A 230,686-nucleotide genomic window follows, 5' to 3' on the forward strand; every position below is an offset into this window, starting at 1 on the left:
CTTCTTGCTGTCGTTGTTAAGTGGTGGCGCAAGAGTATCTTCAATAAAGTGGATATTGACTGGTTCAAGAAAATGGGCGGCATGGTAGGTAAGCATAAAGGCTCACACCCTAAAGCTGGTTTCTCGAACGGTGGTGAAAAAGCACTATTCTGGTTATTGGCGTTCTTTGGTGTATTCATCGTGATCAGTGGCTTTGTACTGGATTTCCCTATTTTCGACCAAACACGTCGTCATATGGAACTATCTAACCTAGTACACATGATCTCTGCACTTATCCTGATCTGTGGTTTCATTTTCCACATCTACATCGGTCTATTCGGTATGGAAGCGGGTCTTGATGGCATGGTGACAGGTGAAGTTGATGAGACTTGGGCACGTGAACACCACAGTGAATGGTTTGAAGAAGTAAAAGATCTTCCTGAAAACCAACCGGGTTACCGTGAAGCACAGCAAGCTGCGAAAGAATCGACATCGAAATGATGTTATCTCGTTAACTTGATTGTAAAAACCGACATTCGTGTCGGTTTTTTTATGCCTAAAATATGCGTTATTTATATTTTGTTACTTATCGTTATCTGCTCATTATATTAAGTCTATTGTCAATAAAGTAAAATTATGCCAATAAGCTATTAATAAATACAACGTGTATATCAGGCATATTAAATGAGAAATAAAGCAGGCTTCACGCTGATGGAGTTGGTTATTGCTATTGTGATCTTAGGTATATTGGCTGTCACTGCAGCTCCTAAGTTTTTAAATATTTCATCCGATACGTATCGAGCAAAGTTACATGAGCTAAAAGGTTCGATGACAGAAATGTCTCGAGTCATTTATGGCAAAGCAGCCATGCAGGGTATTGAGAATGACAAAACAGGTAAGAAAAGTATAGAAGGGATTGCTATTTGGGGAGGGTACCCTAAAGCAATATATAAAGGGATTGGATTAACCATTACCGACTTCAATCAACATTGGGCGTTTAACCAAGATAAAACAGGTTCAACGTCACATAATGGTGGTGAACGTGCATTTGTTGCAACATTTCTAAAGAAACTCAATATTAAAGACAAAGATGATGTTGAGAAGATTAAAGCAACCAACTGTTATTTAAGTTACAAAGAAAATAAAACAGGTGGTGAGCCAACAATCACTATCATTGATTCGGGATGCTGATCTTGATGTCACAATGACAATAGTATTACACCGTTTTGTAGGGAGAAATCACGCATAAGTAAGATCCTAGATTGTTAGGGTTAAATTCGATGTATATCAGTGCTATAAAGGTATTATTGATATCGATAAAAAGGATGTTCTTATGCTTTTCCCCTACAAAAATATTGTCGTACTAACGGGTGCGGGCATCTCTGCTGAATCGGGCATTCGAACCTTCCGTTCTGAAGATGGTTTATGGGAAGAACATCGTGTAGAAGATGTTGCCACACCAGAGGGCTATCATCGTGATCCTGAGCTTGTACAGCAATTTTACAACGCACGACGTGCACAAATCGAAAACGGCTCTGTAGCGCCTAATGCGGCTCATATTGCGCTTGCTAAACTAGAACAAGAGTTAGATGGCAAAGTAACGATTGTTACTCAGAACATTGATAATTTGCATGAGCGGGCAGGGAGCAAAAACGTGATTCACATGCATGGCGAGTTATTAAAAGCCCGCTGTTGTGAGTCAGGGCAAACTGTAGAGTGGCATGGAGATTTGAATACCAGTGATCATTGTCATTGCTGCCAAATTCCAGCCCCTATGCGACCTGATATCGTCTGGTTCGGTGAAATGCCAATTGGTATGGATAGGATCCATGATGCGATTGTGGAAGCGGATTTATTTATTTCAATTGGTACGTCAGGTAATGTTTATCCAGCGGCAGGTTTTGTTCATGAGGCGGCATTACAGGGTGCGCATACCATTGAATTAAATCTTGAGCCTAGTAACGTTGAAAATGAATTTGAAGAAAAGCGTTATGGTAAGGCTTCAGCGTTGGTTCCAGCTTATGTAGAAGAGATCCTTAACGCACAGAAATAACAACTTTGATATTTTTAATGGATAATAAAAAACCGAGCACTTGGCTCGGTTTTTTGTATTTAACTATGAGTGGCTATTATTCGCCAGCTTTTAGTTTTTGGAAGTATTCTTCGTAAACTTCAGTCATAGGACCAACACTGTTCTGCCATTCACCTGCATCCATTACAGACTGTGGTGGGTAGATGCTTGGATCGTTCACGAAGTCTGCTGGAAGTAGTTTCTTAGCAGCAGCAACTGGTGTTGGGTAACCAATTTGTAGTGCGATCTTAGCAGCGATGTCTGGACGTAGTAGGAAGTTGATCATCTTGTATGCGTTATCGATGTTCTTTGCATTCTTAGGAATAGAGATGTTATCCATCCAGAAGATTGCGCCTTCTTTTGGCCATACGATGTCGATTGGAGCGCCATCTTTACGTGCCATGTAAGCAGAACCATTCCAAAGCATACCTAGTGATGTTTCACCAGCCATGTATGGGTTAGCAGGGTAGTCTGAGTTAAATACTAATACGTTTGGCATTAGTTTCTTTAGCTCTTCGTATGCAGCTTTGATTTGCTTAGGATCTTCAGTGTTACCAGAGTAGCCAAGCTTACGTAGCGCAACGTGGAATACTTCACGTGCATCGTCCATCATCATTAGCTGACCTTGCCACTTAGGGTCCCAAAGATCTGCCCAGCTAGTGATTTTAGATTTGTCGATCATATCAGTGTTAACACCGATACCTGTTGCGCCCCAGATGTAAGGAACAGAGTAATCGTTGTTAGGATCGAAAGGTTTGTTCAAGAAGTTAGGATCGATACCAGCGAAGTTAGGGATTTTCGACTTGTCGATTTTCTGAATCATACCTTCTTTACGCATCTTTGATACGTAATAAGTAGAAGGAACGATAAGGTCGTAACCTTTATCGTAGGTCTTTAGCTTGGCGTACATGGTTTCGTTCGACTCGTAAGTCGAGTAGATAACTTTAATGCCTGTCTCTTTCGTAAACTCTTCTAGTACATCAGCAGGGATATACTCAGACCAGTTGTAGAAGTACAGTTCATTAGATTTCGTGTTGTTGTCTGCAGCGGTAGCAACGTTTGAAAACATTGACATTGCACATGCAGCACCGGCCATTAGTAAAGACCATTTTTTCATTGTGTTAGCTCCTAACTAAACAGGATATCGAGAGTGTTCTCTAGCGGTTTTGACCGCCTCTCCTAATTGTTTTGTTTATGCGTTACGTTATTGTCGTAAAAGCAAAAACTGATGTTAACTGTAAAACAGAATGATTATAGCAGAGAATATTCGTCGACCACATCACAAAAAAACACAAAAATCGATGTTAAATCGCTCTATCATATTGATATATAACATGCATGATAACTAAATAATCAATATATCCTACAAAACATGATTTTTTTTAATAAATAGAACATATAAAAAAAGCTGCCATTGGCAGCTTTTTGTTTTACTTATTGATCCGCTTTTAATTCAAGGAAGTAATTCTCGTAGCGAACATTCATATCACCAACAGAGTCTTGCCACTCACCACGGTCAAGATCTTCTTGTGGTGGGAATAGTGTAGGGTTGTCTTTGTACTTCGCGTTTGATTTCTCAACAGCAGTTAGGTAACCCGTTTGCTCTGAAATTTGTGCAGCGATATCTGGACGTAGTAGGAAGTCAATCATCTTGTGTGCCGCTTCTACGTTTTTCGCTTTTTTAGTAATTGCTAGGCTATCAACCCAGAAGATACCGCCTTCTTTTGGCCAAATTAGCTTAATTGGTAAGCCTTCTTTTTGTGCCGCTGCTGCAGAGCCATTCCACAGCATGCCTAGGCCCACTTCACCAGCAAGGTAAGGCGCAGCAGGGTTATCGGAGTTAAATACCAATACGTTTGGCATTAGCTTCTCAAGCTCTGCTTTTGCTTCGTCAATTTCTTTCGGGTTAGTTGTGTTACCAGAGTAACCTAATTTACGTAATGCGATGTGGAATACTTCACGAGTATCATCCATCAGCATTAGCTGACCTTTCAGCTCAGGGTTCCATAGATCCGCCCAGCTATCGAAATCTTCTGGGTCGTACATGTCCGTATTAACAGCAAGACCTGTCATCGCGATTACGTGTGGAATTGAGTAATCGTTATTTGGATCAAATGGCTTGTCTAGGTAGTTCTTGTCTAGTTCAGTGAAGTTAGACAGCTTAGACTTATCAATTTTTTGTAACATGCCTTCGTCACGCATTTTTGCAACAAAGTATGTTGATGGCACAACCAGATCATAACCTTCTGGGTGAGCACGAAGTTTTGCATACATGGTTTCATTCGACTCGTAAGTCGAGTAGATCACTTTAATACCTGTCTCTTTCGTGAATTGTTCACGAAGCTCTGTAGAGATATAAGGACCCCAGTTCATGAATACTAACTGTTTATCCTTTTCTTCCTCAGCAGCGAAAGCATTAATACTTGCTGTTGCAGAAAGTAGAGCTGTACCGATAACAAGAGATGACCATTTTTTCATTCGTGTGTCTTCGTAGTGAGGTGCATTAAAAAGTGGGCGAAATTTAGAGCAAGTTAACCTTTTTGGATACTAAAAAAGTGTGTCAAATTGTAACAATGGGGTTGTTATAATCAGGTGAATTTTAAGCAAAAAAAATGGCTAACTGTTTCCAGTTAGCCATTTTTGTATTTTGAATGCAGATGTTTACTTTACTTTGTCTCGTGCTAGTAATTGTGAACAAATAACAAGCACAAGAGAAACACACAGCATAATTGTTGCTAGGGCATTCACTTCTGGTGAAATGCCTACACGCACCATTGAGTAAATCTTCAATGGTAGGATTTCGTAAGTTGGACCCGTTACAAACGAGCTCACAATTACATCATCTAGCGATAGGGTGAAGCTTAGTAGCCAACCTGCAGCAACCGCTGGTTTTGCTAGCGGTAGGATGATCTGCTTTAAGATAACCCATTCACTTGCACCAAGGTCACGTGCTGCTTCTAGCATCTTCACATCAAAGCCTTTTAAGCGGCTGTAAACTGTAACAACAACAAACGGTAGACAGAATGTGATGTGTGATAGGAGTAGCGTTAGGAAACCTAAGTTAGCACCTAATAGTAAGAACAGTGCCAGTAGCGAAATTGCCATTACGATGTCTGGTGACATCATAACGAGAAACAGCATACCAGATACGAACTTCTTACCTTTAAAGTTATAACGGAACAGGGCAACCGCCGTTAAGCTACCAATTAAGGCAGCAGCCGTTGCTGAGAACACAGCGATAGTGATCGAGTGTCCAGCCGCTTGCATTAAACTGTCGTTGTTAACCAGTTGCTCATACCACTTAGTAGTAAAGCCTTCCCATTTCATACCAAACTTGCTGGCATTGAATGAGTTAACAATCAGAATAATGATTGGGGTATATAGAAACGCATATACCACCGACATAAAACTAAATTTAAACAAGCGTCCCATTATTCAAGCTCCACTTTCTTGTTCAGCAACTTACCTGCACGGTAGTAGGCGTATAGCATAATTGCCATTGCCAAGGTGAGGGCAATACTTGTTGCAGAACCAAATGGCCAATCGCGCGCGTTTAGAACCTGACTCTTAATTACGTTACCAATTAATAGGTTCTTCGCACCGCCAAGAAGGTCAGAAACGTAGAACATACCAAGTGCTGGCAACAGTACCAATAAACAGCCAGCGATAACGCCCGGCATGGTTAATGGGAAAATTACTTTAATAAAGGTTTGTACTTTATTAGCGCCTAAGTCACGTGCTGCTTCGATGTAGTTATTATCAAGTTTCTCGATAGCGGAGTAGAGTGGTAGCACCATAAATGGTAGCAAGATATACACTAAACCGATCATTACTGCGTACTCGGTGTACATGATTCGCAGTGGCTTATCGATAATATCTAGGTACATTAATGTGTTATTTAAAATACCACGAGTACCTAACATCAATTTTAGGCCGTAAGTACGAATTAGAGAGTTAGTCCAAAACGGTACGATAACCAAAAACAGCATAAATGGACGCCATTTCTCTGGCATTTTTGCAATGGCATAAGCAAAAGGGTAACCAATCAATAAACACAGAATGGTTGCTGTGATTGCCATGTAAAAAGAGTGCCAAAGTACTTTTGCGTACAATGGATCAAACAGTCTTGTGTAGTTATCTAACGTAAAGACCATTTTGATCAAATTAGCATCGTCACGCGTTAGGAAACTGGTTCCGATAATCATTAAGTTGGGTACAAATACAAAAAGCAGTAACCAACTTACGACTAGCGCGATAATGAAATTCTGTAAATTAAATTTCTTGCTCATCAGCGAGTACCACTTCCCAACTTTCAACCCAAGTAATGGCTACTTTTTGATCAAGAGAGTGGTCTACATCAGGATCGTCTTCGTTGAAGAACTCACTAACCATCACTGATTTACCAGACTCTAACTGCACAACAGAATCTAAAGTCATACCTTTGTAAGTACGCTCACGAACGTAACCGACAATGCCCGTTGTTTCGTCACCGTTGTGGATCTCTTCAATGCGGATATCTTCAGGTCGAAGTAGGACTTTAACCTTATCACCTACATTTACATCTAATTCACAGTGAATCAAAGAATGACGACCTTCAACATCAGCCATAATACGTTTAGCATCTAAACGCTCTTTAACAATGGCATCAAAGACGTTAATTTCACCGATAAAGCGAGCAACGAATAGATTCGTTGGTTCTTCGTAAATTTCACGAGGAGAGCCATCTTGTTCTACATGACCATCACGCATAACGATGATACGGTCAGACATAGATAACGCTTCTTCCTGATCGTGGGTCACGAAGATGAAAGTAATACCCAACTTACGTTGTAGTTGCTTCAACTCTAACTGCATTTGCTTACGTAGTTTGTAATCAAGTGCAGACAGTGATTCGTCAAGTAAAAGAACTTTTGGTTTGTTTACAACTGCACGAGCAATCGCAACACGTTGTTGCTGACCACCAGACAATTGATGAGGTTTACGAGGGGCAAACTTATCAAGTTGCACCATACGCAATGCTTCCATTACACGCGGTTCAATTTCACTCGCGGGAACTTTCTGCATGCGTAAACCAAACGCGACGTTCTCGAACACTGTCATATGTGGGAACAGTGCATAACTCTGAAACACCGTATTTACTAAACGTTGTTCAGCTGGAATGTCAGTAACATCTTTGCCGTCAATTGTAATCTGCCCATTATCAGCAGTTTCAAAGCCAGCAATTAGACGAAGTACTGTGGTTTTACCACAGCCTGATGGACCTAAGATGGTCAAGAACTCACCATCGTTTACGTTTAGGTCCAAACCTGAAATGATCTGCTTACCGTCAAAGCTTTTGCTAAGACCCTTCAGCTGAATGACAGGTTTCTGAGATGTTTTTTCAGCGTTCAATTCTACGTTATCTCCACCCTGGGATTGTTTTGTTAAATCCCAACATTTTGGCTTAAAAATAAAGGGCGCATGATAGACCTGTAGTCTTTCAATTTAAAGCGTTTTTTCACTGAATTTTATGAGAAAGTGTAATATTTCCCATCACAAACTTGTGAAACCCCTTATAGTACTTCACCCATTTTATATAAATGATTAATACTCTTTTACTCACATGCAGGTAATATAAAAATTCAAAAATACTTCCTCTCGGATAATAACCATTCTTACATCTTAGTATGATTAAAACCGATTTTATGAAAAAGACGATTTCTTTATCAGCTTTTTGAACAAATCAGCATGAAAAACACACAAATTAAACATCCCAAACGATTTTTTACGTTTGAAATGTTTTTGTCTTATCGCCAGTAACGTACAATGCCGCCATTACATCAAGAATTGATATGAGTATGAAAGAGCCAGTTAACCGTAGTTTCCACATTGGTGGGTCAATTGAAAAAGCATTAAAAGGCGAGGTTGATTTACAGCCTGTCACTGTTTTACATGAAGCGTGGAAAATAACCGCAAAAAATATCTTCAGTTTTTTACCTGCGGTAGTTTGCTTGTTTCTTGCTCAAGTGGCGCTGTTGCTTTTAGGTTTAGAAGTACAACTTGGTAGCCCAAGTGTATTTTTTGATGCATTCGTAACAGGGCAGGGCTTTACAGCTGAGATCTTAAAAGCGGGCTTTATGGCTAACTTTTGGTCTGATGTATTAATTGCTCCTTTGTATGCTGGCGTGAGCCTTATGGCATTGAACCATGCTGTTGGTCTGCCAAGTAAAGCGAGCCAAATTGTAAAAGGCTTCTCTTTTACCCTTGTGTCTCTTATTACCATGTTATTGCTTTCATCCATTCAAGGTTTAGGTAGCAGCTTATTCCCGTTAGTGGGGCTGTTCTTAACAATGGCATTAAGCATGGCAATTCTATTAGTGTGTGAAAAGCGAGTATCACCGCTAAAAGCCATCCAATATTCTTTCATGGCGACAATTCGTAAAGTGCTACCGATGACGGCAATTTACATTGTGATCATGTTGATGTTCTTCATCTCTATTGCGACGGCTGGTTTAGGTCTAATTTGGACATTACCTTTCTTCTTTAATGTAAAGGGTATTATCTACCGCAATATGTTTGGTGTAACACTGCAAGTGACATCAGTAAGTAAAAACGATAGCAATGATCAGCAGCCTCCGTCTGATAATCAACCGCCCGTTGATAAAGATGTGTTCAATGCTTAAATGATTTTAAAGCTCCTAAATAGGAGCTTTTTTATTACCTTAAATATGACTACTCATAAATCTAATGCACTATAACTTTATTTATTAATTAATAAATAACACACGGTTACTAAAGGATCTCATGATAAGATAGCTTTAATGCTTTTATAGGAAATAAATAAAGATGTTAAAAAAAGGACTTTTTCTCGCAGTTAGTTGCTTATTGTTTTTAAGCAGTTCAAGTGTTCAAGCACAAGACGTTAACATGCGTTACAGCGCATTATATGGAAAGCTTAAGAATAATCTTAAAGAAGGGCATGACGACGTTAATATCCGCCTTTATCTTATCGATCAAACAGGGCAAATCTGTCACGTTCATAAAGCATCAATGCGTAAAGATGAACATTATGAAGAGCTAACGATTCCTGATGATTATGCATTGTCTATTCCGCTAGATTCCAATTTAAGACAAGCCAACCCTGATGTTACCTTTGTTATTGATGATGGTATTACATGCGATGTTTCAATGCAGATCTTAGCTGAAAACTATCAGCCGAAAGTGTTAGAACAAGCATATATTGAAGCGATTGTTCCCCAGATGAACACCATGATGGCAGATTTGGGTGGCATGTTTAGTCAATGGTTTATACCTAAAGCTGAAGGGGTAGTGATTACATTAAAAGATCGTACGTTTAATAAAACCCTTGCTTTAAAAACAGGTAAAACACTCAACTTTAATTCAGGTGTTGCGCGTGTTCATCTTAATGACTTAGCAGAGAATGAATCTATCAATCTAAGTAAAGAGATAGAGAAAATTTCACCGTGGATCCCAACCAAATCATAAATTATCGATATGTAACTTAAAACTGATACATCGCAAAGTTACTCATCAGCTTATCCGTCATAATTGACTCATATTTAAATCTACGTATTTCCGTAATTGAGTAATGTAAGGTTAATGATGGATAAGTTACTTGAGCGTTTTTTCCGATATGTGCAAATCGATACTCAATCTAATGGCAGTGTTACAGCATGTCCGAGTACGGCAGGGCAGTTTAACCTTGCACAACAGCTAAAATCAGAAATGGAAGCGCTTGGTTTATCAGATATTTCCCTCGATGAACACTGCTACTTAATGGCGCGTCTTCCTGCAAACACATCTGCTGATATTCCAGCCATTGGCTTTATTGCGCACATGGATACAGCGCCTGACGCATCAGGCTTAAATGTTAAACCGCAAATTGTAGAAAACTACCAAGGCGGTGATATTGCATTAGGTGTTGGTGATGAAGTGCTATCACCGATTCAATATCCAGACCTTAATACGTTACACGGTCACAATATCATTACTACTGATGGTACAACGTTACTGGGCGCAGACAACAAAGCAGGCGTTGCTGAAATCATGACAGCGATTGCGTATCTGGTCGCTCATCCTGAAATTAAACACGGTGATATTTGTATTGGTTTCACGCCTGATGAAGAGATTGGTCGTGGTGCTGATTTGTTTGATGTAGAAAAATTCAATGCGCAATGGGCTTACACCATCGATGGTGGTCCTGTTGGCGAGTTAGAGTTTGAGAACTTTAACGCTACATCTGCAGATGTGATTTGCTACGGCACTAATGTTCACCCTGGTACTGCTAAAGGAAAAATGGTTAACGCCATGAATATCGCAGCTCAGTTCCAGTTAATGATGCCAAGTGATGAAACACCTGAAACAACAGAAGGTTATGAAGGGTTCTACCATTTAAAATCAATGAAACCATCGGTTGCAAAAACAGAGTTAGGTTACATCATTCGTGACTTTAGCCGTGAAGGCCAAGAGCAACGCAAAGCGTTCATGCAGCAAAAAGTGGATGAGCTAAATGCGCAGTTAGAAAAAGGGCGTGTTGAGCTTGTTCTAACAGACTCTTACTTCAATATGCGTGAAATGGTGGAGCCATACCCACACATTATTGAATTGGCAAAAGATGCCATGATTGATTGCGACGTGAAACCTGAAATTAAGCCTATTCGTGGCGGTACTGATGGTGCTCGACTATCTTTCAAAGGCTTACCTTGCCCGAACATCTTCACTGGCGGCTATAATTTCCACGGTATTCATGAGTTTATTACGGTTGAAGGGATGGAAAAAGCAGTAGAAGTGATTGTGAAACTGGTTGAGAAAACTGCTGAAAAATACAGTTAAGTCAATATTGATGGAATGAAAAAATCCCCTAGCACTTAAGTGTGTTAGGGGATTTTTATTATGCGTGATCAGAGCCTTTCAGCAACTCATTCAACTTCTTAAGGATAGTATGAACAGCATGGCCTTTAGTAACCTCACCACCTTGTTCAACTTCAATTTCATGTTTGCCGTATAAGCCAGTTTCGTCTTCAGCGATATGTAGCCAATCTGGGTGCCAATAGAATGATTGACCACCATCAGTGATCCAATTGTGAACACCACAGTTCTCGCCACGGTAATTTAGATCTTTAGCTTGGTACGCCATACTTTATCCCTTTGGTTTTATAGTTAATTATGTTCGTACAATATAGAAATTGCCGATGATAAACCGTGATCTAAGTATAATATTGATGCTGAATGTAACTAATTATTAATATAAATAATGGGATTAGATTCTCACGTTTCATCCACAGTAAATGTAATTGTGATGGGCTTTTGAATCTCATTACAGCAGTCTTCCCAACCCAAATTGTCAGTATTAATCTAGCGCCATTATTAATGTCTTAATAAGGACAACGATGGACATCCTCGAACAAGTTCATAGTCAAAAAGTCTACTTTTGTACTGATGAAGCGTTAGCAAATGCACAAGTACAATGTTTGGAAGTGCTGTATGACTTTAATCAAACTCGACCTTCTGAATATGATAAACGCCAAGCTATCATGAAAGATTTGTTTGCCACTGTGGGTGAGAATTGCTACATCGAACCACCGCTACGTGCCAATTGGGGAATCAATACTCATATAGGCAATAACGTTTACGCTAATTTTAATCTTACCTTGGTTGATGATACCCATATCTATATTGGTGACAGTGTCATGATCGGACCTAATGTCACTATTGCAACAGCAGGTCATCCTATCGACCCTGATCTTCGTCGCGATGTGGCCCAATTCAATATTCCAGTGACGATTGGAAATAATGTCTGGTTAGGTGCGCATGTGGTGGTTTTGCCGGGTGTGACAATAGGTGAGAATACGGTTATTGGTGCGGGTAGTATTGTTACCAAAGATATTCCTGCCAATGTGGTTGCAGTCGGTAACCCTTGCCGAGTATTAAGACCGATCACTGAGCACGATAAAGAGTATTATTATAAGAATCGACGAATTCATGAGTAATTATTTCTATTCATTTACAATTATTCCGCTCTAACAGGTAAAATAGTGTGATAAATACTCAGTGGTAAAGGTTATATGACAGCTTCAATTAAATTTATTGCAACAGACATGGATGGCACGCTGCTTTGTGAAAAAAAGCAATTACCATCGGATTTTTATGATGTATTCAACCAACTACAGCAAAAGAATGTGCTATTTGCTGCAGCATCAGGACGTCAATATCAAAGCCTAGTGAATACATTTGCTCCAATTAAAGATGAGATGATCTTTATTGCTGAGAACGGCACATTGGTAATGTATCAAGGAAAAGAGTTGTATAGCTCAACTATTCCAACTAATGAAATTCACGATATTCTTAAAGCTGTTAAGCAAGTGCAGGGCTGTGACATTGTGTTATGTGGTAAGAATGCTGCCTACACCGAAGCCACCAGCGAACAAGCCTTAGATGAAATTCGTAAGTATTACCATAATCTTAAGTTAGTTGAGGATTTACTTGCTGTTGATGATGAGTTTATTAAAGTCGCGGTTTTAAATTTCAATGGTACAGAAGAGCATGTTTATCCAGTGCTATCACCGCAGTTTGGTGACACACATCAAGTGGTCGTAAGTGCGAAGATTTGGCTTGATTTAATGGATAAGAATGCTTCAAAAGGCGCAGCGATAAAGCATCTGCAACAAGTGTTTGATTTTACGTTTGAACAAAGCATGAGTTTTGGTGATTTCTTCAATGATATCGAAATGCTACGCGAAACGTATCATAGCTATGCCATGGCAAATGCCCATCCAGAAATCAAGAAACTCGCACGTTTTGAAGCGCCAAGTAATAACGAACAGGGTGTAATGACAGTTATTAAAAATAACGTGTTGTAATAGAATGTTAGCCTCAATGTAATAAAACATTGAGGCTTATTTTAATTTTCTATAAAGAACGCTTTGCCATCCATATTTAACGGCACAATGGATTTGTCGGGTTTCGCATAACTCAAACGTCCTAAACTTTGCGTAACATGATAGTTATCAAGCCCTGATATGGTCATTAAATCTAACCCTTCAATATTTATATGGCCATCCGCCTTTATTGATGATTGTGGTAAGTATAATTTCTGTATTTCACCAACGACCATGTGTGTATCGTTAGACTTTATATCAATCACTTCTAGTAGCCGTAACCCAATTTTTATCGGGCTTTCCAAAACAAATGGGGCTCTACAACTACTATCGTAAAATGGCGTAAGGCCAACTTCACTAAATTCTGAAATGTTTTGTGGGTAACGAGCTGAGGTTTGATGTGCTTGTTGGTAAAACTCTTCACAAACAGCATTAATTGTAAATTCTTCAGTTTGCTGAATATTAGAGTAAGTATGTCTCTCGACTTTTGCAGGACGCATAATAAAGCCTAGCAATGCAGGGGATGAACCAAGGTGAATAACGGAACTGACGATCGCTAAATTTTCATTACCATCGTTATCAACCGTTCCAATCAAATTAGCACTTTTAAAGCCTGATAAGCAGTTCATGAGTTGCACACGATAACGTTTTTCCATGATTTCAATATCGTGTTTGGTAAATTCAATATTATCATTATCCATGATTTGTTAACGCCTTCAGTAAACAGACACAATAGGAATACGTCGGTTAAACTGAATTAGATCACGAATAACGTTCTGAATTGAAATGAAAAAGCCATAACCCTTAAATGGAAAGAGACTATGGCTGATAAGTTTTTTAAACCTGCATTTAGCATGTATATATATTAAATAAATATTAATCTTAATACTGTTGTGAAGCGTGTCGAAATTAGACCATATAGAAAGAATATTATGTTTCAATTATCAATAGTTATTTTTACTTATAAGTTTAATGTTTAACAAAATATATTAATAATATCGAATTATAATATTTAATTTTAATTCTATTATATATGGAATATTAAGAGTTATCACCTAGCCACCTATAGTCTCTCGATATTTGAACATAGAAAATCAAACACCTAACATGCTGTCGATCTATTAAATGCAACGTCAGGAATGGATTAATAATAATTTCAAATAGGATAAAGTAATGACAAAGACTAAAGTATATTTGGCTATGGCAGCGGCATTGACATTAACGGCTTGTGGCGGTGGTAGTAGTAGTGAAGAAGCATCGCCTACTGAAACTGTAACAACGGAAAAAGAGGTTACAACAAAAGAATATAAAGCAATTGATGGTTATTTAGTTAATGCTGATATTTATGTTGACCGTAATAAAAATAAAATTGCTGACGAAGATGAAAAGCTTGATCAAGTAACAGGTGAAGAAGGTCAGTTTTCTCTTGATGAAGCTGACACTCAATATCCTGTAATTATCAAAGCTGTTGCGGGTCGAACATCAGATACTGATAATGAAGGTGCAATTAAAAAAGACTTTACTTTTGTTGCCGACGCGGGTGTTGAGGTTATCTCACCATTCTCAACAACGGCATACAATACGGATAAAACTCTTGAAGAGTTAGCTACTGAATTAAATTTACCTCTTGAAGTACTATCAAGCGATTACGTTGCGAAAAAAAATTCAGAAGAAACAGAAAGTGATGCTAAAAAGATACATGCTCTTGCTAGAACTTTAACAAAGTCAATTATAAATAAAACGGATAGTGAGAAGCTTGTAGATATTGCAAAAACCACGTTAGAAGACATTAATGAGTATATCAATAACGCTGAAGATCTAGATAAGTTTGAAGTTATCGATACATTAAAAGATCGCCTCACTTCAGAAACATTTACTGTTATTCATACCAATGAGTTACAGTTTAAAGAAGAAGGCGTTTTTACTGATGTGACTTTTAATGATACTGAAGTTTCAGTTGTAAATAACGGTAAAAAAGAATCACATACTATTAAATATAATGATGATAGCTTCCAGGTTGCTAATGATTCATTAGATTATATTGTACATTTCAGCTCTGATTGGATGTTAATAAAAACAACTCAAAACGAATTGTCTTTATTTATTGAAAAAGACAGTACCGAGAAGTTAAATGAATATGTAGCTCTTACTGAAAGTGATTTTTCAGGAAAAACACTCTATCACTTTTGGGATGATTCAACGACAGGTACTCCTGATCCAGATTTTGTAACATTGAAATACTCATCTGAAGGCAATGAAGTAACTATTTTAGAAGATGATGAAGAGAGTAAATTTTCTTGGAAAATTGATAGCGATGGTAATCTAGTTATTGAAGGTGCGGCTGATGGTTCAGATATCATTATGTCAAAAACCGCAGCATCTGATTTAGATGACGAATTTTTGATTTTTAATTACGGAACATCAGAAAACATTCAAATTCCATACTTTGCTACAGAGAATAAAACATTAGCTGACAACATCTTTGAGCAGTGGAATAAGTAGTTTTATTAACTGTACTAACAAGAAGGAGAGCAGGCATTAACGCCTGCTCTTTTTTGTTATCGTACTATAAATAACGACTATTCAAATGCGCTTGGAAATATTTAGGATTTAACGTTTCACCTGTTGCTTGTTTCACTAATTCATCAGTTGAAAGCGTGCAGCCTTTAGACCAAACATTCGCTTCAAGCCATGTAAAAATTGGGGATAAATCACCTGATGTAATAGCTGCTTTTACATCTACAGTTTGCTTCATCGCTGCCATAAATTGTGCGGCATACATTGCACCTAATGTGTATGAAGGGAAGTAACCAAAACTACCATCAGTCCAGTGAATATCTTGCATACAGCCATCTTTGAAGTTGCCTTTGGTATCAATACCCAAGTAGGCTTGCATTTTCTCATCCCAAATCACTGGAATATCTGCAACTTCAATTTTACCTTCAATAAGATCACGTTCAATTTCATAACGTAAAATCACATGAGCAGGGTAAGTGACTTCATCAGCATCCACACGAATGTAACCTGGCTTAACACGGGTATTAATCGCATTGATATTTTCTGCCGTTAAAGCTGCATCTGATTCACGACCAAATGTCTGCTGTGCCAATGGTGCTAGTTGTTGTGCGAAATCCACATTACGTGATAACTGCATTTCAAAAAATAGCGATTGGCTTTCATGAATACCCATTGAGCGTGCTTGACCAACAGGAAGATCGCGCCATTGTTTTGGCAGTCCTTGTTCATAACGTGCATGACCTGTTTCGTGAATCACGCCCATTAGTGCTGAAGTAAAATCCGATTCATCATAACGTGTAGTAATACGCACATCTGTCGGTACACCACCACAGAATGGGTGAGTACTGATATCTAATCGACCATGATCAAAGTCGAAGTTAAGTAACTGCATCACATTAAGGCTTAATGCTTTTTGTTGCTCGATAGGGAAAGTGCCTGTTAAAGGCTCAATACTTTCTGCTAGTTGTTTATTTTGAACATCTTGAATTAACTGAGGTAGCCACGTTTTTACATCAGCAAAGATACGATCTAATACTTCTGTTGTCATACCCGGTTCGTAAAGATCAAGTAGGGCATCATAAAGGCTAAGCCCTGTTGCTTTGGCACGAATAGCAGCTTCTTTACGGGCTAATTCAACAACCGGCTCAAGGTTCTTTTTAAATCCTTCCCAATCATTTGCAGGGCGTTGAGTACGCCAAGCATGTTCACATTGCGAGCCTAGTAATGATTTTTGCTCCACCAGCTCTGCCGGCAAAATGTTATGCATCATCCATTGGCGCTTTAAAGCAGCAAGGCTAACACGTTGTTCATCAGTTAGGTTTTCTTTCTCTGCACTTGCAAACCATTCTTCTAGGTAAGGGGCAGTAGAAAGTTCATGAGAAATAACAGCTAACTCTGCCATGGCTTCTGAACGTGCTTCTGCACCGCCACTTGGCATCATAGCAGCTTGATCCCAACCACAAATGGCACTTAAGTGATCTAAGCGAGATAACTTACGAGCATGCTGTTCTAGTTTTTTGTAATAGCTCATTATTTGTCCTGATATTTCAAATGAAAAAATAAATTTACCTCATGTACTTACTATTGAATAGCAAGTTAAAAAAATAAAGGTTCATTTCTATGTTTAAAAATTTATCACAACGTGAGCAAGCGACAAAAAACGTGATAGAGGCAAGATAAAACATTTATATTTAGCAGGATTAAGGCTATAAATGTGAAGACAAAAACGAAATCGTAAGACAGTGTTACAAAAGCAAGTTTTTCGCATTTATAACGTTATAATGGACATCAATCTATATACCTATTTGGTTTAATCTGTTGCTGCATTTTATTGCGAATAGTTATCTAGATTGTTTTATCGTATTTTTAAGGGACTTTGCCTCAAATGAAAAAGACCTCGCCGCTTTTCTCTCTCGTTGGTGTTACTGCGCTTTGTACTGTGTCATTTTCAGCACTAGCAGCACCATCTGTTATTCCTGATGCACCAACACTGAGTGCGAAAGGTTATGTTTTAATGGATTACAATACTGGCCAGGTATTAGTTGAAAAGAATGCTAACGAAAAATTAAATCCAGCAAGTTTAACGAAGTTAATGACGAGCTACGTTGCTGGTCAAGAAATGAAACAGGGCAACATCAGTAAAGATGATGTGGTGGTGATCAGCCGTAATGCTTGGGCGCGTAATTTCCCTGATTCTTCAAAGATGTTTATTGAAGTGGGTAGTGAAGTGCCACTGATGGATTTATTTCGTGGTTTAATTATTCAATCTGGTAATGATGCAAGTGTTGCGATTGCTGAACACGTTGCAGGTTCAGAGCAGGCGTTCGTTGGCTTGATGAATTCATGGGCGAAGAAGTTAGGGATGAATTCCTCTCACTTTGCGAACCCACACGGTTTGGATCATGGCGATCTTTACACCACGCCATACGACATTGCGTTATTAGGCCAAGCGTTAATTCGTGATTTACCTAATATTTACCCGTTATATAGCGAAAAATCATTCACTTATAACAACATTACTCAGCGTAACCGTAATGGTCTGCTACATGATAAGAGCATGAATGTAGACGGCATGAAAACCGGTTACACCAGTGGTGCAGGCTACAGCTTAACAAGCTCTGCAACAGAAGGTGACATGCGTTTAATTGCTGTAGTGATGGGCACCAAGAGCACTAAGATCCGTGAAAGCGAGAGTAAAGCGTTATTAAATTACGGCTTCCGTTTCTTTGAGACCGTTGTTCCTCACAAGGCTGGTGATAAGATCATTTCTGAACGTGTGTGGTTTGGTAATAAAGAGAACGTAGAGTTAGGTGTTGATAAGTCAAGCTACGTTACGCTGTCACGCAATGATACTAAAAAACTAACAGCAAGCGTGGAGCTTAATGGTGAGTTAGATGCCCCAATCGCTAAAGGCGAAGAAGTAGGTAAGGTACTTTACTTGGTTGATGGTAAAGAAGTGGGGTCTCAACCACTTGTAGCACTAGATGCTGTGGAAGAAGGCAGTATCTTTAGCCGCTTAGTTGATCATGTGAAGAAGTTCTTTGCTGGTTTATTTAGCTAATCACACAACACTTTTCAAAATGAGCTCGGTTTAGGCCGAGCTTTTTTGTCTCTAATTTCTGGTTAATATTTTAACCGTAGTTAACTATTTCCTGTTTGGTTGAAAATCCGTATAATTCACGCCCTATAAATTCTTATCCAGCAATTCTACTGTCGGTGTTACCGATGGTGAGAGAAGTAGTAATGAATCAGACAGATAATCGTAAAGAAGTACTTGAATTTAATAAGCTGCAAAAGCGTCTACGTCGTAATGTCGGTAACGCTATTATTGACTACAACATGATTGAAGAAAATGATGTTGTTATGGCATGTATCAGTGGCGGTAAAGATTCATTTGCGATGCTGGATATTTTGCTAAATCTACAAAAAGCAGCACCAATTAAATTTGATGTTGTGGCTGTAAACCTTGATCAAAAGCAACCTGGTTTCCCAGAGCACATTCTTCCAGAGTACTTTGCTAGCCTTAACATTCCTTACTACATCGTAGATAAAGATACGTATTCAGTAGTAAAAGAGAAGATCGAAGAAGGTAAAACAACTTGTGGTCTTTGTTCTCGTCTACGTCGTGGCACGCTGTACTCATTTGCTGAGAAAATTGGAGCGACAAAAATTGCACTAGGCCACCATCTAGATGATATCGTGGAAACCTTGTTCCTAAACATGTTCCATGGTTCTCGTTTAAAGGCAATGCCACCTAAACTACGTTCTGATGATGGTCGTAACGTGGTTATTCGCCCGTTAGCGTACTGTCGTGAAAAAGATCTGATCAAATATGCAGAGCATAAAGAATTCCCGATCATTCCTTGTAACTTATGTGGTTCACAAGAAAACCTTCAGCGTCAGAGCATTAAAGCAATGTTGATTGACTGGGATAAGAAAACGCCGGGTCGTGTTGATGCTATCTTCAAGTCAATCCAAAACATCAGCCCAAGCCAGTTAGCAGATAAGAACCTATTTGATTTTGTTAACTTGCCACTAGATCGTGAAGGTGAGAAGGCGGAATATGCCTTTAACGAAGCGACGGTATCATCAACGAATATTGATGAATCTATGTTTATCGATGTAACCAACATCTAAACATAAGAAAGGAACGGGCTCTTCCTAAGCCCGTTCATTTAATGAGATCAGAATAAGCTTCACTGTTTCTATATACTGCCTCATTGTTATTACTAATTAACTGTTTCTTGCTTGTTAACCATCCTTTATTTTTCACTGTCCTTAAGTGATATTCGTCTTTACTATCAGTAATAAACGAACCCTCTGTTAAGTCATTTATCTGTGTGATCTTTCCTATATCTTGACGCTGTGTATTCTGAAGATCCCATGCAGTGACTTTGTCACTTATCTTATTTATTTTTGCTATTACTATTTGTTGTTCTGCACCATTGGGCATGGTGAAGACTAAGCTATCACCGACTTTTAAATCGGTAAGCAGTTCGTCATTAATTTCTACAATGCTTTCTATAGGTAGCATTGGTATACCTTGCTCTTTTTTCACTTTGTCTAGTAAATTAGGTTTGTAATGCCAGAGATCTTCACCTGTTAATAGGTTAATTTCCGTGATGATAGGCTGAGATGCGTGATAGCCTCGATTACCATGTAAAGGTGGATTACCTTCAATGTCTTCCTCTGCAACATAGCGTTCATCTTCGGTATTAACGATTTCATCACTAATTAACGATTCAAAGTTTGCTGGTTTTTCTGCAACATCTCCACTAATAGCATCAACAGTAGAAGGCTTCTCTACTTTATTGGCTACTTTGGGTGGTTGTGTTGCATTCATCTCCTTAGTCGGTTTGAACATAAAGATACAGAGCAACCCAATAAATAGGGCAAGACTAAAATATTGGGTCACTCTTTTCATAAATTACTCTGTAATGTTGAGTTGAACATCGAAGTTAAGATCTTTGCGGAAGTTTCTATTATGTAGGCCTTTAGCCGTGATAGAAACGGAACCAACATATTCACCAACCGGTAATCCTACGTTATCATCAGGTATGAAGCTGACTCTTAACTCACCATAAATAGGGCGTTGATAACGGCAGTAGGCGGCGTTATTCATGATTGTCCAACCACAACCGAGATTACGCTCACCTCGTAAAATGACCGTTTCAATATCACCCGTTGTGGTATTTTTAACTTCTACTTCAAGTTTAGTGTGACCACGATTATATCGACGCCATACAACACGATTACCGCTGATACTGTGCTCTGACAGATAATAAACGGTGCCATAAACGGTTTCTTCATAACGAGGTCCGACATACGGAGTGTCGCTAGTAATTAACCCATCGCTTGGTAGTAAAGATGTAATAGCAATATCAACAGCAACTTCTACTTCATCAGAATAGTTGTAGTCATAAAGGCTTTTCGCCATTAGGCTAAACACACCTTCATAAGAACCAATTGGCAGCTTCGGATTATCTGTTTGTGAGAATTCAAGTTTTAGTTGGCCTAAATTAGGTGCAGGGTAACACCATGCACTGTTATTAATTCTTCCCCAACCACAATGGGTTTTACGTTGACCTCTTAACCAGACTTTATGTTCAACATTGGTGGCAGGATCAACCATCATGACAGAGAACTTCGTTAAATCACGAGGGTAGCGCCAGATGAAACGTGTTGGGCCATCAACAACATTTTGGCCTTTAACATAATAAACGGAGCCTCGGACATCTTGCTCTAAAGGATCGGTTTCTATCGGAGCTTCTTCTGTCAATAACCATTGAGGTCCAACAACTGGCGGCTCGGGTTCTTGGTTATCAAGCGTTTGTAGCATTGGGACAACACTTTTTAGCCAATCAATATGAAGAGCTATAGGTGCATGGCCTGAATACCCGTAATACCAACCAAACCACCATGAAGTAACACCAACAGCAACTTGACGATCGTTACGGGTTTGCCAAATCGCAGAACCGCTATCACCAGGGCTACCAAATGCCCAAGAGTCTGTATTCTCTATTGCTTGGTTAATTAAACAATCACGGTAGTAATAACGTATATGACCTTCACCATGACGTTTGCCTATATAGGCTAATTGACCTAATGTGCGAGTACCAAAAATACCAAACCCAGTAAAAGTGGTAGGGCTTAACAGTAAATCTGTGTTTAGCTTGTTATCGACTAGAGGTTGGGGGATAACATTACCTGCACTATCAATAGGATCTGCAACTTTGGGGATCTTTGCTACAGCAATATCGTTACTACAATCGGTAAAGTTTTGGAAATAATTGGTTGATTGACCAGCAGCAAGCACTGTTCCATCTTGCTGTTTAAATGTGACATATTGCCCTGAATATTCAGTGCCTTCGGAACCTGCTAAACAGTGAGCGGCAGTTAAAATATAACTGTGTGTTTCATCGCTACCTAACCACGTTCCTGAACAATAGCCACTAGCAACAACTAAGCCGACCGCATTAAATCGTTCAGCATTGGCATTTTGTTCTAAAACAGCGCTAACATTATTTACTATGCTGGGGTCTAAGCTGCCACCTAATTCTATGTATTTACTATCATTAATCCCAAGAGAAAACGCAAAACTTGAAAAAAATAAGGCAAGACAACAGACATAACGATGTTTAAAACGATAATTATTCATGACGTTGACCAGTGAAGAATCCTTACTGATATTTTAGTTTTTTCCCTATTGATAAGAGTATTAAAAATAAGAATGATCTAAGCTCACAAGTTATATTTAATGAATATTCTTTGAGTTTTTAAGCTGATAAGATAAGCAAAAATTTTGACAGTCGAGATGACTATGTTACGTAGCATTTTATTGGCTTCTAGCCTTGTTTTATTAGCAGGATGTAGCTCACACCAAGCTGAACAGTTGGGCTTAGGGGGAGGACAAGTAAATGGCTATGCTCAGCAGATGAGTAATGATCAGTTATGTGCTGTTTACTTAAATAAGCGCAGTTCAAATCAAACACGCGTCGCTGTTGCTGCTGAATGGAAAAAACGTAAATTAAGCCGTTCTTACTGCGAGAAAAAAGCAAATGAGTGGTACGTTACCAAGTTTGCGAAATGGCTAACCATGCAAGAAGACGCTAAAAAATAGCAGAAAAAAAGGCCTCAATTGAGGCCTTTTCTTAATCAAGATTTGGTGCAAGTGGGCTGATAAAACCATCAGGCTTGAGCGCTAGCAAATCACAATTTAAACTATCAATGGTATTTTCAGCGGTATTACCAATAAATACTGCAGATAACCCTGTTCTACCTGTAGTCCCTAAAATAACTAACTCGGCTTTAATATCTTCGGCAACTTGCGGAATGATATCTTCAGGTAAGCCTTCAAGTACATGAGTCTGCTCTTCACTGATCCCATACTTTTGGCGTAATGCTTTCATTGTTGTTAAGTGGTGACCACGAACAGCATCGGTGTAACTAGCAGGATCAAATTCAGGTAATTCAATCGTAATATTAACCGGTGTGGCAGGATAGGCATTGACCAAGTTAACCTCAGCATTTGCTATAGAGGCAAAAGCTAAAGATTCTTTTACGATCTTATCGTTCAGACCATCGTGAGTATCATCATCAGTAGAAATATTCACGCAGCCTAAAACTTTGCCGCGCTCAGGCCAATTATTACCTTTAACCAGCAATACAGGAATTGGACATTTACGCAGTAAGTGCCAATCGGTTGGGGTGAAAATAACTGCACCTAAACGATCATGTTCATGTGTTGCTTTTACAAGTAAGTCGATATCTTGACTATACACATCAGCGATAATGGCTTCATAAGGACGATTATGCCAAACTACTTTGATTTCAATATCAATACCTTGGTCGATATATGGCGTGATGATTTCTTTTAGCCATTCTTCTCGTTGCATGACAACACCACGACGCATGGCATCACGTTCATCTGACGAGAGCATGGATGTCATTTCATAAGAAAAATCATAAATAGCTAAGAAGACAATAATTTTGACATCTTTGGTCATCTTAGCGATATGAACTGCACGTGAAATGGCAGGTTGCTCTGCTTTTTCTGGATCTGCAACAACTAAGATATTTTTATACTTTTGCATAATGCCTCCTTTACACACAGCGTGTAGGCAGTCTCTTGATAGTGGTTAACCTAAACACTAAAGTCGCATAGCGTTTGCTATATGCTTTTATTTCAAGAGATTAAAATAAATCCTTATAAACACTGTAACCTAGTATAGGAAGTTATGGGAATGATATTAGCCAAAATTTTGCAAACTTTGATACGTTGAGCAAATAAATAAACGAAAAGGCAGGATTTAGAAGTAATAAAAAAGCATCGTTAATAACGATGCTTTCGCTACACAGTAAATGAAAAGAAGATTACTGTTGTGACAAGTTAGTATTTTTAGCTACACCTGCAAGACGGGCTAACTCATCATGATCGATAATCGTAATGTATTTACCTTTAACACTTAACATTTCTGATTTTTGGAAACGACCAAGCAAACGACTAATTGTTTCAACAGTTAAGCCAAGGTAGTTACCAATATCACCACGTGTCATGGTTAAACGGAACTCACGAGGGGAGAAGCCACGCTGTGAGAAACGTAATGATAGGTTGTATAAGAAAGCAGCAAGACGTTCTTCAGCATTCTTCTTAGAAAGTAATAAGATCATCTCTTGGTCGCCTTTGATCTCGTTACTCATTAAACGCATGATCTGTTGACGAAGCTTTGGCATCTTACCTGATAAGTCATCTAAGATTTCAAATGGAATTTCACAAACCATCGACGTTTCTAATGATTGAGCGAAACTTGGATGTTGCATTTCATTGATTGCATCAAAGCCAACAAGATCACCAGCCAAGTGGAACGCAGTAATTTGTTCATCACCTTGTTCAGTAATGGTATAACTTTTAATCGTGCCAGAACGAATTGCATATAGTGATTTTAATTCGTCACCGGCTTTAAACAGTTCCTGACCTTTTTGGATCGGCTTTTTACGCTCGATAATTTGATCCAGCTGGTCTAATTCAGACTCATTCAGAGTGAAAGGAATGCATAACTGACTAATACTGCAATCTTGACAGTGAATAGCACAACCGCCTGATTGGATACGTTTTGTTGTAAGCTTGTCTGAAATCATATGCCTGTCTAACCAATTTGATGTAGGTCAATATTTTAACATATTATGAAGCATTATTACGAGTAATAAAAAGGCTACAATATTTGATTGATTGCAATGTAACCAGTTTGCAGCCCATAAGCTATTAATAATAAGGCACTTATACGCCTAAAAACACGGTTTTTTAACCACGTTTTAAGCTTATCTGCAAAGCCTCCTATAGCCAGCATAGCGGGGAGTGTGCCAAGACCAAATGCTAACATCACTGTGGCACCATTTAGAGCACTTCCAGAAACAGCAGCCCAAGTTAATGTTGAATAGACTAAACCACAAGGAAGCCATCCCCAGAGAAAGCCGAAAGGTAATGCTTTAACGGGAGATTTTAGTGGAAGTAACGTTGTGGCTAACGGTGATATATGACGCCAAAATTTTTGCCCGATACGTTCTATGGAAGTTAATCCAAACCACCATTGACCAATATATAAACCCAATACAATCATCATGATGGCAGCGAAAAGTCGCATATATACCAGAGGGTTAGTTGTGCCATTGAGTGTCGATAGACCTGCTAATGCGGCACCAATTAAAGCGCCTGCAATGGTATAAGATGAGAGCCTACCAATATTGTAATTTAGTAGGTAAACCCAACGCTTAGTGTTGGTGGTGTTTTCAGGCATACCGATAGTAATGGCTGCGGCTACACCACCACACATACCAACACAGTGACCCGCCCCCATTAAGCCAATGAGAAATGCGGCATAAAGATCTAAATTAGGCATTATCGTTATCTTGCTGTTGGGGGTGTTTATTCTTGATTGGATCAGAATCGGAAACAGCGTTTTTATGTTTAGTGTCATCGTCATCAAATAAAATATCGTAGCCACGACGCTCTAAATCATCAAACTGTTCACTTTTTACTGCCCATAAAAAGATACCAACGGCTATGCAGACAAAAATAATGGCAATAGGTATTAATATGTAAAGACTTTCCATTTATTTTAATAACCTTAAAGAATTTGATACAACGATAATTGAGCTTGCAGACATGCCAATAACGGCAATGTAAGGGGCAACAAGGCCAGAAACCGCCAATGGCAGGATAATCAAGTTATAGCCTAAGGCCCACGATAAATTTTCACGGATGATCTTTCTGGTTTTAATAGCCAACGTTCGTGCTTCTAAAATACGTTCTAATTTATCAGCAAGTAGTACCATATCTGCTGAAGATTTTGCTATATCTGTGCCTCCACCCATAGCGACAGAGAGGTGAGCACCAGCAAGAACAGGTGCATCATTCACACCATCACCCATCATAAGAACGATGTCTGATGGTGGTAATCTGTTCAAATAATCAAGTTTACCTTGTGGACTTTGATTCGCGATGACTTCATCAATATGAAGTTGCTTTGCTACTGTTTCAGCATGAATAGAATTATCACCTGTTAACATAGTGACTTGAATGCCTTGCTGTTGACATTGTTCAACTAACTGAAGACTTTCTTGTCGAATAGGATCGTCTAATTTAAAGGCTGCAATTGGCTTACCATTACAAGATAGCCAAACAGAATAGTGCATATGATCTTGATGTGTTTTATTTGTTTCTGATGAAATCGCAAAATCATACTTCCCAATACGCCATTCGTTACCATTATGATCAGCTTTCAAACCACAACCAATAACGTTCTCAACATCATCAAACAATATGTCAGCATGACGGTAAGAACTAAAGGCTTGAGCAATAGGGTGATTGGCAAAACGTTCAAGTTCAGCGGCATACATCAATGCTTGTTGCTCTGACAGATCACTAAATATTGTTGTTTCTATTAATCTTACGTTGCCTTCTGTTAGGGTTCCGGTTTTATCTAGCACGAGGCGATTCACTTTACATAAGGTTTCAAGAACATGACCACGACGTAGCAGAATACCGAGTTTCCCTAATGTTGATGTTGAACAAGTAATGGCGGTCGGTGTGGCTAATGATAATGCACATGGACAGGTTGCGACTAATACCGCTAGGGTGATCCATAGTGCATCTTCTGGTTGATGTTGATGCCAGTAATACCATGTACCAGCCGCAATGATCAGAATGGCGGCAACAAAGTAACGCGCAACGTTATCTGCAAGCTCCGCAACCTTTGGCTTTGATAACTGAGCTTCATCTTGAAGACGAACGATATTTGAAATCAAAGAGTCATTACGGTTAACCGAGACTGTCATTGTGATATTGCCATCACCGTTAATGGTGCCAGCATAGACAGTATCACCCTTAGTACGTTTAACTGGTACAGATTCACCGGTTAGCATTGATTCGTTAACAGTGGTGAGTCCTTTTTGAATTTCACCGTCGGCAGGGAAATGCTCTCCAGGTAATACCGTGACAACGTCACCTATCTTTAGGGTTTTAGCTGCAATTTGTTCACCATTGGCAAGGGTTGCCATACTTGGTATGAGCTTTAATAAGTTTGCACTGGCTGCGGCCGCTTGACGACGTGCACGCATTTCCAAAAAGCGTCCAAGTAATAAGAAGAAAGTGAACATGGAAATGGATTCAAAAAAGACTTCACCTTTTTCTATGACAGTTGCGTACAAACTTGCAGCATAGGCAAACAGTAAGGCTATCGAAACGGGAACATCCATCCCAAGTGTAAAGGCTTTTAAATTGCGCCAAGCATTGATGTAGAAAGGTAATGCAGAGTATAGCAAAACAGGGGTTGCGAAAATTAAACTCACCCAACGTAAGTAGTTACGAAACTCATGATCTAAATCGCCGAAAACCTCGAAATATAACGCAATAGCTAGCATCATGACTTGCATCGTCGCAATACCTGCAATACCTAACTTATATAGGTATTGCTTCATGGTGTTGTGATATTGCTGCTCTTGGGCATCTGCTTCAAAAGGTGAGGCTTTATAGCCGATTTTATGAATAACATTCAGTAAATGGCTAAGCTGTACTTGCTCGGGGTCCCACACCAGTAATGCTCGATGTGTCGTTGTATTCACACGTATCGAAATAACACCGGCTTCTCGCATCAACTGTTTTTCAATTAACCATGCACAAGCTGCACAAGATACGCCTTCTACCGATAAGGAAACTTCACTATGATGTTTATCAGTGGTGCGAACAAAGTCTTGCTGAATATCGGCATGATCATAGAGTGATAATGATTGAAGCTGTTCTGGTACTAAATCCGCTTTTTCCGCAGGTTCGGTACGATATTCATAATAGGAGGTGAGGCCACTTTGAACGATAGTTGTGGCAACGGCTTCACAACCAGGACAGCACATAGGGCGTGCTTGCCCCAGAATTTCTACTGAGAATAAACTACCCCTTGGTACTGGATCGCCACAGTGGTAGCAGCCATGATTTACATGTTTTTCTTTTGTCATTCCTTACTCTGCCCGTACAACGAAATCGGGGAAGATGTTGGTACGTTTACGCGTCCTTGCAACATCCAGTCGCCTTTAAAAGGTTCAATTTCAACAAACCAAGGACCATTTAATGATTCTGGTGTAACGAAATGATACGTTCCTTTTAAGTCGGCATTTACCATTTGACTAAAGTCTTTATCTGCCAACGTTCGGTGGGAAAATGTTACGCGAATTGTTGGCTGCTGTTTTAAGTCACCTTTGTCTAAATTAATAGTGACATTCTTATCTTCTTTAACTGCAATATTTGCGTGAATATTTAATGCATCAGCAACACGTAATCGAGAACGATCAATATTGATTGCTTTGCCTTTTTTGTAGTAATCCTCTGCCACTAAATCGACTTGGTTATTTGAGAAAATATATACCGCCGTTAAGCTATAGATGATTGAAATTGCAGGGATAGAAAAAACAAACCAAGGCCAAAACTGCTTATACCAAGGCTTTTGCATAGAAGTTCACCTTTTGCTATTTAGACTGAATAATTGATGAAGATGTTTGATTTGAAAATAGCCCCTGAGCGAGTCAGGGGCTAGGATGCATGTCTCAGTTTTTAAAGTTTATTGTTAATAAACTTGTTACTGAGTGTTAATTGGATGGTTGTTGTTCAGTTGGGTTACTTAAATTCCAGACATATGCAGAGATAAGTTGGACTTTATCTTCACCTAATATATCAGCCCAAGCTGGCATGATACCTTGACGACCATGAGCGATTGTTGCTTCAACAGCTTTACGTGAACCGCCATATAACCAATCTCTATCTGTCAGATCTGGCGCACCAAAAGCAGGGTTACCTTTACCGTCTGTACCATGACATGCAGCACAAACTACAAAACGTTGTTTACCTGCTAGTGCTTCTTTGGCATTTACTTTACGACCAGATAAGCTCAGTACATAACTTGTTACTTCACGGACGCCATCATCGCCTAACGTTTCTTGCCATGCTGGCATGACACCTTCACGACCATGCATCACTGTTGTTTTGATCGTTTCAGCTTCGCCACCGTACAGCCATGCGTTATCAGCAAGGTTAGGGAAGCCTGTTTGACCACGTGCATCTGAGCTATGGCATTGCGCACAGTTTTGTAGAAACAAACGCTGACCAACCTTTATCGCATCAGGGTTCTGTGCAATATCAGTAATAGGGCGATATTCTGAACCAGTATCGTTATAGGCTAATTGCTTAAAGATAGCGCCAAACTTAGTGTCTGCATCGCTGAGTTCTTTCGCATATTGATCTAACGATTTGTTGCTTTGTGCTGCTGCGATAGCCGCATTTGATTCTTCAATTGAGCGTACAGTTTGATCAGAGCTTTGCCAGCCTAATACGCCTTTAAAGCTTCCTAAACCAGGGAAGAGGACTAGATAAACCAGCCCGCCAACAATGGTTGCCCAGAACATGTAGGCCCACCATTTTGGTAATGGGTTGTTGATCTCACGAATACCATCGTATTCGTGCCCCATATCTTCACCTTCTTTAACACCCATATCGTCACGTGAACACCACCATAAAATGACGGCAACGCCCAAAATAGTGCCTAAGGTGATGACAGTGATCCAAATACTCCAAAAAGTGGTCATGCTTCCTTGCTCCTTTCGCTTTCAAGCGTCGATTTATCCAGTTCGTCATCAGCAAAAACTAGATTAGCCGCTTCATCAAAACGTGATTTTTGACGTTTACTGTATGCCCATACAATGATGCCAATAAAGCTAGTAAACAGAATCACGGTCCAAATACTATGTACAGTACCAATATCCATGATATCTCCTTATTTCATTGCATGACCAAGTGACTGAAGGTACGCAATCAAAGCATCCATTTCTGTTTTGCCTTTCACGTCATTACCTGCATTGGCAATTTCTTCGTCACTGTACGGTACACCAAAATGATCGCGGAACACTTGTAGCTTTTTACTTGTGAGTTCACCCGTTAAAACATTGTCTTCAAGCCAAGGGAAACCCGGCATGTTCGACTCTGGTACAACAGCACGAGGGTCGATAAGGTGAACACGGTGCCATTCATCAGAATAACGACCACCAACACGAGCAAGATCAGGACCAGTACGTTTTGAGCCCCATAGGAATGGGTGTTCCCATACACTTTCACCCGCTACTGAGTAATGACCATAACGCTCAGTTTCAGAACGGAAAGGACGAACCATTTGACTGTGACAAACGTTACAACCATTGGCGATGTAAACATCACGACCTTCCATTTCTAACGCTGTATAAGGGCGTAAATTCTCTACAGGCTCTGTGGTTTGATCTTGATAAAGTAGTGGGGTGATTTCTACTAACGCCCCAAAGCTGATCGCCACAATGATCAATATCGAAAGTAAACCAACGTTTTTCTCGACAATATCGTGACTAAATTTCTTAGACATTGCGCATACTCCTTATGCTGGTTGTGGCTCAGCGATAGCTTTTAAACTTTCGCGTGGTGCTGTCACTGTCTTATAAGCGTTGTAAGCAAGAAGGAACATACCTGCTAAGAAGATACAACCACCAATAAAGCGTACAAAGTAGAATGGGTAAGACGCTTGTAATGACTCAACAAAGCTGTAAGTCAATGTACCGTCGCTGTTTACTGCGCGCCACATCAAGCCTTGCATTACACCAGAAATCCACATTGATACGATGTACAGCACTGTACCAATGGTAGCTAACCAGAAGTGCACATTGATCAGTCTGATTGAGTACATACGCTCTTGACCAAATAGCTTAGGAATCAAGTGATATAGCGAACCGATAGAGATCATTGCTACCCAACCTAAAGCACCAGAGTGTACGTGACCAATGGTCCAGTCAGTGTAGTGAGATAGGGCGTTGACCGTCTTGATTGCCATCATTGGGCCTTCGAAGGTTGACATACCGTAGAAAGACAATGAAACAACAAGGAAGCGAAGAATAGGATCGGTACGTAGCTTATGCCATGCACCAGACAACGTCATAATACCGTTGATCATACCACCCCAAGATGGAGCGAATAGAATCAATGACATCACCATACCCAGTGACTGCGTCCAATCTGGTAATGCTGTGTAATGAAGGTGGTGAGGGCCAGCCCAAATATAAAGCGAGATCAATGCCCAAAAGTGAACAATAGATAGACGGTAAGAGTAAATAGGGCGATCGGCTTGTTTTGGAACAAAGTAATACATCATGCCAAGGAAACCTGCGGTTAACAGGAAGCCTACGGCGTTATGCCCGTACCACCATTGCACCATTGCATCTACAGCACCTGAGTAAATCGAATATGATTTTGTCATGGATACTGGAATAGCAAGGTTGTTGACAATGTGTAACACGGCAACAGTTAAGATAAATGCCCCGAAGAACCAGTTTGCAACGTAAATATGTGATGTTTTACGTTTGATCATGGTACCGAAGAAAACGATAGCATAAGCAACCCAAACCACAGCAATAGCAATACTGATAGGCCATTCTAGTTCTGCATATTCTTTACTGGTCGTAAAACCAAGCGGTAAAGAAAATACAGCAGAAAGGATAATGGCTTGCCATCCCCAAAAGGTAAATGCGGCGAGTTTGCCACCAAACAAACGGGTTTGACAGGTTCGTTGGACAACGTAATAAGATGAAGTAAATAAGGCACTTGTACCGAATGCAAAGATCACTGCGTTGGTATGCAACGGTCTTAATCGGCTATAAGTTAACCACGGAATATCGAAGTTTAGAGCCGGCCAGACTAACTGAGCGGCAATAAAGACACCAACAGCCATACCGACAATACCCCATAAAATGGTTGTAAGGGCAAATTGACGAACGACTGTATAGTTATAGTTTTGTTCAAGCTGCTTAACTTGGCTCATATTGCATGCTTCCACTATATAATGCTAACTACACTACTTTCCCTGTGCGAACAACAAGTTGTCGCAATACCACCCAAAGCTTATAAGAAGACTCATTAAGACAAGATCCAAATAAGATTCAAATTGCTATTTTTATGTAAAAGTGGCATTTTCATTGCACATAATACTTGAGTCGACACAGTTTTGACAGGCGAATAGCCACATAACCTTTACGCTTAAGTAACATTTATGTGAAAACTTTGAACTCTGTAACACAGGAATAAAATCTATAATGGCAGCAGAAAAACTGACTAGAGGGCGCTTAATTCAAATACTCGTGTTGATGACTGTATTAATTTCAGCTTTTATTTGGAGAACAGTGACATACACCTCAACAGATCAAGAAGAAAAGGTTGATGGTGACGTTAAGACATGCTCATTAAATACCGAAAATTGCCAATATTCGCTACTTGATAAGACCGTTGAAGTGAGCTTATTAACCAAGCAATTATCAGCTCAATCACCAATAAAATTACAAGTTTCCAACATTAATGTTAAGCCGGTAGGTGTGGTGGCTGGCGTTAGCATGAACATGGGAACAGTACCCGTTGTATTTTCACAACAGGGTGAAAACACATGGATTGGCGAGTTTACTGTTCCAGCATGTACCCATGATTCGATGACGTGGGGAGTGGACATTAAAATCAACGAACAACCAATCAAAGCACAATTCGTTGTTAAGAAATAACCAGAAAATAGCACTGATTCAGTGCTATTTTTTATTCTGAATAAATCATTTTCTTCGTCATGCCACCATCAATAACGAAATTCTGACCAGTGATAAAACCTTGGCTATTGAGCAAGAAAGCGACCATTTCCGCAATGTCATCGACATTACCGACACGACCTGATAGATGCTGTTGATGATCAATATCTCGTAGCTCGCCGGTATCAGTATGGATCCAACCCGGTGAGATGCAATTTACTTTAATGTCAGGAGCTAAACTGACTGACAATGCGTGTGTAAGTGAAACAATACCACCTTTACTTGCCGCGTAAGCTTCTGTATTTGCTTCAGATTGGAGATACCTTGTCGAACTCATATTAATAATATGTCCTTTACTTTCAGTGAGTAAAGGTAGGCATTGCTGACTCATGACTAAAGGAGAGGTGAGATTCACATTTAAAATTCGATGCCATTCATCTAAAGGTAATTGATGCAAAGGGGTATTATAAGGATTCGCAATCGCTGCGTTATTTACCAAACCATCAAGTCTACCAAATTGAGTAGTGACCCAATCCAATGTTTTTTGAATATCCGATATCTGTGTTACGTCCGCCAAACGGAAGCGAATACGAGGTTCTTCGTTAACGAGATCAAATCCAGCTTGCTCATTAATATCTAACGCAACAACAGTGATGTTTTTTTGCGTCAAATATTTACAAATCCCTTTGCCGATACCATTGGCACCACCTGTGACAATGACAACTTTATTTGAGCTTGAATCCACGTTCATAATCCTTAAGTTACAATTATTTGCAACATGATACGACAAGTTAAGCTAATCTAATAAGATGTAGGTAAGATTATCACTTAAATTGTGCTAATTACTGATAATATTAAGCATGGATGTGATATTAAATTCTTGGATGAGAGCCATATTGATATGGATATAACCACTAGTTACTCAATAAAGACTTCATCTTTTGATGCGATAAATGAAGCAATTGCAAAATTGAATATGAAGATTGCAATGCCTTCATTGTTACTTATTTATTACTCCGAAAAATATGATATTGATGTTCTGCAATCTGAGCTTGAACAAGCATATCCCAATACACCCATTTTAGGTTGTACTACCTGCCAAGGTTTGATGACCAATGAAGGATACTTTAATGGCACTGGATTAGCACTTTGGGCGATCAATGATTTTCATGGTGCTTATGGTACAGCTATCGTTTCAAATTTTGATTCTCCCTATGAAATAGGTCGACAAGCGACATTAAAAGCAATTCATAATAGTGGGCGTATTGGTGAGTTGCCGTCATTGATATTGCTTCATGCAACTCCAGGTTTTGAAGAGCAAGTCATCCAAGGCATTGAAAAAGAATTAGGGAATACCGTTCCTATTATCGGTGGTTCGGCTGCTGATGATTTCATTGCCGGTAAATGGCAGATATTTAATCATGAACAACGTGTTAATGAAGGTGTTGGTATTGCTGTATTTTATCCAACATGTGAAGTCAGCCTTTCATTTCATTCTGGCTACGCCAGCACGGGTTTATCAGCCATAGCAACCAAAGTGGAAAATAGGGAAGTCATAGAACTAGATAACAAGCCAGCATCCGAAGTTTATCAAAAATGGATGGGATTACCTTTTGATGTTAATAGCAATATTATTAGCGAAAGTAGCTTAAATCCTCTCGGACGTTTTGCCGGTGAGTATTTCGATTTGCCATATTTTAAATTGGCACATCCTGCACATATTACTGAGCGCAAAGGTATAGAAATGTTTGCCGAAGTTAAGCAAGGTGAACGTTTATACTTTATGGATGGGACAGACGAACGTTTGATTTCACGAGCCAGTCGGGTGGTGAAAGCTACTAATGGAACAAAGCTCCATCCTATTGGTGGTATTACAATCTTCTGTGCAGGTTGTATGCTGAAAATCCAAAATCGCATGAATGATGTTGCGACTGGTGTAAATATTGCAATGCAGAATAAGCCTTATGTATCGCCATTTACCTTTGGTGAACAAGGGCAGTTTATCAGTGGTGAGAATGCGCACGGTAATCTAATGATTTCTGCTGCAGTGTTTCATGAAGGATAGGTAGCCCATAATGATAAGTTCAGAATCAGAAAAGCTACAAGAAACCGTCATTGATTTATTACGTAGCCAAGAGCGAGAAAGTCAACTTCAAGATGAGAATGAAGCGATCTTGGAAGGCATTTCAGCAATGGCAGGAGCAAATGATAAACGCCAAGTATTCAACAGCTTATTAGAAGTTCTCCGGAAGTTTATCGGATTTGACCAGGCTCTGGTTTTAACTCGTGAAGATGATCAATCAATGCTGGACGTATTAGTCAGTACAGATAATAGATTCGGTACGAGTTCATGGCTAATGGAAACGACATTTAAGCGTGCCATTAATGGTGAATGTATTGCATTGTATTCACCAAAAGATGTTATTGAATTTCGCAGTCAATCCAAAGAAGCACTTAATGATTATCAATCCGCATTGCTAACAGGGGTGAAAGTAAGTTCAAGCGATGCAGTCATGATCTTAATGAGTCACGATAAGAGTCAATTTACACCACGGTGTCGTCGAGTGCTTAATCGCTTTAGGCCATTATTGGCTCGTGCAATTATCGATATTGATTACCGTGAACGTTTGCAGTCATTAGTTGCAGCAAGAACACAGCAACTTACATTCAGCCAACAACGATTCAAAGATTTTGCGAAAACAGCAGGTGATTGGTTTTGGGAAATCGATATCAATTATAATTTCACTTATATCTCAGAACCACATATCGCAAATTATCAAATCACTTGTGATAACTTCCTCGACTTTTTTAAAGATTATCCGCAATTCCAAAATCGCCTTAAGCATAAATTAGCAAAACAAATTGTTTTTGAAGATTTAGAATGGAATGTCATTAATAGCGATACTGAACAATGGTTTAGCTTCAGTGGCACACCATATTTTGATAAATACGGCAAACTACAAGGCTATCGCGGTACGGCTAAAAATATAACGAGTCGTAAGAAAAGACTTTTTGATCTACAAGAAGCTCGAAAGCAAGCGGAGAGTGCTAATAAAGCAAAATCTCAGTTCATTGCAATGATGAGTCATGAAATTCGAACACCTCTTAATGCTGTTCTTGGTTTAATGGAGTCATTATCGTTGTCGGGCTTAAACAGCAAACAGCGCTTGTGGCTATCTCAGATGGATCAATCAGCACATTTACTGCTGACAATTATTAACGATATTTTGGATTTATCGCGGATAGAGTCAGGCAGCTTTAGGCTTTTTAACAGCGACATTAATATTGTTGAAAGCATTAAGTTAGTTTCAGATCAGTTATCACCACAGGCAACCAAGAAAAATGTTCAGCTCCAATGTGAAATAGATGACTCAATACCAAAACAAATCTATGGCGATAAAAATCGTATTGCACAGGTATTGTTTAATTTAATCGGCAATGCAGTGAAGTTTACCAGTGTGGGTTCAGTACGTGTTGTTGCGCGAAAAGTTGACGAAACTATTGAGATAGCAGTAATAGATACAGGTATTGGTATTGCGAAAGATGCTCAAGTAAACATCTTTAATCCATTTCATCAAGCAGATGGCAGTATCACACGACGTTACGGTGGTACAGGATTAGGTCTAGCCATTAGCCAATACTTAATTAAAAAAATGAACGGTACGATCTCACTCGAAAGTGAGCTTGGAACAGGTAGCTGCTTTAAAATCGCAATTCCCATTGTTTATCCGTCAGTGACGAGTTGTAAGAGTGATACGCAATCTACACATAAATCGAATTGCTCTTTAAATATCTTACTAGCTGAAGACAGTAACACTAACCAATTGGTAGCTAAGCTGATGCTTGAGCGTCGAGGACACAAAGTTGCGATAACTAATAACGGTAAAGAGGCTATAAATGTACTGTTACAGGGTCACAAAAAGTTCGATTTAGTGCTTATGGACATCTCAATGCCAGTTTTGGATGGATTAGAAGCAACAAAACAGCTTAGAAGACGAGAAATTACCATTCCAATTGTCGCTTTAACGGCAAATGCTATGCAAAGCGACCAAAAAATCTATCATGAAATCGGCATGGATGGCTTTTTGGCTAAACCAATCTGCTCAAACGAACTTGATGAGTTACTTGAAAAATATCAAGTCCTCAAAGAACAACAGCTATCTGTGTCTGAGATCCAGTGATTCGACTGATCGAATCACTGGTAATTAACAGCAAGTTTTAAGTACAAGGCAAATTGACCATTTGCAGCAGTATTTAAAATGGATGTTAATTACCTATTTTATGGTAAATAACCAATACTGTTAAATAACTTAATTATATAAGCGGCAGAGTAGCGGTGGATGATAAACATCGGGCTATCATCTAATGATATATTGATAACCAGATACCTTATTTAACATAATATACATAATGCGAACTTAAGTATAATATTGAAATGATGGTGATTTGGCTTGGTGGATTTGTTGGTTACTTAGTTTTAAGTGCTTCAAGTAGCTCGTCCATGCCATCGTCAAATTCTGGCGCACCTCGGTAACTTGTAATTCCATGATGCTCATGTTCTAACTTCATTGTTGCATCGGCTGACTCGAATGGCCCATAAATTTCAAACTGATGTCCTTCGATAACTTTTGATAAAACCACATGCCGATTTTGAATGTATCGTTGGTGCTGCGTTCTACATCTTCAACGTTCTCAGCGGTAATATTTGAAAATATTAGTTTTGTTTGTACTTGGACTTGTTGTTACTATTGAAAGAAAAATATTGGCATAGTTTCGTTGTCATTGTTCGCACTCCAGAATTGATTTGTAACTTTCAAGCGCCTTAAAGATTTACTCATAATTTTCAATAATCACTTGGTCAGCATCTATCAATGAATCACTAATATCCAAGTTAAACTTTTCTAATTGGTCACTATCATTCTACTTTTTCTAATCCAACGATTTTTAATGCATAACGTTATGATCGAAAGCCCCAATACCTGCCGCTTCTAAACTTGTTTTCTTCTAAATGCTGAATTGGTTGACCCTCTATGCTTGGTATTCATAGCCTTTGATTATCTCATTTTCCTTTATAAAAACATTAACACACACCTGTATGATTTAGGCTTAAATAAAATTGTTACATCGTCACAAATACCACATTTTATAAATTAGCACTCTTATTAGCGCCTACTTAATAGCCAAAAGCGTTAATGAATAGCTAGTTAATAGACACAAAATTATATGTTTATAGAAATTAATGCCATTTATGTATAAAATGACCGCTCTTTATGAGTCGTTATCCCCTTTAACAACTCTCCTATTGATAAGTAAAAAATGAACGATGAAGTAAACAACGGAGTCGAACGTTTTGGTCGTTTTGATGTAGATTTCTCTCGTAGAACGATCACTCGTATCAGTGATAATGCTGTTTTAAAAGTATCACGCTCAGAGACTCATATTTTTGCTTTATTAGCAAATTCAGCAAACCAAACAATCCACAGGGAAACATTACTAAAAGAATGTTGGCAAGGTAAAGTTGTTACCAATAACTCATTAACGGTAGCAATTAAGAACTTACGTACAGCTTTTAGTAAAATTGGTGAGCATAAGATTATCCAAACTGAGCCTAAGCTTGGCTACTCTATTAAAGAGGCTGCCCTAGCTGATGATGGTTATTTTCAAGCTTCCTATAAAGAAGACGATATCAGCAAACATATCGAAGCACATCAGATAGCTGAAATCATTGAAATGCGTGAGCATACAGAATGCATTATCAAAAAATCTGAGCTTAATAACCAAGATCAAAGACGTCATTCGCGTTTCAAAAGATTTGAATCGATAAGTATTTCTGATTTTATTGTTGTCAGTTTTTTCTTCTTAATAACGCTATTTGCTTGTTACCAATACCTTTTCTTTGTTGATACAACAGATGTCGATGGTATTTCTGTACATTACAATGGTGTAACGTTGCCAAATCCGGTAACGGAAGCGATAACAGAGCATAAAACAGGTGACATTGGGCAATGGTATGCATTCCCTATTGGTGGTTTATGTGAACGTTATCAATTAATAGGCGTGTTAAACGAGCACTACATTAATTTAACGTCGCAAGTAAACCAGGAGCAATGCAATGATTAAAAAACCACTACTTGGTGTGTTTTTAGCCGTGTGCTTCATTTTTATTCAAGCAACGTTTAATGCGCTAAACACGCAATCTTCGTATGTTTTTACGGATAAATACCCTACTTTCGGCTCTGAAATGCTTAAAGTTGATTTTAATAAAGGCCGTGTAAAAATGAATTTAGTGAGGAAAAACACTGACAATAAGATTATTTCATCGTCTTTATTCAGTGGTATTTTTCTTAGATTTCAAAACCATTATTACACATTTGGTGTTAAACGAATGAATAAAAGCAGAGGTGTTGATTTTACCTTTAGGAACTTTTTTATTGATTCGTTAAGGACCAACGAAGCTGTTTACATTTCAGATGACAGAGGGATTTTGGAGCTAGATAATGGACATGCTATTAACCTAAGTAGTCTTCTTTTAGGTAATAAAATACGTTAATGATTAAGCCGGTGTTTGCCGGTTTAATTTCATCAAAGATAAAAAGTTATAGTGCACTAGAGTGCTGTTTATTTCAAAGAAAAGTGTTATATTATAGTAAGTTAAAGGAGTACTTAATGGCAATAACTATTCGAGATGTCGATCAGCACTACTATATGATCGAATCACTTAAATCATTAACTGAAAGTAATGTAACAACAAAAGCACTAATTAAAGGTGGTTATTTAGCGGTTGATTTAGGACAGCAATTGGAAGATGAACGAATCAAACGTATAAAAGCCGAGACGGAATTAAAAGAACTAAAAGAAAAGTTTGCCGCATACATCAAAAGTAAAGACGAGCTACTCAACGCGTTGAAATAATTATCATCACAAGTTAATCTACCCTTGGCTTAACTTGTGATTTTCCCTTCAACTCTTCTTATGCTGTTATTACCAATTCATCAAATTGTGTTTGTGGATCAAATTCTCGGCTAAACGCCATATTTGAATAAGAAACCAAACAAATTTCAGCAGTATAAGACACAATGCTCCCCTCCACTAAATGCCCACCAATTACCTTACCTTTCGCATCAGCAACAGATATATGAAGATGAACATGTGACGGTGTTAATGTCCCTGATAAAGTTAAAATTTCTAACGGCCCTGCTAACTCAATAGTTTTGGACTCGTCGGCTAAACGTATAATTGCTTGCGACAGGCAGCCAACACACGAAAGTAATGAGCCTGCTTGGATCTGATTATTTTGAACATATTGAAGTATGCTCTCTTTTAAATCAGTACCTTGGGTTAATCTAAGTGCATGAGGAGTGATCAAAATGAAATGTCTTATGCTGGATGGGCGACTGTAAACTCGCCCATTGAGTAACTAAACTTAAGCTCGTTTTCCCTTTTTGCTTGACTGCGAGCTATGAGGAAACACATTACGAATTCGTTGCTTGATCTTAGCTGGAATATCTTTTGAAAAATCAATTTTAGTCGTAAATCGATTTTTATAGACTTTAATTTGCCCACTAAATGGTGTCTTATGGGCGATCTCTTTACATGATGTTTGAAAGCCTGTTGGTACATCGCCTTTCGTCTTGGTTAATTCACCATTTTCAAACTTTAACACCATTATTGGACGATCTTTGAAGACAATAAAAATCACAACAACTGCTAAGACTAATACATATTCCATTACCTACTCCTTAGAAGATGACTTCATAAAGAACAGTAACCACACAACAAAAGTTATTTACTAAAAGGATCGATGTTGAGCAGTTCTGTCAAATTATTCTTAATATCACTGACTTGCTTGCTAGCTTGCTCTGTTCTATTACTTTCACTTATCAGGTATTCAATCGTATCAGATAAGGTTGAACCTAACTCTTGCGATTTTTCTGCCAACTTTTCCCATACACGATAATCGAGATCGATAGATTTTTTACGAGTATGTACTTGTTCTGCATTAAAGTGACGTTTTCGTTTCGCTCGAATGGCTTGTTTTAGCTTATTATCAAGCTCAGGAGACATATTGGCACAGATCCAATCAATCACTTTGGTCGGTTCGTGTTCAATATCAAACAGTGCATCAACAGCAGCTTCTGCTTCACTACGATCAACAAAACAAGTGATCGCTTCACCTTCCTTATGCTTCTTTACTAAATAAGTCCATTTCCAACCGGCTTCAAGATTTTCAAGCTGCTGATATTTCATAAGATTAATATATTCTCATCATTCAACGAAACTACGTGACAGTGTAACCCTAGAGTCCCCAAATAACAATCCATGATCTAACATTAACTGGTTGTTTTTATGAAACATAAATATAGGTCATAAGTCTCTATTATGAGGTCTTTGATTGTTTTATACTGCTTACCTTTTCACAGTAACAATAGAAACCTAAATTTATGCATGAAGAATCTTGGCGTACAATGTTTCCTGATTACACTCAGTACCAGACGACTCTAGATCATTATAGCAATCTTGAACCTGCTTCCATCGGTACTCTTCAACCTCGACTATCAGATGCCGTACGTCGCTTCAGCGCGCTCAATTTACAGCCTCGCATTCTCCGTATTACGGCGCCTGATAATACCTTGTACCGTGATTATATTATTGAACTCATAAAAAAATACCAATTCAATAGTAATAATAATACAACTTGCTCACAGACGAGTGAAAAAGAGCAGCCGATAATCATTGCGGGTGAGAATGTTACTGCCGAAAAATTGTTTGGGGCGGTTTACCCACCACTAGAGCAAAACACATTAGCAAAACCAAGTGTTAAGCATGGCTTATTGCATCAAGCTAATAATGGTTACTTGATTCTTTCTATTACGGCACTGTTAAGTAATCCATCTTTGTGGCCTCGCCTAAAAAGCACCCTTACTGATGGCGTATTAGAATGGGAAGCGTCAAATAAAAAAGTATTAATTAACCTACCGCCAGCTGAAAAACTCAATGTCAAATTAGTAATTATCGGTGATCGTTACTTAATGGCAGAGCTAGACAGTGCAGAACCAGATCTAAGTACAGGCTTTGCAATGTACGGTGAGTTTGAACAAGATTTATTACTTAACGATGCAAGTCTTGAAGATTACCTTGGTTATGTAAAAGCTATTATCGAGCACCATCAATTACCACATCTTGCAGATAGTGACGCTGTCACAGCTTTATTGAATGCTGGTGCTCGTTATGCCGAAGACCAAACACGTTTACCGTTATGTTTACTATGGCATCTAAACCTGCTGTCTGAAGCAAGCCTTGAATCAGATGGTAAAGTGATCACAGCAGCTAACATCAAAGCCTCTTTACGTGCAAAAGAATACCGTGAATCTTATTTACCAGAGCGTGCCATTGCAGACATTCACCACGGTCAGGTTCTTATCGCTAGTGATGGTAAGGAAATTGGTCAGGTTAACGGCTTAACTGTAGTTGAAATGCCTGGGCACCCAACAGCTTACGGTGAGCCAGCTCGTATCTCTTGTGTTGTTCACTTTGGTGACGGCGATATTTCCGACGTTGAACGTAAAGTTGAACTAGGCGGTAATATTCACGCCAAAGGTATGATGATCATGCAAGCATTTGTTGCTACAGCACTTGATTTAGATCAGGCCTTACCCTACTCGGCTTCAATTGTATTTGAACAATCTTACTCAGAAGTTGATGGTGACAGTGCGTCATTAGCTGAGCTATGTGCATTAATGTCTGCACTGTCTTCTCAGCCAATTAACCAACAAATTGCTGTAACTGGTGCTGTCGATCAGTTTGGTCGTGTACAGGCTGTAGGTGGTATTAATGAAAAGGTTGAAGGCTTCTATAAGGTTTGTGTGCATCGCGGCCTAACTGGTAACCAAGGTGTGATCTTACCGAAGACGAACCTAAGTAACCTTTGCTTAAATGATGAGGTTATCGAAGCAATCAAAGCTAAGCAATTCCATATTTGGGCTGTTGAGAATGTAGATGAAGCAATTCCTCTTCTTACAGATAAACCATTCCGTAGTGAAAATGAAGAAGATGAGACGATCCTTTCCTTAATTGAGGAACGTATTGACTACTTCCACCACGGTGATTTATCTAATGAAGTGGGTATTTTGAACAAAATTCGGATGCGTGTCGCAAACTGGTTTGTCCAGAACTGATCCGAGTTGTTAAGCTTACACGTGTACGCTAAATTGCTCCCATACTTTTCAAGGAGTAATTGATTCTAATGACACGCCAGCATTCTTATACACACGAAGAACTCGTCGCATGTGGCAATAGCGAACTATACGGTCCAGATTTCCCATCATTACCATCAGATAACATGTTAATGATCGACCGTATTGTAAATATCACGGATAAAGATGGTGAGCACGGTAAAGGTTTTATCGTTGCTGAATTAGATATCAACCCTGACCAATGGTTCTTTAACTGTCACTTTAAAGGTGACCCAGTAATGCCAGGTTGTCTTGGCCTTGATGCAATGTGGCAGTTAGTTGGTTTCTTCTTAGGTTGGTCTGGTGGCGAAGGTAAAGGTCGTGCACTTGGTGTAGGCGAAGTGAAATTCACTGGTCAAATTCTACCAACAGCGAAGAAAGTCACTTACGAGATCCAACTTAAGCGTGTCATTAACCGTAAGCTAATTATGGGTGTGGCAGATGGTCGTGTACTGGTAGATGGTAAAGAAATCTACGTAGCAAAAGATCTTAAAGTGGGTCTTTTCAAAGATACTGACAACTTCTAATCACCTATAATTTATCGATTATTAAGCCCTGCTGCAGCAATGTATCAGGGCTTTTTTCTCCACCAGCAAAACAAGATTGCTATCAATATACAGATAAAAGTGCCTCAAATGCAATTTTGATAGCTTTCCTTTGAGAGCAAATAAAACCACCCACTCATTAATGCTATCTTTTTGAATTATTGACAATAAAAAGCCCCTTCTCCTAAGGGGCTGCAGAATAGGGTTTAACCATGAGGGAGGTATTATTTATAGAGACCTTGTTGCAAGTCTTCTCTTGCGTCTCGCCAACCACCTAGCCAGTTAGTACGGGCATCTGTACCTTGGTACGGACATGCATCTGTAGAACGGCCATTTAATCCGGCTTGATAACCTCGAGCCTGCGCACGTTCTAAACGATCCCGCTTTTGTCTCTTCATAGTTCGGTCCTCATCCTTATCTGTATATTACTTTTCATTACTATTACGTAACGATGGAGTTTTTATGTCTCCACTTATAAAAATGGGTGATTACGAACAATTTATCAAATATAAAAACGAAACAAGCCCACAAAATGTGAGCTTGTTTGAATAATGTAATTTCTTTAAAAAATTACTTTCTGCGGCGGAAACCAATAAAGCCAAGCGCTGTCAAAGCAAGGATTCCAAGTGAACCACCAGAGCGTTTTACTGGCTCGTCTTCTTGTTTTTCACGTGGTTGAATTATCGCATCTGTACTCTTTGGCACAAGCTTGATAGCAACTTGTTTTTCGGTTACCGAACATTGTGCTTCTTTCGTTAGATTTTGATAACCACCAGCACAATAGTTTGCTGTAGCCGAAATAACACCAGCGTTATTAATATCAGTTGCAGAAATGATACGGTAAGAGTTAGCTACTGATGCATTACCTAATTCAGGATCATTCGTTAAATCATCCAGCATCCATACACTACCCGCTTTCAGTGGACCTTGAGCTGCTAAACCTGCAATGTAAGTAAACGCACGATGACGACGCTCAGAACCATCAATTTGGTTCTTCGTTTCTGAATCGATCCAACCTACAACTTGATCATGATCGTTAATCGCTGCTGCATCACCGTTTGCACCACGGAAGAAGATAGAGCTAACAGAAGAATCTAAGAACTTAGTCTGACCTGTTGCATTATCATAGATAAACATTTTTTGTGGGTATGAAGGGTTCTCGGCTTTATGGCTTTTTGCAATACCAACAACTTTGAAATTTGCGTTAACATCGTTAGCCATTGTGTATTCGTAGTTACGATCATCACCAGTAGAAATTGTCATGCCAGGAATAGCGGTTTGAGTCCATGATGAATCAATACCAGCTGTAGGCTTAAAGAAAGCGGCTTCCATTACATAAGAATCACTACTGTTAGTATCACGAGAGATATAACCAACGGCAACTGGTGAACCGTTAACCATAGTGACAGCATTAGCCGATGCTTGTGCAGACACATCCTCATGATCGTTATCAACGGCTGCTAGGTTTGACCCCATTGCCCCTGATTTAACAACATTACCTGACGCATCAACTAGCCAAAAAGCAGCTTCATTAGCAAATGAACTAAACTGACATTCAAATGTACTGTACAAGTTAGATGGATTAGTTGCACATTGCTTAAAAGTATCTTTATTGAAACCTAAACCAATATCGATATCATCAGTATTAGGATCACGAGAATCAACATCTTGTGTGAAAGTTTGAGCAAATGAAGACGAACCAACTACCAACAGTCCACCAGTCGTTTCTACCGCACCATTTGCCATGGTTTGACCCATGTTCTTAACAAATGCATCACCTGATACAGGATTTAACAATGCAGCAGGCGTACCATCAATATTAACAAAACCGCGTTTTGCAAATGCACGAGGATAAACATCACCATTTTTAAATACAGCAGAAGACGATGTACCAAAGCTGTAATTACCAACGATGCCTTCTAACGTTGCATCCGTTGTATTGTCTTGAATAGCCCCTAAACCACTTTCTGTGTATGCACTTGCATCATCAGCTTTAGTCGTTACTGCAGCGCCATTATCTAAAGCAACAGCATTTGAATGATAGTTATTTTTCCATGTTTGCTGAATATGCTGAAGACCACCTAAGCCCTGACCACTTTGCCAGTCATCTTCATTATAACCATAGCCAAAGTACTCACTACGAGCCCAAATGTCACATGTGTTATAACCTAAATCATCTCGACAGTAGCTATATAAGCCACTTACATCATTAATAAACTGACGATTTTGATTGAATGCAGTGACATCTGAAAGTGGCGCACCTTGTGTACCACGTCGAGCTGTACCAACAACATCATACGACTCTGCATTACAATTGCCCGTAAAACAGTTTTCCCCTTCTGAAGAAGGCTTAATTCCCGTTGTAAACATAGAAACAGGCGTACTGTCTGCATTTGCCTGAGCATTAGGGAAATATGCTTGTGCTGCTAGTTCATCAGCACCTGCAGTTGAAACTGGCTCAATCGTATAAACAGCGGCACTCGCTTGAGATGCACCTGCAACCAAAATAGCAAGCGTTGATAGTTTTAACATCTTATGTGGCATTAGGATTCCTTTTGCATTGCCTCTAGCTCTTCCCAACGTTCAAAAGCAACTTCAAACTCTGTTTCAATCTCAGCTAAGTGAGTCAAAATCGCTTGAGTATCATTGCTTGGGTTCGCGAAGAAATCAGGATCATTAATTTTTTCCTGAAGCTCGGCAATTTCATTTTCCAAGTTTTCGATCTTTTGCGGCAAACCGTCTAATTCTACTTGAAGCTTGTAAGAAAGCTTTTTCGTTGAACGTTGACGTTGAGTCTGACGCTGTTTCTGTTCATCTTCTTTCTTTTTAGCTTGTTCGATTTCCGCTGCTTGCTCTTTTGCACGATTTGCATAAGAGTTTGCACGTTGAGATTGGGCATCATGGTAACCGCCAACGTATTCGTTAACAACGCCCTCTCCCTCAAAAATCCAGCTTGTGGTCACAGTATTATCAACGAATTGACGATCGTGACTAACTAAAAGCAATGTACCCTGATAATTGGCAAGAATATCTTCTAAAAGTTCCAATGTTTCGATATCCAAATCGTTGGTTGGCTCATCGAGAACCAATAAATTATTTGGTTTTAGGAACAATTTAGCCAACAATAGTCGGTTCTTTTCACCACCAGATAGTGCTTTTACTGGTGTACGCGCACGACGTGGGTGGAATAAGAAATCTTGCAAATAACCTAATGCATGACGTGTTTTACCATTAATGGTTACTTCTTGCTTACCATCAGCAAGGTTATCCATTACGGTCTTCTCAGGATCAAGCACTTCACGGTATTGGTCAAAGTAAGCAACTTCAAGCTTTGTACCACAATGGAAGTCACCTTCTGTTGCTTGTAACTTATCAAGCATCAGTTTGATCAAGGTACTCTTACCACAACCATTCGGGCCAATTAACGCAATACGGTCACCACGCATAACATTAAAGCTAAAGTCTTTAACGATTTGCTTATCGCCGTAACTATAACCGATATTCTTCGCTTCAAAGACAATCTTACCAGAGCGGTTTGCATCTTGAAGTTGCATTTCTGCTTTACCAACAACATCACGACGTTCTGCTCGTTCATTACGTAATGCTTTCAATGCTCGAACACGACCTTCGTTACGAGTACGACGCGCCTTAATACCTTGACGGATCCACACTTCTTCTTGTGCTAATTTTTTGTCAAAAAGTGCATTTTGCTCGGCTTCAACACGTAGCATTTCTTCTTTCGCTTCTAGGTAACCTTCATAATCACCAGGGAAAGAAGTTAACTTACCGCGATCTAAGTCCACAATACGTGTCGCCATCGAACGGATAAATGCACGGTCGTGTGAAATAAATACGATTGAGCCTCGGAAGTCTTTTAAGAAACCTTCTAACCATTCAATCGTTGTTACGTCTAAGTGGTTGGTTGGCTCATCTAGTAGCAAAATATCAGGATCACACACAAGCGCACGCGCCAATGCGGCTTTACGTTGCCAACCACCAGATAAATCCGTAAGTAATGTGCTTGCATCTAACTTTAAGCTTTCCAAGACAGATGCAATACGGGTATCAATCAACCAACCATTGTTATGGTCAACTTTCTCTTGAATACGCGCCAGCTTATTGATGTTTGATTCGCTAGGATCAGCGGTCACTAATTCCAATTGGTGATGGTACTCTCGAAGTACTTCACCCACTTCAGCTAAACCTTGAGCAACATAATCAAATACAGTGCCTTCGGCATTACGTGGTGGATCTTGTTCTAAACGTGAAACCACCAGCTCATTTTGACGCTGAACACTACCGTCATCTAACAGAATGTCGCCAGCAATCACTTTCATTAACGTGGATTTACCCGCGCCATTACGACCCACAAGACATACACGCTCATGAGGTTGAAGAAGAAATTCAGCTTTATCTAGTAATGCATGATCGCCGTAAGCCAGTTGAGCGTTACTAATTTTTATAAGTGCCATCGTAATTAACCAAGCTTATTAGTAGTTAACCATGTTTGTAATGTTTCTTTATCGAAGGGCCAGCCTAATTCCGAAACATTGAGCTCATGGTGTTGAATAGAGAGTACAGGTATGGTTACACCGTAACGAGAGAACAGTGCATCATCGAATGCGATATCGACAACTTCTACGTTGTCTTGAATCCCTACCTCTACGAGCAAGCTGTATGCCTGCTCGCAAAGGTGGCAGCCTTCCGTGCTATAAAGTGTGATTAACACTAGCCTTCCTTGTGAGTGATGATCCAACAGTTGTGGATTTGCTTGTTCTTAGCAAAATCCATTGGCAATGTTTTCTCTGAAATGTTCTTCGCGTGTAAGCCAAGCTCATTCAGTTTATCTAAATCCATCTTGAAGTGGCGTTTGTTGTTTGAGAAAACAATTTGACCTTCAGGGCGTAGCATACGTTTTAGGTTTTCCATCAACATGATGTGATCACGCTGAATATCAAACGACTGCTTCATACGCTTAGAGTTAGAGAACGTTGGTGGATCGATGAAGATAAGATCAAACGTATCGTCCACTTCTTGTAACCACTGTAGACAGTCAGCTTGAATAAACTCATGCTGAGAACCTACTTGGTTGTTCAGTTCCATATTCTCTTGTGCCCAACGAAGGTAGGTATTTGACATATCCACCGTTGTTGTTGTCTTAGCACCACCAACAGCCGCATGCACAGTTGCCGAGCCAGTGTATGAGAATAGATTCAAGAAATCTTTACCCGGTGCCATCTTGCCAAGCATACGACGAGTAATACGGTGATCAAGGAATAGGCCCGTATCAAGGTAATCATACAGGTTAACTTTAAGTTCAACGCCGTATTCCTCTACTACCATGTGACGTTCTGCACTTGATAGTTTTTGGTACTGGCTCTTACCTTTCTGACGCTCACGCACTTTAAGAATAACTTTGTTGCTCTCAACGCCTGTAACTTCAATCGTTGCACGTAGAATATCCATGATACGACGACGAGCTAACTCTTCAGAAACAGACTTAGGGGCCGCATACTCTTGGATGATGATGTAATCTTTGTACTTATCAATCGCTGCGTTGTAGTTAGGAATGTCAGCGTCGTAAATACGGTAACATTCAATACCTTCACGCTTAGCCCATTTACCTAACTTAGCAATGTTCTTCTTCAAACGGTTAGCAAAATCCGGTGCTACGTCTTCTTGAACAATAACGCCTTCTGCTTGACCTTCTTCTTTCTGAACACTACCTGCTGTGATTAAGTAAGTCTTAAGCACACAATCTAACGCACCGTTACGAAGCTTAAATTGTTTGTCTGCACGCATACGCATACAGCTTAATAATTCATTTGAACTTGAGTAAATCGCAGCCACAGAGCCTGCAAACGCCAATTTCAAGCGGTTACCAAACTCTTTGTAAAGCGAGATAAGCTCAGGTGTTGTACCTAAACGCTCACCGTATGGCGGGTTACAAAGAATAACGCCTGTTTCAAAGCCTTCAGGACGAACAAGCTGAGTAGCATCACCGTATTCAAAATCGATAAGCTCTTTAACACCAGCACGACCTGCGTTATCACGAGCAACCGCAAGTACACGGCGATCCATTTCACGACCAAAGAACTTAGTCGTTACTTTTGCTGGACCACGGCGAGATTTCACTGTTGCTTCTGCGTGAATTTCCATCCAAGCATCTTTATCGAAGTCTTTAATCGACTCAAAACCCCAACGCTTACGTTTCAGACCCGGTGCAATTTCAGCAGCGATCATTGCCGCTTCAATTAACAAGGTACCTGAACCACACATAGGATCGAGTAAAGCTTGCTCTGGTGTCCAACCACTCTTAATCACAAGCGCCGCAGCATGGGTTTCACGTAATGGTGCTTTACCTGCTTCACTACGATAGCCACGTTGGTGTAAACCACTACCCGCCATATCAAGACCAAGAATACCTTTCTCGCCAGATAGACGCATATGAACACGAAGATCTGGACGCTCACGATCGATATTTGGACGACGTAAATCCGCTTTAGTAAAGCGGTCTACGATCGCATCTTTGATTTTCATTGCGCCATATTGGCTGTTGCGGATTTCACGGTTCGTACCGTTAAAGTCAACCACGATGCGAGTATTACTATCAAAGTAGTTCATCCAATTGATAGCAGTTGCACCTAAGTACAGATCCATATCATCACGAACGTTAAATTCGCTCAGTACTTGAATGATACGTGATGAGATACGTGTCCATAGACAACAACGGTAAGCTGTTGCTTGCTCTGCTTTGAAGCGGACACCGGCATGCACAACTTGAATGTTCTGTGCACCTAATTGTTCTAATTCATCCGCCAGCAAGTTTTCAAGGCCGCGGGAAGTAATAGCTAGATATTGATTCATGGAGTTCTTTTCACACTAATATTGCGTGGAATTATAACCGAAATCACAAAAAATGCCTCGTCTAAACCGCTCTCAAATTGCTCATTTACGAAAAAAATTTAGTCTTCAATCAGCAAGTTCAAGTAACAAGCATTCAAACACAATAGGCTTGTGCTATTGGGGCAAATAAGCAGAGATAAATACGCAAACCAATATAAATTAATCCGACTTATCAATTCATTAGCTACCATAGCATCAACTATATCGTAATTATTCAATGGGAACTTTCACGGAATAACCTACAAAGCCATTGTCCACTAAAGAAAACAACAATAAAAATTCATTAATAATCAATAAATAACAAAAACGAATTAACAAGCATAAGAATAAAAACCGTAAAATCAAACTATCCCACCACTCCTTAATGAATAAATTATTCCAGCTTTATTTCTAAATTAACGCTCGACTTATTCCAGGTATTTCCTACCGAATCAGAATCAAGAAATGGGGAAATTACAACCAATGAAATGTAATGTAACAGTGAGATGAATGCCAATTACAGATAATTTTTAATGGTAATATCGGTAGTGATTATTGTTTTTTATAAAAGAATTTTGACATTGATACCAAGTCAACGCTCGTTTTTTAAGCATTGTTGATGCATCAGGAAGATAAATATAGAGATCAAATATGTACTGATGACGGTATTACCAGTTATATCCCCCTTAAACTTCCACTCTCGTTCATCAACTAACATAGTGACATCACAGTATTAGCTACTTAATGCATTAGAGGAAACGGACTAGATTCCAGTATTATGTTGTTAATACAGAAACAAATATGATGAGAACTAAATAGATGTGGATGGCTTTAGAGAAACAGAGAGGATATATAAAGTAACAAAGATAGACGGAGATAATTAATAACGCAGTAAAATACCGCCAATAGGGAACTAGGCAGAGGCTTGGTACAAAGATAAAAGAAAATATAAAGACGTGAATATTTCAACATTGAGAAAATGCTGATTAGCTTAATGATTACAATAGCTTAACCAACAAGCGCATAATGCTGTTCAGTTTCCAAAAAACAAGGTTCCATACGATCATTCATCACTTTAATCGTGTCGCAAAACTGCATCGTTTTAACCCCATCAAGATCAACAGTTGCTACATCAGCAAGCATACATAAGCTGGCTGTACCATGATTTTCAATCACAACATAATGTGCTGTGCATGATGCTGTCATTAAACTCACTACTTCACCCTGCTCCGGCTCTGCGCCTTGCTGAGGAGCAAAATACCAACTTTTAGGCATAACTGGCTTATGAAAACGTCTTGCAGCTGTTGCATTCAGCGCTAATTCACACTTACGCGCTTCTGATATAGGAAGTTGAGCGAATTGCTCTTGGAAGTTTTGATAAGCTTCGATGTCATCAACATTAAAAACATCACTTACTTTCGCTTCAGGAGTCAGCAGCTTCGCTGATAACGCTACACGAAAAAGCATGTCATTCCCTAATTCAAGCATTAGCGAATTCATATCGGCATCAAAATACCATTTCCATGAATTATCTGGCTTTAACACGTTCGAACTCCTAAAAGACAGTGGTTTATATTATATCTGCGACCATATGGAGAAACTTTAGTCTGATTCTACTCACGTCCCCTAAAATTAAAAGGGGAAAAAATGGACTATTTATATATGAGTTATTTGTATATTTAGTACACAGGTAATATTGAGTTAATAATTAAAAACCCAACCTAGTATTCACTAAGTTGGGCTTTAAAATGTCAGACAAATTTTAAAATTAATACTTGTCAGTCAAATGCAATTAAAGGCCGTTCACGATATCTTTGACTAAACGAGGGCCGTGGTAAATGAAACCAGAGTAAACTTGAACAAGGCTTGCCCCTGCCATCATCTTCTCGCGAGCAGAAATTGCGGAGTCGATACCACCCACACCAATGATTGGGATCTCTCCTTTCAGTGCTTCCGCCATTTTACGGATAACTTCAGTACTCTTGTTCTGCAGAGGACGACCACTTAAACCACCCACTTCGTCACAATGTTCCATTCCTTGAACAAGTGAACGATCTAATGTGGTGTTCGTACCGATAACACCATCAATTTTATTGCGGATCAATGAATCACAAACTTGTAGAATTTCATGATCATCAAGATCTGGTGCGATCTTAAGTGCAAGTGGTACATATTTACCATGTTTCTCTGCAAGCTCTGCTTGTTTCTCTTTAAGTTGAGATAACAGATCATCTAATGCTTCACCGTATTGTAGGCTACGAAGTCCCGGTGTATTTGGTGATGAAATGTTTACCGCAATGTATCCCGCATATTGATAAACTTTATCCATACAAATTAGGTAATCTTCAGCACCCTTTTCAATTGGTGTGTCTTTATTCTTACCAATGTTAATACCGATAATGCCGTCGTATTTTGCTTTCTTAACATTCTCAACTAAGTTATCAACACCAAGGTTATTAAAACCAAAGCGGTTGATGATGCCTTCAGCTGGGATCAAACGGAAAAGACGTGGTTTATCATTACCAGGTTGTGGACGTGGCGTTACTGTCCCTACTTCCACAAAACCAAAGCCCATAGCACCAAATGCATCAATACATTCGCCATTTTTATCAAGGCCAGCAGCTAAACCAACAGGGTTTTTAAAAGTCAGTCCCATGACTTCAACAGGACGTTCAGGAAGGTGTTGACGATAGAAAAGATCTAATGGAGTTCCAGTGAAACGAGAAAAGTTCTCGATAGCGAGGTCGTGTGCCTTTTCAGCATCCAACTGAAAAATAGCAGAACGTGCGATACGATATAGCATTGTAACTCCAATATAAGTCCCGAATAAACGGGATGGTATTATTCACATTTCCCCCTCTAACATCAATCGTTATTTTTTTGATTATTGTCAATAATTCAGTAACTTAGAAATTAAATCTTTGTTTAACAATAAGTTATAGATTGGTGTTTTCATAAAAAATTACACTTTAATGCAAACGTTTTCTTTTTGTTTGAAAATAGCTATTAGCAAATACGCAATAGGTGACAACGTCACTCAAAGATAGTCATTTACCTTACTTTTCTGGCAAGGCACTATTAGTATCGACACCATATCGCTACACTGTCACTTATAGTTGTTACAACGTAGCGATATTTTGCAAGTTTTATTAATTAGCGGGGCGTGAATTTAGATTAAGAATCGTTAACTCTCGTAAAGCGACTGAGAATTTTGCAAATTCATGGGCATTACCTACCTTAAATTCCGCTAATACACTATCCCATCGATGAATTGCTTTCTTATGCTGCTCCATCCATAAAGCGATACTCTCCTCTGGCTCTGCTGTACTTGTCATCAGAACAGCAGTGGTAAGTTGACGTTGTTGCCAGTCCAAATCTTCCCTAAACGATGCTCTAGCTAACGCTTGCCAGTTATTCTCTACACTTTGATTTTGAATTTGCTTTAAGAACCAATGTAAAGACAGCTTTGCCCCTAGTACAAAGTAGACACGGGCAATATGTGATGTATCCACTTCCATCGTTTTGGCTATTTGCGCTATATCCATTGCTGAATACAAACTTGTTAACCGTGCAATGTTTTTGGCAAGCTCATCAGGTACGCCTTGATCTATCATCTCTTTAGCTTGTTGCTCATGTTCAATGACTTCTTGCGTTACAAGGTAACTATCTAGATGATAGCGAAGTTGTTCAACAAAGGGCTGATAGAATACGATTTGCTGTTCTATTCCTAGCTTGTGCTCCCTATTACGTAGAAACCATCGTGTTACTCGTCGCAACATGCGTCTGGAACGATAAAGCATTTCATATTGAATTTGTGCAGAGACTTTATTGTCCAAATCCCGAATATGGCTAAACAGTTTGTCAAAATTAAAGATCTCTCGTCCTATTGAATAAGAAGCAGAGATGTCATTAATGGTTGCCCCCGTTTCTTCTTGTAAACGAGTGACAAAGTTACATCCCATTTCATTGGACATTTGGTTTGCTAACGAGGTCGCAATCAGCTCTCGGCGTAAGGGATGTTGCTCCATCTGCATACGATAGTTATCTTGCAAAAATCGTGGGAAATAAGCAGGTAATAATCGGGAATGGTACGGATCACTCGCAATATCATGATTCACAAGCTTTTCTTTTAATACCATCTTCCCGTAAGCCACCAGCACTGCTATTTCTGGCCGCGTAAGCCCGATGCCAGATTTTTCTCGCTCTGCTAACGCTTCATCATCAGGCAGATATTCCAAACTGCGATCTAACTTACCATGACGCTCTAATTGGTGGATAAAACGGATCTGCTCTTTGAGTAATTGAACTTGTTGTTGTTCCGTCACCGATATGGACTCACTTTGACGATAAGCATCATCAAGGACAATCTCACTGACTTCAGCTTCCATATTTTCTAAGATCGTATTGCGTTGCTTAAATGTCATTTCATCAGCTGAAACTAAACTATTAAGTAAAATCTTAATGTTTACTTCATTATCTGAGCAGTCCACACCACCCACATTATCAATAAAATCGGTATTTACACGTCCACCAGCCTTAGCAAACTCAACTCGACCTAACTGTGTAAAGCCAAGATTACCGCCTTCTCCGACAATTTTAGCTCTGAGTTGTTTACCATCAACACGTAAAGCATCATTAGCACGATCACCAACATCGGTGTGAGTTTCTTTGCTTGATTTGATATAAGTACCAATACCGCCATTCCACAATAAATCTACCTCCATTTGTAGAATTAAGTGGATTAACTCATTAGGTGTACAACTTTGTTTTCGCGTTTGCAGCAAGCTTTGTACCGCAGGAACCAGTTTGATCGCTTTGCTTTTACGAGAGAAGATCCCACCACCTTCAGACAGCAATTTTCGATCATAATCATCCCAACTGGATCGTGGTAATTCAAATAAGCGCTGTCGCTCTTTCCAACTGACCGTTACATCTGGATCCGGATCGATAAAAATATGTTGATGGTTAAAAGCAGCCACTAAGCGAATATGCTTAGATAACAACATACCGTTACCAAACACATCACCAGCCATATCACCTATACCAATGCAGCTAAAATCTGTGGTTTGGCAATCAACACCTATCTCCCTGAAGTGGCGTTTAACTGACTCCCATGCGCCTTTAGCTGTAATACCCATTTTCTTATGGTCATAGCCGTTAGAGCCACCAGAAGCAAAGGCATCACCCAACCAAAAGTCATAATCAGCCGCTAATGAATTCGCGATATCTGAAAACGTTGCCGTTCCTTTATCAGCCGCAACAACCAGATAAGGATCGTCTTCATCATGGCAAACAACATTGGCTGGTGGCTGACAATGCCCATCAATAACATTGTCGGTTACATCCAATAAGCCGCAAATAAAGCGTTTATAACAAGCTTTGCCTTCCGTTAAGATCTCTTCTCGTGTTGTTAATTGCGGCTGACGCTTACAAATAAAACCACCTTTCGCCCCAACTGGCACAATAACAGTATTCTTTACCTGTTGCGCTTTAACCAAGCCTAATATCTCGGTACGGTAATCTTCTTGCCTATCAGACCAACGAAGCCCACCACGTGCGACCTTTCCACCGCGTAAATGGACGCCTTCAAAGTCAGGTGAATAAACAAAAATCTCGTAATTAGGAACTGGAGCAGGAATTTCAGGTATTGCGGTTGGGTTTAATTTAAGTGATAACCAAGGCTTAGGCTTAGCTTGTTCTGTTTTTTGATAAAAATTGGTCCGTAACGTTGCTAAGATAAGATCCATATAACGACGAATGATCCTGTCATCATCAAGGCTTTCTACATCTTCCAAACTTTCGATGATCAGTTTGATCAAGTTTTGCTCTGCTTTCTCACTATATTTAGAGCTTGGATCAAAACGAAGTTTAAACAAAGACACCAGATTACAAGCAAGTTCGCAGTGGTTATTCAATGTATCTTCTATATATTGCTGACTAAATGGAAAGCCGACTTGCCGCATATAACGGGCATAACTTCGTAAAATAGTAATTTCTCGCCCAGATAAGCCAGAGCGAAGTACCAATCGGTTAAACCCATCACTCTCTAACTCTCCGTGCCAAATATCAGAAAATGCATCTTGGAATCTGTCTCTGGCTTCTGATAAATCAAAGTCATTTGCTACATAGTGCAACATGGCAAAATCTAAAATCCAATTCACCACGCCATCTGCAGTGATCACTTGATAAGGCGACTCTCCAATCACCCGCAAGCCTAAGTTCTCAAGCATGGGCATAACATCAGATAGATGAATAGGCTCATTGCGATGAAACAGTTTTAGCTTCACAGCAGTAGAATCTGCAGACTCTTCTTGAGGCCGATAAAACAACATACCTAGCTTATTATTTTCATCTAGCCTTTCGAGCTGAAGTACATCAGCCACCGCAGATCCAGGTAACATTTGTTCTTTATATGAACGAGGGAATGCTTTGGAATAGTTTTTAGCAATGGGGATCCCTTTGCTTTCACCGAAATTAGCCACCAGCGATTGAGTAATACGATCTTCCCATGACGCTACCGCAACACCTAAGTTATGCTCGATGGATTTCACATCAATATCGAAGTTATTGTTTGGTACACGGACAATATAGTGGGTTCTCGCCAGTGGGCTTACTGAAAAGAAAGTGGTGAACTCAACAGTTTGGCTCGATCCTAAATAATCCTTTAGTACTGTTTGGATCTTCCGTCTTAATTCAGTGTCATAACGCTCTTTGGCCACATACACCATACATGAGAAAAATCGCCCAAAAGGATCCCGTCTTACAAACAGCCGGAGTAAGTCACGATCCTGCATCCGTACAACACCCATACCGACATCAAGCATCTCTTCTTCTTTGGCTTGAATGAGCTCATCTCTTGGGTAGGTTTCTAATACATTATTTAATGCTTTCCATGAGTGAGACCCCTCTGGATAACTACTTGCCGCTAAGATCCGTTTTACACGATTGCGGATCAAGGGTATGTGCATGGCTGTTTGATGATAAGCAGTTGAGGCATATAAACCGATAAAACGATGTTCGCCAATCACATTCCCTTTGTTATCAAAACGCTTAATACCAACGTAATCAATATAAGCAGGACGATGAATGCGGGATTTGGCGTTACTTTTAGTAAGGATCAATAAATCAGGCTTTTGCGCTTCAATACGAGCAGACTCAGGTAAGCTTGATAAGTTTAACGGACGTGCATGTCGAGGTTTCTTTAATAGCCCTAACCCTAATTCTTTGGTGGGTGTTAATTGATAATCCCCTTGGATCGGTTTCAAGTCATAACAGTGATAACCCATGAAGGTGAAGTTATGATCCGCCACCCACTCTAAAAATTCGATCGCTTCTTCACAATATTGTTTTTCTACTGGTAATTGGGCGACTCTCAGCTCTTTGGTTATTTGGTACATCTTGTTTTGCATTGATTGCCAATCAGCGACTACCAATTCAATGTCTTTCAATACCGCCTCTAGCTCATCTCGTAGCGAGGCCATTTCTTCTTTCTTGGTTAGGCGATCCACTTCAATATGAAAAAGCGTCTGTAATTCGCCGTTATCACCACAGGCTTTAATAATATTGTTTTTATTATCTCGCTCGAAATGATAAGGCCCATTGAGCATCAAGTGACTGGTAATATCGAGGCGATTTAATGTCATACGAACAGAATCAACCAAAAATGGCTTATCTGGCATGACGATTTCAACCACAGTATGGGTCGACTTCCAACCATGACGACTTAAGGTAGGGTTATAGACACGAACCGATATTTTATCTGGCTTATTTTTAACAAGGTGATGCCATAAACTCAGTACAGCACCATAAAGATCCGACTCATTACGTTGCAGTAAATCATCTTCAGCAAGTTGATTTAAAAGGCGTTTAGCAAAAACATCCACTAAAGGTTGTTGATCACTATCTACTTTTGTTTTGATCAATCCATAGACTTTATCAAGTAAAACGGGAACCACATTTTCAGGCGCATTCATCATGAAAATCCCCTATTTATTATTATCTTATAAAAGTATAGATAGGGATTTTCAGGCAGGTGTTTCGAAAAAAATACATCAATGCATTTTGCTAATGATATGTATCTTGATCAAATAAAATTGGGAGATGAGTGAGAACTAATACTTCTAAAAGTACCGACTAATCAGAGAGTTTAGTTAACGTAGTGAGCTTATTATTCTCATCAACAGCCACTTGAAAGCGTCCTTTTACCCCCATTTGAGTTAGGAATGGTCGTAGTCTTACTGCTGGAAGTTGAAGTTTTAAACCATTTTCTGTCATCACCACCACACTGCTGGCGGCGCCTGAATAATGCTGAAGAAAAATTTGGTAGGTAATATTTACTCGAAAAATAAAACTGCGCATGTCCCGTACTGTATATATCCATTTAATATTTAAAGAAAAGCCAAGCATCAACAATGTTGAATACTTGGCTTTAGTTTTAGCTAATCACAGATTATTGCTCAAGCGCTTTTTGCACTTTCTCAAACAGATCTTTTGCTAAGTTGTCTAATGCCGCTAACTTCTCAAGCTCGCTACGCATTAATTGCTGACGTGCTTCATCGTATTGGCGATACTTCAAGAACGGTTCAATTAAGCGTGATGCCACTTGTGGATTACTGGTGTTTAACGCCGTTAGAATTTCAGTTAAGAACGCATAACCTGAACCATCTTTAGCATGGAAGCGTACTGGGTTATTAGCACAGAAACTTGCTACCAAACTACGAGTACGATTTGGGTTCTTCAAGCTAAATGCAGGATGATTCATGGTGTTGCGTACATTTTCCAATGCGTTTTCAGCAGGATTTGTACCTTGTAACATGAACCATTTATCCATCACTAGACCATCATGCGTCCACTTATCGCTAAAATCAGCCATTTGTGCTTCACGACAAGCCAATTGGGCATTGTTAGCCGCAGACATCGCAGCCATAGTATCTGTCATGTTATCAGCCGCTGCATATTGAGCAGTAACCAAGTCATTGCCTGTTGCTGTATGTGCAAGGTAAGACAAACACTTATTACGTAACGCACGTTTTGCCATTGCAGCATGATCTAAACTGTATGCAGATTGCGCAAGGCTACGGTAAATCGCCAGTAACTCATCTTCCATTTCAGTCGCTAAGATTTGAGTTAACGCACCAACAACCGTATTGATCGCATCCACATCCACTTGCTTGTACCAACCGGCAATTTCATTTTCGCTTGGCAGAGTTAGCATTTCGGCAATAAACGCTGGATCTAGATTTTCATCAAGTAATGCACCACGGAATGCATCTACAACCGCTTCTGGTAGTTCTACAGCATTACCTGCTTGTACCGCAGCAACGTTTTTACGAATGTATTTCGCTAGTAGCATTTGACCAGCATCCCAACGCGCAAATTCATTACGTGCGTGGATCATCAAGAAGATCAATTCTTGATCTGAATAGTCATATTCTAAGATCACTGGCGCTGAGAATTCACGAAGCATGGAAATCACAGGTTGTTCAGCAACATTTTCAAATACGAAAGTTTGCTCTGCTTCTTTCACATCTAATACGTTGTGAACAGGCTTACCGTTAGATTGCAGTGCAATTACCTCACCTTTGCTATCGTAAAACTCGATATCAAATGGAATATGCAGTGGTAGTTTCTCTTCCTGTCCTGCTGTTGGTGGTGTTTGTTGCTTAACAGTGACACTGTAACTGTTATTACCTGCATCATAAGCCGTTTCTACTGTCACAACAGGCGTACCCGCTTGGCTATACCAACGACGAAAACGAGATAAATCAATACCTGATGCATCTTCCATTGCTTGAACAAAATCATCACAGGTTGCTGCTGTGCCATCATGACGTTCAAAGTACAGCTTCATACCTGCTTGGAAGTTCGCTTCACCTAATAAGGTGTGCATCATGCGGATCACTTCGCTACCCTTTTCATACACAGTTAATGTGTAGAAGTTATTCATCTCAATCACTTTTTCAGGACGAATTGGGTGCGACATTGGACCACGATCTTCTGCAAACTGAGGACCACGTACAATGCGAACATTAGCAATACGATTTACTGGGCGAGAGCCAAGATCTGATGAGAACTCTTGATCACGGAATACCGTTAAACCTTCTTTTAGGCTTAACTGGAACCAATCACGACAAGTCACGCGGTTACCTGTCCAGTTGTGGAAGTATTCGTGACCGATAACCGCTTCAATGCCTTGATAATCAGTATCAGTTGCTGTTTTTGGATTGGCTAATACAAACTTAGAGTTAAAGACATTAAGACCTTTGTTTTCCATTGCGCCCATGTTGAAGAAATCAACGGCCACAATCATGTAAATATCTAAATCGTATTCAAGACCAAAACGCTCTTCATCCCACTTCATTGAGTTTTTCAGTGAAGTCATTGCGTAATCAGCGCGATCAAGGTTGCCTTTATCAACGAAGATTTCTAGCTCTACGTTACGACCACTCATCGTCGTGTAGCTATCACGTAAAACGTCAAAGTCACCGGCAACCAGTGCGAAAAGGTAAGACGGTTTTGGGAATGGGTCTTGCCATTGCACCCAGTGGCGACCATTGTCTAAATCACCTTCTGCAATACGATTACCATTACTTAATAAGAAAGGAAATGCTGCTTTGTCTGCAATGATCTTAGTGGTAAAGCGCGCAAGCACATCTGGACGATCAAGGTAGTAAGTAATACGACGGAAACCTTCCGCTTCACACTGAGTACAGAAACCACCACCCGACTTATATAAACCTTCTAAAGCCGTGTTAGCTTCAGGGTTAATCATGGTTACGATAGTTAAATCAAATTCAGCGGGAAGATCTGATAACACTAAATGTCCATCTTCTTTCGCATACGCTGACCATGCTTCACCATTAACAGTAACACTGACCAATTCTAATTCGTCACCGTCTAACACTAATTTAGCATCAGCGTTATCACCCATACGAATCACTTTGCTTTGTGCCGTTACTTGGGTTTTTGTGTCATTAAGATCAAACGTTAAATCGATATCCGTAATAGTGTAATCTGGCTTACGGTAATCAGAACGGTGTTTTGCGGTAGGCTGTGTAGACGTCTGCTCTGTCATTCTTATTTTCCTTGGTTAATGGTTCTACCTAACGTTGCGTTTATAGAACGACCAAATAATCAGTTTGTTTGACACTATAACGTTCAAACAAGAATTAGTATCAACTATATACGATAGTTTTTATCTCGATCCGGCAAATACTTAGTTTTCGCAATTAACCGATTAAAAATAAAGCAAATAAAACTGGAAACGAGATTTTTGTTTAAATAAAAAGCAGTAATTTCTAATACTCACTATTACATCAAAACCTGTAACATTGTTTTTATTACGATGAATAATCAGGTTTTACTCAACTGACACCCATTTTTGGTACAAATAATAGACAACAGTAAATGTACGTCTACGTGTGACTTTGACGATTTAATAATCAAAATTAATGCTACAAAATTAGAGACTTCTCTGACTTAGTAAATATATCTCTTTATTTACAGTGTATTAGATAAAAACCAAATAGCGGTCACAAAAATCATGAAAAACTACCTCGTGATTACTCATACAAATACGGTGAAATTTAAACTGACAATTTATGCATAAGCCGTAGATTTAAAAAGCAAAGTTAACACTTGGGCTTAGTCGCAATGAGAATGGTTATACTTGACGAACATCACATCTTAGTTCACAATCCCAACTAACTTAAGGCTTTAATAAACTATGATTTTCATTAATCATCCTCAGTTTAACTCATTGAATATTAATGAATTAGCATTATCCTCATAGATTTATTATCACTTCTAATAAGTATCTACTACCAGATATGATTAATAACAGACACAACATTAGGGTTATCGACTCCCTGCTTGATACCGATGCTTATAAACTGCATATGCAGCAGGCTATTTTCCATCAATACCCAGACGTTGAAGCTGTGGCTGAATTCCACTGCCGAAGCGAAGAAGATCTGCGCCCATACTCTCAAGAGATCAAAGATCAAATCGCAAAAATCGCAGCACTTTCTTTTACTGAAGATGAGATCAACTACCTCTCTACACTGTCTTTTTTCAGTGCTGATTATCTTGAGTACTTACGCCACTTTCAGCTAAATGCAGACGATGTAACTATTGATGATTCTGGCGAACAACTTGCTATTACTATTCGTGGTAAATGGCTTGATGTGATCTTATGGGAAGTGCCGCTTCTTGCCATTATTTGCGAAATCCGTTGTGCGCATCTATACCCTGATGCAACACCAGCAGATGCGATCGAACAATTAAAACAGAAAATTGCACGTTTTTACCGTAATGCAGAAGACACCGATTTAAGTGAATTTGCACTGGTGGATTTCGGTACTCGACGTCGTTTCTCTAAAGCCGTTCATCATGAAGTTGTTGATTATTTAAAAGACAACATGCCTGAGTTTAAAGGTACGTCTAACTACTACCTTGCATTTACACGTAACCTAAAACCTGTTGGTACTCAGGCACATGAATGGTTCCAAGCTCACCAACAATTATCAGGTGAACTTGCCGATTCTCAGCAACTTGCATTGAATCGTTGGTTGCAAGAATATCCGAATGATTTAGGCATTGCCCTGACCGACTGCATCAATATGGATGCATTCCTTCGTGATTTCGATAAGCGTTTATCAAAGCGTTTTGTTGGTCTTCGTCACGATAGTGGTGATCCAATTTCTTGGGGTGAAAAAGCTATCGCCCATTACAAGTCCTTGGGGATTGATCCTAAAACCAAATCATTAGTGTTCTCAGATAGCCTAACACTTGATAAAGCACTTGCCATCTTCAAACACTTCAACCATCAAATTAATGTGAGTTTTGGTATTGGTACACAACTAACGTGCGACCTACCCAATGTTAAAACACTCAATGTTGTTTTAAAACTGACTGAATGTGAAGGTCGACCTGTTGCAAAAATCTCGGACGAACCAGGTAAAAGTATCTGCCGTGATGAAGATTATTTAGATCAGTTACGCTCTGCGTTCAATCTCGCAAATCAATAACGATCTTATTTAGACATAAAAAAGGCGAACAACTCATAAATGGTGTTCGCCTTTCTTTTTGGTATTCAGCTTTAGCTGTAATAGAATCGCTATCTAATATTTTCTGTCGTAACCTACCCTAATCATTTACCGTTTTCGATTATTCTCGTTGTAGAATAGCTTCCATACCAAAATGGGTGTTGGTTAACATTAACGTATCATTACTTGTTAACTCAAATTCTGAATCATGTTGGCCATCTTCATAAAGCAGAACTAACTGATTGTCTTCTATGTAGTAAATACCGCGATGCTCTTTTGATTTGCCTTTGTCGTTCGAAACCTCTGCAGAGAACAAAAAGTCAGGGCGAAGTGTTAACGATAATTCTGAAATACTCTTATCAACATCCACACCTGAAATCACTGATGTTTTCCAGTTCCCCGGTAAGTTCTCAGGTGCGAGTTTAGTAAATCTGGCTCCATCTAAAACGAACTGGTTATAGCTCAACATATAAGTATGCATTTGATCATCTTCATTATCCGTCATGAAGGTAATATTGGTTTCATCTATATTGTACTCGCCAGCCCATTGTTCAATTTTTCCATCAACACGCAATAGACGCATAGCAAACTGATAATTTGATTTAAATTGTACATGCATTGCGCGATAACTTTCACCTTCGCTTTCTACGCCAGCTTCGGTTGAACTAAACCAATACCAATTGCCAAGTAAAAATGGGTAATCAAATTCTGTTATATCATCGGCAAAGGTTGGACGATTGAATGTACTCAATGCAAACAATAGAGCAATAAAGAATAGCTTTTTCATAGGCTTCCCCTGTTACCAGAACAAAGTGCATGTACTTTAAAACTAGTTGGGAAAGCTATTTTGCGATGAAAAATATGCGCAAGATCACATTATAATATGCAACATGTCTTAGAGGTGAGAATGTTACTGTAATTGAGAGTTATAAAAAAAGCGCCCCTAAGAGCGCTTTATAATCATAACCTTGTAATGAGTGGTCACAAAATTACGATGACTTAATCTTCGTTAAATCTGCTGTGATTCCTACAGCCTCATTAAGATAAGCATCTGGTGCTTCATAGTCTTTTGGCACTGCATCAAGATCAGCAAATGGCTTTTTACCCATCGCTTTTTGACGTTGATTTAATCGAGCTAAACGTTCAGCATCTTCTTTATCTTGTTCAGCAATACGCGTCTTTTCATTTAACGAAATGGTATTGATATCTTTTTCCTTTTTATAGGTTTGGATATCTTCGTCAATGAAACCAAATTCCATATCCTTCTTAATTCGTGCTAAATGCTCTTCATTTAATTTAGGAAGAACAGACGAATAATTATGAAGTTGTTGGTATTTAGCTGGCTTAATGCTATCCCAAGGTAATGCATTGTCTTCAACACTCTCACCAGTTTCGGACGGTTCAATTGCCGTTGGGAAAGTGATATCAGGTACAACACCTAGATTCTGAGTACTACCACCATTAATACGGTAGAACTTTTGAATCGTGTACTGAACATGACCAAGAGGCTTATCAAACAAATCATACAAATGATTTAGTGAACGGTGCTGTTGCACAGTACCCTTACCAAATGATTGTTCACCAAGTACAACGGCACGACCGTAATCTTGCATTGCTGCAGCAAAGATTTCTGATGCTGATGCACTATAGCGATTAATAAGCACAGTTAACGGACCATCAAAGAAAACCTGATCATCTGAATCACTGTTTACTTTTACTCTACCGTAACTATCACGAACTTGGACAATCGGACCACTCGAAATAAACAAACCACTTAACGCTGTTGCTTCTGTTAACGCACCACCGCCATTGTTACGAAGGTCTATTACGATACCGTCGACTTTATCTTTGTTAAGTTTTGCTAATTCTTTCTTAGTATCTTCAGATAGACCAACATAGAAACTTGGTACTTCAATAACACCAATTTTCTTGCCTTCAACAGTCTTCACTTCAGACTTAACAGCACGATCTTCAAGGCGAATTTTGTCACGTACAATTGTGACAGTGTAACTCTTGCTATTCTTACCTTCAGGTAGAATATCAAGGATCACCTTCGATCCTTTAGGACCTTTGATTAATTGGACAACATCATCTAGACGCCAACCAATAATATCAACAATCTTTTCGCCTTCTTGACCAACGCCAATGATGCGATCACCTGCTGCTAATTTCTTAGAACCAGCAGCAGGGCCACCAGCAACAAGGGATTGAATCGTCGTATAATCATCTTTCACTTGCAGCACAGCACCAATCCCTTCCAAAGAAAGGTTCATTTCTGATTGGAATTGTTCAGCATTACGTGGAGATAAATAACTTGTATGAGGATCAACTTCACGCGAGAAAGCATTCATGTATAACTGAAATACATCTTCGCTATGAGTTTGTGTCAGGCGTTTTACTGCATTGTTATAACGCTTGCCCAACGTCTCTTGAATTTCTTTCCAGTTCTTGCCTGCTAGCTTAAGATTTAACGCATCGTATTTAACACGTTTACGCCAAATTTCATCTAATTCAGCTTGATCTTTTGGCCACTCAAGTTCAGAGCGATCAATAACAAAGTCTTCATTTTTATCGAATTTGATTTCGTTATTTAATTGCGAAAGCGCAAATTGATAACGTTCAAAACGACGTTGAAGTACTTTATTAAAAATATCAAAAGCACCTGATGTATCACCAGATTGCAACTGATCATCAAACTGATTACGCCAACGTTCAAATTGCTTCACATCTGAAGCCGTTAGAAAGCTTTTGTTGTAGTCGAGCATTTCGATATAGCGATCGAATACCTGACCAGAGAATTTATCATCAAGTGAAAAGTGCTTGTAATGTGAACGGGTAAAACGTGACGCTACCCTTTTACTCGCCGTTGCATGTTGCTTTTCAGGTGCAAGTTGCGGCAAATCACTTAATGAATACTTAGCCTCAGAGGCTTGTGCTGAAGCTGCTAGCATCATGCCAGCAGCTATCAGTGAGAAACGGAATCGACAATTCATGCGTCGCGCATTCTCCCTTTATGAACGCAGGTGCTCCGCTTTAACAGCCATAACTAAACCGTTAGTTAAGCGAACACGCACATCGTCCTTGTTAATTTCAACAATAGTTGCCGGCATGTTACCAGAGCCCATATTCACTTGTACGTCTTTACCAACAATCACTTCGTCAGCGTTTAGTACACGTGTAGTCTCTACTGGCTTCTTATTAACTTTAGCTGTTTTTTGCTTAATGTTCTTTGGTTTAGCTGATTTTGTACGAGTTTTTTTAGCTTCGCCTTCTTTAGCAGCTTTAGCCATTGCTTGCTCTTTACGACGAGTACGTACTTTTGCTTTACTTTCTTCAAGTGCTTTTAGTGCGTGATCAACGTGCTCTTGCTCAAGTACATCACACTCATTACCGTCTAAATCAACACGGCTTACACCAGCTTTAACGCCGTGAAGGTAACGCCAGGAAGATGTGTATTGACGTAATGCTGTACGTAATTGAGTTTTGCTTACCTTTGGATCATCACTTAAGCGCTCAGCAAGATCTTGAAAAATACCGATCTTAAGTGGTTTAGCTTCACCTTCAATAGTAAAACATTTTGGGAAACGCTCAGCAATATATGCAATAACTTCTTTACTGTTCGTTAACTTTTCAGAGTTTTCCATGGACTTTCCTGACATAAACGAGATTTGCTCGCTTGTTGTGCTTTGTTCAAAAAGAAATAGTGTGGCTATTATAATTACCTATAAAGGAAAAACCACCGAAAGCATGAAATTAGAGTACTTTTTGTAGTTCTTCAACTAAAGAAACTAGACCTTGTTCATCATTTTGGTCAAATCTTGACAAATCTGGACTATCAATATCCAACACACCGATGCATTTTCCTCTAACATTTAATGGGATAACGATTTCTGACTGGCTAACAGCATCACATGCAATGTGCCCAGGAAAGGCATGAACATCATCAACACGCTGAACTTTGTTGTCTTTAACCGCAGTTCCACATACGCCCTTTCCAACCGGAATTCGAACACAAGCAGGTTTACCTTGGAACGGACCAAGCACCAGTTCATTATCCTTTAACAAATAGAAACCAACCCAGTTAATTCGTTCCAACTCCATGTTCAATAACGCACTAATATTAGACATATTAGCAATTAAATCCGTTTCACCTTCAATCAATGCCACAGCCTGACGTGTGAGTCGGCCATAAAAAGAACGTGTATTTTCCATAGCATACGCCTTACATAATCGTTAAAATGAAATCACTTATCAATAATAGGAATCATTATCATTGTGAAGCATTCCCTCCCAACCATGATTAATTGGTCTTGGCTATTTATGCAAGCCAAAAAACATCGTCCTCGGCTGATCACGGCAAATATCATTGCTATTGTTGCAACGCTTATTAGTGTTCCTATTCCTCTATTAATGCCTTTAATGGTTGATGAAGTACTTCTACATAAGCCTGCTGAAGGTATTCAATTTTTAAATCACCTTTTACCTCAATCATGGCAAACTGCGACGGGCTATATTCTATTAGTGCTTTTTCTTGTCGTATTCATGCGCACTGTTAGCCAAGCGTTAAATATTCTGCAAAGCCGACAATTCACATTAGTATCTAAAGACATCACCTTTCACCTTCGTCAGCATTTATTAGACAAGTTAGGGCGTATCAGCATGCGTCAGTACGAAGAAAAAGGCAGTGGTGGTATCACCTCTCACCTTGTTACTGATGTCGAGACCATTGATAAGTTTGTTGGTGATACCTTAAGTCGCTTTATTATTGGCTTGCTAACCGTAGTAGGTACAGCTGGTGTCTTATTATGGCTTGATTGGAAGCTAGGATTGTTCATTTTAGTGATCAACCCAATTGTGGTGTATGCCTCAAAACTAATGGGGAATCGCGTTAAGAACTTAAAACGCCAAGAAAATCAGTCTTATGAAAAGTTCCAACAGCGTTTAGTAGAAGTGTTAGACGGGATTTACCAACTTCGAGCATCCAATCGTGAACGTGAATTCTTAGGACAATTGAAATCTCAAGCCAATGATATTCGCCACAGCGCTGATAAATTTGCTTGGCAATCAGAGGCCGCAGGTCGAATATCCTTCCTATTATTCTTGGCTGGCTTTGAAGTCTTCCGCGCTGCCGCGATGTTAATGGTGTTATTTAGTAACTTAACCATTGGTGAAATGCTGGCAGTCTTTAGTTACCTGTGGTTTATGCTTGGTCCTGTACAAGAACTACTGGGTATCCAATTTTCTTGGTATAGCGCATCGGCTGCGATGCAGCGCTTAAATACTTTGTTATCTCTCGAAGAAGAAGTACGTCCTACCGCAACCGTATACCCTTTTAATCATAATGAAGCGATTGATATTAAAGTAAGAGATGTTCACTTTTCATATGACGACGATAAAGAAGTACTACGTGGTTTAAATCTTGATATTCCAGCAGGTAAACGTGTTGCTTTAGTGGGTGCCTCTGGTGGTGGTAAATCGACCTTGATCCAACTGTTACTCGGTATTTACCAAAAGCAGTCTGGTGATATTTATATTAACGGTCATACCATTGAAGATGTCAGTTATGAATCGTTACGTGAACGAATGGCGGTTGTACTGCAACACCCTGTGCTATTTAACGATACATTACGTCATAACTTAACCTTAGGTGGTGACTACTCTGATGAGCAATTATGGAATGCACTAGCAATCTCACAGTTGTCAGATATGACAGAACGCCTGACACATGGCTTAGATACTGAGATTGGTCGACAAGGTATTCGTTTATCAGGCGGTCAACGTCAACGTTTAGCCATTGCTCGAATGATTTTATCGAACCCAGATTTTGTCATTTTAGATGAAGCGACATCAGCGTTAGATACATCAACAGAAGCTGCACTTCATAAAGCCTTGAATGAATTCTTAGCTGATAAAACCACATTGATTGTTGCTCACCGTCTTTCAGCGGTTAAGCAAGCTGATTTAATCTATGTATTAGAAGATGGATTAGTAAGCCAATCAGGTACACATAATGAATTAGTTAGCCAACATGGGTTATATCAAACACTTTATGGTTCAATTCAATCACCTAATGATGATGTAGAGCAAAGAGATCCACAACTAGCGGTGGCAAGACTCGGCACAAAATAATATAGTATCCCCTTCTTGACGCTCATGAGCTATCATTCACTCTGTTTTTATAAACTTGTGAATTAATATTTCATGAGCGTTTCTATATCCCGCTCTTTTTACGAAGGAAACAACGTACTATGTCAACGGCCAGACGCTGCCCAGGTTGCAATTTACTCGTGCTTCCTGAAGTTGCTCATCACGGACAAAGTGCTTACTGTCCCCGTTGCCAAACACGTTTATATCGTGGGGGAACAGCAAGATTTAATGCAGAGCTTGCCATTGCAGCCGCCGGGTTGATCCTTTTTATACCGACAGTCACCTTGCCTTTAATCACCATACGATTATTTGGTCAGATGATCCCAGCAACACTTCCATCAGGGGCTATTACCCTTTCCGCAACGTTTCCCGGTGTTGCAGCATTAATTCTGTTTTGTAGTGTTATTGCTCCACTGTTAGTAATGGGTGCTGTCTTCAGCGCACAATTTTCGCTGAAATTTCGTAAGTTTCGTCTGTTCAAGCTATCAACATGGATACTGCACCATTTAAAACAATGGGTCATGCTCGATGTATTCTTAGTTAGCCTTGCCATCGCTTGCTTTAAAGTCCAAGAAGTGGCTGATATTAATGTTGGATTAGGCTTATATTGTCTTATTACCATGCAGATATTGTTCTTAGTGCTATTAACCCGTATTAGCGTTCGACGATATTGGGATGCATGGCAGCCTGAAAATGAACATATTAGTGATGATTTAGATACCCTTTGCACAACGTGTCATCTCACTCAAGAGCACCTTACCCATTGCCGACGCTGTAATAGTGCGCTGCATGATCGTATTCCCCATTCAATTCAAAAAACATGGGCATACTTGATCTCAGCTAGCATCTTCATTTTACCCGCAAACTTATACCCTATTTCCATTTTCATGAATAACGGTAAACGTATTGAAGATACTATCTTTTCAGGCGTTGCTGAGCTGGTAAAAACGGGGATGACAGGCATTGCTGCCATCATCTTTATTGCCAGTATTATTGTTCCTATCGCCAAGATCATCAGCTTGGCTTACATCTTATTAGCAGTGCAATTTAAGCGAAATACCCGCCACCTTTTCAGAATGCGCGTTTTTCGTGCCGTCCACTGGATTGGGAAATGGTCCGTAATGGATCTTTTTGTTATTGCGATCATGGTTACATTGATAGACCGTGGTCAAGTTCTTGATTTCACGCCAGGTCCTGGGGCAATCGCCTTTGCCGTCGTGGTAGTATTAACAATGTTAGCAGCAGAAAGTTTAGATTCTCGCCTGATATGGGATAACTATGAACAACGATCCAAATAACGAACAACCCCACAAGGTGAATATTCGCCGTGATCGGGGGCTATCACCACTCTGGCTATTGCCGCTACTTGCATTAATACTAGCAGGCTGGCTGCTATTTAAAGCGGTTAATGAAGCTGGCGAACGTATTCAAATTCACTTTAACGATGCTGTAGGTCTCGTTGCTGGACGAACCACTATCCGCTATCAAGGTCTTGAAGTAGGTATTGTGCGTGATGTGAGCTTATCGAAAGATTTAAAAAGCATTTATGTTACCGCAGACATCTATCCCGAAGCTGTCAAAGTCTTGCGTAAAAATACTCGTTTTTGGTTAGTTAAACCGAAAGCATCTATTACTGGCATTTCAGGTTTAGATACTTTGGTTTCAGGTAACTACATTGCCTTATTACCGGGTGACGGTCCTGAAGCAACCAAATTTACAGCACTTGAAAGCCAACCAGCAGATACCCCATTGGAAGATGGCTTAAAGCTGCAATTAAAAGCGCCAAATCTTGGATCGATCAGTATTGGTTCGCAAATTTTCTATAAGAAGATCCCGGTTGGTGAAGTCTTTAATTACACATTGAGCGACAACAAAAAAGAAGTGGTGATTGATGCATTAATCAAACCGCGTTACGCCAATCTAGTTACCGATAAAAGCCGTTTCTGGAACGTTAGCGGTATGCGTGCCGACATTGGCTTTAATGGTGTTGATGTACAGTTTGAAAGCCTATCAGCATTAATTGCAGGTGCGATTGCATTTGATTCACCGGATAAAGGCACTGTGATTGAGCCTAACCACCTGTTTAAACTCTACCCAGATATCAACACCGCAGGTCGTGGTATCGCAATCACAATCACCCTGCCTGATAACAACAATATCAGCGATTCTGGCTCACCTATCATGTATCGCGGTTTACAGATCGGTAAAATCACCGATGTTGGCTTAGATGATAAAACAAACAAGATTGTTGCTCATGCTGCGATTGAACCTAGTATGCGAGAATACTTAAACAGCGGTTCGCGTTTGTTACTAGAAGAAGCAGAAGTTTCACTTAATGGCGTGAAGAACATTGGTAATCTTGTTCGTGGCAACTTCCTGCGCCTTATTCCTGGTAAAGGTGAAACAACCCGTGACTTCACCGCCATCACTCGTGATGCATTAGAAGAACAACAACCGGGTGTTGCAACCTTTAAGCTGTATGCCGATCAAAGCTTCGGTATTAAACGTGGAACTAAACTGCGCTACAAAGGCTTAACGGTGGGTCGTATTACCAATGTTGAGCTATCAGGTGATCGTGTTGGCTTTGATGTATTAGTACAGCCTGAATACACCAACTTAATTCGTAGCAGCAGTCGCTTCTTCGTTGATGGTGGTGTGGATGCAAGTATTACCAGTCGAGGTGTAGATGTCTCTATTCCGCCAGCCGATCAACTGATCAGCAGTGCAATCAGCTTTACCTCTGTAGGTAACAGCAAAATTAACAAGAGCTACACCCTATTTAAAAACCGTAGCCTTGCCGATCTTGCAGATGAAAAACTTAAAGGCTACAGCACGATTAACCTGTTTGCCGAAAAGCTACCGCCAGTTTCTGAAGGTAGCCCAGTGTTATACCGTAACCTTCAAGTGGGTGAAGTTATCGACTTTGCACTGAAAGATAATGGTGTAAACATCAAACTAAACATTGAAAAACAATACCGTCACCTAATCACTTCTCACACCGTGTTCTGGAATCGTTCAGGCATTGAGGTAGAAGCTGGGTTAAATGGTGTGAAATTAGTAACTGATCCGTTATCAACCTTAATCAAAGGCGGTATTGCTTTTGATAATATGGATCAAGTTAGCAACCGTATTGGTTCAAAATACAAGCTCTACCCAAGCCTGAGTGATGCACAACACTTCGGACAGTTGATCACTCTTACCGCTAACGATGCACGTTCGGTTTCTAATAATACCGAAATCAAATTCCAAGGCGTGACCATAGGTAAAATCATCAACATCGAGCCTGATTTCTACAAAAATAACGTAAAAATTCAAGCTCGTTTATACCCGAAATACGCTAAGAAAATTGCTAAATCTGATAGCTACTTCTGGGTCGTTAAGCCGAAGATCAGCCTAAGTGGTAGTGAGAACCTAGATTCGCTACTTAGCTCATACATTGCAGTTCAACCGGGTAAAGGCAGCTTTGCCGATAAGTTTAAATTGGGCTCTGCCGAGCTGTTTGATTCTCGCTTAACTATCGTATTAGAAAGTGAAGACCGTGGCTCTGTTAGCGAAGGAACACCACTGCTTTACCGTGATATCCAAGTTGGACAAGTGGTTAATGTATCACTGGGTGACTTAGCCGATCGTGTGATCATCAAAGCACAGCTAGAGAAACAATATAGCCATCTTGTTCGCAAGAACTCGGTATTTTGGAATAAATCAGGTGTGAATGTCGATATCGGCATTACCGGTGCAAACGTCAAAGCAGGCACATTTGATAGCTTACTTCGTGGTGGTATTGCGTTTGCAACGCCAGAGCAGCAACCGCTTGAACCACAAGCCAGAGCGGGAACCCACTTCCTATTGCACAAAGAAGTGAATCCAAAATGGTTGACATGGAGAACCGCTATCCCAGAGCGATAAGCATTCTTCGACAATAAACACATTAACAAAGAGCACTTCGGTGCTCTTTTTTTAATCCGTAATCTGGGTTTATTACGCTTTGTATTAGCAAAAACTGCAATTCATACCAATCTGTTATAAACTCAGCGCCATTAGCTAGTTAATAGAGATCCTTCCCTTGCATCCGAATATCTATATCCCAGACGCATTCATCGATTTAATCAAGCAAACCATGCCTGAGCACTTAGACATCGATGAGTTTATTGCATGTTGTAAAACACCTCTTCGTCGCAGCATTCGTGTCAACACACTAAAAATCAGTGTAGAGGATTTCCTTGCTCGTGTTGCAAACCGTGGATGGACATTAACGCCAGTACCTTGGTGTGATACTGGCTTTTGGATCGAACGTGAAGATGAAGACAGTGTTTCGCTAGGTAATACTGCTGAACACATGGCGGGTCTGTTCTACATTCAAGAAGCCAGCTCCATGATGCCAGTTACCGCATTATTAAAAGATAACGATGCATTAGATTGCGTGCTAGATATGGCATCTGCACCGGGCTCTAAAACCACCCAGATTGCTTGTTCGATGCAAAATCAAGGTGCGCTGGTGGCAAACGAGCTTGCAGCAAGTCGTATTAAAGTGCTGCACTCAAACCTACAGCGTTGTGGTGTTTACAATGCTGCACTTACCCACTTTGATGGCTGCGTGTTTGGTACATGGGCACCAGAAGCGTTTGATTCGATCTTATTAGATGCGCCATGTTCAGGTGAAGGTGCTATTCGTAAAGACGAAGATGCAATGGCAAACTGGAGCCTAGCCTCTATTGAAGAGATCGCAGAAGTTCAACGCAACCTGATTGTGAGTGCATTCCAAGCCCTAAAAACTGGCGGCGTTATGGTGTACTCAACCTGTACGCTGAACCAAAGTGAAAACCAAGACGTTTGTCATTTCCTAAAAGACAAGTTTGGTGATGCTGTTCAATTTGAACCGCTAAATGATCTGTTTGAGGGTGCAGAAAAATCACTCACAGAAGATGGCTTCCTTCACGTTTACCCACAGATCTTTGATAGCGAAGGTTTCTTTGTTGCTCGTATTCGCAAACTGGCACCCGTTGAAACGGATAAAGTGAAAAAGCGCATGGGTAAATTCCCATTTAGCCAGCTAAAAGACAAAGATCAGCAAGACATTGCTAAGCAACTAAAACAAGATCTTGATATCACCCTACCTGCACAACACGATGTATGGCTACGTGACAAAGAAGTTTGGTTATTCCCTTCTGAGCTGAAAAGTTTAATTGGTGAAATCCGTTTCCAACGTATCGGGATCAAACTGGCAGAGCAACACAAGAAAGGTTACCGCTGGCAGCATGAAGCAGTGATGACACTGGCTTCTGGCAACGAATCTACTGCTGTTGAGCTTAATGCCGAACAAGCTAAAGAATGGTTCATGGGGCGTGATATTCGCCCTGAAATCCCAGCGGGTAAAGGCGAAGTGATTGTGACTTACCGTGATTACCCTATCGGTATTGGTAAATGGGTAAGTAACCGCATTAAAAATGGATTACCCCGTGAATTAGTACGTGATACCAACCTATTTGATATCTAAATACAAACCTCCAATATAGTGGTAAAACTCATGTTATAACTAAGTTCAATTAATGAATAAACTGGAAAAAGAGCATTATTCAACTAACATTGAAAGTGTAATCAAACTCCATTTACTAACCAGTTAGCGCAAGGCTCTTACGAGAGCCATTCCCCTAGGCCCGAGACAGGAGTCGTTTCGGGCTATTTTTTGTCTTCAACTTTCCACCTTCAATAACGGTATCAAGGTAACATTTCTGAAATATAAAAGCGTTTTTTTACCGCCCAACCTCTCATCTTTAAATTCCTCGACTTTCCAAGCTTCTATTTCTTATCTTTCATAATAAAAACACAAAGATATCATCAATAACTATTATGAAAGTCGTCATTAACAAGGAGCAGTAAATGAAACAGAACCCGTACAACGAACAGGATGCCGATCGTTGTGAAATATGGGACATGCTAGTAAGTCGTGACATCAATGCTTATTGCCATGCCGACTGGTCCAAGGTTGAAAATGACTTCGAAGCCACTGAGTTTTTTGCTATCAATGCCAATAAAAACCCAGATCCAAGCCGTTGGACCTTGTCATTCTCATCACTTGATCTTTACCGTGACGAATGGCTGCGACAAGCTCAACACTCACAACAGACCGAATATGCTGAGTGTTTAGAAGAAGCGATACACCGCGCGACCACGCTCAATGAAATCACCATTGATGGTGATAGAGCCTTAGCTCGCAAACAGTTTAACGGGGCGATTAAACGCCGTGATAACGAAAATGAAGTGCTACTTTGGCAAACCTTGTATTACCTAAAACGCACCATTGAAGGTTGGAAAATCTGCGGATTTACAGGCTATCTACCCTATACTCAATAACAATTAACCGCTCCCTACAAACGGTCTACTTGTTTAAAACAGATACAAAAAAACCGAGCCTCATGCTCGGTTTTCTATTAATCAAAGATAAACAATGATTAGTGTTTGTGTGCAACGATTTCAGCTTTCTTAAGCTCTTTAACCGCTTTGCTCACTTCACGACGCTCTTTAGAAAGCTCAGCACTGATGATGATGTGATCATCAACACGATCTTCGTAATCGCCCTTCATGTTTTCAACGATTTCAACGATTTGGTCGTGGCTCATGTCTGCTTTGATGTAGTCCATCAAGTTTTCTAGCAATTCTACACGCTTACGGTTGTCACGGATTTTACGATCGTTGTCTAAGATTTCGCGTTTTAGTTTGTTCTTACGACGTGTTTGACGAACGAGTTCAAGGATGTTGTTCATTTGTTGTCCTTAGTCTGAAAAATAAAACCTTGTGAAACTGATTTAATGCAAGGGATTAGGAATAATGCACTTCCTAGTACATAACCGTCGAGTCTCAGTTTATTGCTGAAATCGTTATATCAGAAAGTCATTCGAAAACTCAAGCAATACTCATGATTAAATGCTCAATGATGATTCTATGAACACCTACCCGTGTTTCTCGCTTAAATATCGCACGAATCACTTACCTATTTCTTGATATTTTTCAATAAACAGACTTATTTTTACTGACAAATATGACAATAAAACAACATATGTAATCGGCAATAATGAAACAGTATCTTCTGTGAAATTTACCACAAAAAAAGCCTTAATTTATTTGCAAATGGCATATCAACGCCTACTCTTGAATTAGACCAGTACTCGCTTACAACAATGCAATCTGAAGAAGGATAGCTTCATAGAAGTGTTCAGGCTCAAATAGCGTCGTAACCCGATATTGGCAACACAATGTTTGATGTAAAAGTTGATTCAGGAGAGAACATGTCAAAAGCAACAGGTACCGTTAAGTGGTTTAACGAAGAGAAAGGTTTTGGTTTTATCACACAAGATAACGGCGGTGCTGACGTATTTGTACACTTCCGTGCGATTACTGGTGATGGTTTCAAGACCCTTGCTGAAGGTCAAAAAGTTTCATTTGAAACAGAGCAAGGTCCAAAAGGACTACAAGCAGCGAATGTTGAAAAAGTATAACCAAATACTTAATAACGCTTAGCGTTAATCAATATCCAACGTAAATAAAGGGTCATCACGGCCCTTTTTTCATCAAGAAAATCCTCCCACGTCCCTGCTTAGTAAAAACAATATTCTGCTACCCCTCCAATTTACGATAAAACTGAAAGGTTATAACGCATTTATATAGATTGATCATATAACCAGATCAGCAATTATAGTGTCAGTTAAAGCGAGAGATTTTATAGAAAACAAATTTCATATTAATTATTCGCTATTTTTTTGTAATACGGCTCACATTATCTATTTATAGACAAGTAACTTACTTGCTCTTTAAAAATGAAAATGGCTTAATATCAACGTCCTGCAAAGCAGGCCTATTTATGCAACAAAGTGAAAGGAAAAACTTCGTTACACTGTTCAAACGTACACAGTTGTCCTGAAGCGCTTCAATATTCTTTTGTACATAAGTAACATATTTAAATTATTTTCAGGAGACATCACATGTCTAAAGCAACTGGTATCGTTAAGTGGTTCAACGATGAGAAAGGTTTTGGTTTCATCACTCAAGATAACGGCGGTGCTGACGTATTCGTACACTTCCGCGCTATCACTGGTGAAGGCTTCAAATCTCTGAAAGAAGGCCAAAAGGTTTCTTTCGACGTTGAGCAAGGCCAAAAAGGTCCTCAAGCTGCTAACGTAGAAGCACAATAATTCTACAACGAACAGTTGAAGAAGTAAGGGTATCTCAGGGTACCCTTTTTTATTGCCTGTTATAACGATAACAACAGGCAACAAATAGATCATACCAATGCGAACGGCTACATTAACGGTTTAAACGCATCTTCAAACGTGGTGAGCCACAACCAAAATAGTTATCTTCCTGCCCTACCACCACAAAGCCTAATAACTCATACAGCTTTAATGCTTTGTTATCAGGATGAACCGTCAACCAAATGCAATTGTAATCCGCTAACTGTGCTAAAACCTCGTTTAACAGCGCCTTTCCTACGCCCTGACCTTGCATCTTACTACCAACCGCAACGCCTAAAATCCACGCCTCACGAGCGCCTTCATTTGCAGCTGTAAAACTTGGGCTAGCTAATACATAACCCACAACAGCTTGCGACTCGGTAGTTGCAACTAAAAAGCCATTAGACCAACAGTCATACGCTTGTCTGAAGAAAAAATCAGGATAGCTATGCTCACCAAACAACTCACGTTCTAATAAATAAGCAGCAGTTACATCGTCTTTCTCTGCTTTACGAATGTGATACGTCATAAAATCACATTTCCCTTTCAAATTTTATCCATTAAAAAACCAGCCGACTTGCCGTTACTTTCGTAACCACAATGTACAGGCTGGTTTTACGCAGAATAGATTAAAAGAAATCTATTACTTGTCAGCGCGGCTCATGAACTTTTGTTCAGCCGTGTTAACTTTAATCTTTTCACCGTTCGCGATGTATTCTGGAACTTGAACTACTAGACCAGTTGTTAGTGTTGCTGGCTTAGTACGTGCACTTGCAGAAGCACCTTTGATTGATGGATCAGTTTCAACGATAGTCAGTTCAACTGTCGCTGGAAGTTCGATTGCAACTGGCGCGCCATCAACAGTAAGAACTTCGATACCTTTAGTATCTTCAGTGATGAATAGAAGCTCTTCAGCGATTGCTTCTTTGTTGAATACGTATGGAGTGTAATCTTCATCATCCATAAATACGTATTCTTCGCCATCGATGTAAGAGAAAGATGCTTTAGTACGACGGAAATCAGCTAGGTTTACGTTCTCGTCAGCTTTGAAGCTAACATCAGACTTAGTACCTGTTGCTACATCGTAAATACGCATTCTGTAAAGACTTGCGCCAGCACGACCACTAGGCGTTAGCTTACTGATTTCTTTAACAAGACCTACTTTACCGTTAATTTCAACAGCAGCAAATTTTTTAATTTCACTAGCCTTTGGCATGATCAAAATTCCAAAAAAAAATAGTTGAGAGAAATTACACCAAGATAGAGATTTATAGCAAGTGTTATAATAGTACAAATACCATTTTTTTGCGTTTGCTCTCTAGCCTTGTTCAAAGCTTAAACAACCGCTATTTTAAGCCATTCTCATTCCACCAACTGCCTGATTTCCCAAAGCATTAGGATAACAACACAGCAAACTTTCAGCGTCATTCTTTTTACATAACAAGGCATACAAACGTAAAACAGCAGCCATTGCAGCTAGCGTGATATCTAGCCCAACGCCCGACAAAAATTAAGCGTATAACTCCAATTACTCACTGACCATTATTTAAATATTTACTGTAATAATTAAATATAAACCTCAGTAAATCGTAACAAAAAACCACATACCTGAACCAAAGCAATACAGAAACAAAACAACATAGCAACAACTTGAATCACTATTTTCTGTACGCTAGCATTCATCAAAATTATCAAATATCCGCATTTAATAACGCCTATATAGCAAATGTCACACACATCAAAATCACTGCGTTTTAAATAAGCGAACAAATAGATATATAGCTTTATATTTACATCGCTCACCTTGTCGTCTTAATAAATAAACGGTTTTTAATGTTACAAATAGCACTACTTCTTTTAGGTTCTAGTTTCGTAAAAAAAACACTGCCTTATTTACTACTACTTTCCTTCATATGGGGCGGCACGGGTATGGCTATTTTTATTGATGGAATCGACGGTGTCATCTTTGATGGCTTTTGCTATTTCATTTTACTTGAAAGCATCACGACATTAATGATCACCCCTACAGTACTCGGGTTTCAGCGAAACATTATCTTGGTTAAAGGCACTATTTTTCTATGCGGTGCCATTGTGGCATTAATAAATGTGAAATCGAGTAACATCTTACTCTCACTAGCATTCGGCCTTGTTTATTTTGCGGTGGGCGTTTTCAATATTTCCTCAGCTTTCGTAGTGCGCTTTAGTCATTGGAAAAAGGCGATTTTATGGGGCTTAGTTCAAATTGGATATGCACTATTCCTGCTCATGAATAATGACTACGTGATCTCATACGTTCTTGGTTTTATTATGATCACAGGCAGCGTCAGAAGTATCTATTTTCTGTTCAAGATTTATTTTTCAAAAAATAACAGTGCTATTTATCCTCTCTTAAATAACAACAATAACGTAAGCAGCTTAAATACACTTGCAGGTTTACAGCACACGCATCAAGACTTACCACTAACAGTACATATATGGACACCAGAAGGCTCAGCAGACAACCCATATATTCCAAGACCGATCATTAATCGCTATATCGCTGCAACCGATATCACTGGGATTATTTCGACAGGACATGCCGCTATAGAAGTAGGTAAAGAGCTGTATATGAGCTTATACCCGAAAGATGAGATCGAGCGTTCACCCTCTGAATTTATCAACACCTTAAAAGCGATCCCTGAAAATAATGTCGCTGGACGTTATTTACCAGATTATCAATCAGAAGTCGCTGAATGGTGTGAATCCAATATTCAGATCCAATTTAACAAATATAACCGACACACATTAGAGCAGTTTTGGCAGCAAAATAGCAGTAACCCTATTTACAATTTGACCTCAAATAACTGCTCAAGCCATACCGCATACGCACTAGAAGCCGCGTTAGATAGCGTATTGCATGACAACAATCCGAGCATGTTGACGCTAATAAAGCTAATGATCAAACCAGAGCTATGGCTTGCTGCACAAATCCGTCACCGAGCCATCATGATGGCTTGGACGCCAGGTTTAACGATGGACTATAGCCGAACACTACAGACGATTGTTCATCCCGTCACCGTACCTTGGTACCAATGCAGCCTCTTGCAAAAATTACCATTGCGACACCTTAAATCGGCGATGCTTCGCCTTTAAATGAGTAACAAAAATGAATAATGTACATCTAATTTTATTAATTTCTATTATCGCCGAAACCGTAGCCACAACAATGATGAAAGCATCAGAAGGTTTCACTCGTCTTGCACCAAGTATTGCCGTGGTTATTGGTTATGCGGTTTCCTTTTATGGCTTATCACAAGTCGTCAAAACCATGAACATTGGCATTGCTTATGCGATATGGGCAGGAAGTGGTATCTTTCTTGTGTCGCTACTTTCTTATTTTGTCTATCAACAGAAGCTCGACCTACCAGCACTCATGGGGCTGACACTGATCGCTGCTGGGATCATAGTGATTCAAGTGTTTTCTAAATCCGTGGTTCATTAAAAACAAACAAGAAGAACAATGGCTTCATGTTAATAACAATCATGAAGCCAGCAAAACATCCTCAACAACTTACGCCATCATCACCAAATTCAACGCAATTGAAAGCATGATGATCCCCACTGCAAATTCCAACACCTTCCATGCATTTGGGCGTTTAAACAATGGCGCAAGAAAACGAGCCCCATAACCAAGAGAAAAGAAGAACACAAACGAGGCTGTTACCGCCCCTGAACCAAAGTAAAACTCATCAGGTTGATATTGGGTAGAAATAGAGCCAAGCAGCACTACCGTATCTAAATACACATGAGGGTTGAGCCACGTAAACGCCAAACACGTCAGCACCGCTTTGATTAACGAGCCCGATGATTGCTCTCCTGCCACAAGCGCATGATCCTTCGTAAATGCAGATTTAAAACTCAGCAAACCATAAACGGTTAAGAATATCGCACCGCCATAACGCGCAATGGTTTCAACCTCAGGGTACTTATTCACAATTACCCCAAAGCCTGCCACACCGAAGCTAATAAAAATCGCATCCGACAGCGCACACACCAAGCAAATGATAAAGACATATTGATTCTTCAGCCCTTGCTTTAACACAAACGCATTTTGAGAGCCGATAGCGAAAATTAAAGACAGGCCTAGAGAAAAGCCAGCAAGAAAGGTAGACATAACAACAACAGATCCCTGTTTAGCATTAGATAAAAGCACATCCCAATCGGTTAATTTATAAAACGATCAATAAAATTTCCAGTGCTCAAACCAAACAGTACATCCTACCTAACATCAGCAAAGCATAAATCATCTTCTAAAAATAAAAATATGATGAAGTTTTATACAAACCAGCAGTAAAACATCGCTTGTATTGATAAAAGCAGCAAAAAATTCGATATCAATAAAAGATGTTATTAATCAGATTATTAGCAATAACACCCTAACAACAAAGTTAATTTAACAACAAATAATTATCGTTTTTCGATAATTATTTATTTCTTTATTTAAAATACATCGCTATAGTGGCAACCGAATCGCAACACAGACACACAAATCATTAGAGGTATAAAAATGAAAAAAGTTTTACTGCTATTAGCACTAGGTTCGGTTTCTGTATTCGCTAACGCTGCGCCTGCTGCAAAACATTCAGATCAAATGCTGGCGCAAGTAGACAGCATTACCGTGTATTCAGGTGAGAATGTTGATAGCCAGAAAGAACCTTTAAAGGTGATCAATAAGTCGCTGGTTCCAAACTTTGAGAAATGTGCGGTTTACCTACCAAAAGGCGCATCAAAAGCAAGTACCACTATCACCCTATCTCGTAGTGATGATGGCAAACTATCACTAGACTGTGCTGGTCAGTAAGATAGATACCAATAAAAATACCGACCTTTTGGGTCGGTATTTTTGTATGGGAGTCGCTACCTAATAAATGGCTATAAACTAGCTGAGTAACAGACTCATTTGTGGACAAAACTTTGTTTGATAGCTAGCTCTATTTGGGCTGGTAGGTATTAGAAAAAGTATGGATAGGTGTCGGCTTCGCGACACATATCCTTATTTTTTATACGACTATTTCAGCACACCTGATTGAACTGCGTCATTGAGCCTAGATTCGACTTCTCGCCACAACAAATTACTACCTTTGGAAATGCGTTCGCCATTAAAGCCAAAAACTTTTTCTTTGGGTATGTTGTGTTTTTTCCAGCCATGACCTTCACCATGTATGTTGTGAAGTAAAGGTGGAACTCGGTCGATTGCCTTAGCAAAGCTTGCTTCGGGACTTACACCTTCTTCAAACTCTTCCCAAAGATCAGAAAACTCCTCTCGGCTTGCTTCAGGCAAAAGTTGAAATAACTTCTGTATGCATGACCTTTCTAATTGTTTGTTTTCTTCCGTTTCAGCAGAGTAAATAACCGTATCACCAGCCTCAATTTCACCTAAGTCATGGATGAGTAGCATTTTCATGACACGAACAATATCAACTGATTCATTAGCAAAATCTTGGAGTAAAAGAGCACTCAGACAAACATGCCAACTATGTTCTGCTGAGTTTTCATATCTATCTAACCCTACAGGTTTGGTTTGTCTTTCTATCGATTTCAGTTTCTCGACTTCTATCATAAAGTCGATTATTCCCTTAATTTCTTCCACACCCAGTCCTTTTGATGCTTAATATTTGATTGGCGTATAACAGAATATTAATAAGCATTCTTACTTTGGAGCAAAAACACACGCATAAAAAACTTTATCATACTAGATATAATCTTTATATATCATGAATTTGATAACAAATTTCACGCCTGAGTGACGTTCAATGAGAGGATGTGATAATGGGGCAAAATGAGCTAGCCACATCAGCTAGCTCGAAAGTGGACAAAAGCTTGTTAGATAAGTTGCTCTATTAAGGCTGGTAGGTATTAGGAAAAGTAAGGGTAATGTTCGGCATTACCCTAAATGATATTTCAATATTTACTTATATAAGGCGGCTTAGGCTTGTCCAACACTTCGGATAGGTGTCGGCTTCGCGACACATATCCTTATTTGTTATGTGCGTACTAAATATCTACGTACAATCTCAGCATGTCTTTGTGTTGAATGCCATTTTCATAGATTGGCTCGGAGTAGTTTAGCAAAAAATGGTCTCTGATGATTGAGTCTACTCGAAAACCTAAACGCTGATAGTAAGTAAGTTGATAACCAAATGTACCCGTACCAAGCTCGACACGATTGATCCCCTTGCTTGGCAACTTAGATAGAACAAGCTTTAGTAACTTAGAGCCAATACCTTGACCTTGTAGCTCTGGAGAAACAGATACATTAAATATCTCAGCATGGCTGTTGGTCTGCGCTTTAACGATACAAGCCGCCAAAACTTGCCCATTGTCTACTGCAGCAAAGCACCATGAATCAGATAAATATGAAGCGATACTAGCTTCAGAAGGATCAGCTTCAAGCAATAAATCTAGTGGAATTTCGCTACTTTTGACTTCGATATATTGCATATGTCCTCCGAGCACATAACGCCGCGTTAAGTAGTGAGCAACGCCTCCACATAGCCTTACCCATTATGCCGTAAACACAAAACTCAATTTGAACTGAGAATGCCATGCGTTGCGAATCTGCCTTAAACGCTTTGTTAGAACGTTTTTTCCATGAATAACAATTTCTTACCTTCATAGAACGCTTCTTTAAATTGCGTATAGCCCAGCTTTTTATAAATATATATTCCTCTTGAGTTTGATTCGAATACATCTAACCAGACTTTTGAACAGTTTAAGTTTTCCGCACAATACTGTTCCATCTCTTTAATTGCGAGTTGACCAAGACCCTTTCCTTTGGAAGCAACAACAATTCTCCTGAACTCAACGACATCTTGGCTTTCTTGCGACAAAATTATGAAGCCTGACAACTCGTTTTCGTAGTACAAAGACAGATAAATTACGTCATTGCTCTCTATTAGACTTGCGTGCTTTTCTAGTGAATAAGGAATAACAAAGCCTTTTGTATCATAAGAACACTCCATTTCAACAAAAGCCCTGGCTTCTGATATCACCGACTTTCTTAATTCTAACACCATATTTTCCTAAACTTTCTAACGCCCAATTAAGGTGTGAAGCACGCATCCACAACACTCAATTTGAACACCTTAATCACTAAACTTAACCCAAACCGAAAATGCCAAGCGTGCTGAATCACTCTTAAATTATTTGTTATGTGGAAGCGAAAACAAAACCTATTAAACTCAATCAAGTTTGCCAAGAAGGTAGACTAATTTTAGTCGTATCTGTTTTTATTTAGCAAGTAACCCATTAATGATGGTTATGCGGACTTGCTATATTTAGCATTAATAGGTTTTCCATTGTTTATGGTAACAATACATAAACCAGGGACAGTATAAAGCTTAAAAAATAAAACCTGACTAATACCGTTCCCTGACGGTTCAAACTGATACTTGGCTGCTTCGCTGTTTATTTGTTCTAGTGAGCCATTCTTTACTATTATCTCACTAACTTTTATACACAATTCTTGTGTTTGAACTTTAAAATATCCAACTGACCCAACGATTGGGATCATGATAAACATGCTTAACACTAATATAATTTTTAGAGTTTTGTTCATTCTTCTCTATTCCACATAACAGTATATTAATAAGCATTCTTACTTTCGCGCAAAAATACACGCATAAAAGACCTTTATCATACTAGATATAATCTATATATATCATGAAGTTGATAACAATTTTTCACGCCTGACGCCAATGAGAGGATGTGAAAAGTAAGAAATGTATTTAATTAGTCTTATCAAATACAAGTTGAAATATTAAATTGTTATGACTTTACTTCCGTTTTTTACAAGAAATATTTCTTATTAAAAACGGAACTAAAGCGATAATATCACCGCGTTTCATCATAACTGTTGATATATACAGTAAATAAAACTAATCCAAAATCACGTTAATGTAATATGAACGAGTGAAAGCACTAAATCGAAATGGGGCATTTTTGAGCTATAAAATGCCATGAGAAATGTGTGCCATGAGAAATGACTTTCACAAAAAAGCCACCAGCTCTCATTGAAAACCAATGGCTCTAATTTATTCTTTTATGGTGCTAATAACTCAAACCTAACTCTTTGATGATGGTTTCTGAACGCTCGATACTGACTGTAATTTAAGATGCTAACTTCCCCATAATGAACTCATGGCATTCGCTTCATCAATAACGAACATGCCTAGTTTATTTAACATCATCCGTGTATATCACAATCCTCATTAAACTCTCCTATTCCACCAGCAAAATTAGCCGTGAGATAAATTCCTCGCTACACTGTTTCAAATTACTACAACAAGGAAAGTAAACGATGATCGAGAAAGGCCAAACATTACCAGCCGCAGTACTAAGTGAACTCACACATGACGGTATGGTTAAACACGATACCGCTGAGCTTTTTGCCAACAAACGTGTTGTGCTGTTTGCTGTACCAGGGGCATTTACTCCTACTTGCTCTGAAGCCCATTTACCGGGTTATGTGGTGTTAGCAGATGAGATTAAAGCAACGGGTGTCGACATTATTGCGTGTGTTTCTGTTAACGATGCCTTTGTCATGCAGGCTTGGGGCGAGGCGCAGAACGCATCTGAAATTATGATGTTGGGCGATGGTGACGCTAGCTTTACTAAAGCGTTAGGGCTTGAAATGGATACCGAGAACTTCGGTGGTATTCGTTCTCAACGTTATGCAATGGTTGTTGATAATGGCGTGGTGACTCAGCTGAACGTTGAACAGCCAAAGCAATTTGAAGCGAGCAAAGCGGAAACGATTTTAGCAAGCCTGAAGTAATGCAATAAGGCTTTGAACATCAATGATATGGTTCAGTGTGGTGAGCACTGAACCATTTTTATATTTATCCTACTTTTGATAGCGACACCCAACGATTAATCGCTCGGTTTAAGGGCATGAATAGCATCAGATACCGATACAAATTGGATCTTGATTAAACATACTTCGGCAAAGCTAAACTCATGGGCTTGAATGAGCGCTGTCACTTCTTCAACTGTCAATTGTGTGTTGTTGTTGATCAGCTCGGCACTTGCGTTGTTGATGCTAATTGAATAACTAAAACCCTGACTATCAATCACATAATCATCTCGACTAAAGATCAGATCCTCACACTCGCTCAATAATTGCTGTTCTGAGTCGAGATAAATCAGCTCGTCATCACCATCTAGTTTTAATATACAGGGCCAATTGACCATGAGTGTCTCCATAACGCTGCTAACACCCTATTTGCAAAGCAAGGTTAGCAAGTGATCGTCTTAAACAAGCAGATAACGATAACATTTTTATTATCAGCAACCTACTCTATTGATAATAAGCGTAGTTATTAGCGCAATCATGCCACTATGAGCAGGTTTTTATAGATATTGAGTAAACAAACATTCAACACTCATACAGTTAGCTTATGTATGCTTTATGGGAATTTTTAGAAACTAAAAAGATCCCGTAACATGTTAAAAAAAGGCAACTATTGGCTTAAAATAGTTATTAAAGATCCCTTCTCGCATTTCCTTATCGCTGGCACTGTGCTGTTTATTTGCTACTCGCTGTACCATTCATCGGCTTCCGTAAACACCATTTCAGTGACACCGTCACAAGTTACTCAACAAAAGAAAGACGATACGCTTTACTTTGGTTCACCACCGTCAAAACAAGAATTAAACAAAGACATTAATCATGTGGTGTTAAAGCAAATGCTCTCTCAGCAAGCTTTAAAATTAGGCTTGGAGAAAGGCGATCCGAACTTAAATGAAATGTTGATGCAGCGCTACCTTTCCTATGTGTCGCAGTTAGCCAAGATCAACGCAACTAATACGAGCTTATTACACCAATACTATTTAACGCATCAAGCGCGTTATAAACATCCCGATATGTACTCTTTGTGCTATCACTTTTTAACACCGCAAGAAGTTCAACATCCTATTTCGACTATGGATTCTCAGCAATGTTTAAGCGATGTGAGTAAGCAGGCATTACTGGCAAAGCTGGGTACAAAAACAGTAGACGCATTATCAGCACTAGCACCAAACCAATGGTCAACACCGATTGATACTCCCTTTGGCGCAATTGCAATAAAGGTACTCGATTATCAAAAAGCAGGCGTATTGAGTTTTAAGCAGGCAAAGCAACAATTAGCACATGATTTTGCCCGTGATGATGTTAATAGCAAAATAGCTGCCGTTATTAAGCAATATCACATAGCGTTACCCGCAGGTTCAGACTTTACCGTTAACACAAAGACACTATTAAACAATGTATAAGCACATCTCTTCTTTTATGCGGCGCTTAGTTATTGGCACAGTTGTTAGCGTCATGCTTTCGGTAATAATGACACCACTGGCAATGGCGCATCCTTATCAACCCTCTGTGGGTTTGATCACACAGTTTGATAATCAACAATATAAGTTGGCGTTAAAGCTCCCGGTAATTGCAGGTGAACATACTCAAATAACACCAACCTTAACTAATGGCGGTACAGTACGTTTATTAGCATCACAGCGAAGTGACAATGGTTTCGGAATGGATGAACAAGATTATTTGCTGCAACTTAAAGCGCATACATCATCACCGACTCTTGTATTTAACGGGCTAAAAACAGGTCAGCTACTTACGCAGTTAACGCTAAAAGACGGACAAGTCAGCACCCTTGCGCTGTATCAAGGGCATAACCGCCTACATTTAACCGATAAGATCTCAGTTTGGACAACGATAAAGCTCTTTGTCACTTTAGGTATCACACATATATTAACGGGGATTGATCACCTAATGTTTGTGGCGGGCTTATTGTTATTTACTCGCGATTTTAAAACCTTCTTAAAGGCCATAACCTGTTTTACTTTAGCCCATAGTATTACGTTAAGTTTATCTGCGCTTAATCTGGTACACATTCCAGAGCCCCCAGTAGAAACGGGAATTGCACTGAGCATTTTGTTTTTGTGTTATGAGCTTACTCGCCCTTACGATAAACAAAATCCAACATTAAGCCGAAAATTTCCGTGGCTCATTTCGTTTTCCTTTGGGTTGTTGCATGGGTTGGGATTTGCCAGCGCATTAAAAGAAGTAGGATTGAGCCAAACCAGCATTCCGTTAGCCCTCGCCTGTTTTAATATTGGGGTTGAGATCGGGCAATTGCTCTTCTTATCGTTTCTTATAATGCTATTAAAATTGTGCGCGAAAGTGCCTGTATTTCATAATAAATTCTTTCAAAAAGTGCCTTTATACATCATGGGGATCATGGCGTCTTTTTGGTTTATTCAACGGGCTTACATTATGTTCCATGTTTTATAGTGGTCATTACAGAGAACATAATACGTAAACAAATATTGTATTTTTGCTGCTAGCTTGCATTCACCAATACTGTAATAGTGGCAAGACAAGAATAAAAACTGAAGTTAGTAAAGGAAGTCATCATGTATATTGCAATGAACCGTTTTAAAATCCGTTTAGGCTCTGAGCAAGAATTTATCGATATCTGGAAGAACCGCGATACCTACCTAGATACTGTACCGGGTTTTCAATCATTCAACTTGCTTCAAGGCGCATCAAACGATGAGTACACCCTGTTTGCATCGCACTCAGTATGGGATTCTCGCCAAGCGTTCGAAGACTGGACACAATCAGAAGCATTCCGTAAAGCTCATGCTAATGCTCGCGGTAATAAAGACATTTATTTAGGCGCACCAAACTTTGAAGGGTTTGAAAGCTGCTTGTAATTAAGCCCCTATCACAAGCTCCCAAGCACGCTGTGGTTGGGAGCTTGTGATAAATTAGCAGTATCATTATATTGCGTGTAATTGCTAATTTTTACCTAAACCAATAAACCCTGCTGCAATATCCTTTAATAGATCTTCTAACTGCTCAGCAAAAATGACGGTTACTCCATCAACTTGTTGAAAATCTTCTGGATGATCATCCTTTAGACAACGAGTCACTATCACGTATTTATCAATAATAGTGAAATTTTCATTATTCCAGTGTTCTGCTTTTTGAATTTGTTTTATCGCACTACCACTCATTAACCCTTTATAATCTTTCACTTGAATTGCAATGCCATAACTCTTTCCTAGCAAACCCGGCAATGTAATAAGAATATCGGTTCCATGCTCTTTCTCTGTAATTCCACCCGTACGCTCTACTAAAATCGGTTCAGGTAAAATTTTGCGGATACCCTCAACCAATGCATATTCCCATTCTTCATTAGAGAATTGCTCATTCATTTGTTGGTAGAAGTTTGTATAGAAATCAGTTTGTTCTAACGATTTACTGATATTGTCGGTAAGAAGATTATTAAAGCGGTTAGAGAAACCAATAGAATCAACCAGTAACTCATCATGGTTGATCAGCTTTTCGATACTGTCTTTGCAATGTGTCATATTCCAGAAGCGGTTAACTTGCTTCAAGCTGGCTCTTAGATCCCCTAACACATTGGCATTTTTTCTATTAAAACTTTTAATCAAACGTGCAGGAAAAATATGACCAAAATCTCCTAACTTAGGATCGATAGAGAAATCATAGCCCTCAGAGAAATCTTGGGTTGCTTCTACAATCGCAACTTCATTCCACGTTGGTAAGCGTGGAACTAACAAGATGTCTCCTTTTTTAACCTTACGGAAAATAGGTAGGTTACGACGAGCGCCGCTATCCATAGTGAGTTGTCTTAGGTTCTGTTCATCTTTCCATCCCCAGCCCTGTCTTAACCTTCCTTCTTCTAATTCCTGACGGAAGAAATCAATTTTTGTCTTATCAATTCGGTAACCCCAAAACTTTCTAGACATCTAACACACCTAAGATTAATAAATAGGTATGCAGTTTAATCTTACTTAATATTAAACAAAGAGATATACAACAAAGCTAATACTTCAGTCACAATAATTTACTTACCTTATTAAGGTGTTTGAGCTTAATAAGACAAGTTACAGTAGATATGATGGAAAAATAGAGGGTGGCAAACATTTGGTGAGCCATTACCAAAAGATATGCAAAATTAAAAGTGAAAGGATTATTTAAAGGTGATGCCCGTTATTAGCACACCATTAATCAGGTTCATCTTTTTTGGTTTTGTTAGTGCAACATGCGAATAAGGAATCAAACATATTCAATTACAACAGCTATCCTACTGTAAACATCTCATATACCAAGAAAATGCCTTAAACGTGACGCCGTCATACTATAAAAGTAAACAAGAAAGCAACTGTCGATATTCACCGCCACCAGCAAAAACTTATGCTAAATTTAATGAGCAATCAAGGCATCTTTTAATTAGTCACGTTGAAGTTTTAGATATGTTTCAAATCACAAATCGAGCAACTATTTATAAGTGCCGACAAAAACGCGGCTTACCTGAGCCAGTTACACTAATGCTCTTACATTGGTTACGTTCTGTCGTTGAAGAATGGAAAGATAATACCAGTCGGTTTGGAAAGCGGTTTTAGCAACAAAGCGATCTTGGTGAGAGATCGCTTTGTTTGTTTTAGCTAATTAATCACCAAACAGAAATGAGATTAACGAATCAAGCATTAGTAACATATTAATTCACGTCTTAAAAAGCCAGGTTATGAAAGAGTTGTGCAAGTAGCAAATTAGGACTCAATAATGCTATTAGTGATTAAGTTCGAGTTTGCAGCCTATTATGCGAATTTCGCCAATTATGTATTACCGTTGATGCATTTTCTTTGGTGATAGCAATATGTTCTTGTAAATGCTCAACACTGACTTTTATAGGATCAGCAATTTCACAACAGATACTTACTGCGTCTGTGAGGTTATTAAACTGAATAGGTTGAATACTGTACAAGCCATGAGCTCTATACCAGCCTCTTTCTGCGGCAAAACATCGTGCTATAGAAGCATAGAAGAACTTGGAATAACTTACCAAAAATAATGGATTTAGCATTTGTTGGAATATTGATGCCTCAACAGGTTTAGCGCACTTTTCTAGAATATTTTGCATATTATTCAAATAAACAGGCAAGTCAATGTTCCGATAGGCTTTGATGGGGGTTGTATACAATTGGTGATCAACCTGTACAATACTGCCCGCTTCCATTAACTCATCTAAATAATAAGAGGCATGTCCTAAGCTTTTGCTTTTTAATAAATTAGCAACTTCTGGTTTTGTAAAAGGCCTCTCACTCTTATTCATTGCTTCAATAATCACATCTTTTTGTGTAATGTTTTTAAAGCCTTTCTTACGTCCAACTGAATCTGCTTGTGATCGCCCGTCGAAATAAAAACCATAATCTTCGCCAAAGTGCTTAACAAAATGACGAATCTCATAATAATTAAATCGCTTTAAATAATCTGATGATTGGTAACACTCATTGAGATGAAAAACATCTCTTGTGTTGTTTGCAGTATAGGCTGAGAGTTCTGAAAACACCTTCTCTAAGCTAATAACATCTGAGTTGATAAAGCGAGTATGTTTATATAAACCTTTCCCTGCAAGGTATATATAGTCCTTATTCTTAAAGGCTTCATGATCTAATCTATCCTCGTAAATATCAGATTTAGAAAAACCGTTTTTATTGGCTAACTTAGCAATATCAGACCAAGGTAATCCTTTGGGTTGATTAACTAACACACAAGCCGAAGCTTGTGATTTACTAAGTAACTTTGGCCATAAGTACTCACCCTCTATAATCAGTTGGCCTTGCTTCTGAAGATTAAAAATAGCGTTTCGGCTACTTTTTATACTACTCAAACCAGACTCTTCAATTACGATTATCGCATCTTGAATATGTAATGGCGCACCGTTTTCAGCAAAATAAGAATTTAAAATCGCTTTATCAACTTCTGGATAAATATATTCAAATAGTTTTTCTTTCTGAAGGACTATTTCCAAAAATTCATAGAAAGCCCTTTCAGATGAAAAACAATCAAATAAATCAGGAAGTTGCTCTTTCAATTGAGGTTCCATGTAAGGTTCTAACAAATACCAAAGAGACTTGGGGTTAACTCTTAGATTCGATATAAACTGATTATTAATCTTTGCTTCTCTTTGTCGAATTCGCTCTCTTGTTAGCTCATACCGGGTTCCTACTTCTTCTAGAGTTTCCTTATCTTCTACAAAACCCCAACGACTTTGAGCAATATCTACTTCATCATCGCTTAATTTATCTAAGAAATGATCAATATCATCCAGCAATACTTGCTCAATTTGTTGCAATGGCATAGTGTCAATAGCATATGGAACAATGATCTTTGATTGTAGTTCCATATAATCAACTTCACCTTGTTCTATTGCTCGGATTTCAGCCACGATAATATTCTTAAATTCAATCAACTGGTCAACGGCACCCCGACCAAAGCTAGGCAAAGCTAAAAGCTCATCTCGTTCGAATTTCAAAACGTCATCTATCTTCGGTGTCATAGTTGATAGCTTGAAATGTCGAATATATTTTTCCAGTGGTTTTACAAAACGCTGTTCAACACCATACATACTTATCGAATAGTTAGAAGTATCAATCCCTAATAGGTCAAACTCTTCTTTGTTCGTTTCGTCTAATTCTGGGAAGTCCCCATTTTGATCGTTTACTAATTTCTTAAGTTCTTTTAGTGTCTCAACATAAGAAATACCAATACCATTTAAGTTTATTACTTCATTTTCTGTAAGATCTACTACATCTTGAAGAGTATTACCTACTTTGAACTGAGTATTATTCAAACTTGTGTTTCTTAACCGTTTAAATAGCTTTATAAATCGAGCAGGCAGTTGAACTAAGTCTAAAGGTGTTGCTAGATTTGGAACGATCAAAGTATCTTCAGGCAAGGGTAATTGAAATTCATCATTTGAATTTTTACTTTGATGAAGAGCTACTTCATTTTTTTCTAAGTCTATTGAATTATTGACAACATAAATTTGACGAAGAAAATCAGCAAAGTACACATTATTATGAAGCGTACTAAAAGTTGCAGGGGATAAACTTTCGACTATGTCCCATAAGGTTTCGTAGTTATGTTCTTGAAGGTCACTTGATCGGGACAAATCGCGAAAGAGTTTGCGTAGTGCTACCATCATGCATTCTTCATTTAATTTAACATCCAAGCACTTCACCTTACTTTACTTCCTTTAGCTTCTTTAAAAAGACTGAGATTGAACGGTATTTTTCTTTGATTTTTCGCTGCTCTGAATCTGTTATAAGTTTTAAGTCTGAACGCGATTTGATCATATTTTTGTACTGCGCGATAAGCTCACATTCAATTTTGGTTACAACTTCAATGTTATCATTTTCTTCCTTCAAATTTTCTAGAGTGGGGTGTTCTAGTTCCAATAAAGGTAGAAAATTCTTAATTTCACGTTCTGTAAATTCAAAGAGTTGGAAATACATAAAGTTATAAGCAATTGCTCGAAAGCTTGGTAACACTTTTTGTTGTGTAGAAAATTCAGCTACAAATTTCTTTACCCTTTCGACCATTGATTGGCAATCAATGTCTTGATCAAATGCTGCCAACAAAAAGCTGTAATATGAGCCGAAATGGGTTGCTATCTGATCAAGGCTTACATCCGGTAAACAACTTTCAAGTTCCTCAATTACGGGAATGTTACCTGTTTCTTCTTTCAACAACCTAATTCTGTCAATTAATATTTCGCGGCTATTGAGCTGCATCTTCATGTGTTCGAGTAAAGTCAGAACTTTTGCTGCCTCTTCACTGTATTTAACCTCAAGTGTAGAGTTATGAAGTATACATTTACGCTGTTTCGGCTCTTCATTATCAACAAGACTTGCTTCATCAAGAGGTGTCCTATCAACTGCTTGTGCTAGTTCTTTAATTTCATTTAAACGTTCTAGCGAACCGACAAAGTCCAATACATGCACATAATCTTTATTTGGTGTCTTACGTAAACCTCTACCCAATTGCTGCAACCAAATCGTTCTAGATCCAGTGTAACGCATAAAAACTAGCAGGTTTGTTTCCGGGATATCGATACCCTCATTAAATAAATCGCAAACTAAAATATATTTGAAATCACCTTCTCTAAAGTTTCGAATGTTTTCTCTTCGCTCTAGCTCTGGCATTTTAGAATGAACTAAGGTAGCACTACCAAGCTCAAAAAATTCTAGCAAATGTCTCATATGCTGAATATTTCGACAAAATATGATGCCTTTCACATCTTCGATTTCTTTCTCAACAACAGTTCTTTCGATGATTTTTACAACCTCTTCATCCTTTTTATGCAAGAACAGACGTTTGTCTAAATCAGAAACCGAAAGACCACTCTCAAGTTGATCAATTTTATCTTGATCAAGATCATCTAAAAGCACTAGGTATTTAGGGAATGCTAACTTACGATGCTTAAGCGCCCAAACCAAATCGTACTTACCAATATGGCCATCTGTACCACCAAAAAAGCTCAGAACATCTTTTTTATCAGATCGATAAGGTGTAGCAGTTAATCCAATCAAAAGCCTAGGTTCAAAAAGATTTACCACTTCAGCGTATGTGTGTGCTGGGGTATGGTGAGCCTCATCAACTATAATAAAGTCAAATGATTTAGAGCTTAATGAAGCTATTTGACCATACAAAGTATCAAACGATGCAAAAACAAAGTCAGTATCTTCAGGTTTCGAACCTGAAAAGCAAGCGGAGAAGCTGTAATTTCCCACACCTAATACATTTTTAAATGACGTAACTGACTGCAACAAAATTTCCACTTGATGAGCGAGAAACAATACTTTAGGTCGCTTTTCTGAGTCATTAATTAAGCGTTTGACCAAATGAGCAACAGTATAGGTTTTTCCTAAACCGGTAGCCATTTCGATCAATAGTTTGGTTTTACCAGACTCAAAAGAAGAAAGAGCTTCTTCAATTACATCATGTTGATACTTACGTGGCTTAATCTCACGGCCAATTTCTGAGTGTTTTTTTACCCAAAGGTCTTGTAATCCCTCACGGTCAATTAACTCGACCCCTAACCGTAATGCACGAGCTTTTACTTCGGAAGTAAAATAAGAGTTAGTCACTAAGATCTTGTTGGAAACGTTCGCAAGCTTCGCACCAGTGACTAACTGATTCAATGCTTTGACATCAACTGTAGTATCTATATTTCGTTGCTTGACCTCAATTGCGAATTTACGTTTACCTTTATAAGCAAAAATATCAACACCACCATCACCATGGCGATACTCTTTACCTGCTTGTGTTACTTCAGCGTCATTCCAGCCAGAAGCCAAGAATAAATCTCGAATAAAAAGCTCAAAATCACTTGGGCTCAACTTATCAATGCTCTTAAAGTTTTTAATCATTTAACTAAAACCGAATTTGTTATACTTTTTTCTTTGAATTTGCTTTACATCACCTGAGGTAAAATCTTCTAAGATAGCTTCAGCTGCTTTTTTGTATCAATGTGAATAGGATGATTCATAATATTAGTCGCATGCTTAACTTTTAAACGAGTTAAACTCAATTTAGCCACACTTGGAGTTACTAACTTACACCCTATTGTATATCGCGCATCCACAAATCATTAAAATCAAATACATTAGCATCTTCGAAGATTGCCTCTAATGTATTAATTTAGATACATCCATTCCAATCAGTATCTTCTAGCTCTCGAGTGCTCTTTAAACCAATGTTAGAGGAATTATCATGCTGTTCAGATCGAGATTGATAGCCTTTCGTAGTTACTAATATCTCGCTACTATTCGATATCCCGAATAAGTAAACCGTGGAGGTTACGGGCTTGGATTAGACTTACATTATTTTTGTAATATTTACATTCAATTAAAAAATCTATCGAAAACTCTCGTCTTAAGATGGATTACGTTAGTTTTCACCAGCACGAAATGCGATAAAGCCACATATACTACCTCCCTTAACTTATATGCACTAAAAACCCCGTTAACACCTAAATTTCCAGGCATAAATATATCATAAAGTCTACAAATCAAGGCTTTTTTGACCTTATAATAAAGCGATTGACTATTGATTAGTCAGTCGATAATTTTATGTATTCAATCTACGAATTGGTTAAATTTTATAAGTTCTGTTTAAATCAGGAGGAAAGTTCGTATTTTATGAGATAACCGAAGAGTATCCATAAATGTAAATAGAGCATTTCCGTGTTAGAGACTATATCCAACACAGCTAAAATCAGTAACCAATAAACCTACTTCAAATAACTATCCAGCTCTACGCATACAACTCATACTCCTCTAATAAATCTTTCAACCAATCATGTTTGCTACAAACAAGAAATACCCCACTTAGCTCATAGCCAAGCATCTTGTTAACCACATGCGGCATAACACCGAGCTCTGATTTACTGGTGGATAGTGAACATCTAAAATCATAGGTACGCCAATTTTCAATGGGTAAACAACCTCTAATTCGGTAGGTATAACGGTTTGCTGCTGAAATAGTAATGGGGTTCCACCTGAAAAAAGCACAGCATCGTAAGTTGCCTTTATTCGTCCTAATATCGCCCTTTGATGCTTTATCTACGTGCAGCCTTTTTATATGGTCTAATTCTGTTTTTTCAATAATGCTCTTACTCTTACAGAAATTTAAAACAGGCTCTTAGCTTCATGATTAATGAATTAGCATTTTTTGGGTTCGTCCTGATTCTCTCAATTCTAGTTTATCTCAACACCACGGTTAATTTATCCCCCTCCCGCCTTGCCTCTTACCTCATAAATACGGGATACTTAGAGGCATGTAAGCTTAAGTTTTCATGCTTGAGTATTTGCCATTAAATTTTCGATAAATTGCTGAATTTATAAGCAGTTTTTCACAACAGGCCATTGCTTAGAAAACATGCCAAATAATAACACCAATGGCTATGGATGATTTATGAACGATAAGAACCAAGCAACGCTTTATTGGATTGACTACGAGACCTTTGGCGCAAGCCCTGCCAATGATCGTCCGTGTCAGTTTGCAGGTGTCCGTACCGATATGGACATGAATATTATTGGTGAGCCGTTGGTGATTTATTGTAAGCCACCAGCAGATTACCTACCGTCACCTGAAGCGTGTTTAATTACCGGTATTACGCCACAAGAAGCAATGGAAAAAGGCTTATCAGAGCCTGAATTTATTGAAGCGATTCATGCTGAACTGTCTAAACCCAATACGTGTGTGATTGGTTATAACAACGTGCGTTTCGATGATGAAGTGACACGTTACACCCTCTATCGTAACTTCTTCGACCCGTATGCATGGGCTTGGCAAAACGGTAATTCACGTTGGGACTTGCTCGATATTATGCGTACTTGTTATGCGCTGCGTCCTGATGGTTTGAACTGGCCTTTGGATGATGAAGATCGTCCGAGCTTTAAACTTGAAAAGCTTTCTGTGGCTAACGGTATCGAACACGCAAATGCTCACGATGCGATGGCTGACGTTTATGCGACTATTGAGTTAGCAAAAATTGTTAAAACTAATCAACCTAAGTTGTTTGATTACCTGTTTGATCTTCGCCATAAGCGCAAGCTGCAAGATCTAGTTGATATTGTTAACTTAACGCCATTAGTTCATATCTCAGGCATGTTTGGTACTGATTGCGGCAACACAAGCTGGATTGTACCGCTGGCATGGCATCCTGATAATAAGAATGCAGTGATCACGGTAAACCTTGCGCTTGATCCTACCCCATTAATCGAACTTGATGCAGACCAACTACGTGAGCGTTTATACACCAAACGTATTGATCTAGCGCCAGATGAACTGCCTGTTCCTATTAAAGAAGTGCATTTGAATAAGTGCCCAGTGCTTGCCCCTGCTAAAACATTAAAAGCAGAAGATGCTGCACGTTTGGGTATTGATCGTGAGCAATGCTTAAAGCACTTAGCGCTTATTAAGCAACATCCTGAGATCCGCGAAAAAGTGATCGAGATGTTTAGCGTTAAACGTGAATATGATGCCAATGATAACGTTGATGCCATGCTGTATGACGGTTTCTTCTCAACCGCTGATCGCTCTACAATGGATATCATTCGTGAAACGCCAGCGGATCAACTAGGTTCGCTTGAAATTAATGTTGATGATAAGCGTATCAAGCCGTTGTTATTCCGCTACCGTGCGCGTAACTTCCCGATGACACTCAGTTATGAAGAGCAAGTACGCTGGAAACACCATTGCCAGGATTTCTTTGAAGCGAATATGCCTAAGTACATGGAGAACTTTGAAGCCGTGGCTTATGAGTATGAATCTGACGAGAATAAAATGAAGATCTTAAAGTCGCTGTACGATTACGTTTCTAAGTTGGTGTAAGGGTTTTACCCATTTTGCTTTATCTTTAAAACCTCGTTTGTAATAGAAGTCTATTGCCTTGTTTTCCAATGAAAGCAAGTAAATAGGCTTCTTTTTTTTGAGATTTCAAGACAGTGATTTATTTGCCGATTGCCCTATTCACGTTAACACTTAATAGCAAAGAGCGATAAAAAACCTACCAAGTTGGCATTTTCAACCATAATAAAAGTTATCGTTTATGCGAAATACTGAAAACGCATTGTGGTAACGATAGGTGTGCTATATGGCAACGCAAACCTTATTGAAATGTTATAGCTACGAGAAGTTAGATTTTTTTCCGGAGAAGCATTTGCTTCTTTGGCGTGATGATACCCGAACCTTACTCACCCGTGAGGAATCACGCTTGCTAGAGATCTTATGTTTGTTCGCTGGTGAAGTGATCAATGCCGATTCGTTATACCGTAAAACCTTTACTTCGCTTGATGCCTTTGAAGAAACCAGTGATCACAGTTACGACATTAATCTATTACTGGTTTCGCTAACAGGAAAGTTACAATGTAACGGAGAGATGGCGATCCCTATCCATGTTGTGCCTCATTTTGGTTTTCGGGTACCGCTTCCTACCAAAACATCACGTAAGCAATCTGTTGTGCTTAATCCATCTTCTCCTAAGATTTCCCCACCACCGAATAACCACACCTATGAATATTCATGGTTTAAAACCATTGTGACTGATTTTATTTGGTTAAAAGTATCCATTTTGCTATCGCTGGCTGCCGTTATTGGTCTATTGTTGTGGAATTCATAAACAATAAAATTTATTTAATCTAAACAGTTTTATCATTTTTCTAAATGCCGTGTAATTTTGTGTGACAAATAGCACGTTTATTTGTATGATGAATAAAACTTTCTAGCATTACCTTTTTCACTATGGATTACATACGATCTTTTGCCATTGTTATGTTTTGCTTTTTAGTAGGCCAAGGCATACAACATCTAACTCATCTGCCGATCCCCGGCAGTATTATTGGCTTGTTCTTACTTTTCTTCGGCTTAGTAACAGGCATTTGTAAAACTCAATGGGTTGAGAAAACCTGTAATTTGCTGATCAAACATATGGCGTTGCTGTTTGTTCCTGTCGGTGTTGGCCTTATGAATTACTTAGGTTTAATCGAACATAATGCCACCATCATTTTTGCAAGCACCCTTGGTAGCACATTAATTGTATTGATTGTGATTGGCCTTGCCCTTCACCATAAGGAAAAAGAGTCATGATCTGGTTATTAGCAACCCTTGTTGTGTTTTACAGCATGCGTTATTTGGCAATGAAGATCCGCAATCCACTATTTAATCCATTGTTGATTTCGTTGATCTTTTTGATCTCTGCACTGCGCTGGCTCAATGTTCCTTATGAGACTTACTTTGCTGACAATGAAATTATCAACTATATGTTAGGCCCTGCGGTTGTTGCCTTAGCGTTACCGCTGTATCAGCAATTGCCTTTGATTAAGCGTAAGTGGAAAACCATCTTAACGGCATGTTTTGTAGGTAGTGTGTTATCAATGACGTTTGGTACAGGTATTGCGTTTTTGATGGGTGCGGATGCTCAATTAGCGGCCAGTATTTTGCCTAAATCTATTACCACTCCACTTGCGATGGCAGCATCACAACAAATTGGGGGTATTCCTGCCATTACCGCTGCAATGGTGATCATTGTCGGTTTGTTTGGTGCAGTATTAGGTTATCCAGTGATGAAACTATTTCGTATTCATCACCCGTTAGCGAAAGGTTTGTCTATCGGCACAGTTTCTCATGCATTAGGTACGGCAAAGGCAGTAGAGCAAGACTATCAAGAAGGGGCATTTAGCTCATTGGCATTGGTGATTTGCGGCATTATGACAACCCTACTTGCACCATTGATGTTCCCTATCTTACAGCATGTCTTTTTCAGTTAATGGTTTTATACCCAAGTTACTTGGGTATAAGCAGCATCATATGCTTACAGCGTTTATGTTGCTTAATTCATATTAGTTTTAAGCCCATGCTGTTTTGATAACCATTTATTACATAAAAATTTACATTTACTTGTGTGAGCTCGCTCTCGATAATGTAACTAGTGTATAGAGTTGATAATTAATGTGATCTGTATCACACTTGATTATTAACATTTAACATAGAATGTTTCTCCATCAACAATACGGAGTAACACCCCAATGCACGCAAAAGTTATGGATGCATTAGGTCAATTACCTAACGAGCTTGCATCAGCTCTTCGACCAATTATTGAAGATAAAAATTTCGATTCCACTATCAGTCCTGAGCAATTTGAACACTTACTTGCTCACACTAATCTATCTGATTCTGATCTTCGTCTTGCACTCCTTCCTGTTGCTGCTGCTTACGCTGTTGTTCCTATTTCTAATTTCTATGTTGGTGCTATTGTCCGTGGTACTTCTGGTCGCCTTTACTTTGGTGCAAATATGGAATTTGCCGGTGCAAGTATGGCGTGTACTATCCATGCAGAACAATCGGCTATTAGCCATGCGTGGATCAAAGGTGAAACTGGCATTAAAGATGTGACTATCAACTACAGCCCTTGCGGTCACTGTCGTCAGTTCATGAATGAGCTCAACACGGCTAAAGAGTTAGTGATCCAACTGCCAGAGCGCCAACCAATGACTCTGCAACAATACCTACCTGAATCATTCGGCCCTGCCGATCTTGGTATTGAAGATGCACTACTAAGCGATATTGATAACGGTATTACCATTGCTGAACAATCTGAGCTGGCTGTTGCCGCTTGTGATGCTGCAAACCGTTCACATGCACCTTACTCGAAGAACTTCAGTGGTGTTGCGCTTAAAGCCAAAGACGGTCGTGTATTTGTGGGTATGTACGCTGAAAATGCGGCATTTAACCCTAGCCTACCACCGCTGCAAGTGGCGCTCATCAACATGAATATGTCAGGCTACAAACTGTCTGAATTGGTTGAAGCGGCATTAGTTGAAAGTGCTGAAAGCCAAATCAGCCAACTAGCACGTACTCAAGCACTGCTAGAAGCATTGAATCCAGACATTCAAATGACCTATGTTGCTTACTAAGATTTAGCAATAAAGACCTAGGTTGTTATATAAACCGCTGTAATAGGCGGTTTTTTATTACCTCAACACCTCTAGAGTGGGTCGAATATTGGCTATCTAAAAACAAAAGCGTATTATCCTCGCAACGCTTTTATAGAGAACCTATTTTCATGTCTCACACTCATAGTCCAACACATAATCCGGTACAAGGTGCAAGTTGGATGCTGTCTGCAGGTTTGGCTTTTGCCATTGTGAACAGCCTTGCTCAGTACCTCAGCATAAAACTTGGTGTCTCATCGACCACCTTTGCCCTATTTCAATACTTCATTGCGTTGATTGCGATGCTGCCATGGCTTAGAACCATGGGGATCCGTCACTCATTAAAGACACAACAATTTTTCCAACACTGTTTCCGTGTCTTTCTTGCAGTGATTGGTATTCAGTTATGGCTGTGGGCACTCGCCTATCCTGTGCCGATTTGGCAAGGTATTGCATTGCTCATGACTTCACCGTTATTTGCTACCATTGGCTCAGGTTTCCTCTTAAAAGAAAAAGTCGGTGCGGCACGTTGGTGTGCAACCATTGCTGGCTTTATTGGTGCGATGATCATTCTTGAGCCTTGGTCAGATACCTTTAGCATTGCCACATTGCTACCTGTGGGTGCTGCGATTTTCTGGGCGGGTTATTCGCTGATGGTGAAAAAGCAATCAAGCACAGAATCACCAACAACGGTTGTGATGTATCTACTGATTCTGATCACCCCTTTTAATGTGTTACTTGCACTACCTGATTTTCATATGCCGACTGGCGGTGCAACGTGGACATTAATCATCGCAGCAGGTTTATTAACCGCCCTTGCACAATGGGCGATTGCGAAAGCCTATGCAGTGGCAGATGCTTCTTTCGTCCAACCTTTTGATCATGCCAAACTGCCATTAAATGTATTAGGTGGATGGTTAGTGTTTGGTTGGGTACCTCCGGGTCGTTTATGGCTTGGTGCTGCCATTATTATTGCCTCTGTTGCGTTTATCACTCAGTGGGAAAAACGCAAGTAACACATTTGATAATGTGTCATGCATTTTAAGATCACTGATGAAACCGCCACATTGCTGGCGGTTTTTTATTATATGCTTCATTTAACTGACACTATTTATGTTTCAAGTTTAGATAAAACACCGACGCAAACGTTTGCTTAATTATAAAAACAAGGTATTATCACGCCCAACCAACACTATCCAACATAAATCGTAAGGAATAAGAATGTTAGGTACAGCTAATGGTTCAAATGCTACTCGTGTTCTGCTTTTAGGCTCTGGTGAATTAGGCAAGGAAGTGGCGATCGAATGTCAACGTTTAGGCATCGAAGTGATCGCCGCAGATCGCTACCCCAATGCGCCAGCTATGCAAGTTGCGCATCGCAGCCATGTGATTGATATGCTTGATGGTGATGCACTAAAACGTATCATTGAATTAGAAAAACCAGATTATGTTGTACCAGAAATTGAAGCCATTGCGACTGACACTCTAGTTGAACTTGAGCAACAAGGTGTGAACGTTGTTCCTACCGCTAATGCCACTAAGCTTACAATGAACCGTGAAGGTATCCGTTGTTTAGCCGCTGAAACTCTTTCTATTCCAACCTCTCCTTATGAGTTTGCTGATCAATACGATGACTTTGCTGCTGCCGTCAAGCGCATTGGTATGCCTTGTGTGGTAAAACCAATCATGAGTTCATCAGGTAAAGGTCAAAGCGTAATTAAAACAGCTGCTGATATTGATTCAGCATGGCAATACGCACAAGAAGGCGGTCGTGCTGGTGCGGGTCGTGTGATCATCGAAGGCTTTGTTGAGTTTGATTACGAAATCACATTATTAACCGTTCGTGCTGTTGATGGTGTTCATTTCTGTGCGCCTATTGGTCATCGCCAAGAAGACGGTGATTACCGTGAATCATGGCAGCCACAGCAAATGTCTACAGCGGCATTAAAAGCGGCACAAGATGTTGCAGAGAAAGTTGTTAATGCTCTGGGTGGTTACGGCTTGTTTGGTGTCGAGCTATTTATTAAAGGCGATACGGTACTGTTTAGTGAAGTCTCCCCTCGCCCACATGATACGGGTATGGTGACGCTTATTTCACAAGATCTGTCTGAGTTTGCCCTTCACGTTCGTGCATTCCTTGGTTTACCCATTCAGCACATCACACAATATGGTCCATCAGCTTCCGCGGTTATTCTGGCTGAAGGTGTTTCAACCAATATCGGCTTTGATAACTTACTGCCTGCGCTTTCTCGTCCTCAAACACAAATTCGTTTGTTTGGTAAGCCTGAAATCAATGGTCGTCGTCGTTTAGGTGTGGCACTGACTCGTCGTGAAGATATTGATAGTGCAGTCAATGATGCAGTTAACGCTGCTGGTGATGTGAAAGTCGTTTTTAACTAATCAGTTCACTGTTCGGTTTTAACTAATAACATTAGCGTCAAATAACCGTTCTCTATAAGCAAAAGGCATGTTAGCTTTCTAATTAACCTTAAAACATCAGGTTAGTTTAAAGCAACATGCCTTTCTTTATGTTTAGCTAAATGTGATTAAGTGTTATTACACTTCAATCAACCACACTTCTTCTGCAAAGCGAGATAAACCACGTTGGCGACGAGGATGCGTTTCATCAGCATCATCACGTTCAAGGTGTGTCACTTTACAATTGGCAAATAAAGCTTCAACTTCTGCTTTAGGTACTGAGAATGGAGGCCCTGCTAGTTCATCTTGTGGGTAATCAAGTGTCACCAACAGAATACGACCGCCCGGTTTTACCAATGACAGTAGCTTCTCTACGTACATTTGACGCATGTCTTCTGGCATTGCAATTAATGCTGCGCGATCGTAAACCACATCAACAGGATCGATATTTACGGTGAAGTAATCACCTTGGTAAATCGAGATCTCATCAAACTCATAAAGGTGTTGATTGCCGACACCAGTAACAAGCGGTGTATAGAGGTTTTCAGCAAAGAAAGCTTTGACAGCAATATCGCTCAACTCAATACCAATCACTTGGTTATGACGCTCTGCTAACCATACTAAGTCTTGTGTTTTACCACACATAGGGACAAGCACACGCTCATCACGTTGCGGTTTAACCGCTGACCAATGTTTGATCAGTAATGGGTTTACATCAGATAAGTGAAAACCAATGCGGTTTTCTGCCCAACGGCTATGCCAAAATTCTGCATCCATTTTGTGACTCTACTTTCTGTATTAAATAATTATGAGAAAGATACACGTATACTTAACGGTATCTGATGCTGTTATTATAAAGACTTAAAAATGAGGATTCATAACAAATTCTGTTTGCGCCAGATCTCGTAGCATGATCAACCCTTGTTGTAATCGTTGCTCTGAGCTGATTGCCATTAACGATAAACGAATATGATGTGGATCCGTTCCATTCACTTTAAAGTAACTGCCGCTACTGACAATCAAACCTTTGTTTTTCGCTTCCATTACAAACCGTTCTTGCTGCCAATGCTCAGGTAATGTCCACCATAGTTGAAACCCTGTTTCTGTACCTTGATAACCTAACAGCTCTTTTGCCATTTGCTGACGTTTAATTGCTGTCTGTCGTTGCTTTTCAGCAAGCTGAAATGCTTCGCCACTTTCAATTAATTGCGCAGCTGCAATGTAATTTAGTGGCGATGACAGCCATATGTTGGCACGAATATAAGCTTGTAATACAGCGATATGTGAATCAGGTACTTTTAAAAAACCACAACGCATTGCTGGGCTGATCGCTTTTGATAAACCAGAGATATGAAAGCTCAACTGCGGAATGCGATTACTGATCGCTTCAATCGGCTGTGGATTTAAGAAGCCATAAATATCGTCTTCAATTAACCAAAGGTTATTAGCAGCAATGACTTTGGCTATTTCATCACGTCTTGCTGGTGGCATGGTAATGCCTGTTGGATTTTGATGTGACGGTACAACAATAACGAGCTTAGGACGATTTAAGCGGATCACCTGTTGTAGATCGTCAGGACACATCCCTTCATCATCCAATTGTACTCCAACAACGTGTCGCCCTGCTGATTTGGCTATTGCCATGATCCCAGGATAAGTGAGCGATTCAACAGCGATAGTATCGCCAGGCTCTGTTAGGGCATGAATTAATAACGATAACGCATGTTGCGCGCCGTTGGTCAGTAAGGTGTTATCACTATTACCGCCAGTTAAACCATAATGTTTAGCCCATGCGACACCTGCTAAACGGTGACTTTCATGGCCTGAATGCTCGGTATAACCCATTAACTGAGTATTTAGCTGCTCTGTGGCTTGCATCATCGCATCACGCAATGGTGATAAGTTTTGCAGTAAACAAGGCTGTAGGATGGAGAAGTTATAATCTTGCTCATCGTCTGCAGGTTGGATCACCTCACTTAACGATGCTTGAGCACGAACAAAAGTGCCCCTGCCCACAAATGACTCAACACGCTTTTTATCCACCAGCAATTGATAGGCTTTTGCAACTGTCGCTGGCGTTGTGCTTAATTCATCAGCAAGCGCCCGATGTGGTGGCAATTTAAACTTTGCAGGATATTCACCACTATCAATTCGAGCTTCGATAGTTTTAGCTATCTGTTTAAATTTAGCGTCACTCACTGTCACATCCTATAGTTAAATCGCCACCATACAGTTGGTTAACTTTAACCAAAATACGCAACAAATGATACAGGGAATAAACAAATTGACATATGTCAATTTAAACCTTAGTGTACATAACCATCAACACGGATGAATAAAGAACGTACTCTTATTGCAGTTACTATGTGCTTTGTTAGCAATTAAACGCCGCTTAAAAGCGAAATGTAGCTCGTGGAGTGACGGTTTCACTATCAGGTTAACGTATTGCCTATTATCCATTCGTTAAAATGACATATCTCAATTTTAATTATTTTGCTTAGGAGACTCCTATGACAATGAGTATCGCTTTTATCGGTTTAGGTGTAATGGGTTACCCAATGGCACGTCACCTGTTCAATGCAGGATTTGATACCAAAGTTTACAACCGTACAACTGCCAAATCGCAGCAATGGGCATCTGAGTTTTCAGGTCAATATGGTGAAACCCCACGAGAAGCGGCATTAGATCGTGATGTTGTCGCTCTGTGTGTCGGTAACGATGATGATGTGCGTAGTGTTGTGTACGGCGAAGATGGCGTGCTCGCTGGTATGAAAGCTGGCGCTACCCTTGTTGATCACACCACTACATCAGCAGAGCTGGCTGAAGAGCTAGCAAACGCCTGTAGCGAGAAAGGCATTCACTTTATTGATGCACCAGTATCTGGTGGTCAAGCGGGTGCTGAAAACGGTGCATTAACCATTATGTGTGGTGGCGAACAAGCAAACTTTGATGCGGTATTACCGGTATTAAATAGCTATGCCAAACAAGCGGTATTGATGGGCGGTCATGGTCAGGGTCAACGCTGCAAGATGGTGAATCAAATTTGTATCGCTGGGGTACTACAAGGTTTAAGTGAAGCATTAATGCTGGCACAAAAATCCAACCTCGATATTGAGCAAGTTGTCAGTGTACTAAAACACGGTGCTGCTGGTTCATGGCAAATGGAAAACCGTGCAATCACCATGGCGGAAGATAAGTTTAATTTTGGCTTTGCCATTGATTGGATGCGTAAAGATCTGGGTTTCTGTTTAGATGAAGCGAAGAAGCATGAGTTAGCTATGCCATTGACTAAAGCGGTTGATAAACGTTACGGCCTGCTACAACAGCAAGGATTGGGAAGAATGGATACGTCTGTGCTTATTAAGGCTTGTGATAAAGACGTTTAAGTAAGTTATAAATTCCAGATAAGCGAAAGGGATGCATTTGCATCCCCTTCTGCCGACCTCGACTCTCATCAAGATCAAAAATCCGTTTTCCAATTTTACATTGGAGTCATGGAATACCGATTGAATCCATTCAGCTTACGAAATTCTGAATAGTTTAATCGAATCACGACGAACAGTTACACCACGGAAAGTTACTGGCTCTAGCAACGTCATTAGTTGCTTAGAAACGAAGAACTTACCACCGTAGCTACGATCACCGCCACGATTAACCCAATCAGCAAATTCGTCAGCCAGACTGAACATAGAGTTACCGACTAGTAAAACAAGAACTTTAGCAACTTCGCTATCGTTCTGACGGTTAAACTCAGCGTCACGAACTTTTTTACGATATTCGTCGACAATTCTTTCAAGGCACTCAAATCTGCTCATATACACCACCATAAAAATCGAGGCGTGGATACTACTGCTCTCGCTAACGTAAATCAACCCATCTACTTAGGTTTCTGTTAAATATTGAGATATTTTTTCAACTTCGTAACAAAAAAGCCGTTATTGATAATAAAAAACACGATTTAATTTCATATTTCAGCTCAAAAACTTAAATAGCATTTAATATATAAGTTTAAAATATTATACTGACAGAGGGTGAATCAATCTTAGGTGAGTAAAAATGACATTAAACACTGACTTTGAACTATTTGGTAAACTCAATCGTGAATTTTTAACCATTTCAGCAATGATTAATATTTATTGCTCAAACCATCACCATCATAAGACAAAAAATGATGGTTTATGTGAAAGCTGTTATTTCTTCCAATGCTACGTAAAACAAAGGCTAGACCGTTGCCCTTATGGGGTAGAAAAACCAACTTGCCGCCAATGCCCCATTCATTGCTACAAACCTGAGCAAAAGGTTAAATCGCAAACAATTATGCGTTATTCAGGCCCTAAAATGATGTATAAACATCCAATAATGGCGATTACCCACTTAATTAATGATAAAAGAAAGGTTCCTAAACTAAACAATAAAATGAAACCCAATATAAAGCTAAGAAAGTCTTAATAAACAATAACAAGCAATCATTAGTGTACATTTCACTTTGTGTTTAGTCTGAATAATCATGATGATTTTATCGCATTTTTAATGAGTTCATTTATTAACCAGCTCATTTTCACCCTGCTTAAAAAGCAAACAAGGGTTTATTAATAAATGCAGCTAAAAAAACAATAAAAAAGCGAATAATAATGCTTTGTGGGAAAATATTTGCATTCATGGCAATTTATGTAAATAACAGCAGTAATACGAGTTACTCGTAACATCTTAATGACATCAACCTAAGCGGTGTTAGCTGCAACGAATTGACAACAGAGATAAAAAAGCAGCCATTCATGCTGCTTCTTAATTTCAATCACAATTGTATTAATTACGGTAGTAATCAATTACTTGAATTTTTACTGGTTTGTTCGCATCACTAATATCAACTTTAAACTGATCGTCATCAATCACTTTTGCGTTTTTACCACCTTCGCCAATCACATCAACACCTTCAATTTTGGTGAAAAGTTTTGTGTAGTCATAATGCATAGTGATGGTTGCAGTGGTTGGTTTAGATGCGGTTAATTCAAAGGTACAGATACCTGTTGGACAGAACACATCAATATCTTCTGCTGACGTTACGGCAATCGAGTCCACATTCTTAAGTGGTGTGCCTGTAATTTTCGCTTCGCCACAACCTGTCAGTAATAATGCTGTTGTCACTGCAACAAGACCAAGTTGGATTTTCTTCACGCTCATACCCTCATGTATTCTGCTTTGCGGTATTATTTATACACTGTCACCAAGAAACTTCAACGTAGACCGTACTGAAATCAACAAGTTCAACTCATTAGCGGCAAATTTCCACCTTACACAATCTTTTCCTGTTTCAACCAAATTACGCTTTCACAACATATGTAATACATTTCATCTCAAAAACGCTTAAATCACCTTGTATTAACTAACAATAATGATCACCTATTCTTACCAATCTTAGATTTAGGTTCATTTATCATTAACTTTTATCGGTAGACTATAGATATAATCACTAACAAGAGTGAATAAGCACTCTGCTATTCGCATGTCGGGTATATCTGTCCTTATTCCCACCTTCATAGATATGCTCAAGGTACCTAGGAGAATTTAATGAGTATCATTATTTTGGTCTGTTTGATCATTATTAATGGTTTGTTTGCCATGTCTGAAATCGCTTTGGTCACTGCAAAGAAGAACCGTTTACAACGCTTAGCAGATGAAGGGAATATCTCTGCACAAAAAGCCATCGAGCTGGGCGAATCCCCAACCCAGTTTCTTTCAACGATGCAAATCGGGATCACCGTGATTGGTATTATGAACGGTGTCATTGGTGAGGCGGCATTAGCAGGCCCTATTTCTAGCTGGCTAATTGACTTTGGTGTGCCAGCAAAAACAGCCGCATTCAGTGCATCTGCACTTGCTGTTATTGTTCTAACCTATGTTTCTATTGTGATTGGTGAACTTGTCCCTAAACGTTTAGGTCAAGTGAACGCCGAAGGCATTGCGGTATTCTTCGCTCGCCCAATCGCAATTATTGCGTTTATCTCTCGCCCTTTCGTTTGGCTATTAGCTAACTCAACCGATTTACTATTACGCCTTATGGGTAGAGGCAAAGATGATAACTCTGCACTGACGGAAGATGATATTCGCGCTGTTATTGCTGAGGGTTCACAATCCGGTGTTATCCACCAGCATGAACATAACATGATGCGTAACGTGTTTAACTTTGATGATCGTAAAGTTTCATCACTAATGACACCACGTAATGAGATCACCTATTTAGATCTCAACCACGCACCTGAGAGTTACCAACAAAAGTTATTGTCGACGAATCATCACTGTTTACCTGTCGGTAATAACGGCTTTAGTGATGTAAAAGGCACATTAAACGCTAAGCAACTGTTGCAGTTTATTCAAAACAATACGCAAGAGAATCCACAATCAATATTAGATTACGTGACACCACCAGTATATGTGCCTGAAAACTGGACAGGAACAAAGCTGTTAGAGCTCTTCCAAAGCTCAGGTCATAACTTTGCGTTTGTGGTTGACGAATACGGTGACATTCAAGGTATCGTTACATCACAAGATGTGCTTGAAGCCTTAGCGGGTAAATTCACCCCAGAAGATCCTGAAGACGTATGGTCAGAGCAAAACCCTGACGGTAGTTGGAACCTTGATGGCATGATGCCTATCACAGTCTTTAAAGACTTATTGGAAGTCAACAAGCTACCTGATGAGGAAGAAGGCGGTTATCACACCCTTAGTGGTATGTTGGTATGGTTAGTCGATGATTTACCTAAACTCGATGATACGATTCGCTGGCAAGGTTGGGAGTTCCATGTACTTAGCTTAGAGCACAATCGTATTGATCGTATCTTAGCTAAGCGGTACGAATAATCCTCATACCCAAGTAAAAAGAGTTAGCCTTCGAGCTAACTCTTTTTGTAACTGCCTCTATTAAAAGTGATCACACTTTCAATTACTGGTTAATATAACGAAAGGTCAGATTTATTCGTGACTCATTAACACGTTTAGCTTTTGGCAGTGCATGTTGCCAATACTGCTGAGTATCCCCTGCCATAATAAGCAATGAGCCCGGTGTTAATTGAAACGCTATTTTCTCTTTGGTTGTTTTATGTTTAAACACGAATTGTCGTGTCGCACCAAAGCTTAATGAGGCTATGACAGGCTGATGACCTAATTCTGGTTCGTTATCTTGATGCCACCCCATGTAATCTTCACCGTCACGATATAAATTACCAAGCACTGAATTAAACGGTGTTTGAGCTACTTGCTCACATTGAGCTTTTAACGCCATTAGCGATGCAGTAAAAGGCTGTGGGTGCATGGTTAGCCCTGAATAGGTATAAGCAGCATCACCTAACCAGATTTGTAATCTTGGTTGAAGTACCGATTTACCAAACATCTTAATGCGCTCTTGTCGCCAATCCAACTCGTTATTAAGTTGCTGATAATAATGCTCTGCTTGTTGCAAGCTCAGAAAGTGAGGATGCCAATAGATCAACCCATTATTGATGGTTATCCATTCGCCTTGTTCTGCAAATAAATCCATAAACGCCTCACCTTACCTATTATCAATAACCGAACATAGCCAGTTTAAGTCATTGTGATACATATACGAAAAAGCCATAGCAATCACTATGGCTTTTAAGACTATTTGTTCATGATTTCAATTAAAAACGCTTTCAATGGTCTTGGTTTGGCAACACCATAACCTTGCGCATAAGTAATATCATGCGATCTCACTAAGTTAATATGTTGATCAGTTTCAACAAATTCAGCTACGGTTTCTAAACCTATGTCTTTCGCTACATTACTTAATGATTCCACAATCAAACGATCGGTTTCACTAACAGGTAAATCACGAATAAATTCACCATCAATTTTTAAGATATCTAATGGTAATCGACGTAAATAAGAGAAACTCGCATAGCCTGTACCAAAGTCATCCAATGCTATCTTACAGCCAGCACGACGTAACACTTGGATCGTATTAATCGCCTGCTCTTCTGATTGTAAGGCCGATGATTCGGTGATCTCAAAACAGATCCGTTTCAACGGGATCTCATACTTATCAGCCAGCTTAAGAATATCTTGTGCTAACGTCGGTGATGATAACGATTTAGCCGTTAAGTTAATGGCACATTTCTCAATTTTATCCCAATCACTAATATGTTCATTCAACAATTTGAAAGTATGTTTCACCACCCAGCGATCTAACTCCGATTCCAGCTCAAACAAATTGATCATCGGGAAAAACTCCGCAGGTGTCACAACTTGCGCCATCCCCTCTGCAGGGTTGATACGTAGTAACACTTCAAAACTATGGGCACTTTCTTTATCGCCCTTAAGTTTTAAATATGGCTGACAATTAAGCTCAAACAGGTTGTTTTTAAATACATTTTGAATGTACTCCAGCATATCTACTTTGCGTACTAATTGAGACTCTTGCTCTACCCAATTGATGCTGCTGTTCGGCATTGCAGGTTGACCACATAACTGCGACACGATCGCTGAAATATCATCATCTTTGGTGATATTTACACAATGTAATGTAGGCGAAACTAAGCTAACAGATGTATCACCCCAGTAGAACTGAAACTTTTTAAGTTGTGATACCAATACATTCAATTTGGTATCGATATTTTCATCAGAGATCGCAAAGCCCAGAATACCAATTGAAAATGGTGGCCTGTAGCAACGAAACACATTTTTGTTCTTAATCGTTAGGTAATTATTTAACTGAAAGATTAATTGTGCCTTACCTTGATAACCTAAATCCGTCAATTTAGACATGGTAGGAAGCAAATCTAGATAGACAATTACCGCTTTTTTATATTGGCTTAAATCTTCTTCCAACTGTTTTACATTAAATAAATCAGTATAAGGATCAATACGCTCTAACTTGATTTGTTGACATAATAGCTCAAAGTTCTTAATCACAGCGCCAGCAATGGCGTAGCATAGTGTGAGCATTACAGCCAGCACAACTAATAAGCCATAAAACTGCTCATCAAGCGTTCGTAACGTATTTACCCGATTTAGGCTTTCAGTCAGCATCACCAAAGTGACAATCGTCGCCATCAACAGCGGTTGAACCAAACCAAAGCGGCCAAAACCAAAGATAATTAAGATCAGTAAGACAAAGCAAAGTGAATAAATCACTAATGCATTTTGGAACGAAATAGCGATAACGGTAATAATAATGAAAGTCGATAACCAGATTAAATGACTCGGTGAGTTATTCTTTGATTGTCGAATCTCTTCACTAAATTCAAGGTACTTCGACTTATAACCAAGCTTTGTGAATGCCAACAGGAACAGCACTAGCACCGTTGGTGTAAACGATAACTGAGTGAGCATGCCACCTAAGATTGAGTAAGCCATAAAATTCAGCGCTAATGGTTCTGAGCCCGCAAAAAAGCTTACCGTCATGGCTGTAACATAGGTAGATAGCGGCAGTAATAGGCCGATAATCACAAAATAATTACCAATCACAGCGCTGAAATTCTTATTCTCATATTGCTGATACAAGTAGATAAACAATTGAGAAAACAAGAATGGGAATACGGTCATAAATATGGCTGATGCAAAAGCGACATCAATTTCTTTTCCAATAAAGAAATAGTAATAAGTAAACACACTTAAACTAACAGCGTAAACAATACGCCAATTGAAAAAGATAAAAACAACCACCATCACGGCGTTTGCAATAGACATGATTGAAAATGATTCATGCTCTATCGAAAAGAACCGGGTTAAAAATAGACTTATTAATGTAGATATAAATACCAACAAATAAATAACAATTTGCTTTTGCCACTTATTTGTTATTACTGAACGATACATGTAGACACCACTGAAGAATTAAGTCAGGGATCATAACAAAATAACGTTTATGGATTGGTTAATACAAAATAGAAACCAGATAAGAATAGAGCAAAAAATGTAACCAAGTGTGAGTCATTATCCTTACTATTAACAAGTAATTTTAATTCGTCATATTACGACGATTAAATGAAACAACCCTATTACTTATGCTTATAACAAGCATAATAATTTAAATTAGCAATCTTTGTCTTCTATACCCACAACAGGTGTTTTGCCATCATAGTAATTAACAAAATACACGCCACATTGATCGTTATAGCTAAAACCACGAGGAAAAATCTTTGCTACTTTTGGTGTATCACTGCCACTAGGAAGTTTTGCAATGTCCCCACTTGGGATCGTACGCTGATTCCCTAAACCACACCATTCTGCTTTACATTTAGTATTGCGACCTTTGGTATAAGCAACATCATTAAGGGTTAATAAATAACGGGTACTTCCCATCCAATACGCCGTTGGATATCCCATTACTACTTCGATTTGTACATCACCGGCATCAATTTTCGATTTATTAGGATCATTTTCAACACCTAATACTGTGGCACGGGTATGAACAAAGTCACTCGCAGTGATCAATGACGATTTAACACCTTTCAGCAAAGCAATCCTTGCATCTCTTGTTAATCCTAAAAATTTAGGCGCAACAAAGGCACTGATCACGCCAACGATGACGATAATGATAACCAGTTCAATGAGAGTAAACCCTTTTGTTTTCATTATGTGCCTTTGCTTTATTCATTTGAAAAAGCTTACATCATATTTTCATTGTTATCTTTATCAACAATAACAGCAAAATCATGCTAGCTAGTTCAAACTATCAATTGAAATCACACAGTACACGACTGTATGACTTTTATTATTATTTCTCGTATTGCTGGAAAATAGCACTACCAATTTTCGCGATTGCTTTGTCTCGCTCAGGGATACTCGCTTGAGTACCTGTTAAGTAAACACTGATCACTAATGGTTGCTTTTGCTCATTCCAAACCACCGCGGTGATCCCGCGAGAGCCATAACCACCTGCACCTGAACGGTCAGCGATTTCCCACCCTTGTGGCAATACGGAGCGGAATAAGCCATTCGAGACTTTGTTCGATTTCATCCATTGTGTTAATTGCGCTTTAGAAGCAGGATTGAGTGCATCACCTAAAACAAGTTTCGTGATTGTCTCATTCATAGCATACGGTGTTGTGGTATCGCGTTTATCACCCGGTGTTGCTTCGTTTAATAGCGGCTCAATACGATCTAGTCTTGTTACGTTGTCACCGTTATCAATCAGAAATTTCGTCACCCCTGCCGCACCACCAATCTGCGCCAATACAAAATTAGCGGCTGAGTTATCACTGGTTGTCATAGTGTCAAAACACGCTTCTTTCAGTGAAACCTCAGTGCCGATCTTATCTTTAAATATAGGCGCGTAATCCAAAATCGCTTCAGCCGCTACAGGATAGGTCTTATCCATCATGCCTTTGGTAATTTGATTATCATGAAGTAATTTCGCACAGGCTAAAGTTTTAAATGTGCTCATTAATGGAAAACGTTGATCACTGTTATAGCCATACAGCGCATCGCCTTTCCCATTTAAAACAGAAACACCAACTTTCGCGCCTAGTTGTTGCTCTGCTTGTTTAATCGCACTATCAATATTGGTATTGGCAACGCTTAGGGCAGAAAACGTTAAACTCACACTCCCCATCGCTAATGTGACTACATGCGATACGATGCTTTTTTTGCAGATGTTCATGATTGATAAACCTATTTCTTATTTACTGTTGCGCATTCTATCAGTAATAAAAACTGAGATATGATTGTTTTGTAACATAAGGTTTATATTTAATAACCGCGAAGCTAGATGTTCATGTTCTGATTTACTTTGTACATCATTAGTATTAATTTGAATCATTATCTGTACAGACAAGTACATACTTCTATCTTTACGGCACATCATAGATAAAATGAATATCGAACCTACCACCTTGCTTGCCATCGTTGCGATTTTTGTTGGCTCTTACGTACAAACCGCTATTGGCTTTGGACTTGCGATTGTGTCTGCGCCAATTCTGATTGTGTATGCGCCTGAATATGTGCCAGCGCCTATTTGTCTTATCGCCCTCTTTATTTCATTACTCAATGCACTCAAGCATCGAAGTAATATTGAAATTGGTGGGCTGAAAATGGCTATTTTTGGTCGTATCCCAGGCTCAATTGCAGGTGCATGTTTATTAGTTTATGTTTCAGCACATACGCTTTCATTGTGGATCGGCATACTGGTACTGCTTGCTGTGTTTGTGAGTATTATGCCCTATCGCATTGAACCAACGCCTAGACGCATGGTGATTGCGGGATTTTTCTCAGGATTATTTGGTACCAGTTCTGCCATTGGTGGTCCGCCTATGGCGATCTTGTTGCAACACCAAGAAGCCAACCAATTACGCGGGAACCTTTCCGCTTTCTTTGTGTTCAGCTCTATTATTTCGCTAACGGCTCAGATACCAGCAGGATTCTTATCACTAAAAGAGTTATGGCTTACACTCCCTTTAATTCCAAGCGCATGGCTAGGTTACTGGTTAGCTTTTAAAACGACACAGTCATTACCGAAAGAGAAAATTCGCTACGGTGCACTGATCTTATGTTTACTGTGTGGCGGAATTGCTATTTTCGAAAGCCTTCGTTGAAGATAGATCACACTATCTTTCAAAAGCTGCGGTAATATTGCCAACAATATCAATATAAACAAACTCATTGATTGACCACGCCCATTACAAATTGATAAAAAAGATTTAACAAGGCAGGTATTTATAAATAGTGAGGATGATATGGATATTGTTGTTGCCTTAACAAATGGAAAGTTTGGTATTGTTGAAGATTACAACTCAGCAGATGATCTTGAAGGTAGTTGCATTGAGTGCTGGGTTGAAAATGAAGCTGGGTTTACGTACGAAAAAGCCGTTGTAGCCTACTGCGTATAAGCTGAAAATACCGACTACTTAAGCGTCTAGACACCTAGGCGCCTTTTTGTGCCCTTTTTACATGATTAAACGAATAATCATTAGCGCATACGAATGTAGGTTGGGATCTCTAACATTTCTTCAAGGCTATCAAAACATAATGATGATTGGCTTTGCACTATTTCTTCTAAATCATCAAAACTCACACCAAAAAAGCGAGAGCCTTTCATTAAGCCATTAATGAATTCTCTTTTCTCGCGCTTCTTTTGATATTCAATACTTGGGATCACACAATATTGTTGATATTCGTGCTTTAAATAATCAAGAAAATCCGTTTTATCCATATTCACTATCCCAGCTTACATTTAAGAAAACAACACATAGCAAAAAAGTGACTCATCAGTAACAAAAGAATAGCACATTCGTAATCACAGAAATTATAAATCCGTTACGTTTTACAAATTTTATGTATAAATTCTATACAGTAAGACTCACCTGTATAAACACCTGTATAAACACCTGTATAAACACCTGTATAAACACCTGTATAAACACCTGTATAAACACCTGTATAAACACCTGTATAAACACCTGTATAGCAGGTGTGATAACGCTCAATTTTTTAGCACGCAACACTTTCTAATTACATTTTAAAAACTTCCCTCTTATCTTTAATGTAGTTTTAAAAATAAATAAAATCATTAAATATCAATATCATACCAAGACTTCAACTATCGATCAGCCTGAAAGTTAAGACAAATAAGAACAGAAAAAAATACAAAAAGTGCTTGCAACAGTAATCGAATAAAACTACTGTATACACATACAGTATGTATATATAACCACTGGTCGAGGAAAGCACTAATGAACTACCACCCATCTATTACTGCTTCGCAAGTTTACAAGTCTACATTTACAGCACATTCAACTTCTTTATCTGAAGCTGTAGGTCAAACGATTGAAGTCAGTTACAGTGCTGAACAGCAAACCCAGTTGGCTTATTTTTTACGTCTACTAAAGAAAGCAAATAGCGAAAACCGTTGGATTATGTTTGTTGGTTACGATGCATTAATTGATAAGTCACTCCTAAAGAATGCCGGTATTGATATTAATAAGGTGTTATTACTTAAGGCGTCAGAGCATCAAAGTAAACATAACCTATTAGTAAAAGCGCTTGAGATGGGAAATTGTAGTGCTGTTATAGTTGCAGGTGACATTGAACAGTTTGACACCCCTTTAGTTAACTCTGCAGCAAAAAATGGAAAAGCAATGGCGTTTGTTCTAAATAAGAACCTAACGACTCACCTAACAGTCCATTAATAATTCAACATATTGGTAAGTAAACCGTTAAATAGGTAATTTTTTAACCATAACAAGTTAAAAAAGTGAATGTAACCGCTGATTTTGTACTCAAAAAATATACAAGTTTTCAGTTTTATCAAGATAATAGTTTTTAGGTATAAAAAAACCCCATATAATCTTATAAATATAATAATTAAAGATTAGGTTACAACATGGATAATAAGCTTGGATTAGGAGCGCTAACCGCACTCGTAATCGGCTCAATGATTGGTGCCGGTGTGTTTAGCCTTCCTCAAAATATGGCACTGGTAGCAAGTCCAGCTGCGGTAATGATTGGGTGGATGATCACTGGTATTGGCATGATTTTTCTTGCCCTATCGTTTCAATACCTTTCAATTTTAAAACCTGAGATTAACAGTGGTGTATTTGGGTACGCTCAAGCAGGTTTTGGTGACTACGTAGGATTCTGTTCAGCATGGGGTTACTGGTTAAGTGCCATGCTTGCTAACGTTTCGTATTTAGTGATCGTATTTAGTACCTTAGGTATGTTCTTTGATAAGCCAAACGACGTGATATTTGGCTTAGGTAATACATGGCAATCAGTTACGGGTGCTTCTATTATTTTGTGGCTTGTTTACTTCCTTATTCAACGAGGAGTTAAAACGGCTGCAACTATTAATTTAGTCACTACTATTGCGAAACTAGTACCGCTATTTTTATTCGTCTTCTTCACATTACTTGCATTTAAATGGCATACCTTCATTTTTGATTTTACTGGCGTTGAGTTTGGCCCTACACATGGCTTACTTGATCAAGTTAAGTCCACCATGCTGATCACCGTATGGGTATTCATTGGTGTTGAAGGTGCGGTTGTTGTGTCTTCTCGCGCTCGTGATCGTAAAGATATCGGCCGTGCAACCATTTTAGGATTATTAACAGCATTAGTTATTTATATCTTTGTAACGCTGCTATCTATGGGTGTCATCAGTACGCCTGAACTAGCGAAGTTACAAAATCCATCAATGGCAAAAGTCTTAGAACATATCTTAGGCCCTTGGGGTGCAGTGCTTATCGGCTGTGGCTTATTGATCTCTGTGTGTGGAGCATTCCTTAGCTGGACAGTATTAGCCACTGAAGCACCATTCCTTGCCGCAAATAATAATGTATTTCCCAAAAGCTATAAGAAGCAAAATGAAGCTGGAACAGCCGTCACTGCGTTAAACCTAACGACAATCTGTATTCAAATTTCGTTATTTGCTGTCACATTTGCAGGTGGTACCTATAACAGTATTTTGATCATCGCGTCTGAAATGATCTTAATTCCCTACTTCCTTGTTGCGGCATATACCTTAAAGCTCGCCATTAAAACAAAGAACCGTGGGGCATTAATGTGGGTGGGTCTATTTGCGACTATTTATGGTATTTGGCTACTTTATGCATCAGGTCTACATCATTTGTTATTGTCTGCTATTTTGTATCTACCTGGCTTATTCTTCTTTATTAAAGCTAAGCGTGAACAAAATAAACCCGTATTTGTGGGTAAAGAAATCTACTTTGTAATCTTCTTAATTACGATTTCAGCATTCGGTATTTACCTACTAGCAACAGGAAAGCTGGTTATCTAATCTGTTTCCCATAAAAGAAAAGCCGTGTCATTCGACACGGCTTTTTTGTTTTCAGTCACAAGAGCTTAACTCAGTTGGCTTTCATTCCAAGCTATTTCAACTCGGTTACGTCCACGCTCTTTGGCTTTCAGTAATGCCTTATCGGCACGCTCAATGAAGTGATTATATTCTTCATCCTCAAGCTCTGCGACACCCATACTACAAGTAATTTGCATATCGTTGCCCCACTGTGCGTGCTCAATACAATCTCGAATAGATTCTGCAAACTCAGCAGCAGCACCTAATGGCGTAGCAGGACAAAAGATAACGAACTCTTCACCACCCCAACGAGCAAAAACATCCGATTTACGTACGCGTTTATTAATTAGACTAGCAAATGTTCGTAGCACGTTATCACCAAAATGGTGACCATGAAGATCATTGACTTGTTTAAAATGGTCTATATCAATAAAGATCATAGAAAACGGAATACTGTTATCAATTGAGTGTGCTGTTACCTCTGATAACCAATCGTTAATTTCATGGCGATTTCGTGTGCGTGTTAACGGATCGGTAAACGCAAGCTCTTCAAACACTAAACTCTTTTGATACAACGCTCGATTAACTTCTCGTAAACGGTTGGTACGCTCTTCTGTCAGTTTGATTTGTTTATGTAAGTAAACTCGATCAATGATAATTACCGCAATTGCAGTGAGCATCCATACTAACAACAACAATTTAACGAGCGTTTCTTCGCTGATCCATTCACCATAAAACACTAACTTGTTCAGTTTAATCGCGTAATACGCTTCTTTAACATAGCTGCCTGTCGCAATTTCGATCACAGAAACATTATCGAACTGACGATTAGATTTATCGACGGGTACTTCGTAATCCGCTATCCACCAAGAAAGCACTTGAAAAGAGCGTAATGGAAAAATTTGTAATCCTTCATCCTCTCCAGGCGCATATTCAATCGCATTAAATTTTAAAGAAATAGGATCTGTTAAGTTTGCATAAGCTGGATCGAAGTTTCTCAAGTAAATACGAACACGTTCACCTTCTACTGGACTATCGTAATCAATGTCAATCCCGACACTTTCATAAGCACTGAGATCTACCCCTTTATCAACTGTATCTGTCAATGAAATTGCGATTTCACAAAACGGCCACTTTGCTTTATTGACAATATTGCATTCCAGTAATGCGCCGTTTTTATTCACATCCATTTTTGATTCTGTCGCACCATTTTGCGCAGTATCATCAATAATTCTGTATGTACTATTTATAGGAGTAACAACGTACTCACGTTTCGCTCCGCCAAAAAGAAACCATGTATAAGCAATACAGGTAAAAACAACAAGAAACAGTACAGTGTAACGAACGGGCTTCGTTAAACCTGCCATAAAACCTCAGACAATGTGAAAGCAAAATAATATGCATGTAAGTTAGTAGAGAAGTTACCAAAGCTAAATCATATTGACAATAATATAATTCTCAAATTACACGTTATCTTATACTATTAATCTCGACAATTAACACTATAAGAACAATAAGTTAGCACTAGATCATCAATATCGCCCAAAGGCATATTAACGACGGCGAACATGCTTTCCACGATTCTGATGGATTTTGCTTTTTGCTTTAGCTCTACGCTTTTCTGCCGCAGCTCCACGGTGGACAGATTGGGTCTCAATTAGAGTCGGATCTGGCTCATAACCTTCTAACCATTGCTGTGGAATACGTGTGTCGAGTAACTCTTCAATCGCTTTTAGTGCCCACTCTTCATCTAGGCTCATTAAGGTAATGGCATGCCCTGTCATTCCAGCTCGTCCTGTACGACCAATACGATGAACGTAATCTTCTGCTTTATAAGGCATGTCAAAATTCACGACATATTCTAGTTGCTCGATATCTAAACCGCGCGCAGCAACGTCGGTAGCGACAAGCACACGGACTTTTCCTGATTTGAATTCATCTAATGCACGTTGACGAGCACCTTGGCTCTTATCACCGTTGATTGATACGGCTTTAATGCCATCCAGACCCAGATCTTTAGCCAGTTTGTCTGAACCTTGCTTGGTTTTAGTAAATACAAGTACTTGCTGCCAGTTACGAGAACCAATCAAATATGCGAGTAATTCAGCCTTACGGTGTTTATCTACCGGATACACCATTTGTGCAACGGTTTCAGCGGCAGTGTTAGCTGGAGTCACCTCAACCATTTTCGGTTCAGATAAGATATCAAAAGCCAATTTCTTAACTTGCTTTGAAAACGTTGCTGAGAAAAATAGCGTCTGACGCTCATCAGGCATACGCTTCATAATACGCTGAATATCAACAATGAAACCCATATCTAACATGCGATCTGCTTCATCTAGTACAAAGGTTTCAACCTCAGACAATGAAACAGAGCGATTAAATACGTGATCAAGTAAACGCCCCGGTGTTGCGACAAGAATATCGGCTCCAGCATTAAGCGCTTTAACTTGCACATTCATACTTGTGCCGCCGTAAGCAACTGCGACTTTTAAATCAGTGTACTTAGCGTAAGCTGTCATGCTGTCATAAACTTGCTGAGCCAACTCTCTCGTTGGTGTAAGAATTAAAGCACGAATAGGATGACCCGACGGCTTATCAGCAACATTTTGTGCTGATTGTTCAGCTTGTGAGGGCAAGGTTAGCAGACGTTGTAATAAAGGAAGTGAAAATGCAGCCGTCTTACCAGTGCCCGTCTGCGCACCAGCCATAACATCCTCACCTTTTAATGCCATTGGAATTGCTTGTTTTTGCACATCAGTTGGTGATGAATAACCTAACTCAGCCAGTGCTTTTAACAAATCGGAATGCAGGTTTAAGGATTCGAACGACATAATAATTTCCTAGGAACGATAATAAATGCACAACGGCAAATTTTGCCGCAGATTCTAACACAAAACATCTACCGTCATGCTCCTTAGAAAAGAATATTTAAACTATAAATACTAAATAATCATTTAATTACAGTATGTAACAAAAAAACGTTACGGTGCTGATAATTTTATTTTTAATAGCACCATAACCCCTGTAATTATTCTTTATATCGTGTCACTTTGTTGCGTCCTGTCTTTTTCGATTCATATAGGGCTAAATCAGCTTTTTTTACCAACTCTTGTATTTCAGTTTTCGACTCGTGATAACAATAGCCAATTGATACCGTAAACTTCGGTATATCAGTAAGATCCATTGCTTCTACACAGCGTCTTATGCGCTCTAAAATCAGATAGACATCTAACTCTTCATTGATATTTTCTCTTAATATCAATAGGAACTCTTCCCCACCCCAACGAAAAGCAAGATCAGTTTTCCTAATATTTTCATTTAGACAATGAGTAAACGCTTTGATTGCTTTATCACCAATATCATGACCGTATGTATCATTAATAGATTTAAAATGATCGATATCAAGGAAACAAAACACTTGTTTTGACTTATATGACTTTAAAGAATCAAATGCATTTCTGTTTAATAGCCCAGTTAAACTATCTAATAAAGATTCTCTTTTTTTAATACTAATTATCTTCTCATATGAAGAATAAAAGACCATCACAAATGAGAAGAAAATAAAAAACAGCAAAAAGAATTTATTATAGTCATACTCATTAAATAATTTAATATAACCTAAATCTGTATTGACCTTAACGTTGTGACATATTTGACAACCAGTATGCATAGATGAGTTTACATTCTTCATTATCGTAATGCCTTTAAGATCAATGTTAAACAACACATTTCGATAAGTATCGTATATAGTGTTATCAAATACAGAATGATCTGCTACGTTATCTTTATTAATAGCAAGCTGTTTATCTAAACTAAAGATGGACAAATCACTGCCCATCGAAATACTAATAATATCATTCGCATGAACAGTTAAAGCATTATAATACTCTACATGATCATCATGTAAGTGTGGGTTAAGACTTAACGCTTTAATAAATTTTGTCGAAATGTAAGTAATGGAATCAGTAGCACTCTTTAATTTCTGTATACCTTCTAAATAATCAGATATCACAAAAAGTTTAACTGACAGCAAAAAGCTAAAAAGCAAAACGATAAAAAATCTCAATTATTAACCCTTTATAAAACCGATATAAGCTCTAATGACTTATCAATAAGTAAGCTTTTTTAGCGGCACATAACATACCGCTAATAAGTTCATAATCGAGAAGAAAAACTAGCGATGCTTTCTGGTTTATAGAAAAGAAAACCTTGGTATTTATACACACCCAACTTCTCTAATGTCGCTAATTGCTCTTGGTTTTCAACCCCTTCAGCAATCAGGTTAATATTCAGTTTCGATGCTAACAATACTACACTTTCAATAATATGAAGTGTAAGTTCACTCGATTCTATTTTGTCAACAAATGATTTATCAATTTTAAGTGAATCAAAATCATATAAATTTAAATAATAAAGTGACGAATAACCCGTACCATAATCATCAAGCGCAAATTGGATACCATGTAATCTTAGTAATTGCATTGTTTCCAGTGTTTCACTCACATTCTCAAATTCACTCGATTCCGTAAACTCAAGCACTAACTGACAATGTGCGGCTAATTTAATGCATAACGCTTGAATATTTTTATCATGCAAACATTTTTCTGTTAAATTGAAGCTTAACATTAAATTTTCGCTACGTTTAAGTAGTTCACTATGCAAAACTTGTGTAAGTAACTGCGTTGTGAGTAACGGTATTAATGAATACTTTTCAAGCTTTGGAATAAACTCCATTGGTGACACCATCGTACCATTTCGTTTAAACCAACGAGCTAACACCTCACCACCTATCACACGCTTATCTTGATCAACAATCGGCTGAATATAAGGACATATTTCATTATTTGTGATCGCTTTTCGTAACAAGTAATAGTCAATATTGTTGTACTTATAAAAAAAGTAGAAAATCAAAAGTAATACAACAAAAGTGATGATGAGTTTTATCGTTGAATCTTTCAAATAATTAGTAAAAGCAATCCTAGGTTGACATTCAATGATAAATGAGAAATCGTATTTTGATGATTTCACTTCAAATTTATTTAATTCAACTGCATCACTAATTAACTTATTACCATTACCTATATTTATATTATTAACACGTACATAGCTTCTACCCAACTTATCTGTTAATTCTAGGTCCAATTTTTTAAAATAAACCTGAATCAACGTATCGTCACCAACATTCATTAAATATGATATAACAGGCATCGCAGTTAAAGAGCTTTTTTCTTTAGCCGTTAGTCCTAAATCAGTCGATGTATAATATTTTCCTTCAATTTCACCAATTAAAGTACTATAGACATATCGACCATTTTTGATTATAGCTATACTATTTATATTGACATTGGCATCTCTTGCTAGCAACTTAAGTAAAAGATGTTTTTCTTTCTCTTTTCTTTCAAGGATATTCGAATCCATTCGTTGAATAAATTCTTGACTCTGATCTATTAGTTTTTCAACCTGCTTGACTGCATCCTCAGTAATCGAATTTTTATAAAATGAAAAATTGATACTAACAAGTAGAATATATAGCACTATAAAAATAGTAGAATATAAAATAAGATGTACTCTATCTTCTTTATTTACTTTCATAAAATACAACCTTATTTCTACCCGAGTTCTTCGCTTGATATAGTGCTAAATCAGCATTTTTAAATTGCTTATTAAAAGAAATTGATAATTGTGAAGATATGCCAACAGAAACAGTAACACTTAATCCATAAATTGGATTTTCCATCACACTCATTCTTATCAACTCTGCTTTTTTCATTAGTTCTTCTTTATCATGAAAATCAAGAACGATTACGAACTCTTCTCCGCCCCAACGAACAGATATATCCTCATTTCTGATATTGTTTCGGATAATTTCGCTAACTTTTTTTATAACTAAATCACCAATATGATGTCCATGGTTGTCATTTATCTTTTTAAAATTATCTATATCAACAATGATAATTGAACTTGATTGGCATTGATGTTTATGGAATTTATCAAATGCATCTCTTCTGAGTAGACCTGTCATTTTATCCTTTGACATCAAAACAAAAACACCACGTCTAACTGTTTCAAATACAAAAAAAACAAGTGTTAAAAAAAACGCATAGATGAACACATCAAGACTTAATGCTAACCAGTTAATTGTTACATAATAAACACCATTTTCAGGCGTACATGGCAAAGTCACCCTCTTTAATGCCGGAAGGAGCATATATTCATAACTAGGCTTCGTTGACGATATTTCAATTTTTGAACCGTTATCTTTGTTATATGAAGATATCCAGTTACTAATAAAGTCATATTTAAGATCAAGCAGTACTACACCGATCAACTTTCGTTCATTATAAAATGGATGAAAAACAGAGCGGATATTTTCATGAGAGTAACTCTCAACATATTCTTCTGTTAACTTAAGATCGCAAGTACCAAAATCGGCATAAGGGTATGGAATATTTTCAAACTCCATAATGCGCTCTATCCAATTTTCATCGTGCAAACCTCTTGAGTTTAAAGCGATATGAACTTCACGTAACGGCTTAAAATGTGCTGTATTCGCCATTGTATCTGTACGTTGAATAACAGCTAATCCCCAAAAGTCATCTTGGACAAGTTGCTTAATCTTTTTTTCTACCTCATTCATAGCAGTAGATATTGATTTTACTTCATGCTCTTCATTAACCATTACAGCAATATCACCAATATGGTGAATACCCGATTTCATATGAACTACATCAGTATTTAGATAAAAAGGGGTTATCTGTCGGACAACATCATAAATATTATTAATTTTTTGTTTAATAACTTCAGATGCTTCGTTAAGTTTTGCTGTATTTAAAATCGTTAAAAAGTAAAAAATAATAGTAAACATTATTAAAAAGAAAAAAAACGTTCTTTTAATAAGAGCATAATTACCATTATTATGTTTTCTTCGAATCAATTTATTTTTCACTATAATAAAGTCGTCTTGTTTCTTCCAAGATTTTTCGACTGATATAAGGCTTTATCTGCACGCTTTAACGTGCTCATAATGTTTTCACCAGAATTCTGATGCGTACAACCTAATGATATTGATACAGATATTTCATTAAATTTACGAAGTGAAACACTCGTTCTTAAAAATTCTGATTTATTAATTAATTCATTACACTTCATTTTAGGAAAAATAATAACAAACTCTTCTCCACCCCAGCGAATAGCAATATCAGTATCACGGATAGATTTGCGAATACGCTTAGTAACTTCCTGGATAACCATATCACCTACATCATGACCATAAGTATCATTAATACTTTTAAAATGGTCAATATCACATATGATGACACTAGTATTAGTCAGTTTATTAAGCTTATACTCATAATGATCTCTACGATAAAAGCCTGTCATACTATCGTAATGATATTCCTTCCAGGTTTTCTCATAAAAACCGAGAATAATATTAATTACCAACAGGATTACAATCGATAAAAATAATGTTTGAATCAGAACATCACTAAAGTTCCAGCCTATGTAGTTTTTTTCTTCTGATATACTATGAGGTAATGAAAATTTAAAACTAAATAAATGGTCAATATCAGTTAATGCCAATGATGTGTGGTTTTCTTTATTATATTTATGTATGCATGAATTAATTAGCGCATCTTTAAAATCAACAATAATGATTGCTTGTATTTCTTTATCAATATAAACTGGATACAAAATACTTCTAATATATTTACCTGAACCTTCTTCATAATATGGTGCAGTCAATCTCACATTGTTTTCATTAAAAATTCGATACGATTTATCAATACTCTCATCAGAAATTGTTCGAGATATCCAGCCACTTCGATTATGCCTTGTTTCATCTAATGAAATATAAGCTTCTCTTAATGGCAGAAAATGCGTAACTTCCCCACTAGCATTGGCTTTTTCAATAACAGCAACTGTCCATAATAAATCAGAACCGATAATACCTTCGATTTCTTTTTTAAGTTGACTCATCGCGTTATTTAGTTGATGAATATCACCTGAGTCATTAACTATTATACCAAGTTCACCATTATCAATTTTTTCAAAGTGAACACCTTTATCATAATGTTTTGAATCTGCATTGATATAAAAGCCGTAGAAACGTTTAGTCACATCAACGGTAGTTTGTATAACTGTTTGAAGTTTTCTTTCTATAGTATTTATTGATAAAAAGTTGTAATAACAAAGTGAGATAAATACTAAGATAAAAACAGCAAAACCTAAAATCCCCCTATTCACGTAGGGTTTATATAATTGATAATTGAGCAAAAAGGATAACCATTCATCAGGTTTATGAATTGTCGCAATGCTATCATGCCCTAAACAAAAGACAACTTAGCAAAACATCCCTTTTACAAATTAAGTGTAAATGAATGTAAGGTGATTTTATAAGCAAATCATTGCTATGACATATATTTTAATTTTTTTTCATAATACAAAAAAAGCACCTTCCAAAGAAAGTGCTTTTATATAACTTGTTCAACTATCGTCTTATTTTATATTTAAGAACGCTGCGCCACGTACGCCACCAGCGTCACCGTATTTTGCCTTCACAATTTTTGGAGCAACAGAGACTGATAGTAAGTATTTAGGTATGCGTTTAGGTAATTCTTCATAAATAAGATCAAAGTTAGATAAACCACCACCTAACACGACAACATGAGGATCGATACCGGTAAAGATGTTCGCCAAACAAATTGCTAATAACTCTAGGAAGCGTTCAACGTGCTCAACAGCTTTAGCTTCACCATCACGATAATTACCGATAATCTCAATCGCTTTTAATTCTTCGCTGTAATAGTGGTTGTAAAGCAATTCAAAACCACGGCCAGATAAGTAATTATCAATACAACCTTTTTGACCACAGCCACAGCCGAGTAACGGTGCATTCTCACCAAGGAACAACCATGCGTCTAGAGGCAGACGTGCGTGGCCTAATTCACCACCTACGTGATTTAAGCCAGAAAAGACTTTGCCATCAAAAACCATGCCGCCGCCAACACCTGTACCTAAGATCAAACCGAGTACAGATGGTGAATCTTTATGCTCATCGTCCCATGCTTCAGATAACGCAAAACAGTTTGCATCGTTATCCAGTGCTACTTTACGACCTAATTTTGCTTCTAAGTCTGCACGTAACGTACGACCTTTCGCCGCAGGAATGTTAGATGTTAACACCACACCATCACGTGCATCTTCGATGCCTGGAATGCCGATACCAACTAGACCTTCACAACCAAATGTTTCATCAGCCTGTTTAATCAAAGTAACCAAGGTATCGATAAGTTTATTGTAATCATCCCCTGGCGTAGGTACTCGCTCTGTTGCTACACGCTCAAGCTTTTCATTAAATGCCCCAAATTCAATTTTGGTACCGCCTATATCAAAGCCGTAGTACATCCTATATCCTCACAAATAATGCTCAACTACACTTGCTGAGTGTACGAAACTTTCATTGGTTTGAAAATTATCCACAGTTATCATCAAGCTATCTGTGACTAAGGACAAATTTAGCCTTATATCGATGTGCAAAGCTCTCGTTTAATGAAAAAAGTTGAGCAAAATTACACATCGCTAGCACTCTGTGTCATTAGCCCCAATGATTAATGTGACAAGGTCACAAATTAATGCGCATCCATAAATGTTTGTAAGGCTTTAAGTGATGAATCGTCTGGCAACATACGGTTCATTTTTCCGGTAATGTAATTTTCACGGAAAACATCAAACCAGAGATCCAACATCTCGGCGTTATCATGCTCACCAAACAAATCAATAATACGAGCAGCAACTTCTGCTGTACCTAATTGATTTTCTTTTGATGCTTCACGCACTTTGTAACGCGATGGTTTATCAGGGTTGATAGACAGTACAGGGAATTGATTCAGGTATGGGCTCTTACGGAACATCTTTTTCGCTTCCGCCCAACTGCCATCTAACATAATAAATAATGGGCGTTTACCTTCAGCAAGCTCAACACGCTCAGCAACACGTTCAGGCTCAGCATATTCAGCAGGGAAAACGACATAAGGTTGCCATTGCGGATCTTGTAATAATGCTAACATGTCTTGGTTAGGCTCAGTGCGAGACCAAATATAAGCAAAAGTATCTTCAAATAGATCGGCAATTAATCGTCCCGTATTACTTGGCTTTAAGATTTCATCATCAAACATAACCAGTAAGAAAGCCGCATTGGATTTGGCTAACGGGCGATGTGAACAGATACAAAGGTGCGTGCGCAACATACATTGTCGACAACGCTCAACTTTACAGCCACGAGCAAGAAAAGGACGAGTTGAACGTGCTAAACGTTCCTCATATAACGTATGTACAGCATGTATGCGCATGAAGAATGAACCTGAGACAGAAAAAACCGTCGCATTCTACCCAATAGCATGGCTAACTTACAAAAATTAACGCAAACCTTATCTATTACTCTCTTTTCTTGCTCAAATAACAGCCGATACTACACTTGTTCAGTTTTCTACTACCAAGTGATAACGACTTAGCATTCCTTGCTGTTGCTGGGCGATCACCGCGACGCGCTCAGCCTCATCCACTAAAGTATCTAACTGATGGTTATTCTGTTGTGCACGATTGGCAACTTGCTCTAAGTTCTGAGCGACATGCTGAGATGCACGCTCTTGTTGTTGTGTGGCAACAGCAATTGTGACCATTTGCTGGTTTATTTCTGAAATTGTACTATTAATTAAATTAATTGCTTTTTGAACATCGCTACTACGTTCAATCGATGACATCATTTCTTTACGGCTGATCAACATAGCATCGTTCACATCATCTGCCGCTTTATGTAATGCACTGATAGTGTTACGAATAGATTCAGTTTGCTGACTGGTTTCGCTGGCTAATTGTCTGACTTCATCCGCCACAACCGCAAAACCTCGCCCTTGCTCACCCGCTCTAGCTGCTTCAATTGCCGCATTTAACGCCAATAAATTAGTATTGTTAGCAATGGAACTGATTAACTCAACCACCTCTGTAATTTCTTTCACATAATTATCCAACTGCTGCATGCGCTTTTCATTAATCGCAAACTGCCCTTCTAAAGCTAGTAATCCTTGCGTACTACACTCAATGATCCCTACGCCATTAAATGCTAATTGTTGTGCTTTCTGAGCCTGTTTTTCTGAATCTGAACTACTTTTGGATATTTCACGAATAGACGCTTCTAGCTCCGTCATCGAGGTAGTCACAATCGCTAATTCTTCACTTTGATTTTGTAATGCAATACGAGAGGTCGTCGATGCACGCATACTTAGCTCTGCTGCACGATTTAATTCATCACTATTAGTGATCAACTGCTGTAAAGATTCTCTATCATGTTCGCATAGATCATTTAAAACTTGTCCTAACTGAGCAAACTCACTTGCCCCATTAGTATTGGCCTGTACGGTTAAATCACCATCACTGATCTTATTAACAACATCACTGATATGATCAATGGATTTCTTCACAACACGACTGATCCACAATCCAGCTAAAATGGAGACCATCAATCCAACAATGCTAAAGACAAGAAACACATGGCGAGCATCATCGCTAGCATACATAAAATCATTTTCACCATTTTCAATCAGCTGATGTGACTGCTGAGTGATCACGCTCAATAGCGTCATGATTTGCTCTGTTTGCTGCTTAATTTCCGTATATTTGCTCTTCTGCTCTTGATTTAATCGCAAAACATTCAAATAACGCTCGATAAATCCTTGTTTAGCAAATAGCTTTTTCACCATTTCAAATGGTACCGTTAAGCTTGAAAAATCATTTATTGCAGCATTAGAACGTACCAGCTCATCCCACGCATAATTCATTCCAGCCAGATTAGTACGTTTCAGATCTTTGGCGATCGCTTTCGCTTTTATTTGATCCGGCTCTGTTACTAACAACATTAAATTGCCGCCAAGCTCTACGGCATGGTTAAGAAAGTTTGTCACATTACTCATGGCGTAATCATCATTACCGGCATAGAGAGTGATCCCAACGCGACTCATTTCAGAGCGTACTGCTGACACCGCATAGTTCATTGTTGAACGTTCAGACGATAATTTAAGGTTATTTTGAATAATTTGTTTTTGAATGGAGTAAATTTCAAATGCCAACTGATTAATAACATCAACTTCCGATAAGTATTTGTCGGCATAGTTATTTAACCAGTTAATATGGTATTTTGAAGACAGTTCTTTGAGCTCTTTTCCGGCACTTACACCTTGTGCCAGCATATTTTGAGACAATTGGAATGTTTGATTAAGTGATGCTTCATCGTAACTCATCAGCATATCACTCAAACTTTGCTCAACTTCTAATGCGCTCGTTACAATAGTGGTATTTTTAAGAGAAACAGGTACGGCTTGTTGACTTAAAACTTCAAATTCTCGCGTCAGGTTTTTCAAACCATTATTACCGAATACCGATAATATGATGCCAATCGTCACCAATACGGCTAAAACAATTTGAATTCTTAAAACAATCGATAATTTTTTTGTACTGTATTTCTGCGTCACTGATCTGCCCTCTAACTATTTTATAAGAGAGAACAGCAATACATATAATACCCAATTACTATACTGTTGTTATTATTAATACTCTCTATTGAGTATTAAGGTAATAACTAAATATTAAATTAATATTTCAATAAGAAAAATATTAACAGCATGATTTATAAGGATTAAATAAGATATGATTCAGTTACGGTATATAAGCAATAAAACAAGAATACGTCTAACACAACAACGTAACATGAGGAAATAGGAATACTTTAGAAATAACTAAACTATTCCTTTAGATATGCTCAATTAGGATAACCTTGCAATAGCACTATCAAATAAGTTTTTCACTAAACTAATGAAATCTTCGAGAAAATTGATTTGTTCGTTTGTCGGTTCACGCAGCCATACACCTTCTAATACTTGATGAAGATCTGCCATCACAGAATCCGCTTCCTGCATTAATTGAAAACGAGTGTCTTGTTCAATATCAGGATTTTGAGAAAATACAGCCATTAATTGAGTAGCAATTAAATCCATAACGACTTCCTCTACCGTTATTCCTTGATCTTGAGCTGAAGCACCTTCAAATAGTATTAGGTTTGACGCAAGGTATTCAATTAGAGCTTCATAGCCTTCTGTGTGTGCGACAAAATTTTCCACAATATTTTCCATTAGTTAATATCTGAAACAGTGAATACTCTACTATTATTTTTGCTATTAACAAACTTTTCTATCACGTTGTTTTTCTCTACTCCCCGTAGAAACTAAAGGTGTAAAGCTACCATCGGGCTTGGCCACTGTCGTTTGATTTCGACCATTTTTCTTTGATTCATATAACGCCGCATCAGTTTGCTCTAACCAAGATTCATAGCTACTAATGCCTGAATGTAATTCACAAATACCAAGACTGATCGTTACCTTGATTTCGGTACCGTCTATTTTTACACTCGATTTCTCGACTTTCTTACGCAACCGCTCAGTGAAGTAACTTGTCATATCTGCTGTCGTACCGGGTAAAATCACACCAAACTCTTCCCCACCATAACGTCCTGCGATATCACTTTGACGTTTAGCACTGCGTACAATACTGGCAATGTTTTTGATCACCCCATCACCAGCAACGTGACCGTAAGTATCATTAACCTTTTTAAAGTGGTCGATATCAAACATCACCAAGGTTATCGGCTGAGACAACTGCTGAAAATGCTCAAATTCATCATTTAAACAATTTTCCCAGTGCCCACGGTTATGTAACTGCGTCAATCTATCTGTAATACTTAAGTGGGTTAACTGAGCATTCGATTCACGCAGATGATTCTTATTTTTCGCAATATCGGTAACATCTGTCACAGTTAAGCAAATGTGAGTATATTCGCCAGTTAACGATTTTAGTGGTGTCAACGTCATGTTTTGAAACATATAATCGGAGCCACCAGAAATTGGGCTAAAATTGGTAAATTTAAAAATCCAAGGTCGATCTTCCCAAGCAGAAAATGATCGCATACGTAACTTGAATGTAGATGCAATTTTATTCTTTAGCCACTTTTCTGGTAAGTGCGGTACAACATCAAATAATGATTTCCCCATTATTTGTTCACTAGATATACCACTATAGGCTTGCATGAATGTATTCCACGCATATACATTGTAATTTTTATCCAATATAACAATACCCGCATCTAAATGATCGAGTACTTGCATGGTTAAATGAAAATCAGCTAATGAAATATCCGTCAATTTAATGTATCCATGATCTGGTGAATTATGCCCGTTGATTGACTATCCATCATAAATAATACTTCACACTCAAGATCGAGTGTTTCTGCTTTATATGTATATTCAACCGTAAAATAATCATCCGCTTGGTATTCTTTATGATTCCAATTCATGTACTCTTCTAAAAGAATCGGTTGACGTACTGAAAAAGGAATACTGATTTGTTCAGATAAAGCCACTAAAAATGAAGAAACCATAATGTTAGCGATATCTATAACAACTTCATCTTTATCATCATTTGTTTGGCTAAAGCCAAGTTTTTCACCAAACACGATAATGTCATCACCTCGCAAGTCAACAAGAGCTTCGCCATGAATCCCCCCGCCTACAAAACGTTGAGCAATAGCAATGGAGTGATGATCACTGCGGATATCAGCAATAGTCATAGCGAGATCACTGCAGCTCATAGTGGCAACACATGGCAATGGCATTTTAATAAATTCACCCAAGTGATCAGATATAATTGCAGCGCCTCGCCCTAATGAAATATTGGCGATTTCTCTAAAGCCTGCAATATAATCAACGGGTAAACCTTTGCTCACGTCAAATATATTTTTTTCTAACCGAGTAACATTGAGATTAGATAATAATTGCGTAAACTTTTTCTTCTCAAATGGTTTTGATAAAAACTGATCTGCACCGAGCATTAAACAACGTCTTGCTGCTTCTTTTTGAACATCTGCGGAAATAATAACAATCGTAGGTTTATACCCTAAAGACGGTAAACGTTTTAAAACTTCAAAGCCATCCATAATAGGCATAGTTAAATCTAAAAATACAATATCAATATTATTTTTAGCGATTTTATCGAGACCTTCATTACCATTTTCTGCATAAAATAAATTAACGTCATAGCTGCCATCCAATAATCGTGTCATTGTTTTATGGACAAGCGGTGAATCGTCACAAATTAAAATATTTTTAGCCATGATAATGAGTCATAATCCTTATGTTGTTCTCAATAATATCATAGAGATATAAGACCAAATATCTATGCATTAACGGTGAAATTTAATTGATAAGTGATATGGATCCGGTTTTTGACCTCGCTTCCAAATATTACATAGCAAGACGTGACTTAAGCTATCTTCTTCATATCTAAAACCTTATTTATATTATGGTTAAAATCTTATCTTCATATAACCAATGACTATAAATATTGTTAATTTCAGGGTATTCTATAAACCCTATTGGGGATATATAACAAAGATTTTTCATCATTATTTTTATAAGTAAGGTTTGCTATCTATGAAGGTTATTCGCTGGATCCTAGGCCGCATCATTTTAGGTCTGAACTTCATTTTCTCACCACGAGGTGTTAAACGTACGCCTGAACAGCAGCAAGCTGTAAATGAGTCAGTTGCAAAACTAAAACTTTACCAATTTGATGCTTGTCCCTTTTGTGTAAAAGTACGTCGAGAAGCAAAAAGACTCAGCCTTCCACTTGAAACCCGTGATGCAAAAGTAGCACCGTGGGAGCAAGAACTTATCGAGCAAGGCGGTAAGCGTAAAGTACCTTGCCTACGCATTGAGAAAGAAGACGGTGTTGAGTGGATGTATGAATCTAACGACATCATCGCCTATCTTCAACAACGCTTTAGTTAATTATTAACAACTAACCTACCTCGCTCTCTTATTGAAAATCTTTCAATAACAAAGGCTAAAGTTATCTCTTTTTGTGCCGATAATTCTGCATATTTATCATTTTATCGGCCTATCTCGCCTTACTTGAAGCAACTGTTTGGCTGCTTGCCTTCAATATTCTTGATACAACAGGATGTACAATGAGAAAGTTAAAAACCATCACTACTGACGATATTCTATTGAAACTGTGCCAATCACTATCAGAAGTGATGTCTAAAGCAACAGATACCACAGTCTCTTACTCCGCAATGGTACAGAAGATCAATAAGACCAGTCTAAAACCCGATATTGGTTGTTTTGTCTTATTCGATGGCGGCTTCACAGGCTTAGTCGTCACCAACTTTACTAGCCAAGCGGCAATGGAGCTTTATCAAGAATACATGCTGCGCATGGGGATCCCACAAGATGAACTTGCCTTGCATCACACGTCTGATGAAGTGGCGAATATTCTTGGTGAGCTGATGAATCAGGTGGTCGGTGATTTCACAGGGAAAATTGGTCGTGAGTTAAAAGTTTCCATCACTCAAAACCAGCCTAAAATGTTGGCGTTAAATAAGCAGATCCTATTATCGGTTGATACCAACCTCGATCGTCCTCAAGCAAGACGCGTAAGCTTCACCACCGAGAAAAACAACATTTTCTACTTAGAACTTGCCATGGATAAAACTGAGTTCATTCAGCTTGAAGAGTTTGAGCAAGACACAGAAGATACTGACAGCATTTTCGAATCAGCCCAATTAGCACGTTACCAACAAGTTGAGAAGCAGAACAACGCTATTAGCCAAACAGATCAAGACTTACTAGATGAATTAGGTCTTTAACCTCCCTTCATTAAAACTCTCTATCATGGCGAAATATTCATCTCATATTTCGCCATTTTTTTGTATTAAATATTGATGTGAGAGCAATTTCACAGTTATGAAGTTTTTCCTGCGTCAAACGCCTGTTTTGATATTTATATAATTTACAAAATACACTACAGCGTTTACCTTCTCCGCGTAATGTTTTGATGAGATATTCCCATGTCAAAAAAGCGCATAATTAGCTTTGAATCTGGTCGTTTGATTGCCCTATTTGCAATCATTGCTTTGCATAGCCAAATATTTATGAAGAGCCCGCTGATCTTCGGTGAGCCATTGATTGGTATGATCCTCAATCAAGCCAGTCGTTTTGCCGTACCTCTTTTCTTTATCATGGCTGGCTACTTTTATTTTCCTAAACTGCTTACTAGCGATTCAAAAGAAGAAGTCTTTTGGCATTACACTAAACCATTATTACAAATGTGGTTTGGTTGGAGCCTGATCTTTCTTGTTGTGCCATTTAACATTACAACACTATTGAATGAAGGCTACTGGGTAGAACGTACGAATTATTGGAATACCTTAATGGTAAATCCAATTAATAGCCTATTTGAAGGTGGCTTCGTTCATCTATGGTATATCCCTGCATTAGTCTGTGCCATTGGTATTATCACACTATTAAACAGCTTCAAATTGGATAATCTGCTATTACCTATTGCATTAGTACTATTTGTTTATGGCTGTGCCGCTGGCAGCTACGTGCCACTGACTGATATGCAAGCACCTATCTTTACTCGTAATGGTCCTTTCTTTAGTACTTTATTGGTTGCGTTAGGCTATGAAATCCATCGTCGTAAACTGTGTTTGGCATCTAAGCAATCGCTATTAATTGCGATAACGGGGTTTGTCCTATTCTTGCTAGAAGCAAATTACCTGTACTTCTTCGCCAACGGTGCCTTCTACCATGATTTCTTATTCGGCACGCCGATTTGGGCTATTGGTATCTTCTTATTCTTGCAAGGAAAACCAAATTTTGGTGAAAAGCTTAAAGCCTCAACCATGAGTAATGACATGCTCGGTGTGTACCTCTGTCACTTCATTGTTGTTATTTACTTCTTTAACCTTGTTTTCATGCTGGAAATTAGTCCATTAATCTCTAGCTTATTAGCCGTACCCTTTGCTTTTATCATCTCACTATTGATTGTTAAAGCATTACGTAAATTGCCTTTCGGTAAGTTACTTGTACGATAACTAACAAAAAAAGCCCTCTTAGTACGTGTCATTACCACGCTAGGAGGGCTTGTTATTATTTAAAAAATTACTTTTTTTAGCTCACAGCAGCATCAAACACTAACTTTCCTAAACGATATAAACGCTTGGCTTGCTCACCATAATCAATGCTATCGCCTTCAACCCGACGACGATTGAGCTGAGTATTAATACCATCTTGATACATTTGTTGGATATTGTCTTGAAGTACATCAAGATTGTAATTTAGCCTATCTTGACTCACTGATAGCGGTATCACACGCTCTGTTTTCATCAATGATTTATTGTATTCAACAGCGTCAAAAATAATTTTTGCTTTCTCCGTTTGAATATCAGTTAAATCATACGGCGGTAACCACTCTTCAACCGGTTTTAGTTTATCTACTTGATTGACCAACATGATGATCTTAGGGGCTTTACGGTTTTGATTTTTCGCCTGAGCATAGAAATCATCAACCATTTGCTTAAGGTGAAGATCCGCTTGGCGAGATGACTGATTAGCCTTTAATACCCACAGCACCACATCACTTTGGGTGATCTGTGTTAGCAGCATCTTATTAACGCTTTCAGAGCCATCAATGCCCGGTAAATCAATTAGATTAATGACATCCGTACCTTCTACTTCGCATTTATACGTTGTGGCTTTATCTGTAGATGGTAATGCGCTGATCTCTGCTGACATTTCCCCTAATAGACCATTCACAACCGAAGATTTACCTGCACTCACCTGACCCACAACCGCAATACGCAATGGCTCCACTGCAATGGCTTCCGACTGCTGATCTTCATCAAACATTTTACTGTGCGGCACTGATGCATCATCTAACTTGAAGTGGCCGCTATATAAATCAATGGCAACCGAAGCCACTTCTTGTAACAACGTGGTTTTTAGCTTTTTTTGCACTTCTAAGCTGACATCATCAAACAATTTGCCAAGCACTAAACCTCGGGCTTCTGCCAGCCAACCTGTAGGGGTCGCAATACGAAACAGACGATAAATATCGTAAGCCGATTTTGCGTAACCCACTTTATCTTTGAGCTGATAACCCTGCTTTAAACTCTTTAACGTAATTTTTTCCGCAAATGGCACGTGCTCTTGCAAGAAGTGACGGTAACGTCGGCTTACCTCTTCAACCATGAGTAAAAACTCAGGAGCAGTAAATGATAAACGCTGGGAAGAACGTCCTTGATTAAAGCGATCTGCCACTTCCGCCACCAGCACATAGGAATGGGCTTGCAAGGCTTCCCACTCAGGTGCATCGGTAAGTTGCTGTTGGATCAAATGGGTCATTTCATCCCATACTTGATTCTCAAACTCTCCCCACTGCGGATTGCCAGTAACATCTAGCGGTGCAAGATCGTCATTTACTGCCTGACTCACTACTTTTTTACGGCGAATGATCCAATAAGGGACAAACACCAATAAACAAGAAATAGCAATTAAGCCAAAGAACAATAACCATTGGCCGTTATTAATTAAGGCAACAATACCAAAACCAGACAACACCAAAACAGGCAATAAAATCGCTACCGCTAATAGCGGCACAAATCCATCAGACAATTGATTGGCTAACTGATAACTTTTACTTACTCGTTTCATGCTTATCCTTTCTTATCCGTTTTGTTCTGACTGACTTGCTGCTCTGCCACTTTTTTCACAGATTTAAAGGCTTGCTGATAAGTTGTTTTCAGTAGCTCTTTAGATACGGTTTCACCTTTACTGCGATGATACAAATACATTGCAGCAGCTCGACCTATCGCATAAGAAGAAGAAAAGCTCATTGCTGCAGCCGTCGCACTGCCTACGGTTTGCCCATAAGCAGGAATAAACTTCACCAGTTGATTCACACTGAGTTTTGATATGTATTGGAGTAAGAAACCAGAACCTAACATACTGATAAATTCGGCATAATCTTTCTTATTCCATTCCACACCATATTGATTTGCAAGGCTATGCAGCATCTTGCCTTGAATCGCAGGGACGGTGAATAAGCCAATCGCAGGGATCGCATCACTGGCACCTGCAGCCCCAGCATACCAAAGCACTTCTTTTCGTAGACGCTCAAAGTTTTGCTCTTCACGGTTACTGTGCGCCTGTTTATTGGATAACAAGCTCAACATAGGCAAGGTTTCAGCAAGCACAGTATTTAAATTATCAAGACCAATAAGCTGTTGTTCATCAGGAATAAAATCAACAATGATCGGATGATAAGGGTTCAGACCATCATCCGTTGTTGCCTGTTGCCAAGTCGATTCTTTAATGCCCCAGACTTCCATCACACGTTGATGATTATAAGTGATCGCACGTTGACGCTCTTGCTCATCGCTAATGCTGTTAACAGCAGTATGAACAACCAACAGGTGTTTGATCTTACCTGAACGTTTAATCGCTTTAAGTGCATCTAACACTGATGATTGCTCTGGCTCTTCTGCTTTCATCACCACAATCAGTGCGTGGCTTTTACCGCTACACATTGCAATGTCTTCTGCGGGATCGTAACTCGCTTCCGCTAAACCTCGGGTATCAAGGAAGCTAACCAGCGGATTATCAGTTGGATATTGGTAAAGCGAAGCGGTACGAGTACAAGGCTGAAAGCCGTTACCAATTTCAACCTGACTACTACCGGTAATGGCTTGGATTACTGTGGATTTTCCCGCCCCTGTTTTACCCAATAACCATAAGGTAGGAATGTGCTTTTGCCACTCATCGAAAGCTGGCGCTAAATCTGGGTTAACCGACGGGTTAATGTATTCATATACTTTTTTGAAAAAACGATTCATTGTTTGTAAATACTCAGAAACCTTCAAAACAATCACTATCGCCTTTCAAAAACGATAGTTATTTACTCATCACGGCCTAAATGCTTACTGCCGCTAGAGCTCACCAAACTCGATACTACGATTGCCATATAAAAAACGCCGACAATCGCTTCTAAATAAGCAAAAACTTTCGCCAATGGTGTCACTGGTAAAATATCGCCATAACCCAATGTGGTTAAGGTAACAAAACTAAAATAGGCCGCATCAGAGAAGTTTTCATGCCAAGGCCCAGGTTTTAAGCCATGGAAAGAATCAGGAAAAAAACGGATTAACATTAAATAGGCTATTGCCCACATTAAACCTAATAATAAGAACAACGCCATCGAACCAATGATCTTGTTAGTATTGATCGAACCTGTGAACAAGATTTGGCGCATGATGGATTTAAACGTGCCAAAGAAAAAAACCAACATTAACGTTAGCATAATAATTTCAATTTCTTCCATGCCCAGTAAAATCCGAGCCACCATTGCCACCACCCAAATACCACCAAGGCTGGCAAGAAATCGAAACCATGACTTATCAAAGCGCAAACTTAATAAACAAACGACAAAGGTGATCACAGTAAAAAGCTCTAACGCATATTGGATCAACCCAGTTGGTAATGCTTTTTCTAACGATGCACTGATCAATAAACTGACGAGTGCAATGGTTAGAAAAAAGAAGTTATTCTGCGCATTAATTTTTTCAATCTTTTTCTGTAACACAGTGTTCTCTACTCCATGCAATGAACAAACAGCCCAAACTTTATCGTGCTAAACGGTGATGAGCTTTAGCAAAATGCCCTGAGCAGAATGCACCAATAATGGACAACTCCCCAGCTAGACATAATGCCGCACACACTTCCGCTAACGCTTGCGACTGACCACTTCCATATAAACCTAATAGTTCTAAACAGGCTTTTTGTGTTGGAAGATGCGTTCCACCACCCACTGTTCCTACCATTAAATTCGGTAATGTTACTGATACACAGAGTCCATCTTGTTGATTTAGTTCCATTCTTGTAATACCAACAGAGGATTCTGCTACACATGCTGCATCTTGCCCGCAAGCAATATAAAACGCGGCTAATGCATTTGCATAGTGTGCATTTACTCCAATCGTACCACTTAGGGCGCCGCCCACTGTGGTCATTTTACCGAAATCGACCATTTTTTCTGGCGTCGTGTGTAGATATTTCTTTACAAGCTCACGACTTAAATGCACTTCAGCGGTTACTTTCTTGCCACGTACTGAACGTAAGGTTTGTGCCGTCGCTTTTTTATCACCGGATAAATTACAGTCTAAGAAAGCATCAACTGGTTTGATTGGTGTATTGGCAAGAATGTATTCAAAAACCGCATTGGTCGAAATGGTCACCATGTTTTGACCTGATGCATCGCCCGTTAAGTATTCAAACACCAAATACACATGATTGCCTTCCATGCTTAAATTAATGTCAGATAACTTGCCATAACGGGTCGTCGATTCAGCGATTGTCTTGAATGTATCGTATTGGGTGGTGACCCAAGTAATAAACTGACTCGCTTGCACTAAAGATTCAAATGCAAATCCCGGTGCACGTGTAACCCCTTCATTAAGCAAAATCGCACTCGCACCACCTGCTGCACTGATCAGTAATGAACCTCGGTGATAAGAGGCCACTAATGCTGCTTCCGTTGTCGCCAAAGGAACAAGGTATTCACCACTGGCAAATAAGCCATTCACTTTTAAAGGACCAGCAATGCCTACAGGCAACTTTACGGTTCCTATGAAATTTTCAATATTTTTCTCATAGCACTGCTGCTGTTGCTGGGTTTCAGGATCATAAATAACGGTTTGAGCATTTAGGTTATTTAAAGCTTTCCAACGTTGCTCAATAACTCTGTCACTGATATAAGGGTTACGTGGTAACTTATTCTGTAAAGGCTCATCATTAGGATCAAGACGTTGATGAAGTTCTGAAGGCGAAAGCTGACCTAACATAGAGGTCACATAATCTTGACGATGTAAATTAAGTTTAGGCATGAATACAATACGTTAGCAAATGAGCCTACATTATATAGGTAAATCAATTATTCACTGCTCATGCCAGATAAGTTAAAAGTTAATGCCCCGCCAGATGCTTAAAGCACCGTAACGTGATCCCAAAACAACAAACCTACCTGTTCATGTTTCGATTTAACTCACAAATTTGAGGCACAAAAAAAGCCGAACATTGTCGGCTTTTTTGCTTTATTACTCGTATCCGGTGAGCTCCATGAAACCTTTCCCAGTATGGCTTCCTTTGACTCTTATCGGCCCTTCCCAATATGGAAATATGAATGGCAACCATTGATCACGGCGAACAACCTGTGTTTCAAGTTTAATGGATTGCGATGGAATATCGATTTCCCACACTAACGGGAATCGTTTCCCTTGCACACCATAATATTTAATCGGCTTCATTCTAATTTGGTTATTATCTAACTTCACCACTTTACCGTCCGGCCAAGATCGTGAGCCAAAGAAATACGGTGCATTATCTTTTTCACGCAGCTGAGAAACCATCAGAGCGCTACCATCATCCAGATGAATCGAGAACCAATCCCAGCCCTGTTGCTGTTTACTCAACATGCTGCTACTCCATTCACGATCAAACCAACCTTCGCCTTTCACATGGTAAGTTTTACCATCCAGCTCAATCATGCCTTTGACATTTAAAAACGGTGCACTGTAGTAATAGGATGCAATGTCGAGTAATGGGTGCTTTTTGCTGTACCCTTCGTCCCCTTGTAGCACGATAGAACCCGCCTGTGACACATCAAGAATCGCTTCCATGTCATCGTCAGCAAATTCTAATCGGCCGGGGAAAGGTGAAGTCCCTTTTGCACGCCAAGCCCAGTTATCTAACCAAGCTCGAAATGGATTTAAAATCACACCAGCTTGACCTATTCCACCACGAGCAAAACGTTCTGCTCGCCAGATCTTATTTTTAGTAGTGATCACCGCATGTGCCATGTACATCTGCGGTGTTTTCCAACCTTTGTTATCTTCATCGCCTGTCGCCATGCGAAATAGCGTCCACTGTAACGCCATTTGTGTGCCATCATCAGCTTCAAGGTTAGTTGTGAAATACCACCACTCCGCACGGTAATCAGGGTGGGCACCAAAATCTTGTGGAAAAACGAGCTTCTCACCTTTTACAACAGGCTCAAAAACATAATCCGTTGATTGGGTTAACGATTCGACTGATTTACTTTTTGGCTTTGGTTGTTCACAGCCACTTAGCACCACTACCACAGCTAAAGCCGTTACGACTCGTGTTAACCATGTATGTTTTCTTGTCATTAGAATGACTCCCTTAAAGACAAGATGGCAGAGCGACGCACTAAACGCCATACAGGCCATGCACCCGCAACTAATAAGGCTAACAGCGCAGTACCCAGCGTAGTGAAGTAATCAACTGGAAAATATTGCACTGGCATTGTCCAACCAAATGAATACTTCAAAACAACATCAATCAATAACTGCGCAAGGAACAAGCCAAGAGGCAATGCAATAAGCGCCGTCATAATACCAATCAGTAATAACTGACCACCGCCTAATAATGCTAATTCTCGTCCTGACATTCCCATACAGCGCAGTAAAGAGAACTGACGTTGACGAGAGATCTCACCAGCTACCGTGGCAAAGAACAAACCACATACCGCAATAAACAGTGTTAAATGTCCTAAGGTTGAAGTAACCACGAAGGTACGATCAAAAACACCCATCGCTTCTTTCATTAAGGCGGCATTATTACGAATACGCTCAGGTTGTAGACGGAAACGTGCACCTAAATCGGCTAACAACTTATCAGGATTAGCATTCTTATTTAAATGAATAGCTAAACCCACTTGCCCAGAATGCGGCCAGAAACGTTGCCACTTAGATTGTGAGATCAACACCTGACCATAAGGATTACCGTAGTCATAATAGATCCCAACGATTTTCCACTTCTTATTCATTGGGGCTGGTAAATCGATCACATCCCCTACACTCCAATGGTTTTTAAGTGCCAGAGATTCACTGACCATTACCGAGCGGCTGGAATGTAAAGTACGCCAATATTCATAAGCGGTTTCTTTCACCGATAGTGCACGTTTCTCACCGGCTGTTTCACCGATACTCATGACCTGAATCGTTCCCGTATCAGACGGCGTTTCTTTCTGCCAACTCCACCATACTTGTTCTACTTCAGGCTGATCTTGGAGCCATTTTGAAATACGTGGTGCCATGTTCATTGATGGACGAATATAGATATCTGCCGCTAATCGCTGTTCTAGCCAACTTTCAGTTGTGTTTCTAAAACTGCCAACCATGGTTTCCATACCGATGTTGGATGCCAATGCCAGCATAAATGCCATTGCTGCGACACCTCGGTAACTTAAACTAGCGGCTGCATCATTAAAGAACCAACGCAGTTGTGCAGAACGACAGACCTTGCCAAGTCCAAGGAATAGCTTCCACAGTAAGAACGGCATAAATAAGCCACATGCAATCAGAATAAATGCAATTAATGCAAAGCCTGCTAATTGACCATGTGGTAATTGATATATACCAAAAGCGATTAATATAAAGACGCCAGAAAACAACGCCTGCCATGCAAACTCACGACCACTAAAGCGAATCAATGATAAATGTGCTGATAAACGCGCAGGTTGGGTTTTCACTAAGCGGATCATTGGCCATGTACAAGCAAACATACAACCGAATACAGCTATTGCTAAGCTTGCTAGTCCCCAAGACCAATGCCATTGAATATGTAGACTAACGTTAGCGCTATATAAATCATTCAATGATGCAGCAACACTTGGTAACAGTTGCTGAGCTAATAATAAGCCCAGCAAGTTACCACCAATTAAGCCCAGCACAATCCACGCAGACAACTCAAACACTAAAGCTTTAGCAATTTGCCCACTGTTAACACCTAACTGGCGCAATATCCCAACTAATGGCTGACGTTGAGCAAATGACAGTGACATGGCTTGATAGAAAATAAATAGACCTACCACAAACGACAGCATACCCATGGCAAACAAGTTCAAATGGAATGCATTCGTTAGTGGTTCTAATTTCGCACTTTGCTTACGCTCTAACGTTAAGCCCGGTGGTAAGATATGGATCAATTTACTTAGCTGGTCACGGCTCATCTCGCCACAAACAACCGCAGTAAAACCAGAGCTTGGATTCAACTCACGCAGCAAAGCAATATCGGCAATCATTCTCGGCTCATTCATACGATCATCTTGAATGATTTCAATCGGCCCGATCTTTTTACCTGAATCTAAAGTGATCATACTGCCATCACTCAAACCAATATAATTAGCCAGTTGCTGACCAATCATGATTGGGTATGGTGGGCGCATTAATTCCAGTAACTTTACCTTACCATCATCAAGACGGTGTGAATCACTGATCCCCATCAACGCAACAGGATCGATACCTAATAACTGGAAATCACGTTGTTGATCAGTAACGATGCGGTATTCTTCCAATGGTGAACACGCTTTTAAACCAGCGCGACGCATTTGAATATAGAAGCCCTGTGGGACTTTCATCCCAACTTGTGCATGACGGATCCGATAAGGAAATGGATTAGAAAAGAGTTGTTCACCTTCACGGTAGCTTTCTTTCGCTTGTTGGTTAACAGCCATCACCCCAACCAACAAAGCAATGCCAAGTGTTAAACCTAGCCAGACGAGAATAATTTGAAACGGGTGACGTCGATAATGCCCCCACAGCGCATTAACTACGGGGCGTAACATGTAACTGTCCCCCTTGCAGACGCACCTGCCCCTGCATATGTGAAGCCACTTTATTACTGTGCGTCACCACTAATAATGTACAGTGTAATTTTTTCGTCAGTGAAATAAGTAAACGGATCACCGCTTCAGCGTTACGTTCATCAAGGCTACCGGTTGGCTCATCGGCTAACAGAATTTTAGGTTCCATATAAATAGCGCGAGCAATCGCAGCACGTTGTTGCTGTCCACCGGAGATTTCTTCAGGATAACGATCAAGTAGAGACATTAAATTCAGCGCCGAGATCAACTGACGCCACAATTTATCATCCGCAGGGAGCCCCTTTAATTGACGACAGAAACGAATATTATCAGCCACCGTCAAGGTTGGTAGTAAATTGTATTGTTGGAAGACTAAACCAATATTATCACGGCGAAACGCAGTACGTTCACGCTCAGAAATCGAATGGATAGGTGTATTTCCTAGCCAAATTTCTCCCTCTTCTGGAATATCTAATCCCGCAATCAGGTTTAAAAGTGTACTTTTTCCAGAGCCACTTTCTCCCATTAACGCAATTTGATCCCCAGGTTCGAGCTCTAAATTCGTCCCTTGCAGCACGGAATGAAACTCGGCACCATCACGGTATCCTTTACAGAGTTCCGCCAGTCGTAACATCTATATCACCAACACTTGAGTTTCTATTAATTACTCAAAAAACTCAGTAATTAATCAAAATAACTTTAATAAATACTTCATGTATTTACCGAGGCAAAATTTACCTTAAATAGCCCTGTCAATAAAGCAATTTAGGTTTTGAGAACGACTATTTATAAATTTTTGTCTACTCATATCGGATTAACATTAATACTGTATTTGCCTTCATATTAGAGCGTAGAGTAATACACTGATAAATAATATCTATGATGACCATCAATTCTACTTATCTTAAGCCACTAAATTATTAATCCATCGACGTGAATAAACCCGACAAGATGAAGCAAACCACTTCACGAGTTCTTCTAAGCCAAGTAATGCATATACCCACTCTATCGGCCAATGGAGTACCAGCGCACAGAAAGCGGTTACCGGAATACCTATCACCCACTGAGCAATAATATCTTGGTAAAAACAGAATTTAATATCGCCACCAGCCCGTAATACTCCAACTATCATCACCATAGGAATACTTTTCAATACCAGCACAATGGCGAAAATATCAAAGAAATGATCGGTTAAATTACGTACATCGGGTGTTAATCCTGAAAATAAGGTTAATAGCGGCTGCTTTATGCCAAACATCAAAAGCACGGTTGCTAATGCACACACCAAATTGACTAATGAAAAAGCCCACGCTTTTAAATAAGCTTCTTCATTTTTATTAGCACCAAGTAAATTTCCAATAAACACCGCTGATGCATTAGAAATACCGATCAACATCGCCAACGATAATGATTCAATTGGGGTGATAACCGACATTGCCGCCAGACCATCAACGCCTAATTGACCAATAATCGCGTGATAAACAAAAATACCACCAGCCCAGGCTAAATGATTAAATGTAATAGGCAGCGATAATTTCAGAAAACGAGAAATATCTTTTTGATTGCAAACAGTCTTAATTGTCGAAAAGTCGAAGGCTAATAAATGGTTACGACCGTATAAATAAGCAGCCAGCAACACAAGTTCGATTGCCCCACTTAATAACGTTGCCCATGCCGCCCCTTTGATCCCCATGGCTGGCAAACCAAACTGACCAAAGATCAAAACCCAATTAAGGAACATATTGGCCGCTATACCAATCGCACTAAAGAACGTACTGATACCCGGTTGATGCATTGAACGTAAACCAACCGCCATACTTATACCAAATGCAGCCCCTAATAGGTTAAATGCAGTAATACGTAAATAATCAGAGCCAAGCGCAATAACCTCTGGTGATTGAGTGGCAAGCCCCATAATGCTTTCAGGTATAAATAAGAACAAAGCCGCAGCCACAGAAGCAAAGCCACCACTGATCATTACCGTTAATGCTGTTGCTTCACGCACCCCTTGCTTGTTATTTGCTCCCCAATACTGAGCCGTTAGCATCGCACCGCCCGTCGAAACTCCAAACAACATAATAATTGCGACAAAAAATGCTTTACCGGCAATACCTGCTGCTGCAACCTCAACATTACCGAGCTGTCCTAGCATTAAAATATCGACAAGACTGCGGCTTGAAAATAGCATCGATTGCAATGCAATAGGCAGTGCTATCCAAAATAGTGAGCGAAAAAAACCACGATTAAACTGTTGTAGTACAAGAGTCGGCATTATCATTATCCCTAATGAAGACAAGCGAAAGGCTAATGGCTTTTCTATTAAATTTACAAATACATAACCTTCACAATGATGCATTGTGAGTAAGAACAACTAGAATGGACACGCTGGTGGCACGTAAAGCAAGCGAACAATCTCAGGCGTGAACGGCTATGCTAATCTTATAAATTTTTCGATGCCATTCATATTTTTCTGTTATTCGTTACAATTAACAAAAATATAGTTATTTATAATCAGCCATACCCAAATAATAACCATAAGGAAATGGAGCGATGAAGTAATGGGCAAAACAATTCTGGTAGTCGGTGCATCAGGATATGTAGGTAGTCACCTCGTACCTGAATTACTCAATCAAGGCCACCGTGTCAAAGCAACAGGACGTAATTTACAACTATTACGTAAACGCGGTTGGAATGAACTTGAACGCCTTGAACTCATTCATTTAGATCTCAGCGACAATAAAGATCTCACTGATTTACTTCATGATGTCGATATTGTCTATTTCCTTGTTCATGGTATGAACCATGGTCATGACTTCATTGATTTTGAGCTCGATTGTGCCCGTCATTTTTCTCAGTACCTTGAAAAAAGTCACGTTAAACAAGTCATTTATTTAGGTGCATTACAGTCAGAAGATGCCGCTTCTACTCATCTTATTGCCCGTAAAGAAACAGGTAATATTCTCCGCGGCAGTGGCAAAACTACGATTGAATTACGTGCAGGTATTATTATCGGTCCGGGCTCTGCTGCCTTTGAGGTCATGCGTGATTTTGTTAGCCATTTGCCTGTTATGCTAACGCCTAAATGGGTAACATCACGCAACTCACCGATTGCTCTTAGAAATCTATTATTCTATCTCACAGAGCTGATCAAAAAGCCCGCTGACGAAAACGTGATTTTCGAGGTTGCAGGCCCTGAACAACTTACTTACCGTGAACAAATGGTGAGGCTTGGTAAACTGATCAATAAAAAGATCCATGTTATTCCACTTAAGTTTTTAAGCCCTACATTAGCCGCCTATTGGCTGCGGTTTATTACCTCTGTGCCAACCAATATTGCCCGAGCGTTAATTAACGGCCTGCAATATGACTTACCCGCAGATGGAAGCAAACTGCAAGCCTACATTCCCCAAGTACTGCTCAGTTATGATGATGCGGTAGCCGAAGCGTTAGAAATGAATGATGAGATCATTGATAGCGAAATATGGGGATTCGATCCAGATGCGTTGTCTCGTTGGCAACCCGATTATGGCTACTACCCTAAGCAAGCAGGATACACCTTAAAAACCGATGCTAGCTGCGAAGATTTATGGCGACAAGTTCAGCTTATCGGTGGTGATGAAGGCTACTTTTTTGCCAATGGCTTATGGCGATTACGTGAATGGATGGATGCCATGATTGGCGGCAATGCATTAGAGCGTTATCGTCGTGATCCTAATCATCTAGAGCTCGGTGATCGTATTGATTCATGGAAAGTGATCAGTTTAGAAGAGAACCACTTCTTATCACTACTTTTTGGCATGAAAGCACCTGGCTTGGGTCGTTTAGAATTTACCATTAATGATCATGGCAAGTACCGTACGGTTGATATACGAGCATGGTGGCACCCTAAAGGCTTTAAAGGGTTATTGTATTGGTTTGCCATGATGCCAGCACACTTGTTTATCTTCCGAGGTATGACACATCAACTGGTGAAACGCTGTAAAGCCAAAGCAAAAGATGGTCATATAGATACCGTTTAAATCGTTGTAAACACTATAAACTAGATCAAAAACGCCCAATTGAATCGCTATCAATTGGGCGTTTTTATTCATACTTGTTACTCACGCATGTCAGTCTGTTACATGCCTGATTTCGTTATGCGGTTACATCTTCTTTTGCACATGTCATTCTCAGTGCTGCTATTGGTCCACTAATTAAAGTAAAACCAATCAAGATAGATACTGGCACAGCCGTTATCACAATAAAGGATTGCAGTGCATTCAAACCACCATCTCCAGCTAATAACAATACCGCTGCTACAACACCCATAGTGATAGCCCAGAACAAACGGTGTTTGCTATCAGGCTCATTGTCACCTGACACCACCATCGCAATGGAATACGCCATTGAATCCCCTGTTGTGACAACAAAGGTGGTGGTTAACACTAGAAATGCAGGTAATAATATACTGCTAAATGGTAAGTTAGACAGCGTTGCTAATAGTACAGCAGGCAATCCAGCATCATTTAACGGTCCTGAAATTACACCCGGATTTTGCAGTTCAAGATAAATCCCGCTTCCACCTAATACAGTAAACCAGAAGTTTGTCGCTATCGGTGCACCAATAGCAACGGCTAACACTAGCCCACGAATACTTCGGCCTTCTGAAATACGTGCAATGAAGATCGCCATCATAGGAGCAAAACCAATAAACCAGCCCCAGAAGAACCATGTCCACCACACATTCCAAGATGGCTTGTCTGTCGTGAGGCTTAACTCACCAAAATGCTGTAGATATCCACCAAAGGCGCTACCGAACTCGTTTAAAATAAACTTGGTTGGACCTAAAAAAAGCATCACTAATAACAAGCCAAAGGCACCAATCACATTAATACGTGATAACCACTGCAAGCCTTTATCCATGCCAGATGCTGCAGAAATCGAATACACAGCAACTACGACAGCTAAAATAAGTAATTGAGATTGGACATTGTTTTCTAAGCCAGTAAGTAGCTCTAAGCTATAACCTAATTGCGATGCTAAAAATCCAATCGGACCAATGGTACCTGCTGCAACAGCAATAATAGAACATGCATCTATCACGCTACCCATCCAATGATTTTCAAGCTTGCTACCAAAGATAGGAAACAGCAAAGCACGCGGACGTAACTTTACGCCGTGTTCATGGTGTGCGTACATCAACACAATTGTTGCCAATGTGCCTAATACAGCCCAGGCTAAAAAGCCCCAATGTAAGAAGGCTTGATCCAGTGCTGGAGCTACCGCTTGCAGCGTTGAACCGCTCACATCTGAAAATGCTGGTGGTGGCGTAATAAAGTGATAAATCGGCTCAGCTGCAGACCAAAACACCCCGCCACCCGCTAATAAGGTACACATGATCATGGCTAACCATCGGAACGTACCGATCGTCGGCTTAGATTCCGCACCCATGACCTTTTTCCCCAGTGGGCTAAATGCCAAAACTAAAGCAAAAATGAAATTAACCAGCATCAACCACTGCCAGCTTTGGCCAAAAGTATTGGCGGCAGATTCGAAACTTGTTTGAATAAATGCTGTAAAACTGGACATATCGAACAGTGCAGCAAAAATGAATAAAGAAATGAAACCAATCGTTAGAATTGGAACAAGTTTAGCTTCAACATTGCTTGAAACTTCACTTGAAGAAGTAGCGTCACCATTAGCTATTTGGCATACGTTAGTTGACATAAATATCTCACTTTGTGTGTGAGGGACGAGAGATTAACAGCCCATACACACAAAAGCCAGATAAAAAACCTTTATTATTCAAAGCAAAAGTAGCATAAACCACTTTAATATTCGTTTTTAAGTGGCATATCATGATGTTACGACTTTGTATAACAATTAAACTTAATTGCCACTTAATAATATTAATAATAGCATTATCAAGAAAAAAGCAGCGTTTAGCTAACAGTTAAAAATAATTACTACTCTAACCAATTTCACCTAAATCAAGAGCATTCACCCCTAATAACTATTCAGTTTTCTTTCTACATGATTGAAAACAATCGCGCTGCAACTGCTTCATTTTCACTAATCAACGATTAAATCGTAAAACGTTAACGTGTTCTGTTTACTGATATGCAAGATTTGTTGTTTAGGCACTAACAACCATTGCTCATTTTGCTCTAATGGCTCAGAAGCTAGCGTGACACTTTCAGGTGTTTGCTTTATATAAATAGTAGGTGCTGCATTATCTGTGCTGTAGCGCACCACCCAAAAGCTATTACCATCTGAAATACAAATGGATGCCTGAAGTGGTTGAGTGACTTCTTTTTCCTGCATTGCCTGTTCGATTTCATACATAGTCTGATTTATCGCAGCAATAGGATCGTTTTGTAGGCCATTTTTGATCATCAACAGAAAGATAATTTCACTATCTGTTGTACCTACTCGCTTGTTATATAAACTTTCAGACAGTAAACGCTCTAATGAAAAACGGACTTTATCAAAGTCACCTATCTGACCGTTATGTAAAAACATCCATTGCTCATAAATAAATGGATGGCAGTTAGCTCGTGAGACTTCAGCACCAGTAGAGAAACGCACATGTGCCATAAAACGATGAGAACAAATATGATGCGTTAAAGAGCGAAGATTATCGTCAGCCCACGCAGGTATAATCTCATGATAACGTCCAGGCATTTCACGTTCGGCATACCAGCCCAGTCCAAAACCGTCACCATTGACATAGTTAACCGCTTTACGCTCTTCTAATGTTTGGTGGATCAAAGAATGCTCTGGTTGATAAATCAGTTCATCTAAATAAATTGCGTTACCGTGATATGCAAGCCAACGAGACATAGTGACACCCATCTGCGATTAAAACTTATCAATAGACGCCTTCACCTATTTAAAATCAACCACTAAACGTCTACTAAGCGAATATCTAAATAAATTAATCACAACCATATAATGATCATTAAAATAACAAATCCCTTTTCATCACCACTGTCACTTATGCAATAACAACTTGTAATAACAGCCATTGCAGCAAGACTTTGAACATTTTAATTTACGTGTTATTTCCGCGGACACTCCACCATGAAATACGCTTCTTTATTAAGTTGTACAGCACTGTTCTCACCACTTGTACTTGCCCAGTCAGATACCATACAACCCCAACAAAATATGGTTTACACCCTTGCAATAACCATTGTTTTCTTAATTGCTATTGCTTGTTACCACGTAACGAAAAACAAACTACGTCAGCACAAACCACAAATCCCCTCTTTCATTCATCACCTCACAGGTTTTGTGATTGGATTTGTTTGTTTCTATGTTCTTTTCTATTTTCTTGGTATGTGCTTCTAAGTTGTAGCAGTGAAATTTAGCGAATGGCAAAGTCATTTGAGTTGTCGTTATCGCTTAACCTGTTAATTCAATACCCGTTAAGCGGTAAACTCTGTTCAACTATCAAGCAGTTATACATCGATTTAGACACTAAGCTGACAATTTACTCCATCATCATTTGTATGCTTATTGTGTAAGTTCCTTTCTCCCTTGGCACCATTACTAAGGAAACTGTATGAAAAAAATAACAATTGCTAGCTTCGCTCTTGCTGCCTTCTTACTCGCAGGGTGTAACAACGCAGACGATCACGAAATTAACGGCTCATTGACACAAGTAGGTGTTGCCAATGACTTCTATCTCAACAACGCTCCTGCAGCGAGTATCATCCTGTCTAAAGACAAAAGCCATTTTCTAACGCTTTCTATCAACAGCAATAGCCTACATACCTTGCTGACCAAAAAAGAAGCGATGAATTACAATCAAGATAATCCAAATATCGACGCATCATTGAATTGGAATGGGCATTTTGTGATCGATAAAACTAAGCCTTCAGGCCTTGTATTACGCTTAGAAAGTCTTGATAAAGAAAACAGCACAGCCAAGATCCACTACACTGCGACACTGGTTAGCCCCAAAGCAGATACCAATAAAACAATCCAGTTAAGTGATTCTTTCACCCTATCAGATAACAATTGGCAGAAGATCGATAAACTCTACCAACAACAGCAAAAGCTGCAGGCTAAACAAGAGAAACAAAACCAAGAAACATCCAAATAGATTAATAACCTAAAGGAATTTCCATCCAATATGGGATATTAATGGACATCGTCGCTTTAACACGTATGATCAGCGGCAATCTATTGAACTCCCATATTGGAATAGCATTTTGATCAGAGAAAATGTCTTTACCTCATACGAAAATTGGACCAAACCTTTCGTATCTGAAGTTGCTGAAATCATTAACCTACTGAAAGATCATGGCTACGATGCAAACAAACTTGCGCTAGTCACTGGTTTACAAGAGAAAAATGTCAGTAGCTGGACAGCAAAATATAAAAAAGAACCTTTTAACATCTCTACTATTCCATACCCATGCTGGTGTTTCCTTGCTGCATTAGTCGGTCGACAAAACATTGCTATGAATGGCGAAGTGATCAAAGTTGAAGACATTCGCCGTGTATTACGCCTCTTTAAACCAACAGCTTTTGGTGCCCGTAATACTTTTGTTTGTCCTACTAGCGAGCAGTTTGCAAAACTGATCGACAGTGGTTTATTTGAAGAAATGACAGCGCAAAATATTTGTGAGCTTTTCAACTGGAACCCAAGCCAATTTATTGAAAGCCTACAAACAGGTAAACTGCCATTCTTAAACTGGTGTTTAATCGTAATGATGCTTGGTATCAACATCCAAAAAATGGTACTGAAAGAACTCGAAGCACCGTTAGAATATATTGCTGAATAAAGCCGAGTTAATCATTAACAACGCTTATTGAAATAGGAACGACGAGATAAAGCTTAAGTTTTACTCGTCGTTTTTTATTACTCAAAACGCTCTCTCCCCGCTCTATCGATCACACACCAACCAAATTTACATCTAGTTACAAATTAAATATTCGAAATTTATCCGCCTGACAGTGATAATAGTTTTTTATCAAATTGTTAAGGATACGTAGAAATGGACAGTAAACTTTCTAAACCCACAATAGCCCTTCACTGGATCACTGGTGTACTTTTTATTGGTGTGATTATTTTAGGGTTATACGTAGAAGGTCTGCCTAGATCACCTGAAAAGTTTGAGCTTCTTGGTATCCACAAATCCTTAGGTGTGATTATTCTTGCTGTTGCACTTATCCGTATTATTTGGCGATTTAAAGAAGGACCTATCACAGGTGCGCCTGAACAAAATCGCGCCCTTCAAATTTTAGCGAAAAGCGTACAACATCTATTATTGCTAGCCACCCTACTCATGCCGATTTCTGGCATCATGATGAATACTGGCGGTGGTAGAGCTTTAGAGGTTTTCGGCGTAGAAATACTTGCTGCTGGAGAGAAAATTGAGTGGCTAGGCTCGCTAGGACATACCATTCACGTGATTGCAGCCAAAATCATTATTGCACTGATTGTTCTTCACGTTATTGGCGCTCTAAAGCATCAACTAGTTAACAGAGATCATGCAATAGAACGTATGTTTGGACGCTAACAGTATTATCACTCACTAATAATGAGTCAGCCACACTCGGCTGACTCCTCTCATTCATATCACGATCTGTTTATTATCAAGAGCCATTAGCGTAGTTTCGCTATTTCACTAATACAACTTTTTGTACACATACGATCTCATTTTCATCTATCACCAGATCCTCTGCACGATATGTTACTAAGCATTTGGTAAATTACGTAACCTGTGAATATTGATCGCACATGTGACCGTTACTTAGCATACTCACTGTAAATTGATAACACAGCCTTAGTATACTTTTGAAGTATCAAATCAACTTAAGTGCACAAGCTATATGGATAGAAATCGCTTGGAAAGATTCAGAGGTGCAGGATGCCAGATTTAGATATGAGAACCGTCAGTTTTCTCGCATCATTTTTTTCACTCATCTTTGGGATTGGTTTGTTGTTCTTTCATTTAGAACAAAAGCACTTCAAAGGTGTAAAACTTATCGCGATTTCTCAACTCTGTATATCTATCGCCACAAGTTTAATTTTTCTACGTGGGCAGATCCCAATGTGGATATCTGTGCTCCTGTCCAATATGATTTTGTGTGGTGGTCTCACTCTATGTCTTTATGGATTTAGCCAATATCGCGAAGCTTGCTCTCGACTATGCAAAATTTCACTTTTTGGCCTAGTGCCCCTGTTTATTGCATTGCTTTATTTTTACTTTATCCAAGATTCTCTCAATGCCAGAGCTTTTAGTGCGAGTTTACATTTCGGTATCACTCAACTTTTAGCTTGTATCGTTATTTTTAAAGGTAAAGCACTCGATAATCCAATCCCCAAATACACACTAGGACTGGCTTTTGGCGTAGTTTCTCTCACCATGTTTATTCGTGCCACACTCGTACTTAATACTGATGAGATCAGCCAATATATGCAGGCAGGCTGGGTTCATCAAATTCCTTATCTCACATTGATGTTTCTCATCATGGCAATGTCATTTAACCTAGTATGGCTGGTCAATGGACGTTTAACCCACTCAGTGGAAGCACTTTCAATAAGAGATAACCTCACCTCGTTATACAACCGTCGAGGTATGGATAAACTGACACCACAGATAACCACCAGTAATGCAAAGCAGCCTCTGCCATTAATCGCTATGATGTGTGATATAGACCACTTTAAATCCATTAACGATAAATTCGGACATCTTGTTGGCGATCAGGTGATTGTGAATGTGTCAGAGCAGATCCAAGCATGTGTCAGAGTCAATGACATCGCTATCCGATATGGCGGCGAAGAATTTTTGATTTTATTACCCAATACTCCCCTTACCAATGCACATATTGTTGCTGAACGCATTCGTGATGCGGTACACAACATACCTGTACCTCATGAAGGAATGTCGCCTATCTCAATCAGTATTGGTGTTTCTCAACAATATAAAGGTGGTGATTTAGATAGCTTAATTAGAGAAGCAGACAAAGCGTTATATCAAGCTAAACAAGGTGGTAGAAATTGCGTGATGATAGCGCCTTGTGAATGCTAAGAATTAAAGGCAAAGCATGTATACCCAAACGACTTCAAGATGCCTGATTCAGAGCGAGGTCACTGAGTTGAATTCAAGAAGACAACGAAGCGGAATAGCTAGCTATTTTCAAGTTGTCTGACGCAAGAAGTCGGCTCAGTGACACTGTTCCCAAAGGGCGAGCGTCCTTAGCTCTCAGACTTTGTTAACGATTCTTAATGTAGAACCACTATATCTACGAATCGTTGCCGCGCCTGAGAACTAAGGTCATCTCGCTGAACACTGCATCTTGAAGTTACTTGGGTATATACATCTAGAAACTTTGGTGTCAGTAAAAATCTATTTTTTAAACCGTCGAAATATCCCTCGTAGCACGATGATAAACACAACCATATTAAGCGCAAAACCAATACTAACGAGTAAAATAGCCAACGGATTACACACATAGGCACTGGCATAACTGCTGCAAATCGCACTCACTTCTATGGTAAAAAATGACCACGGTAATGCTAACCAAAGAAAGATAACGTGGTTTTCATAAAGGAAATGATTAAGCTCGGCGCTGATAAATAATGACAAGAACCAGATCATGCCGTAAACAAGAGGGATTAGCAGTCCAATACAAAATATTCGCTTTTTATTCATCATTCCTCCCTCCTTTTACCTTAATAATAGTCAGTTTAGTCTCATCGCTACCATTATAGTATTTTGAAATAACAAGCTTGTTATAAACGCTTCTATTGAGATTAGGTTACATCAGATATAGTTATTAGCATTATTAACTAGATAAACGGGAATTTGTATTTCTCTTATTACATTGAATTATTATCCTTTATATTTATTTTCAAGATATAACCCAACTTAGAAATAAAAATCATTCTTATTAAAATTTAATTATGGTGTGATAATTACTTAATATCAAAACTGAAAATTCATTCCTAAAATATAACAGATTAATTTTTCCTTAATATCGTGGTTAATTATTGTTAATTGTTTTTTACCTCAGCAATGTTAATTTAATAAGTAATAAATCACTACTAATTACTCATATTCAAATGAGTGTTAAATCATAATAAATCAAATATTTACTCGTTTTAGGCTTTGATAGACACAAGTTTAATGCTAACGGGTGAATAGCATTTATGTATTAAGGACGACTTATGTCTGCAAAGCAAATTGTAAGAAATTCAGCATGTCTTAATACCAAAAGTATTGGCCCTAAACCTAAAATGCTTCCCGTTTATAAAGACTACCTGCCACCTTGTAATCAACACTGCCCTACAGGTAATGATATTCAAGGCTTTCTCGCATTAGTGCGTGATTTAGAATTCAAAAAAGCATGGCAAAAGTTAGTAATAAATCAACCTATGCCTGCGATACATGGTCGTGTTTGTTATCACCCATGTGAAATTAGCTGTAACCGCGCACATACGGACTCTCCGGTTTCGATTCAACAAGTTGAACGTATGCTAGGTGATTTAGCCATTGATCAAAAATGGGCTTATCCAACAGTTAATGAAGAAACCAATCGTAAAATTTTGATCATCGGTGCAGGTCCTGCAGGTTTAGCCGCTGCCTATCATCTTCGTTTAGCGGGTCACCAAGTCGAAATCCGTGATGCTAACCCCCATGCAGGCGGCATGATGAATTACGGGATACCAGCTTATCGTCTACCTCGTAATATCTTGCAGCAAGAAGTTGAAAAAATTACCGATATGGGCGTAAAGCTTACGCTTAATCATAAAGTTACCGATATTGTTGCAGAAAAAGAGCAAGGTGAATTTGATGCCGTCTTCCTTGCTATTGGCGCACAAATTGGTCGTCATTTAAAAATTCCAATGGAAGATTGTGGTCCCATTATGGAAGCCACTGAATATTTGAACCTAGTCGGTAATGATCAAGGTCCTAAGCTTGGTAAACGTATTGCGGTACTGGGTGGTGGTAATACTGCAATGGATACCGCGCGTGTCGCTAAACGTTTAGGCGCTGAGGAAGTCATGGTGATCTTCTTTTCTGATCGCAACCACATGACAGCCCATGAATTTGAAGCAGATGAAGCTGAAGCTGAAGGTGTGAAAATTCACTGGATGCGAAATCTTACCTCGATTCATGGCACTGAATTTACTATGGAAGTTATGGCGTTAGATGAAAATGGTGACGCAAAACCCACTGGTGAAATTGAGACTCTTCAAGCTGATGCCATGGTTTTTGCTATCGGGCAAGACATTGAAAGCCAACTTCTTTCAGGCGTTGAGAATGTCGAATTAACACCTGATGGCTGCATCAAAGTTAACGATCACATGATGACCGGTTATGAAGGTATTTTCGCCGGCGGTGACATGATCTCTTCATCTCGTTCAGTCACTACCTCCACAGGACACGGTAAAAAAGCAGCACGTAATATTGATGCATGGCTACGTGGTGGTGTTTACCTCAGTGAAGAAAAACACCAAGTTGTTACTCACGATATGCTGCAACTTTGGTACGAAATTGATTCCAACCGTAATCCCATTAACGAAGTCGCTGTTGCTGAACGTGTTAAAGACTTTACCGAAGTAGTACAAGGGCTAACCATGGACCAAGCCGTCTATGAAGCGACACGTTGTTACAGCTGTGGTAACTGTTTTGAATGTGATGGCTGCTACGGCGCATGCCCTGAGCAAGGTGCCATTATCAAGCTTGGTAAAGGTAACCGCTACAAATTTGACTACGAGAAATGTACAGGTTGCCAGGCCTGCGTAAACCAATGTCCTTGCCATGCTATTGCAATGTCACCTGTATCTGACATTCCTTTCACACTAAAAAAATAATAAGGGGAACTTCTATGACTCATCAATATAAAACAATGGATGGCTGTAGCGCAGTTTCTCATATTGCTTATCGTGTAAACGAAGTCGCTGCGATTTACCCAATAACCCCCTCTTCACCAATGGCAGAATTAGCTGATCAATTTGCCGCAGAAAAACAACGTAATATTTGGGGCGATGTTCCAAACATTATCGAAATGCAATCTGAAGCAGGTGCCGCAGGTGCTACCCACGGCTCGCTCCAAACTGGCGCATTAACAACGACGTTTACCGCTTCTCAAGGTTTATTGTTAATGATCCCCAACATGTACAAAATCGCTGGTGAATTAACATCAACGGTGTTTCATGTTGCAGCTCGTTCATTAGCCACAGGGGCGCTATCTATCTTTGGCGATCACCAAGATGTGATGGCTTGTAACCAAACAGGCTTTGCGATGTTAGCATCCAGTTCGGTACAACAAGCCCATGATAACGCCCTTATTGCTCAAGTCGCGACACTGGCTTCACGTGTACCTTTTATTCATTTCTTCGATGGTTTTAGAACCTCTCATGAAGTGAATAAAATTGATGTCATGAGTGATGACACCATCCGTGAAATGATCAATAACGACGATGTGATTGCTCACCGTAAAAGAGGGTTAGCGCCTGAACGTGCTTTTATTCGTGGTACTGCGCAAAACCCAGATATTTACTTCCAAGGTCGTGAAGCAGTTAACCCGTACTACCAAGCTGTACCGAACATTGTTAATGATGCAATGGTTAAATTTGCCCAGTTAACAGGTCGTCAATATCAGCCATTTAGTTACTATGGTGATCCTGAAGCAACGTCCGTTATGGTGATTATGGGTTCAGGTGCACAAACCGCACGTTTAACCGTTGATGAGCTTAATAAAAATGGAAAAAGTGTCGGTTTAATCGAAGTTCATTTATACCGTCCATTTGCTGTTGATTACTTCACTAACGTCTTACCTGAAAGTTGTCATCACTTAATCGTCATGGATCGTTGTAAAACACCGGGAGCAGTTGCAGAACCTTTATACACCGACGTCATGAGTGCTTTAGTAGAACAGTGCTCTGTTGGTAAACGTATTTGCTTGCCTAAAATAACAGGTGGTCGTTACGGTTTATCATCTAAACAGTTTACCCCTGCAATGGTGAAAGCGGCGTTTGATAACGCTATCGCCGAGAAACCCATTAGCCAATTTACGGTGGGTATTAATGATGATGTGAGCTTCACCAGCTTAGCCATCGATAATAATTACACCTTAGAGCCAGATAACACGGTTCGTGCGGTAATTTACGGTTGGGGCTCGGATGGTAGTGTCGGTGCAAGTAAAAGCACAATTAAAATCATCGGTGCAAAAGACAATAAATTCGTTCAAGGTTATTACGACTACGATTCTAAAAAAGCAGGTTCTCGTACTGTCTCCCACCTTCGTTTCGGTGATACACCTATTGAAGCGCCTTGGATGATTGAACAAGCTTCATTCGTAGGGATTAACCAGTTCAACTTCTTAACTAAATTTGATTGTCTTGTTAATGCAGAAAAAGGGGCAACCGTATTACTCAACTCCCCTTATGATGCCGAGCATGTATGGGAGCACCTACCACTAACCGTGCAACAACAAATCATCGATAAAGAGTTATCGCTATATGTGCTTGATGCAATGAAAGTGGCGGCAGAGACTAATATGGGTCGTCGTATTAACACTATCATGCAAACAGGTTTCTTCATGTTAGCGAACGTGTTCGAACAACAAGAAGCCATTGAGCAAATCAAACACTCCATTGAAGTAGCGTATTCTCGTAAAGGTCAAGCCGTTGTAGAAATGAACTGGAATGCGGTCGATCACGCCGTTTCAGCAACCCAGAAAGTAACCATTCCAGCAACAGCTACATCTAATGTTGAGGTGAAATCAACCATTGGTGATGATCAACCGCAGTTCTTGCAGAAAGTCACCAAAGAAGTAATGGCAATGCGTGGTGATTTAATCCCTGTATCAGAAATTCCATGTGATGGTACCTTCCCTTCAGGGACTACACGCTTTGATAAACACCGCCAAGCCGTGAACGTACCAAGCTGGGATCCTGAGCTTTGTATTCAATGTGGTAACTGTTCGTTTATTTGTCCACACGCCACTATTCGTTCAAAAATCTACAATAAAGATGAATTGGCAGCAGCACCAGAAAACTTCAAATACACAGATGTCAGTGCGCGAGGTTTCCCTGATACCGCTTATACCATTCAAGTGTATGCAGAAGATTGTATGGGTTGTACTTTATGTGTTGATGCTTGTCCTGCTCACAGTGCAACAGATTCAAGCCGTAAAGCATTACAAATGGTGCCTGCGGCTGAACAATGGGATGAGCAAGCACCGAATGTTGAGTTCTTTGAATCACTACCTCAACTGCCGATTAATCAAGTGGATTATTCAACCGTTAAGGGCGTGCAATTCTTGCCACCACACTTCCAATTCCCAGCCTCTTGCGCAGGTTGTGGTGAAACAGCTGTCCTAAAAGTGATTAGTCAGCTATTTGGTGAACGTTTAATGATTGCCAATGCCACTGGTTGTTCTTCAATCTACGGCGGTAACATGCCAACGACACCATGGACACAAGGTAAAAACGGTTATGGCCCTGCATGGTCTAACTCATTATTTGAGGATAATGCGGAATTTGGTTTAGGTTATCGTATTTCCGTTGACCATCAAAAAGACATGGCTTCACGCTTAATCAAGGAATTAGAGCCTGAAATAGGTCATAAGTTAGTACAAGCTGTATTAACTGCCGAACAATCAACAGAACAAGCTTGTTTAGAGCAACGTGAACGTGTTGAAGCTATTCGTGAAAAACTGGTTGGTCATCCAAAAGCAGCCGAATTAGATTCAGTGATTGATACTCTAGTTGAACGTTCAATCTGGATCGTGGGTGGTGACGGCTGGGCATACGATATTGGTAGCGGTGGTCTTGACCATGCTTTAGGTTCATCTCGAAATATCAATGTGTTGGTAATGGATACCGAAGTGTACTCAAATACAGGTGGTCAAGCATCGAAAGCCACACCACTTGCTGCAACCGCAAAATTCGCTGCTGGTGGTAAACCAACCTTCCGTAAAGAACTTGGTTTACAAGCAATCTCATACGGTAATGTCTACGTGGCGCAAATTTGCTTAAATGCAAACCCACAGCAAGCATTGCAAGCGTTACGAGAAGCAGAAGCTTATGACGGTCCATCATTGATTTTGTCATACAGCCCTTGTATTGCTCATGGTTTTGATATGACACAAGCGCGTCAACAAGCGAAAAAAGCGGTGTACTCTGGTCACTGGCCTCTTTACCGTTACAACCCAATGCTTAAAGAGCAAGGTGAGAATCCATTTACTTTAGATTCACTTCGTCCAACTATAAGCAAAGCTGAATTTATGCAACAAGAAAGCCGTTTTAACCAACTGTTCAAAACTAATCCTGAACATGCTGTTGAACTCTTTGACAGAGCCCAAGCAGTAGCATTGAAAAAATGGTCTGTGTTTGAAGAAATGGCAGAAACTGATGCCGCTTGGTTTGAGCCTGAATTAAGCTCTGTAGTACCAGCGAAAAACAATTAATCACTTAAACTAAAATGAAAAAAGTAAGCCCCAAGCAGTTATTCAACACTTGGGGCTTACTTTTATAAAACGGGTTAGACAAACAGCGTTAAAACATTCGAATGCTTAACACTCCGATGTCGCTACTTTGACTTCACTTATGTCTGGAGCACCGACAAACTGTTTTGCTGCAATATACTCAACATAACATTTTCTAAAATTCAGGTTTCTTTTAGTCGGCTGTTGTCCACGAAAGAAAATATGAAAACCACTGTAGTTATTTGGCAGTAAAATAAATTTAGAGTTTGTTTTGTAATTATCATCGTAAGAAAACAATTCAACATCCATATTCACTAACGCTTTAAACTCTTTCAGAAACCTTTCACGTGGCAGTACGCGAAACAATGGATAGCCATCATTGTCATTGATCAAAATTTTTACGCCATTAATTGTTAAAAAACGTTGTAAGTCACTATCATGATCTTCTGTAGTGATATTCGCATTCACCATTTCTTGCTTAGCGTGGAACAGATCAAATGCATTTTGTATCGCAGCTCTGCTGGATTTCATTACAGCAACACGAGCATCAGACGGTAACTCCATTGTCTTTAAAGACACAACAACGCCTATAATGCCAAGAGTGACGATAACGACAACCAGCTCTATGAGTGTAAACCCTTTATTTTTATTCATTTGTCGCATTCAATCATCCTAAAAGCACAAACTAACTTACTGAGCAATTCACAAAAGGAATTGGTTAACAGAAAGATAATCTATTACCACAATATTCTACAAGTATTTATTCTTTACATTCCCCTTTCATAGCAATAACAACCGCATTAGAATACCGCGCACATTCACTGGGAGAATAAGATGCGCAACCAACAACGCACGGCTCAACACCTGCCCTTATTTACGCTTATCACGCTATACATCATTATCTTTCTTGGCTCTGCGGGATTTTTTATTACTATCCCAGCCTACGTCAGCTTATTTTTAACGGATCATTCGCTGGAGTTTGCCAAGAGCATGCCGATTGAACAACGCCGCATGTTGTTTGGTACGGTTATGTCTGCCGCTCCATTTATTTCGATGTTCTTTACCCCTTTTATTGCCCGCTTTGCCGATAAATTTAGCCGTAAGAGCGTGATTGCTATTTGTTTGATGATTGCAGCTATCGGTTTCGCCTTACCGATTTATGCGATTGTGGTGAGCTCTGTGATCATTTTATTTGTCGGTAACATGATCAACAGCTTAGGCTCGGCAAGTCAGCCGATTGCACAAGCGATTTTGGCTGATAACAGCGAAGGGAAAAACAAAGCAACATTAATGAGTTTAGTTGCAGTGGTAATGACAGCGGCCATGTCTTTTGGTCCTGCGCTTGGCAGTAAATTGTCTGCTAGCTATGGTGCTCAAGCGCCATTCTATGCTTGTTTGATAATTGCCATCATTAGCTTAGCGTTACTGTTTATTATTCGTTTACCGATTCAAAATACGGTAAAAGAAGAGAACCCATTCTCATTTGCTAAACCATTAAAGCGCAGCCAAAAAGGGTTATTAAACTGCCTGTTTATTGTGTTTATCTGCCAGTTTAGCTGGAGCCTCTATTTCCAAAACATTGCATTTATTTTCCCGCAGAAATGGAATATTGCGGTAGAAAGTGAGTTCTACCAATACTTTATGATGGGCATTGGTATCGTAATGATTTTCTCTTTGCTATTACTCCCTCGCCAGATCTTGAAACGTTTCTCTGTGTCTTCTGCACTTCGAGTAACAACAGCGCTTTCGGCAATGGGTATGTTACTGCTAGCTATCACGCCAACACCAACCACTCACGTATTGGCGATGATCTTTACTGCAACTATGGTGGCACTGTGTTTTCCTCTTTACATCACAGCCCTTTCAGACAGAGCAAGTGATATCGACCAAGGTTGGGCAATGGCGCTTTCAAGTGCAATGGTTGGCTTGGCGTGGACATTAACTGGATATTTGACTGCTATGATGGTGAATGTGCACCTATTATTGCCAACAGGTATTGCGGTTATTGGCTACCTCGCAGCAATGGTAATGGTGCCTACTCAAAATACGACTATAGAGAAGAAAACACCATCAGAATTGGAAGCAGCATGACAAACAGCAAAACATCATTAGAACATCTACTTAAAGCCCATGACTTTCACCCTGTCGTTCCAAAAGAATTACAATTTGGTACAGGGTATATTGTTGATTTAACACCAAGTAGTGATTTATGGAGTATGGTTACTGCAGAGCATAGCTTTGCTGATGAAATCGTAAACCGTGCTATTGCAGCGAATGCTATGGTGGTGATTGGTCGTTATGCTGAACATCGTTTGATCTACCAAGATAAAGCTAACTTTACCGATTCCCCTGATCGTACGGTTCATATGGCGATTGATTTAGGTTTACCTGAAGGTACACCTGTTTATGCCCCACTTGATGGTGAAGTATTTGGTATTGCTAACCACACCGCAGACGGTGACTATGGTCCAACCGTGATCCTCAAACATGAATTAGAAGGTCATGTTTTTTATACTCTTTATGGTCATTGTGCGACAGAGTATTTATCATCCCTTGCTGTTGGACAGCAAATCACAGCAGGTCAGCAATTTACCGCAATAGGTAAAACGGAAGAAAATGGTGGCTGGGCGCCCCATCTGCATTTTCAAATCATCAAAGATATGGGTAACTATACCAATGATTACCCTGGTGTAATTGACCCTGAACATTTGGATTTTTACCAAGATAACTGCCCGAACCCTAATCTGATCTTAAAACGCTGCGATTTAGATTAATACCAATGCCCATATAAAAAGACATTGCGGCCTTCAACAAAAGCCGCAATATCTTCCTTTCTTATACTTACTTCGTCCAGCTGAATTTCTGAAACATAGGATCGACAGGTGTTTTCGCTACACGATTAACATAGTTACTGATCACCTTTTGCGATAAACCTAGAATGATCTCTAGCACTTGCTTGTGCTCATACCCTGCTTGATAAAACGCCTGAAGCTCTTCTTCTGACACGTTACCACGTGTGCGAGTCAGGCTTAATGTGAAGTCTTTCAATGCCTGTAGCTTAGGTGTTGGCATCTCATCATTATTACGTAACGCTTCAATCAGTACTGGATCGACTTTCATTGAATGAGCAATCAATGTATGTGCAGGTACACAGTAATGGCATTCATGCTCAACGTTAATGGTTTGCCAAACAACCGTAAGTTCTTCTTTATCAAACGATGTTTCAGTAAATAACTGATGCAGCTCAGTATACGCTTTAAGTAACTGCGGAGATTCAGCTAATGTCGCAATTAAGTTCGGAATACTGCCCATTGTTTTCTTTGCATTAAGCAAAATTGGTTGTGCTGATTGTGGTGCGGTTTCAATTGTATGAATAGTAAAGCTAGTCATTACGCTTTCTCCATTTGTTAAATTTTATCTGTCTATTTGTTGCGTGGAAACAGCATAAACATTTTTGAACACTCGTTCAATTATAATTTTGAACGATCGTTCAAGAATGACTTAATGTGATATCTAGCCAATTGATTTTTAAGAATAAATTTTTTTCTGTTTTTTCTTGTCGCTTTACATAAAGAAACCAACAACCTACAATTTTGGAAAATAGTTTAAAAAGTTACTCTTATGGCAAATACTCCAAAGTTCGACAGACAGCAAGTCATTGATAAAGCAACTAATTTATATTGGGCTAAAGGCTTTCATGCGACATCAATGCGCGATTTACAAAATGCGATTGATATGAGATCGGGGAGTATTTACGCAGCATTTGGAAGTAAAGAAGAGCTATTTAAACTCGTTCTACAAAACTATCTACAACAAGGGATCGTTGAACTTAATGAGTATCGACAAACTCTCCCATCACCACTCGCAGCATTAAAGCGTTTTATTGAACAATTAGTCATTGAAACCCCCAAAACAGCACCTAATGGTCTGTGCTTTCTCGCAAAAACAATTGCAGAACTGACGAGTGACCAACAAGAGCTATTAGATGAAGCGTGTCAGTTACTTGATCAAATGGAAGCGGAGTTTGAAAAGGTGATCATTGATGCACAAGAATGCGGTGAGATTGATAAAGAAAAAGATCCTGCAAAATTAGCTCGCTATATCCAAGTTCAAATTGCAGGACTTCGTACTTATGCCAAAGCGCATCCTAATCATGCGCCTTTGCAAGAAATGATCGATGATATATTTACCAGCCAACCGTTTGTATAAAACAACCAAGGGCAACCATCCTGTTGCCCTTATCTTTCCATTTTAATTTGCAGCTTTTACAAGCACGACAGAATTATCATTCCACCAGCGTTGTACTGAAATATTCACTAATGCCATCGTAATGAGTACACATGCCATCACCCACTCAACACTTGCTAGATGGCTAACAATAAAGGTTAACGTAAAGATCCCAACCATCTGCATTGAGCCAAACAGCGCCCCCGTTTGTCCTTTATGTTTAGGGAATAAATACAGTGCACTGACCGCTACCACTGAGGTTGTTAACCCTGCACCGAAACAGTAAATCCCAATACCAACAATAATGGTAATAATGCTATGAATGTAGAGATTAGACAGGATGAACAACGCACCAATTAACATAATGGCACTGGCTGTTTTTAGGATATTCCCCTCAGTGTGGCGGTATTTTAAAAAACGTACATAAATGATCCGAGCACACAAGCTACAACCAATCAGTGCCAGTGACGACATACCAAAGTATTTCGCTGGGATCTGATACTCCTGCTGCGCAATAAACGACCCCATTAAATAGAACACCAATGCCCCACCGTTCGCCATCACGATCATAGTCAAATAACGAAGAAACTGTGTATTAGTGGCGATCATGGTGTAATCACGCACAATCACATCCGGCTTCGTTGCATGAATATTTTTCTCTAAATGGGTTTCTTTTAAGCCCAATCCAATCACAACCAAAAGTAAGATTGATAAACCCAGCATGAACCAGAAACTACTTTGCCAGCCGTAATGACTTTCTAAATATCCTCCGATAGCAGGCGTTGAAGCAGGTAAACACATGAAGAGGATACTGAGCCAAGACAGCACATCGACTAAGCGCTCTTTTGATAAGGAATCTTGTAAAATTGTACGGCAAAGTAAAAACAATGCGCCCACACCCATACCTTGAATGGCACGCCCTACAATCAACCAACTTAGCTCATGGGACGCTAAACATACACTAGAGCCAATAATGAATACCACAGAGCCAAGTAAGGCGATGGGTTTTCGACCAAAACGCTCTGCTATAGTGCCGCAAATTAACTGGCTGATCCCAAGTGCAATAAAGAACACACTCACTGTTTGCTGTACAGCGGTCGATGACACATTCAATGCGTCAGACATCGCAGGTAAGCTTGGCGTGTACATATCCGAAGCAAAGAAATAGCTACACGCCATGAGTAAACTGATAGAAACTAAACGAAATAAAGACATGGCAACAATCCTCATAGTTGATTCCTATATCTTATGAGGCTGGTGGGATTGGTGCTTTTGAGCAGACGCCAAGGAGGTTGTGATTTTGCGCCAACTTACATTGAATGAGCAGGATTAATCCAACACTTTATCTTGTTTAAAGCGGTTAAAGGCATGAGAAAATGCAGATAAGCTGTTGTAGCCTAAATCCAATGCAATATCGGTATGCGGCACACCAGCTTGACTCAACTGCCATGCTTTCTCCATCACCCATTGCTGTCTCAGCTCTCGAAATGGTTGATCAAAAGTGGTTAAAAATAAGCGATTTAAGGTTCTTGATGATGCGCCACAATGCTCAGCAAAGCTATCTAATGACAGCTTAATATCAGGTTGTATGGTTAGTGCTTCAATGATCGGCAATAAGCGTTTATCAATATCCTGATGACTTTGATAGGTATCATTTTGATAACGTTGATTCTTTAGCTGATCGATAAACACTGCCAGATAATGTGATTGGATCGCTTCATCATACTCCGCCCCCTGAGCATCAATTTCCGCCATCACTTGTACCATCAAACGATTCGTCGAAATCACACCCATATCATCATGAAAATGGGGCGTAACATCAGGATGCGCATGAATAATACTGACTCGGGTATCTTTTAAAACTTTTAAATAATGCAGTCGATGTAAAGGCACCCAAAGCAATTGTCCACCCACCGCAAGAAAGCGCTTATCATCACTACTGGCAATACCACAACCACGATGAATATAGAAAAGCTGCACAAAATCATCATGTGAATGCGGTGCTTTTTCTTGTGTGGGAGCATAACTTTGTAAGGTGTGAAATAACCGCATCTATTGCCCTTTAACTTATATCCTAGTCATTCGTAACCATATCTAACTGACTAGGATATATGTGATAAGGCGACTATTATGACCTAACAGCCTTCATGCTGTCTAACCAACCGTATACCGCTTCCAAGGTTTCAGATGACGGCATACGATTATTACGGGCTTGAATTTGATCAACCGTATAGATCTCACTACGACGACCATTAGCAAAGTAATGGCGCTTTAAGCCAATCGTCACACGCTCTGGCATGAACATTTTGTACACCAGATACTCGCCTTTTATGATCCGATTGTGGTAAATCGACACACAGTGATTCTGCTCAATACCCTCTTGCTCAAGCTCTTGATAATCACAAATCGGCACAATATTGTTATTACCAGGAAATGGGATCACATAAGGCTTATTACTATTCACATCAGGGACAAAGTTGATCGTATGCTGCGCCACAACCCAACGATCATGCAGTGCTCTTAACTCTTCATAAGACGTCACAGCATGAATCCGTTTAATTGAATCGACATCTAATACCCGATAACCAAGCTGGAACACATCTGATAATATTTGGTTAATTTGAAAACGCTCGCGCTGATTGGTTCGTGCTAAATGACGCCCTAGCGGTGTACCAGTTAACGTTGGCCATTGCAGGTAAATCTGTAAGGTTAAGTTAGTTATGGTGTTGTAATGACGGAACAATTGGAACGACATAACATCAGGATCCAACAGCCGATGAATGATCAAAACGATCGAACGAGTCGAGAAGTCACTATCAATCCGATCAAGGAAACGTAGCGCAGCACGGCTTGATGCCAAGCCTAATCGTTCTAATATCTTACGTTGACCTAATTCACACAGTGCCAGCACTTCATCCTGATCTAACGGGTATTGTTCACACACCAAGTACAGTAAGGTTGGGCGTTGAAGTAATAGCTCACGGGCTTTCTCACTCATCGCAGCTATCTTGAGCATATAGACCCCAAGATCAGCGTAACCTCTTGCCTGTTTCACTAACCCCTTAGGAATACTCGCAATCCATGCTTTCCCGCCCTCTAACGACTCAATGTGTTCAATGTAGAACGAACAACTCCCCTCTAATGGTTCACGATGACCATCAGGGTAAGATCGGTACATAGCAAGATTGTCTTGCCAATTATAGAATTCGAGTTCAAAAGGGAAAAAAGTTAGCGCTTCATCAAATGATAAAACTAATGGCGTTGAGTGATGAAACTCTTCGCGCTCAGCACAACAAGCAAGCATAAATATCCATATAAATCTGTTAGCCTTGAGTGATTGTTATCGTTATTTGCTCAATAAGTTTTGATATAAAAAACAATAACAATTGATAAATCTATCATGCCTTAGCGAAGTGAAGATTCAACTGGAAAACTGCAAGGATGAGAACCTAGTACGAAAAATCCATTAGACAATATGCGGGCAATTTTACTGTGTGAACACGGTTATTCTTTCGCAAAAACCACGTCAAATATGCTTTGAAATCAAGCAACAAGATAAATAATCCACCAACAGTGTTAACTTTTGTGATCACGGATAAAATTTGCTGGTGTATAACCCGTTTTATCACGAAAGAAGCTAATGAATGCACTATCACTTGAGAACGCTAAATGGTGGGCAATATCTGATATTCGCCAGTTTTTAGATAACAATTCAATTGCAGTTAATAAACGCCATTGTTGTCGCCAACTTTGATAGGGCATCCCCACTTCTTTATTAAAAATACGGGTAATGGTTTTCGCACTTGCGCCCACGTGTTGACTCAGCTCTGCTAATGTAGGCGCAGTAAACTCGTCACTATCAATATCAGCCAACCAATGTTTTAAACGAAGATCAGAAGGCAATGGCAAATTTAGATGGTTATCTTCAGCAAGGTTTAACTCTTCAATTAAAAGATTCACTGCATTGATCTGCTCATCGTCAGGTTTATCGAATGGCCAAAATGCCATTCTCTCCATTAAGGCAGACATTAACGGATTAATATCAAAAATTTTCAGCGTTCTTGGTAATCGTGATTGCAAGCTTTGAGCAAAATATAACGATCGATACTGGGTCGCATTGCTTGTTTGCGCTTTGTGTTCAATGCCTGCTGGGATCCAAGCGGCCCGCATTGGTGGCAACACGCATTTCACCCCATCTAAACTGATCACCATACAGCCATGATGAGAAAACAATAGCTGATCTTTATTATGGGTATGATAGCCAGAGTCATGTTCAACCAGATCAGCAGCCAAACCAATTACTAAACCATGATGATCATCAGCATGAAACCTGTCACCGTCTGTAATAAAAGCCATCACCTTACCCTTTTTCTTTACTTACCTTGAGCCAAAACTGTCCTTAAACTGATATTTATTGTTCTAATGTTAATATCAGACCTTTTATCACCCACTTTATACTTTCCCTCATTGAAATAACAGTCTCGCGGTTCATTCACTAGCGGTGACATAGCGCCTTACCCATCACCACCTATACAGTTTTCACTAACATTTTGGGTGTGGATGACAAAGCACAAGAGGAAGTCATGAACAAAAAAAATATTTCAACATTGTTAGCCGTTGCGCTTTTAATGTTTCCACAATTATTAGAAACCATGTATAGCCCAGCGCTAACATCAATTAAAAATCACTTTGCTGTGACGACAACGCAAGCAGCCCAAGCATTATCGATCTTCTTTATGGTCTTTGCGCTCGGGGTGGTGTTTTGGGGAACCATGTGTGATGTGATTGGGCGTCGCCGTTCAACCTTAAGTGGTTTAGTGGTTTGTATTGCATCAGCATTGTTTTGCTATTTCGCCACAAGCTTTCAAGCACTATTAATTGGCTTTGGTGCCTGTGCTTTTGGTGCTGCAGTTGGCTCGGTATGTACTCAAACCATTTTACGAGACAGCTTTGAAGGTGCGAGTTTAGCGAGAATATTCTCAATCGCAGCAACCACCATAGGTCTTAGTCCTGTAATTGGAATGCTACTTGGTAGCTGGTTAACCGCACACGGTGGCTATAGTTGGGTATTTGCCGCCATGTTCATAATGCTAAGCTTACTACTTGTTTGGGGAGCTGTCGCACTGCCAGAGACTAAACCTAACCACATTAAACGCGATAGCTTATTTCTGGTAGCAAATAAGATGATCCGTGACAGCCATATTTGGTATACCGCATTGATGGTGGGACTGGCGAACATTGCCCTGTTCTCTTACTACAATATTGCCCCATTTATGTTTGAACACTTAGGCACCAGCGTGAAGTTCTTCGGAAACACCAGCTTTGTATTAGCTCTCGGATCTATTTTAGGCTCACTGCTCAATATTCGATTACTACGTAAAAAGCTAAACGGTGATCTTATTGTCATGCTATCAACCGTGTTGTTGCTTGGCGCTGGTATCGGTATTTACCTGTTACAACAAACAGTATGGTTCTTTATTCCCATGGCGTTAGTTTCATTATCATTTGGTTTAGCGCTACCGAACTTGTTTAGTACCGCACTGGTTAATTACCGTCATCACCTTGGTAGTGCGGGCGCATTACTTGGCTTGTTCTACTACTTGATCATTGGTTTTGGTTTAGATCGTGCCTCTAACATGGGCGATCTAGCACTCACCATCCTGTTGTGTGGCGGCATTTCATTGGCACTGGTGTTGATAAAATGGCTGGCAGCAAAAACCAATAAACAAACGGGTGATAACGCCGCTGCAAATTAATCAGCAAGCAATGAATAAGCATTATCGCTAATCACCGCTAACAAAAAAGCCGCATGAGAGACTCTACTTTAAAAGAATCTCATGCGGCTTTTATCGTGATAGCGTTGTGAAATTAGTTCACGACTGTTGGCAATTCAGGTAACTGTGTCCCTGCGTTATCCGGGTAAATCACAAACTCACCGTGGAACTTCACTTTCGATTTGTAATCTGTGATTTTGTATAGCAACAAACCTTGCTGATAAGCCAAATCAATAAACTGTTGAGTATTACCACGCACGTAGAATGATAATGGCTTCACCAGTACGCCTTGCTCATCAATGGATTGCTTGTATTGTGCCGCACACACCACTAACGATGCTTGACCATCAGTATGATGTGACACTTTACGGTTCACTTCATATTCATTAGTGATCAACCAATCAGCCTGTTCCAATACTTGGTAAAAACCATTAATTAATTCAGCATTAATCACGGTTGATTTACCGTCAGTATCATTTAAACCACTTAAAGTATTTTTGATACGCTCAAATTGCACTTTAAGTTGGGCATTTTTACCCATAGTACGAGATTGCTTCTGCCACTGTAGTAAGGTTTTAGACACACAATGATCAAAGTGTTGTTGCTTGATCATCTTCGTTACCCATGCACTTAAAAACACAGTTTCACTCACTGGGTTTTTCTGCGTTTTACCAGCCTCTTGTGCGGCAACCAGTGTTGATAACCCTTCCGTTACCACATTAAGAATTTCGTTATAGAAAGAAGTCATAAATACATTAAACAATAAAATAAATAGAGCTTACGACGTGCTTACGCATCTTTCGCTAAGCACCAATAAAATCCGGCAGATAGAACCGCACACACCGCCATTGTTCCAGCCATTGGCCATGCTGTGCTATCTGGCATTAGGGCGACAATACTACCGACAAGTGAACCAATACCAAAGCGGAATGTGCCGCCTAATGAAGATGCCGTACCAGCCATTTGTGGGTAACGGGCTAACAAACACGCCATTGCGTTACTACCGATGATAGATAATGTACCTACGAAGAACATCACAGGTAGCACTGTGCCCCATAAGCCAAAGTTTAACCATTGACCAACCAGTAACATGATGCCAGCAAGCAATTGGATCGCTAAACCTAATCGTAGCATCCAATGTGTCCCTTTCTTTCTTACTAAACGGCCATTTAGCGTTGTCATCATGATCAGAACAACAATGTTGAGGCCAAAGTAGAAACCAAAGTTCGCCACACTCACACCGTAAATATCAATGTAAACAAACGAACCTGCGGTTAAGAAAGTAAACATTCCGGCAAACGAGAAGCCACTACAGAAAATCAGCCCCAATACAATTGGGTTAGCTAACAGTTTGGCATAGTTGCGAATAATCGACATGAAATGAAACGGAATACGATTTTCTTTTGGTAATGTTTCTTTGATTTTAAAGATAATCGAAAGCAATACGATCACGGCAAAAATAGCCAAGAACCAAAACACAGAACGCCAGCCAAACCACACCGATAAGTGACCACCAATCATAGGTGCCAATAACGGTGCAACTGTCATTACCAAAGTAACGAATGACATGGTACGAGAAAACTCTTCACGCTCGAACATATCACGCACTAATGCACTGATGATCACGGCAGCTGCTGCGCCAGCAAAACCTTGTAATACACGGATAAAGGTTAATTCGGTAATATTGGTACTTAATGCACCAAGCACAGTAAGAATGAAGAAAGCGACAGTGCCGAGCAATAACATAGGTCGACGTCCATAACTGTCAGCTAATGGACCATGGACTAACTGCCCTAGTGCAAAACCCGTGGTGTAAGCAGTTAATGTAACCTGTACAAGACTTGGAGAAACAAGGAAATCTTTAGCAATGCTTGGCATCGCAGGAAGGTACATATCAATAGCCAGTGGCGTTAATGCAGCAATAGCACCGAGGATCAAAATCAATTGCAGGCTCAAACGTGAGCTGTTTGGCGGGTTCATAGCACCTCTTATTATAGGTATATTAGTAAGATGTTCGAAGAAAAGCCTATATTTTACGATAAAAGACTTAAGCAGAACCTTTCTAATATGGAAAAGTGCTATTTCCTTTCTGTCATTATATTCGCTTAGTGAATATTTAATAATCAACAAATAAAATAAAAGGCATAAATAACAAAGCAACGATTAAGTTGTTGTTCTTATGCCTTTTATTACAACACATAATTTATAAACTTACATCACAAATCGTTTATTTAATAAAAGATGCAATCTCTTTTTCCGTTAATGGACGGTATTCACCTGGCTCTAAGTCTTCATCAAGCTCAACAGCACCGACACGCTCACGGTGTAAGCCAACAACCTTATTACCCATTGCGGCAAACATACGTTTAACTTGGTGGTATTTACCTTCAGTGATTGTCAGTAACGCTTCATTCTCACCTAGAATTTCTAGCTTCGCTGGGCGAGTTAGCTCTTTCTCACTACGAAGCTGCACACCATCAGCAAACTGCTGAATGTAATCTTCAGTAATTGGATCTGCTGTTTCAACGTAGTAGGTTTTTTCACACACATGGCGCGGTGACGTAATACGGTGTGACCATTGACCATCATCAGTTACTAATACAAGACCTGTAGTATCACCATCTAAGCGACCCGCTACATGCATTTTCTCTGGGCTGATTTCATCAAACAGCACGAATATCGTTGGATTGAAATCATCAACGTGTGAACACACAAAACCTTGTGGCTTATTCAGCATGTAGTAACGAGGACCTTGCAACGATAACGAACGACCGTTGAATTCTACATCGCAATCATCTGTGACTTGAACAGAGCCGTTACGAACAACTTCACCATTCACTTCAACCATGCGATCTTTAAGAATTTTACCGGCTTCTTTACGTGTGATACCTAACGTAGTACCTAAGAATTTATCAAGCCTCATTAACTGGCTCCGTTACTTGCTGCAAAAGGTCGGTATTATAAGACCAAATAACAAAGATGCATTAAAAACTTACGTACCGTTTTGTTTCTGTTAACTGCAATCAAACAGCAACAACTCAATAGCGCCTTCCCCTTCTTTGCGCACATTAAATCACCAACAATTACGCTAAAAAGCATTATTTACCACTATGAACACTGTGTTTCCCCACATTTGCGTGCTACATCCTTGTTACGGTTTTGTTTCCTAAATAGAATAGTCACGCTCAGTTAAACGTTTGCTATATACCCAGTCACCTAAAACGGCTGGATATAGATAAAAAAGATAAAGTCAGGATCATCATAATGAAACTAGAAGCGGTAGATTACACAGCAGACAATGCGAAACAGCTCTTTGTTGAATCACTACGCAATACCGGTTTCGGGGTATTAAAAAATCACCCTATTCAGCAAAAATTAGTTCAAAGTATCTATGACAATTGGTACCAGTTTTTCAATAGTGAAGAAAAGTCAGATTTTCTATTTAATGTAGAAACGCAGGATGGATTATTCCCGACTGAAGTATCAGAAACCGCAAAAGGTCATACCAAAAAAGACATTAAAGAATACTTCCACTACTACCCTTGGGGTCAATGTCCACCAGCACTGAAGCAAGAAATCCAACAGTATTACCAAGAAGCCAATGAACTGGCGACTGAGTTACTCGCTTGGGTTGAACAATGCTCACCGAATGATATTTCAGATAACTACTCACAGCCACTGTCGAGCATGATTGATGGTAGCGAAAAAACCTTGTTACGCGTATTGCACTATCCGCCACTAAAAGGTGATGAAGAACTAGGTGCTATTCGTGCAGGTGCCCACGAAGATATTAATCTATTAACTATTCTTCCAGCAGCTAACGAACCTGGGCTGCAAGTACTGGCTAAAGATGGTAGTTGGATCGATGTACCTTGTGATTTTGGTAACCTGATCATCAACATTGGTGACATGCTACAAGAAGCATCAAATGGCTACTTCCCTTCTACCACTCACCGAGTGATCAATCCTGAAGGTGCCGATAAAACCAAATCACGCATTTCATTACCGCTGTTTTTGCATCCAAAACCAGAAGTCGTGCTGTCTGAAAAATACACCGCAGATAGCTACTTAATGGAACGCCTACGTGAACTTGGCGTGATCTAAATCACACCAGACCTACCTAAAAAAAGAACTCAGCGTTTACCTTGCTAGGTTAACGCTGAGTTCACTAACTAACCATAATGTAAGTAAGCTCAAAAATCTGAACATTTTTTCGTGGCTCTTGTCTCATTATGAGTGAGTTGAAACCGTTTTGTTATGCAAACAATCTATTATTGGCTTATATATCCAAGTAAGTTCAGGGTACCAAATTAAGCAAAAGTGACTTGGATATAATAACTTACCGCTTTTGTTCTTGATTACGTTTACATTTAGACTTTCAGATCTATAGTTCATTGATAACCCAAAAGGTTGCCATAGATCTTACTTAGGGACACCGTATGAAAATCTCGTTAACGACGCCAGTACTTTCATCTCTTGATACATTCCTTAAACTGATTGACGAATTATTTGCTTACGAAGCCCTGCCAAAAAAGGTAGAGCAAACCTCTGCAGCAGTTAAACAGCTGCTTGCCTCACCAGAATTAGGCCATGCTTGGTTTATTGAAGTTGAAGAAAATGGTCAAACCCAAATCGCAGGACATCTAATTGTCAGTTACGCATTTAGCCTAGAGCATGGTGGTAAGGTCGGCTTGATTGATCAATTCTATTTAAAGCCAGAGTGGCGACAAAAAGGCATAGGCTCTGCCCTATTCCCTCAAGTAGAACAAAATGTGATAAATGATGGGATCAAAGCCCTATCGCTTGAAGTGAATATTGGTAATGCCGGTGCTCGTACCTTCTATGAGCGTCAAGGTTTTGTACCTCGTCGACAGTTCTGCATGATGACAAAAACATTAGTTCAAAACACCGTTCCACTACACGTTGCTTCATAAAAATTGCCAACTATCCGCATTCAGAGCCTTGCATTGTCATCATACATTGCAAGGCTTTTTTGATTAAGCATATGAATCTATTGACGACTTAGCTAGAATCATCAGCATAAACTCGCCTTTTCACTTTTCAAATCAAGGAATGTTATGAGCCTTATTATCACGATTGCGGTTATTGTGCTGCTTGCCTTTATCTATATCTCAATGCGCAATGGATTAATTGGTAAGAAAAACCAAGTTGCTAACGCAGAATCGAGCATTGATGTGATGTTGAAGAAACGCTTTGATTTACTGCCAAACCTTATTGAAACCGCTAAAGCGTACATGCAGCATGAAAAATCAGTGTTAACAGAGCTAACTGAGCTACGCTCTCAAACTCATAGCGCCACCAGCACTGATGAAAAAACGGCATTAGATAAACAAGTGAGCACCGCACTCTCGAACTTTCGTGTTGCCGTTGAAGCTTACCCAGAACTCAAAGCGAACAACAATATTGATACCGTGTTACGTTCGATGAATGAAGTAGAAGCACAGTTATCGGCTTCTCGTCGCACTTTTAATGCCGCAGTTACTAACTTCAACAATGCCGTAGAAATGTTCCCATCTAGCATTATCGCTAACAGCATGAACCTAAAGACCTTACCTTTGTTTGAAATCCCAGAGGTAGAACGCCAAAACATTGATGCCGCAGCATTGTTTAATAACAAGTAATCATCACAAGGTCTTATTATGGAAGATCGTATTTCTGCCCTATACGAACAAGGCTTAAGAGAACAACTCTCAAGCCTTGAATCTACTCGTCAGCATGTGATCAAACAGTTATGGATTGCCTTAGCAGCAGGTATCATCACCGCAGCAATTGCGATCCCGCTTGCGCAACATTATGACAGCTTGCCATTGGGTATTATCGTTACCTTTGTTATCTCGCTTTTTATGCTAGTGCGTTTTTCAAAACAAAAAAAACAATACAGCGTGAGTTATAAACAAAAGGTGATCACCTCTCTGCTGGCGAACATCAATGATAGTTTTGAATATCAACCGCTCTCAGCAATCTCTGAACATGACTATCAAGCGAGCCAACTCTTTCCAACTCACTATGACAGCTACCAAGGCGAGGATTTCGTAGAAGGTAAAGTAGGCAAAACCACGCTGCGTTTTTCAGAGCTTAATACTCAAGTTAAAAAGCAGCGCATCAACCAAAAAGAAGATCGTGAGGAGTGGGAAACCATTTTTAACGGTATTTTCTTTGTCGCTGATGCCAATAAACACTTCACCAGCAAAACCCTAATAGTGCCAGCTAAAAATGCGTTTTTCTCAGCGATTAGCGATTCAGTCACGCAATTATTTAACCGCCAAACCGATCGCGTCAAACTGGAAGACCCACGCTTTGAACAACATTTTTCGGTTTATAGTAGTGATCAAATCGAAGCCCGTTATTTGCTCACGCCTTCGATGATGGAAAAGTTAGTAGCGTTTGTCGCCAAAGCGAAAAGCAAAGTCTCACTGTCGTTTATTGATAACAATATTTACATTGCCATCAGCAACAGTAAAAACTATTTCGAGCCTGCCCTATTTACTCAATCTGACAGTTTCGAATCGGTTCAAGACATTGCCCACGATCTACAGTTCGTTATCGATATTGTAAATGACTTAGATCTCAACACCCGTATTTGGACCAAACACTAGTTATCTCTCATTCCTTGATTTACGATGGCAACAGTGCGTATTAAAACAGCTATGTTGTTATCGTAAATCAGTAAGAAGTTTATACATGACCGATCTCATTACCTACATTTTAGCTTTTAACACTAATGACTCCTCCATTATCGATAGGAAAATACAGCAACACAGTTACCTTGAAGATGATGTGGAGATCCATCATACAGAAGAGCGTGCAACCTTCAGTAACGGTGCCGTTATGTTAAAAACCACTGAATTTGATAAAACGCTAGATATACTTGACGATACTGTATGCCCTGAATGTTGGATTAATTACGAAATCATTACCCAACCATCAGAAGATGTAATTTCACCGAAAAAGAAAATTTTCACCAGCCGATGCCAAGAGTCTTTTTGGCTCAAACTGCAAAAGACACGTACTGAGCTAAACTGACAAATTTATTAGTTCTATACTTAAAGTATGAAGAAAATTACCCCATGTTTTTGTTGGTGGAAGTTAGTCTTTTACGCTGCAATTGCGCTTATTCTCTTACTTCTCACCTCCTAAGCAAAGTTATCTATTTGCTAGATTAATGAGACATTTTAACCCTTTCAACAGCAAGCTTATTCAGTTAATACTTTTGAATAACCATTGTGCCTGCAATGAAATCATGTAACAGCCTCTTATATGGATGGAACTTTAACAGTAAGCCATTAATAGCGAATAATAAAATCGGGGGAACAATAAAGGTCATCATCCCTAAATATGAATAGAATATTTGTCTAAGTACTACAGTGATCATTGATGCTTTAAAACCATTTTTCATCACTATTTGCGTTCCAACAAAACGCATACCAAATGTCTGACCTTCTCTAAAAAAAGACCAATTAACAATAAGAAATAAAACCGTATTTAGAATACTCAATACCACTCGGTTGTATTCCATACCCATCATATGACCAAAGGAGTATATTTCTTGATAACGTATTAAATTATAAAGATAAAGTAGGATGATAGAAATGACGCTAAAAACAAGAAGATCCATTAATCCGGATAAAAAGCGTTGAATAGAACTTGCCGCAGCATAACAATCGTTTTGATCGGTAAATGCAGTATTACTCTTCACGTTGCTGACCTAAAATTTTTTCGGAGTGTAAAATACTCTTAATAAAAAAACGTTAACCCATGTCACAATACTGTTACTCATAATGTAAAGGCATAACTATAGATAGCCATGCCTTTCATAGTTAATAAGACTAATCTATCCTTTCAAACTTAAATGTGCCGATATGTTGTTTGGTTTGGTACTGCACACCATCTTGAAAATCAGTATCCACTCTCAATGTACTTAATAAAGAAATGGGATTCGGTGGTGAATTCGGAAAATCAGGTGCAGTAAAATCAATACCACTGTCGCTACCAGCATCATAAACCCACAACTGCACCTCTACTTCGTTTTGCCATTTACCATCTTTAAATAGCGCCACACCATCAACCCCAGTAAACCAATCAGGGCTTGGCGCTAACATGGTGATAACCGATACCAGTGGATAATCTTGTGATATATCAAACTGCACTTCGACATCATCGTCTGTCGCTGGAATACCGTTGCCACTAATCATATGTCCTGAATTACCGTTATTTTGAATAACCCCTATTTCAGACTCTAACGTGGTTTTCGAGCCCGTCTCTGCAACACTGATCACACCTGCACTGGCGGTTTGCCCCACTTCAAATAATTTTACTTTCGCATTATGGGTAAGCCCAATCAAACCAGAGAAATGACGATCAGTTGGATAATTGGTCGGAAAGTTTGTTGCATTCCACTCAGAATCAAAATCAAGCGTATAACGTGCAGTTTGTGCGGTGGGATCTTTACTGTCATTGTCACTACTGCCGCCACATCCTTGAATTAATAAAGCAGTCACAGTAGAAAGGATAAATAAGTTGAGCTTCATATCTAGTACCTTCAATAAACATGAGTAGAGGTTAAACACTAGATATAAATTTTAGCTGGATTATAAAAGTAAGAAGTCTTATCTAGATGATCTATCCAGATAAGACTCTTTGATAGCTATATTTCAGCCATTACTTCTGCTGGCTTAACGTAATGTTCTTATAATGAATTAACGCATTACTCTTCGAACTCTTAAAGGCATCATTCACATCTTGAATGTAATAAACTGGCAATGATTCTTCATTCGCCACTGCTTTACCTTCATCAGGACCTAAACATAACATGGTTGTTGCCCACGCATCGCCTTCAACAGGGTTAGTGCCAAACACAGAAGCCGACACTAAATCGTGAGTAATTGGCGCACCAGTTCGAGGATCTAAAATGTGTGAATAGTCTTTTGTACCATCTTTGAAATTATGATGGTAAGTGCCTGACGTATTTAGCGATACACCATTCTCATCATTGATTGTCACAATCTGATACGGGCGAATACCGTCTTTCAACGCTATAGGCTGTTCAATTGCCACGCGCCATTTTTCACCCATTGGCTTATGACCTTTGATCTTCATATCGCCACCGAACTCAACCAAGTAGTTCTCGACACCATCAGATTCTAGGATCTGACTTAAACGGCTGATCGCATAACCCTCACCCATTGATGATAAGTCAAGCTGAAGCTGAGGAATGGTTTTGCGGATGCGTAAATGCTCAGGGTCGATTTCAATCTTATCGATACCCATATCATCACGGATCTTAGTAATTTGAGCAGCTGTTGGCACATTCAGTGTTTCACCTTGGAAACCCCAAAGTTTGTATAGCGGTTGAATCGTCGGATCGTAACAACCGTGGCTTGCTTTATTAATCGACTGCGCTAAAGACACCATATAGATAAAATCTTTTGACGCTGGTTGCCATTCAGTAGACGTACTTTTATTGAATTTCGAAATATACGAATCGTTACGATAAGTCGAATACTCTTTATCAATTGCCGCTAACGCTGTATCAAATTGTGCTTTTACTTTTGAAGGTGAAACTTCGTCTTTCGACCAGTAACTCACATGGTAAGTCGTACCTTCAGCAAAACCTGCAATTTTTTCTAATTTTGGTGGTTGACTACAGCCCGACAACATCATGATTGCGGATAGCGTTAATGCCGTACAGCTCCGCTTAAGAACAACATTCGACGTTTTCTCGAACATACAAAAACCTTATTGATTCGTAAATGTAAGCAAAGTTTACCAATAGTTACTAAACACTACTAGATAGAGGCAAAACACTGCATTTAGCGACACGTTCTCACCATCAATGAAAGGCTTTGCCAAACCACTGGTTAAATGTACACTAGTCAGGTTTTTAGCTAATCCAGTACCGTGTTATGTATACTCTTCGTCCTTATCAACAAGATAGCGTCAATGCCACTCTTCATTACTTTCGCAAGCACAATACCCCTGCGGTACTAACATTACCGACAGGTGCAGGTAAAAGCCTCGTAGTAGCTGAACTTGCCCGTATAGCTCGTGGTCGTGTATTGGTGTTAACCCACGTTAAAGAGCTGGTGGAGCAAAACCATGCCAAGTACGAAAGTTATGGCTTAAAAGCAGCGATTTTCTCAGCAGGATTAGGACGAAAAGAAACCGACCAACAAGTGGTCTTTGCTTCGGTACAATCTATGGCAAATAGCTTAGATAAATTCAAAGAGCAATTTTCACTGCTGGTTATTGATGAATGTCACCGTGTTCCCGACGATGAAAATAGCGCGTATCGCAAGGTCATCAAGCACGTTCAAGAAGTAAACCCAAACATTAAGATCCTTGGCTTAACAGCTACACCTTATCGTTTAGGTATGGGATGGATTTACAAATACCATACTCGTGGCCAAGTGCGTACCGAGCAAGATCGCTTCTTCCGTGACTGTATTTTTGAATTGCCAATCCGCTATTTATTAGACGAAGGCTTTTTAACCGAGCCTAAAATCATGGATATGGCCGTACTTGGCTATGATTTTTCATCGCTAACGCCCTCTTCGACAGGACACTATAAAGAAGCCGATTTAGATAGCGTGATTGAGAAATCAGGGCGTGCGACACCGATGATCATCGAACAAGTCATCGACTACGCCAAAGATCGTAAAGGCGTGATGATATTCGCTTCAACCGTCAATCATGCCCAAGAAATCATGGGTTATCTGGCTGGCGAAAATGCCGCTTTAGTGATTGGTGATACCAGCATTGAAGAGCGTGATCGCATCATCAACGATTTCAAAGATCAGAAAATCAAATACCTTGTTAACGTATCAGTATTAACCACAGGCTTTGATGCGCCCCATGTCGATTTAATTGCCATTTTGCGCCCAACAGAATCTATCAGCCTATATCAACAGATTGTTGGTCGAGGCTTACGTCTATCCGAAGGCAAAGAAGATTGTTTAGTGCTTGAATATGCTGGCAACTGTTACGACTTATACCAACCTGAAGTTGGTGATCCTAAACCTAATAGTGAAAGTGAAGTCGTCATGGTGCCATGCCCTGCTTGCGGCTTTAAAAACAGCTTTTGGGGAAAACTCGATCCAGCAGGATTCTTAGTTGAGCATTATGGTCGTCGTTGCCAAGGCTATTTTGAAGACGATGAAACAGGTGAACGTGAAGAATGCGGTTATCGTTTCCGCGCTAAATACTGCGAAGAATGTGGTGCTGATAATGATATCTCCGCCAGACGTTGCCACCAGTGTGACGCTGTCATGGTCGATCCTGATAAAAAGCTTCGTGATGCGTTAAAGCTAAAAGATGCCATGATAATGAAATGTACCGACATGCGTTTAGAGCCGGGTAAAAACAAGTTTGATAAACCGCAGCTTAAAGTGGTGTATATCGGTGATGAAGGTAATGAAATAAATGAAGTGTGGACGCTTTCGAATAAAACCCAAAAACAAGAATTTCTAAAGCGTTTTATTAATCCCCATTTAGTGGATCGTCATCGCCCATTTACTGATACCGCTCCAACCAAGGTTGCCAATAACGAACACCGTTTACGTCCACCAGAGATAGTCATCGCTCGCAAGAATGGTCGATTCTGGGCAATTCGAGATAAGTTGTTCGATTTAGATCAGTATGAGAAAAACTAAACTACAATCGATTAGCTGTACGAAATCGTACAGCTAACATGCTAGTAATTAAACTTACAACTGGACAAAGTCGTTTTCAGAAGCTGAATATTAGCAACCCAGCACAAGTTAATATCTAACAAAGTCGCCTAGTTTAGTACCGTTAATTCCTCAAGAGCTTGGTTCAGAAACTGTCACTTGCACTTCTCACTTAAAAAGGCACGTTGCCCCCATTAGCCATCATATCCATTCCTGATCACTGAACTCGACAGTTTCTTTTGACTTAATAGAGCCAGTATGAGCGGTGCTAGCAGGCTCTACCATTAAGAAATGGGTTTCCTCATCAGCCACCGGGCAATGCTCTACACCTTTGGGTACAACATAGAGTTCACCGGGATTTAAACTAACGGAACCATCCCTAAACTTAAGCGTTAATTTACCTTTAAAAACAATAAATAACTCATCTTCATTATCATGAGAATGCCAAATTAACTCCCCTTTACCCTTCGCTATTTTTACAAGCTGACCATTTGACTGAGCAATTACTTTAGGAGTCCACTTTTCAGTGAATAAAGAAAATTTTTGTTCAATATTAATCTTGTTCATGTTCTCTCCTTGATGCATAACAACTATATTAATAACAATTCTTAACTTAATATCCCCAAAACACGGATATATTAAGATAGTCATAGTTAATCTATTAAATTAATCATAACGTTAATTACAATTTTTCTTTCTCTAGATAGAAATAAATAACTCAAGATACTAAATAGAATGCATAATCAACTAAGTTATTGCTTAACCAATCTTTTAGTAAAATAACAGCTATAAAATATCAGAAAAATTAATAATTTAAATTAACGCTTTTAAAAATCAAGTTCTAGAATGCTTTAATATGATTCTATAGGAGCATTAATTATGAATAAAAAAACCAGATTTTTCTTATCGTTATTTTTAATTACCTTATCTACATTCAGTATTGCTGGCAAGAATTTAACGCTAGAAATAGATAAAATAAAAGAACAAGATATAACCTCTATTCTCCCAATATTAATAGGGAATGATGAAGAGACAACCATCTCAGATACGATATTTACCAATGAAAAGATAGTCTTAGATAAACCTATTTCTCTGCATGAAGCTCGACAGAATTTAAAAGAAGTTATTAGCAACTATATAAAGAAAACCAAAAAAATAGTACGCGATATAAAAGATGGCACTATACCAATGCCAAATGATGAGATAAAAAGTAAAGTCATGAGCAATCTGAAAAATAATGATTCATTTCTAAAAAGAACACTCACATCAGTTGATTCTAACGAAGTATCTGAAAGGTATAAGCTGTATACGACCAAATTTAAGGGGAATACCGTCATCATTAGCCAAACAGCAATATTTGAAGGTGAACTTGATATTCAACTTGTTATGTCAGATCCAGATAATATTATTAACAATAGCCTTAAGTTAAATGGGGGTATTAAAAGAGCTAGCGTCGAGAACATTAGGGGTATTATTCGTGATTTATTAACCAATGAGCCTTCAGTCAAAACCGTATCAGCGCATGTGATATCACCCACCCTAGAGTCAAATTACCGAAGAGTAGGATTTAAAGATGAATTACCATGCAATTAAGGCTTTGATTTAAAGCAAAATATTTCAATATAAAGAACAGAATATATTTAATACATGTTTGATCATATTTATTCTTAATATGATCATCGTGCATTTTATTTAAATAAAATATCTTAAAAACCCCAATAATTATTGGAATCAATATCACAATTTAATAATGTGATATTTGTTATATAGTCTTAAATAAGCCGAAATATTTAGAATTAAAAATCTATTACTCAATTTTTCATTAATACAGTACAAAAAAGAGCCCTTCATCATCGCCTCACAACCAGTAAAAAATAATCAAATTAAGCAGATAGCTTTAGTGGTTCTTATATGTATCATTAATATACCTCAAAAAATAATAAAATATTTATTGAACAATTCAAAAGAAAAACAACAATATTAATAAATGCAATCGATTTCAAATACAAATTAATTTATAAATCAACAATAATTTATTTATCATCCATACTTAAAACATAAAATTACAAATGAAATATAAAGTTATTTTTAATGAAAAAATTAACACTTCTAAAAATTTCAATCTAGTATCATTATAAATACATTAGGAGGTATTAACATGGTTAAAAAATACAACAAGGTATTGGCTGCAATATTTCTAGCTAATACTTTTAATACAACAGTTAATGCACAAGAATTTTTTCAAATTAACGGCACTTGTAAAGTTCCTGAACTAGAAATGGAGTTAAGGAATTTCCAAGATGATATTGCTGATGTATATAAAATTGAATATATCGCTTCTCAACCTAAGAACTTTGAAAAAAATGTAAATGAAAAATTACCAAATTTTGAGTCAGGTGTAGCAGAGTTTGCGAATAAATTTGCTGCTGCGATCAGCCTTTCCGTTGGAGGATTCGATCTAATTGAAGGTATTGAAACAGGTAACACTGATAAAACAACAGAAGGTATAGTTACGATAAGTTCTTACGTTGCACCTGAAATCGCCGGAGAAGTCATTGGTACTTTATTTTCACAATCTATCGCTGAAGCAGTAAACCCTGTTACAGCAGTAATCGTTGCTGAAGCTCTTGCAATTAATCAAGACATAAAATTAGCATCGAAGGTCAATCAGATGATCGAAGCTGATCATAACCTAATGAAAGTATACAAAAATTCAATAAAAAAAACTGACCAACAGTTAGACAAATTAAGAAAAATTATCGTTGGTAACTATGATCAAATATATAATTATGAATATGACGATTTTGGAGAAATTACAGTAAAACTTCATAAAAATAGTTTTGAGACACTTAGTAACCGTTTAATGAACGATTACTTTACAAAGCGTATTCAATACCGTTTTAAAAAATATAATATAAAACCTCTTATAACCTATCCTGACCCTAAAATTGGAAGATATAGAGGTATCAGTTCAATTACTGGACGGCTAGAATGGGTGGCGAATGAAATCGATCTTACATATTTTACTGTTAAAAAGTTTGTACCTTACGATAATGAGATCTATGTACAGTTAAATAATGTTAATTGGACAGCATATCAAGATGGTGTTTATGCCATCTACAAATCTAAAGCCTTTTGGAATGCCTTTAATCATGCTTTTGTCTGGGTTTACAATACCTTATATCCTGTTCTTAATGTTATTGTGGATAAAATCTATGATGATCACACACAGATTATGAATGATTTTAAGACAATACTAACAGATACCAGTTTTCTAAATGGTATCCAAAACTCTATGATAGCACCATATAATAAAGCAATTACAAAATACGTTGCTTGGCAAGAGTTTGGCTACCAAGTACTTAACACCTTAGATTACAGCGATGCTAAAACAACTGAAGCAATTGCTGACATGGTAAATACACTCAGCCCTATCATAGGTTCGGTTGTCGAAATTCCATTAGTCAAAAGAATTTCAAATGACGTTAACCTAGCACCACAGGTCTTTACAATTACCAAGTTATTTATAGACCAAAATATTGATATTACTGACAACGATAAGTTTATGGAAATATTAAATAAATGGTTTAACTCTGGTGGAAGTGATATTTCTCATGATGTTTATAATAAGATGGTTAAAGCTCGTAAAACAGCCGCTGAAAAATATACAAAGAAACTAGTTTCAAAATCTGACATTACTTTAGTACCAATTAACCAAACTAAGTTAAATGCTTTACTAAAAAAAATAGATGAAAACATAAAAAATGGAAACCTAAAAAAGAAGATTAACAAAGAACTTAAAAAACAACTTTCTTTAAAACTTCCATTTGGTGATAATAATTATAATACCTCATACAGAATGCTAGATCTTGCTCAACGTGCAAGTTCAATTCAGAATAATTACTTTAAAGTTGTTGTTGATAATATTAATCGTACAATATCAGAAATTAAAACAAGTAAAGATGAGATGTTCGCGGCAACACGTATCAGTGAGCTGCGTGAACGCTTAATTGCCATACATAAAAATCATGATAATGTAAATTATGCCTCAACTGAAAATCACAAATATACTAAAGCTAATTTTGACTGGTTGACATTTAGTAGTACACCATACGTAGAAACAGAACATCAAGCGCTATTGTCATTTCTTGATGCTTTGCTTAAAGATACTATAGAGCGCGGTAAAAAAAAGAAAACTTAGCATACTATACATTTATTAATTAAGAACATGATTTATTAAATATAACTATCATTAATTATAATATTTTAATACAGCTAAGGTATTTTATATGATCGCCAGGTTTCTATTAAAAAATTTTTTATATCTTATATTATTAATTCCCACCTTATTACAGGCAGCTAGTGACTTAGAATTAGATATAAGTAAGTTATCACCAGAAAGCCTTACCGAAATGCCCCCAGTATTAATAGGCAAGAATGGAGAAAAGATCATTTCTGATATTAATTTTACTAATGAAAAAGTTTTGCTTAATAAAATACCTTCAGAAAATGAAGCTCGTAGGTTACTAACAGCAACTGTTGATAAATATATATCAAAATCTAACGTTATCATAAATAAAATTATGAATAACATTATTGAAATTCCTAATCAAGTAACGAAAAGTAAAATAGTACATAAACTAAAATTGAATAATTCTTTTCTAAGAAAGATTTTTAATGATCTTTATTCAAAAAAAATTGATATGGAGAGCGTTTTCTATGTTACAAAATTCAATAATGAGGCCGTTGTTATTACACAGGCAGAGTTAATTGGCAGTGAACTACATATAGAGTTTGTCATGTCAAACCCTGATAATATTTTAAATACAGTCTTAAATAATGAAGGTGCGATAAAGAGAGCTAGCGTTGAAAACATTAGGAGTATTGGACGTGATGTTATATCTAATAATCCGGTAATAAAAAAATTGAAATCTTATGTAGTATCACCAACATTAGAAGCTAATTATCGAAGATTGGGATTCACTGAGTTTACTTGTCTATAATGGTAATGAATATGAAAACAAAGTTTTTTAATCATCTTTATTTGCTTTTTATACTGTCACTTTTTCCAGTATTTGCTTTTGCTAATGGCAAAACACTAATACTTGATATAAAAATAGTATCAGATCAAGATATCTCAACCATTATGCCATTGGTAATAGATAAAAATGGTTCGAAAACAATTTCTGATGTGTCATTTACCAATGAAATAGTGACATTAGATAAACCTTTATCTGAAAGCGAGCCTAAACGTCTTTTAAAAAAGATACTTAACGATCATATAAATAGAACTTCAAGTATTTTAAATGGCATTGATAATGGTAACATTTCTATTCAAAACCCAACATTGAAAAAACATATAAGAACAACATTAAAAGCAAATAATTACTTTTTGCAAAGTTCTTATGATGATTTTCAGTCCGACGTTATTGACTCAGACGTGAAATACTACCTTACAAAATATCAAGATAATACTGTTATTATTACGCGAACAGATAGCGGTATACCAAGTGCAGATTATGACACACTTGATATCAATCTGGTGATGTCGAATCCAGACAACATACTTAAAAATAATTTATCTATGGAGGGAGGAATTAAAAGAGCCAGTGTAGAAAACATAAGAAATATAATACGTGATTTAAAAGAAAATAGTTCCTCTGTCGGTAAAGTTGAAGCCTATGTTGTCTCCCCTATTTTAGAATCAAATTTAAGACGTATAGGATTTCAACATGTTCAGCAGGGATGTTAATTTTTACAACTTTATACTGTGTTTAATAAATTGGTGAGAAAATGTTGAGATACAACTATAAAATATTTTCATATTTAATGATGTTTTTATTCTCTATGGAAAGTTTTGCTATAGATGAAGTACTTGACTTAAAATTAAGCTCTTTATCAGAAAATGATATTGCTTTGATATACCCAGTTATTATTGATAGCAATGCTGATAAAATAATTTCAACAACACCCTTCAGTAATGACGTGATTTTTTTACATCATGTTGAAGCAGAATCCCCGGCAAGGAAAGAGTTAAAAAGTATATTGGGTTCATATATTAAGAGAACAAAAGCATTATTAAACAACATAAAAAAGAAAAAAATTTTTATAGAAAACATAGCACTTAGAAATGAAATTAAATCGACTTTAAAAACAAATAAAGTATTCATGGAAGCTGCATACGAGGATTTTAAATATGATCAAATCAACACTCAAGTTAGATATTACACGACAAAGTATAACAATAAACCTGTTGTTATTACACGTTCTATAGATACATTAGACACACTTGATATTGATTTAGTCATGTCAAACCCTGACAACATCATTGACACTAGACTAAATCGAACTGGCGCAATAAAACGTGCTAGTGTTGAAAATGTCAGAAGTATCGCCAGAGATATACGTTCTAATCATCCATCAATTAGACATTTGTCTGCTTATGTAAAGTCACCGATTTTAGAAGAAAATTATAGAAGAATGGGGTTTGAAACATCATTATATTGTAATTGAACGCCTAACAGACAAATATTAATTACTCAAAATATAAGTATGTGAAGAGAATATACTTACACACATCAATGAGAATGAGTAAACATTATGATCAAATTTTTTAAATACTTTTTAGTAATATTATCTTTTATTCCCTCACTATGTTTTGCAGTATACGATTCTTTGTTTCTAGAACTCGCTAAGGTTCAAGAAGAAAGTATTCAACCAATAAATCCGATAACATTAGATAATAATAGTGATAGAATTATTTCGGACAAGCTATTTATTAGTGAGAAGGTTTCATTAGATAAACCAAACGAACAAAGTGAATTGCGAAGAATGTTAAAAACTAAATTAAAGTCTTATATTAAAACAAATAAAGAGTTAATAAACAAAATTAATAGTGGAGAAATCGTCATACCTGATGATGATTTAAAATTTGATACAAAGCATGATCTTACTAACAATCAACGCTTTTTAGAATCATCATATGAAGATTTCACTGAAAATAAAATAGAAGGTAATATTAATTATTACCTTACTAATGTTAATGATGAAAATGTAATAATTTCAAGAACAGAAATAGAAGAAAATTTGAAAGGCGTTAAAACACTTGAAGTAGATCTTGTTATGTCAAATCCAGATAACATTTTAAAAAATAGATTAAATCTACAAGGCGCAGTGAAAAGAGCCAGTGTGGATAATATTAGAAGCATTATTAGAGATATACGAACCAATAACCCGACAATAAAAAAAGTGGTCGCGTATGTTATTTCTCCCATACTAGAATCAAATTATAGAAGAATGGGATTTGAAACTAGCTTTTGCTATGACTAAATATCTGGATATTAAACAAATTACCATATCTACCATGCCAGCAAGATAAGATGAGAAAGCCAGTAAACTTAGCAGCCATACTTTGGCTATATTTTTATTTACGGTAACCCCTATTTAATAAAGTGATCATAAAACGCTAAATGACGCTACCACTTGAGATTTTTTGATAGCGTGACAGCGTTTTATCCACGTTTGTTCTTACTTAAACAGCGTTAGCTTTTATTCGGTGTAAAGCATGTCATCCCCTCTGGATTTTTCATTAGGGTTTCACAACTTGCTGTCGATAGCTCTTTTAAGCAGGTTAAAGCCTCTGAATAATCGTCGGACGCTTTTGGAATGTAGTTATGATAGTTCGTGCGCATCTTGGCACATTTCTGATCAAATGCGTGAAACAATAAAGTCTTTGCTTGTTCTGTAACCTGTTGTTTGGCTTCTAGGTGGGTAATGGTACATCGTTTTACATTTTCACACATTGCTGTGATGGCAGAATCCATCTCATCTTCTGCATGAGCCGATAAAGCACCAAAAAGAACAGCACAAATAAACGCATATCTAGCCATGTGTAGCCTCTGACATCTGGTTTAATAACTACAGTGTAGACGCTGATGGTTTTTACTCGCAGGATTCAATATCGTTCGAAGATAAAAACATGCCCTATTATTGATACCTTGCCACTTAAAGCATGAGATCGGTAACAGAGCATGTTAAGTGGGTTATTTCTCATTACGCCATTTGATTTGGAATTCGATTTCTTCTTCATCCCCTTCGCGCTCATGCTCAATACTGTATTCTGCACGAACAGGCACATAAATGCGCTCACCTGCAATTTGAATGTCAAAGCGAGTGCCATTTTCTACCGCATCAGCAAGACGACGTAACTTGACTGCAAACTCAGCATTTGAGTATTGCTTTTCGATATCTCTTTCTTGTTTTTCTGTCATAGTTATTTTCCTTAAAAGAATATTTTAGTCTGTATTTCATAACATCAATGAGTACTATGCAACTAATTTAACCAAACATTCAATTTATTGAATTTTCACTTCATTTCTTTATTTAGCATTGCAGCCCGTAACGCTGAGTTTTACAATGTTAAAGACCTTTATCATCATTCTCCCCTGATGCGAAAGCATATCTTATTGCGCTTTTCATAGCGCCACATCATCGGTCGTAAAAGGTTTCACTCTTTATTACTCGGCAAAGGCTACCTATATGCCTCTTATTAGCGATCGCCTTTGTTTGTTTACATACAGTTAGGCGACAAGTTATGAACACAGATGATCACGAAAATAACGCTCCTTTTGGTACCTTACTTGGTTATGCGCCCGGTGGTATTGCCATTTATTCTTCCGATTACAGCACCATAGACGAAGAAGAATATGCCGATGATTCTGCCATGCGTAGCTACATTCATGGCGAGTACATGGGGTATAAATGGCAGTGTGTTGAGTTTGCTCGTCGATTTCTTTATATCAATTACGGCTTGGTGTTTACCGATGTGGGTATGGCTTATGAAATCTTCTCGTTACGTTTCTTACGCCAAGTAGTGAACGATAAAATCTTGCCTTTCTATGCGTTTGCTAATGGTGCGCGTCAGGCTCCTACTGCGGGCGCACTGTTGATTTGGCAAAAAGGCGGTGAGTTTCAAGAGACAGGACACGTTGCAGTCATTACCCAAATTGAAGGTAATAAGGTGAAAATTGCCGAGCAGAATGTCACTTTTGCACCATTACCATTAGGACAGCAATGGACAAGAGAATTAACCTTACATATCAGTGATGGTTGCTACACCATTGAAGATACATTTGATGATACCGAGATCCTAGGTTGGATGGCTTATGATGTCGCTCCCCTCGAATGTTTACCTCAACCGTCACCCACCCCTGAATTGTTAAAAATCCAATGTGCTTATCGTGAGAATAAAGCGCAATTCTCTACACCTTGGTTAAATGAAACCGATCAGTTAGAACGTACTTATCTTCAATCCAACCCGACCAAGTTGCTTAACGATAATATTTATCGCTACTTCACGATTTCAGAAAGTGCCGAGCAAGAACTGGCTAAAGCCACCAATGAACTTCACTTAATGTATTTGCATGCCACTGATAAAGTGCTGCAAGACGATAGCCTGCTTGAACTGTTTGATATTCCAAAGATCTTGTGGCCTCGCCTACGGTTATCTTGGCAGCAACACCGCCACAGCATGTTAACAGGCCGATTAGATTTCTGTATGGATGAAAATGGGCTAAAGGTTTATGAATACAATGCAGATTCTGCCTCTTGCCATACAGAAGCGTGTTTGATCATTCAAAAGTGGGCAGAACAAGGCGGTGATATTACGGAAAATAGCCCTGCCGAAGATCTGCTTAATGAACTGGCAAGTGTTTGGAAATACAGCCAAGCCTATAACTTTGTTCATATTATGCAAGATGATGATGCTGAGGAAGATTACCACGCACTGTTTATGCAAAAAGCGTTAACCCTTGCAGGTATTGATAGCAAAATCATTAAAGGATTAGACGATGTCCACTGGAATGAAATGGGACAAATCGTTGATGATGATAACCGTTTAATTCACTGTGTATGGAAAACATGGGCATGGGAAACTGCTATCGAACAAGTTCGTGAAGTCAGTTGTGCTGAATATGCCGCAGTGCCGATCCATACCGGTTATCCTGATACCAAAGTGCGTTTGATTGATGTATTGCTGCGCCCTGAGATCAAAGTCTTTGAACCGCTATGGACGGTGATCCCAAGTAATAAAGCGATCTTACCCGTGTTATGGTCACTGTTCCCTCATCACCATTATCTGCTTGATACTGACTTTGACGTAACCGATGAATTACGCCAAAGCGGTTATGCGATAAAACCGATTGCGGGACGTTGTGGCAGTAACATTGATCTGGTTAATCACAATCAAGCGCTATTGGATAAAACGGACGGTAACTTTAGCGATCAAAAGAACATCTATCAGCAATTATGGTGTTTGCCTAACGTTGAAAATAAATATCTACAACTTTGTACGTTTACTGTTGATGGTAATTACGGTGGCGTGTGTTTACGTTCTGACAATTCACTAGTGATTAAAAAAGACAGCGACATTGAGCCTTTGATTGTGTTGGCAGATAGTGCGTTTTTAAAACGTTAATGAATAGCCCCGTTTACTAATAAAAAACCGCATAGTTAACATTAGTCAAACTATGCGGTTTATTAAGGTGCTAACCCTAAGCGATTAAAAACAATCGATTAAAAATCGTATTTCACATTTACACCAAAGTTACGACCCGGTTGAGTACGACGCTCTAAACCATCAGTGGTTGGTTTCGCCCCTTTTAGATCTTGGTACTGCCAGTATTTCTTATCCAATGCATTAAATAGACCCGCACGAACCGTTAAGTCTTTAACTGGACGAGCATAAGTCGTTAAGTCGACCACGGTGTAACCAGCTGCGTTTACATTGTCTTTTTCGTTCCACTCATCCTTTGCGCCAACCATAGTGACATCAATCGCACTACCCCATGTTTCCTCTGGTGAGTCATAACCCACAGAAACAACTGACGTTAGTGGTGCAATAGAGTCCAACTTTCTCCCTGTTTGTTTATCTTCACCATTCATGTAGGCAACAGAGGCTTTAGCATAAGTCCCCATCGGTGCTGCAATCACTTCATCTAGCCATAATTTAGCGCCTAACTCAGCGCCGTAGATTTTTGCTTCTTCAACGTTTTCATTAATAATGTAATCAATGTTGTTAACGTTATTTTTCGTTTCTTGAATGAAGTTTTTATAGTCGTTGTAGTAAGCGGCAACATGCAGTTCACCAATACGACCATTAGCTCGTAGACCTACTTCGTATGAGTTACTTTCTTCCGGCTTCAGATCAGGATTTGCATCGATGATATAACCACGTGATGCGTTGTTCTTCGCATAGTACATCTCATATAAAGATGGCGCTCGGAATCCTTGGCTGTACTGTGCGTAAGTGCTTAAATTATCAGTAAAATGATAAACACCACCTAAACGCATAGTAAAGGCATCACTGTTATGATCTTTAAAGCCTGATGATGCTTCTGGTTTTGCTTCAAACTCGTCATAACGCACACCAGCGGTGATCACCGCTTTATCATCAAGTAAATAGATTTGATCTTGTACGAATACCGCACGTTTTTCAGACTTCGACTTAGGCACTTCTTCAGAGCCCGGCTTAGATGTATTACGATCTAAGAAGTAATCGGTGTAATTAATATCAAATGAATCGTTAATCAAGCTCACACCGTAAGTGAGGTTATGTGTGCTAGTGTCAAACTCAAGTGCTTTAGCAAATTGTGCATCAAACTGGGTACTGCTCTCTTTACCTGAACGGTATCGGTCACGGTAACCAAACATATCGGTATGATCGTAGTTATTGTGCGCTGTTTTACGCTCTTGCCAGCTCAATTGCCATTTCAAGCTATCAAATACAACATTATCAGCTTGCCATTGGTGCTCAAAGCCAAAACGCTTACGACTATCGTCATCGTTACCGCTCGTACGAGTATAAGTAAAGCCCGGCATCACGCTATAACCATCACGTGATGGAATCGCCCCTTCGGCACTACGTGTGAAATATTCACCAGTCAAACCAATACGGTGATTATCGTTGATCTGATAGAACGCTTTCGCTAACACGTTGTGGGAATGAATATCTTGTGGATCTGCTGACTGACGGTGAATGCCTTTGCTCTTATCATGCGTGTTATACGCATCAGTTTCATGACCGTCTCGGTAAGTATAAATCACCATGGTTTCCAGATCGCCAGTACGGTTAGCAGCCTCAAAACCTGCTTTATATTGTCCATTAGCACTGGCATAACCTGACGTTACACCAACATGGGTATCATCACCGTCAAGTAACATATCTTCAGGATTTTTGGTACGAAATAAAACCGTACCACCCAGTGCATCACTACCGTATAAAGTTGAAGATGGACCTTTATTCACCTCAATTGCGGTTAACGTATCAACTTCATAGTTATTGCTGTTCATACGCATAGCCTCAGCACCTGGATTGTAAGAAGCCATTTGCTCTACACCATCCACCATCACTTTGACTCGACTACCACTCATACCACGAATAGTAATATCTTCCATACCAAAGCGGCCTCGCCCATTAACGGAAACACCCGGCTCATATTTCAATGCCTGTTTCACATCTGTGGCTAAATTATTTTCAATCTCTTCTGCGGTGACTTTAGCAATTGAAGCCGGCACATTTTTAATGCTCTCTTCAGAGCGAGTACCGGTGACAACAACTTCATCAAATTGAGACACATCACTTGAGGCGAAAACGGAAGGTGAAAATGCGGCCAAAAGTGAACTGGCGATAAGTGTTAACTGCTTGTTCATATATCCCTACTACACTACTTATTTCTAATAATTACGTAATCAAACCAAATATTACAAAACGTAACGATAATTACTATCATTTAGATTTGCAATTGTTTTTCGCTATTTATCAGAAAATTAGTTGTTCGAGATTTCATAACGTGAAGAAATACGAAGGAATACTGACCAAAAAAAAGATTTACTCATAAGTGTTCAATACTCAAATTATGTGCAAACAATGAGCAAATAAATCACGAATACTGCGACTAATTAATTAACGTTATTTTTCAGTTTAATATGCTTGATAAAACACAATATGACTGTTAATATCCGCGCTCGTTTTACGACACTAAGTAAGGTCGCATTACTTAGTGAATTATTTATCTCAAAGAGAATTTATTATGAAATTTAACGCAGTAGTACGTACTGACCTAGGTAAAGGTGCGAGCCGCCGCCTACGTTCTGAAGGTCTTTTCCCTGGTATCGTTTACGGTGGTGAAGCAGCTCCTGTTTCTATCACTCTTAAGCACAGCGATATCATCAACCAAATGGACAAGCCTGAGTTCTACGAAGGTTTCGTACTAGTAATCGACGGTCAAGAAGTTAAAGTTAAGCCTCAAGACATCCAACGTCACCCGTTCAAGCCAAAAGTTGAACACATGGACTTCAAACGCATCTAATTGCGAGTTCATAATTATTTTTTAAAAAGCACTCTTCGGAGTGCTTTTTTTCTACCTATCGCATGGCTATCTCTTAGTAATTAGAAGAGCGGCTGTTGCGGATCTTCTTCAATTCCTTGTCGCTTTTCCAATTCCTGTTGCACTTTAGCACGATGACGTCGTCGTACTTGCTGTTCACGTCGACGACAAATATCAAGTACCTGATGCTTTTGATCATCAGTCATTTGCAGCCAGTAAAGACGCTCTTGCCTACTGCGATAACACCCTTTGCAGTATCCCCTATTGTTAACTTCACATATCCGCTTACAGGGACTTGGAATATCAAAAAAATCTTTCTGCTCCATATATCCCCATCAAAACTAAACCCAGACAAACCACTTTATTTGAGAATAATAGATCATCATGATTTATGCTTTTCTTTAGTGAAATATGAAAGCAAAAGTTTACTAAATGGTTAATTTGGTTTTATTTTTATGAAAAATTAGCCTGCTATATCAGTTGATTTCATTGCCTCAACTCTGCTAAGGTTATTCGAGTTGTCACGGTTGATAACTAACTATTTACATTTATATCTATAATTCAGTGAATTAAGGTATATCAGAGGAGGGAACCATGGATTTTTTTGTACCATCGGCAACAGACCTTGAGCAAGCAAAAACAGTTTATTCATCTATTGCTGCGCATGTATCAGCGCCAGTTCCTAATGATGATAAGCGAGTAAGTAAGCTTGTATGGTCGCATGAAGGCACAGTTTGCATTGCTGAAGTTGGACAGCAGCCACCTGAAATTTTCCGTGCACCAGAAGAGATCCTTGCTATTTTTGAATGTGGTGATGTTTACAAGATCTGTACCCAAAATCGTGGTGTGATTAATTTCGATCCTATTCTTGCTAATACGAAAGATGTATCTAAAGTCGAATACTTTAAATAATCTTATTCATTAGCTAAAAAAACGCACTCAATGAGTGCGTTTTTTATTATTTGATAAAAGCAATAATCAAACGAAAATTACTCTTTCTCTTCAATGCGATCTTCTGACTCTTCCGCAAGGTTTAAAAACTTCAAACCTAAGCTCAAAAGTAATATTGATACAGGTAAAATTAAGATCTTCCAATCGAGATGATCAAAATTAACCAATACTGCTTCTAAGAACTTCACAAAAAGAATGATCACAATCACTTCTGCTAATACATTCTTTAAGTGACCAATGTTAGGGGTTTTAATCCACCCTAATACATTTTCTTTGTCAGCATCGGCCGGCTTTTTGTTAGAAATGAAAAGCGTAAAAACGCCGTGAGCAAAAATGAATAAGACAAAGGCAATTAAGAAGGTATCAAGCGATTTGATCAGATAGTAGGTCGCGATATCTGCGGTATCTAAATGCGCCAAGCTGTTATGTGGGATCTTATTTAAAAATACCACCGCAAAAGCGGTATAGGTTTTCATTGCACCAACAATAAACAGCAGCAGTGATCCCAAAGTCGAACAAATAATGGCTAACCAGCCAATGTAACGAAACGCGTTAAATGTTTTTTTCATAGCAAATGTTATCTAAAAATTTTTCAATATTATAAGGAATTATCTATTAAACAGATAATATCTTTTAACAATAAAATTAGATAATAAACGCGCTTAAAACAAACCCAATTGTGGTGCAGTGATATCATCGAAGTACTTACCAATAAATGGCAAGATCCCATCAGCAACGGGTTTTAACTGTTTATCAATGTAATGATTGTAATCAATTGGGCTTTGACGATATTCACTCGGCTCTGCCCCTGAAGTAGTAAACACGTACTCAATTGTACCTTTGTTTTGATACTGTTTTGGACGACCCAATTTTACGTTCATTTCATCGGCTAAACGGGCTGCACGTACTTGTGGTGGAATGTTCTTCTGATAATCAGCAAGGTTACGTCGTAACCTTTTACGATAAATCAACTGTTCATCAAACTCCCCTGCCAATGTACGCTGGGTGTATTCGCGAATGTAATCATCAACAGGCTGATCGTGGAATACCATTTGATATAACGACTGCTGAAAATGCTGGGCTAGCGGCGTCCAGTCGGTACGTACAGTTTCTAAACCTTTAAATACGATTTCTTCTTTATCACCACGCCATACTAAACCAGCATAACGCTTTTTACTGCCCGTTTCCTGTCCACGAATAGTCGGCATAAGGAACTTGTGATAATGGGTTTCGTACTCAATTTCTAATGCCGATGTTAATCCGTATTCGTCGCAAAGATGATCAGTCCACCACTGGTTAATATACTCAACCAAATCATTGCCTATCTGATCTGCCTCTTGCTTTGAATGGGCTTTTTTAAGCGAAACAAAGGTTGAATCGGTATCACCGTAAATCACTTCATAACCTTTGGCTTCAATCAATTCACGTGTAAGTTTCATGATTTCATGACCACGCATGGTAATAGATGATGCTAAACGGTGATCAAAGAAACGACACCCCGAAGAGCCCAGCACACCATAAAACGAGTTCATGATGATCTTAATCGCTTGTGAGAACGCCTTTTCACCATCTCGCTTGGCTTGATCCCGTGCCGCCCACAACTCTTCAATCATCTTGGGTAAGAAGTGTTTCGTTCGGTGGAATCGCCCACCACGAAAACCACTAATCGCTTGATCGTCAGCTTTGCCCTCTTGCAAGGTTAAACCTTCCACCAGCCCCATTGGATCGATACGAAAGGAACGAATAATGGATGGATATAGCGATTTGAAATCTAAAACGAGTACCGAGTCATATAAACCCGGCTTAGAATCCATGACATATCCACCGGGGCTTGCAATCCAGTTATCACTGATCAAGTTCGGTGCAATATAGCCAGCACGATGTAATTGCGGCATATAAAGATTAGTAAAAGCAGCAACAGAACCACCCACACGATCAAGCTCAACCCCCGTTAAGCGGCAACGTTCGATAGCAAAATCAAGTAAGTGGGTATGATCAAAAATGCGTGTCACCAACTCACAGTCTTGTAAGTTGTATTTGGCAAGTGAGAGCTTATCGTGACGGAACATATTATTAATTTCCGCCATACGATCATGAACGTTATGAATGGCTTTACCTTCGCCTAATAATTCTTGAGAAACAGACTCTAACGACCACGAACGGAAGTTATAGGTCGCAGTTTTTAGGGTATCAATACCATCCATCACCACTCGACCGGGAATAGTAATAAACCCTTGGTTCGGATTTTGCGATGATGGTCGGTAATGGGGTGTTTGTCGTCCACGTCCGATGCGTAGATTAACTTTATTCCACTCGGCACGATGTAACAGTAAACGAAAATCGAAATCAATAACATTCCAACCGATGATCACATCAGGATCAAATGCGGTAAACCAAGACTCTAATGCTTGTAGTAACACCTTTTCATCATCAACCCACTCAATCACTAGGTTATCGGAATCTTGATAATCATCAGGGGCTTGCCCTACCATGATCACTCGACTATCCGCTTCGCTATGTAAGCCCACAGAGTAAAGTATACCCTTCTCTGAACATTCGATATCCAGCGAAACCACGCTTAACTTAGGCACATAATCGGCAGGTTTTACTTTGGTATTCGTCACCTCGGTATAGCCTAACTTGGTTTTGTGATCGCCAGTAAAAACTAAACCACCACGAACAAAACGCTCCATTAAAAAACGATCGGCTAAACGAATATCAGACTCAAAGACATCAATATATTCCTCAGCGAGTGCTTTGGTTGCACTAAAACCGTCACGGATAGTTTGGGTATAACAGGCGGAAATAGCATGATGCTGAAAGGTTTTTAACGGCAGATCGTTAAAACGCGCAGAGATATTGGCTTTTGCTAACAGTTGTTGTGCTTGTGCTCTTTGCTCTGTTCGAACAAAAAAGACCGGATTATCACCTACGATAGACAAACGATGTGGCCCTTGCTCTGTTTTTACCCAGAGTATGATTTCCGTTTGCCCTTTAATATCACGACTTTGGCGAGTGAGTACAAAACCCGTTGTTAACGACTGCAAATAAAACCTCGATTACCTTTTTCTATTCAACCTAGCTTGCTGTTTACCCGATTTTCTTTTCGATTTTTTCAAACTCAGCCACAATCCATTGACCAAATTGTTCAATTAAAAAGAGTGATGCCCTTTTTGGCACTTGCGGCCCATGAATTAAGATCTGAATGCGTTCGATTTCTACTGCTTTTTCTGGATAGAAATGAAGGAAGTAATCAGCGCATTGTTGTTCGCTATAAGCAAGGCTCGATGTGCGATGAGCCACCAGCATAAAGCTACTGCGTAACATCTTCTTACCTACTATACGGCACAGTGCGTTATATTCAGTGACACTTTTGGTTGCCATGATTTTTTGACGACAATCAGCCAGTACTGCTTTTATATCGCCATTAAAGGCTTTGGCTATTTCCCAACTTGGCTCAAACAAACCAAACTTGCTCGCCAAATCCTCACCGTATAAACATACGCTACAATGCTTAAGCCAAAATCCCCATTTGAAAATGGAACTCAGAGTCATGACATCATCGAGAGTAACAACGCAGATATCAACACGTGGCACAACATCATAACGATACGCAATATGTTCACACAACGTGGCGACTGTACGCTTTTCTAATGCCGTCAATTCACAGTTAACAACCATAGTCAGATTAATATCGGACTCTCCCACCGTGGCACAACGTGCTGCCACACTACCATTTAAATAAATACTGTGTATTTGCTGAGGTAAATCGGCTTGTAATTGCTTTACCAATGTTAGCAATACCGGCATATAAGGCGCTTGGAATGGCGTAGATTGATCAAGTATTGGTAGTGTTTTCATTACAAATACATACTCGTAAACAGCGTGAAACGTACAATAGCAGCAATAACAAATCGCAATAACGGCTTAATTCTTTATGCTTCATCTGCTTATATACTATCAAAGCCCGTCAACTAATAGTAAAAACGCTTAATCGGTGTTTTTCTGATAAATTTTCGTTCAAATCATCATAGTCATCGCATCTTATCTCGGTTTCAGTATAATCAGCAGTTCTTACACACCAAGAGACAGATCTAAATCTATGGAAACTCAAAACCTGATTTCTTACGATGACGTTATCGAAGCGGCATACGATATTTTCTTAGAAATGGCGCAAGATAACCTAGAGCCAGCAGACGTATTACTATTTACTGCTCAATTCGATGATCGCGGCGCAGCTGAAATTGTTGAAACTCGTGATGACTGGGCTGAGCACACAGGTTTTGATGTTGATGGAGAACTTTACGCTGAAGTGATCATTGGTCTTGTTAACGAAGAAAATGACGAACTAGACGACATTTTTGCTCGTATGCTGATCAGCCGTGATCCTGAGAACAAAGGCTGTCACATCCTATGGAAACGCGACTAATCTCGTAGCCATAACCACTGTGTCATAGTCACAGCACAGATACAAAAAAGGCGGTATCAACTTCCTAATAAAGGAAAGTGATACCGCCTTTTGTTTATTGGCTTAAAACATGTTTTAGTTTGCCAATATGCTGCTATCTTGACGTTCACTATGACGGATCCATAGCAAACTAAAGACTACAATCAATGCCATCACTGACAATACTGCACCTAGGTTAAACTGATCTTGTGCGCCCATTGCAGAAGCAGCTAATGTCGCTAAACCAGCCCCTAAGTTTTGTAAGCCACCTAATACAGCACCAGCGGTACCAGCATGGTGTGGGAACGGTTGAATCGCTAATGTTGTCGCTGCTGGGAATAAAACACCGGCCCCGATGAAGTAAACAAATGCCCCACCGATTAAGCTAGTTACGGTCACTAATCCTTCCATACCAGGAATAATGATTGTTACTGCACCTGCCAGTAATGCAAACATGCCAAGGAATAAAACACGGTTAGTCCCTAGGCGTTTAATTAAGATATTAGAGCCCCAAGAACCCAATAAATAACCCGGTAATGGCAGAATAAATAGCCAACTGACTGTGCTTGGATCAAGTTTTAATACGCTACCCAGTAATACACCAGCCGATGCTTCAAAGGTAGCAACCCCTGCAAACGTCGCAATTAAGCACACGACATAACCTTGGAAACGACGATTTGTTAGTACATGACGATAACTTACCCACACTCGCTCATTGCGACGATTTTCAATAGGTAATGTTTCACCAAATGAACGCATTAATGCCACAGTAACAAGTGCGCCAAACACCAATAGGTAAACATAAATCGATTCCCAACCTAGATGCTCAGATAAATAGCCACCTAATACAGGTGCAATTAATGGTGAGAAAATCACCCCCATGCTCACAAGGCTGTTTACTTTATGGAGATCTGCACCATCGTAGCAGTCACGGGTCACAGTACGGCTCATAGCACCGCTCGTACCTGTACCCATACCTTGAATAAAGCTTGCTAATAATAAGATTTCAAAGCTAGGTGCAAGTAACGCGATCACAGTACCAATAAGGAAAATCACCATGCCTGAGATCATCACAGGACGTCGACCAATACGATCCGATAATGGACCATAAACAAACTGTGACAAACCGTATGGGATCAAATACGCTGCCATTACCGCTTGTAAATAAGACGCTTTAACACCAAAGAATGTTGCCATTTCAGGGATCGCTGGCACATACATCGTTTGTGTCATTTGCCCTACAGCAATAAAGATAATGAGCAAAAATAGGAACTTGCCCATACTAGAAGACGATTGCTTAACCACAACCATTACCCTCAGACAGAATAATATCTCGTAAAAGATTCGAAAATAAAAAAACGAACCGATAAAAAGAATAAAATTCTAATTTAAAAGCAAACCACGAAAACAACGTTCGATATTTACCCTTATATTAGAATCTATGCCTAAAAAAGACACGAGATGTTAATCCTCTACTTGCATTTAAACAAGCAGATATTGCAACAATTAGCACGAAATAATTTTAATTTTGGATTAGATTTTCTAATGCTGAGAATTTACTGTTGATTACTGACATATTCATTCAGAAACAAAAAAGCCCTGATTCTATACAGGGCCTCTATTATTAGCATGGGAGGTAATAGTCAGAATTAACTTTCAAAGTTAAAGCGGTGATGACCATGACTTGCTTTAGTCTTTAGGTAGCTTTCGTTACCGTCTTTAACATGTGCTTTAGTACCAACAACTTCCACGATGTTAATGCCGTTCTCGCTAAGTTCACGGATTTTTTTCGGGTTATTGGTAACAAGGCGAATATCCGTTAAACCTAAAGCTTTAAGCATTTGGGCCGCTTCACCAAATTCACGTAAATCATCACCAAAACCTAGATGATTATTCGCTTCATAAGTATTCATACCTTCACTTTGAAGCTTATAAGCATCAATTTTATTGTAAAGACCAATACCACGACCTTCTTGGCGAAGATAAAGAATAATACCGCCTAACTCACCCATTTTTTCGATGGTTTCATCAAGCTGCTCACCACAATCACAACGTGATGAGTGAAAAACATCGCCAGTTAAACATTCAGAATGCATACGCACTAATGGCGCAGATGTTTTATCAGCATCTTTGAAAATCACTGCAACGTGTTCTTTACCAGACTCAAGCCCATTGAACGAAAGCAAATCTGCAGGAATATTGCTTTTTAGACCAACTTTAAAAGGCACTCTCGCCCTAACATTTACCATATTCTTCCTAAGCATTTTGCTAATACTCAATCATAAGAGCTTTGATTGCTTATGATGACTATCGTCGTTGTTTCTTGTTTCGCAGATAATAGCGAAAATTATCATCTGACAACAGCACTGCGCATTCAAACAGAAAATATTACGTTATATATTCCTGAAAAAGATCACTAATACACCGTTTTTAAGATAACGAGATTGAATTAAACAATAGCCACTGCCTTTTTGTTATATTATAACATATTTAATAACCTAGCAATCAACTCAACTAATTTAGATTTGATCTGCAAGTTTCATCAGCTTAGGTAAAATCACCTCACCTGCTGCACCTAGACCATTATGCTCATACTCATTAGTGATCCACACTTTTACAGAATTCATTGATGCCAACGTTTGGCAGCTTAAGTCATATTCAACATACATATCATCCACATAAACAGCAGCAACAACTGGGACTGTATTGTTCGCAAGTTGCTCTGCATCATAAAGCGCAGGCCAATCTGTTTTGGCTGCAAGTATGTCAGCAGCACCTTTAAGTGGTGTTAAACACTCTAATTGCTCAAACATCCATGAATAAACCATTTCACCAGTGAACATAAATGGTTGGTCTTTGCTGTAGTTAAACGCTGGATATTCTCTACGGACTCGCTCTGCTGACCAATTAGACGCTTGATGTTGGCAGTAAATTGATTCGTGCAAAATTGCATAAATAGGATTGGTTTGGTAGCTCTGCTCTACAAGCATCTGTTGTAAGAAGCTATAGCTCAATACTGGTTTTCCATTGACCTCAATAAACGCTTCATCAAGCACGTAATACATCGCCAAATCACCGCCACTACGGCCTAAATTAATTCCCCATAACTGGAATTGTTCAACTGTAAAACGCTGACCATTAGGTAAACGAACATCATTATTTAATAGGTGTTCTGCAATCTTGATACATTGCTCTTGAGCGGCAGGGAAACGTTTAAAGAAAGCAGCGTTCTTACCCGTTACACGTTTATAAGTAGCGCGATAAACCTCATCTGCATGACCTGTGATAGGTGGGATCCCACCCGTTAGATACGCACGAATTAACGATTGAGGGTAAAAAGACAAATAATGCAACGAGCAGAAACCACCAAAACTCTGGCCTAAAATCGACCATTGTTTAATACCCAAAGCTTCACGAATAAACTCAGCATCTCGGACAATGCTATCAGCTCGGAAATGGGTTAAATATTGTGCTTGTTGCTCTGGCGTTTTCACGGCCAATGTTTGATGTGTAATTGGTGTACTTTTCCCTGTACCACGCTGATCTAACAACAATACACGATACTTGGTTAAGGCTTGTTTTAACCAACCTGAATTACCTGCAGGACGTGGAGATGGAAACCCAGGACCACCTTGAAAATAAACTAACCACGGTAAATCCGCATTCTGATTCTTTTGATGAACAACTTCACGAGCAAATACTTTAATTTTTTCACCATCAGTAACGTTATGATCTAATGGAATAAAAAAACAATGAGATTTGAATAATAAATCATCATACTTAAATAGCTCTTGCATTTGCTCTCCTAATAAAAAACGAGTAAAAGATAAAATATATTTAACGGATAGTTGTTTATACGTTAAAAAATGCATCTAACAACAGTTTATCGCTAATAAAATATTCACCAGCAGAATTTGAATTTGAAACACATTCCTAACTCAAATAGAATACCCGCAATTTTGATACCCAGTCATTTTAAATTTATGAATAACACCTTATGGCTTCGTTGGCGACTGCCCCTAATGATTTTTGTATTAGGGACTCTACTCATTTATCTGGTGCAAGGTTTTATAAAATACGCATTATTTGAGCATGATCTTAGCCATCGAATTAACATACCATTAGATGTTAATGATGCAAATGCGATTCTTATCAGTACGGCGATCAATAATTTAGTGCCTGATTTATCAATGACATGCTCTGATGATGATATCGATGCGCTGCGCCTTACAAATGACACTTCAACTAATATTCAATTTTTGCAGTTAGTTACTACTGATAGAAGTTGTTCTATTTATGGCCATGTTGCACCTGTTAGTGATGATAGCCATGCAAGCCATAAAATAACGGTTGGAAATTTAACCATTTCCCCCTACACCAATAGCCGCGTAAAAGTGGTCCGTCATTTTACCAATGGCAGCTATGTATTAGCTGTATCTGAACCATTTAGCCAACTGTTATATAATAATCAGACCAACAAGCATAATATTGCTGTCTACCTAATCTATAAAGATCAGCATATTCATTTACAAAGTAAAAAGAGTAAAAAGGAAACTTATCAGCTATTTCAAAAGCCGCTTACTCACGATTTTTTACTTCAAGTTTATGCAACGAAAAAAGGAATTAATGATGTTACAAAACCAGATTCTGTATTAGTTAACACTTCTTTATTACTGTTATTAGCCGTATTCTGTTTATTACTAGGTATTAAAAACACCCACCATAAAACAGTAAAAAATATGATTGAATCAGGGATCCATAAAAAAGAATTCATCCCTTACTATCAACCAATTATTAACTCCGTTTCTGGCGAGATCATCGGTTGTGAAACCCTGCTTCGTTGGCATAAATCTAACGGTGAAATCATACCGCCAAATGCTTTTATTGATATTGCTGAAAAAAATAAACAAATCTATGAAATTACCGATCTACTGATTGAACAAGTCACTGCTGATATTGCCAGTTTAAAAGACCTTAATGATCAGTTTTATGCCAGCATTAACGTACCGCCGCATCAGTTAGAAAATCAAACCTTTGCGACCAAACTGTTGCAAAAGTTATCTGAGCATGACATGCCGAATCACCGTCTAGCGATTGAAGTAACAGAAAGAACCCCTTTTACTGACCTCGAATCAGCGAAAAGTGTTATGCAACGTCTTATTGATAATGATATTTCCATTAAATTAGATGACGCAGGCACAGGTTTTGGAGGCTTTAGTTACTTACAAGAACTGCCAATTAATACTCTTAAAATTGATAAAATGTTTATCGATACCATTGGTACGTGTGACGTTAAAGCTAACATCCTAAATGCCATTATCACCTTCGGTAAGAAGGCTAATCTCATCATGATTGCAGAGGGTGTTGAAAGTCTGGATCAGGTTGAGTATTTACGTAAACAAGGTGTCTTCCTTATTCAAGGCTTTGTTTATGCTAAACCAATGCCATTTAAAGATTTCCAACAATTTATCAATACTTGTATTAAATCTAATAATAACTGTCTTGCTTGCAAGTGATTAATTGTAATTGCAAATAAGATATCTTCTCATTCAAAGATTCCAGTTTTGGAATCTTTCTTTTTTTATTTAAATGAAGCACATAATAAAAAAAGGCGTATATTAAAAATATCAACGAAGTAGATATATTTATCACTAACCGTTTGCCATAAAGAATTATTTATGGCGGGAGATGATGTTCCTCCTTTAACCGCCTTTTCAAATAAAAGGATAATGACGTCTAACAACATTCGGCTTTAAATAGTCGAGGACCGTGTATTTGTTTAAATGGATATTTTACAGTTCAAGTTAGAATTGTACTAATTTATGCATTCGTCGCGTTGTTATTTCATTTTTGTCCTCTTCTATTTTCTGCTCGATAAAGAATTATCAATTCAACACGGCTAAGCGTTATAACTCTCCCCTATTTTGAGTTTTATAATTCGCAACGCGGTGTCAAGTGAGGCAGAGCAATGCAATACTCAACTGAAGTACAAAATATGTGTCCTATCTCTCGTGGTCCTCGTCACGAGTCTGCACCAATTCCCGTTGAAGGTCGTTGGATCAATCCAAAAGACGTTATTGCAATTTCTGGTGTTAGCCACGGTGTTGGTGCTTGTGCACCACAACAAGGTGCTGCAAAACTAACGCTAAACGTTAAAAACGGTATCATCGAAGAAGCACTAATCGAAACTATCGGTTGTTCTGGTATGACTCACTCTGCGGCAATGGCTTCAGAGATCATCACTGGTAAAACAATCCTTGAAGCACTAAACACTGACCTAGTGTGTGATGCTATCAACGTTGCAATGCGTGAAATCTTCCTTCAATACGTTTACGGTCGTACACAAACTGCATTCTCTCTAGACGGTCTACCAATTGGTGCTGGTCTTGAAGATCTAGGTAAAGGTCTACGTAGCCAAGTAGGTACACACTACGGTACACGTGAAAAAGGCCCTCGTTACATGGAGATGGCTGAAGGTTACGTTACTAAAATTGCACTAGATGATAACGACGAAATCATCGGTTACCGCTTCGTTAACATCGGTAAGATGATGGAATCTATCGGTAAAGGTGTTCCGGCTGCAGACGCGATGGAACAAGCAACTGGTCAATATGGTCGTTTCGACGAAGCGGTTCGTACTATCGATCCTCGTCACGAATAATCAGCCAAGCTGTTATCCATATATCTAATTAAACCTAATTTGCTAAATTTATTGAGGATTTTATCATGGCTGCATTATTTGAAAGCTTTGATCGTCGTATCAACCAAATCACTCCAGTTCTAGAAAAATACGGTTTCGCATCGCTAGAAGAAGCACGTCAATACATCGAAGACAATGGTGTTCGTGCTTACGATATCGTGAAAGAAACACAACCTATCGCATTCGAAAACGCATCATGGGCTTACGTGCTAGGTGCTGCAATTGCACTTAAAGAAGGCGCAAAAACAGCAGCTGAAGCCGCTGAATTCCTAGGTGAAGGTCTTCAGGCATTCTGTATCCCTGGATCAGTTGCTGACCAACGTAAAGTAGGTCTTGGTCACGGTCGTCTAGGTGCGCGTCTACTAAGCAACGAAACACAATGTTTTGCGTTCCTAGCAGGTCACGAATCTTACGCTGCAGCTGAAGGTGCAATCAAAATTGCACTAAACGCAAACAAAGTTCGTACTAACCCACTACGCGTTATTCTTAACGGTTTGGGTAAAGATGCGGCTTACCTAATTGCACGTATCAACGGCTTTAACTACGTACAAACTCAGTTCAACTACACAACAGGTGAACTAGAAGTGGTTAACGAGCGTCGTTTCTCTCAAGGTACACGTGGTGAAATCAACTGTTACGGTGCTGACGATGTACGTGAAGGTGTAGCAATCATGCACCGCGAAAACGTAGATATATCTATTACAGGTAACTCTACAAACCCTACTCGCTTCCAACACCCAGTTGCAGGTACGTACAAAAAAGAACGCCTAGAAGCGGGTCTTGACTACTTCTCAGTAGCATCAGGCGGCGGTACTGGTCGTACACTACACCCAGATAACGTAGCTGCAGGTCCTGCTTCTTACGGTCTAACTGATACTATGGGTCGTATGCACTCAGATGCTCAGTTTGCTGGTTCTTCATCTGTACCGGCTCACGTTGAAATGATGGGTCTGATCGGTATGGGTAACAATCCAATGGTTGGTGCAACAGTTGCTGTTGCAGTAGCAATTGAGCAAGCGCAAAAAGCGTAAGCAGACAATTAAAAACTTTATCTTCAAATAACGACTAAAGGCGGGGTTTTAATCAACCTCGCCTTTATTTTTATCTGCTAATTCTTTATTTGTTGAATATAGATAAAAAATCTCTAAAATCCTCGGTACAAATGAAACTTGATAACACTTATACCTATAAAAATGCAGGCTTATAGGTATAATCGGTTGTAATTAAGTAATGTCGTATTACATCATTCAGTCTTGTACTGCATGATCGAGTTAAGGAAACATCATGATCCAAGTAGTAGGTCACAAAAATCCAGATAGTGATAGCATTTGTTCTGCACTAGTTTGTACAGCTCTTCTTAAGGCTCGCGGTCTTGAAGCAACGGCAATTCGCCAAGGCGAACTAAACCGTGAAACTCAGCACATCCTAGAAGTGGCTGGTGTTACTGCACCTGAGCTACGTACAAGCGTTGCAGGCGAGAAAGTATGGTTAGTTGACTACTCTGATCTTGCTCAAGCACCTGATGATCTAGCAGAAGCTGAAGTTGTAGGTATTGTTGACCACCACCGTCTAGGTGACGTGATGACAATCAACCCACTTGAAGCTTGGATCTGGCCTGTAGGTTGTACTTGTACTGTACTATTCAACATGTTCAAGATCGAAGATCACGAAATCACTCGTGAACTAGCGCTTCTTATGATGTCTGCAATCCTATCTGATACTGTAGGCTTCGCATCACCAACATGTACGCAAAAAGATAAAGATGCAGTGGCTGAGCTTGCTCAAATCGCTGACGTTCAAGATCTAGACGCATTCATCAAAGCACTGCTAATCGCTAAGACTGACATCGAAGGTCTGTCTGCAGCTGAGCTAGTTGAAAAAGATCTTAAAGGCTACCCTTTCAACAACCGTGACGTTGTTGTTGGTCAAATTGAACTTGCTACTCTTGAGCAAGTTGAAGACATGATCGAAGCACTAGAAGCTGATCTACAGCGTCGTTGTGATGAAGAAAACCTAGCAATGGCTGCGCTAATGCTAACTGACATCACAACAAGCACTACTCGCCTACTTTACAAAGGTGAGTGGAACGACATCCTAGACACGCACGCAAAAGACGGCGTTCTAATGATGGAAAACACGCTAAGCCGTAAGAAGCAAGGCTGGCCTTGGCTACAAACTGTACTAGCTTAATCATCAAGCATTAGTACAAGGTAGTTAAAAGAAAACGCGATATGAGGCGACTCCTATCGCGTTTTATATTTATAGTTATTCTAAATCACCGAATGCGATACAAGAGGTAATACCGAGTAAAGCATTTCTCTCTGTCACATAATCAAAATTGGTTACATTAACAGACAATTTATCTGCAAGGTTTTTTGATTCTTTCCTGCATTTTATTAACAGACTCTTAGTATCAGGCACAAATTGATACTCTTGATATTGAACTGTTAATGTTTCTGCATCTAAGCTGTAATTAAGACCATCACCAGCATCTTTCATCTGTATCGCGTCATATTGGTGAGATGCACAACCATTTACAAATAACAAAATAAAAATTGAGAAATAGAACTTTTTCATTTAATTAGTCACACGTTAAAGTCCAAAATAATTACTTATTAATTTCATAATACCGCCACTTATACTAGCGATATTTTGTATTCACTTGTTAACGTAAAACACCTAAAGACCACGCCACATATGGTTAATAAAAATACTATAAAATATTCATCAGAACATAATTAGAGCAAATACTTTAATTTTTCGCTCATTTTATTTGTATAATAAATATACCCTGCGGCTGATATACAACCAAACAAACCTCATTTCTGTGACATTTCTCTAATTTTTCTTAGTATTCCTATTGGGTATACATATACTTCTCTCTCTAAAAATAATGCCGCCATTTATCACACCAATGGCAGAGCAAGAAGCGAATAAAAAGAGAGACAGTCAATGTCCATTAAAAAACGTTATATAGCGTGCGTAATTGGTACTGCCCTATCAAGCCAAGCCTATGCCGCTGGCTACCAAGTTTCAGAACATACAGCTGCAGGTCTAGGTCGTGCTTATGCTGGTGATGCTGCCGTTGCTGATACTGCTGCCGTGATTGCAAGAAACCCTGCGGCAATGACACATTTCAAAAAAGCCGAAGTCTCTGGTGTTATCAGTGTTATCAAACCCTCGATTGATATTTACGATCACAGCTTTGGTCAAGGTGCGACTAATATCGCCCCTGTTAGTTTTGTACCTGCTAGTTACTATGTTCAACCGCTAAACGACAAAGTAGCCGTTGGTCTTGGACTTTTCAGTAATTACGGTGTAACGACTAAATACCCGAACGACTTTAATGCGGGTTCATTGGCTGGTAAAACCTCTCTTGAAACTATCAACTTTAATCCAAACATTGCTTACCGTGTAAACCAACATTTAAGTTTAGGCGCTGGTGTAAGCCTTGTTTACGCCAATGCTGAATTTGACCGTCGCCTAGGTGCACTTTCATTGGCTGTACCCAATAGCTCGCCTAGTGATGATGCCATTAACCTAAAAGGTACGAGTTGGGGCTGGGGTTGGAATATTGGTGCGTTATACGAATTAGATCAGAATAACCGTTTTGGTTTAAGTTACCGCTCGCAAGTAGATCTTGATTTCGATGGTAAATTTACTGACTACCTAGGTCCAATTACAGGTAAACCACATAACACTGTTTCTGCTAACCTTTCGTTGCCATTACCCGCTATTGCAGAATTTTCTGGTTTCCACCAATTAGATTCACAATGGGCTATCAGCTACAGCCTGCAATGGACGCAATACAGCAAGTTCAAAGAAATTCGTGCCACCAGCTCGCAATGTAAACCGGGCTTTAATGGTCAAGCTGGCACCTGTTTGCTGAAAAAAGAGCACTATAAAGATACGTATCGTTGGGCTGTAGGCACGACTTACACTATGAACGATGAGTGGACATTACGTTACGGTTTCGCCCTTGATCAAAATGCAGGTCAAGCGACATTAAGTATTCCTGATACTGATCGCTACTGGTACTCAGCAGGTGCTACCTACCACTTCAACCCAGATCTTTCGGTCGATATGGGTCTTTCATACATTCATAGTAAGAAAGCAACCTTCGTTGAAGATGGCAGTACCTTTACTTCTAGTGGTAAAGCCTACCTTGCTGCAGCACAGATCAACTACCGCTTTTAATGCGTTGTCAGTTGTTCATTATTTGGAATATATAGCATGAAATTTAATTCAATTGCCTTAGTGATTGCATCTGCATTAAGCGTTGTCGGCTGTGGCGGCGGTAGCCAAACAACAATAAAGCCTACTATTGATCCTGATATTGCCAACAGCTTGAAAGCAGAAACTAAAGTCGATTTCGATCTGCTTTCTGCAAACAAGAGGATTGTGATCCCTAGCTATTTAGGCATGGATGTACAAGATGGCACACTAGCAACCCGTGAAGGTGCAACAACACCTGAAATCGCAATGGGTCAAACTGATGGTTGGAGCACAACCCAACCGATTACGATTAACTTCACTGGTAAGGCGCTTGATGCTACTACAGCCGCAAATAGCTTTTACTTAATCAAATCAGGGGATCCAACTAATCCTGACGACACCACGCAGCCAACACTGTTATCCCAGCAAAACGGTGATTTTAAGGTGACGGTTTCAGGCAATAGCTTGATCGTTATGCTGCTTAAGCCACTGGATCCATCAAGTAACTACATGTTCGCTGTTACTGATGATCTAAAAGATATGAATGGCGAAGCGGTAGGTATGAGCAACTCATACGCTTTATTAAAAGCTGATAGTACGCCACCGGCTGCTGCATTAGTGCCAGCGCAGAAGATCACCCATGCGACAGAAGAAGCATTCCATAATATCGTTAAGAAACGGGATATTATCTTTTCGTCATGGTTTACTACCTTATCTGTAGGCGATGTACTATATGCAGCAAAAATGGCAACCCTACAGACGATTGCAAAACAAATTGAAACGGATGAGCCTGTAATTGCTAGTGACAATATTCCTAACCAAGAAAACCTGTATAAATTAACACGCCCACAACTTGGTGGTGTATATGGAGCAACTACACCTGCAGGAAATGAAATTTACACAGGAACCGTTTTCCTTCCTTACTACTTATCTACAGATAGCAGCAAAATCTCTTCTTCGCCTAATGCACCAGAGAAATATTTAGTAAGCCCTTGGAAAAGTGATATGCCAAGCCTTGCTAAAATTAAATATGTTCTTACTAACGGCAATAATGCAGATAAACATGCCATCGCTTCTCAACTTTCAGAACTACAGATCTCAGACACAGATCTTGCAAAAGTAGCAACAGATAAAGCGACACAAATTAAAGTACTAACGGCACTGAAAGGTCAAAAGTTAACGCTCGCTAATGGTAAGCAACTCGATCCAGAAAGATTGATCACTCGTTATAGTCCTGTTCCCCAACAACAATCAGTTGCGGCAGTACAATATAATTTAATCATGCCTAAGTTGGACAAAGAAAGCCAAGCCAAATGCAAGCAGTCAGGTTACAGCGTGACAATTTTCCAACACGGTGTAACATCAAATAAAGAACAATTTGTTTATTCTAATCCAAGCTTACCTGACAAAATTATCGGTAATCAATGTCGAGCTATTTTTGCTATTGATTTACCTCTTCATGGTACTCGAGGTGTAGGCGGTAAGAACGCTTCGGATGATCCAAAAATGTTTTTAAACTTTATTGATCTTGCAGTAGCTAGAGATAATTTACGTCAAAGTGTTATTGATGTAGTTAACTTACGTGCAGTTATAGGAAAAGTGTTAACAGACTCTGATCCAAGAGAATTAGGTAAACAACTTTCAGCGTTATCACTGAATAACGGAGTGAGTTTTGCTGGGCACTCTCTTGGAGCTATTACTGGAGTGGATGTCGCAGACATCGCAAACCGAACAATTTTTAATGACCAATACGATAAAACATTATTTAATATAAATACGGTTGCACTCGCAAATCCAGGTGCTGAAATCCCATATTTACTACTAAACTCAAAAAGTTTTAGCGATCTCATTAAAGGTGGAATCGTTGGTGCTACTAACCCATCATTCTCTAAACAATGTAGTAACACAAACCTTGCTCTATGTTATAACGACTACATAACACAGCTAAAGACAAGTAAAGATTCAGGTAATTCATTAGCCAAAATAACACTCGATACATTAAATGACAATTTTAATAAATTTGCCTATGCTGCTCAAACCGTTATGGATCCAGTAGATCCAATTAATCACGCTGCATTTGTTCCAAAAACAACAGCTGTTTTATTAGAAGAAATGAAAAATGATACGGTTATTCCAAATCAATCGACACTAGGCAAGACACTAATTTATTCGCCATTTACAGGAACAACGCCATTACTAAAACCACTGCAATTGAGTCAAACTGTTAAATCTATAGCAGAGTCACCTCTTAAAACAGCTATAAGATTTAAGGGGGGATCTCACAGTTCAGTGCTGACGCCTCTAAATCCGTCAGATCTAAAACTGCCCGCTACAGAAAAAAGTATTGCTGCGACGAATGAAATGCAGAGTGTTATCGCCTCATTTATTAATAGTAATGGTAAATCCCTTACGATTGATGATGATAGCGTTATAAGTTCATTTAACAATTAACTGCTAATCGAATAATAGTAAGCCGAGCAACTAACCCTTACTCGGCTTACTCTTCACGTAAATGCTGCATTAAACTGCTTCTCTCATTCAATATTTGAGAGAAACAATGTACGAACTTACGTCCTATTATTTTCCCTTCGCGATAATCCATTTCCAAATCATCATTACTGCTTAATAATGCACGGCTATGTAATGCTTTTTCTGGAGCAATTTGAATAACCTGTAAACCTTTCGGTGGTTCAACCAAGAACTCGTTCATGTCTTGGTAGGTTTTATAATATTTGGCGAGCATTTCTATCACATCAATATTATTACTTTGCCCTGCCAGCTTTAATAACCGCTCAATATTAATATGAGATAACCAGCTCTTATTTCCAAAGATAGATTGTTTTACTTTTTCATCACTCTTTGTTTCTAAATGCGTTAATTCATCCTGAATATGACGTTTATTCTCATCAATGATGTCTTCTTTTCGGTACTGCTCACGCCATTGTTCAAATCGACCAGTTAACTCCTGATGAATCGTTTTAATGCGATCAACAGACTCATTTAAACTGAGTTTATTTATGTAATATGGAAAATATAACTCCACACTCTCACGCCAGTCTTCAAAGATCCCTCGTTCTTCTTCCCGTTCATGCTCTAATGGCTCGGTACGTATAACAACAACTAAATCGGCCCCTCTATGCCATGCCTCTTTAACCGGAACAGCAGCACTAACACCACCGTCAACCCATTCCAAATCATCAAGGTTTACAGGCAAGTTATATAGCACAGGGATCGCACAGCTGGCACGCAACACTTCTCGCCAGTTCTCCTGATACATTGGCATATAAATATCTTGCAGCGTATCTTTACGCGTTGCGCAGGCAAAAGCTTCACGATAGCGCAATGTTTTCTTAGCGGTAATAAAATCTAACGGCAACTCGCCCGATGGAGAGACCACTTGCAGCGCCCAATCCAGATTCATCGGCTGCTGTTTACTTAAATATTTATATAAGCTAAAGAATTTGTCGGTTGTGGTGTAGTTTTGAATAAACTGATAACCAAAACGATGCTGGCGGCTAATATAAGAAGAAAGATTCAACGCCCCTGCGGAAGTGCCAATATACATAGCAAAGGGATCAAATTGGTGTTCAAGAAAACTATCTAACACCCCTGCGGTAAAGATGCCACGTTGACCACCGCCCTGAACAACTAAAGCGATTTTCTTATGTTGTGAGGCATAAATATGTGACGAAAAAGCTGATACCGATTCTTTATCAAAAGAACTCAAACTAAACGGCAGATAATTCATTTCTCCCCCACAGGTTAGAAAACATTCTGACGTAATATACTAACTTAGTTGAGTATTTAAAATGAATAGACACTTAACAAGTTAAAGAGATAAATCTGATACTTATCTCTTTAACTTAATAATATGTTAAGCCGTTAACGCAACGATGGCGTAACTAAAAATGGTTGTTAACGTCAGTGTTACGGTAATCACAGCCAGTTTTAAGTCTTGTTCCATACTCAACTCCTTATCTATCCCTGCTTGGATATGTAACATTTTGTTAACTAAAGTGTAGATGTGTTACACGGATGTTATCAAATCAATTTGTACGGAATTAAGATAATTATCACATTAATATCAACAGCGTATAACTTGCTTCAGGTTTGCTACAGCGGTCACTGATTATCGTTAAGTAACATAGTAGAAGTAACGCCATCATTTTCTTGTGTTAGAAATGCTTTTAAATCGTTACAATTTGCTTTCAATTAGTATTACAAGGACGTCAGATGAAACTTGCAGCAACATTTATTTTAATGTCTCTAATGCCGACGGCTGCATTAGCCTCACCGAACCAATGCGAGAGTGATAAGTATCATCAATACGTTGACGCTTCCCTTGAGTGGTATCAAAACCTCGTGGATCTCACCGTACAAAAACACCCAGATTTAAAAGAAGTCAGTGATTGGTTTATGCAAGGAAGAATGAACCATTTCGAATTAAACCGTGAAGCTTTCGATTGGTATTTAGCTAATGATGCAACTCATCTAAATTTAGATAGCTCCGTTGAATCGTGGCTGAAATTATCGCAACAAGACGTTAAAACCTTATCACAACAAAATACACCATTAGGGCAAACAGCCAAAAAAGCATTTAACGATCGTCAAACAAAGCCACACCCTAAAAATTATGAATTACGTAGTGCTTTTGCTGATTTATTAACGCATCCAGCAGATATTAAGCAGCCCCTAAATACTTACAATGAAAAAATGCAGCAATTAGCCGCCACTACATGTAAATAATCACACCTTTCATTGCTCTTATTTATTTTAAAACGCCAAAAATAAGAGCAATATTTAACATTCTAATTTTATTTTTCTTCCAAATATCATCAAAATAAATGCCCATTATCAAAACTTGGTTAAATTACCATTTCCTGATTCAATCCCCTTCCTTGCTAATATAAAATTAATCTATACTTATTTTGTATTTTTGTTTGTTATTTCATTTTTAATCTTGCTTTGATGAAATAAACCTATTTAGAAAAGGATGCTTACGCATGAAGCCACTCTACATTGGTTTAGCAACTGCTATTGTAAGTTGTAATACAATGGCAAAACCTGTTGATTGGACACCAGGGTTCAATGGTGATATCTCATTAATGGCTGCATATACCCGAACAAATTCCCAATTTGATTCAGGTAATGCAACAACAGAGAATTTACACTCTTCAGGTAATGATCAAAGCCATATCCTTGCCGCTCCACTAGGAACACTGGCTTACACGTTAGCCAGTGCTAAGCAACAATTTTTCTTTGGTACTGATCGCTCTGATGTCGCATTAGGACGTTTTCACACTGAAGTTGGCTATCGCCAGAAATTAGAAAATAACGGAACTGTCTCGTTCAGTTATATTCCGGGTTTATTAGATTTAAAAACATGGCAAAACCCTTACTTAACGGGTACTTCACGCGAGAAAACAGGGAGTAACGTTAAAGCTTTCCGTGCACAGTGGGAAAATATTGGCGATTCAATGTACTCCCTTGATACTGCTTATGGCCGCTATGATGTCGACCAAGAAAGAAGTGGTGAAGGGTCAAACATTGATACTCACCTACTTGATCGTAATGCGAAGCTATTCTTTATTGAGGGTAGCCACTTATTACCACTAAGCCGTTCTCAAATGATCCGTACAGCGTTGAACTACAGCAACATAGATGCTGATGGTAAAGCAATGGCTGCTGATATTTACGGTGGCTCAGCAAGTTTCATCCAGTTGTTCCCGCAATCAAGCTTGATCTTAACCTTAAGTTATAAAAAAGCACTGTTTGACGCAGAAAATCCTATTTTTGATAAGAAACAGGAAGATGACCGCTTCGGTGCTTTCCTTGCTTATGAATATCGCCAGCCATTTAACTGGAAGAACTGGAGTATTGTTTCATTGCTTGGTTACAACACAACTCAATCAAACATCCACTTCTACGATGCTGATACAACGCTTGTTAGTCTAGGGATGAACTACCGTTTTTAATCGCAAAACTAACAATGTGCTGTTAACAGCACAGCATTGTCTTGTGTAAGCAATTTATGGCTCTGTTATGATACAGAGCCATAAATTTTTCGAGACATAGGTTAGGTTTTCCATTAGATTAACAGCACTTTACCCAAGTTAAAGAAACGTTACTGAGTATTATGGCTGTTAATAATCGCACTGCCGATGCATCGCAGGAATCGTTGCATCGCATTTTTACAGTACCGGAAGCCCCAGATTCCACCTTGGGGATGATCGAAAAAGAGCTTTCAGAAAACCTAAACGAGTTTCTGCGAACGCACATTGCTGCAAGAGAAAAGCCTCTTATTGAAATAGAGAAAGACTTCTCTGATCCTGCTATTCCAGAAACACCAAGTTTTGTTTCCGAGCACACCCAGTTTCTATTAAACAAGCTGGTATCCCAGTCGGTTCACACTTCAGCGCCAACCTTCATTGGGCATATGACGTCTGCCCTGCCTTATTTCATGATGCCACTTTCCAAAATCATGATTGCGCTGAATCAGAACTTGGTAAAAATAGAAACATCAAAAGCATTTACACCACTTGAACGCCAAGTGCTAGGGATGCTGCATAAACTTATATTCAATCAGCAGGAAAGCTTCTACCAACAATGGATGCACAGTGCTGACCATTCTTTAGGCGCTTTTTGTTCTGGTGGTACCATTGCCAATATCACCGCCCTTTGGGTTGCCCGCAATACTGTGTTAAAACCAGATGGTGATTTTAAAGGAGTGGCACAGGAAGGTTTGTTCCGAGCAATGAAGCATTATGGTTATGATGACTTAGCCATTTTAGTCTCAGAGCGTGGTCATTACTCATTAAAGAAAGCTGCCGATGTTTTAGGTATTGGTCGTGACAGCTTGATATCAATAAAAACAGACGACAATAACCGTATCGATCTGGATCATCTACAAACCACCCTCACTGATCTTAAGCAACGTAATATTAAACCTTTCGCCATTATTGGTATTGCTGGTACCACAGAAACCGGCAATATCGATCCCTTAGAACAACTGGCCGATATCGCAGCAGAACATCAATGCCACTTCCACGTTGATGCCGCTTGGGGTGGCGCCACCTTAATGTCGAATAAATATCGTCATTTATTAAAAGGGATTGAACGCGCTGATTCGATCACTATAGATGCCCATAAGCAGCTTTACATTCCAATGGGCGCAGGTATGGTGATCTTCAAAAATCCAGAACTAATGACAGCAATTGAACATCATGCGGAATATATTCTTCGTAAAGGTTCAAAAGACTTAGGTAGCCACACGTTAGAAGGCTCACGTAGTGGTATGGCGATGTTGTTATATGCCAGCTTAAATATTATTAGCCGTCCTGGTTATGAATTACTGATCAATAATAGTATTGAAAAAGCCCGTTACTTTGCCGATCTCATCAAGCAGCAAGATGACTTTGAATTAGTGACAGAGCCAGAACTGTGCTTGCTCACCTATCGTTACGTACCAAAACGTACTCAACAAGCATTAGAAATTGCGACAGCAGAAGAGCGTGAAATTCTATTAGAACTGCTCAATGATCTGACGCAGTTTATCCAAAAACGACAGCGTGAATCAGGCAAGACATTTGTATCACGTACACGTATTACACCAGAGAAATGGCACCACAAAATCACCACGGTCTTCCGTGTCGTTCTGGCAAACCCATTAACCACAAATACTATCTTGCAAGATGTTCTCAATGAGCAACGTGAGTTAGCGAAGGAAAGTAACATTAGCTTGCCTGAACTGATGAATTTAACAGACAAAATAATGCTAAAAAGAGATGATAATCTTAATAATTAGCGCGATTTTCTATATAAAAAATTGCAATATTTAGCGATAAAGCCCAGATTTTCTGGGCTTTTTACATTTTGTTACCTATTAACAATCGAAAAATTGTATGTCTGCTTTATTAATAATCTGCAAATCAACTATTAACAGTGCATTATTGTAGTATGAATAACTCATTTATGAGGTCAATTTTCTACTTCCAACCTTCGCATAGTGTTTCTTCATTTCCTTATAAATATGCAAAGCTTCTTTTTGAACAGCGATCAATAAATTCTCTTATTAACAAAATGACTTTTATTTTTTGCAATGTTAAACATAAGATTCTCACATGTTCCCAACTTGTTATTGATGATGTTAACGAATGGTTTAAAAATCGACTTTCGAATGAGATTAATTATTAGTTATTGATTTTGAATAAAATTCACACAAAAAATTTTATCCATCACGATTGATTTAGATCAAGATATTTGCTCATTTTGTTCCATAAAAAAGGCCGTATTATCAAATAATACGGCCTTTTTATTTCAAAATGTTTCACTCAACAAGAAGCGATAAAGTGCGGTCACTGTATAAATTTAGACGAATTAATCGCCAGCAAACATGTAACCTTCACCGTGAACTGTCACAAAAATCTGTGGATTTTTCGGATCCAATTCCATTTTAGAACGCATACGACGGATCAAAACATCGATAGTTCTGTCGTTTGGCGCTTCTACTCGATGGCTTAACATGTTCAAAATTCGTTCACGACTTAACACCACATTTGGGTGTGAAGAGAAGGCAACTAACAGCTCATATTCTGCTTTAGTTAGCTTCACTGGTAAGCCGTTGTGAGTCAGTGCGCGTTTGTTAATATCGAACTGCCATTCACCAAAACGAATGATGTTATCTTCCTGCATTTCGACCATGGTTTCGTCACGCGCTTTTTCTACTAAGGTCATGCGCCATAACAAGTTTTTCACTCGAACAAGCAGTTCACGAAGCTCAAAAGGTTTAGTCACATAGTCGTCTGCGCCCATCTCTAAACCAACGATTCTATCGATACTATCTGTGCGTCCTGTCACCAAAATAATACCCACTTCAGAGCGGCTACGAAGCTCACGAGTTAGCATCAAACCGTCTTCACCGGGAAGGTTAATATCAAGCATGACGAGGTCGATTTTTTCGGTCGCCATGATCTCTCGCATCTGTGCGCCACTGTCCGCTTGGCTAACCTTGTATCCTTCATTCTCGAAATACCCTACCAGTTTAGTACGGGTAACAATTTCATCTTCCACAACAAGTACGTGATGAGTCATGTTTGTCTCTTTTAGTTTTTTAGGTGTTCTTACGAAACGTTAGCACAAACAACTGTTATTCACAATTTGTCATAAACCTGAGTTTGCTATTCATTCGTAGCATTAACCTTATTCACATCGTGGACATAAGATTACCTCATAAAATTTATAACGTCACCGTAGCTTTACGGTGTGCATTCATTCTTAAATGGAATCTTTCAACATGAAAAAACTTTGGCAAATGTTGACTAAGCCAAGCAGCAAGTATTCTGTTCTTGCACTTGTACTAGTTGGTATTGGTATCACCCTTGCGGGCATTTTTGCTGTGCATAAGGGATTTGAACACGCCTCTCAAACTGAATTCTGTATCAGCTGCCACACCATGCAGCAGAACTACGAAGAATATAAGCAATCTGTACACTTCAAAAACGCTTCAGGTGTACGTGCTGAATGTGTTGACTGTCACCAACCTAAAGACCTTCCAGGTGCTGTTCAACGTAAACTTGGCGCTTGGAAAGATGTATACAACCAATACATCACTAAGAAGATTGACACACCTGAGAAATTTGAAGAGCACCGCCTAGAGCTTGCTCAAATTGTTTGGAAGCGTATGTCTGACAACAACTCTAAAACGTGTAAGAGCTGTCACGACTACTCTGCAATGGACCACGCTAAGCAGTCTCCTGAAGCTGCAAAAGCGATGACAGATGCAGCAGCTAAGAACATGAACTGTATCGAGTGTCACAAAGGTATTGCACACGAACTACCAAACATGGCTGGCGGTTTCCAAAAAGACTTCCAAGGCCTACAAGCTGAAGCAACTGCACAAGGTGCAAAAGCTGACAAGCTTTACTCTCTTGGTGAAAAAGATCTGTTCGCAACTGACGACGCTAACGGCAAATCAGAAGGTAAATTACTACCAGCTTCTGAAGTTACTGTTCTTGAGCGTAAAGGCGACATGCTGAAAGTTGAAGTCAATGGCTGGTTAGAGAAATCTGGTAAAGGCCGTGTTATGACAGAATACATGGGTAAACGTGTATTCAAGGCAACTATCCGTGGCGACATCAAAGCGAACGAGAAGATTATTAAAGAAGAAACAGATCCTGCGACTGACATCGTATGGCAAAACGTTTCTGTACAAGCTTGGATCACTAAAGCTGACATGATCGATAGCATCCAGCCAATCTGGAACTACGCAGAAGAAATGTACGGCTCTACTTGTAATGCTTGTCACGCGGCGCCAGCGCCAGGCCATTTTACTGCAAATGGCTGGATCGCAAGTCTGAAAGCCATGAGCTCATACTACCGTCTGTCTAAGACTGAAGAACGTACGCTACTGAAATACCTACAGAACCACGGTAGCGATACAGGCGGTGCAGGCGCGCACTAATCCCGCGAGCCAATAAACGAATAAATGATAGGCGGGGACGTCTCCAGTCCCCGCCCCATTGATAAAAATTAAAGTTTAAGGATTGACCAAAAATATGGCGACTCAAACGAATAATACTGGCATTTCACGCCGCCGCTTCCTATCAGGCCTTGCTATGGCAAGTGCTGCATCGGTTGTTGGTACTAGCCTACTTGCACCACGCAAGGCAATGGCTGCTGAAGAAGCAAAAGCTGCTTTCTCTGGCGAAGTGCTATCTGGTTCTCACTGGGGTGCTTTCCGCGCTAAAGTAGTTGATGGTGTTTGGACTGAAACAACACCATTTGAAAAAGACAAAAACCCAACTGACATGATCCAAGCGGTACGTGAAGTGGTTTACAACCCTGCTCGTATCAAATACCCAATGGTTCGTATCGATTGGTTAAAGCAAGGCTATAAGTCTGACACAACTCAACGTGGTAACAACCGTTTCGTACGTGTGCCATGGTCTCAAGCGCTAGACTTCTTCTACCATGAGATGGAACGTGTTCAGAACAACTTCGGTCCAAGCGCACTGTACTCTGGTCACACAGGTTGGCAGTCAGTAGGTAAACTGCATAACGCAGGTACTATGATGAAGCGTGGTATCGGTCTACACGGTACGACGCTTGGTAAGATGGGTGACTACTCTACTGGTGCAGCTCAAGTAATTCTTCCTTACGTTGCTGGTGCAATGGAAGTTTACGAGCAGCAAACTTCATGGCCACTAGTGCTTGAGCACTCTGACACTATCGTTATTTGGGCATCTGACCCAATTAAGAACCTGCAAGTGGGTTGGTTAGTACCTGACCACAGCCCATACCAATACTATGAGCAACTTGCAGAGAAAGTGAAGAACAAAGAAATCAAAGTGATCTACGTGGATCCAGTGGTTTCTAGCACCCAAAAAGCCGTTGGTGGTGAGCAGATCCGTGTTAACCCACAGACTGACGTTCCATTAATGCTTGCGCTTGCGCACACGCTATACACTGAAAACTTATACAACAAAGACTTCATTGCTGATTACACAACAGGTCTTGATAAGTTCATGCCTTACGTTCTTGGTAAGACTGACGGTGTTGTTAAGAACCCTGAGTGGGCAGAGAAGATCTGTGGCGTTAAAGCTGATGACATCCGTGCACTTGCTCGCACTATGGCAAGCGGTCGTACGCAAATCATCGGTGGCTGGTGTCTACAGCGTATGCAGCACGGCGAACAGTACGCGTGGATGCTAGTAGTACTTGCAGCAATGCTTGGCCAAATCGGTCTACCTGGTGGTGGTTTCGGTTTCGGCTGGCACTACAACGATGCAGGTTCTATCACATCTAACGGCCCACTAATGTCAGGCTTTAGCGGTGTAACAGGTATCGACCCAATCCATAACGGTTCTTACAACGGTTACTCTACTTTCATTCCTGTAGCGCGTTTTGTTGACTGTATCGACAACCCAGGAAAGACCATCAACTACAATGGTCAGAAAGTGAAGTACCCATTCATGAAGATGGCTATCTTCAGCGGTAACAACCCATTCGGTCACCACCAAGACCGTAACAAGATGATCAAAGCTTGGACTAAGCTAGAAACGGTTGTTTCGATTGATCACCAGTGGACAGCAACATGTCGTTTTGCAGATATCGTATTACCTGCAACAACAACATACGAGCGTAACGATATCGAACAATACGGTAACCACTCTAACGCAGGTATTATTGCCCTGCGTAAGATTGTTGAACCTATGTACGAATCTAAAGATGATTTCGAAATCTTCCGTGAGCTATGTTCTCGCTTCAACCGCGAAGAAGCATTCACTGGCGGTAAGACGCAAATGGAAATCATTGAAGAGATCTACAACGGTGCGCGTCTACAAGGTCGTGGTCTAGGTGTTCGTATGCCTAACTTCAAGAAGTTCTGGGATGGTGAAGGTTTCATCGAGTTCCCTGCGGGTAAAGAGTGGGTTCGCCACGAATCATTCCGTAAAGAACCTGATCTTGAGCCACTAGGTACGTCTTCAGGTATGATCGAAATCTACTGTAAGACTATCGCTGATATGGGTTACAAAGACTGTCAAGGTCACCCAATGTGGTTTGAAAAGACTGAACGTAGTCACGGTGGTCCTCGCTCTGATCGCTTCCCGATCAACATGCAGAGTACGCACCCGAAAGATCGTCTACACTCACAGCTATGTTCATCAACGGATTTCCGCGCAACTTACGCTGTTGCAGATCGCGAGCCTATCTTCATGAACACTGAAGATGCTGCGGCACGTGGTATTAAATCTGGTGACATCGTTCGTGTATTCAACGATCGTGGTCAAGTGCTTGCAGGTGCTGTAGTAACTGACGATTACCTACCAGGTGTTTGTCGTCTACAAGAAGGTGCATGGTACAGCCCATTAGAAGGCGGTAAAGCTGGCACTATCTGTACTTACGGTGATCCAAACGTACTAACAGAAGACATCGGTACTTCTAGCCTTGCGCAAGCAACATCAGCTGCTGCTGCTCTAGTTCAAATCGAGAAGTACACTGGTGTTGTTCCAGCGGTAACAGGCTTTAACGGTCCTATCTACGAAGAAGGTATCGACCCACTGTTCCCAGCAATGGACAAGTAATTTAACGAGTTAGTTAAATAAAATAAGGCGATGAACGAAAATTCATCGCCTTTATTTTACCTTTTTAAAATAGATTCCAATATAATGTCTGAGGTTATATTTGAATGTGTTTTATGTGTCTGGAGTGACAATGCAAGAATTTATTGCTTTCAACGAACAACGTGCTGAAATTTACTGGTGGATGTCTTCATTGTTCGCACGCGAACTCACTGATGCGGATCTGCATGAATACCACGGTGGTGAAATGTACACATTCCTTTCAGGCTTAGGCATGACTGAGGAATTGAAAGCACCCGTTGAAGCTTTCCGTGACGCCATTAATAAATCTAACTCTCGCCCAGATGAGCAACTAGAGCTTGCGGCAGATTTCTGTGGCTTATTCCTAAGTACACCGAAAACAGGTGCCCTACCGTATGCGTCTATGTACGTAGGTACAACAGGTTTACTTAATGATAAGCCAGCACAAGATATGAACGTGCTAATGAACGATTACGCGATTGCTCAGCGTAAAGAGTTCAATGAGCCTGCCGATCACCTTGCGGTTGAATTAGATTTCATGGGGAATCTGATCATCATGGGTAACCAACAAGAAACAGAAGAAAAGCGTGAAGAGCTAATGCAAGCGCAGCTTTCTTTCGTAAATACTATGCTGCTTAACTGGTTACCAATGTTTGCTAAAGAATGCCAAAACCGCGATCAATTTGGTTTTTATGCAGCAGCTGCTAACCTGCTATTGGCTTTCTGTAAGCTTGATGCAGCCTTCCTTGCTGGTGAATAATCTTTCACGCCAGTAAGTGCTCGAAATCCAAAACCTCGGCCTATCGCTGAGGTTTTTTGCTTTTAATAAGCACTTAATTGCTCTAAAAAGCTAAACATTTCTAATATTGCTCACACTTGTTGCTCGTAAGGCTGATTATTCATTTTTTATTTTGGATTTATGTTGCATAGTCAATCAGGTTTTATACATTAACCAATCGATTAACTTATTCCAACATTTTATATAATCCTATAATTTCAACGAGTTAAACCTTATATCATCGTCATAGTTAATACAAAAAATTCTCATTAACAATATCAATGACTTATTTATGCATAGCGTCATTTTTGATTTTTTATATTGTCATACAAAAAATTAAAATCTGATATAGATCAATCATTTCCCTCCTCTATCCTCCTAAAATCCTCACGCTATACCTATAGCGCATAAGTATTATTTTATAGACAAGGTTGATAGATGGACTCGCATGCAGCCCTTTTCGAACTTGGCAAAAAACGTCTTGCCGAGTTACGAGCAATGAAACCTCTTCGTGAGGAATCATTCAAAGATAAATTAGAACAAAATGGCATTACCCGTCGTGATTTCATGATTTGGAGTGCCACCATCACATCACTTCTCGCCTTACCCCTACCTTTTAGCACCATGGTAGCTGAAGCGGCTGAGCTTTCAGATCGTGTGCCTCTTATCTGGTTAAGCCTTGCAGAATGTACTGGTTGTTCAGAATCGCTAACACGTACAACAACACCTGATATTAGTACCCTTTTGTTTGAACATGTTTCTCTTGAATACCAAGAAGTACTGATGGCAGCCGCTGGTCAACAAGCTGAAGAAAACCTAGAAAACGCTATGAAAGCGTACAAAGGCAAATACCTATTAGCAGCAGAAGGTGCGGTTCCTACTGCTAATAACGGTATTTATCTTACGCTTGGCAGCAAAGCTGAAACGGGTATGTCATTGATCAAGCGTGTGGCTAACGATGCTGCAGCTGTTATCTGTGTGGGTACTTGTTCTTCTTTCGGTGGTGTACAAGCCGCTCGCCCTAACCCAACCGGTGCGAAAAGCGTCGGTGCTGTGATTGATCGTCCAGTGATTAACGTTGCGGGCTGTCCACCAAACCCTGCCAACATCACAGGTACATTGATGTACTACATCATGTTTGGTCGCCTTCCTGCTCTTGATATGTTCAATCGTCCTAAGTGGGCATATGGTGCCCGTGTTCATGATAA

General features: G+C 39.1%; 202 protein-coding genes, 1 pseudogene and 1 riboswitch (2 of these 204 cut by a window edge). Of the genes and pseudogenes, 94 read left to right on the plus strand and 109 right to left on the minus strand.

The window, feature by feature from the left end; all coding sequences use genetic code 11:
• The 3 genes from Q7657_RS16235 to cobB form a co-directional block, all read left to right on the plus strand.
• Nucleotides 1-480, plus strand: partial view of a formate dehydrogenase subunit gamma gene (locus Q7657_RS16235; protein ID WP_053989757.1) — the 3' portion only. It extends 576 nt beyond the left edge of the window; 480 of the gene's 1,056 nt are visible here — the last part of the coding sequence; its start codon lies off the left edge, out of view; it ends in the stop codon at nucleotides 478-480.
• Nucleotides 481-663: 183 nt separating this feature from the next.
• A complete protein-coding gene (locus Q7657_RS16240) occupies nucleotides 664-1,170 on the plus strand; it encodes a type II secretion system protein (RefSeq protein WP_107166991.1) in 507 nt (168 codons plus the stop codon).
• A 142-nt stretch (nucleotides 1,171-1,312) separates the two neighbouring features.
• The gene (gene cobB / locus Q7657_RS16245; protein ID WP_107166990.1) at nucleotides 1,313-2,032 is read left to right on the plus strand and encodes a Sir2 family NAD+-dependent deacetylase; all 720 of its coding nucleotides are present in this window, start codon (nucleotides 1,313-1,315) and stop codon (nucleotides 2,030-2,032) included.
• A gap of 76 nt (nucleotides 2,033-2,108) precedes the next feature.
• Here the strand turns inward: cobB and potD are convergent, their stop codons facing one another.
• The 5 genes from potD to potA form a co-directional block, all read right to left on the minus strand.
• A complete protein-coding gene (gene potD / locus Q7657_RS16250; RefSeq protein ID WP_053989754.1) occupies nucleotides 2,109-3,167 on the minus strand; it encodes a spermidine/putrescine ABC transporter substrate-binding protein PotD in 1,059 nt (352 codons plus the stop codon).
• 317 nt (nucleotides 3,168-3,484) lie between these two features.
• A complete protein-coding gene (locus Q7657_RS16255) occupies nucleotides 3,485-4,528 on the minus strand; it encodes an extracellular solute-binding protein (RefSeq protein ID WP_107166989.1) in 1,044 nt (347 codons plus the stop codon).
• 183 nt (nucleotides 4,529-4,711) lie between these two features.
• A complete protein-coding gene (gene potC / locus Q7657_RS16260) occupies nucleotides 4,712-5,482 on the minus strand; it encodes a spermidine/putrescine ABC transporter permease PotC (protein ID WP_008987029.1) in 771 nt (256 codons plus the stop codon).
• Nucleotides 5,482-6,339: a spermidine/putrescine ABC transporter permease PotB gene (potB, locus tag Q7657_RS16265; RefSeq protein WP_053989752.1), complete on the minus strand. Its 858-nt coding sequence runs from the start codon at nucleotides 6,337-6,339 to the stop codon at nucleotides 5,482-5,484. Before potB ends, potC begins: the two co-directional genes overlap by 1 nt.
• Nucleotides 6,323-7,441: a spermidine/putrescine ABC transporter ATP-binding protein PotA gene (gene potA, locus Q7657_RS16270; RefSeq protein WP_053989751.1), complete on the minus strand. Its 1,119-nt coding sequence runs from the start codon at nucleotides 7,439-7,441 to the stop codon at nucleotides 6,323-6,325. Before potA ends, potB begins: the two co-directional genes overlap by 17 nt.
• Before the next feature lie 440 nt (nucleotides 7,442-7,881).
• Between potA and Q7657_RS16275 the strand changes: the two genes are divergently transcribed.
• The 3 genes from Q7657_RS16275 to pepT all read left to right on the plus strand — a co-directional run bounded on the left by Q7657_RS16275 (nucleotide 7,882) and on the right by pepT (nucleotide 10,882).
• A complete protein-coding gene (locus tag Q7657_RS16275) occupies nucleotides 7,882-8,712 on the plus strand; it encodes a DUF2189 domain-containing protein (protein WP_498827368.1) in 831 nt (276 codons plus the stop codon).
• Between the two features lie 163 nt (nucleotides 8,713-8,875).
• The gene (locus Q7657_RS16280; protein WP_107166988.1) at nucleotides 8,876-9,535 is read left to right on the plus strand and encodes a DUF2987 domain-containing protein; all 660 of its coding nucleotides are present in this window, start codon (nucleotides 8,876-8,878) and stop codon (nucleotides 9,533-9,535) included.
• 117 nt (nucleotides 9,536-9,652) lie between these two features.
• Entirely contained in the window at nucleotides 9,653-10,882 is a 1,230-nt protein-coding gene (gene pepT, locus Q7657_RS16285; protein WP_107166987.1) for a peptidase T, read from the plus strand.
• 58 nt (nucleotides 10,883-10,940) lie between these two features.
• Here the strand turns inward: pepT and Q7657_RS16290 are convergent, their stop codons facing one another.
• Nucleotides 10,941-11,186 (minus strand): hypothetical protein, encoded by a 246-nt coding sequence (locus Q7657_RS16290; protein ID WP_008987035.1) that lies wholly within the window; start codon nucleotides 11,184-11,186, stop codon nucleotides 10,941-10,943.
• 253 nt (nucleotides 11,187-11,439) lie between these two features.
• Between Q7657_RS16290 and Q7657_RS16295 the strand changes: the two genes are divergently transcribed.
• Nucleotides 11,440-12,039 (plus strand): sugar O-acetyltransferase, encoded by a 600-nt coding sequence (locus Q7657_RS16295; protein WP_107166986.1) that lies wholly within the window; start codon nucleotides 11,440-11,442, stop codon nucleotides 12,037-12,039.
• A gap of 75 nt (nucleotides 12,040-12,114) precedes the next feature.
• Nucleotides 12,115-12,909: a Cof-type HAD-IIB family hydrolase gene (locus Q7657_RS16300; RefSeq protein ID WP_107166985.1), complete on the plus strand. Its 795-nt coding sequence runs from the start codon at nucleotides 12,115-12,117 to the stop codon at nucleotides 12,907-12,909.
• A 41-nt stretch (nucleotides 12,910-12,950) separates the two neighbouring features.
• Here Q7657_RS16300 and Q7657_RS16305 read toward each other — a convergent pair whose 3' ends face one another.
• Nucleotides 12,951-13,628 carry a flavin reductase family protein gene (locus tag Q7657_RS16305; protein WP_107166984.1) on the minus strand — a complete coding sequence of 226 codons (678 nt, stop codon included), beginning with the start codon at nucleotides 13,626-13,628 and terminating at the stop codon, nucleotides 12,951-12,953.
• Between the two features lie 472 nt (nucleotides 13,629-14,100).
• Between Q7657_RS16305 and Q7657_RS16310 the strand changes: the two genes are divergently transcribed.
• The gene (locus tag Q7657_RS16310; protein WP_107166983.1) at nucleotides 14,101-15,429 is read left to right on the plus strand and encodes a hypothetical protein; all 1,329 of its coding nucleotides are present in this window, start codon (nucleotides 14,101-14,103) and stop codon (nucleotides 15,427-15,429) included.
• A 64-nt stretch (nucleotides 15,430-15,493) separates the two neighbouring features.
• On the opposite strand, the gene Q7657_RS16315 is transcribed toward Q7657_RS16310, so the two are convergent.
• Complete coding sequence (locus tag Q7657_RS16315; RefSeq protein WP_107166982.1) at nucleotides 15,494-16,975, minus strand: carboxypeptidase M32; 1,482 nt, start codon at nucleotides 16,973-16,975, stop codon at nucleotides 15,494-15,496.
• A 354-nt stretch (nucleotides 16,976-17,329) separates the two neighbouring features.
• On the opposite strand from Q7657_RS16315, the gene Q7657_RS16320 reads away from it, so the two are divergent.
• Complete coding sequence (locus Q7657_RS16320; RefSeq protein ID WP_008987040.1) at nucleotides 17,330-18,505, plus strand: D-alanyl-D-alanine carboxypeptidase family protein; 1,176 nt, start codon at nucleotides 17,330-17,332, stop codon at nucleotides 18,503-18,505.
• Nucleotides 18,506-18,687: 182 nt separating this feature from the next.
• Nucleotides 18,688-19,581, plus strand: a complete 894-nt coding sequence (gene ttcA, locus Q7657_RS16325) for a tRNA 2-thiocytidine(32) synthetase TtcA (RefSeq protein WP_045062873.1) — start codon at nucleotides 18,688-18,690, stop codon at nucleotides 19,579-19,581.
• Nucleotides 19,582-19,615: 34 nt separating this feature from the next.
• Here ttcA and Q7657_RS16330 read toward each other — a convergent pair whose 3' ends face one another.
• Both Q7657_RS16330 and Q7657_RS16335 read right to left on the minus strand, forming a co-directional pair.
• Nucleotides 19,616-20,368 (minus strand): protease inhibitor BamI-like protein, encoded by a 753-nt coding sequence (locus Q7657_RS16330; RefSeq protein ID WP_258178290.1) that lies wholly within the window; start codon nucleotides 20,366-20,368, stop codon nucleotides 19,616-19,618.
• Between the two features lie 3 nt (nucleotides 20,369-20,371).
• On the minus strand, nucleotides 20,372-22,102 hold the full coding sequence (locus Q7657_RS16335; RefSeq protein WP_107166981.1) for a trypsin-like serine protease: 1,731 nt from the start codon (nucleotides 22,100-22,102) through the stop codon (nucleotides 20,372-20,374).
• A 162-nt stretch (nucleotides 22,103-22,264) separates the two neighbouring features.
• On the opposite strand from Q7657_RS16335, the gene Q7657_RS16340 reads away from it, so the two are divergent.
• Nucleotides 22,265-22,564, plus strand: coding sequence for a hypothetical protein (locus tag Q7657_RS16340; protein WP_107166980.1), 300 nt, complete (start codon nucleotides 22,265-22,267; stop codon nucleotides 22,562-22,564).
• Nucleotides 22,565-22,595: 31 nt separating this feature from the next.
• Here the strand turns inward: Q7657_RS16340 and uspE are convergent, their stop codons facing one another.
• The 10 genes from uspE to ccoN all read right to left on the minus strand — a co-directional run bounded on the left by uspE (nucleotide 22,596) and on the right by ccoN (nucleotide 31,820).
• Nucleotides 22,596-23,537: a universal stress protein UspE gene (gene uspE, locus Q7657_RS16345; RefSeq protein ID WP_107166979.1), complete on the minus strand. Its 942-nt coding sequence runs from the start codon at nucleotides 23,535-23,537 to the stop codon at nucleotides 22,596-22,598.
• A 280-nt stretch (nucleotides 23,538-23,817) separates the two neighbouring features.
• Nucleotides 23,818-24,582 (minus strand): fumarate/nitrate reduction transcriptional regulator Fnr, encoded by a 765-nt coding sequence (gene fnr / locus Q7657_RS16350; protein WP_053989741.1) that lies wholly within the window; start codon nucleotides 24,580-24,582, stop codon nucleotides 23,818-23,820.
• Nucleotides 24,583-24,656: 74 nt separating this feature from the next.
• Entirely contained in the window at nucleotides 24,657-25,340 is a 684-nt protein-coding gene (locus Q7657_RS16355; protein ID WP_107166978.1) for a sulfite exporter TauE/SafE family protein, read from the minus strand.
• The gene (gene ccoS / locus Q7657_RS16360; protein WP_053989739.1) at nucleotides 25,333-25,554 is read right to left on the minus strand and encodes a cbb3-type cytochrome oxidase assembly protein CcoS; all 222 of its coding nucleotides are present in this window, start codon (nucleotides 25,552-25,554) and stop codon (nucleotides 25,333-25,335) included. Before ccoS ends, Q7657_RS16355 begins: the two co-directional genes overlap by 8 nt.
• A complete protein-coding gene (locus tag Q7657_RS16365; protein ID WP_107166977.1) occupies nucleotides 25,555-27,951 on the minus strand; it encodes a heavy metal translocating P-type ATPase in 2,397 nt (798 codons plus the stop codon). It abuts the gene before it with no gap.
• On the minus strand, nucleotides 27,948-28,442 hold the full coding sequence (locus Q7657_RS16370; protein ID WP_053989737.1) for a FixH family protein: 495 nt from the start codon (nucleotides 28,440-28,442) through the stop codon (nucleotides 27,948-27,950). Before Q7657_RS16370 ends, Q7657_RS16365 begins: the two co-directional genes overlap by 4 nt.
• A gap of 136 nt (nucleotides 28,443-28,578) precedes the next feature.
• Nucleotides 28,579-29,571 carry a cytochrome-c oxidase, cbb3-type subunit III gene (gene ccoP, locus Q7657_RS16375; RefSeq protein WP_107166976.1) on the minus strand — a complete coding sequence of 331 codons (993 nt, stop codon included), beginning with the start codon at nucleotides 29,569-29,571 and terminating at the stop codon, nucleotides 28,579-28,581.
• Nucleotides 29,568-29,750 carry a cbb3-type cytochrome oxidase subunit 3 gene (locus Q7657_RS16380; RefSeq protein ID WP_008987052.1) on the minus strand — a complete coding sequence of 61 codons (183 nt, stop codon included), beginning with the start codon at nucleotides 29,748-29,750 and terminating at the stop codon, nucleotides 29,568-29,570. Before Q7657_RS16380 ends, ccoP begins: the two co-directional genes overlap by 4 nt.
• Nucleotides 29,751-29,759: 9 nt before the next feature.
• The gene (gene ccoO, locus Q7657_RS16385; protein WP_008987053.1) at nucleotides 29,760-30,374 is read right to left on the minus strand and encodes a cytochrome-c oxidase, cbb3-type subunit II; all 615 of its coding nucleotides are present in this window, start codon (nucleotides 30,372-30,374) and stop codon (nucleotides 29,760-29,762) included.
• A gap of 12 nt (nucleotides 30,375-30,386) precedes the next feature.
• The gene (gene ccoN / locus Q7657_RS16390; protein WP_053989735.1) at nucleotides 30,387-31,820 is read right to left on the minus strand and encodes a cytochrome-c oxidase, cbb3-type subunit I; all 1,434 of its coding nucleotides are present in this window, start codon (nucleotides 31,818-31,820) and stop codon (nucleotides 30,387-30,389) included.
• 271 nt (nucleotides 31,821-32,091) lie between these two features.
• On the opposite strand from ccoN, the gene Q7657_RS16395 reads away from it, so the two are divergent.
• Nucleotides 32,092-32,547: a hypothetical protein gene (locus Q7657_RS16395; RefSeq protein WP_107166975.1), complete on the plus strand. Its 456-nt coding sequence runs from the start codon at nucleotides 32,092-32,094 to the stop codon at nucleotides 32,545-32,547.
• A gap of 31 nt (nucleotides 32,548-32,578) precedes the next feature.
• Here Q7657_RS16395 and Q7657_RS16400 read toward each other — a convergent pair whose 3' ends face one another.
• Complete coding sequence (locus tag Q7657_RS16400) at nucleotides 32,579-33,310, minus strand: SDR family oxidoreductase (protein WP_107166974.1); 732 nt, start codon at nucleotides 33,308-33,310, stop codon at nucleotides 32,579-32,581.
• 156 nt (nucleotides 33,311-33,466) lie between these two features.
• Between Q7657_RS16400 and Q7657_RS16405 the strand changes: the two genes are divergently transcribed.
• The 5 genes from Q7657_RS16405 (at nucleotide 33,467) to Q7657_RS16425 (ending at nucleotide 39,477) form a co-directional block, all read left to right on the plus strand.
• Complete coding sequence (locus tag Q7657_RS16405) at nucleotides 33,467-34,630, plus strand: FIST signal transduction protein (protein ID WP_107167014.1); 1,164 nt, start codon at nucleotides 33,467-33,469, stop codon at nucleotides 34,628-34,630.
• 10 nt (nucleotides 34,631-34,640) lie between these two features.
• A complete protein-coding gene (locus Q7657_RS16410) occupies nucleotides 34,641-36,746 on the plus strand; it encodes a hybrid sensor histidine kinase/response regulator (RefSeq protein ID WP_107166973.1) in 2,106 nt (701 codons plus the stop codon).
• Nucleotides 36,747-37,881: 1,135 nt separating this feature from the next.
• Nucleotides 37,882-38,685 (plus strand): winged helix-turn-helix domain-containing protein, encoded by an 804-nt coding sequence (locus tag Q7657_RS16415; protein ID WP_107166972.1) that lies wholly within the window; start codon nucleotides 37,882-37,884, stop codon nucleotides 38,683-38,685.
• Nucleotides 38,678-39,115 carry a hypothetical protein gene (locus Q7657_RS16420; protein WP_053989729.1) on the plus strand — a complete coding sequence of 146 codons (438 nt, stop codon included), beginning with the start codon at nucleotides 38,678-38,680 and terminating at the stop codon, nucleotides 39,113-39,115. The genes Q7657_RS16415 and Q7657_RS16420 overlap by 8 nt, the downstream gene beginning before the upstream one ends.
• 116 nt (nucleotides 39,116-39,231) lie before the next feature.
• Complete coding sequence (locus Q7657_RS16425) at nucleotides 39,232-39,477, plus strand: hypothetical protein (RefSeq protein WP_053989728.1); 246 nt, start codon at nucleotides 39,232-39,234, stop codon at nucleotides 39,475-39,477.
• A gap of 58 nt (nucleotides 39,478-39,535) precedes the next feature.
• Here the strand turns inward: Q7657_RS16425 and Q7657_RS16430 are convergent, their stop codons facing one another.
• The 3 genes from Q7657_RS16430 to matP are packed head-to-tail and all read right to left on the minus strand — an operon-like array spanning nucleotide 39,536 to nucleotide 40,812.
• A complete protein-coding gene (locus tag Q7657_RS16430) occupies nucleotides 39,536-39,931 on the minus strand; it encodes a PPC domain-containing DNA-binding protein (protein ID WP_107166971.1) in 396 nt (131 codons plus the stop codon).
• A 57-nt stretch (nucleotides 39,932-39,988) separates the two neighbouring features.
• On the minus strand, nucleotides 39,989-40,294 hold the full coding sequence (locus Q7657_RS16435) for a DUF3634 family protein (protein WP_053989726.1): 306 nt from the start codon (nucleotides 40,292-40,294) through the stop codon (nucleotides 39,989-39,991).
• Nucleotides 40,295-40,347: 53 nt separating this feature from the next.
• A complete protein-coding gene (gene matP / locus Q7657_RS16440) occupies nucleotides 40,348-40,812 on the minus strand; it encodes a macrodomain Ter protein MatP (protein ID WP_107166970.1) in 465 nt (154 codons plus the stop codon).
• A gap of 194 nt (nucleotides 40,813-41,006) precedes the next feature.
• On the opposite strand from matP, the gene Q7657_RS16445 reads away from it, so the two are divergent.
• Nucleotides 41,007-42,740: an AAA family ATPase gene (locus Q7657_RS16445; RefSeq protein WP_107166969.1), complete on the plus strand. Its 1,734-nt coding sequence runs from the start codon at nucleotides 41,007-41,009 to the stop codon at nucleotides 42,738-42,740.
• A 68-nt stretch (nucleotides 42,741-42,808) separates the two neighbouring features.
• Entirely contained in the window at nucleotides 42,809-43,324 is a 516-nt protein-coding gene (gene fabA / locus Q7657_RS16450) for a bifunctional 3-hydroxydecanoyl-ACP dehydratase/trans-2-decenoyl-ACP isomerase (protein WP_107166968.1), read from the plus strand.
• A 242-nt stretch (nucleotides 43,325-43,566) separates the two neighbouring features.
• Here the strand turns inward: fabA and rmf are convergent, their stop codons facing one another.
• The 10 genes from rmf to pepN form a co-directional block, all read right to left on the minus strand.
• A complete protein-coding gene (gene rmf / locus Q7657_RS16455) occupies nucleotides 43,567-43,740 on the minus strand; it encodes a ribosome modulation factor (RefSeq protein WP_008987067.1) in 174 nt (57 codons plus the stop codon).
• A 172-nt stretch (nucleotides 43,741-43,912) separates the two neighbouring features.
• Nucleotides 43,913-45,886, minus strand: coding sequence for a DUF3466 family protein (locus Q7657_RS16460; RefSeq protein ID WP_107166967.1), 1,974 nt, complete (start codon nucleotides 45,884-45,886; stop codon nucleotides 43,913-43,915).
• Entirely contained in the window at nucleotides 45,886-47,814 is a 1,929-nt protein-coding gene (uup, locus tag Q7657_RS16465; protein ID WP_053989723.1) for an ATP-binding cassette ATPase Uup, read from the minus strand. Before uup ends, Q7657_RS16460 begins: the two co-directional genes overlap by 1 nt.
• 5 nt (nucleotides 47,815-47,819) lie before the next feature.
• A complete protein-coding gene (locus Q7657_RS16470; protein ID WP_053989722.1) occupies nucleotides 47,820-48,071 on the minus strand; it encodes a glutaredoxin family protein in 252 nt (83 codons plus the stop codon).
• Nucleotides 48,071-50,209 (minus strand): bifunctional 23S rRNA (guanine(2069)-N(7))-methyltransferase RlmK/23S rRNA (guanine(2445)-N(2))-methyltransferase RlmL, encoded by a 2,139-nt coding sequence (gene rlmKL, locus Q7657_RS16475; RefSeq protein ID WP_107166966.1) that lies wholly within the window; start codon nucleotides 50,207-50,209, stop codon nucleotides 48,071-48,073. The genes Q7657_RS16470 and rlmKL overlap by 1 nt, the downstream gene beginning before the upstream one ends.
• A gap of 1,026 nt (nucleotides 50,210-51,235) precedes the next feature.
• Nucleotides 51,236-51,772: a cell division protein ZapC gene (locus Q7657_RS16480; protein WP_107166965.1), complete on the minus strand. Its 537-nt coding sequence runs from the start codon at nucleotides 51,770-51,772 to the stop codon at nucleotides 51,236-51,238.
• A 247-nt stretch (nucleotides 51,773-52,019) separates the two neighbouring features.
• On the minus strand, nucleotides 52,020-53,030 hold the full coding sequence (gene pyrD, locus Q7657_RS16485; RefSeq protein ID WP_008987073.1) for a quinone-dependent dihydroorotate dehydrogenase: 1,011 nt from the start codon (nucleotides 53,028-53,030) through the stop codon (nucleotides 52,020-52,022).
• A gap of 346 nt (nucleotides 53,031-53,376) precedes the next feature.
• Nucleotides 53,377-58,200, minus strand: a complete 4,824-nt coding sequence (locus Q7657_RS16490) for an NAD-glutamate dehydrogenase (RefSeq protein ID WP_107166964.1) — start codon at nucleotides 58,198-58,200, stop codon at nucleotides 53,377-53,379.
• 160 nt (nucleotides 58,201-58,360) lie between these two features.
• Complete coding sequence (locus tag Q7657_RS16495; RefSeq protein WP_107166963.1) at nucleotides 58,361-58,585, minus strand: DUF2835 domain-containing protein; 225 nt, start codon at nucleotides 58,583-58,585, stop codon at nucleotides 58,361-58,363.
• Between the two features lie 91 nt (nucleotides 58,586-58,676).
• Complete coding sequence (gene pepN / locus Q7657_RS16500; RefSeq protein WP_107166962.1) at nucleotides 58,677-61,301, minus strand: aminopeptidase N; 2,625 nt, start codon at nucleotides 61,299-61,301, stop codon at nucleotides 58,677-58,679.
• 754 nt (nucleotides 61,302-62,055) lie between these two features.
• Between pepN and pncB the strand changes: the two genes are divergently transcribed.
• The gene (gene pncB / locus Q7657_RS16505) at nucleotides 62,056-63,255 is read left to right on the plus strand and encodes a nicotinate phosphoribosyltransferase (protein ID WP_498827369.1); all 1,200 of its coding nucleotides are present in this window, start codon (nucleotides 62,056-62,058) and stop codon (nucleotides 63,253-63,255) included.
• Between the two features lie 139 nt (nucleotides 63,256-63,394).
• Here the strand turns inward: pncB and Q7657_RS16510 are convergent, their stop codons facing one another.
• From Q7657_RS16510 to Q7657_RS16525, 4 genes are all read right to left on the minus strand, one after another.
• On the minus strand, nucleotides 63,395-64,060 hold the full coding sequence (locus Q7657_RS16510) for a lipocalin-like domain-containing protein (protein WP_107166961.1): 666 nt from the start codon (nucleotides 64,058-64,060) through the stop codon (nucleotides 63,395-63,397).
• 202 nt (nucleotides 64,061-64,262) lie between these two features.
• Nucleotides 64,263-66,266: a carboxy terminal-processing peptidase gene (prc, locus tag Q7657_RS16515; protein WP_107166960.1), complete on the minus strand. Its 2,004-nt coding sequence runs from the start codon at nucleotides 66,264-66,266 to the stop codon at nucleotides 64,263-64,265.
• An 18-nt stretch (nucleotides 66,267-66,284) separates the two neighbouring features.
• Nucleotides 66,285-66,917, minus strand: coding sequence for an RNA chaperone ProQ (gene proQ / locus Q7657_RS16520; protein WP_053989714.1), 633 nt, complete (start codon nucleotides 66,915-66,917; stop codon nucleotides 66,285-66,287).
• 109 nt (nucleotides 66,918-67,026) lie between these two features.
• The gene (locus Q7657_RS16525) at nucleotides 67,027-67,485 is read right to left on the minus strand and encodes a free L-methionine (R)-S-oxide reductase MsrC (RefSeq protein ID WP_107166959.1); all 459 of its coding nucleotides are present in this window, start codon (nucleotides 67,483-67,485) and stop codon (nucleotides 67,027-67,029) included.
• Between the two features lie 84 nt (nucleotides 67,486-67,569).
• On the opposite strand from Q7657_RS16525, the gene Q7657_RS16530 reads away from it, so the two are divergent.
• From Q7657_RS16530 to Q7657_RS16550, 5 genes are all read left to right on the plus strand, one after another.
• Nucleotides 67,570-69,402 carry an ABC transporter ATP-binding protein gene (locus Q7657_RS16530; protein ID WP_107166958.1) on the plus strand — a complete coding sequence of 611 codons (1,833 nt, stop codon included), beginning with the start codon at nucleotides 67,570-67,572 and terminating at the stop codon, nucleotides 69,400-69,402.
• Between the two features lie 119 nt (nucleotides 69,403-69,521).
• Nucleotides 69,522-70,718 carry a paraquat-inducible protein A gene (locus tag Q7657_RS16535; RefSeq protein WP_107166957.1) on the plus strand — a complete coding sequence of 399 codons (1,197 nt, stop codon included), beginning with the start codon at nucleotides 69,522-69,524 and terminating at the stop codon, nucleotides 70,716-70,718.
• Nucleotides 70,699-73,326 carry a PqiB family protein gene (locus Q7657_RS16540; RefSeq protein WP_107166956.1) on the plus strand — a complete coding sequence of 876 codons (2,628 nt, stop codon included), beginning with the start codon at nucleotides 70,699-70,701 and terminating at the stop codon, nucleotides 73,324-73,326. Before Q7657_RS16535 ends, Q7657_RS16540 begins: the two co-directional genes overlap by 20 nt.
• 157 nt (nucleotides 73,327-73,483) lie before the next feature.
• Nucleotides 73,484-74,914: a 16S rRNA (cytosine(1407)-C(5))-methyltransferase RsmF gene (rsmF, locus tag Q7657_RS16545; protein ID WP_107166955.1), complete on the plus strand. Its 1,431-nt coding sequence runs from the start codon at nucleotides 73,484-73,486 to the stop codon at nucleotides 74,912-74,914.
• A 383-nt stretch (nucleotides 74,915-75,297) separates the two neighbouring features.
• Nucleotides 75,298-75,771, plus strand: a complete 474-nt coding sequence (locus tag Q7657_RS16550) for a hypothetical protein (protein ID WP_107166954.1) — start codon at nucleotides 75,298-75,300, stop codon at nucleotides 75,769-75,771.
• 98 nt (nucleotides 75,772-75,869) lie between these two features.
• On the opposite strand, the gene Q7657_RS16555 is transcribed toward Q7657_RS16550, so the two are convergent.
• Nucleotides 75,870-76,181 (minus strand): DUF496 family protein, encoded by a 312-nt coding sequence (locus tag Q7657_RS16555; protein WP_008987087.1) that lies wholly within the window; start codon nucleotides 76,179-76,181, stop codon nucleotides 75,870-75,872.
• Between the two features lie 522 nt (nucleotides 76,182-76,703).
• On the opposite strand from Q7657_RS16555, the gene cspE (Q7657_RS16560) reads away from it, so the two are divergent.
• Entirely contained in the window at nucleotides 76,704-76,913 is a 210-nt protein-coding gene (gene cspE, locus Q7657_RS16560) for a transcription antiterminator/RNA stability regulator CspE (protein WP_008987088.1), read from the plus strand.
• 483 nt (nucleotides 76,914-77,396) lie between these two features.
• Nucleotides 77,397-77,606: a transcription antiterminator/RNA stability regulator CspE gene (gene cspE, locus Q7657_RS16565; protein ID WP_053989707.1), complete on the plus strand. Its 210-nt coding sequence runs from the start codon at nucleotides 77,397-77,399 to the stop codon at nucleotides 77,604-77,606.
• A 112-nt stretch (nucleotides 77,607-77,718) separates the two neighbouring features.
• Here the strand turns inward: cspE (Q7657_RS16565) and Q7657_RS16570 are convergent, their stop codons facing one another.
• Nucleotides 77,719-78,174 (minus strand): GNAT family N-acetyltransferase, encoded by a 456-nt coding sequence (locus tag Q7657_RS16570; RefSeq protein WP_107166953.1) that lies wholly within the window; start codon nucleotides 78,172-78,174, stop codon nucleotides 77,719-77,721.
• Between the two features lie 114 nt (nucleotides 78,175-78,288).
• Nucleotides 78,289-78,861 (minus strand): elongation factor P-like protein EfpL, encoded by a 573-nt coding sequence (efpL, locus tag Q7657_RS16575; protein ID WP_045062819.1) that lies wholly within the window; start codon nucleotides 78,859-78,861, stop codon nucleotides 78,289-78,291.
• Nucleotides 78,862-79,574: 713 nt separating this feature from the next.
• Here efpL and Q7657_RS16580 point away from each other — a divergent pair.
• Entirely contained in the window at nucleotides 79,575-80,777 is a 1,203-nt protein-coding gene (locus Q7657_RS16580; RefSeq protein WP_258178289.1) for a hypothetical protein, read from the plus strand.
• Nucleotides 80,778-80,790: 13 nt separating this feature from the next.
• The gene (locus Q7657_RS16585) at nucleotides 80,791-81,126 is read left to right on the plus strand and encodes an SMR family transporter (RefSeq protein ID WP_107166951.1); all 336 of its coding nucleotides are present in this window, start codon (nucleotides 80,791-80,793) and stop codon (nucleotides 81,124-81,126) included.
• A 69-nt stretch (nucleotides 81,127-81,195) separates the two neighbouring features.
• Here Q7657_RS16585 and Q7657_RS16590 read toward each other — a convergent pair whose 3' ends face one another.
• Complete coding sequence (locus tag Q7657_RS16590) at nucleotides 81,196-81,798, minus strand: LysE/ArgO family amino acid transporter (RefSeq protein ID WP_107166950.1); 603 nt, start codon at nucleotides 81,796-81,798, stop codon at nucleotides 81,196-81,198.
• A gap of 393 nt (nucleotides 81,799-82,191) precedes the next feature.
• Between Q7657_RS16590 and Q7657_RS16595 the strand changes: the two genes are divergently transcribed.
• A complete protein-coding gene (locus tag Q7657_RS16595) occupies nucleotides 82,192-82,485 on the plus strand; it encodes a hypothetical protein (RefSeq protein WP_107166949.1) in 294 nt (97 codons plus the stop codon).
• 207 nt (nucleotides 82,486-82,692) lie between these two features.
• On the opposite strand, the gene Q7657_RS16600 is transcribed toward Q7657_RS16595, so the two are convergent.
• The 4 genes from Q7657_RS16600 to Q7657_RS16615 form a co-directional block, all read right to left on the minus strand.
• Entirely contained in the window at nucleotides 82,693-83,274 is a 582-nt protein-coding gene (locus tag Q7657_RS16600; protein WP_107166948.1) for an HD domain-containing protein, read from the minus strand.
• 404 nt (nucleotides 83,275-83,678) lie between these two features.
• Nucleotides 83,679-84,125, minus strand: a complete 447-nt coding sequence (locus tag Q7657_RS16605; protein WP_107166947.1) for a GNAT family N-acetyltransferase — start codon at nucleotides 84,123-84,125, stop codon at nucleotides 83,679-83,681.
• A gap of 134 nt (nucleotides 84,126-84,259) precedes the next feature.
• Nucleotides 84,260-84,700: a GNAT family N-acetyltransferase gene (locus tag Q7657_RS16610; protein WP_107167513.1), complete on the minus strand. Its 441-nt coding sequence runs from the start codon at nucleotides 84,698-84,700 to the stop codon at nucleotides 84,260-84,262.
• Between the two features lie 242 nt (nucleotides 84,701-84,942).
• Nucleotides 84,943-85,242, minus strand: coding sequence for a hypothetical protein (locus Q7657_RS16615; RefSeq protein WP_107166579.1), 300 nt, complete (start codon nucleotides 85,240-85,242; stop codon nucleotides 84,943-84,945).
• A 741-nt stretch (nucleotides 85,243-85,983) separates the two neighbouring features.
• Between Q7657_RS16615 and Q7657_RS16620 the strand changes: the two genes are divergently transcribed.
• Nucleotides 85,984-86,460 (plus strand): peroxiredoxin, encoded by a 477-nt coding sequence (locus tag Q7657_RS16620; protein WP_023932059.1) that lies wholly within the window; start codon nucleotides 85,984-85,986, stop codon nucleotides 86,458-86,460.
• A 95-nt stretch (nucleotides 86,461-86,555) separates the two neighbouring features.
• On the opposite strand, the gene Q7657_RS16625 is transcribed toward Q7657_RS16620, so the two are convergent.
• Nucleotides 86,556-86,876, minus strand: a complete 321-nt coding sequence (locus Q7657_RS16625; RefSeq protein WP_498827370.1) for a DUF4144 domain-containing protein — start codon at nucleotides 86,874-86,876, stop codon at nucleotides 86,556-86,558.
• 252 nt (nucleotides 86,877-87,128) lie between these two features.
• On the opposite strand from Q7657_RS16625, the gene Q7657_RS16630 reads away from it, so the two are divergent.
• The 3 genes from Q7657_RS16630 (at nucleotide 87,129) to hmuQ (ending at nucleotide 89,390) form a co-directional block, all read left to right on the plus strand.
• Nucleotides 87,129-87,938: a peptidylprolyl isomerase gene (locus Q7657_RS16630; RefSeq protein WP_107166581.1), complete on the plus strand. Its 810-nt coding sequence runs from the start codon at nucleotides 87,129-87,131 to the stop codon at nucleotides 87,936-87,938.
• Nucleotides 87,931-88,965, plus strand: coding sequence for a HupE/UreJ family protein (locus tag Q7657_RS16635; RefSeq protein ID WP_107166582.1), 1,035 nt, complete (start codon nucleotides 87,931-87,933; stop codon nucleotides 88,963-88,965). Before Q7657_RS16630 ends, Q7657_RS16635 begins: the two co-directional genes overlap by 8 nt.
• A gap of 122 nt (nucleotides 88,966-89,087) precedes the next feature.
• Complete coding sequence (gene hmuQ, locus Q7657_RS16640; protein WP_023932054.1) at nucleotides 89,088-89,390, plus strand: heme-degrading protein HmuQ; 303 nt, start codon at nucleotides 89,088-89,090, stop codon at nucleotides 89,388-89,390.
• Between the two features lie 84 nt (nucleotides 89,391-89,474).
• On the opposite strand, the gene Q7657_RS16645 is transcribed toward hmuQ, so the two are convergent.
• The 3 genes from Q7657_RS16645 to Q7657_RS16655 form a co-directional block, all read right to left on the minus strand.
• On the minus strand, nucleotides 89,475-90,452 hold the full coding sequence (locus Q7657_RS16645; protein ID WP_107166583.1) for a hypothetical protein: 978 nt from the start codon (nucleotides 90,450-90,452) through the stop codon (nucleotides 89,475-89,477).
• 830 nt (nucleotides 90,453-91,282) lie between these two features.
• Complete coding sequence (locus tag Q7657_RS16650) at nucleotides 91,283-93,721, minus strand: sigma factor-like helix-turn-helix DNA-binding protein (protein ID WP_219908797.1); 2,439 nt, start codon at nucleotides 93,719-93,721, stop codon at nucleotides 91,283-91,285.
• A 10-nt stretch (nucleotides 93,722-93,731) separates the two neighbouring features.
• Nucleotides 93,732-95,921, minus strand: coding sequence for a DEAD/DEAH box helicase family protein (locus Q7657_RS16655; RefSeq protein WP_107166584.1), 2,190 nt, complete (start codon nucleotides 95,919-95,921; stop codon nucleotides 93,732-93,734).
• Nucleotides 95,922-97,467: 1,546 nt separating this feature from the next.
• Here Q7657_RS16655 and sbcB point away from each other — a divergent pair.
• From sbcB to purT, 7 genes are all read left to right on the plus strand, one after another.
• Complete coding sequence (gene sbcB, locus Q7657_RS16660; RefSeq protein WP_107166585.1) at nucleotides 97,468-98,889, plus strand: exodeoxyribonuclease I; 1,422 nt, start codon at nucleotides 97,468-97,470, stop codon at nucleotides 98,887-98,889.
• 262 nt (nucleotides 98,890-99,151) lie between these two features.
• Nucleotides 99,152-99,676, plus strand: a complete 525-nt coding sequence (locus Q7657_RS16665; protein ID WP_107166586.1) for a hypothetical protein — start codon at nucleotides 99,152-99,154, stop codon at nucleotides 99,674-99,676.
• Between the two features lie 122 nt (nucleotides 99,677-99,798).
• Nucleotides 99,799-100,143 (plus strand): CidA/LrgA family protein, encoded by a 345-nt coding sequence (locus tag Q7657_RS16670; RefSeq protein WP_107166587.1) that lies wholly within the window; start codon nucleotides 99,799-99,801, stop codon nucleotides 100,141-100,143.
• Nucleotides 100,140-100,823 (plus strand): CidB/LrgB family autolysis modulator, encoded by a 684-nt coding sequence (locus Q7657_RS16675; RefSeq protein WP_107166588.1) that lies wholly within the window; start codon nucleotides 100,140-100,142, stop codon nucleotides 100,821-100,823. The genes Q7657_RS16670 and Q7657_RS16675 overlap by 4 nt, the downstream gene beginning before the upstream one ends.
• A gap of 258 nt (nucleotides 100,824-101,081) precedes the next feature.
• Nucleotides 101,082-101,969 carry a cytidine deaminase gene (gene cdd, locus Q7657_RS16680; protein WP_008987111.1) on the plus strand — a complete coding sequence of 296 codons (888 nt, stop codon included), beginning with the start codon at nucleotides 101,082-101,084 and terminating at the stop codon, nucleotides 101,967-101,969.
• Between the two features lie 149 nt (nucleotides 101,970-102,118).
• Complete coding sequence (locus Q7657_RS16685; RefSeq protein ID WP_053989688.1) at nucleotides 102,119-103,003, plus strand: DMT family transporter; 885 nt, start codon at nucleotides 102,119-102,121, stop codon at nucleotides 103,001-103,003.
• A 205-nt stretch (nucleotides 103,004-103,208) separates the two neighbouring features.
• Nucleotides 103,209-104,387 (plus strand): formate-dependent phosphoribosylglycinamide formyltransferase, encoded by a 1,179-nt coding sequence (purT, locus tag Q7657_RS16690; RefSeq protein ID WP_107166589.1) that lies wholly within the window; start codon nucleotides 103,209-103,211, stop codon nucleotides 104,385-104,387.
• Between the two features lie 156 nt (nucleotides 104,388-104,543).
• Here the strand turns inward: purT and Q7657_RS16695 are convergent, their stop codons facing one another.
• Entirely contained in the window at nucleotides 104,544-105,182 is a 639-nt protein-coding gene (locus tag Q7657_RS16695; RefSeq protein ID WP_107166590.1) for a thiopurine S-methyltransferase, read from the minus strand.
• Between the two features lie 84 nt (nucleotides 105,183-105,266).
• Complete coding sequence (locus Q7657_RS16700; protein ID WP_107166591.1) at nucleotides 105,267-106,604, minus strand: aminotransferase-like domain-containing protein; 1,338 nt, start codon at nucleotides 106,602-106,604, stop codon at nucleotides 105,267-105,269.
• Nucleotides 106,605-106,915: 311 nt separating this feature from the next.
• Here Q7657_RS16700 and Q7657_RS16705 point away from each other — a divergent pair, with 311 nt between their 5' ends.
• The gene (locus Q7657_RS16705) at nucleotides 106,916-107,791 is read left to right on the plus strand and encodes an NAD(P)-dependent oxidoreductase (protein ID WP_107166592.1); all 876 of its coding nucleotides are present in this window, start codon (nucleotides 106,916-106,918) and stop codon (nucleotides 107,789-107,791) included.
• A gap of 135 nt (nucleotides 107,792-107,926) precedes the next feature.
• Here Q7657_RS16705 and Q7657_RS16710 read toward each other — a convergent pair whose 3' ends face one another.
• Nucleotides 107,927-108,220 carry a hypothetical protein gene (locus Q7657_RS16710; RefSeq protein ID WP_005367981.1) on the minus strand — a complete coding sequence of 98 codons (294 nt, stop codon included), beginning with the start codon at nucleotides 108,218-108,220 and terminating at the stop codon, nucleotides 107,927-107,929.
• Between the two features lie 241 nt (nucleotides 108,221-108,461).
• Between Q7657_RS16710 and Q7657_RS16715 the strand changes: the two genes are divergently transcribed.
• Nucleotides 108,462-108,854 (plus strand): nitrous oxide-stimulated promoter family protein, encoded by a 393-nt coding sequence (locus Q7657_RS16715; RefSeq protein WP_107166593.1) that lies wholly within the window; start codon nucleotides 108,462-108,464, stop codon nucleotides 108,852-108,854.
• Between the two features lie 357 nt (nucleotides 108,855-109,211).
• Here the strand turns inward: Q7657_RS16715 and Q7657_RS16720 are convergent, their stop codons facing one another.
• Nucleotides 109,212-109,580, minus strand: coding sequence for a lipoprotein (locus Q7657_RS16720; protein ID WP_045065484.1), 369 nt, complete (start codon nucleotides 109,578-109,580; stop codon nucleotides 109,212-109,214).
• 393 nt (nucleotides 109,581-109,973) lie between these two features.
• Between Q7657_RS16720 and Q7657_RS16725 the strand changes: the two genes are divergently transcribed.
• On the plus strand, nucleotides 109,974-111,263 hold the full coding sequence (locus Q7657_RS16725) for a hemolysin family protein (RefSeq protein WP_053989683.1): 1,290 nt from the start codon (nucleotides 109,974-109,976) through the stop codon (nucleotides 111,261-111,263).
• An 82-nt stretch (nucleotides 111,264-111,345) separates the two neighbouring features.
• Here Q7657_RS16725 and Q7657_RS16730 read toward each other — a convergent pair whose 3' ends face one another.
• From Q7657_RS16730 to bla, 4 genes are all read right to left on the minus strand, one after another.
• Nucleotides 111,346-111,939: an alpha-ketoglutarate-dependent dioxygenase AlkB family protein gene (locus Q7657_RS16730; RefSeq protein WP_107166594.1), complete on the minus strand. Its 594-nt coding sequence runs from the start codon at nucleotides 111,937-111,939 to the stop codon at nucleotides 111,346-111,348.
• 101 nt (nucleotides 111,940-112,040) lie between these two features.
• Complete coding sequence (locus Q7657_RS16735; protein ID WP_107166595.1) at nucleotides 112,041-114,107, minus strand: sensor domain-containing phosphodiesterase; 2,067 nt, start codon at nucleotides 114,105-114,107, stop codon at nucleotides 112,041-112,043.
• Between the two features lie 345 nt (nucleotides 114,108-114,452).
• On the minus strand, nucleotides 114,453-114,995 hold the full coding sequence (locus Q7657_RS16740; RefSeq protein WP_107166596.1) for a prepilin-type N-terminal cleavage/methylation domain-containing protein: 543 nt from the start codon (nucleotides 114,993-114,995) through the stop codon (nucleotides 114,453-114,455).
• 142 nt (nucleotides 114,996-115,137) lie between these two features.
• Nucleotides 115,138-116,022, minus strand: coding sequence for a class A beta-lactamase (gene bla, locus Q7657_RS16745; RefSeq protein WP_107166597.1), 885 nt, complete (start codon nucleotides 116,020-116,022; stop codon nucleotides 115,138-115,140).
• Nucleotides 116,023-116,233: 211 nt separating this feature from the next.
• Between bla and Q7657_RS16750 the strand changes: the two genes are divergently transcribed.
• Together Q7657_RS16750 and Q7657_RS16755 are read left to right on the plus strand one after the other, a co-directional pair.
• A complete protein-coding gene (locus tag Q7657_RS16750) occupies nucleotides 116,234-116,953 on the plus strand; it encodes a sulfite exporter TauE/SafE family protein (protein WP_107166598.1) in 720 nt (239 codons plus the stop codon).
• Nucleotides 116,954-117,094: 141 nt separating this feature from the next.
• Complete coding sequence (locus tag Q7657_RS16755; protein WP_164488069.1) at nucleotides 117,095-117,247, plus strand: hypothetical protein; 153 nt, start codon at nucleotides 117,095-117,097, stop codon at nucleotides 117,245-117,247.
• Between the two features lie 80 nt (nucleotides 117,248-117,327).
• Here Q7657_RS16755 and Q7657_RS16760 read toward each other — a convergent pair whose 3' ends face one another.
• Entirely contained in the window at nucleotides 117,328-117,570 is a 243-nt protein-coding gene (locus Q7657_RS16760; RefSeq protein ID WP_107166599.1) for a hypothetical protein, read from the minus strand.
• 520 nt (nucleotides 117,571-118,090) lie between these two features.
• Here Q7657_RS16760 and Q7657_RS16765 point away from each other — a divergent pair.
• Together Q7657_RS16765 and Q7657_RS16770 are read left to right on the plus strand one after the other, a co-directional pair.
• Complete coding sequence (locus Q7657_RS16765; RefSeq protein ID WP_053989676.1) at nucleotides 118,091-118,546, plus strand: SulA-like leucine-rich domain-containing protein; 456 nt, start codon at nucleotides 118,091-118,093, stop codon at nucleotides 118,544-118,546.
• A gap of 194 nt (nucleotides 118,547-118,740) precedes the next feature.
• Nucleotides 118,741-120,153 (plus strand): basic amino acid/polyamine antiporter, encoded by a 1,413-nt coding sequence (locus Q7657_RS16770; RefSeq protein ID WP_053989675.1) that lies wholly within the window; start codon nucleotides 118,741-118,743, stop codon nucleotides 120,151-120,153.
• Nucleotides 120,154-120,218: 65 nt separating this feature from the next.
• Here the strand turns inward: Q7657_RS16770 and Q7657_RS16775 are convergent, their stop codons facing one another.
• From Q7657_RS16775 to Q7657_RS16830, 12 genes are all read right to left on the minus strand, one after another.
• Complete coding sequence (locus Q7657_RS16775; protein ID WP_053989674.1) at nucleotides 120,219-121,538, minus strand: GGDEF domain-containing protein; 1,320 nt, start codon at nucleotides 121,536-121,538, stop codon at nucleotides 120,219-120,221.
• Nucleotides 121,539-121,724: 186 nt separating this feature from the next.
• On the minus strand, nucleotides 121,725-123,005 hold the full coding sequence (locus Q7657_RS16780; protein ID WP_107166601.1) for a DEAD/DEAH box helicase: 1,281 nt from the start codon (nucleotides 123,003-123,005) through the stop codon (nucleotides 121,725-121,727).
• A 197-nt stretch (nucleotides 123,006-123,202) separates the two neighbouring features.
• Nucleotides 123,203-124,240: a GGDEF domain-containing protein gene (locus Q7657_RS16785; RefSeq protein ID WP_053989672.1), complete on the minus strand. Its 1,038-nt coding sequence runs from the start codon at nucleotides 124,238-124,240 to the stop codon at nucleotides 123,203-123,205.
• Nucleotides 124,241-124,329: 89 nt separating this feature from the next.
• A complete protein-coding gene (locus tag Q7657_RS16790; protein WP_107166602.1) occupies nucleotides 124,330-125,766 on the minus strand; it encodes an EAL domain-containing protein in 1,437 nt (478 codons plus the stop codon).
• Nucleotides 125,753-127,120 (minus strand): GGDEF domain-containing protein, encoded by a 1,368-nt coding sequence (locus tag Q7657_RS16795; RefSeq protein ID WP_107166603.1) that lies wholly within the window; start codon nucleotides 127,118-127,120, stop codon nucleotides 125,753-125,755. The genes Q7657_RS16790 and Q7657_RS16795 overlap by 14 nt, the downstream gene beginning before the upstream one ends.
• A complete protein-coding gene (locus tag Q7657_RS16800) occupies nucleotides 127,120-128,418 on the minus strand; it encodes a GGDEF domain-containing protein (RefSeq protein ID WP_146146414.1) in 1,299 nt (432 codons plus the stop codon). Before Q7657_RS16800 ends, Q7657_RS16795 begins: the two co-directional genes overlap by 1 nt.
• Nucleotides 128,419-128,670: 252 nt before the next feature.
• Nucleotides 128,671-129,579, minus strand: a complete 909-nt coding sequence (gene nagK / locus Q7657_RS16805; RefSeq protein WP_053989668.1) for an N-acetylglucosamine kinase — start codon at nucleotides 129,577-129,579, stop codon at nucleotides 128,671-128,673.
• Nucleotides 129,580-129,803: 224 nt separating this feature from the next.
• On the minus strand, nucleotides 129,804-130,523 hold the full coding sequence (locus Q7657_RS16810) for a tRNA-uridine aminocarboxypropyltransferase (protein WP_053989667.1): 720 nt from the start codon (nucleotides 130,521-130,523) through the stop codon (nucleotides 129,804-129,806).
• A 129-nt stretch (nucleotides 130,524-130,652) separates the two neighbouring features.
• Complete coding sequence (locus tag Q7657_RS16815; protein ID WP_107166605.1) at nucleotides 130,653-132,698, minus strand: methyl-accepting chemotaxis protein; 2,046 nt, start codon at nucleotides 132,696-132,698, stop codon at nucleotides 130,653-130,655.
• 291 nt (nucleotides 132,699-132,989) lie between these two features.
• Nucleotides 132,990-133,355, minus strand: coding sequence for a DUF3802 family protein (locus tag Q7657_RS16820; protein WP_107166606.1), 366 nt, complete (start codon nucleotides 133,353-133,355; stop codon nucleotides 132,990-132,992).
• A 45-nt stretch (nucleotides 133,356-133,400) separates the two neighbouring features.
• Nucleotides 133,401-134,420, minus strand: a complete 1,020-nt coding sequence (locus Q7657_RS16825; protein ID WP_107166607.1) for a sensor domain-containing diguanylate cyclase — start codon at nucleotides 134,418-134,420, stop codon at nucleotides 133,401-133,403.
• Nucleotides 134,417-135,388 (minus strand): response regulator, encoded by a 972-nt coding sequence (locus Q7657_RS16830; protein WP_107166608.1) that lies wholly within the window; start codon nucleotides 135,386-135,388, stop codon nucleotides 134,417-134,419. Before Q7657_RS16830 ends, Q7657_RS16825 begins: the two co-directional genes overlap by 4 nt.
• 319 nt (nucleotides 135,389-135,707) lie before the next feature.
• On the opposite strand from Q7657_RS16830, the gene Q7657_RS16835 reads away from it, so the two are divergent.
• The 3 genes from Q7657_RS16835 (at nucleotide 135,708) to Q7657_RS16845 (ending at nucleotide 138,154) form a co-directional block, all read left to right on the plus strand.
• The gene (locus Q7657_RS16835; RefSeq protein WP_053989662.1) at nucleotides 135,708-136,064 is read left to right on the plus strand and encodes a glutathione S-transferase N-terminal domain-containing protein; all 357 of its coding nucleotides are present in this window, start codon (nucleotides 135,708-135,710) and stop codon (nucleotides 136,062-136,064) included.
• 179 nt (nucleotides 136,065-136,243) lie between these two features.
• A complete protein-coding gene (locus Q7657_RS16840) occupies nucleotides 136,244-136,924 on the plus strand; it encodes a DUF3334 family protein (RefSeq protein WP_053989661.1) in 681 nt (226 codons plus the stop codon).
• Between the two features lie 201 nt (nucleotides 136,925-137,125).
• Nucleotides 137,126-138,154 (plus strand): acyltransferase, encoded by a 1,029-nt coding sequence (locus tag Q7657_RS16845; RefSeq protein ID WP_107166609.1) that lies wholly within the window; start codon nucleotides 137,126-137,128, stop codon nucleotides 138,152-138,154.
• A gap of 76 nt (nucleotides 138,155-138,230) precedes the next feature.
• Here Q7657_RS16845 and Q7657_RS16850 read toward each other — a convergent pair whose 3' ends face one another.
• The 8 genes from Q7657_RS16850 to Q7657_RS16885 form a co-directional block, all read right to left on the minus strand.
• Nucleotides 138,231-139,772, minus strand: coding sequence for a GTPase family protein (locus Q7657_RS16850; RefSeq protein WP_107166610.1), 1,542 nt, complete (start codon nucleotides 139,770-139,772; stop codon nucleotides 138,231-138,233).
• Between the two features lie 2 nt (nucleotides 139,773-139,774).
• Nucleotides 139,775-140,953, minus strand: a complete 1,179-nt coding sequence (locus Q7657_RS16855; RefSeq protein WP_107166611.1) for a YcjF family protein — start codon at nucleotides 140,951-140,953, stop codon at nucleotides 139,775-139,777.
• 62 nt (nucleotides 140,954-141,015) lie between these two features.
• Nucleotides 141,016-141,699, minus strand: coding sequence for a potassium channel family protein (locus tag Q7657_RS16860; RefSeq protein ID WP_053989657.1), 684 nt, complete (start codon nucleotides 141,697-141,699; stop codon nucleotides 141,016-141,018).
• Between the two features lie 40 nt (nucleotides 141,700-141,739).
• A complete protein-coding gene (locus Q7657_RS16865; protein ID WP_107166612.1) occupies nucleotides 141,740-142,999 on the minus strand; it encodes a hydroxymethylglutaryl-CoA reductase in 1,260 nt (419 codons plus the stop codon).
• 210 nt (nucleotides 143,000-143,209) lie between these two features.
• The gene (locus tag Q7657_RS16870) at nucleotides 143,210-144,301 is read right to left on the minus strand and encodes a lipocalin-like domain-containing protein (RefSeq protein WP_107166613.1); all 1,092 of its coding nucleotides are present in this window, start codon (nucleotides 144,299-144,301) and stop codon (nucleotides 143,210-143,212) included.
• Nucleotides 144,301-146,760: an ABC transporter permease gene (locus Q7657_RS16875; protein WP_053989654.1), complete on the minus strand. Its 2,460-nt coding sequence runs from the start codon at nucleotides 146,758-146,760 to the stop codon at nucleotides 144,301-144,303. The genes Q7657_RS16870 and Q7657_RS16875 overlap by 1 nt, the downstream gene beginning before the upstream one ends.
• Nucleotides 146,741-147,412, minus strand: a complete 672-nt coding sequence (locus Q7657_RS16880; protein ID WP_053989653.1) for an ABC transporter ATP-binding protein — start codon at nucleotides 147,410-147,412, stop codon at nucleotides 146,741-146,743. Before Q7657_RS16880 ends, Q7657_RS16875 begins: the two co-directional genes overlap by 20 nt.
• A 270-nt stretch (nucleotides 147,413-147,682) precedes the next feature.
• On the minus strand, nucleotides 147,683-149,050 hold the full coding sequence (locus Q7657_RS16885; RefSeq protein WP_107166614.1) for an MATE family efflux transporter: 1,368 nt from the start codon (nucleotides 149,048-149,050) through the stop codon (nucleotides 147,683-147,685).
• A gap of 286 nt (nucleotides 149,051-149,336) precedes the next feature.
• Here Q7657_RS16885 and Q7657_RS16890 point away from each other — a divergent pair, with 286 nt between their 5' ends.
• Entirely contained in the window at nucleotides 149,337-150,797 is a 1,461-nt protein-coding gene (locus Q7657_RS16890) for an SDR family oxidoreductase (RefSeq protein WP_107166615.1), read from the plus strand.
• Between the two features lie 115 nt (nucleotides 150,798-150,912).
• Here the strand turns inward: Q7657_RS16890 and Q7657_RS16895 are convergent, their stop codons facing one another.
• Together Q7657_RS16895 and Q7657_RS16900 are read right to left on the minus strand one after the other, a co-directional pair.
• The gene (locus Q7657_RS16895; RefSeq protein WP_107166616.1) at nucleotides 150,913-152,484 is read right to left on the minus strand and encodes a BCCT family transporter; all 1,572 of its coding nucleotides are present in this window, start codon (nucleotides 152,482-152,484) and stop codon (nucleotides 150,913-150,915) included.
• A 345-nt stretch (nucleotides 152,485-152,829) separates the two neighbouring features.
• The gene (locus Q7657_RS16900) at nucleotides 152,830-153,600 is read right to left on the minus strand and encodes a class II glutamine amidotransferase (protein WP_107166657.1); all 771 of its coding nucleotides are present in this window, start codon (nucleotides 153,598-153,600) and stop codon (nucleotides 152,830-152,832) included.
• A 240-nt stretch (nucleotides 153,601-153,840) separates the two neighbouring features.
• Between Q7657_RS16900 and Q7657_RS16905 the strand changes: the two genes are divergently transcribed.
• The 6 genes from Q7657_RS16905 (at nucleotide 153,841) to Q7657_RS16930 (ending at nucleotide 157,805) form a co-directional block, all read left to right on the plus strand.
• Complete coding sequence (locus tag Q7657_RS16905) at nucleotides 153,841-154,110, plus strand: hypothetical protein (protein ID WP_081001742.1); 270 nt, start codon at nucleotides 153,841-153,843, stop codon at nucleotides 154,108-154,110.
• Nucleotides 154,111-154,133: 23 nt separating this feature from the next.
• The gene (locus Q7657_RS16910; RefSeq protein ID WP_181319879.1) at nucleotides 154,134-154,286 is read left to right on the plus strand and encodes a hypothetical protein; all 153 of its coding nucleotides are present in this window, start codon (nucleotides 154,134-154,136) and stop codon (nucleotides 154,284-154,286) included.
• A gap of 38 nt (nucleotides 154,287-154,324) precedes the next feature.
• Entirely contained in the window at nucleotides 154,325-154,867 is a 543-nt protein-coding gene (locus Q7657_RS16915) for a hypothetical protein (RefSeq protein ID WP_107166617.1), read from the plus strand.
• Nucleotides 154,868-154,976: 109 nt separating this feature from the next.
• On the plus strand, nucleotides 154,977-155,552 hold the full coding sequence (locus tag Q7657_RS16920; RefSeq protein WP_053989647.1) for a hypothetical protein: 576 nt from the start codon (nucleotides 154,977-154,979) through the stop codon (nucleotides 155,550-155,552).
• Between the two features lie 213 nt (nucleotides 155,553-155,765).
• The gene (locus tag Q7657_RS16925) at nucleotides 155,766-156,290 is read left to right on the plus strand and encodes a cytochrome b (protein ID WP_107166618.1); all 525 of its coding nucleotides are present in this window, start codon (nucleotides 155,766-155,768) and stop codon (nucleotides 156,288-156,290) included.
• Between the two features lie 351 nt (nucleotides 156,291-156,641).
• Entirely contained in the window at nucleotides 156,642-157,805 is a 1,164-nt protein-coding gene (locus Q7657_RS16930) for a GGDEF domain-containing protein (RefSeq protein WP_107166619.1), read from the plus strand.
• Nucleotides 157,806-158,123: 318 nt separating this feature from the next.
• Here the strand turns inward: Q7657_RS16930 and Q7657_RS16935 are convergent, their stop codons facing one another.
• Nucleotides 158,124-158,432 carry a hypothetical protein gene (locus Q7657_RS16935; protein WP_258178280.1) on the minus strand — a complete coding sequence of 103 codons (309 nt, stop codon included), beginning with the start codon at nucleotides 158,430-158,432 and terminating at the stop codon, nucleotides 158,124-158,126.
• A 512-nt stretch (nucleotides 158,433-158,944) separates the two neighbouring features.
• Between Q7657_RS16935 and Q7657_RS16940 the strand changes: the two genes are divergently transcribed.
• Both Q7657_RS16940 and nifJ read left to right on the plus strand, forming a co-directional pair.
• Nucleotides 158,945-160,594, plus strand: coding sequence for an NAD(P)-binding protein (locus Q7657_RS16940; protein ID WP_107166620.1), 1,650 nt, complete (start codon nucleotides 158,945-158,947; stop codon nucleotides 160,592-160,594).
• A 14-nt stretch (nucleotides 160,595-160,608) separates the two neighbouring features.
• Nucleotides 160,609-164,196 carry a pyruvate:ferredoxin (flavodoxin) oxidoreductase gene (gene nifJ / locus Q7657_RS16945; RefSeq protein ID WP_107166621.1) on the plus strand — a complete coding sequence of 1,196 codons (3,588 nt, stop codon included), beginning with the start codon at nucleotides 160,609-160,611 and terminating at the stop codon, nucleotides 164,194-164,196.
• Between the two features lie 105 nt (nucleotides 164,197-164,301).
• Here the strand turns inward: nifJ and Q7657_RS16950 are convergent, their stop codons facing one another.
• Complete coding sequence (locus Q7657_RS16950; protein ID WP_107166622.1) at nucleotides 164,302-164,877, minus strand: type II secretion system protein; 576 nt, start codon at nucleotides 164,875-164,877, stop codon at nucleotides 164,302-164,304.
• A 171-nt stretch (nucleotides 164,878-165,048) separates the two neighbouring features.
• Between Q7657_RS16950 and Q7657_RS16955 the strand changes: the two genes are divergently transcribed.
• Both Q7657_RS16955 and Q7657_RS16960 read left to right on the plus strand, forming a co-directional pair.
• Nucleotides 165,049-166,305 carry an MFS transporter gene (locus tag Q7657_RS16955; protein WP_107166623.1) on the plus strand — a complete coding sequence of 419 codons (1,257 nt, stop codon included), beginning with the start codon at nucleotides 165,049-165,051 and terminating at the stop codon, nucleotides 166,303-166,305.
• Nucleotides 166,302-166,988, plus strand: a complete 687-nt coding sequence (locus Q7657_RS16960) for a peptidoglycan DD-metalloendopeptidase family protein (RefSeq protein ID WP_107166624.1) — start codon at nucleotides 166,302-166,304, stop codon at nucleotides 166,986-166,988. Before Q7657_RS16955 ends, Q7657_RS16960 begins: the two co-directional genes overlap by 4 nt.
• Before the next feature lie 67 nt (nucleotides 166,989-167,055).
• Here the strand turns inward: Q7657_RS16960 and Q7657_RS16965 are convergent, their stop codons facing one another.
• A complete protein-coding gene (locus Q7657_RS16965; RefSeq protein WP_107166625.1) occupies nucleotides 167,056-167,604 on the minus strand; it encodes a carboxymuconolactone decarboxylase family protein in 549 nt (182 codons plus the stop codon).
• A 231-nt stretch (nucleotides 167,605-167,835) separates the two neighbouring features.
• On the opposite strand from Q7657_RS16965, the gene Q7657_RS16970 reads away from it, so the two are divergent.
• Nucleotides 167,836-168,423 carry a TetR/AcrR family transcriptional regulator gene (locus Q7657_RS16970; protein WP_107166626.1) on the plus strand — a complete coding sequence of 196 codons (588 nt, stop codon included), beginning with the start codon at nucleotides 167,836-167,838 and terminating at the stop codon, nucleotides 168,421-168,423.
• 42 nt (nucleotides 168,424-168,465) lie between these two features.
• Here Q7657_RS16970 and Q7657_RS16975 read toward each other — a convergent pair whose 3' ends face one another.
• The 4 genes from Q7657_RS16975 to Q7657_RS16990 form a co-directional block, all read right to left on the minus strand.
• On the minus strand, nucleotides 168,466-169,656 hold the full coding sequence (locus tag Q7657_RS16975) for an MFS transporter (RefSeq protein WP_107166627.1): 1,191 nt from the start codon (nucleotides 169,654-169,656) through the stop codon (nucleotides 168,466-168,468).
• Nucleotides 169,657-169,770: 114 nt separating this feature from the next.
• Complete coding sequence (locus Q7657_RS16980; RefSeq protein WP_107166628.1) at nucleotides 169,771-170,493, minus strand: helix-turn-helix domain-containing protein; 723 nt, start codon at nucleotides 170,491-170,493, stop codon at nucleotides 169,771-169,773.
• Nucleotides 170,494-170,569: 76 nt separating this feature from the next.
• Nucleotides 170,570-171,745, minus strand: coding sequence for a PcfJ domain-containing protein (locus Q7657_RS16985; protein ID WP_107166629.1), 1,176 nt, complete (start codon nucleotides 171,743-171,745; stop codon nucleotides 170,570-170,572).
• Nucleotides 171,746-172,017: 272 nt separating this feature from the next.
• The gene (locus Q7657_RS16990) at nucleotides 172,018-172,797 is read right to left on the minus strand and encodes an AraC family transcriptional regulator (protein ID WP_107166630.1); all 780 of its coding nucleotides are present in this window, start codon (nucleotides 172,795-172,797) and stop codon (nucleotides 172,018-172,020) included.
• Nucleotides 172,798-173,024: 227 nt separating this feature from the next.
• Between Q7657_RS16990 and Q7657_RS16995 the strand changes: the two genes are divergently transcribed.
• Entirely contained in the window at nucleotides 173,025-174,197 is a 1,173-nt protein-coding gene (locus Q7657_RS16995; RefSeq protein ID WP_107166631.1) for an MFS transporter, read from the plus strand.
• Nucleotides 174,198-174,309: 112 nt separating this feature from the next.
• Here Q7657_RS16995 and Q7657_RS17000 read toward each other — a convergent pair whose 3' ends face one another.
• The 3 genes from Q7657_RS17000 to rsuA all read right to left on the minus strand — a co-directional run bounded on the left by Q7657_RS17000 (nucleotide 174,310) and on the right by rsuA (nucleotide 177,138).
• Nucleotides 174,310-174,963, minus strand: coding sequence for a DUF2913 family protein (locus tag Q7657_RS17000; protein ID WP_107166632.1), 654 nt, complete (start codon nucleotides 174,961-174,963; stop codon nucleotides 174,310-174,312).
• Between the two features lie 41 nt (nucleotides 174,964-175,004).
• A complete protein-coding gene (locus Q7657_RS17005; protein ID WP_053989633.1) occupies nucleotides 175,005-176,195 on the minus strand; it encodes a Bcr/CflA family multidrug efflux MFS transporter in 1,191 nt (396 codons plus the stop codon).
• Nucleotides 176,196-176,442: 247 nt separating this feature from the next.
• A complete protein-coding gene (gene rsuA / locus Q7657_RS17010; RefSeq protein WP_107166633.1) occupies nucleotides 176,443-177,138 on the minus strand; it encodes a 16S rRNA pseudouridine(516) synthase RsuA in 696 nt (231 codons plus the stop codon).
• Between the two features lie 341 nt (nucleotides 177,139-177,479).
• On the opposite strand from rsuA, the gene Q7657_RS17015 reads away from it, so the two are divergent.
• From Q7657_RS17015 to Q7657_RS17035, 5 genes are all read left to right on the plus strand, one after another.
• Nucleotides 177,480-178,319, plus strand: a complete 840-nt coding sequence (locus tag Q7657_RS17015) for an isopenicillin N synthase family dioxygenase (RefSeq protein WP_107166634.1) — start codon at nucleotides 177,480-177,482, stop codon at nucleotides 178,317-178,319.
• 335 nt (nucleotides 178,320-178,654) lie between these two features.
• Nucleotides 178,655-179,149: a GNAT family N-acetyltransferase gene (locus Q7657_RS17020; protein ID WP_107166635.1), complete on the plus strand. Its 495-nt coding sequence runs from the start codon at nucleotides 178,655-178,657 to the stop codon at nucleotides 179,147-179,149.
• 144 nt (nucleotides 179,150-179,293) lie between these two features.
• Nucleotides 179,294-179,857, plus strand: coding sequence for a LemA family protein (locus Q7657_RS17025; RefSeq protein WP_107166636.1), 564 nt, complete (start codon nucleotides 179,294-179,296; stop codon nucleotides 179,855-179,857).
• Nucleotides 179,858-179,875: 18 nt separating this feature from the next.
• Entirely contained in the window at nucleotides 179,876-180,832 is a 957-nt protein-coding gene (locus Q7657_RS17030; RefSeq protein ID WP_107166637.1) for a DUF3137 domain-containing protein, read from the plus strand.
• Between the two features lie 85 nt (nucleotides 180,833-180,917).
• On the plus strand, nucleotides 180,918-181,259 hold the full coding sequence (locus tag Q7657_RS17035) for a hypothetical protein (RefSeq protein ID WP_107166638.1): 342 nt from the start codon (nucleotides 180,918-180,920) through the stop codon (nucleotides 181,257-181,259).
• Between the two features lie 178 nt (nucleotides 181,260-181,437).
• On the opposite strand, the gene Q7657_RS17040 is transcribed toward Q7657_RS17035, so the two are convergent.
• The 3 genes from Q7657_RS17040 to Q7657_RS17050 form a co-directional block, all read right to left on the minus strand.
• On the minus strand, nucleotides 181,438-181,932 hold the full coding sequence (locus Q7657_RS17040) for an RDD family protein (RefSeq protein ID WP_053989627.1): 495 nt from the start codon (nucleotides 181,930-181,932) through the stop codon (nucleotides 181,438-181,440).
• A 130-nt stretch (nucleotides 181,933-182,062) separates the two neighbouring features.
• Nucleotides 182,063-182,764: a spondin domain-containing protein gene (locus Q7657_RS17045; protein WP_107166639.1), complete on the minus strand. Its 702-nt coding sequence runs from the start codon at nucleotides 182,762-182,764 to the stop codon at nucleotides 182,063-182,065.
• A gap of 130 nt (nucleotides 182,765-182,894) precedes the next feature.
• On the minus strand, nucleotides 182,895-183,962 hold the full coding sequence (locus Q7657_RS17050; RefSeq protein WP_107166640.1) for an FAD:protein FMN transferase: 1,068 nt from the start codon (nucleotides 183,960-183,962) through the stop codon (nucleotides 182,895-182,897).
• Between the two features lie 176 nt (nucleotides 183,963-184,138).
• Between Q7657_RS17050 and radD the strand changes: the two genes are divergently transcribed.
• A complete protein-coding gene (gene radD / locus Q7657_RS17055) occupies nucleotides 184,139-185,884 on the plus strand; it encodes a DNA repair helicase RadD (protein WP_107166641.1) in 1,746 nt (581 codons plus the stop codon).
• 219 nt (nucleotides 185,885-186,103) lie between these two features.
• Here the strand turns inward: radD and Q7657_RS17060 are convergent, their stop codons facing one another.
• Entirely contained in the window at nucleotides 186,104-186,469 is a 366-nt protein-coding gene (locus Q7657_RS17060; RefSeq protein ID WP_107166659.1) for a cupin domain-containing protein, read from the minus strand.
• Nucleotides 186,470-186,781: 312 nt separating this feature from the next.
• Between Q7657_RS17060 and Q7657_RS17065 the strand changes: the two genes are divergently transcribed.
• From Q7657_RS17065 to Q7657_RS17090, 6 genes are all read left to right on the plus strand, one after another.
• Nucleotides 186,782-187,495 (plus strand): hypothetical protein, encoded by a 714-nt coding sequence (locus tag Q7657_RS17065; protein WP_107166642.1) that lies wholly within the window; start codon nucleotides 186,782-186,784, stop codon nucleotides 187,493-187,495.
• Nucleotides 187,496-188,060: 565 nt separating this feature from the next.
• Nucleotides 188,061-190,103, plus strand: coding sequence for a hypothetical protein (locus Q7657_RS17070; RefSeq protein WP_107166643.1), 2,043 nt, complete (start codon nucleotides 188,061-188,063; stop codon nucleotides 190,101-190,103).
• 88 nt (nucleotides 190,104-190,191) lie between these two features.
• Nucleotides 190,192-190,905: a hypothetical protein gene (locus tag Q7657_RS17075; RefSeq protein ID WP_107166644.1), complete on the plus strand. Its 714-nt coding sequence runs from the start codon at nucleotides 190,192-190,194 to the stop codon at nucleotides 190,903-190,905.
• Nucleotides 190,906-190,916: 11 nt separating this feature from the next.
• The gene (locus tag Q7657_RS17080) at nucleotides 190,917-191,654 is read left to right on the plus strand and encodes a hypothetical protein (protein ID WP_146146415.1); all 738 of its coding nucleotides are present in this window, start codon (nucleotides 190,917-190,919) and stop codon (nucleotides 191,652-191,654) included.
• A gap of 41 nt (nucleotides 191,655-191,695) precedes the next feature.
• Nucleotides 191,696-192,415 (plus strand): hypothetical protein, encoded by a 720-nt coding sequence (locus Q7657_RS17085; RefSeq protein WP_107166646.1) that lies wholly within the window; start codon nucleotides 191,696-191,698, stop codon nucleotides 192,413-192,415.
• An 87-nt stretch (nucleotides 192,416-192,502) separates the two neighbouring features.
• Nucleotides 192,503-193,231, plus strand: coding sequence for a hypothetical protein (locus Q7657_RS17090; protein ID WP_107166647.1), 729 nt, complete (start codon nucleotides 192,503-192,505; stop codon nucleotides 193,229-193,231).
• Between the two features lie 212 nt (nucleotides 193,232-193,443).
• Here the strand turns inward: Q7657_RS17090 and Q7657_RS17095 are convergent, their stop codons facing one another.
• Nucleotides 193,444-193,791, minus strand: a complete 348-nt coding sequence (locus tag Q7657_RS17095; protein ID WP_107166648.1) for a hypothetical protein — start codon at nucleotides 193,789-193,791, stop codon at nucleotides 193,444-193,446.
• 153 nt (nucleotides 193,792-193,944) lie between these two features.
• Nucleotides 193,945-194,172: an amphi-Trp domain-containing protein gene (locus tag Q7657_RS17100; protein WP_107166649.1), complete on the minus strand. Its 228-nt coding sequence runs from the start codon at nucleotides 194,170-194,172 to the stop codon at nucleotides 193,945-193,947.
• A gap of 323 nt (nucleotides 194,173-194,495) precedes the next feature.
• Here Q7657_RS17100 and gss point away from each other — a divergent pair, with 323 nt between their 5' ends.
• Nucleotides 194,496-196,376 carry a bifunctional glutathionylspermidine amidase/synthase gene (gene gss / locus Q7657_RS17105; RefSeq protein ID WP_107166650.1) on the plus strand — a complete coding sequence of 627 codons (1,881 nt, stop codon included), beginning with the start codon at nucleotides 194,496-194,498 and terminating at the stop codon, nucleotides 196,374-196,376.
• A gap of 98 nt (nucleotides 196,377-196,474) precedes the next feature.
• Here the strand turns inward: gss and Q7657_RS17110 are convergent, their stop codons facing one another.
• Nucleotides 196,475-198,610 carry a TonB-dependent hemoglobin/transferrin/lactoferrin family receptor gene (locus Q7657_RS17110; protein ID WP_107166651.1) on the minus strand — a complete coding sequence of 712 codons (2,136 nt, stop codon included), beginning with the start codon at nucleotides 198,608-198,610 and terminating at the stop codon, nucleotides 196,475-196,477.
• A gap of 380 nt (nucleotides 198,611-198,990) precedes the next feature.
• Here Q7657_RS17110 and rplY point away from each other — a divergent pair, with 380 nt between their 5' ends.
• Nucleotides 198,991-199,269 (plus strand): 50S ribosomal protein L25, encoded by a 279-nt coding sequence (rplY, locus tag Q7657_RS17115; RefSeq protein WP_053989617.1) that lies wholly within the window; start codon nucleotides 198,991-198,993, stop codon nucleotides 199,267-199,269.
• 80 nt (nucleotides 199,270-199,349) lie between these two features.
• Here rplY and Q7657_RS17120 read toward each other — a convergent pair whose 3' ends face one another.
• Both Q7657_RS17120 and Q7657_RS17125 read right to left on the minus strand, forming a co-directional pair.
• A complete protein-coding gene (locus Q7657_RS17120; RefSeq protein WP_237458962.1) occupies nucleotides 199,350-199,493 on the minus strand; it encodes a hypothetical protein in 144 nt (47 codons plus the stop codon).
• 12 nt (nucleotides 199,494-199,505) lie between these two features.
• Nucleotides 199,506-199,613: pseudogene (locus tag Q7657_RS17125) on the minus strand (DUF1289 domain-containing protein); the annotation flags it as partial.
• A 268-nt stretch (nucleotides 199,614-199,881) separates the two neighbouring features.
• On the opposite strand from Q7657_RS17125, the gene Q7657_RS17130 reads away from it, so the two are divergent.
• Nucleotides 199,882-200,199: a hypothetical protein gene (locus Q7657_RS17130; protein WP_107166652.1), complete on the plus strand. Its 318-nt coding sequence runs from the start codon at nucleotides 199,882-199,884 to the stop codon at nucleotides 200,197-200,199.
• A gap of 77 nt (nucleotides 200,200-200,276) precedes the next feature.
• Here the strand turns inward: Q7657_RS17130 and Q7657_RS17135 are convergent, their stop codons facing one another.
• From Q7657_RS17135 to Q7657_RS17145, 3 genes are all read right to left on the minus strand, one after another.
• Nucleotides 200,277-200,807 carry a YqhA family protein gene (locus tag Q7657_RS17135; protein ID WP_053989615.1) on the minus strand — a complete coding sequence of 177 codons (531 nt, stop codon included), beginning with the start codon at nucleotides 200,805-200,807 and terminating at the stop codon, nucleotides 200,277-200,279.
• Nucleotides 200,808-200,900: 93 nt separating this feature from the next.
• Nucleotides 200,901-203,285, minus strand: a complete 2,385-nt coding sequence (locus Q7657_RS17140) for a DNA polymerase II (protein ID WP_107166653.1) — start codon at nucleotides 203,283-203,285, stop codon at nucleotides 200,901-200,903.
• 43 nt (nucleotides 203,286-203,328) lie between these two features.
• Nucleotides 203,329-204,099 carry a hypothetical protein gene (locus Q7657_RS17145; protein ID WP_107166654.1) on the minus strand — a complete coding sequence of 257 codons (771 nt, stop codon included), beginning with the start codon at nucleotides 204,097-204,099 and terminating at the stop codon, nucleotides 203,329-203,331.
• A gap of 241 nt (nucleotides 204,100-204,340) precedes the next feature.
• Here Q7657_RS17145 and Q7657_RS17150 point away from each other — a divergent pair, with 241 nt between their 5' ends.
• A complete protein-coding gene (locus tag Q7657_RS17150; protein WP_053989612.1) occupies nucleotides 204,341-204,667 on the plus strand; it encodes an HI1450 family dsDNA-mimic protein in 327 nt (108 codons plus the stop codon).
• Nucleotides 204,668-204,781: 114 nt separating this feature from the next.
• On the opposite strand, the gene emrD is transcribed toward Q7657_RS17150, so the two are convergent.
• The 3 genes from emrD to Q7657_RS17165 all read right to left on the minus strand — a co-directional run bounded on the left by emrD (nucleotide 204,782) and on the right by Q7657_RS17165 (nucleotide 208,482).
• A complete protein-coding gene (emrD, locus tag Q7657_RS17155) occupies nucleotides 204,782-205,996 on the minus strand; it encodes a multidrug efflux MFS transporter EmrD (protein WP_107166510.1) in 1,215 nt (404 codons plus the stop codon).
• Between the two features lie 338 nt (nucleotides 205,997-206,334).
• On the minus strand, nucleotides 206,335-206,934 hold the full coding sequence (locus Q7657_RS17160) for a GTP cyclohydrolase II (RefSeq protein WP_008987204.1): 600 nt from the start codon (nucleotides 206,932-206,934) through the stop codon (nucleotides 206,335-206,337).
• Nucleotides 206,935-207,204: 270 nt separating this feature from the next.
• Complete coding sequence (locus Q7657_RS17165; protein ID WP_107166512.1) at nucleotides 207,205-208,482, minus strand: alpha/beta fold hydrolase; 1,278 nt, start codon at nucleotides 208,480-208,482, stop codon at nucleotides 207,205-207,207.
• 225 nt (nucleotides 208,483-208,707) lie between these two features.
• Here Q7657_RS17165 and Q7657_RS17170 point away from each other — a divergent pair, with 225 nt between their 5' ends.
• The 4 genes from Q7657_RS17170 to Q7657_RS17185 all read left to right on the plus strand — a co-directional run bounded on the left by Q7657_RS17170 (nucleotide 208,708) and on the right by Q7657_RS17185 (nucleotide 213,575).
• The gene (locus tag Q7657_RS17170; protein WP_258178279.1) at nucleotides 208,708-210,201 is read left to right on the plus strand and encodes an EAL domain-containing protein; all 1,494 of its coding nucleotides are present in this window, start codon (nucleotides 208,708-208,710) and stop codon (nucleotides 210,199-210,201) included.
• 159 nt (nucleotides 210,202-210,360) lie between these two features.
• Nucleotides 210,361-210,431: riboswitch (Fluoride riboswitch) on the plus strand.
• Nucleotides 210,432-210,653: 222 nt separating this feature from the next.
• Nucleotides 210,654-211,346: an iron-sulfur cluster assembly scaffold protein gene (locus Q7657_RS17175; protein WP_008987207.1), complete on the plus strand. Its 693-nt coding sequence runs from the start codon at nucleotides 210,654-210,656 to the stop codon at nucleotides 211,344-211,346.
• A 65-nt stretch (nucleotides 211,347-211,411) separates the two neighbouring features.
• Nucleotides 211,412-212,416 (plus strand): GGGtGRT protein, encoded by a 1,005-nt coding sequence (locus tag Q7657_RS17180; RefSeq protein ID WP_053989608.1) that lies wholly within the window; start codon nucleotides 211,412-211,414, stop codon nucleotides 212,414-212,416.
• A 253-nt stretch (nucleotides 212,417-212,669) separates the two neighbouring features.
• Nucleotides 212,670-213,575: a manganese-dependent inorganic pyrophosphatase gene (locus Q7657_RS17185; protein WP_107166514.1), complete on the plus strand. Its 906-nt coding sequence runs from the start codon at nucleotides 212,670-212,672 to the stop codon at nucleotides 213,573-213,575.
• Between the two features lie 75 nt (nucleotides 213,576-213,650).
• Here Q7657_RS17185 and Q7657_RS17190 read toward each other — a convergent pair whose 3' ends face one another.
• Entirely contained in the window at nucleotides 213,651-213,962 is a 312-nt protein-coding gene (locus Q7657_RS17190; RefSeq protein ID WP_107166515.1) for a hypothetical protein, read from the minus strand.
• Nucleotides 213,963-214,337: 375 nt separating this feature from the next.
• Here Q7657_RS17190 and Q7657_RS17195 point away from each other — a divergent pair, with 375 nt between their 5' ends.
• Nucleotides 214,338-215,582 (plus strand): outer membrane protein transport protein, encoded by a 1,245-nt coding sequence (locus tag Q7657_RS17195; RefSeq protein WP_107166516.1) that lies wholly within the window; start codon nucleotides 214,338-214,340, stop codon nucleotides 215,580-215,582.
• Nucleotides 215,583-215,618: 36 nt separating this feature from the next.
• Nucleotides 215,619-218,051 carry a VolA/Pla-1 family phospholipase gene (locus Q7657_RS17200; protein ID WP_107166517.1) on the plus strand — a complete coding sequence of 811 codons (2,433 nt, stop codon included), beginning with the start codon at nucleotides 215,619-215,621 and terminating at the stop codon, nucleotides 218,049-218,051.
• Nucleotides 218,052-218,097: 46 nt separating this feature from the next.
• Here the strand turns inward: Q7657_RS17200 and Q7657_RS17205 are convergent, their stop codons facing one another.
• Entirely contained in the window at nucleotides 218,098-219,348 is a 1,251-nt protein-coding gene (locus Q7657_RS17205; RefSeq protein WP_023931960.1) for a patatin-like phospholipase family protein, read from the minus strand.
• A 485-nt stretch (nucleotides 219,349-219,833) separates the two neighbouring features.
• Between Q7657_RS17205 and Q7657_RS17210 the strand changes: the two genes are divergently transcribed.
• The 3 genes from Q7657_RS17210 (at nucleotide 219,834) to panP (ending at nucleotide 223,404) form a co-directional block, all read left to right on the plus strand.
• Nucleotides 219,834-220,346 (plus strand): hypothetical protein, encoded by a 513-nt coding sequence (locus tag Q7657_RS17210; protein ID WP_107166518.1) that lies wholly within the window; start codon nucleotides 219,834-219,836, stop codon nucleotides 220,344-220,346.
• Between the two features lie 257 nt (nucleotides 220,347-220,603).
• Nucleotides 220,604-221,575, plus strand: coding sequence for a DUF2860 domain-containing protein (locus tag Q7657_RS17215; protein ID WP_107166519.1), 972 nt, complete (start codon nucleotides 220,604-220,606; stop codon nucleotides 221,573-221,575).
• 161 nt (nucleotides 221,576-221,736) lie between these two features.
• Nucleotides 221,737-223,404: a pyridoxal-dependent aspartate 1-decarboxylase PanP gene (gene panP, locus Q7657_RS17220; RefSeq protein WP_107166520.1), complete on the plus strand. Its 1,668-nt coding sequence runs from the start codon at nucleotides 221,737-221,739 to the stop codon at nucleotides 223,402-223,404.
• A gap of 572 nt (nucleotides 223,405-223,976) precedes the next feature.
• Here panP and torR read toward each other — a convergent pair.
• On the minus strand, nucleotides 223,977-224,690 hold the full coding sequence (torR, locus tag Q7657_RS17225; protein WP_005368225.1) for a two-component system response regulator TorR: 714 nt from the start codon (nucleotides 224,688-224,690) through the stop codon (nucleotides 223,977-223,979).
• Nucleotides 224,691-224,892: 202 nt separating this feature from the next.
• On the opposite strand from torR, the gene torC reads away from it, so the two are divergent.
• From torC to Q7657_RS17245, 4 genes are all read left to right on the plus strand, one after another.
• Nucleotides 224,893-226,059: a pentaheme c-type cytochrome TorC gene (gene torC, locus Q7657_RS17230; RefSeq protein ID WP_107166521.1), complete on the plus strand. Its 1,167-nt coding sequence runs from the start codon at nucleotides 224,893-224,895 to the stop codon at nucleotides 226,057-226,059.
• A gap of 94 nt (nucleotides 226,060-226,153) precedes the next feature.
• Entirely contained in the window at nucleotides 226,154-228,682 is a 2,529-nt protein-coding gene (torA, locus tag Q7657_RS17235) for a trimethylamine-N-oxide reductase TorA (RefSeq protein ID WP_053989599.1), read from the plus strand.
• 130 nt (nucleotides 228,683-228,812) lie between these two features.
• Entirely contained in the window at nucleotides 228,813-229,460 is a 648-nt protein-coding gene (gene torD, locus Q7657_RS17240; protein WP_053989598.1) for a molecular chaperone TorD, read from the plus strand.
• A gap of 456 nt (nucleotides 229,461-229,916) precedes the next feature.
• On the plus strand, nucleotides 229,917-230,686 hold the 5' portion of the coding sequence (locus Q7657_RS17245; protein WP_107166522.1) for a hydrogenase small subunit. Its footprint extends 367 nt past the window's final position; only the first 770 of its 1,137 coding nucleotides appear in the window; it begins with the start codon at nucleotides 229,917-229,919; the stop codon falls past the right edge of the window.

Origin of the sequence: Candidatus Photobacterium acropomis (assembly GCF_030685555.1) — a bacterium.
Taxonomy (GTDB): Bacteria; Pseudomonadota; Gammaproteobacteria; order Enterobacterales; family Vibrionaceae; genus Photobacterium; species Photobacterium lucens.

Bases quoted from the DNA above. Each gene is read 5' to 3' on its own strand.
- Q7657_RS16240 (WP_107166991.1), top strand. From the start codon at position 664: ATGAGAAATAAAGCAGGCTTCACGCTGATGGAGTTGGTTATTGCTATT.
- cobB (WP_107166990.1), top strand. From the start codon at position 1,313: ATGCTTTTCCCCTACAAAAATATTGTCGTACTAACGGGTGCGGGCATC.
- potD (WP_053989754.1), bottom strand. From the start codon at position 3,167: ATGAAAAAATGGTCTTTACTAATGGCCGGTGCTGCATGTGCAATGTCA.
- Q7657_RS16255 (WP_107166989.1), bottom strand. From the start codon at position 4,528: ATGAAAAAATGGTCATCTCTTGTTATCGGTACAGCTCTACTTTCTGCA.
- potC (WP_008987029.1), bottom strand. From the start codon at position 5,482: ATGGGACGCTTGTTTAAATTTAGTTTTATGTCGGTGGTATATGCGTTT.
- potB (WP_053989752.1), bottom strand. From the start codon at position 6,339: ATGAGCAAGAAATTTAATTTACAGAATTTCATTATCGCGCTAGTCGTA.
- Q7657_RS16275 (WP_498827368.1), top strand. From the start codon at position 7,882: ATGAGTATGAAAGAGCCAGTTAACCGTAGTTTCCACATTGGTGGGTCA.
- Q7657_RS16280 (WP_107166988.1), top strand. From the start codon at position 8,876: ATGTTAAAAAAAGGACTTTTTCTCGCAGTTAGTTGCTTATTGTTTTTA.
- pepT (WP_107166987.1), top strand. From the start codon at position 9,653: ATGGATAAGTTACTTGAGCGTTTTTTCCGATATGTGCAAATCGATACT.
- Q7657_RS16290 (WP_008987035.1), bottom strand. From the start codon at position 11,186: ATGGCGTACCAAGCTAAAGATCTAAATTACCGTGGCGAGAACTGTGGT.
- Q7657_RS16295 (WP_107166986.1), top strand. From the start codon at position 11,440: ATGGACATCCTCGAACAAGTTCATAGTCAAAAAGTCTACTTTTGTACT.
- Q7657_RS16300 (WP_107166985.1), top strand. From the start codon at position 12,115: ATGACAGCTTCAATTAAATTTATTGCAACAGACATGGATGGCACGCTG.
- Q7657_RS16305 (WP_107166984.1), bottom strand. From the start codon at position 13,628: ATGGATAATGATAATATTGAATTTACCAAACACGATATTGAAATCATG.
- Q7657_RS16310 (WP_107166983.1), top strand. From the start codon at position 14,101: ATGACAAAGACTAAAGTATATTTGGCTATGGCAGCGGCATTGACATTA.
- Q7657_RS16315 (WP_107166982.1), bottom strand. From the start codon at position 16,975: ATGAGCTATTACAAAAAACTAGAACAGCATGCTCGTAAGTTATCTCGC.
- Q7657_RS16320 (WP_008987040.1), top strand. From the start codon at position 17,330: ATGAAAAAGACCTCGCCGCTTTTCTCTCTCGTTGGTGTTACTGCGCTT.
- ttcA (WP_045062873.1), top strand. From the start codon at position 18,688: ATGAATCAGACAGATAATCGTAAAGAAGTACTTGAATTTAATAAGCTG.
- Q7657_RS16330 (WP_258178290.1), bottom strand. From the start codon at position 20,368: ATGAAAAGAGTGACCCAATATTTTAGTCTTGCCCTATTTATTGGGTTG.
- Q7657_RS16335 (WP_107166981.1), bottom strand. From the start codon at position 22,102: ATGAATAATTATCGTTTTAAACATCGTTATGTCTGTTGTCTTGCCTTA.
- Q7657_RS16340 (WP_107166980.1), top strand. From the start codon at position 22,265: ATGTTACGTAGCATTTTATTGGCTTCTAGCCTTGTTTTATTAGCAGGA.
- uspE (WP_107166979.1), bottom strand. From the start codon at position 23,537: ATGCAAAAGTATAAAAATATCTTAGTTGTTGCAGATCCAGAAAAAGCA.
- fnr (WP_053989741.1), bottom strand. From the start codon at position 24,582: ATGATTTCAGACAAGCTTACAACAAAACGTATCCAATCAGGCGGTTGT.
- Q7657_RS16355 (WP_107166978.1), bottom strand. From the start codon at position 25,340: ATGCCTAATTTAGATCTTTATGCCGCATTTCTCATTGGCTTAATGGGG.
- ccoS (WP_053989739.1), bottom strand. From the start codon at position 25,554: ATGGAAAGTCTTTACATATTAATACCTATTGCCATTATTTTTGTCTGC.
- Q7657_RS16365 (WP_107166977.1), bottom strand. From the start codon at position 27,951: ATGACAAAAGAAAAACATGTAAATCATGGCTGCTACCACTGTGGCGAT.
- Q7657_RS16370 (WP_053989737.1), bottom strand. From the start codon at position 28,442: ATGCAAAAGCCTTGGTATAAGCAGTTTTGGCCTTGGTTTGTTTTTTCT.
- ccoP (WP_107166976.1), bottom strand. From the start codon at position 29,571: ATGACCACTTTTTGGAGTATTTGGATCACTGTCATCACCTTAGGCACT.
- Q7657_RS16380 (WP_008987052.1), bottom strand. From the start codon at position 29,750: ATGGATATTGGTACTGTACATAGTATTTGGACCGTGATTCTGTTTACT.
- ccoO (WP_008987053.1), bottom strand. From the start codon at position 30,374: ATGTCTAAGAAATTTAGTCACGATATTGTCGAGAAAAACGTTGGTTTA.
- ccoN (WP_053989735.1), bottom strand. From the start codon at position 31,820: ATGAGCCAAGTTAAGCAGCTTGAACAAAACTATAACTATACAGTCGTT.
- Q7657_RS16395 (WP_107166975.1), top strand. From the start codon at position 32,092: ATGGCAGCAGAAAAACTGACTAGAGGGCGCTTAATTCAAATACTCGTG.
- Q7657_RS16405 (WP_107167014.1), top strand. From the start codon at position 33,467: ATGGATATAACCACTAGTTACTCAATAAAGACTTCATCTTTTGATGCG.
- Q7657_RS16410 (WP_107166973.1), top strand. From the start codon at position 34,641: ATGATAAGTTCAGAATCAGAAAAGCTACAAGAAACCGTCATTGATTTA.
- Q7657_RS16415 (WP_107166972.1), top strand. From the start codon at position 37,882: ATGAACGATGAAGTAAACAACGGAGTCGAACGTTTTGGTCGTTTTGAT.
- Q7657_RS16420 (WP_053989729.1), top strand. From the start codon at position 38,678: ATGATTAAAAAACCACTACTTGGTGTGTTTTTAGCCGTGTGCTTCATT.
- Q7657_RS16425 (WP_053989728.1), top strand. From the start codon at position 39,232: ATGGCAATAACTATTCGAGATGTCGATCAGCACTACTATATGATCGAA.
- Q7657_RS16435 (WP_053989726.1), bottom strand. From the start codon at position 40,294: ATGGAATATGTATTAGTCTTAGCAGTTGTTGTGATTTTTATTGTCTTC.
- matP (WP_107166970.1), bottom strand. From the start codon at position 40,812: ATGAAATATCAGCAGCTTGAAAATCTTGAAGCCGGTTGGAAATGGACT.
- Q7657_RS16445 (WP_107166969.1), top strand. From the start codon at position 41,007: ATGCATGAAGAATCTTGGCGTACAATGTTTCCTGATTACACTCAGTAC.
- fabA (WP_107166968.1), top strand. From the start codon at position 42,809: ATGACACGCCAGCATTCTTATACACACGAAGAACTCGTCGCATGTGGC.
- rmf (WP_008987067.1), bottom strand. From the start codon at position 43,740: ATGAAGAGACAAAAGCGGGATCGTTTAGAACGTGCGCAGGCTCGAGGT.
- Q7657_RS16460 (WP_107166967.1), bottom strand. From the start codon at position 45,886: ATGCCACATAAGATGTTAAAACTATCAACGCTTGCTATTTTGGTTGCA.
- uup (WP_053989723.1), bottom strand. From the start codon at position 47,814: ATGGCACTTATAAAAATTAGTAACGCTCAACTGGCTTACGGCGATCAT.
- rlmKL (WP_107166966.1), bottom strand. From the start codon at position 50,209: ATGAATCAATATCTAGCTATTACTTCCCGCGGCCTTGAAAACTTGCTG.
- pyrD (WP_008987073.1), bottom strand. From the start codon at position 53,030: ATGCTATATCGTATCGCACGTTCTGCTATTTTTCAGTTGGATGCTGAA.
- Q7657_RS16490 (WP_107166964.1), bottom strand. From the start codon at position 58,200: ATGAATGCGCCTGAAAATGTGGTTCCCGTTTTACTTGATAAAGTCTAT.
- Q7657_RS16495 (WP_107166963.1), bottom strand. From the start codon at position 58,585: ATGCGCAGTTTTATTTTTCGAGTAAATATTACCTACCAAATTTTTCTT.
- pepN (WP_107166962.1), bottom strand. From the start codon at position 61,301: ATGACAGAGCAGACGTCTACACAGCCTACCGCAAAACACCGTTCTGAT.
- pncB (WP_498827369.1), top strand. From the start codon at position 62,056: ATGATTAATAACAGACACAACATTAGGGTTATCGACTCCCTGCTTGAT.
- Q7657_RS16510 (WP_107166961.1), bottom strand. From the start codon at position 64,060: ATGAAAAAGCTATTCTTTATTGCTCTATTGTTTGCATTGAGTACATTC.
- prc (WP_107166960.1), bottom strand. From the start codon at position 66,266: ATGAATTGTCGATTCCGTTTCTCACTGATAGCTGCTGGCATGATGCTA.
- proQ (WP_053989714.1), bottom strand. From the start codon at position 66,917: ATGGAAAACTCTGAAAAGTTAACGAACAGTAAAGAAGTTATTGCATAT.
- Q7657_RS16525 (WP_107166959.1), bottom strand. From the start codon at position 67,485: ATGGAAAATACACGTTCTTTTTATGGCCGACTCACACGTCAGGCTGTG.
- Q7657_RS16530 (WP_107166958.1), top strand. From the start codon at position 67,570: ATGATTAATTGGTCTTGGCTATTTATGCAAGCCAAAAAACATCGTCCT.
- Q7657_RS16535 (WP_107166957.1), top strand. From the start codon at position 69,522: ATGTCAACGGCCAGACGCTGCCCAGGTTGCAATTTACTCGTGCTTCCT.
- Q7657_RS16540 (WP_107166956.1), top strand. From the start codon at position 70,699: ATGAACAACGATCCAAATAACGAACAACCCCACAAGGTGAATATTCGC.
- Q7657_RS16550 (WP_107166954.1), top strand. From the start codon at position 75,298: ATGAAACAGAACCCGTACAACGAACAGGATGCCGATCGTTGTGAAATA.
- Q7657_RS16555 (WP_008987087.1), bottom strand. From the start codon at position 76,181: ATGAACAACATCCTTGAACTCGTTCGTCAAACACGTCGTAAGAACAAA.
- cspE (WP_008987088.1), top strand. From the start codon at position 76,704: ATGTCAAAAGCAACAGGTACCGTTAAGTGGTTTAACGAAGAGAAAGGT.
- cspE (WP_053989707.1), top strand. From the start codon at position 77,397: ATGTCTAAAGCAACTGGTATCGTTAAGTGGTTCAACGATGAGAAAGGT.
- Q7657_RS16570 (WP_107166953.1), bottom strand. From the start codon at position 78,174: ATGACGTATCACATTCGTAAAGCAGAGAAAGACGATGTAACTGCTGCT.
- efpL (WP_045062819.1), bottom strand. From the start codon at position 78,861: ATGCCAAAGGCTAGTGAAATTAAAAAATTTGCTGCTGTTGAAATTAAC.
- Q7657_RS16580 (WP_258178289.1), top strand. From the start codon at position 79,575: ATGGCTATTTTTATTGATGGAATCGACGGTGTCATCTTTGATGGCTTT.
- Q7657_RS16585 (WP_107166951.1), top strand. From the start codon at position 80,791: ATGAATAATGTACATCTAATTTTATTAATTTCTATTATCGCCGAAACC.
- Q7657_RS16590 (WP_107166950.1), bottom strand. From the start codon at position 81,798: ATGTCTACCTTTCTTGCTGGCTTTTCTCTAGGCCTGTCTTTAATTTTC.
- Q7657_RS16595 (WP_107166949.1), top strand. From the start codon at position 82,192: ATGAAAAAAGTTTTACTGCTATTAGCACTAGGTTCGGTTTCTGTATTC.
- Q7657_RS16605 (WP_107166947.1), bottom strand. From the start codon at position 84,125: ATGCAATATATCGAAGTCAAAAGTAGCGAAATTCCACTAGATTTATTG.
- Q7657_RS16610 (WP_107167513.1), bottom strand. From the start codon at position 84,700: ATGGTGTTAGAATTAAGAAAGTCGGTGATATCAGAAGCCAGGGCTTTT.
- Q7657_RS16615 (WP_107166579.1), bottom strand. From the start codon at position 85,242: ATGAACAAAACTCTAAAAATTATATTAGTGTTAAGCATGTTTATCATG.
- Q7657_RS16620 (WP_023932059.1), top strand. From the start codon at position 85,984: ATGATCGAGAAAGGCCAAACATTACCAGCCGCAGTACTAAGTGAACTC.
- Q7657_RS16625 (WP_498827370.1), bottom strand. From the start codon at position 86,876: ATGGTCAATTGGCCCTGTATATTAAAACTAGATGGTGATGACGAGCTG.
- Q7657_RS16630 (WP_107166581.1), top strand. From the start codon at position 87,129: ATGTTAAAAAAAGGCAACTATTGGCTTAAAATAGTTATTAAAGATCCC.
- Q7657_RS16635 (WP_107166582.1), top strand. From the start codon at position 87,931: ATGTATAAGCACATCTCTTCTTTTATGCGGCGCTTAGTTATTGGCACA.
- hmuQ (WP_023932054.1), top strand. From the start codon at position 89,088: ATGTATATTGCAATGAACCGTTTTAAAATCCGTTTAGGCTCTGAGCAA.
- Q7657_RS16645 (WP_107166583.1), bottom strand. From the start codon at position 90,452: ATGTCTAGAAAGTTTTGGGGTTACCGAATTGATAAGACAAAAATTGAT.
- Q7657_RS16655 (WP_107166584.1), bottom strand. From the start codon at position 95,921: ATGATTAAAAACTTTAAGAGCATTGATAAGTTGAGCCCAAGTGATTTT.
- sbcB (WP_107166585.1), top strand. From the start codon at position 97,468: ATGAACGATAAGAACCAAGCAACGCTTTATTGGATTGACTACGAGACC.
- Q7657_RS16665 (WP_107166586.1), top strand. From the start codon at position 99,152: ATGGCAACGCAAACCTTATTGAAATGTTATAGCTACGAGAAGTTAGAT.
- Q7657_RS16670 (WP_107166587.1), top strand. From the start codon at position 99,799: ATGGATTACATACGATCTTTTGCCATTGTTATGTTTTGCTTTTTAGTA.
- Q7657_RS16675 (WP_107166588.1), top strand. From the start codon at position 100,140: ATGATCTGGTTATTAGCAACCCTTGTTGTGTTTTACAGCATGCGTTAT.
- cdd (WP_008987111.1), top strand. From the start codon at position 101,082: ATGCACGCAAAAGTTATGGATGCATTAGGTCAATTACCTAACGAGCTT.
- Q7657_RS16685 (WP_053989688.1), top strand. From the start codon at position 102,119: ATGTCTCACACTCATAGTCCAACACATAATCCGGTACAAGGTGCAAGT.
- purT (WP_107166589.1), top strand. From the start codon at position 103,209: ATGTTAGGTACAGCTAATGGTTCAAATGCTACTCGTGTTCTGCTTTTA.
- Q7657_RS16695 (WP_107166590.1), bottom strand. From the start codon at position 105,182: ATGGATGCAGAATTTTGGCATAGCCGTTGGGCAGAAAACCGCATTGGT.
- Q7657_RS16705 (WP_107166592.1), top strand. From the start codon at position 106,916: ATGACAATGAGTATCGCTTTTATCGGTTTAGGTGTAATGGGTTACCCA.
- Q7657_RS16710 (WP_005367981.1), bottom strand. From the start codon at position 108,220: ATGAGCAGATTTGAGTGCCTTGAAAGAATTGTCGACGAATATCGTAAA.
- Q7657_RS16715 (WP_107166593.1), top strand. From the start codon at position 108,462: ATGACATTAAACACTGACTTTGAACTATTTGGTAAACTCAATCGTGAA.
- Q7657_RS16725 (WP_053989683.1), top strand. From the start codon at position 109,974: ATGAGTATCATTATTTTGGTCTGTTTGATCATTATTAATGGTTTGTTT.
- Q7657_RS16730 (WP_107166594.1), bottom strand. From the start codon at position 111,939: ATGGATTTATTTGCAGAACAAGGCGAATGGATAACCATCAATAATGGG.
- Q7657_RS16735 (WP_107166595.1), bottom strand. From the start codon at position 114,107: ATGTCTATTGCAAACGCCGTGATGGTGGTTGTTTTTATCTTTTTCAAT.
- Q7657_RS16740 (WP_107166596.1), bottom strand. From the start codon at position 114,995: ATGAAAACAAAAGGGTTTACTCTCATTGAACTGGTTATCATTATCGTC.
- bla (WP_107166597.1), bottom strand. From the start codon at position 116,022: ATGAACATCTGCAAAAAAAGCATCGTATCGCATGTAGTCACATTAGCG.
- Q7657_RS16750 (WP_107166598.1), top strand. From the start codon at position 116,234: ATGAATATCGAACCTACCACCTTGCTTGCCATCGTTGCGATTTTTGTT.
- Q7657_RS16755 (WP_164488069.1), top strand. From the start codon at position 117,095: ATGGATATTGTTGTTGCCTTAACAAATGGAAAGTTTGGTATTGTTGAA.
- Q7657_RS16760 (WP_107166599.1), bottom strand. From the start codon at position 117,570: ATGGATAAAACGGATTTTCTTGATTATTTAAAGCACGAATATCAACAA.
- Q7657_RS16765 (WP_053989676.1), top strand. From the start codon at position 118,091: ATGAACTACCACCCATCTATTACTGCTTCGCAAGTTTACAAGTCTACA.
- Q7657_RS16770 (WP_053989675.1), top strand. From the start codon at position 118,741: ATGGATAATAAGCTTGGATTAGGAGCGCTAACCGCACTCGTAATCGGC.
- Q7657_RS16775 (WP_053989674.1), bottom strand. From the start codon at position 121,538: ATGGCAGGTTTAACGAAGCCCGTTCGTTACACTGTACTGTTTCTTGTT.
- Q7657_RS16780 (WP_107166601.1), bottom strand. From the start codon at position 123,005: ATGTCGTTCGAATCCTTAAACCTGCATTCCGATTTGTTAAAAGCACTG.
- Q7657_RS16790 (WP_107166602.1), bottom strand. From the start codon at position 125,766: ATGAAAGTAAATAAAGAAGATAGAGTACATCTTATTTTATATTCTACT.
- nagK (WP_053989668.1), bottom strand. From the start codon at position 129,579: ATGTACTACGGCTTTGATATAGGCGGTACCAAAATTGAATTTGGGGCA.
- Q7657_RS16810 (WP_053989667.1), bottom strand. From the start codon at position 130,523: ATGCGCATACATGCTGTACATACGTTATATGAGGAACGTTTAGCACGT.
- Q7657_RS16820 (WP_107166606.1), bottom strand. From the start codon at position 133,355: ATGGAAAATATTGTGGAAAATTTTGTCGCACACACAGAAGGCTATGAA.
- Q7657_RS16830 (WP_107166608.1), bottom strand. From the start codon at position 135,388: ATGGCTAAAAATATTTTAATTTGTGACGATTCACCGCTTGTCCATAAA.
- Q7657_RS16835 (WP_053989662.1), top strand. From the start codon at position 135,708: ATGAAGGTTATTCGCTGGATCCTAGGCCGCATCATTTTAGGTCTGAAC.
- Q7657_RS16840 (WP_053989661.1), top strand. From the start codon at position 136,244: ATGAGAAAGTTAAAAACCATCACTACTGACGATATTCTATTGAAACTG.
- Q7657_RS16845 (WP_107166609.1), top strand. From the start codon at position 137,126: ATGTCAAAAAAGCGCATAATTAGCTTTGAATCTGGTCGTTTGATTGCC.
- Q7657_RS16850 (WP_107166610.1), bottom strand. From the start codon at position 139,772: ATGAAACGAGTAAGTAAAAGTTATCAGTTAGCCAATCAATTGTCTGAT.
- Q7657_RS16855 (WP_107166611.1), bottom strand. From the start codon at position 140,953: ATGAATCGTTTTTTCAAAAAAGTATATGAATACATTAACCCGTCGGTT.
- Q7657_RS16865 (WP_107166612.1), bottom strand. From the start codon at position 142,999: ATGCCTAAACTTAATTTACATCGTCAAGATTATGTGACCTCTATGTTA.
- Q7657_RS16870 (WP_107166613.1), bottom strand. From the start codon at position 144,301: ATGACAAGAAAACATACATGGTTAACACGAGTCGTAACGGCTTTAGCT.
- Q7657_RS16875 (WP_053989654.1), bottom strand. From the start codon at position 146,760: ATGTTACGCCCCGTAGTTAATGCGCTGTGGGGGCATTATCGACGTCAC.
- Q7657_RS16880 (WP_053989653.1), bottom strand. From the start codon at position 147,412: ATGTTACGACTGGCGGAACTCTGTAAAGGATACCGTGATGGTGCCGAG.
- Q7657_RS16885 (WP_107166614.1), bottom strand. From the start codon at position 149,050: ATGCCGACTCTTGTACTACAACAGTTTAATCGTGGTTTTTTTCGCTCA.
- Q7657_RS16890 (WP_107166615.1), top strand. From the start codon at position 149,337: ATGGGCAAAACAATTCTGGTAGTCGGTGCATCAGGATATGTAGGTAGT.
- Q7657_RS16895 (WP_107166616.1), bottom strand. From the start codon at position 152,484: ATGTCAACTAACGTATGCCAAATAGCTAATGGTGACGCTACTTCTTCA.
- Q7657_RS16900 (WP_107166657.1), bottom strand. From the start codon at position 153,600: ATGTCTCGTTGGCTTGCATATCACGGTAACGCAATTTATTTAGATGAA.
- Q7657_RS16905 (WP_081001742.1), top strand. From the start codon at position 153,841: ATGAAATACGCTTCTTTATTAAGTTGTACAGCACTGTTCTCACCACTT.
- Q7657_RS16910 (WP_181319879.1), top strand. From the start codon at position 154,134: ATGGCAAAGTCATTTGAGTTGTCGTTATCGCTTAACCTGTTAATTCAA.
- Q7657_RS16915 (WP_107166617.1), top strand. From the start codon at position 154,325: ATGAAAAAAATAACAATTGCTAGCTTCGCTCTTGCTGCCTTCTTACTC.
- Q7657_RS16925 (WP_107166618.1), top strand. From the start codon at position 155,766: ATGGACAGTAAACTTTCTAAACCCACAATAGCCCTTCACTGGATCACT.
- Q7657_RS16930 (WP_107166619.1), top strand. From the start codon at position 156,642: ATGCCAGATTTAGATATGAGAACCGTCAGTTTTCTCGCATCATTTTTT.
- Q7657_RS16935 (WP_258178280.1), bottom strand. From the start codon at position 158,432: ATGATGAATAAAAAGCGAATATTTTGTATTGGACTGCTAATCCCTCTT.
- Q7657_RS16940 (WP_107166620.1), top strand. From the start codon at position 158,945: ATGTCTGCAAAGCAAATTGTAAGAAATTCAGCATGTCTTAATACCAAA.
- nifJ (WP_107166621.1), top strand. From the start codon at position 160,609: ATGACTCATCAATATAAAACAATGGATGGCTGTAGCGCAGTTTCTCAT.
- Q7657_RS16950 (WP_107166622.1), bottom strand. From the start codon at position 164,877: ATGCGACAAATGAATAAAAATAAAGGGTTTACACTCATAGAGCTGGTT.
- Q7657_RS16955 (WP_107166623.1), top strand. From the start codon at position 165,049: ATGCGCAACCAACAACGCACGGCTCAACACCTGCCCTTATTTACGCTT.
- Q7657_RS16960 (WP_107166624.1), top strand. From the start codon at position 166,302: ATGACAAACAGCAAAACATCATTAGAACATCTACTTAAAGCCCATGAC.
- Q7657_RS16965 (WP_107166625.1), bottom strand. From the start codon at position 167,604: ATGACTAGCTTTACTATTCATACAATTGAAACCGCACCACAATCAGCA.
- Q7657_RS16970 (WP_107166626.1), top strand. From the start codon at position 167,836: ATGGCAAATACTCCAAAGTTCGACAGACAGCAAGTCATTGATAAAGCA.
- Q7657_RS16975 (WP_107166627.1), bottom strand. From the start codon at position 169,656: ATGTCTTTATTTCGTTTAGTTTCTATCAGTTTACTCATGGCGTGTAGC.
- Q7657_RS16980 (WP_107166628.1), bottom strand. From the start codon at position 170,493: ATGCGGTTATTTCACACCTTACAAAGTTATGCTCCCACACAAGAAAAA.
- Q7657_RS16985 (WP_107166629.1), bottom strand. From the start codon at position 171,745: ATGCTTGCTTGTTGTGCTGAGCGCGAAGAGTTTCATCACTCAACGCCA.
- Q7657_RS16990 (WP_107166630.1), bottom strand. From the start codon at position 172,797: ATGGCTTTTATTACAGACGGTGACAGGTTTCATGCTGATGATCATCAT.
- Q7657_RS16995 (WP_107166631.1), top strand. From the start codon at position 173,025: ATGAACAAAAAAAATATTTCAACATTGTTAGCCGTTGCGCTTTTAATG.
- Q7657_RS17000 (WP_107166632.1), bottom strand. From the start codon at position 174,963: ATGACTTCTTTCTATAACGAAATTCTTAATGTGGTAACGGAAGGGTTA.
- Q7657_RS17005 (WP_053989633.1), bottom strand. From the start codon at position 176,195: ATGAACCCGCCAAACAGCTCACGTTTGAGCCTGCAATTGATTTTGATC.
- rsuA (WP_107166633.1), bottom strand. From the start codon at position 177,138: ATGAGGCTTGATAAATTCTTAGGTACTACGTTAGGTATCACACGTAAA.
- Q7657_RS17015 (WP_107166634.1), top strand. From the start codon at position 177,480: ATGAAACTAGAAGCGGTAGATTACACAGCAGACAATGCGAAACAGCTC.
- Q7657_RS17020 (WP_107166635.1), top strand. From the start codon at position 178,655: ATGAAAATCTCGTTAACGACGCCAGTACTTTCATCTCTTGATACATTC.
- Q7657_RS17025 (WP_107166636.1), top strand. From the start codon at position 179,294: ATGAGCCTTATTATCACGATTGCGGTTATTGTGCTGCTTGCCTTTATC.
- Q7657_RS17030 (WP_107166637.1), top strand. From the start codon at position 179,876: ATGGAAGATCGTATTTCTGCCCTATACGAACAAGGCTTAAGAGAACAA.
- Q7657_RS17035 (WP_107166638.1), top strand. From the start codon at position 180,918: ATGACCGATCTCATTACCTACATTTTAGCTTTTAACACTAATGACTCC.
- Q7657_RS17045 (WP_107166639.1), bottom strand. From the start codon at position 182,764: ATGAAGCTCAACTTATTTATCCTTTCTACTGTGACTGCTTTATTAATT.
- Q7657_RS17050 (WP_107166640.1), bottom strand. From the start codon at position 183,962: ATGTTCGAGAAAACGTCGAATGTTGTTCTTAAGCGGAGCTGTACGGCA.
- radD (WP_107166641.1), top strand. From the start codon at position 184,139: ATGTATACTCTTCGTCCTTATCAACAAGATAGCGTCAATGCCACTCTT.
- Q7657_RS17060 (WP_107166659.1), bottom strand. From the start codon at position 186,469: ATGAACAAGATTAATATTGAACAAAAATTTTCTTTATTCACTGAAAAG.
- Q7657_RS17065 (WP_107166642.1), top strand. From the start codon at position 186,782: ATGAATAAAAAAACCAGATTTTTCTTATCGTTATTTTTAATTACCTTA.
- Q7657_RS17070 (WP_107166643.1), top strand. From the start codon at position 188,061: ATGGTTAAAAAATACAACAAGGTATTGGCTGCAATATTTCTAGCTAAT.
- Q7657_RS17075 (WP_107166644.1), top strand. From the start codon at position 190,192: ATGATCGCCAGGTTTCTATTAAAAAATTTTTTATATCTTATATTATTA.
- Q7657_RS17080 (WP_146146415.1), top strand. From the start codon at position 190,917: ATGAAAACAAAGTTTTTTAATCATCTTTATTTGCTTTTTATACTGTCA.
- Q7657_RS17085 (WP_107166646.1), top strand. From the start codon at position 191,696: ATGTTGAGATACAACTATAAAATATTTTCATATTTAATGATGTTTTTA.
- Q7657_RS17090 (WP_107166647.1), top strand. From the start codon at position 192,503: ATGATCAAATTTTTTAAATACTTTTTAGTAATATTATCTTTTATTCCC.
- Q7657_RS17095 (WP_107166648.1), bottom strand. From the start codon at position 193,791: ATGGCTAGATATGCGTTTATTTGTGCTGTTCTTTTTGGTGCTTTATCG.
- Q7657_RS17100 (WP_107166649.1), bottom strand. From the start codon at position 194,172: ATGACAGAAAAACAAGAAAGAGATATCGAAAAGCAATACTCAAATGCT.
- gss (WP_107166650.1), top strand. From the start codon at position 194,496: ATGAACACAGATGATCACGAAAATAACGCTCCTTTTGGTACCTTACTT.
- Q7657_RS17110 (WP_107166651.1), bottom strand. From the start codon at position 198,610: ATGAACAAGCAGTTAACACTTATCGCCAGTTCACTTTTGGCCGCATTT.
- rplY (WP_053989617.1), top strand. From the start codon at position 198,991: ATGAAATTTAACGCAGTAGTACGTACTGACCTAGGTAAAGGTGCGAGC.
- Q7657_RS17120 (WP_237458962.1), bottom strand. From the start codon at position 199,493: ATGACTGATGATCAAAAGCATCAGGTACTTGATATTTGTCGTCGACGT.
- Q7657_RS17130 (WP_107166652.1), top strand. From the start codon at position 199,882: ATGGATTTTTTTGTACCATCGGCAACAGACCTTGAGCAAGCAAAAACA.
- Q7657_RS17135 (WP_053989615.1), bottom strand. From the start codon at position 200,807: ATGAAAAAAACATTTAACGCGTTTCGTTACATTGGCTGGTTAGCCATT.
- Q7657_RS17145 (WP_107166654.1), bottom strand. From the start codon at position 204,099: ATGAAAACACTACCAATACTTGATCAATCTACGCCATTCCAAGCGCCT.
- Q7657_RS17150 (WP_053989612.1), top strand. From the start codon at position 204,341: ATGGAAACTCAAAACCTGATTTCTTACGATGACGTTATCGAAGCGGCA.
- emrD (WP_107166510.1), bottom strand. From the start codon at position 205,996: ATGGTTGTGGTTAAGCAATCGTCTTCTAGTATGGGCAAGTTCCTATTT.
- Q7657_RS17160 (WP_008987204.1), bottom strand. From the start codon at position 206,934: ATGGTAAATGTTAGGGCGAGAGTGCCTTTTAAAGTTGGTCTAAAAAGC.
- Q7657_RS17165 (WP_107166512.1), bottom strand. From the start codon at position 208,482: ATGCAAGAGCTATTTAAGTATGATGATTTATTATTCAAATCTCATTGT.
- Q7657_RS17170 (WP_258178279.1), top strand. From the start codon at position 208,708: ATGATTTTTGTATTAGGGACTCTACTCATTTATCTGGTGCAAGGTTTT.
- Q7657_RS17175 (WP_008987207.1), top strand. From the start codon at position 210,654: ATGCAATACTCAACTGAAGTACAAAATATGTGTCCTATCTCTCGTGGT.
- Q7657_RS17180 (WP_053989608.1), top strand. From the start codon at position 211,412: ATGGCTGCATTATTTGAAAGCTTTGATCGTCGTATCAACCAAATCACT.
- Q7657_RS17185 (WP_107166514.1), top strand. From the start codon at position 212,670: ATGATCCAAGTAGTAGGTCACAAAAATCCAGATAGTGATAGCATTTGT.
- Q7657_RS17190 (WP_107166515.1), bottom strand. From the start codon at position 213,962: ATGAAAAAGTTCTATTTCTCAATTTTTATTTTGTTATTTGTAAATGGT.
- Q7657_RS17195 (WP_107166516.1), top strand. From the start codon at position 214,338: ATGTCCATTAAAAAACGTTATATAGCGTGCGTAATTGGTACTGCCCTA.
- Q7657_RS17200 (WP_107166517.1), top strand. From the start codon at position 215,619: ATGAAATTTAATTCAATTGCCTTAGTGATTGCATCTGCATTAAGCGTT.
- Q7657_RS17205 (WP_023931960.1), bottom strand. From the start codon at position 219,348: ATGAATTATCTGCCGTTTAGTTTGAGTTCTTTTGATAAAGAATCGGTA.
- Q7657_RS17210 (WP_107166518.1), top strand. From the start codon at position 219,834: ATGAAACTTGCAGCAACATTTATTTTAATGTCTCTAATGCCGACGGCT.
- Q7657_RS17215 (WP_107166519.1), top strand. From the start codon at position 220,604: ATGAAGCCACTCTACATTGGTTTAGCAACTGCTATTGTAAGTTGTAAT.
- panP (WP_107166520.1), top strand. From the start codon at position 221,737: ATGGCTGTTAATAATCGCACTGCCGATGCATCGCAGGAATCGTTGCAT.
- torR (WP_005368225.1), bottom strand. From the start codon at position 224,690: ATGACTCATCACGTACTTGTTGTGGAAGATGAAATTGTTACCCGTACT.
- torC (WP_107166521.1), top strand. From the start codon at position 224,893: ATGAAAAAACTTTGGCAAATGTTGACTAAGCCAAGCAGCAAGTATTCT.
- torA (WP_053989599.1), top strand. From the start codon at position 226,154: ATGGCGACTCAAACGAATAATACTGGCATTTCACGCCGCCGCTTCCTA.
- torD (WP_053989598.1), top strand. From the start codon at position 228,813: ATGCAAGAATTTATTGCTTTCAACGAACAACGTGCTGAAATTTACTGG.